The organism is Bacillus sp. XB1 (assembly GCF_053557995.1).
Window position 1 is genome coordinate 147,004 of the sequence record NZ_JBNRIL010000002.1, and the last position, 230,686, is coordinate 377,689.

243 protein-coding genes, 2 tRNA genes, 7 pseudogenes and 6 other annotated features (1 of these 258 cut by a window edge) are annotated in these 230,686 nt (G+C 36.4%); of the genes and pseudogenes, 185 read left to right on the top strand and 67 right to left on the bottom strand.

Translation table 11 applies throughout. From position 1 onward, the window contains the following. Positions 1-121: 121 nt before the first annotated feature. Positions 122-358 (top strand): DUF2553 family protein, encoded by a 237-nt coding sequence (locus tag ACK1U5_RS16000; protein WP_000533804.1) that lies wholly within the window; start codon positions 122-124, stop codon positions 356-358. Between the two features lies 1 nt (position 359). Then, positions 360-542 (top strand): sporulation protein Cse60, encoded by a 183-nt coding sequence (locus tag ACK1U5_RS16005; RefSeq protein WP_000621751.1) that lies wholly within the window; start codon positions 360-362, stop codon positions 540-542. Positions 543-576: 34 nt separating this feature from the next. Here the strand turns inward: ACK1U5_RS16005 and ACK1U5_RS16010 are convergent, their stop codons facing one another. Next, the gene (locus tag ACK1U5_RS16010; protein WP_000498988.1) at positions 577-804 is read right to left on the bottom strand and encodes a DUF3973 domain-containing protein; all 228 of its coding nucleotides are present in this window, start codon (positions 802-804) and stop codon (positions 577-579) included. 423 nt (positions 805-1,227) lie between these two features. Here ACK1U5_RS16010 and ACK1U5_RS16015 point away from each other — a divergent pair, with 423 nt between their 5' ends. Both ACK1U5_RS16015 and ACK1U5_RS16020 read left to right on the top strand, forming a co-directional pair. After that, positions 1,228-1,659, top strand: coding sequence for an SRPBCC family protein (locus ACK1U5_RS16015; RefSeq protein ID WP_000437770.1), 432 nt, complete (start codon positions 1,228-1,230; stop codon positions 1,657-1,659). Continuing rightward, positions 1,660-1,983 (top strand): ArsR/SmtB family transcription factor, encoded by a 324-nt coding sequence (locus ACK1U5_RS16020; protein ID WP_000098837.1) that lies wholly within the window; start codon positions 1,660-1,662, stop codon positions 1,981-1,983. A 29-nt stretch (positions 1,984-2,012) separates the two neighbouring features. Here the strand turns inward: ACK1U5_RS16020 and ACK1U5_RS16025 are convergent, their stop codons facing one another. Together ACK1U5_RS16025 and ACK1U5_RS16030 are read right to left on the bottom strand one after the other, a co-directional pair. Next, the gene (locus ACK1U5_RS16025; RefSeq protein WP_098567609.1) at positions 2,013-3,452 is read right to left on the bottom strand and encodes an MDR family MFS transporter; all 1,440 of its coding nucleotides are present in this window, start codon (positions 3,450-3,452) and stop codon (positions 2,013-2,015) included. Between the two features lie 284 nt (positions 3,453-3,736). After that, positions 3,737-5,008, bottom strand: a complete 1,272-nt coding sequence (locus ACK1U5_RS16030) for a BaiN/RdsA family NAD(P)/FAD-dependent oxidoreductase (RefSeq protein ID WP_000558859.1) — start codon at positions 5,006-5,008, stop codon at positions 3,737-3,739. A 294-nt stretch (positions 5,009-5,302) separates the two neighbouring features. Here ACK1U5_RS16030 and ACK1U5_RS16035 point away from each other — a divergent pair, with 294 nt between their 5' ends. Then, complete coding sequence (locus ACK1U5_RS16035; RefSeq protein ID WP_001284029.1) at positions 5,303-6,955, top strand: putative polysaccharide biosynthesis protein; 1,653 nt, start codon at positions 5,303-5,305, stop codon at positions 6,953-6,955. Between the two features lie 41 nt (positions 6,956-6,996). Next, positions 6,997-7,725 carry a pseudouridine synthase gene (locus ACK1U5_RS16040; RefSeq protein WP_001234947.1) on the top strand — a complete coding sequence of 243 codons (729 nt, stop codon included), beginning with the start codon at positions 6,997-6,999 and terminating at the stop codon, positions 7,723-7,725. Between the two features lie 79 nt (positions 7,726-7,804). Here the strand turns inward: ACK1U5_RS16040 and ACK1U5_RS16045 are convergent, their stop codons facing one another. After that, positions 7,805-8,026 carry a DeoR family transcriptional regulator gene (locus ACK1U5_RS16045; protein ID WP_000805512.1) on the bottom strand — a complete coding sequence of 74 codons (222 nt, stop codon included), beginning with the start codon at positions 8,024-8,026 and terminating at the stop codon, positions 7,805-7,807. A gap of 357 nt (positions 8,027-8,383) precedes the next feature. Between ACK1U5_RS16045 and pepV the strand changes: the two genes are divergently transcribed. From pepV to ACK1U5_RS16065, 4 genes are all read left to right on the top strand, one after another. After that, a complete protein-coding gene (gene pepV, locus ACK1U5_RS16050; RefSeq protein ID WP_087875819.1) occupies positions 8,384-9,790 on the top strand; it encodes a dipeptidase PepV in 1,407 nt (468 codons plus the stop codon). A gap of 103 nt (positions 9,791-9,893) precedes the next feature. Next, positions 9,894-10,439, top strand: a complete 546-nt coding sequence (thpR, locus tag ACK1U5_RS16055) for an RNA 2',3'-cyclic phosphodiesterase (RefSeq protein WP_113710586.1) — start codon at positions 9,894-9,896, stop codon at positions 10,437-10,439. Between the two features lie 211 nt (positions 10,440-10,650). Continuing rightward, a complete protein-coding gene (pulA, locus tag ACK1U5_RS16060; RefSeq protein ID WP_048568523.1) occupies positions 10,651-12,792 on the top strand; it encodes a type I pullulanase in 2,142 nt (713 codons plus the stop codon). Between the two features lie 227 nt (positions 12,793-13,019). Further along, positions 13,020-13,817 (top strand): phosphotransferase family protein, encoded by a 798-nt coding sequence (locus tag ACK1U5_RS16065; RefSeq protein WP_001986674.1) that lies wholly within the window; start codon positions 13,020-13,022, stop codon positions 13,815-13,817. A 3-nt stretch (positions 13,818-13,820) separates the two neighbouring features. On the opposite strand, the gene ACK1U5_RS16070 is transcribed toward ACK1U5_RS16065, so the two are convergent. After that, positions 13,821-14,099: a YtzH-like family protein gene (locus ACK1U5_RS16070; RefSeq protein ID WP_001122235.1), complete on the bottom strand. Its 279-nt coding sequence runs from the start codon at positions 14,097-14,099 to the stop codon at positions 13,821-13,823. Between the two features lie 228 nt (positions 14,100-14,327). Here ACK1U5_RS16070 and trmB point away from each other — a divergent pair, with 228 nt between their 5' ends. Next, positions 14,328-14,981: a tRNA (guanosine(46)-N7)-methyltransferase TrmB gene (gene trmB, locus ACK1U5_RS16075; RefSeq protein ID WP_001239385.1), complete on the top strand. Its 654-nt coding sequence runs from the start codon at positions 14,328-14,330 to the stop codon at positions 14,979-14,981. A 69-nt stretch (positions 14,982-15,050) separates the two neighbouring features. After that, positions 15,051-15,905 (top strand): YtnP family quorum-quenching lactonase, encoded by an 855-nt coding sequence (locus ACK1U5_RS16080; RefSeq protein ID WP_000436862.1) that lies wholly within the window; start codon positions 15,051-15,053, stop codon positions 15,903-15,905. A gap of 238 nt (positions 15,906-16,143) precedes the next feature. Here the strand turns inward: ACK1U5_RS16080 and ACK1U5_RS16085 are convergent, their stop codons facing one another. Then, positions 16,144-16,455, bottom strand: coding sequence for a PepSY domain-containing protein (locus ACK1U5_RS16085; protein ID WP_000118543.1), 312 nt, complete (start codon positions 16,453-16,455; stop codon positions 16,144-16,146). Positions 16,456-16,603: 148 nt separating this feature from the next. Between ACK1U5_RS16085 and ACK1U5_RS16090 the strand changes: the two genes are divergently transcribed. From ACK1U5_RS16090 to ACK1U5_RS16170, 17 genes are all read left to right on the top strand, one after another. Beyond that, positions 16,604-17,677, top strand: a complete 1,074-nt coding sequence (locus ACK1U5_RS16090) for a M42 family metallopeptidase (RefSeq protein WP_001986690.1) — start codon at positions 16,604-16,606, stop codon at positions 17,675-17,677. A gap of 281 nt (positions 17,678-17,958) precedes the next feature. Continuing rightward, entirely contained in the window at positions 17,959-18,468 is a 510-nt protein-coding gene (locus ACK1U5_RS16095) for a DUF84 family protein (RefSeq protein ID WP_113710587.1), read from the top strand. 82 nt (positions 18,469-18,550) lie between these two features. Beyond that, positions 18,551-18,865, top strand: a complete 315-nt coding sequence (locus ACK1U5_RS16100) for a thioredoxin family protein (RefSeq protein WP_000838193.1) — start codon at positions 18,551-18,553, stop codon at positions 18,863-18,865. 78 nt (positions 18,866-18,943) lie between these two features. After that, on the top strand, positions 18,944-19,756 hold the full coding sequence (locus ACK1U5_RS16105) for a DUF1444 domain-containing protein (RefSeq protein ID WP_000784588.1): 813 nt from the start codon (positions 18,944-18,946) through the stop codon (positions 19,754-19,756). Next, entirely contained in the window at positions 19,753-20,367 is a 615-nt protein-coding gene (gene ytpR, locus ACK1U5_RS16110) for a YtpR family tRNA-binding protein (RefSeq protein WP_001006761.1), read from the top strand. Before ACK1U5_RS16105 ends, ytpR begins: the two co-directional genes overlap by 4 nt. A gap of 267 nt (positions 20,368-20,634) precedes the next feature. Next, complete coding sequence (locus tag ACK1U5_RS16115; RefSeq protein WP_000813342.1) at positions 20,635-20,979, top strand: hypothetical protein; 345 nt, start codon at positions 20,635-20,637, stop codon at positions 20,977-20,979. Between the two features lie 40 nt (positions 20,980-21,019). Beyond that, positions 21,020-21,973, top strand: a complete 954-nt coding sequence (locus ACK1U5_RS16120; protein ID WP_000874038.1) for an N-acetylmuramoyl-L-alanine amidase — start codon at positions 21,020-21,022, stop codon at positions 21,971-21,973. Between the two features lie 154 nt (positions 21,974-22,127). Further along, the gene (locus ACK1U5_RS16125; RefSeq protein WP_448814833.1) at positions 22,128-26,000 is read left to right on the top strand and encodes a DNA translocase FtsK; all 3,873 of its coding nucleotides are present in this window, start codon (positions 22,128-22,130) and stop codon (positions 25,998-26,000) included. A 61-nt stretch (positions 26,001-26,061) separates the two neighbouring features. Continuing rightward, positions 26,062-27,180, top strand: a complete 1,119-nt coding sequence (locus ACK1U5_RS16130; RefSeq protein WP_000658370.1) for a nicotinate phosphoribosyltransferase — start codon at positions 26,062-26,064, stop codon at positions 27,178-27,180. 252 nt (positions 27,181-27,432) lie between these two features. After that, a complete protein-coding gene (murC, locus tag ACK1U5_RS16135) occupies positions 27,433-28,743 on the top strand; it encodes a UDP-N-acetylmuramate--L-alanine ligase (protein WP_000219468.1) in 1,311 nt (436 codons plus the stop codon). 120 nt (positions 28,744-28,863) lie between these two features. Continuing rightward, a complete protein-coding gene (locus tag ACK1U5_RS16140) occupies positions 28,864-29,277 on the top strand; it encodes a MerR family transcriptional regulator (RefSeq protein ID WP_000276603.1) in 414 nt (137 codons plus the stop codon). Next, a complete protein-coding gene (locus ACK1U5_RS16145) occupies positions 29,267-30,163 on the top strand; it encodes a DMT family transporter (RefSeq protein ID WP_048568516.1) in 897 nt (298 codons plus the stop codon). The genes ACK1U5_RS16140 and ACK1U5_RS16145 overlap by 11 nt, the downstream gene beginning before the upstream one ends. A gap of 65 nt (positions 30,164-30,228) precedes the next feature. Beyond that, positions 30,229-30,777 carry a GNAT family N-acetyltransferase gene (locus ACK1U5_RS16150; RefSeq protein ID WP_069605057.1) on the top strand — a complete coding sequence of 183 codons (549 nt, stop codon included), beginning with the start codon at positions 30,229-30,231 and terminating at the stop codon, positions 30,775-30,777. Beyond that, on the top strand, positions 30,774-31,265 hold the full coding sequence (locus ACK1U5_RS16155; RefSeq protein ID WP_069605058.1) for a GNAT family N-acetyltransferase: 492 nt from the start codon (positions 30,774-30,776) through the stop codon (positions 31,263-31,265). Before ACK1U5_RS16150 ends, ACK1U5_RS16155 begins: the two co-directional genes overlap by 4 nt. 76 nt (positions 31,266-31,341) lie before the next feature. Beyond that, positions 31,342-31,746, top strand: a complete 405-nt coding sequence (locus tag ACK1U5_RS16160) for a PH domain-containing protein (protein WP_113710589.1) — start codon at positions 31,342-31,344, stop codon at positions 31,744-31,746. Further along, on the top strand, positions 31,743-31,925 hold the full coding sequence (locus ACK1U5_RS16165) for a hypothetical protein (RefSeq protein ID WP_048568512.1): 183 nt from the start codon (positions 31,743-31,745) through the stop codon (positions 31,923-31,925). Before ACK1U5_RS16160 ends, ACK1U5_RS16165 begins: the two co-directional genes overlap by 4 nt. A gap of 16 nt (positions 31,926-31,941) precedes the next feature. Beyond that, on the top strand, positions 31,942-32,373 hold the full coding sequence (locus ACK1U5_RS16170) for a hypothetical protein (protein ID WP_113710590.1): 432 nt from the start codon (positions 31,942-31,944) through the stop codon (positions 32,371-32,373). A 39-nt stretch (positions 32,374-32,412) separates the two neighbouring features. Here the strand turns inward: ACK1U5_RS16170 and ACK1U5_RS16175 are convergent, their stop codons facing one another. Further along, positions 32,413-33,528, bottom strand: a complete 1,116-nt coding sequence (locus tag ACK1U5_RS16175; protein ID WP_000654731.1) for an aminopeptidase — start codon at positions 33,526-33,528, stop codon at positions 32,413-32,415. A gap of 187 nt (positions 33,529-33,715) precedes the next feature. On the opposite strand from ACK1U5_RS16175, the gene ACK1U5_RS16180 reads away from it, so the two are divergent. The 5 genes from ACK1U5_RS16180 to ccpA all read left to right on the top strand — a co-directional run bounded on the left by ACK1U5_RS16180 (position 33,716) and on the right by ccpA (position 38,423). Beyond that, positions 33,716-34,228: a DUF948 domain-containing protein gene (locus ACK1U5_RS16180; protein ID WP_001197720.1), complete on the top strand. Its 513-nt coding sequence runs from the start codon at positions 33,716-33,718 to the stop codon at positions 34,226-34,228. Continuing rightward, complete coding sequence (ytxJ, locus tag ACK1U5_RS16185) at positions 34,228-34,554, top strand: bacillithiol system redox-active protein YtxJ (protein ID WP_001057469.1); 327 nt, start codon at positions 34,228-34,230, stop codon at positions 34,552-34,554. The genes ACK1U5_RS16180 and ytxJ overlap by 1 nt, the downstream gene beginning before the upstream one ends. A 117-nt stretch (positions 34,555-34,671) precedes the next feature. Next, complete coding sequence (locus ACK1U5_RS16190) at positions 34,672-35,694, top strand: CamS family sex pheromone protein (protein WP_000738025.1); 1,023 nt, start codon at positions 34,672-34,674, stop codon at positions 35,692-35,694. A 164-nt stretch (positions 35,695-35,858) separates the two neighbouring features. Continuing rightward, complete coding sequence (locus ACK1U5_RS16195; RefSeq protein WP_000168204.1) at positions 35,859-36,932, top strand: bifunctional 3-deoxy-7-phosphoheptulonate synthase/chorismate mutase; 1,074 nt, start codon at positions 35,859-35,861, stop codon at positions 36,930-36,932. 492 nt (positions 36,933-37,424) lie between these two features. Beyond that, positions 37,425-38,423 (top strand): catabolite control protein A, encoded by a 999-nt coding sequence (gene ccpA / locus ACK1U5_RS16200; protein WP_001103297.1) that lies wholly within the window; start codon positions 37,425-37,427, stop codon positions 38,421-38,423. Positions 38,424-38,457: 34 nt separating this feature from the next. Here the strand turns inward: ccpA and ACK1U5_RS16205 are convergent, their stop codons facing one another. The 3 genes from ACK1U5_RS16205 to dhp61 all read right to left on the bottom strand — a co-directional run bounded on the left by ACK1U5_RS16205 (position 38,458) and on the right by dhp61 (position 39,436). Then, positions 38,458-38,820: a DUF4288 domain-containing protein gene (locus ACK1U5_RS16205; protein WP_048568531.1), complete on the bottom strand. Its 363-nt coding sequence runs from the start codon at positions 38,818-38,820 to the stop codon at positions 38,458-38,460. A 1-nt stretch (position 38,821) separates the two neighbouring features. Continuing rightward, the gene (locus ACK1U5_RS16210; protein WP_000637902.1) at positions 38,822-39,058 is read right to left on the bottom strand and encodes a DUF3949 domain-containing protein; all 237 of its coding nucleotides are present in this window, start codon (positions 39,056-39,058) and stop codon (positions 38,822-38,824) included. An 81-nt stretch (positions 39,059-39,139) separates the two neighbouring features. Further along, complete coding sequence (gene dhp61, locus ACK1U5_RS16215) at positions 39,140-39,436, bottom strand: protein Dhp61 (RefSeq protein ID WP_000386754.1); 297 nt, start codon at positions 39,434-39,436, stop codon at positions 39,140-39,142. A gap of 152 nt (positions 39,437-39,588) precedes the next feature. Between dhp61 and ACK1U5_RS16220 the strand changes: the two genes are divergently transcribed. Next, entirely contained in the window at positions 39,589-39,861 is a 273-nt protein-coding gene (locus ACK1U5_RS16220) for a DUF3917 domain-containing protein (protein WP_000636589.1), read from the top strand. A gap of 48 nt (positions 39,862-39,909) precedes the next feature. Here the strand turns inward: ACK1U5_RS16220 and mscL are convergent, their stop codons facing one another. From mscL to ACK1U5_RS16235, 3 genes are all read right to left on the bottom strand, one after another. Further along, a complete protein-coding gene (gene mscL / locus ACK1U5_RS16225) occupies positions 39,910-40,311 on the bottom strand; it encodes a large conductance mechanosensitive channel protein MscL (protein WP_000267010.1) in 402 nt (133 codons plus the stop codon). Between the two features lie 128 nt (positions 40,312-40,439). Beyond that, on the bottom strand, positions 40,440-41,366 hold the full coding sequence (locus ACK1U5_RS16230; protein ID WP_074625549.1) for a Gfo/Idh/MocA family protein: 927 nt from the start codon (positions 41,364-41,366) through the stop codon (positions 40,440-40,442). Positions 41,367-41,444: 78 nt separating this feature from the next. After that, the gene (locus ACK1U5_RS16235; RefSeq protein WP_087875814.1) at positions 41,445-42,125 is read right to left on the bottom strand and encodes an ankyrin repeat domain-containing protein; all 681 of its coding nucleotides are present in this window, start codon (positions 42,123-42,125) and stop codon (positions 41,445-41,447) included. Positions 42,126-42,274: 149 nt separating this feature from the next. Here ACK1U5_RS16235 and ACK1U5_RS16240 point away from each other — a divergent pair, with 149 nt between their 5' ends. The 3 genes from ACK1U5_RS16240 (at position 42,275) to ACK1U5_RS16250 (ending at position 44,829) form a co-directional block, all read left to right on the top strand. After that, the gene (locus tag ACK1U5_RS16240) at positions 42,275-43,729 is read left to right on the top strand and encodes a sensor histidine kinase (RefSeq protein ID WP_058839723.1); all 1,455 of its coding nucleotides are present in this window, start codon (positions 42,275-42,277) and stop codon (positions 43,727-43,729) included. A 1-nt stretch (position 43,730) separates the two neighbouring features. Further along, positions 43,731-44,420, top strand: coding sequence for a response regulator transcription factor (locus ACK1U5_RS16245; protein ID WP_001986686.1), 690 nt, complete (start codon positions 43,731-43,733; stop codon positions 44,418-44,420). 121 nt (positions 44,421-44,541) lie between these two features. Continuing rightward, positions 44,542-44,829: a hypothetical protein gene (locus ACK1U5_RS16250; protein ID WP_087875813.1), complete on the top strand. Its 288-nt coding sequence runs from the start codon at positions 44,542-44,544 to the stop codon at positions 44,827-44,829. 39 nt (positions 44,830-44,868) lie between these two features. Here ACK1U5_RS16250 and ACK1U5_RS16255 read toward each other — a convergent pair whose 3' ends face one another. From ACK1U5_RS16255 to acuA, 4 genes are all read right to left on the bottom strand, one after another. Then, positions 44,869-45,744 (bottom strand): alpha/beta fold hydrolase, encoded by an 876-nt coding sequence (locus ACK1U5_RS16255; protein ID WP_100240194.1) that lies wholly within the window; start codon positions 45,742-45,744, stop codon positions 44,869-44,871. A gap of 175 nt (positions 45,745-45,919) precedes the next feature. After that, the gene (gene acuC, locus ACK1U5_RS16260; RefSeq protein WP_000092823.1) at positions 45,920-47,086 is read right to left on the bottom strand and encodes an acetoin utilization protein AcuC; all 1,167 of its coding nucleotides are present in this window, start codon (positions 47,084-47,086) and stop codon (positions 45,920-45,922) included. Beyond that, positions 47,083-47,727, bottom strand: a complete 645-nt coding sequence (locus ACK1U5_RS16265) for an acetoin utilization AcuB family protein (protein WP_000634578.1) — start codon at positions 47,725-47,727, stop codon at positions 47,083-47,085. The genes acuC and ACK1U5_RS16265 overlap by 4 nt, the downstream gene beginning before the upstream one ends. A gap of 17 nt (positions 47,728-47,744) precedes the next feature. Beyond that, positions 47,745-48,377, bottom strand: a complete 633-nt coding sequence (acuA, locus tag ACK1U5_RS16270; RefSeq protein WP_000581388.1) for an acetoin utilization protein acetyltransferase AcuA — start codon at positions 48,375-48,377, stop codon at positions 47,745-47,747. A 176-nt stretch (positions 48,378-48,553) separates the two neighbouring features. Between acuA and acsA the strand changes: the two genes are divergently transcribed. The 7 genes from acsA (at position 48,554) to ACK1U5_RS16305 (ending at position 54,079) form a co-directional block, all read left to right on the top strand. After that, positions 48,554-50,272: an acetate--CoA ligase gene (acsA, locus tag ACK1U5_RS16275; protein WP_113710591.1), complete on the top strand. Its 1,719-nt coding sequence runs from the start codon at positions 48,554-48,556 to the stop codon at positions 50,270-50,272. 84 nt (positions 50,273-50,356) lie between these two features. Continuing rightward, positions 50,357-50,917, top strand: a complete 561-nt coding sequence (locus ACK1U5_RS16280; protein ID WP_016099034.1) for a maltose acetyltransferase domain-containing protein — start codon at positions 50,357-50,359, stop codon at positions 50,915-50,917. A 66-nt stretch (positions 50,918-50,983) separates the two neighbouring features. Next, positions 50,984-51,439: a hypothetical protein gene (locus tag ACK1U5_RS16285; RefSeq protein ID WP_000066457.1), complete on the top strand. Its 456-nt coding sequence runs from the start codon at positions 50,984-50,986 to the stop codon at positions 51,437-51,439. After that, positions 51,420-51,965 (top strand): RNA polymerase sigma factor, encoded by a 546-nt coding sequence (locus tag ACK1U5_RS16290; RefSeq protein ID WP_000057201.1) that lies wholly within the window; start codon positions 51,420-51,422, stop codon positions 51,963-51,965. The genes ACK1U5_RS16285 and ACK1U5_RS16290 overlap by 20 nt, the downstream gene beginning before the upstream one ends. Continuing rightward, positions 51,946-52,191 (top strand): hypothetical protein, encoded by a 246-nt coding sequence (locus ACK1U5_RS16295; RefSeq protein ID WP_001293778.1) that lies wholly within the window; start codon positions 51,946-51,948, stop codon positions 52,189-52,191. The genes ACK1U5_RS16290 and ACK1U5_RS16295 overlap by 20 nt, the downstream gene beginning before the upstream one ends. A gap of 77 nt (positions 52,192-52,268) precedes the next feature. Then, positions 52,269-52,496 (top strand) — a binding site (T-box leader). A gap of 70 nt (positions 52,497-52,566) precedes the next feature. Continuing rightward, the gene (gene tyrS, locus ACK1U5_RS16300; protein ID WP_000512092.1) at positions 52,567-53,823 is read left to right on the top strand and encodes a tyrosine--tRNA ligase; all 1,257 of its coding nucleotides are present in this window, start codon (positions 52,567-52,569) and stop codon (positions 53,821-53,823) included. Between the two features lie 127 nt (positions 53,824-53,950). Continuing rightward, positions 53,951-54,079, top strand: coding sequence for a hypothetical protein (locus tag ACK1U5_RS16305; RefSeq protein WP_000050940.1), 129 nt, complete (start codon positions 53,951-53,953; stop codon positions 54,077-54,079). Between the two features lie 65 nt (positions 54,080-54,144). Here the strand turns inward: ACK1U5_RS16305 and ACK1U5_RS16310 are convergent, their stop codons facing one another. From ACK1U5_RS16310 to ACK1U5_RS16320, 3 genes and pseudogenes are all read right to left on the bottom strand, one after another. Then, positions 54,145-54,609: a hypothetical protein gene (locus ACK1U5_RS16310; protein ID WP_087875812.1), complete on the bottom strand. Its 465-nt coding sequence runs from the start codon at positions 54,607-54,609 to the stop codon at positions 54,145-54,147. 564 nt (positions 54,610-55,173) lie between these two features. Further along, positions 55,174-55,392: a bacteriocin immunity protein gene (locus ACK1U5_RS16315; RefSeq protein WP_000172895.1), complete on the bottom strand. Its 219-nt coding sequence runs from the start codon at positions 55,390-55,392 to the stop codon at positions 55,174-55,176. A 22-nt stretch (positions 55,393-55,414) separates the two neighbouring features. Then, positions 55,415-55,909, bottom strand: a pseudogene (locus ACK1U5_RS16320) (T7SS effector LXG polymorphic toxin); the annotation flags it as partial. A gap of 8 nt (positions 55,910-55,917) precedes the next feature. Here ACK1U5_RS16320 and ACK1U5_RS16325 point away from each other — a divergent pair. Continuing rightward, a pseudogene (locus ACK1U5_RS16325) lies at positions 55,918-56,010 on the top strand (phage head closure protein); the annotation flags it as partial. Positions 56,011-56,203: 193 nt separating this feature from the next. Here ACK1U5_RS16325 and ACK1U5_RS16330 read toward each other — a convergent pair. The 3 genes and pseudogenes from ACK1U5_RS16330 to rpsD form a co-directional block, all read right to left on the bottom strand. After that, positions 56,204-57,022 (bottom strand): hypothetical protein, encoded by an 819-nt coding sequence (locus tag ACK1U5_RS16330; protein WP_113710594.1) that lies wholly within the window; start codon positions 57,020-57,022, stop codon positions 56,204-56,206. A 248-nt stretch (positions 57,023-57,270) separates the two neighbouring features. Continuing rightward, positions 57,271-57,698: pseudogene (locus ACK1U5_RS16335) on the bottom strand (N-acetyltransferase). 220 nt (positions 57,699-57,918) lie between these two features. After that, on the bottom strand, positions 57,919-58,521 hold the full coding sequence (gene rpsD, locus ACK1U5_RS16340; RefSeq protein ID WP_000135317.1) for a 30S ribosomal protein S4: 603 nt from the start codon (positions 58,519-58,521) through the stop codon (positions 57,919-57,921). Positions 58,522-58,920: 399 nt separating this feature from the next. Here rpsD and megL point away from each other — a divergent pair, with 399 nt between their 5' ends. Further along, positions 58,921-60,096: a methionine gamma-lyase gene (megL, locus tag ACK1U5_RS16345; protein ID WP_000726572.1), complete on the top strand. Its 1,176-nt coding sequence runs from the start codon at positions 58,921-58,923 to the stop codon at positions 60,094-60,096. Between the two features lie 62 nt (positions 60,097-60,158). Here megL and ACK1U5_RS16350 read toward each other — a convergent pair whose 3' ends face one another. Then, complete coding sequence (locus tag ACK1U5_RS16350) at positions 60,159-60,638, bottom strand: GAF domain-containing protein (RefSeq protein ID WP_113710595.1); 480 nt, start codon at positions 60,636-60,638, stop codon at positions 60,159-60,161. 147 nt (positions 60,639-60,785) lie between these two features. Here ACK1U5_RS16350 and refZ point away from each other — a divergent pair, with 147 nt between their 5' ends. Then, positions 60,786-61,424, top strand: a complete 639-nt coding sequence (refZ, locus tag ACK1U5_RS16355) for a forespore capture DNA-binding protein RefZ (protein WP_000814921.1) — start codon at positions 60,786-60,788, stop codon at positions 61,422-61,424. 11 nt (positions 61,425-61,435) lie between these two features. Here the strand turns inward: refZ and ACK1U5_RS16360 are convergent, their stop codons facing one another. Further along, a complete protein-coding gene (locus ACK1U5_RS16360) occupies positions 61,436-62,380 on the bottom strand; it encodes a DMT family transporter (protein ID WP_002101415.1) in 945 nt (314 codons plus the stop codon). A gap of 124 nt (positions 62,381-62,504) precedes the next feature. On the opposite strand from ACK1U5_RS16360, the gene ACK1U5_RS16365 reads away from it, so the two are divergent. The 8 genes from ACK1U5_RS16365 (at position 62,505) to ACK1U5_RS16400 (ending at position 72,239) form a co-directional block, all read left to right on the top strand. Further along, positions 62,505-63,344, top strand: a complete 840-nt coding sequence (locus ACK1U5_RS16365) for a LysR family transcriptional regulator (protein WP_000362527.1) — start codon at positions 62,505-62,507, stop codon at positions 63,342-63,344. A 210-nt stretch (positions 63,345-63,554) separates the two neighbouring features. After that, positions 63,555-65,267, top strand: a complete 1,713-nt coding sequence (gene ezrA, locus ACK1U5_RS16370; RefSeq protein WP_000377303.1) for a septation ring formation regulator EzrA — start codon at positions 63,555-63,557, stop codon at positions 65,265-65,267. A gap of 378 nt (positions 65,268-65,645) precedes the next feature. After that, a complete protein-coding gene (locus ACK1U5_RS16375; protein WP_000638991.1) occupies positions 65,646-66,788 on the top strand; it encodes a cysteine desulfurase family protein in 1,143 nt (380 codons plus the stop codon). Positions 66,789-66,795: 7 nt separating this feature from the next. After that, positions 66,796-68,010, top strand: coding sequence for a tRNA uracil 4-sulfurtransferase ThiI (gene thiI / locus ACK1U5_RS16380; protein WP_000922336.1), 1,215 nt, complete (start codon positions 66,796-66,798; stop codon positions 68,008-68,010). A 79-nt stretch (positions 68,011-68,089) separates the two neighbouring features. Beyond that, positions 68,090-68,287 (top strand): alpha/beta-type small acid-soluble spore protein, encoded by a 198-nt coding sequence (locus ACK1U5_RS16385; RefSeq protein WP_000091640.1) that lies wholly within the window; start codon positions 68,090-68,092, stop codon positions 68,285-68,287. A 191-nt stretch (positions 68,288-68,478) separates the two neighbouring features. Next, on the top strand, positions 68,479-70,065 hold the full coding sequence (gene mbcS, locus ACK1U5_RS16390) for an acyl-CoA synthetase MbcS (RefSeq protein ID WP_087875808.1): 1,587 nt from the start codon (positions 68,479-68,481) through the stop codon (positions 70,063-70,065). 102 nt (positions 70,066-70,167) lie between these two features. Continuing rightward, positions 70,168-70,599 (top strand): VOC family protein, encoded by a 432-nt coding sequence (locus ACK1U5_RS16395; RefSeq protein WP_000600350.1) that lies wholly within the window; start codon positions 70,168-70,170, stop codon positions 70,597-70,599. 71 nt (positions 70,600-70,670) lie between these two features. Further along, positions 70,671-72,239 (top strand): amidohydrolase, encoded by a 1,569-nt coding sequence (locus ACK1U5_RS16400; protein WP_113710596.1) that lies wholly within the window; start codon positions 70,671-70,673, stop codon positions 72,237-72,239. Between the two features lie 234 nt (positions 72,240-72,473). Here the strand turns inward: ACK1U5_RS16400 and ACK1U5_RS16405 are convergent, their stop codons facing one another. Next, complete coding sequence (locus ACK1U5_RS16405) at positions 72,474-73,277, bottom strand: NAD kinase (protein ID WP_000785186.1); 804 nt, start codon at positions 73,275-73,277, stop codon at positions 72,474-72,476. Between the two features lie 205 nt (positions 73,278-73,482). On the opposite strand from ACK1U5_RS16405, the gene ACK1U5_RS16410 reads away from it, so the two are divergent. The 5 genes from ACK1U5_RS16410 (at position 73,483) to ackA (ending at position 77,842) form a co-directional block, all read left to right on the top strand. Next, the gene (locus ACK1U5_RS16410; RefSeq protein ID WP_002101410.1) at positions 73,483-74,121 is read left to right on the top strand and encodes a DUF2953 domain-containing protein; all 639 of its coding nucleotides are present in this window, start codon (positions 73,483-73,485) and stop codon (positions 74,119-74,121) included. 12 nt (positions 74,122-74,133) lie between these two features. Then, positions 74,134-74,529, top strand: a complete 396-nt coding sequence (gene ytfJ / locus ACK1U5_RS16415) for a GerW family sporulation protein (protein ID WP_000400935.1) — start codon at positions 74,134-74,136, stop codon at positions 74,527-74,529. Between the two features lie 134 nt (positions 74,530-74,663). Next, positions 74,664-75,164 (top strand): thiol peroxidase, encoded by a 501-nt coding sequence (gene tpx, locus ACK1U5_RS16420; RefSeq protein WP_000024529.1) that lies wholly within the window; start codon positions 74,664-74,666, stop codon positions 75,162-75,164. A gap of 198 nt (positions 75,165-75,362) precedes the next feature. Then, the gene (locus tag ACK1U5_RS16425) at positions 75,363-76,349 is read left to right on the top strand and encodes a class I SAM-dependent methyltransferase (RefSeq protein WP_113710597.1); all 987 of its coding nucleotides are present in this window, start codon (positions 75,363-75,365) and stop codon (positions 76,347-76,349) included. A 299-nt stretch (positions 76,350-76,648) separates the two neighbouring features. Further along, positions 76,649-77,842, top strand: a complete 1,194-nt coding sequence (gene ackA / locus ACK1U5_RS16430) for an acetate kinase (RefSeq protein ID WP_000034575.1) — start codon at positions 76,649-76,651, stop codon at positions 77,840-77,842. A 23-nt stretch (positions 77,843-77,865) separates the two neighbouring features. Here the strand turns inward: ackA and ACK1U5_RS16435 are convergent, their stop codons facing one another. Together ACK1U5_RS16435 and ACK1U5_RS16440 are read right to left on the bottom strand one after the other, a co-directional pair. Beyond that, a complete protein-coding gene (locus tag ACK1U5_RS16435; protein ID WP_000283468.1) occupies positions 77,866-78,300 on the bottom strand; it encodes an NUDIX hydrolase in 435 nt (144 codons plus the stop codon). 69 nt (positions 78,301-78,369) lie between these two features. After that, complete coding sequence (locus tag ACK1U5_RS16440) at positions 78,370-79,005, bottom strand: DUF1796 family putative cysteine peptidase (protein WP_016110791.1); 636 nt, start codon at positions 79,003-79,005, stop codon at positions 78,370-78,372. A gap of 137 nt (positions 79,006-79,142) precedes the next feature. On the opposite strand from ACK1U5_RS16440, the gene ACK1U5_RS16445 reads away from it, so the two are divergent. Continuing rightward, entirely contained in the window at positions 79,143-79,976 is an 834-nt protein-coding gene (locus tag ACK1U5_RS16445) for an EcsC family protein (RefSeq protein WP_001256853.1), read from the top strand. 31 nt (positions 79,977-80,007) lie between these two features. On the opposite strand, the gene ACK1U5_RS16450 is transcribed toward ACK1U5_RS16445, so the two are convergent. Continuing rightward, positions 80,008-80,670, bottom strand: a complete 663-nt coding sequence (locus ACK1U5_RS16450; protein WP_001244515.1) for a YitT family protein — start codon at positions 80,668-80,670, stop codon at positions 80,008-80,010. 853 nt (positions 80,671-81,523) lie between these two features. Between ACK1U5_RS16450 and ACK1U5_RS16455 the strand changes: the two genes are divergently transcribed. Next, entirely contained in the window at positions 81,524-81,733 is a 210-nt protein-coding gene (locus ACK1U5_RS16455; RefSeq protein WP_000910674.1) for a hypothetical protein, read from the top strand. Between the two features lie 14 nt (positions 81,734-81,747). Here the strand turns inward: ACK1U5_RS16455 and ACK1U5_RS16460 are convergent, their stop codons facing one another. Next, positions 81,748-82,065 carry a hypothetical protein gene (locus ACK1U5_RS16460; protein WP_000417216.1) on the bottom strand — a complete coding sequence of 106 codons (318 nt, stop codon included), beginning with the start codon at positions 82,063-82,065 and terminating at the stop codon, positions 81,748-81,750. A 166-nt stretch (positions 82,066-82,231) separates the two neighbouring features. Here ACK1U5_RS16460 and ACK1U5_RS16465 point away from each other — a divergent pair, with 166 nt between their 5' ends. From ACK1U5_RS16465 to ACK1U5_RS16475, 3 genes are all read left to right on the top strand, one after another. Next, entirely contained in the window at positions 82,232-83,437 is a 1,206-nt protein-coding gene (locus tag ACK1U5_RS16465) for an argininosuccinate synthase (protein WP_000412315.1), read from the top strand. Then, the gene (gene argH / locus ACK1U5_RS16470; protein WP_000041281.1) at positions 83,434-84,822 is read left to right on the top strand and encodes an argininosuccinate lyase; all 1,389 of its coding nucleotides are present in this window, start codon (positions 83,434-83,436) and stop codon (positions 84,820-84,822) included. Before ACK1U5_RS16465 ends, argH begins: the two co-directional genes overlap by 4 nt. A 98-nt stretch (positions 84,823-84,920) precedes the next feature. Next, positions 84,921-85,274 carry a DUF3139 domain-containing protein gene (locus ACK1U5_RS16475; RefSeq protein WP_000724675.1) on the top strand — a complete coding sequence of 118 codons (354 nt, stop codon included), beginning with the start codon at positions 84,921-84,923 and terminating at the stop codon, positions 85,272-85,274. Positions 85,275-85,318: 44 nt separating this feature from the next. On the opposite strand, the gene ACK1U5_RS16480 is transcribed toward ACK1U5_RS16475, so the two are convergent. After that, on the bottom strand, positions 85,319-85,498 hold the full coding sequence (locus ACK1U5_RS16480; RefSeq protein ID WP_000342765.1) for a hypothetical protein: 180 nt from the start codon (positions 85,496-85,498) through the stop codon (positions 85,319-85,321). Positions 85,499-85,593: 95 nt separating this feature from the next. Here ACK1U5_RS16480 and ACK1U5_RS16485 point away from each other — a divergent pair, with 95 nt between their 5' ends. Then, positions 85,594-86,289 (top strand): hypothetical protein, encoded by a 696-nt coding sequence (locus tag ACK1U5_RS16485; RefSeq protein ID WP_061138922.1) that lies wholly within the window; start codon positions 85,594-85,596, stop codon positions 86,287-86,289. Between the two features lie 41 nt (positions 86,290-86,330). Here the strand turns inward: ACK1U5_RS16485 and ACK1U5_RS16490 are convergent, their stop codons facing one another. Further along, positions 86,331-86,789: a universal stress protein gene (locus tag ACK1U5_RS16490; protein ID WP_113710598.1), complete on the bottom strand. Its 459-nt coding sequence runs from the start codon at positions 86,787-86,789 to the stop codon at positions 86,331-86,333. 147 nt (positions 86,790-86,936) lie between these two features. Here ACK1U5_RS16490 and ACK1U5_RS16495 point away from each other — a divergent pair, with 147 nt between their 5' ends. The 9 genes and pseudogenes from ACK1U5_RS16495 to ACK1U5_RS16535 all read left to right on the top strand — a co-directional run bounded on the left by ACK1U5_RS16495 (position 86,937) and on the right by ACK1U5_RS16535 (position 92,419). After that, positions 86,937-87,728, top strand: coding sequence for an SDR family oxidoreductase (locus tag ACK1U5_RS16495; RefSeq protein ID WP_002062486.1), 792 nt, complete (start codon positions 86,937-86,939; stop codon positions 87,726-87,728). Between the two features lie 214 nt (positions 87,729-87,942). Then, positions 87,943-89,076, top strand: a complete 1,134-nt coding sequence (gene ald, locus ACK1U5_RS16500) for an alanine dehydrogenase (protein ID WP_001219402.1) — start codon at positions 87,943-87,945, stop codon at positions 89,074-89,076. A 139-nt stretch (positions 89,077-89,215) separates the two neighbouring features. Then, positions 89,216-89,638: a hypothetical protein gene (locus ACK1U5_RS16505; RefSeq protein WP_000534947.1), complete on the top strand. Its 423-nt coding sequence runs from the start codon at positions 89,216-89,218 to the stop codon at positions 89,636-89,638. 44 nt (positions 89,639-89,682) lie between these two features. Next, complete coding sequence (locus ACK1U5_RS16510) at positions 89,683-90,015, top strand: cupin domain-containing protein (RefSeq protein ID WP_000450931.1); 333 nt, start codon at positions 89,683-89,685, stop codon at positions 90,013-90,015. Then, a complete protein-coding gene (locus tag ACK1U5_RS16515; protein ID WP_070756988.1) occupies positions 90,012-90,800 on the top strand; it encodes a GNAT family N-acetyltransferase in 789 nt (262 codons plus the stop codon). The genes ACK1U5_RS16510 and ACK1U5_RS16515 overlap by 4 nt, the downstream gene beginning before the upstream one ends. A 2-nt stretch (positions 90,801-90,802) precedes the next feature. Next, positions 90,803-91,147, top strand: a complete 345-nt coding sequence (locus tag ACK1U5_RS16520) for a DUF6176 family protein (RefSeq protein ID WP_001100230.1) — start codon at positions 90,803-90,805, stop codon at positions 91,145-91,147. Between the two features lie 73 nt (positions 91,148-91,220). Then, entirely contained in the window at positions 91,221-91,676 is a 456-nt protein-coding gene (locus tag ACK1U5_RS16525; protein WP_001222923.1) for a GNAT family N-acetyltransferase, read from the top strand. A 334-nt stretch (positions 91,677-92,010) separates the two neighbouring features. Next, positions 92,011-92,149: pseudogene (locus ACK1U5_RS16530) on the top strand (anti sigma factor C-terminal domain-containing protein); the annotation flags it as partial. 63 nt (positions 92,150-92,212) lie between these two features. Beyond that, entirely contained in the window at positions 92,213-92,419 is a 207-nt protein-coding gene (locus tag ACK1U5_RS16535) for a hypothetical protein (RefSeq protein ID WP_001248905.1), read from the top strand. 14 nt (positions 92,420-92,433) lie between these two features. On the opposite strand, the gene ACK1U5_RS16540 is transcribed toward ACK1U5_RS16535, so the two are convergent. Beyond that, positions 92,434-93,258 (bottom strand): DUF2785 domain-containing protein, encoded by an 825-nt coding sequence (locus ACK1U5_RS16540; protein ID WP_000941455.1) that lies wholly within the window; start codon positions 93,256-93,258, stop codon positions 92,434-92,436. Positions 93,259-93,353: 95 nt separating this feature from the next. Between ACK1U5_RS16540 and ACK1U5_RS16545 the strand changes: the two genes are divergently transcribed. Further along, entirely contained in the window at positions 93,354-93,728 is a 375-nt protein-coding gene (locus ACK1U5_RS16545) for a hypothetical protein (protein ID WP_000816711.1), read from the top strand. A 40-nt stretch (positions 93,729-93,768) separates the two neighbouring features. Here ACK1U5_RS16545 and pepQ read toward each other — a convergent pair whose 3' ends face one another. Further along, positions 93,769-94,866 (bottom strand): Xaa-Pro dipeptidase, encoded by a 1,098-nt coding sequence (gene pepQ, locus ACK1U5_RS16550; RefSeq protein ID WP_000994032.1) that lies wholly within the window; start codon positions 94,864-94,866, stop codon positions 93,769-93,771. A 149-nt stretch (positions 94,867-95,015) separates the two neighbouring features. Between pepQ and ACK1U5_RS16555 the strand changes: the two genes are divergently transcribed. Further along, the gene (locus tag ACK1U5_RS16555; RefSeq protein ID WP_113710599.1) at positions 95,016-95,699 is read left to right on the top strand and encodes a metal-dependent hydrolase; all 684 of its coding nucleotides are present in this window, start codon (positions 95,016-95,018) and stop codon (positions 95,697-95,699) included. Between the two features lie 39 nt (positions 95,700-95,738). Here ACK1U5_RS16555 and ACK1U5_RS16560 read toward each other — a convergent pair whose 3' ends face one another. After that, positions 95,739-95,900 carry a hypothetical protein gene (locus ACK1U5_RS16560; protein ID WP_000976306.1) on the bottom strand — a complete coding sequence of 54 codons (162 nt, stop codon included), beginning with the start codon at positions 95,898-95,900 and terminating at the stop codon, positions 95,739-95,741. A gap of 244 nt (positions 95,901-96,144) precedes the next feature. Here ACK1U5_RS16560 and ACK1U5_RS16565 point away from each other — a divergent pair, with 244 nt between their 5' ends. Both ACK1U5_RS16565 and ACK1U5_RS16570 read left to right on the top strand, forming a co-directional pair. Continuing rightward, on the top strand, positions 96,145-97,458 hold the full coding sequence (locus ACK1U5_RS16565; protein ID WP_000201590.1) for a CBS domain-containing protein: 1,314 nt from the start codon (positions 96,145-96,147) through the stop codon (positions 97,456-97,458). Positions 97,459-97,668: 210 nt separating this feature from the next. Then, entirely contained in the window at positions 97,669-97,932 is a 264-nt protein-coding gene (locus ACK1U5_RS16570; RefSeq protein WP_000093045.1) for a DUF3949 domain-containing protein, read from the top strand. 7 nt (positions 97,933-97,939) lie between these two features. Here the strand turns inward: ACK1U5_RS16570 and ACK1U5_RS16575 are convergent, their stop codons facing one another. Continuing rightward, positions 97,940-98,245 carry a YtpI family protein gene (locus tag ACK1U5_RS16575; RefSeq protein WP_001144776.1) on the bottom strand — a complete coding sequence of 102 codons (306 nt, stop codon included), beginning with the start codon at positions 98,243-98,245 and terminating at the stop codon, positions 97,940-97,942. 159 nt (positions 98,246-98,404) lie between these two features. Here ACK1U5_RS16575 and ACK1U5_RS16580 point away from each other — a divergent pair, with 159 nt between their 5' ends. Beyond that, positions 98,405-99,337, top strand: a complete 933-nt coding sequence (locus tag ACK1U5_RS16580; protein ID WP_000545136.1) for a DHH family phosphoesterase — start codon at positions 98,405-98,407, stop codon at positions 99,335-99,337. 51 nt (positions 99,338-99,388) lie between these two features. On the opposite strand, the gene ytrI is transcribed toward ACK1U5_RS16580, so the two are convergent. Continuing rightward, positions 99,389-99,892, bottom strand: coding sequence for a sporulation membrane protein YtrI (gene ytrI / locus ACK1U5_RS16585; RefSeq protein WP_001265740.1), 504 nt, complete (start codon positions 99,890-99,892; stop codon positions 99,389-99,391). After that, entirely contained in the window at positions 99,889-100,302 is a 414-nt protein-coding gene (locus ACK1U5_RS16590; protein ID WP_002005839.1) for a YtrH family sporulation protein, read from the bottom strand. Before ACK1U5_RS16590 ends, ytrI begins: the two co-directional genes overlap by 4 nt. Before the next feature lie 42 nt (positions 100,303-100,344). On the opposite strand from ACK1U5_RS16590, the gene dnaE reads away from it, so the two are divergent. The 8 genes from dnaE to ACK1U5_RS16630 all read left to right on the top strand — a co-directional run bounded on the left by dnaE (position 100,345) and on the right by ACK1U5_RS16630 (position 111,173). After that, positions 100,345-103,671 (top strand): DNA polymerase III subunit alpha, encoded by a 3,327-nt coding sequence (gene dnaE / locus ACK1U5_RS16595; protein WP_000673729.1) that lies wholly within the window; start codon positions 100,345-100,347, stop codon positions 103,669-103,671. A 133-nt stretch (positions 103,672-103,804) separates the two neighbouring features. Next, positions 103,805-105,013, top strand: a complete 1,209-nt coding sequence (locus tag ACK1U5_RS16600; protein WP_161508111.1) for an NAD(P)-dependent malic enzyme — start codon at positions 103,805-103,807, stop codon at positions 105,011-105,013. A gap of 14 nt (positions 105,014-105,027) precedes the next feature. Then, positions 105,028-105,672 (top strand): FadR/GntR family transcriptional regulator, encoded by a 645-nt coding sequence (locus tag ACK1U5_RS16605; RefSeq protein ID WP_000204440.1) that lies wholly within the window; start codon positions 105,028-105,030, stop codon positions 105,670-105,672. A 185-nt stretch (positions 105,673-105,857) separates the two neighbouring features. Continuing rightward, the gene (accD, locus tag ACK1U5_RS16610; RefSeq protein ID WP_000942857.1) at positions 105,858-106,727 is read left to right on the top strand and encodes an acetyl-CoA carboxylase, carboxyltransferase subunit beta; all 870 of its coding nucleotides are present in this window, start codon (positions 105,858-105,860) and stop codon (positions 106,725-106,727) included. Further along, positions 106,715-107,689 carry an acetyl-CoA carboxylase carboxyl transferase subunit alpha gene (accA, locus tag ACK1U5_RS16615; RefSeq protein WP_000818807.1) on the top strand — a complete coding sequence of 325 codons (975 nt, stop codon included), beginning with the start codon at positions 106,715-106,717 and terminating at the stop codon, positions 107,687-107,689. Before accD ends, accA begins: the two co-directional genes overlap by 13 nt. 128 nt (positions 107,690-107,817) lie before the next feature. Further along, complete coding sequence (pfkA, locus tag ACK1U5_RS16620) at positions 107,818-108,777, top strand: 6-phosphofructokinase (protein WP_000821156.1); 960 nt, start codon at positions 107,818-107,820, stop codon at positions 108,775-108,777. A 53-nt stretch (positions 108,778-108,830) separates the two neighbouring features. Further along, entirely contained in the window at positions 108,831-110,588 is a 1,758-nt protein-coding gene (gene pyk / locus ACK1U5_RS16625) for a pyruvate kinase (protein ID WP_016110781.1), read from the top strand. Positions 110,589-110,783: 195 nt separating this feature from the next. Then, complete coding sequence (locus tag ACK1U5_RS16630) at positions 110,784-111,173, top strand: FxsA family protein (RefSeq protein WP_000871631.1); 390 nt, start codon at positions 110,784-110,786, stop codon at positions 111,171-111,173. Positions 111,174-111,804: 631 nt separating this feature from the next. On the opposite strand, the gene ytvI is transcribed toward ACK1U5_RS16630, so the two are convergent. Beyond that, entirely contained in the window at positions 111,805-112,923 is a 1,119-nt protein-coding gene (gene ytvI, locus ACK1U5_RS16635) for a sporulation integral membrane protein YtvI (RefSeq protein WP_001081388.1), read from the bottom strand. Between the two features lie 419 nt (positions 112,924-113,342). Here ytvI and ACK1U5_RS16640 point away from each other — a divergent pair, with 419 nt between their 5' ends. The 17 genes and pseudogenes from ACK1U5_RS16640 (at position 113,343) to dnaI (ending at position 131,899) form a co-directional block, all read left to right on the top strand. Next, positions 113,343-113,804, top strand: a complete 462-nt coding sequence (locus ACK1U5_RS16640; RefSeq protein WP_000625507.1) for a DUF441 domain-containing protein — start codon at positions 113,343-113,345, stop codon at positions 113,802-113,804. 387 nt (positions 113,805-114,191) lie between these two features. Then, positions 114,192-115,340 carry a citrate synthase gene (citZ, locus tag ACK1U5_RS16645; protein WP_113710601.1) on the top strand — a complete coding sequence of 383 codons (1,149 nt, stop codon included), beginning with the start codon at positions 114,192-114,194 and terminating at the stop codon, positions 115,338-115,340. 160 nt (positions 115,341-115,500) lie between these two features. Beyond that, positions 115,501-116,793 (top strand): NADP-dependent isocitrate dehydrogenase, encoded by a 1,293-nt coding sequence (gene icd, locus ACK1U5_RS16650; RefSeq protein ID WP_000206898.1) that lies wholly within the window; start codon positions 115,501-115,503, stop codon positions 116,791-116,793. A gap of 19 nt (positions 116,794-116,812) precedes the next feature. Further along, positions 116,813-117,751 carry a malate dehydrogenase gene (mdh, locus tag ACK1U5_RS16655; protein ID WP_000153232.1) on the top strand — a complete coding sequence of 313 codons (939 nt, stop codon included), beginning with the start codon at positions 116,813-116,815 and terminating at the stop codon, positions 117,749-117,751. 215 nt (positions 117,752-117,966) lie between these two features. Beyond that, the gene (locus ACK1U5_RS16660; protein ID WP_000914180.1) at positions 117,967-118,440 is read left to right on the top strand and encodes a MaoC family dehydratase; all 474 of its coding nucleotides are present in this window, start codon (positions 117,967-117,969) and stop codon (positions 118,438-118,440) included. A 277-nt stretch (positions 118,441-118,717) separates the two neighbouring features. Beyond that, a pseudogene (locus ACK1U5_RS16665) lies at positions 118,718-118,956 on the top strand (hypothetical protein). Positions 118,957-119,111: 155 nt separating this feature from the next. Further along, positions 119,112-119,831, top strand: coding sequence for a two-component system response regulator PhoP (phoP, locus tag ACK1U5_RS16670; protein ID WP_001065220.1), 720 nt, complete (start codon positions 119,112-119,114; stop codon positions 119,829-119,831). Then, a complete protein-coding gene (gene phoR / locus ACK1U5_RS16675) occupies positions 119,824-121,587 on the top strand; it encodes a sensory box histidine kinase PhoR (RefSeq protein ID WP_061457750.1) in 1,764 nt (587 codons plus the stop codon). The genes phoP and phoR overlap by 8 nt, the downstream gene beginning before the upstream one ends. Before the next feature lie 285 nt (positions 121,588-121,872). Further along, the gene (gene polA / locus ACK1U5_RS16680; RefSeq protein ID WP_000412804.1) at positions 121,873-124,506 is read left to right on the top strand and encodes a DNA polymerase I; all 2,634 of its coding nucleotides are present in this window, start codon (positions 121,873-121,875) and stop codon (positions 124,504-124,506) included. 12 nt (positions 124,507-124,518) lie between these two features. Next, positions 124,519-125,349 carry a DNA-formamidopyrimidine glycosylase gene (gene mutM / locus ACK1U5_RS16685; protein ID WP_065703075.1) on the top strand — a complete coding sequence of 277 codons (831 nt, stop codon included), beginning with the start codon at positions 124,519-124,521 and terminating at the stop codon, positions 125,347-125,349. Between the two features lie 72 nt (positions 125,350-125,421). After that, entirely contained in the window at positions 125,422-126,054 is a 633-nt protein-coding gene (gene ytaF, locus ACK1U5_RS16690; protein WP_000281743.1) for a sporulation membrane protein YtaF, read from the top strand. A 51-nt stretch (positions 126,055-126,105) separates the two neighbouring features. Further along, positions 126,106-126,708, top strand: a complete 603-nt coding sequence (gene coaE, locus ACK1U5_RS16695) for a dephospho-CoA kinase (RefSeq protein ID WP_000219315.1) — start codon at positions 126,106-126,108, stop codon at positions 126,706-126,708. A 109-nt stretch (positions 126,709-126,817) separates the two neighbouring features. Further along, positions 126,818-127,846, top strand: coding sequence for a glyceraldehyde-3-phosphate dehydrogenase (locus ACK1U5_RS16700; RefSeq protein ID WP_000198974.1), 1,029 nt, complete (start codon positions 126,818-126,820; stop codon positions 127,844-127,846). Positions 127,847-128,236: 390 nt separating this feature from the next. Further along, positions 128,237-128,620, top strand: coding sequence for an adenosylmethionine decarboxylase (gene speD / locus ACK1U5_RS16705; protein WP_098413228.1), 384 nt, complete (start codon positions 128,237-128,239; stop codon positions 128,618-128,620). 283 nt (positions 128,621-128,903) lie between these two features. Beyond that, complete coding sequence (nrdR, locus tag ACK1U5_RS16710) at positions 128,904-129,365, top strand: transcriptional regulator NrdR (RefSeq protein ID WP_001203687.1); 462 nt, start codon at positions 128,904-128,906, stop codon at positions 129,363-129,365. Between the two features lie 152 nt (positions 129,366-129,517). After that, positions 129,518-130,927, top strand: coding sequence for a replication initiation and membrane attachment family protein (locus ACK1U5_RS16715; RefSeq protein ID WP_000415029.1), 1,410 nt, complete (start codon positions 129,518-129,520; stop codon positions 130,925-130,927). A gap of 33 nt (positions 130,928-130,960) precedes the next feature. Continuing rightward, entirely contained in the window at positions 130,961-131,899 is a 939-nt protein-coding gene (dnaI, locus tag ACK1U5_RS16720; protein ID WP_000400104.1) for a primosomal protein DnaI, read from the top strand. Between the two features lie 34 nt (positions 131,900-131,933). Here the strand turns inward: dnaI and ACK1U5_RS16725 are convergent, their stop codons facing one another. Further along, complete coding sequence (locus ACK1U5_RS16725; RefSeq protein WP_098682678.1) at positions 131,934-132,131, bottom strand: DUF4177 domain-containing protein; 198 nt, start codon at positions 132,129-132,131, stop codon at positions 131,934-131,936. Positions 132,132-132,365: 234 nt separating this feature from the next. On the opposite strand from ACK1U5_RS16725, the gene ytxC reads away from it, so the two are divergent. The 7 genes from ytxC (at position 132,366) to ACK1U5_RS16760 (ending at position 139,095) form a co-directional block, all read left to right on the top strand. Beyond that, positions 132,366-133,247 carry a putative sporulation protein YtxC gene (gene ytxC, locus ACK1U5_RS16730; protein ID WP_000569629.1) on the top strand — a complete coding sequence of 294 codons (882 nt, stop codon included), beginning with the start codon at positions 132,366-132,368 and terminating at the stop codon, positions 133,245-133,247. Between the two features lie 31 nt (positions 133,248-133,278). After that, positions 133,279-133,507 (top strand) — a binding site (T-box leader). Positions 133,508-133,554: 47 nt separating this feature from the next. After that, positions 133,555-135,492, top strand: coding sequence for a threonine--tRNA ligase (thrS, locus tag ACK1U5_RS16735; RefSeq protein ID WP_000786083.1), 1,938 nt, complete (start codon positions 133,555-133,557; stop codon positions 135,490-135,492). Between the two features lie 210 nt (positions 135,493-135,702). Next, positions 135,703-135,823, top strand: a sequence feature (ribosomal protein L20 leader region). Positions 135,824-135,886: 63 nt separating this feature from the next. Next, a complete protein-coding gene (gene infC, locus ACK1U5_RS16740; protein WP_000973215.1) occupies positions 135,887-136,390 on the top strand; it encodes a translation initiation factor IF-3 in 504 nt (167 codons plus the stop codon). Between the two features lie 21 nt (positions 136,391-136,411). Further along, positions 136,412-136,612 (top strand): 50S ribosomal protein L35, encoded by a 201-nt coding sequence (gene rpmI / locus ACK1U5_RS16745; RefSeq protein ID WP_001125945.1) that lies wholly within the window; start codon positions 136,412-136,414, stop codon positions 136,610-136,612. A 37-nt stretch (positions 136,613-136,649) separates the two neighbouring features. Further along, complete coding sequence (gene rplT, locus ACK1U5_RS16750; protein ID WP_001138362.1) at positions 136,650-137,006, top strand: 50S ribosomal protein L20; 357 nt, start codon at positions 136,650-136,652, stop codon at positions 137,004-137,006. Between the two features lie 441 nt (positions 137,007-137,447). Continuing rightward, positions 137,448-137,939: a dUTP diphosphatase gene (locus ACK1U5_RS16755; RefSeq protein WP_000365050.1), complete on the top strand. Its 492-nt coding sequence runs from the start codon at positions 137,448-137,450 to the stop codon at positions 137,937-137,939. A 70-nt stretch (positions 137,940-138,009) separates the two neighbouring features. Beyond that, entirely contained in the window at positions 138,010-139,095 is a 1,086-nt protein-coding gene (locus ACK1U5_RS16760; protein WP_000163555.1) for a M42 family metallopeptidase, read from the top strand. 40 nt (positions 139,096-139,135) lie between these two features. Here ACK1U5_RS16760 and ACK1U5_RS16765 read toward each other — a convergent pair whose 3' ends face one another. Then, on the bottom strand, positions 139,136-139,753 hold the full coding sequence (locus tag ACK1U5_RS16765) for a TetR/AcrR family transcriptional regulator (RefSeq protein WP_000023661.1): 618 nt from the start codon (positions 139,751-139,753) through the stop codon (positions 139,136-139,138). 296 nt (positions 139,754-140,049) lie between these two features. Here ACK1U5_RS16765 and ACK1U5_RS16770 point away from each other — a divergent pair, with 296 nt between their 5' ends. After that, positions 140,050-140,703, top strand: a complete 654-nt coding sequence (locus tag ACK1U5_RS16770; RefSeq protein ID WP_001071419.1) for an HlyD family secretion protein — start codon at positions 140,050-140,052, stop codon at positions 140,701-140,703. 12 nt (positions 140,704-140,715) lie between these two features. Continuing rightward, positions 140,716-142,515: a DHA2 family efflux MFS transporter permease subunit gene (locus ACK1U5_RS16775; RefSeq protein WP_000095271.1), complete on the top strand. Its 1,800-nt coding sequence runs from the start codon at positions 140,716-140,718 to the stop codon at positions 142,513-142,515. Between the two features lie 22 nt (positions 142,516-142,537). Here ACK1U5_RS16775 and ACK1U5_RS16780 read toward each other — a convergent pair whose 3' ends face one another. The 5 genes and pseudogenes from ACK1U5_RS16780 to sspI all read right to left on the bottom strand — a co-directional run bounded on the left by ACK1U5_RS16780 (position 142,538) and on the right by sspI (position 145,242). Beyond that, positions 142,538-142,894: an ammonia permease gene (locus tag ACK1U5_RS16780; RefSeq protein ID WP_113710835.1), complete on the bottom strand. Its 357-nt coding sequence runs from the start codon at positions 142,892-142,894 to the stop codon at positions 142,538-142,540. Between the two features lie 49 nt (positions 142,895-142,943). Further along, positions 142,944-143,304, bottom strand: a pseudogene (locus ACK1U5_RS16785) (DNA-binding protein). A 142-nt stretch (positions 143,305-143,446) separates the two neighbouring features. Further along, complete coding sequence (locus ACK1U5_RS16790; RefSeq protein ID WP_001182122.1) at positions 143,447-144,160, bottom strand: CPBP family intramembrane glutamic endopeptidase; 714 nt, start codon at positions 144,158-144,160, stop codon at positions 143,447-143,449. A 139-nt stretch (positions 144,161-144,299) separates the two neighbouring features. Continuing rightward, positions 144,300-144,857, bottom strand: coding sequence for an HD domain-containing protein (locus tag ACK1U5_RS16795; RefSeq protein WP_000554786.1), 558 nt, complete (start codon positions 144,855-144,857; stop codon positions 144,300-144,302). A gap of 175 nt (positions 144,858-145,032) precedes the next feature. Continuing rightward, positions 145,033-145,242 carry a small acid-soluble spore protein SspI gene (gene sspI, locus ACK1U5_RS16800; protein ID WP_000009509.1) on the bottom strand — a complete coding sequence of 70 codons (210 nt, stop codon included), beginning with the start codon at positions 145,240-145,242 and terminating at the stop codon, positions 145,033-145,035. A gap of 82 nt (positions 145,243-145,324) precedes the next feature. Here sspI and ACK1U5_RS16805 point away from each other — a divergent pair, with 82 nt between their 5' ends. From ACK1U5_RS16805 to ACK1U5_RS16825, 5 genes are all read left to right on the top strand, one after another. Next, positions 145,325-146,122, top strand: a complete 798-nt coding sequence (locus tag ACK1U5_RS16805) for a TrmH family RNA methyltransferase (protein WP_001986644.1) — start codon at positions 145,325-145,327, stop codon at positions 146,120-146,122. Between the two features lie 48 nt (positions 146,123-146,170). Further along, positions 146,171-146,399 (top strand) — a binding site (T-box leader). Positions 146,400-146,443: 44 nt separating this feature from the next. Next, entirely contained in the window at positions 146,444-147,478 is a 1,035-nt protein-coding gene (gene pheS, locus ACK1U5_RS16810) for a phenylalanine--tRNA ligase subunit alpha (protein ID WP_000388219.1), read from the top strand. An 18-nt stretch (positions 147,479-147,496) separates the two neighbouring features. Further along, the gene (gene pheT / locus ACK1U5_RS16815; protein ID WP_000498191.1) at positions 147,497-149,917 is read left to right on the top strand and encodes a phenylalanine--tRNA ligase subunit beta; all 2,421 of its coding nucleotides are present in this window, start codon (positions 147,497-147,499) and stop codon (positions 149,915-149,917) included. A gap of 154 nt (positions 149,918-150,071) precedes the next feature. Further along, positions 150,072-150,323: a binding site (T-box leader), on the top strand. 52 nt (positions 150,324-150,375) lie between these two features. Beyond that, positions 150,376-151,767 (top strand): asparagine--tRNA ligase, encoded by a 1,392-nt coding sequence (gene asnS, locus ACK1U5_RS16820; RefSeq protein WP_000432177.1) that lies wholly within the window; start codon positions 150,376-150,378, stop codon positions 151,765-151,767. Between the two features lie 100 nt (positions 151,768-151,867). Continuing rightward, on the top strand, positions 151,868-152,002 hold the full coding sequence (locus ACK1U5_RS16825) for a YuzL family protein (RefSeq protein ID WP_000039590.1): 135 nt from the start codon (positions 151,868-151,870) through the stop codon (positions 152,000-152,002). A gap of 41 nt (positions 152,003-152,043) precedes the next feature. Here the strand turns inward: ACK1U5_RS16825 and ACK1U5_RS16830 are convergent, their stop codons facing one another. The 3 genes from ACK1U5_RS16830 to rnhC form a co-directional block, all read right to left on the bottom strand. Beyond that, positions 152,044-152,295 carry a hypothetical protein gene (locus tag ACK1U5_RS16830; protein ID WP_000994758.1) on the bottom strand — a complete coding sequence of 84 codons (252 nt, stop codon included), beginning with the start codon at positions 152,293-152,295 and terminating at the stop codon, positions 152,044-152,046. Beyond that, a complete protein-coding gene (locus ACK1U5_RS16835) occupies positions 152,292-152,561 on the bottom strand; it encodes a hypothetical protein (RefSeq protein WP_000925537.1) in 270 nt (89 codons plus the stop codon). Before ACK1U5_RS16835 ends, ACK1U5_RS16830 begins: the two co-directional genes overlap by 4 nt. A 116-nt stretch (positions 152,562-152,677) precedes the next feature. After that, the gene (gene rnhC / locus ACK1U5_RS16840; RefSeq protein ID WP_000071574.1) at positions 152,678-153,613 is read right to left on the bottom strand and encodes a ribonuclease HIII; all 936 of its coding nucleotides are present in this window, start codon (positions 153,611-153,613) and stop codon (positions 152,678-152,680) included. Between the two features lie 124 nt (positions 153,614-153,737). Between rnhC and zapA the strand changes: the two genes are divergently transcribed. From zapA to srtB, 13 genes are all read left to right on the top strand, one after another. Further along, positions 153,738-154,007 carry a cell division protein ZapA gene (gene zapA / locus ACK1U5_RS16845; protein WP_000082701.1) on the top strand — a complete coding sequence of 90 codons (270 nt, stop codon included), beginning with the start codon at positions 153,738-153,740 and terminating at the stop codon, positions 154,005-154,007. A 1-nt stretch (position 154,008) separates the two neighbouring features. After that, complete coding sequence (locus ACK1U5_RS16850; RefSeq protein ID WP_000565412.1) at positions 154,009-154,548, top strand: CvpA family protein; 540 nt, start codon at positions 154,009-154,011, stop codon at positions 154,546-154,548. A gap of 55 nt (positions 154,549-154,603) precedes the next feature. After that, positions 154,604-156,322: a DNA polymerase/3'-5' exonuclease PolX gene (gene polX / locus ACK1U5_RS16855; protein ID WP_000867517.1), complete on the top strand. Its 1,719-nt coding sequence runs from the start codon at positions 154,604-154,606 to the stop codon at positions 156,320-156,322. Positions 156,323-156,341: 19 nt separating this feature from the next. Beyond that, positions 156,342-158,702, top strand: a complete 2,361-nt coding sequence (locus ACK1U5_RS16860) for an endonuclease MutS2 (protein WP_000893716.1) — start codon at positions 156,342-156,344, stop codon at positions 158,700-158,702. A gap of 195 nt (positions 158,703-158,897) precedes the next feature. Further along, entirely contained in the window at positions 158,898-159,587 is a 690-nt protein-coding gene (locus ACK1U5_RS16865) for a 23S rRNA pseudouridine(2604) synthase RluF (RefSeq protein ID WP_088070124.1), read from the top strand. 108 nt (positions 159,588-159,695) lie between these two features. After that, positions 159,696-159,951 (top strand) — a binding site (T-box leader). A 115-nt stretch (positions 159,952-160,066) separates the two neighbouring features. After that, on the top strand, positions 160,067-161,392 hold the full coding sequence (brnQ6, locus tag ACK1U5_RS16870) for a branched-chain amino acid transport system II carrier protein BrnQ6 (protein ID WP_000842650.1): 1,326 nt from the start codon (positions 160,067-160,069) through the stop codon (positions 161,390-161,392). A gap of 491 nt (positions 161,393-161,883) precedes the next feature. Beyond that, positions 161,884-162,597 (top strand): heme uptake protein IsdC, encoded by a 714-nt coding sequence (gene isdC / locus ACK1U5_RS16875; RefSeq protein WP_000757952.1) that lies wholly within the window; start codon positions 161,884-161,886, stop codon positions 162,595-162,597. A 23-nt stretch (positions 162,598-162,620) separates the two neighbouring features. Further along, positions 162,621-163,079, top strand: coding sequence for an NEAT domain-containing protein (locus tag ACK1U5_RS16880; protein WP_113710603.1), 459 nt, complete (start codon positions 162,621-162,623; stop codon positions 163,077-163,079). Between the two features lie 24 nt (positions 163,080-163,103). After that, entirely contained in the window at positions 163,104-165,359 is a 2,256-nt protein-coding gene (locus ACK1U5_RS16885; RefSeq protein ID WP_113710604.1) for an NEAT domain-containing protein, read from the top strand. A gap of 69 nt (positions 165,360-165,428) precedes the next feature. Further along, entirely contained in the window at positions 165,429-166,310 is an 882-nt protein-coding gene (gene isdE / locus ACK1U5_RS16890; protein ID WP_069605144.1) for a heme ABC transporter substrate-binding protein IsdE, read from the top strand. Between the two features lie 27 nt (positions 166,311-166,337). Next, entirely contained in the window at positions 166,338-167,321 is a 984-nt protein-coding gene (locus ACK1U5_RS16895) for a FecCD family ABC transporter permease (protein WP_001036849.1), read from the top strand. Next, on the top strand, positions 167,311-168,081 hold the full coding sequence (locus ACK1U5_RS16900; protein WP_000403761.1) for an ABC transporter ATP-binding protein: 771 nt from the start codon (positions 167,311-167,313) through the stop codon (positions 168,079-168,081). The genes ACK1U5_RS16895 and ACK1U5_RS16900 overlap by 11 nt, the downstream gene beginning before the upstream one ends. 32 nt (positions 168,082-168,113) lie before the next feature. Beyond that, positions 168,114-168,878: a class B sortase gene (srtB, locus tag ACK1U5_RS16905; RefSeq protein ID WP_048533848.1), complete on the top strand. Its 765-nt coding sequence runs from the start codon at positions 168,114-168,116 to the stop codon at positions 168,876-168,878. Positions 168,879-168,950: 72 nt separating this feature from the next. Here srtB and isdG read toward each other — a convergent pair whose 3' ends face one another. Beyond that, complete coding sequence (gene isdG / locus ACK1U5_RS16910) at positions 168,951-169,274, bottom strand: heme oxygenase (RefSeq protein ID WP_000587818.1); 324 nt, start codon at positions 169,272-169,274, stop codon at positions 168,951-168,953. Positions 169,275-169,569: 295 nt separating this feature from the next. On the opposite strand from isdG, the gene ACK1U5_RS16915 reads away from it, so the two are divergent. Next, on the top strand, positions 169,570-170,769 hold the full coding sequence (locus ACK1U5_RS16915; protein WP_001255971.1) for a class I SAM-dependent rRNA methyltransferase: 1,200 nt from the start codon (positions 169,570-169,572) through the stop codon (positions 170,767-170,769). A 38-nt stretch (positions 170,770-170,807) separates the two neighbouring features. Here the strand turns inward: ACK1U5_RS16915 and ACK1U5_RS16920 are convergent, their stop codons facing one another. Beyond that, on the bottom strand, positions 170,808-171,002 hold the full coding sequence (locus ACK1U5_RS16920; RefSeq protein ID WP_001014310.1) for a YwbE family protein: 195 nt from the start codon (positions 171,000-171,002) through the stop codon (positions 170,808-170,810). After that, complete coding sequence (locus tag ACK1U5_RS16925) at positions 171,003-171,176, bottom strand: hypothetical protein (protein ID WP_001293578.1); 174 nt, start codon at positions 171,174-171,176, stop codon at positions 171,003-171,005. It abuts the gene before it with no gap. A gap of 168 nt (positions 171,177-171,344) precedes the next feature. Here ACK1U5_RS16925 and ACK1U5_RS16930 point away from each other — a divergent pair, with 168 nt between their 5' ends. The 7 genes from ACK1U5_RS16930 (at position 171,345) to ACK1U5_RS16960 (ending at position 176,543) form a co-directional block, all read left to right on the top strand. After that, positions 171,345-172,037: a response regulator transcription factor gene (locus ACK1U5_RS16930; RefSeq protein WP_000018029.1), complete on the top strand. Its 693-nt coding sequence runs from the start codon at positions 171,345-171,347 to the stop codon at positions 172,035-172,037. Between the two features lies 1 nt (position 172,038). Then, a complete protein-coding gene (locus ACK1U5_RS16935) occupies positions 172,039-172,974 on the top strand; it encodes a HAMP domain-containing histidine kinase (RefSeq protein ID WP_113710605.1) in 936 nt (311 codons plus the stop codon). Between the two features lie 125 nt (positions 172,975-173,099). Further along, a complete protein-coding gene (locus tag ACK1U5_RS16940) occupies positions 173,100-174,023 on the top strand; it encodes an ABC transporter ATP-binding protein (RefSeq protein ID WP_069605143.1) in 924 nt (307 codons plus the stop codon). Continuing rightward, positions 174,016-174,177, top strand: coding sequence for a hypothetical protein (locus ACK1U5_RS16945; protein ID WP_000931810.1), 162 nt, complete (start codon positions 174,016-174,018; stop codon positions 174,175-174,177). The genes ACK1U5_RS16940 and ACK1U5_RS16945 overlap by 8 nt, the downstream gene beginning before the upstream one ends. A 34-nt stretch (positions 174,178-174,211) precedes the next feature. Then, positions 174,212-174,916: an ABC transporter permease gene (locus tag ACK1U5_RS16950; protein ID WP_069605142.1), complete on the top strand. Its 705-nt coding sequence runs from the start codon at positions 174,212-174,214 to the stop codon at positions 174,914-174,916. Positions 174,917-174,950: 34 nt separating this feature from the next. Beyond that, positions 174,951-175,823: a DUF4097 family beta strand repeat-containing protein gene (locus ACK1U5_RS16955; protein ID WP_069605141.1), complete on the top strand. Its 873-nt coding sequence runs from the start codon at positions 174,951-174,953 to the stop codon at positions 175,821-175,823. 24 nt (positions 175,824-175,847) lie between these two features. Continuing rightward, positions 175,848-176,543 carry an ABC transporter permease gene (locus tag ACK1U5_RS16960; RefSeq protein WP_069605140.1) on the top strand — a complete coding sequence of 232 codons (696 nt, stop codon included), beginning with the start codon at positions 175,848-175,850 and terminating at the stop codon, positions 176,541-176,543. A 61-nt stretch (positions 176,544-176,604) separates the two neighbouring features. On the opposite strand, the gene ACK1U5_RS16965 is transcribed toward ACK1U5_RS16960, so the two are convergent. Both ACK1U5_RS16965 and ACK1U5_RS16970 read right to left on the bottom strand, forming a co-directional pair. Continuing rightward, a complete protein-coding gene (locus ACK1U5_RS16965; RefSeq protein ID WP_069605148.1) occupies positions 176,605-176,910 on the bottom strand; it encodes a YfjL-like protein in 306 nt (101 codons plus the stop codon). 154 nt (positions 176,911-177,064) lie between these two features. Continuing rightward, entirely contained in the window at positions 177,065-177,568 is a 504-nt protein-coding gene (locus ACK1U5_RS16970; protein ID WP_069605139.1) for a DinB family protein, read from the bottom strand. A 153-nt stretch (positions 177,569-177,721) separates the two neighbouring features. On the opposite strand from ACK1U5_RS16970, the gene ACK1U5_RS16975 reads away from it, so the two are divergent. Further along, a complete protein-coding gene (locus tag ACK1U5_RS16975; RefSeq protein WP_044584887.1) occupies positions 177,722-178,621 on the top strand; it encodes a tetratricopeptide repeat protein in 900 nt (299 codons plus the stop codon). A gap of 198 nt (positions 178,622-178,819) precedes the next feature. On the opposite strand, the gene fhuB is transcribed toward ACK1U5_RS16975, so the two are convergent. After that, positions 178,820-180,856, bottom strand: a complete 2,037-nt coding sequence (gene fhuB / locus ACK1U5_RS16980) for a Fe(3+)-hydroxamate ABC transporter permease FhuB (protein WP_001087098.1) — start codon at positions 180,854-180,856, stop codon at positions 178,820-178,822. A 7-nt stretch (positions 180,857-180,863) separates the two neighbouring features. Next, on the bottom strand, positions 180,864-181,838 hold the full coding sequence (locus ACK1U5_RS16985; RefSeq protein WP_000721843.1) for an ABC transporter substrate-binding protein: 975 nt from the start codon (positions 181,836-181,838) through the stop codon (positions 180,864-180,866). 451 nt (positions 181,839-182,289) lie between these two features. On the opposite strand from ACK1U5_RS16985, the gene ACK1U5_RS16990 reads away from it, so the two are divergent. The 8 genes from ACK1U5_RS16990 (at position 182,290) to uvrC (ending at position 191,225) form a co-directional block, all read left to right on the top strand. Further along, positions 182,290-183,543, top strand: a complete 1,254-nt coding sequence (locus tag ACK1U5_RS16990; protein ID WP_448814834.1) for a BclA C-terminal domain-containing protein — start codon at positions 182,290-182,292, stop codon at positions 183,541-183,543. A gap of 188 nt (positions 183,544-183,731) precedes the next feature. Further along, positions 183,732-185,417: a long-chain-fatty-acid--CoA ligase gene (locus ACK1U5_RS16995; RefSeq protein WP_000414747.1), complete on the top strand. Its 1,686-nt coding sequence runs from the start codon at positions 183,732-183,734 to the stop codon at positions 185,415-185,417. 106 nt (positions 185,418-185,523) lie between these two features. Next, on the top strand, positions 185,524-186,111 hold the full coding sequence (locus tag ACK1U5_RS17000) for a TetR/AcrR family transcriptional regulator (RefSeq protein ID WP_000742223.1): 588 nt from the start codon (positions 185,524-185,526) through the stop codon (positions 186,109-186,111). Between the two features lie 11 nt (positions 186,112-186,122). After that, a complete protein-coding gene (locus tag ACK1U5_RS17005; RefSeq protein WP_000911292.1) occupies positions 186,123-186,899 on the top strand; it encodes an enoyl-CoA hydratase in 777 nt (258 codons plus the stop codon). 78 nt (positions 186,900-186,977) lie between these two features. Continuing rightward, a complete protein-coding gene (etfB, locus tag ACK1U5_RS17010; protein WP_001029028.1) occupies positions 186,978-187,751 on the top strand; it encodes an electron transfer flavoprotein subunit beta in 774 nt (257 codons plus the stop codon). 36 nt (positions 187,752-187,787) lie between these two features. Next, on the top strand, positions 187,788-188,765 hold the full coding sequence (gene etfA / locus ACK1U5_RS17015) for an electron transfer flavoprotein subunit alpha (RefSeq protein ID WP_000101944.1): 978 nt from the start codon (positions 187,788-187,790) through the stop codon (positions 188,763-188,765). Positions 188,766-188,976: 211 nt separating this feature from the next. Next, positions 188,977-189,291, top strand: coding sequence for a thioredoxin (trxA, locus tag ACK1U5_RS17020; protein WP_001018943.1), 315 nt, complete (start codon positions 188,977-188,979; stop codon positions 189,289-189,291). A 149-nt stretch (positions 189,292-189,440) separates the two neighbouring features. Further along, positions 189,441-191,225: an excinuclease ABC subunit C gene (gene uvrC / locus ACK1U5_RS17025; RefSeq protein WP_000544296.1), complete on the top strand. Its 1,785-nt coding sequence runs from the start codon at positions 189,441-189,443 to the stop codon at positions 191,223-191,225. 115 nt (positions 191,226-191,340) lie between these two features. On the opposite strand, the gene ACK1U5_RS17030 is transcribed toward uvrC, so the two are convergent. Beyond that, positions 191,341-191,790, bottom strand: a complete 450-nt coding sequence (locus ACK1U5_RS17030; RefSeq protein WP_000042226.1) for a YslB family protein — start codon at positions 191,788-191,790, stop codon at positions 191,341-191,343. Between the two features lie 300 nt (positions 191,791-192,090). Here ACK1U5_RS17030 and sdhC point away from each other — a divergent pair, with 300 nt between their 5' ends. The 4 genes from sdhC (at position 192,091) to ACK1U5_RS17050 (ending at position 195,817) form a co-directional block, all read left to right on the top strand. Beyond that, positions 192,091-192,717 carry a succinate dehydrogenase cytochrome B558 gene (gene sdhC, locus ACK1U5_RS17035; RefSeq protein ID WP_000678354.1) on the top strand — a complete coding sequence of 209 codons (627 nt, stop codon included), beginning with the start codon at positions 192,091-192,093 and terminating at the stop codon, positions 192,715-192,717. A 13-nt stretch (positions 192,718-192,730) separates the two neighbouring features. Further along, positions 192,731-194,524, top strand: a complete 1,794-nt coding sequence (sdhA, locus tag ACK1U5_RS17040) for a succinate dehydrogenase flavoprotein subunit (protein WP_000676750.1) — start codon at positions 192,731-192,733, stop codon at positions 194,522-194,524. After that, positions 194,517-195,278: a succinate dehydrogenase iron-sulfur subunit gene (sdhB, locus tag ACK1U5_RS17045; protein WP_001291827.1), complete on the top strand. Its 762-nt coding sequence runs from the start codon at positions 194,517-194,519 to the stop codon at positions 195,276-195,278. Before sdhA ends, sdhB begins: the two co-directional genes overlap by 8 nt. A gap of 92 nt (positions 195,279-195,370) precedes the next feature. Then, the gene (locus ACK1U5_RS17050; RefSeq protein WP_069605001.1) at positions 195,371-195,817 is read left to right on the top strand and encodes an acyl-CoA thioesterase; all 447 of its coding nucleotides are present in this window, start codon (positions 195,371-195,373) and stop codon (positions 195,815-195,817) included. A gap of 36 nt (positions 195,818-195,853) precedes the next feature. Here ACK1U5_RS17050 and ACK1U5_RS17055 read toward each other — a convergent pair whose 3' ends face one another. After that, positions 195,854-196,633: a M15 family metallopeptidase gene (locus tag ACK1U5_RS17055; RefSeq protein ID WP_000720201.1), complete on the bottom strand. Its 780-nt coding sequence runs from the start codon at positions 196,631-196,633 to the stop codon at positions 195,854-195,856. 266 nt (positions 196,634-196,899) lie between these two features. Here ACK1U5_RS17055 and motA point away from each other — a divergent pair, with 266 nt between their 5' ends. Both motA and motB read left to right on the top strand, forming a co-directional pair. Beyond that, positions 196,900-197,694 (top strand): flagellar motor stator protein MotA, encoded by a 795-nt coding sequence (motA, locus tag ACK1U5_RS17060; protein ID WP_000344853.1) that lies wholly within the window; start codon positions 196,900-196,902, stop codon positions 197,692-197,694. After that, positions 197,684-198,472: a flagellar motor protein MotB gene (gene motB, locus ACK1U5_RS17065; RefSeq protein WP_001256734.1), complete on the top strand. Its 789-nt coding sequence runs from the start codon at positions 197,684-197,686 to the stop codon at positions 198,470-198,472. The genes motA and motB overlap by 11 nt, the downstream gene beginning before the upstream one ends. 26 nt (positions 198,473-198,498) lie before the next feature. On the opposite strand, the gene ACK1U5_RS17070 is transcribed toward motB, so the two are convergent. After that, entirely contained in the window at positions 198,499-199,326 is an 828-nt protein-coding gene (locus tag ACK1U5_RS17070; protein ID WP_000782767.1) for a 5'-nucleotidase, lipoprotein e(P4) family, read from the bottom strand. Positions 199,327-199,669: 343 nt separating this feature from the next. Between ACK1U5_RS17070 and ACK1U5_RS17075 the strand changes: the two genes are divergently transcribed. From ACK1U5_RS17075 to ACK1U5_RS17085, 3 genes are all read left to right on the top strand, one after another. Continuing rightward, positions 199,670-200,554: an ABC transporter ATP-binding protein gene (locus tag ACK1U5_RS17075; protein ID WP_000058117.1), complete on the top strand. Its 885-nt coding sequence runs from the start codon at positions 199,670-199,672 to the stop codon at positions 200,552-200,554. Positions 200,555-200,556: 2 nt separating this feature from the next. Beyond that, positions 200,557-201,783, top strand: a complete 1,227-nt coding sequence (locus ACK1U5_RS17080; RefSeq protein ID WP_069605002.1) for an ABC transporter permease — start codon at positions 200,557-200,559, stop codon at positions 201,781-201,783. 118 nt (positions 201,784-201,901) lie between these two features. Then, a complete protein-coding gene (locus ACK1U5_RS17085; RefSeq protein ID WP_000512998.1) occupies positions 201,902-202,333 on the top strand; it encodes an Rrf2 family transcriptional regulator in 432 nt (143 codons plus the stop codon). A 60-nt stretch (positions 202,334-202,393) separates the two neighbouring features. Here the strand turns inward: ACK1U5_RS17085 and ACK1U5_RS17090 are convergent, their stop codons facing one another. Both ACK1U5_RS17090 and ACK1U5_RS17095 read right to left on the bottom strand, forming a co-directional pair. Next, positions 202,394-203,059 (bottom strand): aquaporin, encoded by a 666-nt coding sequence (locus ACK1U5_RS17090; protein ID WP_000913213.1) that lies wholly within the window; start codon positions 203,057-203,059, stop codon positions 202,394-202,396. Positions 203,060-203,202: 143 nt separating this feature from the next. Beyond that, entirely contained in the window at positions 203,203-204,168 is a 966-nt protein-coding gene (locus ACK1U5_RS17095) for a DMT family transporter (RefSeq protein WP_001201630.1), read from the bottom strand. Between the two features lie 100 nt (positions 204,169-204,268). Between ACK1U5_RS17095 and ACK1U5_RS17100 the strand changes: the two genes are divergently transcribed. Further along, positions 204,269-204,841, top strand: a complete 573-nt coding sequence (locus ACK1U5_RS17100; RefSeq protein ID WP_000661924.1) for a helix-turn-helix domain-containing protein — start codon at positions 204,269-204,271, stop codon at positions 204,839-204,841. Between the two features lie 61 nt (positions 204,842-204,902). On the opposite strand, the gene ACK1U5_RS17105 is transcribed toward ACK1U5_RS17100, so the two are convergent. Further along, positions 204,903-205,088: a PspC domain-containing protein gene (locus tag ACK1U5_RS17105; protein ID WP_000038411.1), complete on the bottom strand. Its 186-nt coding sequence runs from the start codon at positions 205,086-205,088 to the stop codon at positions 204,903-204,905. A 183-nt stretch (positions 205,089-205,271) separates the two neighbouring features. On the opposite strand from ACK1U5_RS17105, the gene ACK1U5_RS17110 reads away from it, so the two are divergent. From ACK1U5_RS17110 to ACK1U5_RS17175, 14 genes are all read left to right on the top strand, one after another. Continuing rightward, the gene (locus tag ACK1U5_RS17110) at positions 205,272-206,513 is read left to right on the top strand and encodes an amidohydrolase family protein (protein WP_000219569.1); all 1,242 of its coding nucleotides are present in this window, start codon (positions 205,272-205,274) and stop codon (positions 206,511-206,513) included. A 97-nt stretch (positions 206,514-206,610) separates the two neighbouring features. Then, positions 206,611-207,906, top strand: coding sequence for a purine/pyrimidine permease (locus ACK1U5_RS17115; RefSeq protein WP_002062437.1), 1,296 nt, complete (start codon positions 206,611-206,613; stop codon positions 207,904-207,906). A 165-nt stretch (positions 207,907-208,071) separates the two neighbouring features. Further along, on the top strand, positions 208,072-208,296 hold the full coding sequence (gene gerE / locus ACK1U5_RS17120) for a spore germination transcription factor GerE (protein WP_000659484.1): 225 nt from the start codon (positions 208,072-208,074) through the stop codon (positions 208,294-208,296). A 105-nt stretch (positions 208,297-208,401) separates the two neighbouring features. Then, entirely contained in the window at positions 208,402-209,073 is a 672-nt protein-coding gene (locus ACK1U5_RS17125) for a type 1 glutamine amidotransferase domain-containing protein (protein WP_069605003.1), read from the top strand. Between the two features lie 275 nt (positions 209,074-209,348). Continuing rightward, positions 209,349-210,158, top strand: coding sequence for a glutamate racemase (gene racE, locus ACK1U5_RS17130; RefSeq protein ID WP_000774005.1), 810 nt, complete (start codon positions 209,349-209,351; stop codon positions 210,156-210,158). Positions 210,159-210,339: 181 nt separating this feature from the next. Next, positions 210,340-211,389, top strand: a complete 1,050-nt coding sequence (gene gerM, locus ACK1U5_RS17135) for a spore germination protein GerM (RefSeq protein ID WP_001126750.1) — start codon at positions 210,340-210,342, stop codon at positions 211,387-211,389. Between the two features lie 128 nt (positions 211,390-211,517). After that, complete coding sequence (gene rph, locus ACK1U5_RS17140) at positions 211,518-212,255, top strand: ribonuclease PH (RefSeq protein ID WP_001261765.1); 738 nt, start codon at positions 211,518-211,520, stop codon at positions 212,253-212,255. A gap of 11 nt (positions 212,256-212,266) precedes the next feature. Further along, positions 212,267-212,875 (top strand): XTP/dITP diphosphatase, encoded by a 609-nt coding sequence (locus tag ACK1U5_RS17145; RefSeq protein WP_069605004.1) that lies wholly within the window; start codon positions 212,267-212,269, stop codon positions 212,873-212,875. A 13-nt stretch (positions 212,876-212,888) separates the two neighbouring features. After that, the gene (locus ACK1U5_RS17150) at positions 212,889-213,392 is read left to right on the top strand and encodes a metallophosphoesterase (protein ID WP_050964667.1); all 504 of its coding nucleotides are present in this window, start codon (positions 212,889-212,891) and stop codon (positions 213,390-213,392) included. Positions 213,393-213,500: 108 nt separating this feature from the next. Then, positions 213,501-213,574, top strand: a tRNA-Gly gene (locus tag ACK1U5_RS17155). 1 nt (position 213,575) lies between these two features. Further along, positions 213,576-213,649, top strand: a tRNA-Arg gene (locus ACK1U5_RS17160). Positions 213,650-213,894: 245 nt separating this feature from the next. Then, positions 213,895-214,101, top strand: a complete 207-nt coding sequence (locus ACK1U5_RS17165) for a hypothetical protein (protein WP_001006388.1) — start codon at positions 213,895-213,897, stop codon at positions 214,099-214,101. A 285-nt stretch (positions 214,102-214,386) separates the two neighbouring features. Then, positions 214,387-215,022, top strand: coding sequence for a hypothetical protein (locus tag ACK1U5_RS17170; RefSeq protein WP_000762584.1), 636 nt, complete (start codon positions 214,387-214,389; stop codon positions 215,020-215,022). Continuing rightward, positions 215,022-215,189, top strand: coding sequence for a hypothetical protein (locus tag ACK1U5_RS17175; protein WP_176526194.1), 168 nt, complete (start codon positions 215,022-215,024; stop codon positions 215,187-215,189). Before ACK1U5_RS17170 ends, ACK1U5_RS17175 begins: the two co-directional genes overlap by 1 nt. Positions 215,190-215,260: 71 nt before the next feature. Here ACK1U5_RS17175 and ACK1U5_RS17180 read toward each other — a convergent pair whose 3' ends face one another. After that, positions 215,261-215,407: a hypothetical protein gene (locus ACK1U5_RS17180; RefSeq protein WP_000039131.1), complete on the bottom strand. Its 147-nt coding sequence runs from the start codon at positions 215,405-215,407 to the stop codon at positions 215,261-215,263. A gap of 400 nt (positions 215,408-215,807) precedes the next feature. Beyond that, positions 215,808-215,900 (bottom strand): annotated as a pseudogene (locus tag ACK1U5_RS17185) (DUF6572 domain-containing protein); the annotation flags it as partial. A gap of 152 nt (positions 215,901-216,052) precedes the next feature. Between ACK1U5_RS17185 and ACK1U5_RS17190 the strand changes: the two are divergent. Next, a complete protein-coding gene (locus tag ACK1U5_RS17190) occupies positions 216,053-216,253 on the top strand; it encodes a hypothetical protein (protein WP_000124460.1) in 201 nt (66 codons plus the stop codon). Positions 216,254-216,347: 94 nt separating this feature from the next. Here the strand turns inward: ACK1U5_RS17190 and ACK1U5_RS17195 are convergent, their stop codons facing one another. Further along, positions 216,348-216,962 carry a PH domain-containing protein gene (locus ACK1U5_RS17195; protein WP_000473867.1) on the bottom strand — a complete coding sequence of 205 codons (615 nt, stop codon included), beginning with the start codon at positions 216,960-216,962 and terminating at the stop codon, positions 216,348-216,350. Between the two features lie 519 nt (positions 216,963-217,481). On the opposite strand from ACK1U5_RS17195, the gene ACK1U5_RS17200 reads away from it, so the two are divergent. The 7 genes from ACK1U5_RS17200 to ysxC all read left to right on the top strand — a co-directional run bounded on the left by ACK1U5_RS17200 (position 217,482) and on the right by ysxC (position 226,919). Further along, positions 217,482-217,730, top strand: a complete 249-nt coding sequence (locus tag ACK1U5_RS17200) for a hypothetical protein (RefSeq protein ID WP_001983650.1) — start codon at positions 217,482-217,484, stop codon at positions 217,728-217,730. 197 nt (positions 217,731-217,927) lie between these two features. Next, positions 217,928-218,926, top strand: coding sequence for a hypothetical protein (locus ACK1U5_RS17205; RefSeq protein ID WP_000358274.1), 999 nt, complete (start codon positions 217,928-217,930; stop codon positions 218,924-218,926). Between the two features lie 309 nt (positions 218,927-219,235). Further along, complete coding sequence (gene tig, locus ACK1U5_RS17210; protein WP_000105215.1) at positions 219,236-220,513, top strand: trigger factor; 1,278 nt, start codon at positions 219,236-219,238, stop codon at positions 220,511-220,513. A 264-nt stretch (positions 220,514-220,777) separates the two neighbouring features. Next, complete coding sequence (clpX, locus tag ACK1U5_RS17215) at positions 220,778-222,037, top strand: ATP-dependent protease ATP-binding subunit ClpX (RefSeq protein WP_000472289.1); 1,260 nt, start codon at positions 220,778-220,780, stop codon at positions 222,035-222,037. Between the two features lie 106 nt (positions 222,038-222,143). Beyond that, positions 222,144-223,814 carry an ATP-dependent protease LonB gene (lonB, locus tag ACK1U5_RS17220; protein WP_000119179.1) on the top strand — a complete coding sequence of 557 codons (1,671 nt, stop codon included), beginning with the start codon at positions 222,144-222,146 and terminating at the stop codon, positions 223,812-223,814. 181 nt (positions 223,815-223,995) lie between these two features. Next, entirely contained in the window at positions 223,996-226,326 is a 2,331-nt protein-coding gene (lon, locus tag ACK1U5_RS17225) for an endopeptidase La (protein WP_061138933.1), read from the top strand. Then, the gene (gene ysxC, locus ACK1U5_RS17230) at positions 226,323-226,919 is read left to right on the top strand and encodes a ribosome biogenesis GTP-binding protein YsxC (protein WP_000869116.1); all 597 of its coding nucleotides are present in this window, start codon (positions 226,323-226,325) and stop codon (positions 226,917-226,919) included. The genes lon and ysxC overlap by 4 nt, the downstream gene beginning before the upstream one ends. A gap of 33 nt (positions 226,920-226,952) precedes the next feature. On the opposite strand, the gene ACK1U5_RS17235 is transcribed toward ysxC, so the two are convergent. Together ACK1U5_RS17235 and ACK1U5_RS17240 are read right to left on the bottom strand one after the other, a co-directional pair. Then, positions 226,953-227,369 carry an organic hydroperoxide resistance protein gene (locus tag ACK1U5_RS17235; protein ID WP_000359781.1) on the bottom strand — a complete coding sequence of 139 codons (417 nt, stop codon included), beginning with the start codon at positions 227,367-227,369 and terminating at the stop codon, positions 226,953-226,955. A 2-nt stretch (positions 227,370-227,371) separates the two neighbouring features. Next, a complete protein-coding gene (locus tag ACK1U5_RS17240; protein ID WP_000133916.1) occupies positions 227,372-227,824 on the bottom strand; it encodes a MarR family winged helix-turn-helix transcriptional regulator in 453 nt (150 codons plus the stop codon). Between the two features lie 416 nt (positions 227,825-228,240). Between ACK1U5_RS17240 and hemA the strand changes: the two genes are divergently transcribed. The 3 genes in view from hemA to hemC are tightly spaced (at most 17 nt apart) and all read left to right on the top strand, a layout consistent with a single transcriptional unit that may run on beyond the window. Continuing rightward, positions 228,241-229,575 carry a glutamyl-tRNA reductase gene (gene hemA / locus ACK1U5_RS17245; protein WP_000547867.1) on the top strand — a complete coding sequence of 445 codons (1,335 nt, stop codon included), beginning with the start codon at positions 228,241-228,243 and terminating at the stop codon, positions 229,573-229,575. Between the two features lie 17 nt (positions 229,576-229,592). Beyond that, positions 229,593-230,426, top strand: a complete 834-nt coding sequence (locus ACK1U5_RS17250; RefSeq protein ID WP_000008991.1) for a cytochrome c biogenesis protein — start codon at positions 229,593-229,595, stop codon at positions 230,424-230,426. A gap of 15 nt (positions 230,427-230,441) precedes the next feature. Beyond that, positions 230,442-230,686, top strand: the beginning of a protein-coding gene (gene hemC, locus ACK1U5_RS17255) for a hydroxymethylbilane synthase (protein WP_001226402.1). Its footprint extends 685 nt past the window's final position; 245 of the gene's 930 nt are visible here — the first part of the coding sequence; the start codon lies at positions 230,442-230,444; its stop codon lies off the right edge, out of view.

Here is a 230,686-nt window from a genome sequence, read left to right on the forward strand (position 1 = left end):
GATTTTTTTAGAAAAATAGTACAGGTGAGAAAGAAGGCATATCCACTTATTTTTAAGCATAAAATGTAAAAGCGCTAATACAATATACCTAAATCCGTTCTTTGCAAAGGAGGGAGAGAAGGTGGGGCGCACAATAAAAATTGATATTACAAATAAAGTTGTAGCTAAATTTAGACCAAATTATTTGGAATTATATACGAGTAAATTTATGATAGGTAAGTTTTATGTCTATACTGAAGATAAAAAATATGTGTTAGAAGACGGATATATATATGAGAATGGAAAGTTTTATCGCATCATAGATACGCACCGTGGCAATAATCAAGCGGCGGAGGGCTGCGATCTAGGATGGTGTTAACATGATTCGTGTGAAAGTGTTTGATGAAAGTCACGAAAAAGACTTAGAAGACGCTGTGAATGTGTTTTTGAAAAAGATTGATGATAGCAACTTTGTAGATATTAAGTATCAAGTTGGTGTTTCCATTAACGACGATGAAAACCAAATTTATTGTTTTTCAGCAATGATCGTTTATAAAGCATAAAAAAGAGCTGGCTCACCCAGCTCTTTTTTATGTTTTATGTTGGGACAACATGTGTCGGTAATACGTTCATAATAGATTGGGGTGTGCCTAATTTCTTTGTCGTTAAAAGAGGCTCCCCTGTTTCATGATTTTGGGCATCTTTACACATACCAAGGTGATAACGATCACCTAAAAATGGATCAATATAAAAACCGTTTTTGAATACTTTATCATTCGGATGTTTTTCATGATGAATATCAGAGCAGTTAATGCAATAGAACATAGCTTTCATCCCCTTTTTATTTTTGTTTGAAAAAAGTGAGTCGGTAGTCATTTCGCTCCTGAGGAAATGTTGAGGAGAAGAGAAATAACTACCTACTCAAATGGTGGGCATATTCCTTCTGATTTGTCATATCTCGCGTATTGTCCCTTGAGGGAAGGAGGAGAGACGAAGTACGCATGATATAAGTAAGGCGCTTCTCTCAAGATAAATGATGGAGTTTCATGTTGAGAGAAGTTTTTATTTTGTATTGCCTTTGTGAGTATATTATGAGGAAATGCTAAGAGGGTGTTTGTCCTGTTGAAAAAATGTTGAGAATTTCTCAACAGTAAAAGAATTAGCGTTGACATGAAACTAAAAGGTGTTATATTATCGAAGTATAACCAAAAGGTGTTATGTTATAACGCCGAGTAAAGGAGAATGAAAATGGAACAACAAAATACATTAAATGATATTAAACAAACAATCGTTTTTAACGCGTCTATTCAAAAGGTATGGAGTGTAGTATCAACTGCAGAAGGGATTGCGTCATGGTTTATGCCAAATGATTTTGTATTAGAGGTAGGACATGAATTTCATGTGCAATCACCATTTGGGCCATCACCATGTAAAGTGTTAGAGATTGATGAGCCAAACTATTTATCTTTCTCATGGGATACAGATGGCTGGGTTGTTTCATTTAATTTGAAAGACTTAGGAGATAACAAAACAGAATTTACGTTAATTCACGGCGGCTGGAAACATCCTGATGAAATTCTTCCGAAAGCAAATGCGAAGAGCTCTATTATTCGCGATAGAATGAGCGGTGGTTGGGTAGCGATTGTAAATGAAAAACTGAAAAAGGTTGTCGAAGGCTAAGTGTCCTCGTCAGCAGCGAAATATGATGTATTTCAAGCAATTGCTGATCCAACCCGCCGAGAAGTAATACGGTTATTAAGTGACAAAGAGTTACCGATTTCCAAAATAACGGATCATTTTCCGATGAGTCGTACTGCGGTTGTAAAGCACCTTCATATTCTTTCGGAAGCAAATTTAGTAAGTGGAAGAAAAAGCGGAAGAGAGAAAATATATCGTTTGCATCCAGAACCATTAGAAGAATTACAACAGTGGCTCTCATATTATGAACGTTTTTGGGATAATAAATTATCCATGCTGAAACATATTGTGGAGAATGAAGAATAAAAAAAGGATGACCAAAATGGTCATCCTTTTTATTGTTGCTCACTTGTTTGTGTAGCTGGCTTTAATAAAAGCCAACCGATAATTAATGTACATACTGCTAATACGAAAGTGCTCATATAAATAACGTGTACACTTGCTGCTAATGCGGATTGTGATTCAGTGGCTACACTTGTTGTAGTTCCGCCGTGTCCGCCAGATACAAGATCAAGGTTTTTAATACCGCGCGCATGAATCATCGTATTGAAGATTGTTCCAAAGATTGCAGCACCTAATGTTTGACTAAATGTATTAATAAATGTGTTTAAACCAACAGCTGTTCCGCGTGTATGAGCTGGTACGGCTGCTTGAATTGTTACCATGTAAATCGGTGTCACAAGCCCCATTCCTAAGCCGAATAATCCGACTGCTACATAAATAAGGAACGATGGTGAATTTGTTGATAGTGTAAATAATAAGAACGTAGCGACTGATAAAATGCTAGCTCCAAGTAAAATGATTTGTTTCGTTTTTAATTTGCCTACTAAGTTACCAGAGAAAATAGCGCCAAATGTCCACATAACAGGGATTGGCATTAAAATAAGTCCAGCTTCTGTAGCATTTTTCCCTAATACACCTTGGCTCCAAATTGGAAGGTACATTGTAATACTAATAATCATTGCGCCAGCAATAAGAGTTAATATATTTATCGTAGATAATGTACGGTTAGAGAAAAGTGCTAGCGGAATTAATGGTTCTGGAGATTTTTTCTCGATGAATAAGAAAATAATAAATGAAATAGCGGCAAAGATTAATAGGCCGATAATTGTCATGTCTCCCCAGTTTTGCTTACTGCTACCTGTTAATAATGCATATAGTAGAGCGATTGTACTTAATGAGAAGACTGTTGCACCAAGATAATCGATATGATGCTTAGCAGCTTTAATAGATTCTTTGTAGTAAATTGCAATCATTAAGCAAGCGATAATTCCGAATGGAACGTTTAGGAAGAAAATATAGCGCCAAGAAAGGGAATCAACTAAAAATCCACCTACTAACGGTCCGATAACACCGGATACACCCCAAACGGCACTCATCCAACCTTGTGCTTTCGCGCGGTCTTTCGCTTCGCTATATAAGTCTCCAATAATCGTCATTGTGATTGGCATAACAGCACCAGCACCGATACCTTGAAGCGCGCGGAAAAAGATTAATTGTTCCATCGATGTAACGACGCCGCAAAGTGCAGAACCGACTAAAAAGATTGTAGCTCCGATCAGTAAAACTTTTTTACGGCCAAATAAATCAGCGAGCTTTCCGTATATTGGAGTCGAAACAGCTGTTGCAAGCATATAAATTGCATATACCCAACTAACAAGTTCGACGCCTGACAAATCACTCGTTATACGAGGGATTGCTGTACTAACAATCGTTCCTTCTACCGCAGAAAGAAACGTCATTAACATTAAAGACATCATGACTTTTTTTCTCATTTGTTTTCCCCTTACCCTTTTTTAAATATTCAACAATATAAAATATAAAGGTACTAAGGTAAATAAAGCAACAAAAAAGCAATGGAAAGTTACATGGAGCAGATATTTGTCGCTTCTTGTCGGTAAGTCGATAAATTTGGAAAATCGCCGATATAAGTTGCAGAATCGCTGATAAATTTGGGAAATCGCCGATATAAGTTGCGGAATCGCTGATATATTTGTGGAATTGCTCATATAATTTCATGTACCTATAAAAAAAGAAACAGGAATCCCTGTTTCTTTTTTTAATACTGCATTTTCGCGTTTTCTCCAGCTGTCGTTCCGGCAATTCTACCAGTAACAAGGGCTGATGTAATATTATAGCCACCAGTATAACCGTGAATATCAAGAACTTCTCCGCAGAAATATAAGCCGTTCGTAAATTTAGAAGACATTTCTTTCGGGTTAATTTCTTTCACGGATACACCGCCGCCAGTAACGAATGCTTTTTCAATTGACTGCGTACCATTTACATTCACAGTAAACTCTTTAAAGTCTTTCACAAGTGCACGAATCTTTTCGTGAGAAACTTGTCCAGCTTGTTCGCTGCCGTCAATTTCATTTTTTTCTAATAAGAATAGGAAGTAACGTTCAGGAACATAACCTTTTAAAACGTTTTTAATTCCTTTTTTCGGATCTTCTTTCATTTGTTTCAGCATGCGCTGAAATAGTTGCTCACTATTTTCCTCTGGCAATGCATCAATACTCATTTGTATTGTATTCGTTTTAAACTTTTTCAGTGCTTTCACGACGAATTGACTACAGCGAAGAGCAGCGGGTCCGGATAGGCCGAAATGAGTGAAGAGCATGTCCATTTTGTGAGAAATGATAGCTTTTCCTTTCGGGTTTAATACACTTAAGTTTATATCACGTAAAGCAAGACCTTGTAATGAGCGGTCACGTATAAACGGCTCGTTTGAAAGGATAGGTACTTCTGTTGGGAATAATTCTGTAATTGTATGACCCGCTTTTTCAGCCCAAGCATATCCGTCTCCAGTAGATCCAGTTTGAGGAACTGATTTTCCGCCAACAGCGATAACGACGTGATTCGTTTCTAACACTTCGCCTGTTTGCAGTATAACTGCTTTCGTTTGACCATTTTCATATTCAATCGTTTCAACAGGCGTATTTGTACGAATTTTTACACCTAAGTCTTTTAATCGTGTTAAAAGTGCGTCTACAACAGATTGTGCTTTGTTTGACACAGGGAACATGCGACCATGGTCTTCTTCTTTCAATTTAACACCAAGATTTTCGAAGAATGTAATAATATCTTCATTATTAAAAATAGAAAAAGCGCTGTATAAGAAGCGACCGTTTCCTGGTATATGTTTAACAATTTCATCAAGTGGTAGACGGTTCGTTACGTTACAGCGTCCGCCACCAGAAATTGCAAGTTTACGCCCAAGTTTATTTCCTTTATCAAGAAGTAAGACATTTGCGCCTTCTTCTGCAGCACCAATTGCAGCCATTAGCCCAGAAGGACCGCCGCCGATGACAATAACATCATAATGCATAATATATCGACCTCATTTTCTACATTTCCTGCCTAAAAGAATAGCATGTTTTCCCTTAAAAGAAAAATAGAGTGAAGTACTGCTTAATGAGAGAATTGTGGTACAATACAAAAGTTAGAGTTCAGCACTATCCTGCCATTTGTAGGCGATAAGACTAAAACCTCAAGATTTAGGAGAAGTAAATAGGGAGTCTGTTAGCCTGTAAATGCTCGAATGGTTCAACTAATAAGGAGTAGGAGAGAAGTCTCCAACTAATTATAGTTTCACTTTATGTAGATGTAGGAGGATTTTTGTATGTCCGATTCGAAATTTCTGCGCGGAACGCTTATTGTTACGCTAGGGACATTTTTAGTAAAGTTCTTAGGCATGATTTACGTCTTTCCGTTTCATGCATTAGTAGGAACAGAAGGCGGAACGCTCTATACATATGGATACATTCCATATACGATCTTTTTAAGTATCGCAACGGCAGGTGTGCCACTTGCTGTTTCAAAATTTGTTTCCAAATATAATGCGCTTGGCGATTATAAAACGAGCCGGAGAATGTTCCGCTCGGGAATGGTTATGATGATAGTAACAGGAGTTCTTTCGTTCCTAGTACTGTACATGACGGCGCCATTGTTTGCAGAAGCGATGCTTGGTAAACAAAGTATACACAATAATGTAGGAGAAGTTACGACGATTATTCGTCTTGTAAGTTTCGCACTTATTGTTGTACCAGCAGCGAGTTTAATTCGTGGTTATTTCCAAGGTCACCAGTCTATGGGACCAACTACCGTTTCACAAATTATTGAACAAATTATTCGTATCGTCTTTTTATTAGCAGGTAGTTTTATCGTTATTAAAGTACTTGGCGGTACAGTTGCAACAGCAGTTGGAGTAGCGACATTTGCTGCGTTCGTTTCAGCGGTTGGAGCACTCGGTGTGTTAATTTGGTACTGGTTAAAACGTAAAAAATATTTGGATCAATATTTAATTGAACAAACTGTACCAGAATCAACAGTAAGCACCGTTCAATTGTTTAAAGAGTTATTTGCATATGCGATTCCTTACGTTGTAATTGGGTTAACAATTCCTTTATATCAACAAATTGATACATTGACATTTAACTCAATTATGCAGGCGATTGGTCAAGGTGATATCGCAGAGCGAGCTCTCGGTATTTTCACAATGTGGACGCATAAGTTAATTATGATTCCTGTATCACTTGCAACAGCGTTTAGTTTAACGCTTGTACCAGCAATTACAAAATCATTTACTGAAAAACAATACCGTTATTTGAAATTACAAATTACACAAACATTCCAGGCGAATATGTTTTTAACATTGCCAGCAGTTGTCGGTATTTCTTCACTGGCATATCCAATTTATACTGCGTTTTACGATTCAGATCCACTAGGTGGACAAGTATTAATGTGGTATGCACCAGTTGCGTTGTTATTCGCTTTATTTACAGTAACAGCGGCAATCCTGCAAGGTATTAACCAGCAGAAGCATGCGATTATTGCGCTTATAATGGGCGTTATTTTGAAATTTGTATGTAACGTAATCTTTATTCGTTATTTCGGTACAGTAGGAGCAATTCTAGCAACAGCAGTTGGTTTCTTAGCTTCTGTTTGGTACACAAATCAACAAATTAAAAAATACGCACACTATTCATTCGGTGTTGTATATAAAAGAACATTCCAAATTGCAGTACTAACACTTATAATGGTCGTTGCTGTAAAACTATCACAATGGCTTCTATCCTTCATGATTTCGCCTGATGGCCGTATTGGTGCTCTTATAACAGTTGCAATTTGTGCAGGTATTGGCGGTCTTGTTTACGGATTGTTAGCAATTCGCACAGGAGTACTTGAAAGAGTATTTGGCGGAGAAGCATTAGATAAAATTCAACGTAAACTTGGTAGTAGATTTAAAATAAAGTTGAAATCAAGAGGGGCGTAATTACGTCCCCTTTTCTATGATAAATAAAGAAGGTGAAAAACGTGAGATTAGATAAATTATTAGCAAATATGGGATATGGAAGTAGAAAAGAAGTAAAGAAATTATTGAAAGACGGCGTTGTGAAAATTGATGGAACGCCAGTAAAAGATGCGAAAGTTCATGTAAATGTAGAAGAGCAAGAAGTTATGATTCACGGTGAAGTTGTGGAATACAAAGAATTTGTTTACTTAATGATGCATAAACCACAAGGTGTTATTTCAGCGACGGAAGATGATAATCATGAAACAGTAATAGATTTATTAGAATTAGAAGATGCAATCTTTGATCCGTTCCCAGTTGGACGACTTGATATCGATACGGAAGGGTTCTTATTGATAACAAATGATGGGAAGTTATCACATCAATTATTATCTCCGAAAAAGCATGTGCCGAAAAAATATTATGCACACGTTGCAGGAGTAGTAACAGAAGAGGATGTAAAAGAGTTTGCTAAAGGTGTTATTTTAGATGATGGCTATGAAACAAAGCCAGGTGCACTTACAATATTGAAAAGCGATGATATTTCTGAAATTGAGCTTGTGATTACGGAAGGGAAATTCCATCAAGTGAAGCGTATGTTTGAAGCGGTAGGGAAAAAAGTAGTCTACCTAAAGAGAACAGAGATGGGTCCGTTAGTATTAGATGAAGAACTAGAACTTGGACAATACCGAGAGCTAACAGATGAAGAAGTAGAAATGTTAAAAACATATCAAGTAGATACTGAAAAGTAGTACCTTTATAGGCGCAGAAAAGACCCCTTTCTAATTATTAGAAAGGGGTATGTATTTATTTACATACAATTATTTTTCATTATGAGGTCATTCTCACTTTCTTTCCTGTTGTTGTCCACTTACCGCGGCAAGGGCTATACACGAGTTCATTAAACTGCAACACATTTAGATCACGTTGTATCGTTCGCGGTGTGATCCCGAACTCATCTACAAGGTCTTTCGTCGTTACCGTTCCGTTTTCATTGATGTACATATAAATTGATTTAATGCGTGTTAGCATACGAGTAGTTGTAGGTTTCAAGAGAAAACCACTCCTCTACTAGTTTTTTTGACCCCATTCAGGAAAGAAGGTCGTTACTACCATTGTACTCTACATGATAAAATTCATGCTTTAATCTACTTAAATTTTACAGAAATTTAACAAATATTCATATAGAAAAATATTGGTAGTTGACATTGTATATATGGTCAGTCAACTAACACATAAAATTCTACGTAAAACGCCAAATTCCTGCAAATTTTTTTGGAAAAATAAAAGAAAAACTAATAAGAAATATCTGAAATATTACAATTGTTCGGTATTTAGTTTTCGTGTATGGCATAAGAGATTTCGGTTTGTTATGATGAAAGAAACAATATAGTGAAGGATGGATGCGTGATGTCAGCAATTAATTGGACAGAAGAAGTTGCGAAACGAAAAGATGATTTAATTCGTGATACACAACAATTTTTACAAATTAAAAGTGTATGGGAAGAAGAATCGGCGAAAGAGGGCGCACCATTCGGTGAAGGTGTAGAAAAAGCTTTATCTTTCATGTTACATAAAGGAGAAACTGAAGGTTTTGCTTCTAAAAATTTAGAAGGATATGCAGGTCATCTTGAAATGGGACAAGGAGAAGAGTTAGTAGGCATTCTTTGTCACGTTGATGTTGTACCAGAAGGAGATGGCTGGACGACTCCTGCATATAGTGCGGATATTCGCGATGGAAAGATTTTTGCACGTGGTGCAATTGACGATAAAGGCCCAACGATGGCAGCATATTATGCGATGAAAATTGTGAAAGAATTAGGCTTACCTCTTTCAAAACGTGTTCGTATGATTATAGGAACAGATGAGGAAAGTAATTGGAAATGTGTAGATCACTACTTTAAAAATGAAGAAATGCCAACAATCGGTTTTGCACCAGATGCAGACTTTCCAATTATTAATGCAGAAAAAGGAATTTCTGATATACAAGTTGTGCAAAATGGTAGTGAAGAGAAAAAAGGTACATATGAACTTGTTTCATTTGATTCAGGGCGCCGTTTAAATATGGTTCCTGATTTTGCAGAAGCGGTTATTACAGGAGAAGATGTAAATGCACTTACAGTAGCATATGAAGAATATTTACAAAATGCTAAAAAAATAGGGAAATCGACTATAGAAGGAAATACAGTGACGTTGCAAATAGAAGGAATTTCAGCGCACGGATCTACTCCTGAAAAAGGAGAAAATGCAGGTTTATTATTAGCAAACTTCTTAACTACAGTTTCACTTAATGGAAAAGCAACTGCATTTGCGACATTTGCAACAGAAACATTTACTGGTGATATTTTTGGTGAAAAAGCTACTATTGCTTATAAAGATGAAATTAGCGGTCCGTTAACAGTGAATGTCGGTCGCATTTCTTATACGAAAGAAAACGGTGGTAACTTAGGGCTAAACGTACGTTACCCAGTTACAACTAACTTTGAAGAAACAATTGTGAAGTTGAAAGAATATGTTGGTACGCATGGTTTTGAAGTGGCCGACTATTCTAATTCTCGCCCACATCACGTCGATAAAGATCACGTATTAATCCGTACGTTACAACGTGTGTATGAAGAACAAACAGGTGAAAAAGCAGAACTATTAGCAATCGGCGGCGGTACTTATGCTCGTTCATTAAAAGCTGGTGTGGCATTTGGCCCGCTATTCCCTGGAAAAGAAGAACTTGCACATCAAAAAGATGAGTATATCGAAATTGAAGACTTATTAAAAGCAACAGCAATTTACGCGCAAGCAATTCATGAATTAGCGAAGTAATGGATATATAAATAATGTCCGCTCTCTATTTTGGAGAGCGGCTTCTTTTTACCTGAATGAGATAAGAAAGAAAAGCAACAATAGAAAGAAGGAGAAGATGTACATGGAACTGCATTATTTTGTCGCAATTACGTTACCGAATCATATAAAAGAAATGCTGTATAACTATAAAAAGGACATGCAAGAGGAATTACAATTTCGTTCATGGGTACATAAAGAAGACTATCATATTACCCTTTCATTTTTAGGGAGTGCAACGGAGGAACAATTAGAGGGAATAAAAAATGGATTACAAACAGTTGCAGAAACAAAAGAACTATCGTTCACGTTACAAGGTTTTTCAACGTTTGGTAGGGAAGATCAGCCCCGTATTTTTGGGGCGAAGGTAAGTGAGAATCACGATTTGTTTCAGTTGCAAAAGCAAGTACATGCCATTTGTGAAGAAAATGGATTTTCTCTAGAAATACGCCCGTATCACCCGCATATTACCGTTGCTCGTAAATGGATAGGAGAAGAAAAGTTTCGTTTAGAAAGTATAAAAGAAGTGCCTGAAATATCATTTCAAGCAGATACAATTACTTTATACGAATCCCACGTGAAAGAAACCCCGAAGTATAAATCGATTGCTGAAATAAAATTACAAAAATAGAATGTTGAAAACGTTTTTTATGCAGGTGAATATACTATAGAGAAGAATGGAGTTACTGTATAGAGTCTTGTTGATAAGAAAAGCCTTATCATTTGCAGCTCATTTTATCTCGCCTAATTGGTGAAGGCTAATAATAAGTGAGGATGGAAAAATTTTCTCGCTCATTAAAGTTTCACTTTATTTTAACTTTGAGAATGATGGTGATTTTTTTATGTTGAAAGTAAAACGTCCATTTGATGCCTATTTAGATGAAATGAATAAAATTACAATTTTGCTCCCACATGCGTATGGAACAAGTCGGACATTTCGTTTGCAAGAAGGAAGTAATGTGAAAGATTTACCGATTGCTCATACTATTGCGCTTCCAGATGCAACGAAGTATGAGTGCTTTATAGAAGAGCCGCTAGATGTGGGGAAGTATTATACAGTACGAGATGAACGGAATGAAGAAACTGATTTACAAATAGGTGCTGTTATTCGAACAAAAATTTTCGATGAAAAGTATTATTACGAAGGTACAGATTTAGGTGCTGTGTATCAAAAACAAGAAACGACATTTAAAGTATGGGCCCCAACTGCAAGGCTCGCGAAAGTAAGAATTTATAAGAGCGATAAAGAATATGCCGATCATGAAATGTACAGGGGAGAAAACGGAGTTTGGATTCAAACATTACAAGGTGATTTAGACGGAGCACGCTATACATTTCTTGTTTGTATTAATTTAATATGGAACGAAGCGGTGGATCCTTACGCAAAGTCAGTGACTGTAAATGGAAAGTATGGCATTGTTATCGATTTAGAAAAGACGACTGTAACGAAACGAGAGCAATTACCACCATTACAAGCAATGACAGATGCCATATTGTATGAATTGCATATTCGTGATGCTACTATTCATCCGAACAGTGGAGTGAGTAAAAAAGGGACGTATAAAGGGCTAATGGAAGAAGGAACAACAGGACGAAATGGGACATTGACAGGTTTGTCTCATATAAAAGATTTAGGCGTTACGCATGTTGAATTATTGCCTTTATATTGTTTCGGTGGTGTGGATGAGGCGAATCCTTCTTCTGCCTATAATTGGGGGTACAATCCATTATATTACAATGCACCAACAGGATATTATGCTACAAACCCCTCTGATCCGTATAACAGGATAGTTGAGTGCAAACAACTAATTGAAACATTTCATGAACAAGGTATTAGGGTGATTATAGATGTTGTATATAATCATGTTTATGAAAGAGAGCTATCATCATTTGAGAAGCTTGTTCCAGGATACTATTTTCGTCATGGTGAAGATGGTATGCCTTCTAATGGGACGGGAGTCGGAAATGATATAGCATCTGAACGGAAAATGATGAGGAAATTCATTGTAGAGTCTATTTTATATTGGCTTACTGAATACAATGTCGATGGATTCCGATTCGATTTAATGGGAATTTTAGATGTTGATACAATGAATATGATAGAGAAAGAAGTGCGAAACATAAAACGAGATGCTTTGTTATTAGGAGAAGGATGGGATTTACAAACACCGCTTCCTCTTGAGGAAAAAGCAACGTTAAATAATGCGAAGAAAATGCCACATATCGCGCAGTTTAATGATCAATTTCGTGATGGGATAAAAGGGAGTACATTTCATATAAATAAGCGTGGTTTTGCATTTGGTGGGCATGTAGACTGTAATCATTTGCAGTATATTGCAGCAGGAAGTCTTTTAAGTATGAAAGAAACAGGGCTGTTTTTAGAGCCGGCGCAAAGCATTAACTATGTAGAATGTCATGATAATATGACGATGTGGGATAAACTAGTGCGCAGTAATGAGGAATCAGAAACGATTTTGAAAAAACGTCACCTATTAGCGAGCGCAATGGTTATTCTTTCACAAGGCATTCCTTTCTTACACGCAGGACAAGAGTTTTATCGTACGAAGAAAGGAAATGAAAATAGTTATAATGCAAATGATGAGATCAATCAATTAGATTGGGATCAAAAAGAGAAAGAGATAGAGACCGTTAACTATATAAAAGGTTTAATTGCGATTCGTAAAGAGCATGGGGCATTCCGATTACAAAATGCAGACCTTATAAAAAAACATATGACTTTTTTACAAACATCTACAGAAGTACTTGCATATCACCTAGAGCATGCAGAATCGTTTGGGCCGTGGAAAGAGATTATCGTCTTATTTAATAGCGGTTTAGAAGCTAAAACTGTGCAACTTCCGAAAGAAGCAACGTGGCATGTGTTAGTAAACGAAAACGAAGCGAAAATAGAGCCAATTTCTTCATTTAGAGGAAAGGAACTTAGGCTCGCTCCAATTAGCACGTATATATTGACGATAATGTGACAAATCGCTACTTGACGATGAGAATGTAATAAATGTAGAATTGACAAAGGTGACGATTTTGATAAGTTGTCATTCTATGACAGGTTTTGTAAAATAAAATAGAGGATTTTTGGCTTAGGCTAATTTTTCTTTTCATTTACAGTAAAATATATGAATCCACAACATGTGTAGAAATGTTGCGGTTTTTCTTTTCATAACTATAAAAGATAAGGATTTGTTAACGGGTAATGAATATGGAATGGTTGGAACAATTATTAGGAAAAGAGTGGAGTCTTGTACCGGCTGGTGGAGTAACGGGCGATGCATATATTGCGCAAAACGGACAACAGAAGTTATTTTTAAAGCGGAATACATCGCCCTTTTTAGCGGTATTGTCAGCAGAAGGAATTGTTCCAAAATTACTTTGGACAAGAAGGGTAACGAATGGTGATGTAATTTCTGCTCAAAAATGGCTTCCGGGACAGAAGCTAGAGCCAGAGGATATGAAACTAGAACGTGTTGCGAAACTTTTGAAGAAAATACACTCCTCTAAAGCGCTTGTACAGATGATTCAAAGACTTGGGAAGCAGCCGCTTCACGCACAAGAGTTATTACAACAACTGCAACTCGTTTTAAGAGGAGATATAAGGGATGATGAAACAATTCAGCAAGGCCTTCAATATTTAATGGATTCATTAAAAGCTATTGAATACAATGAATTCGTTGTATGCCATTGTGATGTAAACCATAACAACTGGCTATTGTCGGATGAAGATGAATTGTTTTTAATTGATTGGGATGGAGCTGTAATTGCTGACCCAGCTCTAGACCTCGGTATGTTATTATATTGGTACATTCCGCGCCAGGAGTGGAGTGAGTGGCTCGGTTATTATGATATTGAAATGGATGAATCGCTGCTTAGGCGTATGAGATGGTATGTGATAGCACAAACGATTTTGTCTATTCAATGGCATACAACAAAAAAACAGCAAGCAGAAGCTGAATATTGGCATCAATATTTACAGCAACTACTTGCTTCAGAATAATACTTAAGAAAAATTGTCCATTCCAGCAATCCACTGAGTAAGTTGTTCTTGATTATTGGAAATATGGTTGTCCAAATTAGAGGAAGATTTACCCGATTGACTATAAGAATATACATCGTTTAGCATTGTTTTAGCGTCACTACTTATATTATCGTTTGCGAGTAACGATTGAATGAGGCGCTCTAATTGCTCGCATTCTGAAACTGTCCCGCAGCAATCACTTTGGTGGTTGACTAAAATATCTTTCAGCACTTCTAATTGATGTTGTTGATTAATTGGCATGAACGGATCATCCTTTCGATTGTTTTTCTCTTCAAATGTAAGAGAAAAAGCTGTTTCGTCATGGAATGTTTAATGCTGTATGTAGTTTTTATCAAAATGGTACATCTTATACTTGAAAGAAACGGACCGAGTGCTCGTACGTACTTGGTTTTTTGTTTGGTAGATTGATTAAAAAAGAAAGAAGGAATTATTCCTTTAAAATAGCTATGTAAAGAGAGGGAAACATCTATGCGTTTAAGACATAAACCGTATGCAATGGATCGAATTAATGAATATTCACATATCGTAATCGGAAACCCAGAGGAGCGCGCTGGTAGCTGGAAAGAAGTATTTGGAAACGAACAACCAATTCACATTGAAGTAGGTACAGGTCGTGGCCGCTTCATGTATGATATGGCAAAAGCGAATCCACATATTAATTATATTGGAATTGAAAAATTCACAAGTGTTGTTGTAGATGCACTTGATAAATTAATTGAAGAAGAATTACCAAACTTAAAGTTAATTAATAAAGATGCTGAAGATTTAACAGTTTTCTTTGCGAAAGGTGAAATTGATCGCGTTTATTTAAACTTCTCAGATCCATGGCCAAAGAAACGTCATACGAAGCGTCGTTTAACGTATAAAACATTTTTACGTAATTACGAAGAAGTGTTAGTAGAAGGCGGAGAAATTCATTTCAAAACAGATAACCAAGGTCTATTTGAATATTCTCTTATGAGTATGGCTGAGTATGGTATGTTACTAACGTACTTAAGCTTAGATCTTCATAACAGCGACTTTGAAGGTAACATCATGACTGAATACGAAGAGAAATTCTCTAGTAAAGGTCATCGTATTTACCGAGTTGAAGCAAAATATCGTACAGAGCCTATGCAGTAATGCATAGGTTTTTTTACATCTAAAATAATCAGAATTTTATGTTAAGATTAATTGAAAGGGGGATGTGTAATGGAACAGTTACAAATTGGAGATATAAAAGTAACGTGGTTAAAAGGCGGGAATACACATTTAGACGGGGGAGCGATGTTTGGTGTTGTGCCGAAAGTACTTTGGTCACGTAAGTATAAACATAATGATACAAATCATATTTATTTACGAACAGATCCGTTACTTTTGCAAACGAAAGACGGAAATATGCTCATTGATTCCGGAATAGGAAACGGTAAATTGAATGAGAAGATGAAGCGGAATCAAGGTGTAACAGAAGAATCATCGGTTTATGAATCATTAGAAAAACTAGGATTAAAGCCAGAAGATATTCACTATGTTTTAATGACGCACCTTCATTTTGATCATGCATCTGGTTTAACAAAATGGGAAGGTGATCACCTTGTACCAGCGTTTCCGAACGCGAAAGTTTACGTAAGTGAAACAGAGTGGAATGAAATGAGGAACCCAAATATTAGATCCCGTAATACATATTGGAAGGAAAATTGGGAGCCGATTGTAGATCAAGTTGTTACGTTCCAGCAAGAAATAGAAATTACAGATGAAATAAAAATGGTGCATACAGGTGGTCATAGTGATGGACATGCAGTTATTGCTTTAGAAAGCCATGGGGAAACGATGCTTCATTTAGCAGACCTATTACCGACGCACGCACATCAAAATGTATTATGGGTAATGGCATACGACGATTATCCGATGACCTCGATTGAAAATAAACAAAAGTGGATGAAGTATGGTGCTGAAAAAGAGGCATGGTTTACGTTTTACCATGACGCATATTATCGCGCTGTGAAGTGGAATGAGGAAGGACATATCGTAGAAAAAGTAGAACGGAAAACGAGTATAGAAGCATAAAAATAGGAGGTTGTTCCATCATATTTATTGGAGCAGCCTCTTTTTTATTGTCGGGTTTTGTCGGTAAGTCGATATATTTAAACAAACGCTGATATAAATTGAGTTGCGCCGATATAATTGGGAAATCGCTGATATAAATTGAGTTGCGCCGATATATTCGGAAAATTGCTGATATAATTTTAATCAATACCCGCAATTTCAAAAAAATAAGAGGTTCACCTAATGGGAACCCTCCTTTTTATGCTGCTATAACCTCTAAAACAGTACCTGTTTTAGCATCAACTAAAAATTCAAATCGTTCTTGTATATCATTTAACATTGTTGTAAGACCGCCGCGATAAACTTCATATGCGACATCATATTTTTCAAATGTCTCTGGAACCATATGTACCCAAGAGCCAGTAATTTCACCTTTATGACTTAATGCTTGTTTCACCATTTTCAATGCTTTTTCTGAAGAAATATGGGATTGTTCTTGTACTTTGTTTGCAACGAGATAACCAGCTGCGAACCCAACGCCAAGACCTGCTACTAAACCTTTCCAGCTCATATATTCACCTCAATTCTATAAAATAAAAATAGTGTACCGATAATAATTATAAAGCAAATACAGCTAAAAAAGAAGAAACTAGAAACATTTCGAAAATTTCGTTACAATAAAAGAGGTATTCTACTAAGGTTTGAAAGAAGGGGACTTCGTGAATAAAGAGACATTACAATTATTTCGTACGTTAACAGAATTACAAGGTGCATCAGGTTTTGAACATAATGTACGCCGTTTTATGAAACAAGAATTAAGCAAATATGCGGATGAAATTGTACAAGACGGTTTAGGTAGCGTATTTGGTCTGAAAAAAGGGGACGAAACTGGCCCGCGTGTTCTTGTAGCAGGTCATATGGATGAAGTAGGTTTCATGATTACGCAAATTACGAAAAACGGAATGCTTCGTTTTCAAACGTTAGGCGGATGGTGGAGTCAAGTTTTATTAGCACAGCGTGTACAAGTTATGACGAAGAATGGTCCTGTTATTGGGGTTGTTGGTTCTATTCCTCCTCATTTATTAAGTGACGCGCAACGTGCAAAACCGATGGATATAAAAAATATGTTAATTGATATAGGTGCAGATAGTTATGAAGATGCGATTGAAATTGGTGTAAAACCAGGACAACAAATCGTGCCGATTTGCCCATTCACACCGATGGCAAATGAGAAGAAAATTATGGCGAAAGCTTGGGACAACCGTTACGGATGTGGTCTTGCAATCGAATTGTTAAAAGAATTAAAAGATGAAACATTACCAAATACATTATATTCTGGTGCTACTGTACAAGAAGAAGTAGGCCTCCGCGGAGCGCAAACAGCTGCAAATATGATTCAACCAGACATTTTTTATGCGCTTGATGCAAGTCCAGCAAACGATGCATCTGGTGACAAAACACAGTTCGGTCAATTAGGAAAAGGTGCTCTTCTTCGTATTTATGATCGCACGATGGTAACACATAGAGGAATGCGCGAATTCATTTTAGATACAGCAGAAACAAACAACATTCCGTACCAATACTTTATTTCACAAGGTGGTACAGATGCGGGCCGTGTACATACAAGTAACTCTGGTATCCCATCAGCAGTAATTGGTGTTTGTGCACGCTACATTCATACACATGCTTCAATTTTACATGTTGATGATTATGCAGCGGCGAAAGAATTAATTACGAAGCTTGTAAGAACAACAGATAAAACGACGTTAGAGACAATTAAGAATAACGCGTAGAGAAGAAGGGCGAAAAACCCTTCTTTTTTTAGGTTGAATAGATGACCCAGCGATGAGTGGTGGCGGTTAGTGCCTAATGGGTGCTCGAATGATGTATTAAGACCGCGGGTAGGAAGAAAGAAGAAGCCTGTTTTTGTGTTTAGGACCAGTAATATTGTAGAAAGCGACCTTCTTTTATGGGGAGAAGGAATTCCCTGATGGTGTGTGGTAGTGGTTGGTACTTAATTTGTGCCGAAGCAGATATTAGAATAGAATGATGAATTTTTATAGAGGTGAACGAAATGAAAGTAGTAGTTGGATCAAAGAATAAAACGAAGGTTGGCGCTGTGGAGAAGGTTTGGAAAGATGCTGAAATTATATCTCTTTCTGTTCCGTCAGGAGTATCAGCTCAGCCTTTCTCAGATGAAGAGACGATGCAAGGAGCAATCAATAGAGCGAAGCGAGCGCTAGAGGAAGGAGAAGCTCCAATTGGTATTGGGCTAGAAGGCGGCGTAATGAAAACGGAGCACGGTTTATTTATGTGTAACTGGGGCGCGCTAGCAACAAGTGATGGGAAAGTATTTGTGGCCGGAGGAGCGCGTATTACGTTACCAGACGATTTTTTAGCACCTCTTGAAGATGGTAAGGAATTAAGCGAAGTGATGGAAGAGTTTGTGCAGAGAAAAGATATTCGTAGTCACGAAGGTGCGATCGGTATTTTTACAGATGATTATGTCGACCGTACGGAATTATTTGTACACGTTGTTAAGTTGTTAGTTGGGCAATATAAGTATGACAAAAAGCAAGCATAAACCTTGCACCGTGCGCGATGTATGGTAGTATAAAAGAAAGATTATAACATGAAAAATGCACTCGTTAGAGGAGGAAATATAGATGAAGTCATTAGAAAGCATGGAGCAATTCCAACAGTTAAAAAATGAAGAGAATGTAGTCTTTATGTTCTCAGCAGAATGGTGCCCAGACTGCCGCTTTGTAGACCCATTTATGCCAGAAGTAGAAGAGAAATATAGTGATTTCTCATTTTACTATGTAGATCGCGATGAGTTTATTGATCTATGCGTAAAATTAGACGTATTTGGCATTCCGAGCTTTGTAGCGTACAATAAAGGTGAAGAAACTGGTCGCTATGTAAACAAAGATCGTAAAACACAAGAACAAATCGAAGAGTTCATTGAAGGTTTAAAATAAGGCAATTTGCCAATTGAATTGTAAAACAACCTCTACCTTCGCGGGGGAGGTTATTTTTTTGGAAGGGAGGAAAAAGAGATGAAGATGACAAGTAAAAAGATGAAAGATGAGTTAATAAAGAAATTATCTCGCCCAGAATGGGACTTTCAGTATGATAGTGAGAAAGAAGTTTTACGTATTGAACAAAAAGACTCCAAAAAAGGTATTAACGTATCGCTTCCAGGAGTTGTGGCAAAATGGGAAGTGAACAAAGAAAAGGCAATTGAAGAAGTTGCTTATTACGTACAAGAAGCGCTAATTGCGATGCATAAAGAAGAAAATAGCGGAGCGAAAATTTTACCTGTTATTCGCTCTACTTCTTTCCCGAAACAAGCAGAAGAAGGAAATCCGTTTATTATGACGGATCATACGGCGGAAACACGTATTTACTATGCGTTAGATTCGAATAAAACGTATCGACTAATTGACGAGCGTCTATTACAAAAATTAGAACTTACAGAACAGCAAGTGCGTGAAATGGCATTATTCAACGCACGCTCATTAGGTTATGAATTTAAACAAGACACAGTAGCGGGGAATACATTCTACTTTTTAAACACAAATGATGGGTATGACGCGACTCGTATTTTAAACGAATCGTTACTACAATCGATGCGTGAAAAGATTTCTGGTGACATGGTTGTTGCTGTTCCTCACCAAGATGTATTAATTATTGCTGATATCGTCAACGAAATCGGTTATGATATTATTGCACAAATGACAATGAAATTTTTTGCCGAAGGGCATGTTCCGATTACATCACTTTCATTCGTATATGAAGATGGAGAATTTGAACCAATCTTTATTTTAGCGAAAAATCGGAAGAAGACAGATGGAAAAGAGAAAGGATGAACGAAGTGAATGTTTTTTACAACCTTGAAGGAATTGGTGACACTTTAATTGTTGCCTTACAAGATATTACTTTAGAGAACCGTACTTTTGATCGCAAAGGAGATGTTGCACGCGTATACGATCGTGAAAGCAACGAGACAGCAGGATTCAACATCTTTAATGCATCTTCTTACTTAGAAGTAAAAGAAACAGGCAACCTTACATTAACGAAAGAGCTTGTAGAGAAAATCAACGAAATTTTAGCGAAGAATGGCTTTGAAGAAACAGTAGAAGCAGATCTTTCTCCGAAATTTGTTGTAGGCTATGTAGCTGAAAAAGAAAAACATCCAAATGCTGATAAGTTAAACATCTGTAAAGTAGAAATCGGTACAGAAACATTACAAATCGTATGTGGTGCACCAAACGTTGATGCAGGACAAAAAGTTGTCGTTGCAAAAATCGGCGCTGTAATGCCAAGCGGTATGTTAATCAAGCCAGCTGAGCTTCGCGGTGTTCCTTCTTCTGGAATGATCTGCTCTGCACGTGAATTAGAGCTTCCAGATGCTCCACAAGAAAAAGGTATTCTTGTATTAGAAGATAGCTTTGAAGTTGGACAAGAGTTCAAATTTTAATTGATATAAGAAAAGAGAGGTTGTCCTTTTGGACAGCCTCTCTTTTTTTTGCATTCATTGTTGGTAATTCGAAATTTCGTGTTGAATCGTTGATATATTGAGAATAGTGATAGATATATTTAAAAAATCGTTGATATATTGAGAGTAGTGATAGATATATTCAAAAAATTGTTAATATGATAAGGATGTCACCTTTTTTCTTAAAATCTATATTGTATTTTATAAACAATCTAGTTAAAATTTAGAAAAGTAGAAGGGGATAGAAGTATGAAACAGCAACCAAAAATCGCAGAACTTCTAAAACGAATTGAAACTTCAAAACAGCAAGATGTTGAGCTAGGTACTTATGAAATATATTTGTTTAGTGAAAGTGAATTAGAAAAAGGACAAATCGGTTACCGATACGATAAACATAAAAATTCATTAATAAGTGAAGAACACGGAAAATGGAAAGAAGAATGGATTACAATTGGATATGAAACGGATATGGGCGATCCAGTTTTCGTAAATATAGATGATGCCGCTTATCCGCTTTATACTGCAGAACGTGGTACAGAAAAATGGCAGCCAGTTTATATTGGAAATATAGATGAGATTATAGGGCAATTATAAGAAAAACTTTGAATCCGGTGCAAAGTGATGGGGGAGAAGTATGAAGTATATAAAAATAATGAGCATGATTGCATTCATTGGAATATATATGGCCGGTTGTTCACAAGAGCAGCCGAAAAAAGAAACTACATCTTCTATACAAGAGAAAAACAAAGATACCAAAGAAGACGCACCGGTAGAAAAGAAGCAAGAACAAGAAAAGAACGAAGAATCGCAAGCAATTCAAACGAATGACCAAGTAGAACATAAGCAAGAGGAAGTATCATCTGATGAAAAGAAAGAAGAAACTACGCCAGTGCAGCCGACTGAGCAACCAGTGCAAAATAATGAACAAAAAATAGAGAGTAATGAAAAACAAGAGAAGTTTCTCGTCGTTATTGATCCAGGGCATCAACAAAAAGCGAATTTAAATTTAGAGCCGATTGGACCAGGGGCAACAACGCAAAAATATAAAGTGACAGACGGTACAACAGGTGTTGTGACGAAAAAGAGAGAGGCTGTACTTGTATTAGAAATGGCTTTTTTATTAAAAGAAAAGCTTGAAGCAAAAGGGATACAAGTATTAATGACGAGAACATCACAAGACGTTGATATAAGTAATAAAGAAAGGGCGGCATTCGCAAATAATCATAAGGCTAATTTATTTTTACGTCTTCATGCAGATGGTTCTGAAAATCCAAACCAAAGTGGATTCGCTGTATTGACGCCGGCAGAAGGAAGTCCGTATACGAAAGAGATTTATGCGGAAAGTCTTCAAATCTCTCAAATGATTGTAAATAAAATGAGGGAGAACCAGCAAGTAAAAGTAAATGGAATTAAATTTCGGGATGATCTTTCTGGATTTAATTGGGCAAAGGTTCCTGGTGTGTTATTAGAACTTGGGTTTATGTCAAACCATGAAGAAGATAAAAAATTATCTGACCCGCAATATGTAAATTCTTTATTGCAAAGTGTAACGGATAGCATAGATGCATATCAGAAGAGTAAAGCTTAAGCGCAGTCTTATATGAAAGGCTGCGTTTTTTCATATGAAACACTCGTAAATTAGAATATTGTGGATAAATATGACATGCTTAATTTTACCTGCACTTTTTGCCGAATGCTGATACAATAAAGGATGTTACTATTTAGTAGAAAGAGTGGTAAGCATGTTAGATTGGATGAAAAAGCTGTTTAACAAAGAGGAAGAACAAACAGCGATGAATAAAGAAGTACCAAAGCAAATTGAAAGTCAGCCGAAAATTCCTCGTGTAAACCACTACACTGAAGCAAGAGAAGCACAAATGGCAAGTAGGAATGCAGGTAAATGCCGTTTTCCTTTAGTACCGGATAATGGGTTCGATGAAGAGGATGAAAGCGAAGTAAATCGCTTCGAAGAACAACCTGTTCAAGGAGTAACATATGAAGAACCGACTGCCCAAAGAGGAATAAAGGTGGAAAGAAGCAGACGACCGTATGTGGAAAAGGTAGTTTCTACATATGAAGAGCCGGAAGTGCAATATGAACCGGTGCGGGAGTCTGTCGTTAAAAAGGCATCTGCACCTTCGCAAGAGAGTAACCGTAGACCATTTCGTCCAACAGAAATGATTTCGCCAATTTATGGATATAATCGTCCTTCAGTAGAGAAAAAGGAAGAAAAGCAGGAGGAAGTAAAGGAAAGAGAAGACCTTGAAATATCTGTAGAGGGTAAATCAGTCGTTGATGCATGGTTAGAGAAAAAAGGATATACATTATCTGATTTCTCAGAAGGACAAGCACCAACTTCTTCTAGTCATAGAGCTGCTAACCAGCAAGGAGAGCAACAATATGAAGAGAATAAAAAGGAAGAAAAGTCAGTAGTTGATCAATGGCTAGAGAAAAACGGTTATGAAATTGAACGCCAAGTGCCTTTAGTAGAAGAAAAAGAAGTGATTCAAGAAATGAGTACACTGCAGGAAGTTTCAGCGGATGAATTACTTCATAAAACAGTAGCTGAGCAGATGGAAAGTGCTAAGCTAGAAAAAGATGTAGTGGTGTTAAACAAAAACAATCTACAAGAAGAATTAGTAGCTTCTAAAGTAGAGCACGAGGATACAATATTATCAGAAGAAATTAAACGTAATACAGAAATAAAACAACCTACTATTGAAGTAGAAAAGCAAGCTCCAGAAGAATCAGTGATTGTCAAAGCAGAAGAAAAACTTGAAGAAACAATCATTGTGGAAATACTAGAAGAAGTGTCAAAAGTAGAAGTAATTGCAGAAACGGAAGAGTTTGAAGAAGTAGTTATGGAAACAGAGGCACCTGAAGAAGTGGAAGTAATTACAGAAACAGAAGAGTCAGAAGAAGCTGAAGTAATTGCGGAAGCAGAAGAGTCAGAAGAAGTGGTAGTAATTGCAGAAGCGGAAGAGTCAGAAGAAGTAGAAGTAATTACAGAAACAGAAGAGCTAGAAGAAGCTGAAGTAATTGCGGAAGCAGAAGAGTCAGAAGAAGTGGAAGTAATTGCAGAAGCAGAAGAGTCAGAAGAAGCTGAAGTAATTGCGGAAGCAGAAGAGTCAGAAGAAGCTGAAGTAATTGCGGAAACAGAAGAGTCAGAAGAAGCTGAAGTAATTGCGGAAGCAGAAGAGTCAGAAGAAGTGGAAGTAATTGCAGAAACGGAAGAGTCAGAAGAAGTGGAAGTAATTGCAGAAACGGAAGAGTCAGAAGAAGTGGGAGTAATTGCGGAAGCAGAAGAGTCAGAAGAAGTAGAAGTGATTGCAGAAATAAACGCGCCTGTAGTAGAGACATTTGTAGTACTTGAGGACATTCAGCAAGAAGATGAAGCAATTGAACAAAAGAGTGAATTCATACATGTTGCTGAGGCTGATGAACAAACGAAGAAAGATGTTCAAAGCTTTGCGGATGTTTTAATTGCAGAAAAACAACCAGTTGTAGAAGAAGCGCCAGTCGCAGAAGAAGCACCGGTCGTAGAAGAGCAATCAGTTGTAGAAGAACAACCAGTTGCCGAGGAAACACCAGTCGCAGAAGAACAACCGCTTGTACAAAAAGAAGAACCAAAACGTGAGAAAAAGCGTCATGTACCATTTAATGTTGTTATGTTGAAACAAGATAGAACACGATTAATGGAAAGACATGCAGCTAGAGCAAATGCAATGCAACCTTCTGCTAATGTACGAGTAGAGAATAAGCCAGTGCAACAAGAGGTAGCAGAACCACAAGTGGAAGAACGCCCAGTGCAGCAAGTAGTAGCAAAACCACAAGTGGAAGAGCACCCAGTGCAGCAAGTAGTAGCAGAGCCACAAGTGGAAGAACGCCCAGTGCAGCAAGAGGTAGCAGAACCACAAGTGGAAGAGCAACCAATGCAGCAGGTGGTAGCAGAACCACAAGTGGAAGAACGCCCAGTGCAGCAAGTAGTAGCAGAACCACAAGTGGAAGAGCACCCAGTGCAGCAAGTAGTAGCAGAACCACAAGTGGAAGAGCACCCAGTGCAGCAAGTAGTAGCAGAGCCACAAGTGGTAGAGCAAGTACAAAAGCCAATTTCAAGTACGGAAGTACAAGAGAAAGCATATGTTGTAAATCAAAGAGAGAACGATATGCGAAATGTATTGCACACACCACCGACATACACTGTTCCGCCATTAGCGCTGTTGTCGATTCCACAGCAATCAGCGTTAGATAATACAGAATGGTTAGAGGAGCAGAAAGAATTATTAGATACAACGTTTAATAATTTTCACGTTGGAGCACATGTTATTAATGTATCGCAAGGGCCAGCAGTAACTCGTTTTGAGGTGCAGCCAGACCCAGGTGTGAAAGTAAATAAAATTACAAATTTAAGTGATGATATTAAGTTAAGTTTAGCTGCGAAAGATATTCGTATTGAAGCGCCAATTCCAGGGAAGAGTGCGATTGGAATTGAAGTTCCAAATAAAGAAAGTAAGCCAGTATTTCTTCGCGAAATTTTAAGAAGTCCTGTATTCACAAAGAGTGAATCACCGCTTACTGTTGCGCTGGGGCTTGATATTTCAGGGGATCCAATTGTAACGGATATTCGAAAAATGCCGCACGGACTTATTGCGGGGGCGACGGGTTCAGGTAAAAGTGTGTGTATTAACGCGATTTTAACGAGTATTTTATATAAAGCGAAACCACATGAAGTGAAGTTAATGTTAATCGATCCGAAGATGGTTGAGCTTGCACCATACAATTCTGTTCCACATCTTGTAGCACCTGTTATTACGGATGTAAAAGCAGCGACAGCTGCATTAAAATGGGCAGTTGAGGAAATGGAACGCCGTTATGAATTGTTTGCGCATGCTGGTGCTCGTGATTTAACTCGCTACAATACGATTGTAAGTGAGCGAGAAATTCCAGGAGAGACATTACCTTATATCGTTATTGTCATTGACGAGTTAGCCGATTTAATGATGGTAGCACCTGGTGATGTTGAGGAAGCGATTTGTCGTATTGCGCAAAAAGCACGTGCTTGTGGTATTCATTTATTAGTAGCGACGCAGCGTCCATCTGTAGATGTTATTACAGGTTTAATTAAGTCAAACATTCCAACGCGTATAGCGTTTACTGTATCATCTCAAGTTGATTCGCGTACGATTATTGATATTGGGGGCGCGGAGAAATTACTTGGCCGTGGTGATATGTTATTCTTAGGGAACGGTACATCTAAGCCAGTTCGTGTACAAGGTGTATATGTATCGGATGATGAGATTGAAAAAACAGTTGATCATGTGAAAAAGCAAATGAAGCCGAATTATTTATTTAAGCAAGAGGATTTATTAGCGAAAACAGAACAAGCTGAGTCGGAAGACGAATTGTTCTTCGAAGCATGTCAATTTGTTGTAGAACAAGGGGGAGCGTCCACATCTTCTGTACAGCGAAAATTCCGCATCGGTTATAATCGCGCAGCACGTCTCATTGAAGAGATGCAATCGCAAGGAATTATTTCTGAAGCAAGAGGAACGAAGCCAAGAGATGTCCTTATTTCTGAGGATGAATTTGCCGCTATGCAGGAAACGAATGTATAGTAAACGGTTTTGCTGTATACTAAGAGAAAATGTTGGATAGTAAAGTAGGGAGTAAAGCGACATGAAAGAAATTGAATTAAAATTAAAAGGTGAAATAAATAGACTAACAAATAAAACATTTAAATTTGACGAACGTGTTGGAGAAGGGTGGTTCTCTGCCGTTTACTTTTTAAAGACTAGAGAAATCATCGAAGAATTTCGCCCGAAAAGTGTTGTAACGATGCAATTTTTCCAAAAGGAAAATGCAGTTCTTTGCGGAACGGATGAAGTAATTGCATTGCTACAAACATTCGCTAAAAATCCTGAGGAACTTGAGATTAATTCTTTAAAAGATGGCGATAAAATTAGTCCATTTGAAACAGTGTTAACAATTCATGGTCCTTATGAAAATTTCGGATTTTTAGAAGGTGTCATTGATGGGATTTTAGCTCGTCGTACATCGGTTGCGACAAACGTATATAACGTTGTCCAAGCTGCGCGTAGCGTAGATAAAGAAAAACCAGTTATTTTCATGGGAGATCGTGACGATCATTATACACAACAAGCTGGTGACGGTTATGCAGCATACATCGGAGGTATGAGCGCACAAGCGACGCATGCGATGAATGAATGGTGGGGCAAAAGTGGTATGGGGACGATGCCTCACGCATTAATTCAAATGTTTAATGGTGATGTTGTGGAAGCGGCAAAAGCATATCATAAGAAATTCCCAGAAGATGAATTAGTTGTATTAATTGATTACAACAATGATGTCATTACAGATGCACTTCGCGTAGCGCGTGAATTTGGATCAACATTAAAAGGTGTACGTGTAGATACGTCCCGCACGATGATTGATCAATACTTCATTCGCCACCCAGAAGTACTTGGAACATTCGATCCACGTGGTGTAAACCCATCGCTTGTATTCGCACTTCGTAAAGCACTTGATGAAGAAGGATTCCAGCATGTAGACATCGTTGTAACTGGTGGATTTGATGAGAAGCGTATTCGTGAATTTGAAGCTCAAAACGTACCTGTTGACATATACGGGGTAGGAAGTAGCTTATTGAAAATGAATATTGGCTTTACTGGTGATAATGTAGAATTAAATGGGAAACCAGAAGCAAAAGCTGGTCGTAAATATCGTCCAAACCCACGTTTAGAGCGTGTTCAATTAGAAAAAAGAGAAGAGATGTAAAAGAGAGAAAAACTGATAGGTGATTGACCCTATCAGTTTTTCTGTTATCATAGTATAGCGGCTTCTTTTTTGCTATAATGGACTTGTTATGGACATATAAAGAAGTACGTACGAGTTTATCCTGATAAGTGAAGGGAAAAAATAACTTCACTACATCAAAAATGTATGATGATTACCAAAATAAGAAAAGATTCATATACTGTCTTATAGATAGGCCGTTGTATTAGTTCGAAATGTTGGAGGTTCTTTAAGATGACAGTTTACCATTTTGTAGGAATTAAAGGAACAGGAATGAGTTCATTAGCGCAAATTCTTCATGATATGAAGCATACTGTTCAAGGGTCTGATTATGAAAAGCGTTTCTTTACACAAACAGCGTTGGAAAAGCGTAGTATCTCGATCCTTCCTTTTGATAAGAATAATGTAGAAGAAGGACAAGTGATTATTGCAGGAAATGCATTTCCTGATACGCATGAAGAAATCGTAGCAGCAAAAGAATTAAACATCCCAGTCCATCGTTACCATCATTTCTTAGGTGACCTGATGAGCCAATACACAAGTGTTGCTGTAACTGGTGCACACGGAAAAACATCAACAACAGGTTTGTTAGCCCATGTAATGCAAGGTGCACACCCGACATCTTACCTTATTGGAGATGGAACAGGGCATGGGGTAGAAAATAGTAAGTATTTTGTATTTGAAGCTTGTGAGTATCGTCGTCATTTCTTGTCTTATAATCCAGACTATGCAATTATGACGAATATTGATTTTGATCATCCAGATTATTTTGCAGACATCAATGATGTATTCAGTGCATTCCAAGAGATGGCATTGCAAGTGAAAAAAGGCATTATTGCATGTGGAGATGATGAAGAACTTCAAAAAATTCAAGCGAAAGTACCTGTTATTTTCTATGGATTTGGAGAAGATAATGATTTCCAAGCACGCAACATCCAAAAGAGAACAGATGGCACGATATTCGATGTATTCGTTCGTAACACGTACTATGATACGTTCAAAATTACAGGATACGGCAATCACAGCGTATTAAATGCGTTAGCAGTAATCGCGCTTTGCCATTATGAAAATGTTGATGTAGAAGCAGTAAAACATCAATTAACAACTTTTGAAGGCGTAAAACGTCGCTTTAATGAAAAGCCGATGGGAGAGCAAGTAATCATCGATGACTACGCACACCATCCGACAGAGATTAATGCAACGATTGAAGCTGCTCGTCAAAAACATCCAGAGCGTGAAATTGTCGCTGTATTCCAGCCACACACATTCTCACGTACAGAAAAGTTCTTAGATGAGTTCGCAGAAAGCCTAAGCAAAGCTGATCAAGTATACTTATGTGATATTTTCGGATCAGCACGCGAAAACAAAGGTGAATTAACAATCGAAGATCTGCAAAAGCGTATTGACGGTGCAGAACTAATTACAGATACAACAACGGATGTATTAAAGAAACATAAAAACGGCGTTCTAATTTTCATGGGCGCAGGAGACATCCAAAAATTCGAAGCAGCTTACGTAAAAGAAGTTCAAGTTGCAGAGAAGTAATAGGAAAGACGCATAGCTTGGCTGTGCGTCTTTTTTGTTGTGTTCAACTTTTATTTATGTATTGACCTAGAGTTAACTCTAGGTTGTAAGATGAAGATGTAAAAACAAGGGGGAGAGAACATGTATAAAATCGGTGAAGTAGCAGAGTTAACTGGGATGGGTATTCATACTTTGCGTTACTATGAGAAATTAGGATTATTACCACCACCAACGCGAAATAGCGGGATCCGCCAATATACAGAAGGTGATGTACGCCTTTTAAAATTTTTATATTCGTTAAAACAAACTGGAATGTCATTAGAAGAGATGGCTCAGTTTGCAAGTGATGGATGTATTATAGAGGAAATTAGGCAGAGAAAAGAGGAAGTACCGGCGAAAGTAAAAAAGAGAATTTCAATTTTAACAACTCACTTAGAGAGATTAAAAAAACAGCAGGAACAATTGCAAAAAGTTGTTCAGCTAACGGAGGAGAAACTAGAAATTTATTACGGTTTTCTAGAAGGTGGAAATTCGGAGGCTGACAATGAAAAATAAAGTATACGCTCAGTTACTTGGATTTGCGATTTTCACTGGTGGGACATTTAATGCTTCGAAATATGCTGTACAGTATTTCGAAGCAATTCATATAGCAGCATGGCGCTTTGGAATTGCTGCATTTGTGATGTTATGTTTGTTAAAAATACGAAAAGATTTTGAGGTAGAGGTATGGAGGGAGAATAAGACTTATTACTTTTTGCTAGGTATTGTTGGTGTATTCGGTTTTAACTTCTTTTTCTTTTTAGGTATGAAACATACAGAAGCTATGAATGGTGCACTGATTATGGCGACGAATCCGCTCGTTACGACGCTATTAGCAAGTTTTATTTTACGAGAAAAGATTATAAAACGCCAAGGTATTGGGATGTTACTTGCATTACTTGGCGTTGTTTTTGTACTGACACAAGGTTCGTTTACGATACTACAAAACTTATCATTTTCAAAAGGAGATTTTTATATTTTATTAGGGAATATTTGCTGGGCGTTATACGGTGTGCTAGGCAGAAAGCTTATTAAAACTAGTAGCCCAATACAAACGACGACATACACAATGACTATTGGTGCCATTGCCTTTATGATCATATCTTCAACTCAAAAAAATATCGTACCAGTTTTGGAAATTCCTTTGTTAGCTTGGGGAGCGATTCTTTTTATGGCAATTGGAATGAGCGTGCTCGGTTACTTATGGTGGAATAATGGAATTGCTCAAATTGGAGCAGCCAGAACATCTTTATTTTTTAATTTAGTGCCTGTTGTTACAATGATTATTTCTTTTATTGAAGGAGTAAATATAACGCTCGCACAGTCTGTAGGAATGATATTAGTTGTTACGGGTGTATTGTATTCTTCTAATTTTATACAAATAAAACCGAAAAAAGTGTGAATATTTAACAATTTACATCTAGAAGTGTTAGAATAATAAGAAAACTAAAAAGGGGACTAAAAAATATGTTCACACTTCGAGTAGACGATGAAATCGAATTACAGTTATTAGAGAAGCATTATAAGGAGGAACTATATCAATTAATAGACCAAAACCGTAATCATTTACGAAGATGGCTTCCTTGGGTAGATGGGACCAAATCTGCTGATGCGTATGATGAGATTTTTCCGATGTGGTTAAAGAAGTTTGCAGAGGGAGACGGTTTTGAAAGTGGTATCCGTTACAAAGGAAAGCTCGTTGGGATGGTAGGCATTCACCCAGTAAGTTGGGGGAAGAAAGCGGCAAGTCTTGGATATTATCTTGCAGAAGATGCTGGCGGGAAAGGTATTATGACGCGTAGTGTGAAGGCTGTACTTCACTATGCATTTGAGAATTTAAAATTAAATAAAATGGAAATTAGATGCGGTGTTGAAAATGTGAAAAGCCGCGCTATTCCAGAACGTTTAGGATTTAAGTTAGATGGCATTTTAAGAGATGATGAATGGCTATATGATCATTTTCACGATATCGCTGTATATAGTTTACTAGCTTCAGAGTGGAAGGAGATTCGATGAACGAGAAGATACGCATTATTCCGTATGAAAGTACGTTTCAAGAGGAAGTAGTAGATCTTATCGTTCATATTCAGCAAAAAGAGTATAATGTTTCAATTACGAAAGAAGAGCAACCTGATTTACTTGAAATAGAAACATTCTATCAAAAGGATTACGGAAACTTTTGGATAGCAATTTATGATGGTAAAGTAGTTGGAACAGTAGCTTTATTAGATATTGAGAATCATCAAGTAGCGTTAAGAAAAATGTTCGTGAAGAAAGAGTTTCGCGGAAAAGAATGGGGCGCATCACATATGTTGCTTCAAACAGCAATTTCATGGGCTGAGGATAAAAAATTGAAAGATATTTACTTAGGAACAACAGTAAAATTTTTAGCGGCACATCGTTTTTATGAAAAGAATGGTTTTGAAAGTGTGGATATAGAAGATTTGCCAAAAAGTTTTCCTGTGTTACAGGTGGATAAGAAATTCTATAGATATATCGTTTAAGAAGGCCATGTGGAAATGGCCTTTTTTATGAACTAAAATGGAAAAAGTGGTATAATTTAGGTTGGGGGGTGCGTGTATGAACTTTCCGATTCAAAGAAGTAAATCGGTAGTAATTTTTGTTTGTCTCACGTTAGCTTTTATGTTTGTATATCCGCTTGTCATGATTATCGCTAATAAAGAGCAGTGGATGACAGCGTTAATTGGGATGGGATTATGTTTCCTTGTAAATGTCCCACTTGTTTGGGAAGTATTTATTAAAAAGCATAGAGTAGAAAATGGTGTATTAAAGTACGGTATTTTAAATGACGATATCGTATTGAAAGAGATACGAATCATTCGCCAAGTTGGGAAAAATCTTGAAATTACAACGAATACGTATAAAGTACATATGGTTGCGATGCCGCAGGATATGAATGAATTTTTGGCGCTTATTGAGAAAGAGAATCCACATGTGAAAATAGAAATGGTAGGTAAGATATGAAATATGTAAAACCTTTGTTTTGTTTGGAAATTTTGTTTGTGTTTGTTGGCTGCACTAGAGTATATATAAAATGGGATCTGCCCTTATATGTTCCGATATTAATCGGTACTATTGCAGTGGCGCTTTTATATTATTTTCATTTTCAGCAAACAAAAAGCAAGGAAAGTAGCTCTATATAGTGTAGGAGGGATAGAGATGAAAAAAGTCCTTATGTTGTTTTTGCTGCTGCTAACCGCATCCGTTCTTTTAATAGGATGTAGTGCGAAGAAGGAAAAGGCTAATATGAACTTAGAAAAGGCACAAAAGGTTGAGATTGAATCACTTACAGATTCAAGTGATAAAAAAGTAATGACCGATAAGAAAGAAATTGAAAAGCTGTTTGAAGTCATGAAAATGGATAAGTGGGAAATGCAATCGGCTCCTTTAGATACTCCGCAAGGGAAAACATTTAAAATGTATCAAGAAGATACACCAAAATTATCGGAGTCGAGTAAAGATAAAAAGGAATTACATGAAATAGGTACGATGACAGTATATAAAGATGTCCCGTATGTTGAAGTTGAAATGAAAAATAAGAAGATGAGTTTTAAAGTGCCAGAAGATGTGGCGAAAGACTTATTAAAATAATAATAAAAACGCTCGGAAAAATCCCGAGCGTTTTTATTATTATTTTAAGTTCTCTGGGTTTAAAGCTTCTAGTTCAGGTACAACGAAGCGTCCGTCTTTACGGATTAGTACGTCGTCGAAGTAAATTTCGCCGCCGCCGTATTCAGGGCGTTGGATGCATACTAAATCCCAGTGGATGTTCGAGTTGTTGCCGTTCCATGCATCGTCGTAAGCTTGTCCAGGAGTGAAGTGGAAGCTGCCATCGATTTTTTCATCGAATAGGATGTCTCCCATTGGATGTAAGATGTATGGGTTTACGCCAATTGCGAACTCACCAACGTAGCGTGCGCCTTCGTCTGTATCGAAGATTTTGTTAATGCGCTCTGTATCGTTTGCAGTTGCTTCAACGATTTGACCGTTCTCAAACTTAAGTTGTACATTTTCAAATGTATAACCGTTGTAAGGAGATGGTGTGTTGTAAGAAACTGTACCGTTAACAGAATCACGAACTGGTGCAGAGTATACTTCACCGTCTGGAATGTTTAAATGACCTGAGCATTTAATTGCTGGAATGTCTTTAATAGAGAATGTTAAGTCAGTTCCAGGACCAGTTAAACGAACTTTATCTGTTTTATTCATTAATGTAACAAGGCTATCCATTGCCTTATCCATTTTACCGTAGTCTAAGTTACATACTTCGAAGTAGAAGTCTTCGAAAGCTTCTGTACTCATTTTAGCAAGCTGTGCCATAGAAGCATTTGGGTAGCGAAGAACAACCCAGCGTGTTTTTGGAACGCGAATGTCTCTATGAACTTTTTTACCAACTGTTTGGCCATGAACTTTCATACGCTCACTTGGAACGTCAGCTTGTTCATTAATATTATCACCAGAGCGAAGGCCGATATAAGCGTCCATGTCTTTCATTACGCTTGCTTCATATGCAGCGATTTGTTCGAAATGTTCTTCAGTAGCACCCATTAATAAAGAGCGATCTACTTGATGATCTTTTAAAGAGACGAATGGGAAACCACCAGCTGCATATGCTTCTTTTACAAGTGCAGTTACAAGTTCTTTTTGTAAGCCAAAGTTTTCAATTAATACTTTTTCACCTTTTTGTAAGCGGATAGAGTAGTTAATTAAATTGTATGCTAACTTTTCAATACGTGGATCTTTCATATGTAAAGCCTCCCTACTAATTATGTATCCTCTCCTATTGTAACCTACTTAGTGGAATTTGTTGAATGATTTATGTTACAGTTAACGAATAAGTATGAAAATTCTAATGATGAGATAGGGATTAGAATGAAACGGAAAATGATTGTATAATAGGGGAAAGTATGAAAAAGATAAAGGAAGTGATGAAATGCAAGTTCTTTTATATGTAAGTGCGGCTATTATCGCGGTTGCTTTCGCAGTATTAGTAGTGTATGTATGCAGAACGTTGTTATCGGTTCAGAAGACGTTGGAAAACGTTGCAAGCACGTTAGAAGGTTTAGAAAAGCAAATGCAAGGAATTAGCGTAGAGACAGAGCAATTATTACATAAAACGAATGCGTTAGCTGATGATATTCAACAGAAGTCACAGTCATTAAATAAAGTGGTAGCGGGTGTAGATGGGATTGGAACGACAATCCAATCTTTAAATACGAAGCTTCGTAATGTATCGGACTCTGTAACGGACGAAATTGAAAATAACGCTGATAAAGTAGCGCAAGTTGTACAGTGGAGCAGTGCGGCGATTGAAGTATACAATCATTACCGTGCGTCGAGACAAGAGAAGAAGGTTGAAAAAGAAGAGCGTAAATTAGAAAGAATTGAGAAAAAAGCTGAAAAGAAAGAGAAGCGCTCTAGATTTCGTATGAGAGGTGAATCGTGATGAATATGACAAAACTTGAAACAATTGAAGAGCTTGAAGTCTTAGTAGAAAAGAACGAGCCGTATGTTCTTTTTAAACATAGTACGACATGCCCGATTAGTCACGGTGCATACACAGAATTTCAAGCGTATTGCAGCGAAGAAAGAGAAGTGCCAGCGTATTACTTATACGTACAAGATGCGAGAGATGTGTCAAATCGTGTTGCAGAACAATACAGTATTAGACATGAATCACCGCAAGTGCTATACATAAAAGATGGGATGGTAGTATGGAATACATCTCATTGGAATATTAAAAAAGATGCTTTAGAAGAGAATATAAAGTAAAAAGAAGCAAGCTAAAGGTGCTTGCTTCTTTTTTTTGTTTTTGTTGAAATATATTTAGTGGTACACTATTAATAGTTCAAACTAAATAACTAGATTGTTGAAAGTAGGTTTTAAGTAATGAAGAAAATGGCATTATCCTTCGCAGTCGTAAGTTTATTACTGGGAGCTTGTAGTAACAATAGTAATACGATTAGTAAGAAGGATGAAGTTATACAAAAAGATACAAAAGAAAAAAGTATGATTCCGAGAACTGCTGTTTCTAAAGATTATTATAGAACTGTTATTCCTTTAAAAGAACAAAAGGTTATTAATACAGCTAATATAAAAACAAATTCTAAATTAGATTTAGCAGAGTATGAAAATGGTTTAATAAATATTGCAACGCAGCAATTTGATACAGAGAGTCACGTACTGCAATTAAACCAGTATATTCCAGAGAAACTAATTGATGAACTAGTTGCGAAAGTAGAAGCGCCAGTTTTGACGAATATTATAGAACAAGACTATTTCGGAAAACAGAATTCAAATGAACTAAGTTTATCTGGTGTTATGATAGGTTTAGCTATGTCTTCAAGTGTATCGAATGAAGAAGCTATGTCTAAAGGGACTGAAGTTGCTAAACAACTTATTGAAGCTATTAACAAAAATGATAAGTATAACAAATCTCCAATTACGTTTGCTATCTTTAAGCAAGAAAGTACTAGTTCTTTAAAAAATGGTACGTATATTGCTAGTGCTACTGTTCAAAAGAATGATACGAACCTTGGAAATTGGAGTACAATTGATGAAAAGTCGTATTCATATCCTTCTGATGAATTTACACAAGCACATGGAGAAGATAATACAAAAATAAATAACTTTGCTAAGGAAATAAAAGGTTTTTCTAATGGAGATTTTATTCCAGTCAACGCTAAAGTTTCTTATAAGAAAGATCAAATGGATACATTAAATATGAATATTGTTATTAAATATAACGGTAAAACAGAATTAATGGCTCTTACCCAATTAGCTGCGCAAGGTATGTTAGACAAATTGCCTAAAGATGCGAAAGTACAATTACAGATCAAGTCCGAGAGTAAAATCGAGGCTGTGATTATAAAAGAGAAAAACAGTGATAAACCGTTTGTTTCCTTCTTGTAAAAAAGACAGTATGTAAACTGTCTTTTTTTATTTTAAATGAAAATATACAACGTTTTTTGATAGTAATTCATTGCTGTATATCGTGTGACAATCGTATATGTATCAGCTATAATAAGTTATCTTAAAAAAGTAACATATAGGAATTTGAAAGAGGTGGCTTTCTTATGGCATCACAACAATTAGGTCGTTTACGTTCTGAAATTGATCAACTTAATTTACAAATATTAGAGTTACTAAACGAAAGAGGTCGTCTCGTACAAGAAGTTGGTAATTTAAAAGAAGTACAAGGTGTGAAACGTTTTGATCCTGTACGTGAAAGAAATATGCTGGATTTAATTGCAGAGAATAATAATGGTCCATTTGAAACTTCGACTTTACAACATATTTTCAAACAAATTTTTCAAGCTGGTTTAGAATTACAAGAAGATGATCATCGTAAAGCATTACTTGTTTCTCGTAAGAAAAAAACAGAAGATACGATTGTTGAAATTAATGGTGAAAAAATTGGTGACGGAAATCAGCATTTTATTATGGGGCCGTGTGCAGTGGAAAGTTATGAACAAGTACGTCAAGTTGCTGAAGCAATGAAAGAGCAAGGTCTGAAATTAATGCGTGGTGGTGCGTTCAAACCACGTACTTCACCGTATGATTTTCAAGGTCTTGGATTAGAGGGATTACAAATTTTGCGCCAGGTAGCAGATGAATATGATTTGGCTGTTATTAGTGAAATTTTAAATCCGAATGATATTGAGATGTCATTAGATTACGTTGATGTTATTCAAATTGGTGCTCGCAATATGCAAAACTTTGATTTGCTAAGGGCAGCTGGTGCTGTAAATAAACCAGTATTATTAAAACGTGGTCTATCAGCAACGATTGAAGAATTCATTAATGCGGCAGAATATATTATGGCAAAGGGAAATGGGAACATTATTTTATGTGAACGAGGTATTCGCACGTATGAAAGAGCGACGCGTAATACGCTTGATATTTCCGCTGTGCCGATTTTAAAGAAAGAAACACATTTACCTGTCGTTGTCGATGTAACGCATTCTACAGGGCGACGTGACCTTCTCTTACCAACTGCAAAAGCAGCGATGGCAATTGGTGCAGACGCAATTATGGCTGAAGTACATCCAGATCCAGCTGTAGCTTTATCTGATGCAGCGCAACAAATGAATATACCGCAGTTCAATGATTTTATGAATGAATTAAAATCATTTGGAAGTAAATTATAAAAACTTTTAATGGGCTGTTCCAAAAAGGCATTTTGGAACAGCTTTCTCTTATTGTATAGCGACTGTCATTGTCGATTTTTGTTGGTAAGTTGATATATTTAAAAAATCGCTGATATAATTAGAGTTGCGGTCGATATATTTGGAAAATCGCTGATATATTTCGAGTTACAGTCGATATATTCGAAAAATCACCGATATAAATTTCATTTACTATCGTACTGCTTAAAATAAGATTTCTACTTAGGAAACATCTATTTTTTTACAAAAAATGCCCTTTTTTCATAAAAAATACGAAAATACGAGAAAAGAAGCGAATTTTTTCGAAACTTTTGCGGGAAAATATTGTATGAGCCTGCGTTTTTATCGTATCATTAGTAAAAGGAAGAACTCGGGACGATTGGTGGCATCTGCAAATAGAGTTGATGTCTTTTTTTCATTCAAGTAACCGATACATAAAAATAGATAACAAAAATAGAAGGAGTGTGCGATGAGATGAACGTAACAATCTATGATGTAGCGCGCGAAGCAAACGTTTCAATGGCTACCGTATCTCGTGTTGTGAACGGTAACCCAAATGTAAAGCCTACAACAAGAAAGAAAGTATTAGAAGCAATTGATCGTTTAGGATACCGCCCGAATGCGGTAGCACGTGGACTAGCAAGTAAGAAGACAACTACAGTAGGTGTTATTATTCCTGATATCTCAAATACGTTTTATGCAGAACTTGCACGTGGAATTGAAGATATCGCAACAATGTACAAATATAACATCATTTTAAGTAACTCTGATCAAAACAAAGAGAAAGAGTTCCATTTATTAAATACGATGCTTGGAAAACAAGTGGACGGAATTGTTTTCATGGGTGAAGATATTACAGACATTCACATTGAAGAATTTAAAAAATCTCCAGTACCAATTGTATTAGCAGCGTCATTTGATGAGCAAAATGAAACGCCATCAGTAAATATTGATTATACACAAGCAGCTTATGATGCAATGAAGCACTTTATCGAGCAAGGACATAAACGTATCGGTTTCGTCTCTGGTCCTTTCATTGATAAAGCGGGAAGTGCGAAGAAGTTACAAGGTTATAAAAAAGCTTTAGAAGAAGCTGGTATTTCATATGATGAAAATCTTGTAATCGATGGAGATTACACATATGACTCAGGTATCGAAGCATTCGAAAAGCTTTGGAGCAATGATGAAAAGCCAACAGCAATCTTCGTGTCTTCTGATGAAATGGCACTAGGTGTAATCCATGCAGCACAAGACGCTGGATTAAACGTACCAACTGACGTAGAAGTACTTGGTTTCGATAATACACGTCTTGCATTAATGGTTCGTCCGCAGCTTTCAACAGTTGTTCAACCGATGTATGATATCGGTGCAGTAGCAATGCGTCTATTAACAAAGTATATGAACAAAGAAAAAGTGGAAGATCACACTGTTATCTTACCTCACCGTATCCAATTTAGAGATTCAACGAAGTAAGTATAAAAAAGCTCACAGCATTTGCTGTGAGCTTTTATTCGGATTCAGGATAGTATTTTCGTACTACTGTATCTGCCGTGTTATTTTTCTTAACGTGTAAAAATCTTGCGTACAATTCTTTTCCGGTTTCAAATGGTGTATCGTCTAATTCAAACACATGCAACACTTTTCGGAACTTCCACGTTACTTGCTCATCGTACATATTATCGTACGTATCTTCAGATTGCATAGCAATTTTTTTACCAAGTTCGTGAGCATCTTCTAAATTGTTTGCTTTAACAAGAATAATGCTTTCTTCAAAAAGTGTATTGTGATTCTCTTCATAATGCCCATCAATTTTCGTAGGATTAGGCTCACTACAATGAACAGATTCGAATAATAATTTTACAGCGTACATATTATGCTGCATGTTTCACTTTATAAATAATACTTGCGACAAGCGAAGCAGGTATTGTAAATACGTTACTTTGATAATGGTAATGTACTTGGGATTCTTCATAAGACATGTTGTCATATAGTTCGTTTTGTGAGACACTCATTTTTTTCTGTTTTTCTTTGAGCATTTTAATGTAGTTGTACTGTATTGGGACGAGAATGATGAAATAAGCTAATACGATTAGTGAAATCCAAATCATTATGAACACTCCCTTATAAAGAATATTTCTATATAACAATTATATCAATAAAAAGAAAAAATAACCATTTTTTTATTGGAGCTAATTTTCTTCTAAAAATGCGAACAGTTCCTTTTGGTTTTTTAAATTGTGATCAATACATGTTCGAGCAACATATTTCAATCCTTGTAATAATGCATCTACGTGCAAAGTATCATAATGAATTATATTTCCCTCTACCATCGTTTCGTCTTTTTGCAAGTTAATTGATATTTTTAGTACAGTTATATTACTTTGTAAATTTACAACTTCGATGTAAAAAAACTGTTTGTCTAAGTCAATCGTAACATAATCGAATCGTTCGGATAGCTCTAATTTACATGTAGTAGTATAGTCCAAATGAAAGCCTCCTTATTGTATAAGTGTATGTTATAATGCCTTCGCTATAGATGGGGCTATTCCTTGTTATATGTCACATAAGTGCAAATTTAACTATTATAGGGCAATGTCATGTATAATAGAAAGAAAAGGCTTGTGAGGGGGGAAAAGAGATGATCGTTCTTTGGATAATTACGCTTTGTATGACTGCTATTTTTGCATATATGACGTTAAAACAAAATGGTTTAAAGCGATTTGTTCCAGGAAGTATTCTTGCAGGAATTGCCCTTATCACGTATGTAATTTCTATTTTTATTGAAAGTGTATCAGTAGATATGAGCACAAGTTTAATGTTTATTGGTATTACACTATTTGCAGGTAGCATTATGGTACTTATGGTTGCTGGTATTATTTTATTTATTCATATGAATTCGGAAACGTTATAGCATATAGAAAAGGCATGTCCAGAGGGACATGCCTTTTTATCCGTTCAATTATGCTCTATCTTTAGAAGAGTTTTGCTGTTTTAGTAAGTCGCGAATTTCGCCAAGAAGAACTTCTTCTTTTGTTGGTTCTGGAATTTCTTCCTCTTTTTCTTCTTCTTCTTTTTTAGATGTTAGTTTGTTGAAAACTTTAACAAACATAAAGATAGAAGCTGCGATAATTAAGAAGTCAAAAATTGTTTGGATGAAGTTACCATACATAACAGCAGATTTACCGTATCCAAAGTGTAAATCTGTAAAGTCAACGCCACCTAATACCATACCAAGTAATGGTGTGATGATATCTTTTACTAAAGAACTAACGATTTTACCGAATGCAGCACCGATTACAACCCCGACAGCTAAATCAACGACATTCCCTTTGAAAGCGAATTTTTTAAACTCGTTCCACATGTGTTAATCCCATCCTTTCCACGATTCATTATGAAATTTATAATTCCTATCAACATATTCTATAGAAATTTATGAGAGAAATAAAGAGGGAATGGGAATGAAAGTAAATTCTGAAAAATGTATCCGTTTTAATTTTTGTTTACATCATCTAGTAGAGATTGCAACAGTTGCTGCGTTTTTAATCCTTCTAATCCATCTACAACGGGCTTTGTATCGCCTTGTACACACTCAATAAAATGATGAACAGCATCTTCAAAACCACGTTGTTTTAACGTCGTATCCCATGATGGGGAACCACTTTGTGAAACTGAGTTTTCCTGTTCAATTTCAAATGTATTCATATTTTTTACGCGAATGATTTTCCCTGGCGTTACAAGTTCAATTTGTTCTAAATTAGTACCGGCATGGCGATGCATTGCAGTAGAAAGTAACAGTCCACTTGGAGTTGTATATGTATGATGTCCGTAAAGAAGTTCATTCTTTTCATTGATTTGCATCATATTGTGAACGGCGTTAAGGTCATCATTAGCTAACCAGCGAGCGGTATCTACAATGTGTAAATAATCATCTAACATAGTGAAGTCGTACGTATATGGCCCGACTTTATTTGTACGATGCTTTTCAATTCGAATCCATGAAATATCATGAGCCTGTTCTTTGGCAGCGACATACATAGGGACGAATCTGCGATTAAATCCGACCATTAATTTTCGGTTATACTTCTCGCTCAACTCGACTAGTTGCTCAGCTTGTTCCACTGTAGCTGCTAGCGGTTTATCAACATAAACGTCGATCCCTTTTTTTAGAAGTTCAGAAACGATTTCATAATGCGATGCAGTTGAACTATGAACGAAGATTGCATCGCATTCCGAAGCTAACATTTCAATAGAATGAAAGTCTTGAATTCGGTATTGCTGGCAAACTTGTTTTCTTTTCTCTGCATTAGGTGTAAACGCCCCTACAAAATTCCAATCAGTTTCTTTTGTAAGTGTTGGAAGATAGGCCTTTTGCGCAATACTTCCAAGTCCAATCATTCCAATTTTAGGTTTGTTCATGTTTATTCCCCCCTATTAATAGTAATGTAACGGCTTAAATGTAGCATAGGGTGGGGGAGGAAGGCAAAAATTAGCTTTTTACTTACGGCCCTCTAACAAAATCTTCTCTATCTCCTCAAAGTGATGAGCGCGAGCATGCTCTAGCGGAGTAACACCATCATTGTCTGGAATATTTACATTTGCACCGTGCTTAATAAGAAGGCGAATGACTTGTTGCTGTGTTTCGTTTCCGTTACTTAGTACTATGGCTTCCATTAAAGCTGTCCATCCCAGGTTATTTACATGATTTACATCAATATTTGTTCGAGTGAGGAGTTCTTTTATAACGTCAATATAGCCATGTTCTGAGGCTGGGATAAGAGCTGTTCCGCCGTAACGATTTGTAATCGTAGGATCTGCACCAGCATCAATTGTTAATTTTAAAATGTCTAAGTAACCTTCCGCACCGGCGTATAGAAAGGGATTATTTTTCATGTCATCTTGGATATTTACGTCAGCACCAGCTTCGATAAGTGCCTTTGCGGTTTTTACATCATTTTTGTATGTAGCAATCATAAGCGGAGTGCGTCCTTGACTATCCGTCGCATTTATATTTGCGCCTTGTTTTAGTAAAGATATAACAGTATTCGTTTCATTTTTTTCAGTGGCTGCTAGTAGTGCAGTCTCCATGTTTATCATCTCCTTTTTTACTTCTTGTTCTTGCGAGCATCCTTGTAAAAAAATTACGCAACATATCATACTGAATGTTTTTTTGAACATGGAATTTCAACCTCCTAATTTCAACTGTAAAATAGGAACATTAAATTTTTATAAACTGACGCTAAAATTACTATAAAATCGCTTGAGTAATTGAACATATATTTTTATGCTTATAAATAATAAGGTTTGATAAAGTGAGGATTTAAGATATGTCTATTAAAACAAGGTTTTTATTTTCTTATATTGCTGTTATCCTCGTTTCCATTACGCTTATATTAGTGACGGGATTTTTAATCGTTTTTTCGATAACAGGTGACTTGGAAGCAGTGAAAAATTTCTATAAAAGTTCTTACATTCAAAAGCCGCTTACACCAGAAGAAGAGAATGCCTATCTTGAGTTGAAGTCAGCAGCGAAACAGCATCAATCTCAATTGTTAGATGAGTCGTTTGTCTCAGCAATAGAAAAAGAGGGTGTGAAAATAGTAGTAAGAAAAGGAGAAACACTTTCATATGCTTCAAACGTATTTGAAAGTGTATCTTTAAAAGAAGCCCTTCCGAAATTTGAATCAGCAAATATTAATAGTCGTGGTACAACGGAACTAGGCGATACATTTTATCGATATGTAAAGTTTGATTTTTATTTTCCTCAGGAAGAAGAGGGAAGTATATTTGTATTAAAAAAGCAAAGTTCATTTGTAGATCTTACACAAAAATTATTTCCAATCTTATTCGTATCGCTTTTACTACTAGCCATTTTACTCATTGGATTATTAAGTTACCTCGTTTCAAGAAGTGTAATAAAACCAATTTTTGTATTGAAAGGCGCAACGGAGAAAATTAAAGAAGGAAATTTAGATTTTCAAATACCAATTACATCCCAAGACGAAATAGGGCAATTAAATCAAGGGTTTGAGGAAATGAGGAAGAGATTAAAAGAATCGATAGAAATGCAAACACAGTATGAAGAAAATCGAAAAGAGCTTATTTCAAACATCTCTCATGACTTAAAAACACCGATTACATCAATTATAGGATATGTAGAAGGAATAAAGGACGGGGTAGCAAATACGCCAGAAAAAATGGATAAGTATTTAACAACTATCCATACGAAGGCAAAACATATGGACACACTCATTGATGAACTCTTTTTGTTTTCGAAGCTCGATTTGAATCGGGTTCCATTCCAGTTTGAAACAGTTGAATTAAATACGTTTATGCAAGAATTAATAGAAGAGATGCAGATGGATTTAAGTAAAGAAGGTATAGAAGTTAACTTACAATTACATGCATCAACACTATATGTAACGGCTGATTGTGAAAAAATAAATAGAGTGATATCAAATTTAATTCATAATAGTGTGAAATACATGGATAAAGAAGAGAAGAAAATTACTGTAACAGTATCGAGTGATAATAATAAAGTTATTGTGAAAGTGATGGACAACGGATCAGGTATAGAAGCTGATACATTGCCGTATATCTTTGAACGTTTTTATCGTGCAGAGCAATCGCGGAATTCTAGCACAGGTGGAAGTGGACTTGGTTTAGCAATAGCGAAGCAAATTGTTGAAGAACATGGCGGGGAAATTTGGGCGGAAAGCGAGCTTGGTAAAGGCACAAGCATTTTCTTCTCATTGGAAAAAGTAGAGGAATGTGGTGAGTAAATTGAAAAGAATTTTATTAATAGAAGATGAAGTAAGTATTGCAGAATTACAGCGAGATTATTTAGAAATTAATGATTTCCAAGTTGATGTAGAGCATTCAGGAGAAATAGGTTTACAAACAGCCTTGCAAGAAGACTATGATTTAATTATTTTAGATATTATGCTTCCGAAAATGAACGGATTCGAAATTTGTAAACAAATACGTGCTGTAAAAGATATTCCGATTCTACTTGTTTCAGCAAAAAAAGAAGATATAGATAAAATTCGCGGACTCGGATTAGGAGCGGATGATTATATAACGAAACCGTTTAGCCCGAGTGAATTAGTCGCAAGAGTAAAAGCACATATTGCCCGTTATGAAAGATTATTAGGAAATGTAAGTAAGCAACGTGATACGTTATATATTCACGGAATTTCTATCGATCAACGAGCGAGAAAAGTTTTTATAAACAATGAAGAAGTTGCGTTTACAACGAAGGAATTTGATTTATTAACATTCTTTGTCACACATCCAAACCAAGTATTAAATAAAGAACAGTTATTTGAACGCATTTGGGGATTAGATTCCGCTGGGGATTTAGCCACTGTTGTCGTCCACATTAGAAAGCTACGTGAAAAAATTGAAAGAGATCCTGCTCACCCGCAATATATTGAAACAGTATGGGGAGCTGGTTATCGTTTTAACGTGTAATATACCTGCCGAGTAATTGGCAGGTTTTTTATGTTATTTGTCAAAAGGAAATAATAGGTAATTTGTGTTAAGATATAAAGAGAGAGAAAACATAGTAGAGCATGAGAGGGTGTGCTACATTTTGGGAGATACATTACAAGATAATAAATTAAACAAGGTCTTAAGGATTGGAACTAATATTATAATTATTTTATTAATTATTGGTGCAATACAAATGTTTTATGATAAAGATTATACAAATGATCATTTCGGCTGGTTATTTTTAGTATTAGGTTGGATAGTTAGAAGCATTTTTAATATTACGATAGGTTTAAAAGAAGGAGATAAAAAGTCAGTGTTGTTTGATGTAGGTTTGGTGCTCTTTTCCTTTTATCTTTTATTTTTATATAGTACGAAATATTTCTTCTGAAAATTTAGCTCATAGTCTTATAGAGACTGTGAGCTTTCCTTAATAATAACGGTACTGGCGTAACGATTTATAAAATATTTGAGTAGTAGAAGTAAACAGGGTCGCTTCTTCTAAAAAAGGATAATGGTTGCTGTTTTCGAATGGAATGAAGATAGAATTACGTATCCCATCATGTATCTCGATAGAATATTGAACTGGACACTGCACATCATATCTTCCGCATATAATAAGTGTCTTTGTTTGGATGAAAGGTAAATACTCTCTTAAATCAAATGAAGGATATTCATTGGCGAAAGCGTTCATCCGGCTAACGGACATTGTTTTATTGATTGGTTTACAAAAATAAGAGTTGTAGTTTTCTGGTTTATACAATGATAATTTTGTTCTCTCAGTAGATAGTTCTTTTCGTTCTTTACTTGTAAGGTGAGGGCTTTTTAAGTTTTCGATGAGTTTTTGCATATAATGAAACTGTGGATGTGCTGGGTGATAAATGCAAAATGGTGTTTCGGTATAGTTACTTGCTGCAGCTCCTGCTACGACTAATGATTGTAAGGAATTTGGATATGTAATCGCATATAAAAGTCCAAGCATACCACCTGTTGAATGACCGGCGAAATGCCATGTTGGAAGTTGTAATGCTTCTCGTATTGCTTCTAAGTCGTGGATTGTTTCAATCATGCTTAATTCGTTTTCTGACTGGGCGGTTACAGAGCGACCAGTATCTCGTAAATTAATGAGAAATACACGATGCGTAGCAGTAAAAACATCCGCAAAGTAATCACCAGTTTCATTAAATTGTGAATAGTGATGTGTAATACAAAGCGATTCGCCATTTCCTTTTGTAAAGAGTTCAAATGTACCGCGTTTCGTGTTGATTATTTGTTGTGTCCACATAATATCACGACCTTTTCTCATAAAAGTTGGGCCAGACTGTTATAAAATGAAAATATATCAGCGATTATTAGAATATATCGGCGCAACTCGGAATATATCAGCGATTATTAAAATATATCGACTTACCGACAGAAAACGACAATAATAGCAAGCTCTAAATAAAAGGAGGCTATTCAAAAACGAGCCTCCTTTTCGTTTAGTATAAAGATTTTGTCATATTATTCCGAATAATTTCAAGGGATTTCGCTACAGTTAATGCGTTTTTTTCTTCAATTTCTGGTTTACGGGGGATAGGTTTATACATGTTGTCTGGATCTTCCCATGTGAGGGGAAGTTCTGTTTCTGCTTGTCCTTTCCAAGCTTCAATCCATTCTGGAGGGAGATAACCTGAGATGTTTTGGATGTTGTTCATTTCGAGCCAAATGAGCGCCCAAGCTCTTGGAACGACGCGCCAGTGATCATAGCCACCGCCACCGACAGCGATCCAGCGACCGTCGCAATACTCATTAGCAATTTCACGAGCGAGCTTCGGTATTTCGCGGTAAATATTCATTGTCGCACAAAGATGTGTAAGTGGGTCATAATAATGTGCGTCAGCACCATTTTGCGTTAAAATAATATCCGGTTTAAAGTACGCTGCAACTTCTTTTACAACAGTTCGATATGATTCTAAGAACGATTCATCTTCTGTAAAAGCATCGAGTGGAACATTAAAAGAATAACTATAACCATTACCTTGGCCACGTTCGTTTACAGCGCCAGTTCCAGGGAATAAATAACGACCAGTTTCATGCAGTGAAATGGTGCATACGTTAGGGTCATCATAAAACGACCACTGTACGCCATCACCGTGATGAGCATCTGTATCAATATATAAGACGCGTAAACCGTATTTCTTTTGAATATATTTCATTGCTATGGAGCTATCGTTATAAATACAAAAGCCAGATGCTTTACCACGGAAGCCATGATGTAAGCCGCCTCCTAAGTTAAGCGCGTGTTTTACTTTTCCGGAAAGAACAGCATCGACAGCTGTTAACGTACCGCCAACGAGCAATGCGCTTGCTTCGTGCATATTTGGGAACATCGGTGTATCTTCTGTTCCGAGTCCATATGTCATTGCAATTGATTTTTCTAACTTTCCTTCTCCAGCACGTTTTACCGCATTTATGTACTCCTCTGTATGAACGTAGGCGATCTCTTCATCTGTAGCCATCCGTGGTGAGATGATTTGAGAGGGAGAGATGAAACCGCCCTTTTGTAATAAATCATACGTAAGTGTGACGCGCAGTTGGTTAAAAGGATGATCAGGGCTAAATGAATAGCCCCGAAAGTCATCCGAATAAATAAACGCGCTACTCATGCCTGCATCCCCATGATGTTTGGCCATAATACGCGGTAACCTTCTGCTTCAAGTGCATCAATCACTTTTAGAGGATTCATCGTTTGAATGCGGAAAACGAGTACTTTATCATTCTCGTCTTTTGCTGGGTAGACGAGAACGCTCACGATATTTATTTGTAAATCACTAAAAATAGCAACGACTTTTCCAAGAATACCAGGTTCGTTTTTTACTTGAATTTCAATTTGCGAACTTGGTTGATGTGCTCCTGTTAATTTTACTAATGTGTGCAGTACTGTAGATTCAGAAATGATTCCAACTAACTTCCCAGCCTTTGTAACAGGAAGACAGCCAATTTTATTTTCAAAAAATAAAGTAGCAATTTCCTCAACGAAATCGAGAGGATGGCAAGTCATAACAGGATGTTTCATAATAAGTTCGAGCGGTTGCTGTAGCATATCGATTGAAACTTGTTCATCTAGAATAGACGGACTTGCATCTCTTACATCCCGATCAGAAATAATGCCTACGACGTGATTATTTTGATCGACAATTGGAATGTGCCGAATGCCTTTCGTGCGTATCGTTCGGATTGCTGTTTCGATTGTATCGTTTGGATGTAATGTAACTACATTTTGATTCATAATTTCTTCTACAATCATTCCAGTTGCCCCCTTTATTAATACATAAAACGATTGTGAAAACGTAGACGATCAAAAGCTTGAATAGAATCCGTATCAACGCGTTTACCGATGCGGACCATTAAACAGTTGGCAGGATGTGAACAAATTTCAGGATCGTCTGTAGCCATCCATTGTAACCCGCCAGCATTCATCATCTTCTCCATTACTTTTCGGTATTCCCACACATTCAATCCTGTTTGTTTCAAATCCCAGTGCCAATAATATTCAGTCGTCAATATAATGTAATCTTCCATATAATCGTCCATCATAGAAACCTCTAGTAAGTTCTTTCCGACAGAACTCCCGCGGAAGGCTGGGACTACTTCAATTGCCCCAAGCTCAATTAAGTTTTCCATTTTTCCTTCTGACCATCGTTCAAGTGGATCAGGATACAAGTATGTAACATATCCAACAATTGTTTGGTCATGTCTAGCAATAATGAGACGAGCTTCTGGTAATTTAGAAATTTCGACAATTGCTTTATATTGTTGCTCGGCAGGACGAAACGCAATTAAGTCTGGATGAAACTCATACATTTCTAAGTTATGTGTAGAGACAGGACCTTCAATAATTAAAGTGCCTTTCGCTGTTTTTAAGTTTCTAGCATTATATATTTTTTTATGAATCAATGTATTGCTCACCACCTTGAGGGTTTGTGAATCTATTAATATCGTACTTTATAATATATGCGATGTGAATCGAAATTTGTCATTAAAAATTTGTCTAAAAATCAACAAATATACTGAAAATTTTAAATAATGTCATTATAATAGATAATAGAATACATAGGAGGGGGATGTAAAGTATGAAAGTAGAAACGCTTCCTGTCATTAAAGGAGAAAATAATTTGCCGAATTATGATGAGGCATACGCGAATTTTAGCTGGGAAGAGGTTAATAAAAACTTTACTTGGAATGAAACAGGCCGAGTAAATATGGCGTATGAGGCAATTGATAAGCATGCGAAATCCGATCGAAAGAATAAAGTAGCTCTTTATTATCAAGATGGATCGCGAAAAGAGAAATATACATTTAAGGAAATGAAGGATTTTTCTAATAAAGCAGGAAACGTCCTTAAGAATTATGGCGATGTAGAAAAAGGCGATCGCGTTTTTATTTTTATGCCACGTTCTCCAGAGTTATATTTCGCACTTTTAGGTGCAGTGAAATTAGGAGCAATTGTTGGACCGCTATTTGAAGCATTTATGGAAGGCGCAGTTCGCGATCGCTTAGAAGATAGCGAAGCAAAGGTGTTAATTACAACGCCTGAATTGTTAGAGCGCGTACCATTAAATGATTTACCGGCTTTAAAAACAGTTTTCCTTGTTGGAGATAATGTAGAAGAAGGCGGTAAAACGGTAGCGTTCAATCCTTTATTTGAACAAGCTTCAAAAGAATTACATATTGAATGGTTAGGCCGTGAAGACGGCTTGATTCTACATTACACGTCTGGTTCTACTGGTAAGCCAAAAGGTGTGCTTCATGCGCAAAACGCAATGGTTCAGCACTATCAAACGGCGAAGTGGGTATTAGATTTAAAAGAAGACGATGTATATTGGTGTACTGCTGACCCGGGCTGGGTAACTGGAACAGCTTACGGTATTTTCGCACCGTGGTTAGTTGGAGCGTCAAACGTTATTTTAGGTGGACGCTTTAGTCCAGAAGCTTGGTATGAAGCACTGCAAGATTACGGTGTGACGGTTTGGTACAGCGCACCAACAGCATTCCGTATGTTAATGGGAGCTGGACAAGACGCAATTAAAAAATATGACTTATCACAAGTGCGCCACGTATTAAGCGTTGGTGAGCCGTTAAATCCAGAAGTAATTCGCTGGGGTATGAACGCATTTGGACTTCGTATTCATGATACGTGGTGGATGACAGAAACAGGTGGACAAGTTATTTGTAACTACCCTTGTATGGAAATCCGTCCAGGTTCAATGGGTAAACCAATTCCAGGTGTGAAAGCAGCGATTGTTGATAATGAAGGAAATGAAGTGCCTCCTTACACAATGGGTAACTTAGCAATTGCGAAAGGTTGGCCATCTATGATGCGTGGGATCTGGAATAACCAGCAAAAATATGAATCTTATTTCATGCCGGGAGATTGGTACGTATCAGGTGACTCTGCCTATATGGATGAAGATGGATACTTCTGGTTCCAAGGGCGTATTGACGATGTAATTATGACGTCAGGTGAGCGCGTTGGTCCGTTTGAAGTAGAAAGTAAATTAATTGAGCACGCTGCTGTTGCAGAAGCTGGTGTAATTGGTATTCCTGATCCGGTGCGCGGCGAAATTATTAAAGCATTTATCGCACTTCGAGCAGGATACGAACCATCTGATGAATTAAAAGAAGAAATTCGTCAATTTGTAAAGAAAGGCCTAGCAGCTCATGCAGCGCCACGACAAATTGAATTTAGAGATAAATTACCGAAAACGAGAAGTGGTAAAATTATGCGCCGCGTATTAAAAGCGTGGGAGTTAAACTTACCAACAGGTGACTTATCAACGATGGAAGATTAAGAGAGAAAGGTCTGAACGAAAAATGTTCAGGCCTTTCTTTTTTATGATATCATGAACTTATATATATAAGTTAAAGGGGATAGTATGATGAAAACAGAAAAGGAAAAGATGATACTAGGAGAAATGTACATACCGGCTGATCCAGTTTTAGTACAAGAAAGAGAGCAAGCACGTATATTAACGAGAAAATTAAATGATACGCCAGAAGAGCAATTGAAAGAGCGTAGCGAAATCGTAAAAGAATTATTCGGAACGACAGGAGATAATATTCATCTTGAATCTTCTTTTAGATGTGATTACGGCTATAACATTCATGTCGGTGAAAATTTTTACGCGAACTTTGACTGTACGATTCTAGACGTATGCCCGGTAACAATCGGAGTGAACTGTATGTTAGCTCCAGGTGTTCACATTTATACAGCAACGCACCCACTTGATCCAATTGAGCGTATAAGCGGATCAGAATACGGAAAACCAGTTACAATTGGCGATAACGTATGGATTGGCGGAAGAGCAATTATTAATCCAGGTGTAACAATTGGAGACAATGCGGTGATCGCATCTGGTGCTGTCGTAACGAAAGATGTGCCTAATAATGTAGTAGTTGGCGGGAATCCTGCAAAGATTATAAAAAAACTAAAATAATATTTGAACGAAGTGCCTTCCTCGTCTGTATACATTTATGAAAGAATAGATGAGGGAGGCTTTTATATGTCTAATAAATTACTTCTTACTTTTGCTGTAATTGGAATTATAGTTGTATTTTCTTGTGGTCTTTTCTTACCGATACCAATTGGATATAGAGTATCAATGCTTACAGCTGGAGTTATAATGGGTGTTATGTTTTCAATCATTATTCCATTTGATAGAAAACATATAGTACGGAAAAATGGATATAAAATTGATTTTACAAAAACAAAAGTGTATTTTCGCTGGAATGTATTTGACACTATTTCTATCTGCCTTGCGTTGTATGCATGCATATGTGTGCAAGCGTTAAATACTTTAGTTACAATGGGATTTACGATTCAAAACCCATATGTGCAATTTTTTACAAATCAATCACAATTGTGGATTTTTATTGCGATTGCATATTTAATTTCCCGTATTTCATTAACGTTAAAAGGAATAAAGGAGATCAAAAATCATGGCGCAGATTGGGATTGAGGAGGAGCTCATGCTTGCGTATCAAAGTGGAGATAAACAAGCGGGAGAAAGACTATATGTTTTAATCAAACCAGCGCTATACACATTTTTATATCGATTTAACCGAGATGAACAATTAAGTATCGATCTTGTGCAAGATACGTTTTTGACGCTAGAGCGTAAGAAACATATGTATGAACTTGAAAAAGGTAAAATAAAAACGTATTTATTTCAAATTGGTTATCGTCTTATGATTAATAAATTAAATAGGAGAAAAAAGTGGCGTACGCTTTTGCCATTTTTAGTGCCGATTCCGGAAAAAGAATTTTCTCACGAAGATCGGCTCACAGTAAGAGAAGCAATTTTGAAAGTTCCAGAAGAGCAAAGAGCGGTCCTAATCCTTTCTTATTATCATGACATGCAGCAAAAAGAAATTGCAGAGATATTAAACATTCCGATTGGAACGGTGAAATCGAGACTTCATAACGGGATAAAGAAATTGAAACAATTGCTGGAGGTGGACGAAATTGAGCGAAAATCCCTTTAAGAGTGAATATAAGTTAAAGCAACATTTAGATAGTGATCATGTAGAAATACCAGACTTTCCAAAAACGGTAAGTCGATTCGATCGATTAATCGGGTTTCTTGGTTCCCCAGCGAAAGATCCTGTGGAGGCGACCATTGGGAATGATTTATCGATTGTGTTTCATGTATCGTTATTAGTTGGGGTTCCAATTCTTTCTCTTATTACGATACTCTTTATGGTGTTGTAAAGGATTGACAAGAAGGGAAACCTGACCTCTATTTGACATGCCTATATAAATGATGGTATAAAGAAAAGTATATGAATAATTGAGCGTGGAAAGGGAGAAGTAGTGATCATTTCCCTGTTTTAGAGAGCTGATGGCCGGTGAAAATCAGCACATAGATGATCGCGAATTACGCCCCTAGAGCATCTTTTTTCGATTGAATTTTATTCAAAAGGGAAAAGACGGTGCTAAGCCGTTATGTAAATAAGGTGGTAGGCTTTTTTGCCTGCAACTAGGGTGGTAACGCGATAATCAAAATCGTCCCTTATTTGAAGGGGCGATTTTTTTATGTTTTCAACCTTCACGCCAGTAATGAACTTAAAGGAGAGTATGTAGGATATGGGTATTTTACAAGATCTTGAATTTCGCGGTCTAATTAATCAGCAAACAGATGCTGAGGGCCTTGAGCAATTATTAGAAAAAGAAAGCGTTAAATTATACTGTGGTTTCGACCCGACAGCGGATAGCTTACACATTGGTCATATGTTACCAGTATTAATGTTACGTCGTTTCCAATTAGCTGGTCACCAACCAATCGCACTTGTTGGCGGTGGTACTGGTATGATCGGTGACCCGAGTGGTAAAAAAGCAGAACGTACATTAAATACGAAAGATACAGTTGCTTACTACACAGAAAGCATTAAAAACCAACTTTCAAACTTCTTAGAGTTTGAAAACGTGGACAACCCAGCAACGATGGCTAACAACTACGACTGGCTTGGTAGCTTAGATGTAATTTCATTCTTACGCGATATCGGTAAAAACTTCGGTTTAAACTATATGTTAGCAAAAGATACAGTAGCATCTCGTTTAGAAACTGGTATTTCATTCACTGAGTTTAGTTACATGATTTTACAATCATACGACTTCTTAAACTTATACCAACAACATAATTGCCGTCTGCAAATCGGTGGTAGTGACCAATGGGGTAACATTACAGCTGGTCTTGAATTAATCCGTAAATCAGAAGAAGATGCGAAAGCATTCGGTTTAACAATTCCACTTGTTACTAAATCTGACGGTACGAAGTTTGGTAAAACAGAAGGCGGCGCAATTTGGTTAGACCCAGAGAAAACAACTCCTTACGAGTTCTACCAATTCTGGATCAACACAGATGACCGCGACGTTGTTAAATACTTAAAATACTTCACATTCTTATCTCACGAAGAAATTCTTGAGCTTGAAAAGCAAGTAGCTGAAGCGCCAGAAAAACGTGCAGCACAAAAAGCATTAGGTTCTGAAATGACAAAACTTGTTCACGGCGAAGAAGCATTAGAGCAAGCGATTAAAATTTCAGCTGCATTATTCAGCGGTTCTGTAGCAGAACTGACTGCAAGCGAAATCGAGCAAGGATTCAAAGACGTACCATCTGTAGAACGTACTGCAGAAGATACAGTATTAATCGACTTACTTGTAGAAAGCAAAATCTCTCCATCAAAACGTCAAGCACGTGAAGATGTAACGAATGGCGCAATCTACGTAAACGGTGAGCGTACACAAGCATTAGACTACGTTGTAACAGAAAACGACCGCATCGAAGGTAAATTCACAATCATTCGCCGCGGTAAGAAGAAATATTTCTTAATTCGTTACTAATAAATAAAAAGCTTTGAGGGATTTCCTCAAAGCTTTTTTGTTTTAATCTCCTTTTCGAGTTCATACGGAAATCACATGTAAGCGGTATGATAAACGTATAACAATTAGAAAGGAGTGGTAAAACGAAATGTCACTAGAAGCGTTGATTATTTTTTCTTTGCTAAACGCGGGTCAACTTGCAGAGAATTCGAAAGTTGATATACATAAAGAGCAGAAAGATGCTTATGTATATGTTCAAAAAGAGGAAAATAAATAACTTTAATATATATAAATAAAAGCTACTCGAAGTAACTGTTTTGGTGTCTTCGGTAGCTTTTTACATTATGAATAGATAGGAATCAATTCTCGCTTGAAATCTTCGTACATTTCAAAGGCAATTTTCATGATTTCTTTGAGTTCATCGTAACTGTGGAAGCATACTGCTGGCAATCTTTCAGAACCATTGGATAATACTTTTACAAACATATCCCATGAATTCCCAACTCTAACTTCACCATTATACCTTGCAGACCAAATGAACTCAACAAGCCCATATTTTAAGCTGATATTGAATCTGAAAGTATAGAAATCCTTGTTTTTTACTTCACCAACAATAAAAAAGTTTTCCTTTTTCATAAAACGAGCTTTATAGCCAAGAGACTCAAATACTTCAATTGCTTTTTCATTTTCATAGTTTTCAAATGTGTTTTCTCTATCTGGAAATTGTTTTGATAATGCTTTATATCTCTGAATAAAATCAATTTTCTCAAGTACCTCTTTAATTTCGGGTTCTAAATCATACGCCATCAATTATTCCTCCCTAAATCTAATATCAATATCATATTTTTCTTTTGCTAGCTTGATATATCCATCTATTTTTTTTGAATTTTTTATTAGATGTTGGAATCTCTAAAATATATCTTCCTTCTAGTAACTTTCCCTCCCCTTACAAGAAAATAATACCAATTTAAGGAAGGGATTGTAAATTGAATATTCTAATAATTCTACGGTTAAAGAGATACTAGTTCATTAAGTTTTTTTAATCTTATTCAGATGCTCGGGTGATGAAGAGGTTTTTAAGGTTGAATGTAAATAGAAAAAGGGAAGGTATAGAGAATGTACACATAAATACGTTGTAAAAATCATGTTAACAAAAAGAAAGTATAGCAAAGAAAAATGAGTTATGGGGTAGAATGTATTGTTTTTAAGTGTTAGAAGAAGGTACACTGGCTAAATTCAGAAATGATAATTCTAATGTTGTATTAGCATTGAAAAGAAATACTAACATTAGAACAAATAGGACAGTATAAAATGAATTAGATAATGAAGAAAGCCGCTTGTTTTTTCGGGGCGGCTTATTCTTTACATGTTTTAGTTTTCTTCTTCTTTGTAATTCAATGCAATCTCTACTATTTCTTCCGGTGTTAAATCCCTAAAATCCCAAAAGATTATATCACTTGGAGCGGGATGAGGTACACCGCTATTATTAAATTGGTTTACGTATTCATTAAGTTCTTCTTCAGGTAATTTAGGATTACAAATCTTTGTTACAAGTTCAATAAGTTCTTCTTTTGTCATTTTGAGTGTCATACTAACCATCCTTTCATAATCATTAACCTTTTTTACCGAAATGATATGAACGATCTAAAACATTTTGATGCATTTTAGGAGAAACAATTATTAAGTTATCGAGATTGTACACATCTCCACCCTGGTGAATTGGTTGTTTATGGTGCAAAATATATCGATTGTGCTGACCATACTTCTCAGATAATGGAGCGAATGGAGCTTTACCCTCTTTCATAAGGTTTATATTTCTTTGGTTAAATTCTGTCGCATAGTCTGAATCAGCAACTGTTTTCCAAAACTCTTTTCTAAAATCATCAAAGGAGTTGAAATTTTTTCCAATTAGCTTATTTCGAATTTCTTGTGGAATAACACCAATTGAACCTTTATTATACATTAGTTTCTTTTGAGTCCCTAAACTTCGTTCAAGATTAAAACTTGAAGTTACTGTTCCTGGAGAATTTCTTTTTTGTGCACTTGAAATCGTAGTCTTTGCAAAATTATAGTAGGCTTGATTCAATTCGCTTTGAGGTATCTTGGTTGAGCATTATGTTTAGAGGTAAAGAGTATGGCATAACTCGAATTGATGAGTTTGAAGGTGATAAACAAGATTTAGTTATCTATGCTTATGTAATTAAATAGGAGGGAGGACTGTCCAAAGTTGGACTTACCTTTTTCAGTGGGGTATGCTCAAAGTTGAGCTGTCTCCGTTTTTGGCTAAGTGGGTTTGAACAACCGGGTTATTAGTAATAGAACAAGAACAGTAATAAGAAAAAAAGGGCTATCTTCCTGGTGGGAAGTCGCCCCTTATTTAAAACACAACAATTGGCGTATTTTATCTAGAATCTACAGTTGTTTTTAATATTTCGAATTTCCCTTGTTTATCCACGGTAAACATGACATTATTATTGCGACTATCCATGCTTTCTTCTAGCACATCAGGGCTGGAATAGATGGTCTTAACTGTTATGTTATAAATACCCTCTGTTAACACGTGGCTCTTTTCAAAATCATTCATAATATTTTGAGCATTGGGAACAGTTTCACTATTTTTGTAGGTATTGTAATAGTAACTGAAATTGATGACTCCTATATAATTAGCATGATCTCTAGGTGTACTATCTTTTAACGTTTTCATTATGTTGTCAGTGTTTATTTTTTGATCACGTTTGAAATTTTCAACTAATTCCTTTTCTTGTTGTTCATCTATATTTATATGTAAATAGTAATAGAAATTTTGTTTCCCTTTGTCATAGGCGGTAGGAGATTCACTTAATAAGTTATACTTTTTTATCATCTTATCGGATTGTTTCAAAACATCACGATGCTGTTCAACATAAGCCCCTTTAAATATTTCTAGAAAAACATCATCGCTTTCATTTTTAACTACTTCATAATGGGATTCACTGTTTGTAATTAAATAAGCAACAGTGTGGTATGGTTTTTTTATTTCCACGTAAGTGTTATGATCAGAAACTCCAAACCCACTATTAGCAGAAAGAATTTTAAATTCCCCATTCTTTATCCCGTAGTTTTCGGACAAATAAGCCCCTATTGGTTTTTCTAATAGTTTTGTGTCTGTAGAGCAACCATTTAATAGGAATAGTGGTATGCTCAGTAATAAGATAAAAACAGTTATTTTTAGTTTCCTCATTCTTCCCCCTCCTTAAACTACATTTTACCATTTTTAACTTAAGCTAGTAATATTTCCCGTTATTTAAAAACGCAACAATTGTTGTGTTAACATCAAATGGATGCGGGTATGTGTTTGACAGCGATTTTAATATTTAAAAGTATAGAGGGAATTGCTCTTATGGAAAGAAAAGAATAAGCTGTGGTGGATAATTCATCAAGTAAAAAAGTGAACGCATAAGGAAAATATTCGTTCACTTTTTTTATTCTTTATAAATATAGTTCATAATCCCCGTCAAAACTGTTCAGTCTTCCAAATAGTTCCTCGTATGGACTATGTTTTTTTGAAAAGCCATTTTTTAATGCACAGTGGTAACCTTCTTCAGTTATAACTTCTTGTAATATTAATCGTTCAAAGCCTTTTTCTTTAGCGAATGTTTTAAACCATTCAAGAACAATACTGCCCTTACCTTGATTACTTGGGATAATGTTTATAGCAGTAATCGCCAAGTATGGATCGGGAAAAATTCACTTCTAAGGTTAATGGTGACTTTAGATTTTTTAGAAGAAATATCTAGAGAATACTTAGAAAGACCCTCTATGAACATTATTTCATCTTGTACTAATTCGCCTAATAACATTTTTAATTCTTGAAAGTCTTGTACATGAAGAGGGATCTTGGTGAGTGTTTCTTTCAAAATAAGTAACTCCTTTTATCATGTGTTTTTTTGTACTTATCCATTTCTATACACACGCCAGCCTTTTATATTTTTGGTCCCAAACCAGCCCCACTTAGCCCCAGGTGCATTCGTTTTTATGCCTTATTTTGCATTATCAATAACAAATAAAAAAAGCCCAGGCCCCTTGATAAACAAGGTTCCTAAGGCTTTTAATAATACTCTTTGCAGAGTACCGAGATTAACGAGAGTAGAACTCTACGATTAATGCTTCGTTGATTTCAGCTGGTAACTCAGAACGCTCAGCGTGACGAGTGTAAGTAGCTTCTAATTTGTCAGCATCGAAAGTTAAGTATTCTGGTACGAAGTTGTTAACTTCGATCGCTTCTTTAACAACAACAAGGCTGTTAGATTTTTCGCGAACGCTGATAGTTTGACCAGGTTTTACACGGTAAGATGGGATATCTACGCGAGCGCCATCAACCATGATGTGACCGTGGTTTACTAATTGGCGAGCTGCACGACGAGTGCGAGCTAAGCCCATACGGTAAACTAAGTTGTCAAGACGAGCTTCAAGAAGGATCATGAAGTTTTCGCCGTGCTTACCAGGCATTTTACCTGCTTGGTCAAATGTGCGACGGAATTGACGCTCAGTCATGCCGTACATGTGACGAAGTTTTTGTTTCTCTTGTAATTGTAAACCGTATTCTGAAAGTTTCTTACGTTGGTTAGGACCGTGAGGACCTGGTGCGTAAGGGCGTTTTTCTAATTCTTTTCCTGTGCCGCTTAGAGAGATTCCAAGACGACGAGACAGTTTCCAAGCTGGACCTGTATAACGAGCCATAGTTGACTCCTCCTTTAAAAATGTTTTTATTTACGTAAAATAAAAACAGACGTAATCGATATTTACGGGCATTTTGTTTTCATGTACCTTCGCTCCAGCAGCAGGGAGTTACGAGATACACCTCCGTAGAGGAACAAAATACAAACGATAAACTCACATTACAAGGCTGCCTTTTTATTTTACACAAACGCTATTATATCTTTTACCCAGAGTTTCGTCAAGCGAGTACGTTTTTGTTTTATGCATATAAATTTTGGAAATTAATATAAGAAGGAATTTAAAACAATATAGAAGAAGAGATAGAAACACAAATAAAACGTTTACATAAAATGAAGGAAAACGTTCATCAAATTTTTATGGATGAATATGCGGCAATAAAAACATAAGGGGGATGTTTTTATGAAAAAGAAGCATATGGAGACAGCGTTAATTCATCACGGTTATACACCTGAGGAACATAAAGGAAGTTTAACACCACCTTTATTTCAAACTTCTACATTTACATTTGAGACTGCGCAGCAAGGAGAGGCGAGTTTTGCGGGAGTGGATCCATCTTATATTTACTCACGGCTTGGAAATCCAACTGTGAAATTATTTGAAGAACGTATGGCGGTGTTAGAAGGAGGAGAAGAGGCACTTGCCTTCGGATCTGGTATGGCAGCTATTTCAGCGACTTTAATCGGTTTTTTAAAGGCTGGAGATCATATTATTTGTTCAAATGGATTATACGGATGCACGTACGGTTTTTTAGAAGTGTTAGAAGAAAAATTTATGATTACGCATTCGTTTTGTGATATGGAGACAGAGGTTGATATTGAAAATAAAATTCGCCCAAATACAAAGCTTATTTTCGTTGAAACACCAATTAATCCGACAATGAAATTAATTGATTTAAAACAAGTGATTCGGGTTGCGAAGCGAAAAGGCTTACTTGTTATTGTTGATAATACGTTTTGTTCACCTTATTTACAAAGGCCGCTTGAGCTTGGCTGTGACGCTGTTGTGCATAGTGCGACAAAATATATTGGTGGTCACGGTGACGTTGTAGCAGGTGTAACAATTTGTAAAACGAAAGCATTAGCTGAAAAGATTCGCCCGATGCGAAAGGATATCGGCGGTATTATGGCGCCGTTTGATGCGTGGTTATTATTACGTGGGTTAAAGACGTTAGCAGTAAGAATGGATCGTCATTGTGATAATGCAGAAAAAATTGTATCGTTCTTAAGAAAACATGATGCGGTAGAAGGTGTTTGGTATCCAGAAGGGGAGTTAGCATCTCGTCAAATGAAACGCGGGGGCGGTGTTATTTCTTTTTCAGTAAAAGGCGGAAAAGAAGAGACGCAAGCGTTTATTAATGATCTTCACTTTATTACAATTGCGGTGAGTTTAGGAGATACAGAAACGTTAATTCAGCATCCAGCAACGATGACGCACGCTGCGATTCCAGCGGAACTAAGAAAAGAAATGGGCATTTTCGATAATTTAATACGCTTATCGGTCGGTTTAGAATCGTGGGAGGATATCGTTTCTGATTTAGAGCAGGCATTAAAGAAAATATCTACTGTTAATCAATGAAAAAAGAGTGAGCTATCGGTTTTGTACAGGACGTACTAAATCGATAACTCGCTCTTTTCTTTTTACATATGTTTTAGGAGTGTTTCCACAAACTTTTCTAAATAGCGCTGATCTAATTCATCAAAACGATTTTTTTCAGGACTATCAATGTCCAGTACACCAATGACAGCTCCTTCTTTCACAATCGGTACAACGATTTCCGAATTAGAAGCACTATCGCAAGCGATGTGACCTGGGAATTGGTGAACGTCCGCTACAAGCTGCGTTGTTTTCGTTTCAGCTGCAACGCCGCAAACGCCTCGTCCAAATGGAATGCGCACGCAAGCAGGCATTCCTTGAAATGGTCCAAGAACAAGCTGAGTTCCTTCTGTTACGTAAAAGCCAACCCAATTAACGCGATCTAAAAATTGGTTTAATAATGCGGACGCATTTGATAAGTTTGCGACTACGTTTGATTCGCCAGTTAATAACGCATCCAGTTGTTTAATTACTGTCTCATATTGCTGCGCGCGAGATCCTGCATAACTTTCTTTAGTAAACATGGAAACAGCTCCTTTTTTATCGAGATGTGTAAAATATTAGCAAAATACGATGTATTTCACATGACTTTGTCGATAGAAAATTAAAGGAATTTGTCTTAAAAGTCAAGAAATTTAAACTATAGCTGTTCATTGAAGGGAAGTGAGCGCATGAAGCAGACGAAACAAAAAGTAATTGATGCGGCAATATCGTTGTTTAATACGAAAGGTTATGATGGAACGTCGGTGCGAGACATTGCAAAGCGAGCGGATGTGAATGTAGCGAATATTTCATATTATTTTGCTGGGAAGCAAGGTTTATTAGAACAGCTTATTACTGATTTTTTAGAAGGATATATTCATGTGATTGAAATGTCGTTTGAACAGAGAGAGTATTTGTCGGCTAAAGATGTAATGGTGCAAATGGTGCGTGGGATTTTACGATATCAATTTGAAAATAGAGAACTAACACGTTTCTTCTACCGAGAGCTTTCGCTTGATACGACATTAATTCGTGAAGTGATGACCGTTTATTTTTCTAAAGAAAGATATTATATAGAACAAATGATTAGACAAGGACAAATGAAACAAGAATTTCAGAAAGTATCATTTACAATGTTTATGACGCAATTAAAAGGTATGATAAATATGCCGTTTTTATATCCACAATATATATCAGAAGTACTGCATTCTTTCCCGTCTGAGACATTTTTTATAGAGATGTACACGAAAGAGATTGAGCAATGGATGGAACAAGCATTATGTAAAGCGAATATGTACCATGAATGGCCAAGAGCTGTTCATATGTGAAGAATCCCCACCTAACGAACTGAGGTGGGGATTTTTATGTTTACTTTTCTTTGCCATAAATTGTTACATAATAGCGCGATAATTGTTAATGCAGCTCCAGCGATTTCAATTTTATCGACTGTATAACCTCGAAAGATAGAACCAATCAGTGCAAGGATAGGAACTAAATTCATAAATAATATGCCGTTAATAGATGAAATATAGCGATTTCCCATATTCCAGCAAAATACAGCGATAACGCCTGCGATAATCGACATATAAAAGAGTTCAAAACGAACGCTCACAACTGTACGCAGTGACGGCATAGTAACTATATTTGTGTACGTTAAGAAAGTAACAATAACGATGAGTGAAATGGAGCCAAATAAACAAGTTAATGTCGTGTACCTAAGTGGTGACCAAGATTGAAAACGAGCACCCCCGTTTGTATAAATGACCCAGCAAGTAACGCCGCATAGCATCAATATATTTGTTGATAAGTGGCTTGCAGCTCCAAATAGTAATTCAATATTTCCTTTTGAAATGACAAGCATAACACCAAGTAATGCAACGAACATACAAAGGAATGTATAGTTTTGTGGGCGGCGATTTTTCGTTATCCATTGCAGTGATAAGGCAATCAGTGGCATAAGGGATTGAATCATAGCTGCATGGATTGCTCCGGAAGGTCCGGCAAGTTGTTGTCCGTAGAAAACGAGAAAACCATACCCCGCGAAACCGACTGTCCCGTAAAAGAATAGAGAAAGTGTTCTTTTTTCTAAGCGGAGTGAAGTCTTTCCTTCAGTAATTAATAGCAAAATAAGAAAAATAATAGCTGCTGATCCATAGCGAAGCGTTGTGAAGAAGAATGGATCGATAAATTGCAGAGCATTTGCCATTACAGGAAACATAAATCCCCAGGCAGTGACGGCGAGTAAGCATAGAAAGGATCCGAGTAGCATTTGTTTTTTGTTCAAGAGTATCTTTCCCCTTTACATTTCGTTATAGTAAGTTGATGAAATAAGTATAAAGAGTAATTGTTTATAGGAGGAAATATCGATTTCTTATAACGGTTATAACTTTTTGTTAGAGGTGTGTACGATGGATTTGGAGGCAGTACGATCGTTTATTGAAGTGAAGCATACGCGAAGTTTATCAAAGGCAAGTAAGATTTTACATATATCGCAACCAGCGCTTAGTAAACAAATTCAAAAGTTAGAAGCGGATTTAGAGGTTACTTTACTTAAACGTTCTGCGCAAGGAGTAGAGTTAACGGAGGCAGGAGAGTTATTTATAAAAAGAATGTTACCGATTTTGGAACAAATAAATGAAGTGAAAACAGAAATGAGGGGGTATCAAGAGAACCGGAAGTTTTCAATTGGTATACTACCGAGTTTAGCGGAGCATTACATATCAGAATGTAAAGATATATTAGGTGATGAGTGCGAAGTGGAATGGCAAATCGGACATACGGAAGTATTAAGAGAGTTATTTAAAGCGCGGGAGATTGACGCGATGTTCATCGATTCAGTAGTAGAAGGTGCTACGTATATAAAAGAAGTGCAACAAGAAAAAATTGTTTGTGCCGTTTCAAATAATCATCCGTACAAAGAGAAGATAGTCATTCAAATAGAAGAGCTGCACAATGAAAAATTAATTGTATATCCAGAAATATGTGATGTAAGGAAAATGATTATGAACATGTTTCATGAAATAGGTGTAAAACCAACTATAGCTGTGGAAACATCTTACGCAGAACCGATGCTTGCAATGGTAAAAGCTGGCCTTGGTATCACGTTACTTCCAGAAAGGGCAGTAGAGCAGTCTGTAAGGCAAGGAAATGTACATGTAATTTCTGTTGAACCACCACTCATGCGGAAAATTTATTTCGTATCCCATACGAAAGATTGTTTGTTATTACAATCATTTGAGGATAGGTAGTGAGGTAGGCGGAATATTGAGAAAGATTACAATCACATTGAAAGGAACATGAAATTTTTAAAAAAACTAGGTCAAAAACAAACCATTACATGGTATGATTAGTACATTGTTAGTTGTTAAATATAGGGGAATTCCCTTTTTATACATAATGCCTTCCATTTCATAAACGGAACGGACAAAAAAAGAGATATAACTAGGAGGCTTTTTTGCATGGATTCTATCCTGACGATCGTTATCATTGTAGTAAGCTCTATTCTAGTGCTGCTCATGATAGAGCTTGTGATAAGAAATCGTTCATATAAAGATATTGAAGCACTGGAGCAGTGGAAACAAGAGATAAAAGATAAACCTGTGGCAGATGAATTAAAACGGGTAAAAGATTTAAACATGACGGGTCAAACAGAAGAACTGTTTGGTAAATGGCGTGAAGAATGGGATGAAATTGTATCAACAACCCTTCCGAAAGCTGACAAAGATTTAGCGCAAGCGCGAAAATTCGCCTCGCAATTCTCCTTCCGAAAAGCAAAGCATGCGATGAACGAATCCATAAGTGGTTTAGATGACGCTGATAATCGTATTACGGACATTTTAAATGAATTACAGCAATTGTTAGAAAGCCATGAGAAAAATAGCTCGGAAATTGAAGGGTTACGTGATACATATCGTAGTATGAAAAAGAGTGTTCTTGCTCATAGACATATGTATGGAGCAGCAGAGCAGAAAATCGAAGAGATGCTAGACGCTGAATCTGAGAAATTTAAAACCTTTGAAGAAGCAACAAACAATGGCGACTATTTAAAAGCGAGAGAAATTGTTATTAGTTTGGAAGAAGGTTTAGCAGATTTAGAAATCATTATTCACCAAATTCCAGATTTATTGGTAGAGTGTCAAGCGACGTTACCAGTTCAGCTGGAAGATTTATTACACGGACATAATGATATGGTAAGACAAGGTTATGTATTAGATTATTTGGAAGTCCCTAAAGAAGTTCGCGATATGACGAAACAACTACAAACATGTTTAATGGATATACAGGAGCTTCATATAACAGAAGCGGCTGAAAAAGTAGAAAACTTAAAAACACGTTTAGATGGCTTCTACGATCAATTGGAACAAGAAGTACATGCGAGACATTATGTGGAGCAAAAAACACTTTCTGTTTACGATGACTTAGAAGAAATGCGTATCGAAACGATTGAAACGAAAACAGAAACACAACTTGTGAAACAAAGCTATCAGTTACAAGATAAAGACATTGAGTCTCAAAAAGTAATTGAAAAGCAAATGCACATTTTAACGAAACGTTTTGAAATGCTACAATTACGCGTTGCAGAACAAGATATTGCCTTCTCTATTATTCGTGAGGAACTAGAAGAGGTTTATGAGCAATGTGAAACGTTAAAAGTACTTCATGCAGAATATAAAGAAATGCTGCAAGCGATGCGCAAAGAAGAATTTGAAGCACGTGAGAAGTTACAAGAAATGCGAAATACTATTTTCGAAACGAAACGCTTTATGCAAAAGTCGAATTTGCCAGGTCTTCCAGAGAGTATTATGGAAGATTTAAAAAGAGGGCAAATGGCAATGCAAGCTGTATATGAACAATTAGAAGTGAAGCCGTTAAATATGAACGCTGTAAATAGCAGTTTAGAAGAAGCATACACAACTGTGAACGGTGTAGCTGAAATGACAGAAGAGTTAATTGGACAAGCATATTTAGTGGAAAAATTAATTCAGTACGGTAACCGTTACCGTAGTCATGATGAAAACCTAGCAGAAAGTTTAAATTATGCTGAGAAATTATTCCGTGAATACCAATACGATGCAGCTCTAGAACAAGCGGCTTCAGTATTAGAGCAACTTGAACCTGGCGTTGTTCAAAAAATAGCTGAATATGTAGACAATGAACAAACCCTTTCATAAAAGGGTTTGTTTTTTTATGTAATTTTGCAGGCGATGTTGCTATAATGAATAGCGGAATACAGCAAGGTTATTCGTTTCAAAATAAAGTGAAACTGTAATCGATGGGAAGATTCATCCCCACTGATTACTAGCCTTCACCAATCGGGCATTTACGGGCAGTTAATCTCCCATCTAACTTCTTTGCTCTAACTGGATTTTGAGGTGAGAGTCTTATTGCCCGTTAACGCGGGATAAAGTGAAACTGTAATAGGAGGGCATCCTCGCCAATTATTAGCCTTCACCAATCGAGATAAAACGGAACCTTTGCGTAGTCTTAGCGTAATGACACGTATTTATGATATGATTATACGATGTGATAGCGCTGAAAGGGGAAGAACGATGATCTATTTTGATAATAGTGCGACGACTAAGCCATATCCAGAAGCTCTTCAATCGTACGTGACGGTTGCTGGGAAATATTTTGGTAATCCTTCTTCTATTCATTCGCTTGGAGGAGAGGCAGAGCGTCTATTAACACAATCAAGAACGATTGCAGCGCAGCTTCTTCGTGTTAAACCTTCTGAAATTATTTTTACATCAGGTGGAACGGAAGGAAATAACCTTGCGATTAAAGGGATAGCGATGAGGAATCGTTCGCGTGGTAAACATATCATTACAACAAATATTGAACACGCGTCTGTGTTTGAAGCATATAAGCAATTAGAAGAACTCGGGTTTGATGTAACATACTTACCGGTTAACGAGCATGGTGTTGTATCGGTAGAAGATGTGAAACGAGCGCTTCGTGAAGATACGATTCTTGTGTCAATTATTCATGTGAACAACGAAACTGGAGCAATTCAACCCGTTGCTGAAATTGGAACGTTATTATCGAATCATCCGAAAATAAGATTCCATGTAGATCATGTACAAGGGATAGGAAAAGTACCGCTTGATTTATATGCTTCTCATATTGATCTTTGCTCAATATCTGGACATAAATTCCACAGTGTAAAAGGAACAGGTCTTCTTTATGTACGCGATGGCGTAAGATTAGATCCGATTTTATCAGGTGGTCAACAAGAGCTTAAGTATCGCTCTGGTACAGAAAATTTACCTGGCATTGTAGCGATGGTGAAAGCACTTCGCATGACAATGGAACAAGTGAAAGAAAAGGTAGCTCATTTGCAAAGTTTACAAGCAGAGCTTGTTCGTTTCTTTAAAGAGATGGAAGATGTAACGATTAACACGTCGCTTGCATATGCAGCACCGCACATTTTAAATGTATCATTTGTTGGTTTAAAACCAGAAGTAGTCGTTCATGCTTTAGAAGAACACGGTGTATATGTGTCAACGAAATCTGCTTGTTCTTCAAAAGCAAATGAAGTGAGCAGAGTGTTAGTGTCAATGGGAGTGCCGCATGCAGCAGCTGCAAGCGCTATTCGTATTAGTTTGGCACCAGAAAACACAATGGAAGAAGTAAAACAATTTGAAGGTATTGTAAAAGAGACGCTGCCAAAATTATATGAAGTGATGAGGTAAAGAAATTATGTTGAAATATGAATATATTTTAGTGCGTTATGGAGAAATGACGACAAAAGGTAAGAACCGTTCTAAATTTGTAAGCACATTAAAAGATAACGTGAAGTTCAAACTGAAAAAATTCCCAAATATTAAAATCGATGCAACACATGACCGTATGTACATCCAGTTAAATGGCGAAGATCATGAAGCGGTATCTGAAAGATTGAAAGATGTATTTGGCATTCATAAATTTAACTTAGCGATGAAAGTACCATCAGAATTAGAAGACATTAAAGAAGGTGCATTAGCAGCTTTCTTACAAGTAAAAGGCGATGTGAAAACATTTAAAATTACTGTACACCGTTCTTATAAGCATTTCCCAATGAGAACGATGGAATTATTACCTGAGATTGGTGGACACATTCTAGAAAATACAGAAGATATTACTGTAGATGTTCATAATCCAGATGTAAATGTACGTGTAGAAATTCGCAGTGGTTATAGCTACATTATGTGTGATGAGCGTATGGGAGCTGGCGGTTTACCAGTTGGCGTTGGCGGAAAAGTAATGGTACTTCTTTCTGGTGGTATTGATAGCCCAGTAGCAGCTTACTTAACGATGAAACGCGGCGTATCTGTGGAAGCAGTTCACTTCCATAGTCCACCTTTCACAAGTGAGCGTGCAAAACAAAAAGTAATCGATTTAGCGCAAGAGTTAACGAAGTATTGTAAACGAGTAACGCTTCACCTTGTTCCGTTTACAGAAGTGCAAAAAACGATTAATAAAGAAATCCCATCTAGCTATTCAATGACGGTTATGCGCCGTATGATGATGCGTATTACAGAACGTATTGCTGAGGAGCGTAACGCACTTGCAATTACGACTGGTGAAAGTCTTGGGCAAGTAGCAAGCCAAACGTTAGATAGTATGCATACGATTAACGAAGTAACAAACTACCCAGTTATTCGTCCGCTTATTACGATGGATAAATTAGAGATTATTAAAATCGCTGAAGAAATCGGCACGTATGATATTTCAATTCGTCCATATGAAGATTGCTGTACTGTATTTACACCAGCAAGCCCAGCGACGAAGCCGAAACGTGAAAAAGCAAATCGTTTTGAAGCGAAATACGATTTCACACCATTAATCGATGAAGCTGTAGCGAACAAAGAAACAATGGTATTACAAACGATAGAAGTAGTGGCGGAAGAAGAAAAATTTGAAGAACTTTTCTAAACCATAAATTACCATATCTAAAACGTGTATGAAGTCATGTTATTTATCACACTCTATACTCACAAGGAGGTGATATAACATGTCACGTAGCACAAATAAATTAGCGGTTCCTGGTGCTGAATCAGCATTAGACCAAATGAAATACGAAATCGCTCAAGAGTTTGGTGTTCAACTTGGAGCTGATGCAACAGCTCGCGCTAACGGTTCTGTTGGTGGTGAAATCACTAAACGTCTAGTTTCACTAGCTGAGCAACAATTAGGCGGTTACCAAAAATAATCCCATATGATGGCTTAGAAAGAGCGGGTTCTCCCGCTCTTTCTTTTTTGTGTTGCCATTTGTCGGTAAGTTGATGTAATTTCGTTTACTAATTCGACAGAACTGAAAAATTTGTCAAAAGAAGAGGGTTCAAAATTAACAGAAAATTCTTTATTATATAAAGGAGGCATAAAGAAAAGGGAGGATATTTTATGAAGCGAGAAGAATTGTTGGCGCCACCGTCTTATAATTTAGTTTCTGAAATAGAGAAATATACGGGTGATAAAGGGAAATTAGCTTTAATTTGGCAAGATGATAAAGGGAATCGAAGGGAAGTTACATACGCTGAATTAATGCAAGGTGCGAATAAAATTGGAAACGCTTTTATAAAAAGTGGTTTGCAAAAAGGGGACAAGCTTCTCATTATGATGCCGCGTTTAATTGAAGCGTACATGACGTATATTGCTGCTATTAAAGCAGGATTTGTCGTAATTCCAAGCTCGGAAATGTTACGTAAAAAAGATATAGAATATCGAATTGGACATGGAGAAGTAAAAGCGATAGTAAGCTATGAGCCGTATATTAGGCAGTTTGATGATATAGAAGCGATGGAATCTCTTCGAAAATTTGTCCTGAGCGAGCAGTCAGTAGATGGATGGATTAATTTAAAAACAGCGTTAGAAATAGAGAGTGACAGGTTAGAAATGGCGAAGACAGATAAAGAAGATATGGTCTTTTTATCTTACACGTCAGGAACGACAGGAAATCCAAAAGGTGTCGTTCATACACATGCGTGGGCATACGCTCATTTACGTACGAGCGCTCCAAATTGGCTCGGAATTGAAGAGAATGATATTGTATGGGCAACAGCTAGTCCAGGCTGGCAAAAGTGGATTTGGAGCCCGTTTTTAGCAACGCTAGGATCAGGGGCAACAGGGTTTGTATATCACGGTAAGTTTGAACCGGAAACGTACCTGAACTTATTAGACGATAATAAGGTGAATGTACTTTGTTGTACACCGACTGAGTATAGATTAATGGCAAAGGTAGAAGATTTAAGCCAGTACAATTTAGAGGCGTTACATAGCGCTGTATCCGCAGGTGAGCCGTTAAATAGAGAAGTCATTGGAACGTTCCAAAAGCACTTTCATATTACAGTAAGAGACGGCTATGGGCAAACGGAAAATACATTACTTGTTGGTGTAATGAAAGGGATGGATATTAGACCAGGATCAATGGGGAAACCAACGCCAGGTAACCACGTCGATATCGTAAATGAGGAAGGTACTCCGGTTAAAGTAGGTGAAGTTGGTGATATTGCAGTTCACATTGAAACGCCGGCCCTCTTTAAACAATATTACAAAGATGATGAACGTACAGCGATGCAATTCCGCGGTGATTATTATATTACAGGTGATAAAGCGAAGAAAGATGAAGACGGCTACTTCTGGTTTGAAGGGCGCGGTGATGATATCATTATTAGCTCTGGTTATACAATCGGGCCGTTTGAAGTAGAGGATGCACTTGTAAAACATCCTTACGTAAGAGAATGTGCAGTTGTCGCAAGTCCTGATGAAATTCGTGGAAGTGTCGTGAAGGCATTTATCGTATTAAGAGAGAATATAGAAAAGAACGAAGAAACATTAATTCCAACACTCCAACAACACGTCAAAGAACTCACTGCACCATATAAATACCCTCGCAAAATTGAATTTGTAGATGAACTACCAAAAACGATTTCTGGAAAAATTCGCCGTATTGAACTTAGAAAACAAGAGATGGAGATTCCGTCAAAATAATTTTGAAAACAGTGAAGTAAATAGTTGAATGAAATGCAAAACAATGATAATATAAAAACGAACACAAGTTCGATTTCATAAACTTAAAAAAGAGGTGTCCGTATGATTTTAGGTATTAATCCGTACTTAGTTTTAGATGGTAGTGGGCAAGAAGCTGTACAGTTTTATAAAGAGGCTTTAGATGCAAAAGTAGAAGTCATGCAAACTTTTGGTGACATGCCTGAAAATCCAGAATACCCGATTCCAGCTGAAGCGAAAGAGCGCGTTTTACACGCTACTTTAAAAGTTGGTAATACGGATCTTATGATTTCTGATACATTCCCAGGTCAAGGACATGCAATCGGATCTCAAGTAACAATCGCAATTCAAATTAGTAATGCAGAAAAAGCAAAAGAAGTATTCGATAAGTTACAAGAAGGTGGAGAAGTTATCATGCCACTTCAAGAAACATTCTGGAGCCCAGCATACGGACAAGTAAAAGATAAATTTAATATTGAATGGCAAGTTACAACGTCTACTACTGAACAAAAGTAATTTTTAGAAAAGCACCATGTTTTGAAATGGTGCTTTTTTTTATACAATAAAAAATAAAGGAGATGGGATATATGGGAGAAATTTGGTATGGCGGCACCATTTACACAATGAGAGAAGAAAATGAAAAAGTGGAAGCTGTTTACGTTGAAAACGGCATAATTGTTGATGCTGGTAATAAGGGAGAATTAGAAAGCAGATATTCAAACGTAAAGTTACATGACCTAAAAGGAAAAACAATGATCCCAGGTCTCGTTGATAGCCATATGCATCTTATTGGGCATGGAGAGAGATTACTCCGTCTAGATTTATCAAATTGTACATCTTATAGCGAAGTACTGGCTCTTGTTCATAAGCGAGTAGAAGAAGCTCCAAAGGGCTCTTGGATTATTGGAGAAGGATGGAATGAAAATAACTTTACAGATACGAAAGATGTTCACGCGCGTAATTTAGATGAAATTTCGAAAGACCATCCTATTTTATTAAAGAGAGTTTGTCGTCACGTTACATGGGTGAATTCATACATACTGCAAGAAGCGAATATAACAGAAGCGACAGAAGATCCAAAAGGCGGGAAAATTGGCAGAGATTCATCAAATAAGTTAACAGGACTTTTATATGAACAAGGGCAAGAATTAATTAAACATGTTCAGCCAGAAATTGATGAAGCTTATTTACAAAGAGCTCTGCAAACAGCGATTAAAGATTGCTGGAAATACGGACTTGTTGGCGGGCATACGGAAGATTTAAATTATTATGGTGGTTTTAGAAAAACGCATAATGCGTTTTCTCATGTGATAAAAGAAATGCCATTTAAAGCCCATTTGCTCGTTCACCATGAAGTAGCACATGAACGAAAAGAATATGAAAATGAACATTATATTGAATTTGGGGCAATGAAAATTTTTTCTGACGGTTCTTTTGGCGGAAGAACAGCATTATTAAGTGAACCGTATGAAGATGCGAAGGAAACGAATGGGGTTGCGATTTTCTCATGTGAAGAACTTGCAGAATTAGTGAAGAAAGCACGAGATTTACATATGCCAGTTGCGATTCATACTATCGGTGATTTATCGCTTGAATATGTCATTGATGCACTCGAATTATATCCACCAGCAAAAGGGTTACGTGACCGCATTATTCATTGTCAGCTTGCTCGTGAGGAGTTAATTGAAAGAATGAAAAACTTGCAAGTCATTATAGATATACAGCCAGTCTTTCTTTCATCAGATTTTCCGTCAGTCATTGAAAAACTAGGAGAGCGCCGTCTTCGTTATGCGTATGCTTGGAAGACATTACTGGAAGCAGGGCTACATTGTAATGGTGGCTCAGATGCCCCCATTGAACAAGTAAATCCGTTTCTAGGTATATATAGCGCTGTTACACGTAGAAGTTTTATTGACGGTGTATGCTATATGCCTGAGGAAAGATTAACGGTATATGAGGCTGTTTCTTTATTTACAACAGGAAGTGCCTATGCAATTGGAAAAGAAGCGAAGCGAGGGCAAATTACAAAAGGATATGAAGCAGACTTTACAATATTAGACCGCAATATGTTTGAAATTGAGGCAGAAGAAATAAAAGAAGTAGAAGCAGAAATGACCGTAATAGATGGCCAAGTTGTCTATAGAAAAGATGCGTAAAAATATATGAGCGATTTTCGGAATATATCGACTGTAACTCGAAATATATAAGCGATTATTGAAATATATCTATCGTAACTCGAAATATATGAGCGATTATTAAAATATATCGAATTACCGACAAAAACTGACAAGAATAACGGGTGGATAGTAAGAGAGTATTGTCCGCGCCAATCGGGGTAAATAAATAACCGCAGAATTATGGAATTCCATAATTCTGCGGTTATTTTAATCCTATAAAAACGTTCTCTGTACTTTTTCCCAGAAAGAATTGTTTTTTAATTTAACTGTTTTAATTTGTTTATCGCTTAAGCGTACAACAGCTTTTTCCACTTGTTTAATGCTAAGCGCTTCGTTATCCATGCCGATAACAGGATAATCGTTACCGTCTGGTCTTAGTTTTAAAGTTAATGTACGTTCGTGATTTAAAATGAAAGGTGAACCGAGCGTACGGTAAGTGTTGTTGTTTAAAGATGCTAGTTCGCTTACTTGGAAACATGGAATAAGTGGGTCAACAACTGCGCCATGCAATGATTTATTGTAAGCAGTACTTCCTGTTGGGGTAGAAACTACTAAACCGTCACCTCTAAATGTTTCGAAATATAAATCATCAACGTGAACATCTACAACGAATGTTTTTATAATACTAGAACGTAATGAGAACTCATTTAAACAATGGAAAGATGTACTGTGATCTACATCTACCTGAATTGTTGGATATTTACGCACTTCAATTTCATTTTTTGTAATTTCTTGAAGGGCTGTATCAACGTGATCAATATGGAAATCGCAGTAGAACGAAGTTTCATCTTTCGTAGAAATCCCTGCGTATAAGCAATCTTCCCTAAAACCAGTTTTACGAACGGCTTGTAAGAAGGTTGCATCATCTCCAACACTGACGATAGCGTTTGCATTTTTTGGATGATCTAATATGGTAAATCCATTCTCTTCTAAAATACGATAGATTGGTTTCATTTTTTCAACGAGCGTTGCTTTGTCATCACCATAAAAGAAAAATAAATTGCGACGATCTGCCATTATGTATCCCTCCACTGCAGTTAAATTTTCTGTTTTTCGTGCTACATATCATTAGAGTCCGTTCCCTGATGATATGTTCAAATAATATATTTCGATATAAAATGTCAAAATACCTTTTTATTTTTAGAAAAATTTTTATATTCAATCTTATAGAACTCTGTTTAATGATGAATAAAGTTGTCGATAATGGGTACGGAGTGAAAGGATGATACGTATGAAGTGGCTCGTAATTGGAATAATAATTCTTCTTCTTTTTATTTTGTTTATACTATTGTCAAAAATAAAGCTTAAGGTGACATTTTTATATTCAGAAATGGAAAAGAAATGTTTGCTTCAAGTGAAAATATGGATGATTCGATATACATTTGATGTGTTGGAAAGAATTGAAAAACAGCAGAAAAAGACAGGACAGAAAATCGAAAAAGCTGAAGAGGACGGCGGACTCGATAATAAAATTATGGCGCAACTTGACAGCATTGGTGAACTGATAAAAAAGCTTCAAGAAGTTCATACTATTGTTAAAGATTTTCTCAAACGAGTGAAAATCAATGGTTGGAAATGGCATACACAAATTGGAGCAGGCGACGCAGCTAGTACTGGAATTGTCACTGGATATGCATGGGGGACAAAAGGTATGGCTGCTGGAGTTGTCGGACAATATATGCATATTGTCGACGTACCAGAATTTGAAATTACCCCAGTTTTTCAAGGAAAAGGATTTGCATCAAGATGTGAGTTAACAGCATCTTTTCGTATATTCCGCACTATAAAAACAGCGGTGAAATTGCTCATATTTATGAGGAAGCAAAGATCTGGTATGACAGAAAAATCTGTTCAAGCATAGGGGGGATATAGAATGGAACATCCAATTCAAGGTTTAATGACAACAGCAATGCAGCATTTAAAACAAATGACTGATGTAAATACAATTGTTGGTGACCCAATTAAAGCGGCAGATGGAAGTGTAATTCTTACTGTTTCGAAAGTAAGTTTCGGATTTGCTGCTGGTGGAAGTGAATTTGGTAAAGTAGAACATTCAGGCCGCCATCCATTTGGCGGGGGAAGTGGTGGGGGAGTTTCTATTAATCCTGTTGCTTTTCTTGTTATAAATGGAGATGGTGTGAAAGTATTGCACTTAGATAAACAAACACATGTCATCGATAAAATAATTGAATTAGCGCCACAAGCTGTTGATAAAGTGAAAGAAATGATGGATAAACGAAAAGAAGATGATCCTGAATTTCAAATTTAACGAATAAAGAAGCTAATCAATAGGTTAGCTTCTTTAATTTTTTTGTAAATAAAGCGATTTTATTTGCATTATCGATAGGGACAAACTATCATTTACATTGTACATATTTTGTTTAAATAAGGGAGGATTTTCAAGTGGCAAACGTAACTTTTAAAGGTAATCCAATGACTTTAGTTGGAACAGAAGTTAAAGTTGGCGATCAAGCGCCAAACTTCCAAGTATTAGCAAACGACTTATCTCCAGTAAGTTTAGAAACATACAAAGGCGAAGTGAAATTAATTAGTGTTGTACCTTCAATCGACACAGGTGTGTGTGATGCACAAACACGTCGTTTTAACCAAGATGCAGCAGGTATTGAAAACGCAAAAGTATTAACAATTAGCGCTGATTTACCATTCGCTCAAAAACGCTGGTGTGCAGCAAACGGTTTAGAAAATGTTGTAACACTTTCTGACCACCGCGACCTTTCATTCGGTGAAGCTTACGGCTTAGTAATGAAAGAACTTCGTTTACTTGCTCGTGCAGTATTCGTAGTAGATAGCAATGACAAAGTAGTTTACGTAGAATACGTAAGCGAAGGTACAAGCCATCCAAACTATGAAGCAGCATTAGAAGCAGCTAAATCTGCGAAGTAATGTGAAGAAAATGACCTCTTATAAAGAGGTCGTTTTTTCTCATATATTGCTCTGTAACGGCATCGATATATGAGAAAAAACGTTATATCATATATAACTAAAGGGGAGCTCTTTACAGGAGGTCGCTTTTTCTTTTTGGAAAAAATCACTTTGTGGTATGATATAAGTTATGTGTAAAAGAGAGAAGGAGGAATGTACGTGAGTCAGACAGTAGAAACATTATTTTCTATTTTTGATTCTTCTGCGGTAGTTTTACGTAAAGAATTAGATGTAACATATTTAGAGGCGCTTGTAGAAACAGGTGATAACTTGTTTGAGGGAGCGATTTTACAAGAAGAATTATCCGAATCAGCAATTGAAAGGCTGAATCGTGAATATAGTACGTTTAATGAAGAAACATATAAAGGTGAAGAAATTCGTAAAGCATTTCAGTTAGCCATCTTAAAAGGAATGAAAGAAGGCGTACAAGCGAATCATGAAATGACACCTGATGCAGTTGGTATGTTTATGAGTTATTTATTCCATAAATTTATGCAAGGGCAAAATGAAATTACAGTTTTAGATCCTGCAATTGGAACAGGTAACTTAATGACTACAGTGTTTAATAGCGCCAAAGAAGGACTAACAATGAGTGGATTTGGTGTAGAAGTGGATGAAGTGCTAATTAAACTTGCTTTAGTAAATGCAAATTTACAAAAGCATGCAATCGAATTCTTCCATCAAGATGGACTAGCACCACTTTATATCGATCCAGTTGATGCAGTCGTTTCAGACTTGCCAGTTGGTTATTATCCAAACGAAATCGGTGCAAGTGAATATAAATTAAAAGCAGATGAAGGAATGTCATATGCCCATCACTTATTTATTGAACAAAGTGTGAAACATACGAAAGAGGGCGGGTACTTATTCTTCTTAGTACCAAACTTCATTTTTGAAAGTGACCAAGCACCAAAATTCCATGCATTTATTAAAGAAACATGCTTTATTCAAGGGTTATTACAGCTTCCTGTTTCCATGTTTAAAAACGAGAAAAATGCAAAAAGTATATTTGTTCTCCAAAAGAAAGGCGCTAATGTAACAATGCCAAAACAGGCGTTATTAGTGGAGTTGCCTAAATTCTCTAACATGAAGGCGATGGAAGACATTATGGATCAATTAAATACTTGGTTTGCAACACATAAATAAAGCTAGGTATATGTAACAGCATTAGTGATTTATGTAGTACAGTTTTATATAATATGTCATATTTTTAAATATATACAAGATTTAACTGAATTTTTTTGAAATCTGTAATATATATTTTTTCTTGGTGTTACAATTTTTTCACTTGAAATATATGTCGGACGATGTTTAAATTAAAATCGTGAGTATAAAATTTGCTAATGATGAAACGTTTTCATATTTAGTGAATTTGATCAGATAAAATCGAGCGGTTTGTGGAAACATCCACACAACTACCAAGAGAAAAAGGGGCGAAAGACTAGATGTCAAAAATCATCGCGATTAACGCAGGAAGCTCTTCCTTAAAATTCCAATTATTTGAAATGCCAAGTGAAACAGTATTAACAAAAGGTTTAGTAGAACGTATCGGTTTAGAAGATAGTATCTTCACTATTACTGTAGATGGCGAAAAACAAAAAGAAATTACAAACATTCCAGATCACGCAGTAGCAGTTAATATGCTTCTTAAAAAGTTAACTGAAAACGGAATCGTTAAATCTCTAGATGAGATTGGCGGTATCGGTCACCGTGTTGTTCACGGCGGCGAAAAATTTGCTGACTCTGTTTTAATTACTGATGAAGTATTAGCTGATATCGAAGAATTAAGCGATTTAGCACCACTTCATAACCCAGCAAACGTTGTTGGTATTAAAGCATTCCAAGAAGTATTACCAAACGTACCAGCAGTAGCAGTATTCGATACAGCATTCCACCAAACAATGCCGGAATCTGCATTCCTATACAGCTTACCATATGAGTACTATGAAAAATTCGGCATCCGTAAATACGGTTTCCACGGAACTTCTCATAAATATGTAACTGAGCGTGCGGCTGAATTATTAGGTCGTCCAATTGAAAGCTTAAGCTTACTTTCTTGTCACTTAGGTAACGGTGCAAGTATCGCAGCAGTAGAAGGCGGTAAATCTATTGATACTTCTATGGGCTTCACTCCACTTGCTGGTGTAACAATGGGTACACGTTCTGGTAACCTTGACCCTGCGTTAATTCCATACATCATGGAAAAAACAGGCCAAACAGTAGAAGAAGTAGTTAACGTATTAAACAAGAAGAGTGGTATGTTAGGTCTTACTGGTTACTCTAGTGACCTACGTGACATCATTGCGAAAGAAGAAGAAGGCGACCACCGTGCGAAAGTAGCACTTGATGTATTCGTAAGCCGTATCCACAAATACATCGGTTCTTACACTGCTCGTATGAAAGGTGTAGACGCAATCATCTTCACAGCTGGTGTAGGTGAAAACAGTGCGATTATTCGTGAGCGCGTATTAGAAGGCCTTGAGTACATGGGCGTATACTTCGATGCAAAACGTAATAACGTATTCGGTGAAGAAGCATTCATCAGCTTCCCACACTCTCCAGTAAAAATTATCGTAATTCCAACTGACGAAGAAGTTATGATTGCTCGTGACGTACTACGTCTTGGAGATATTGGTTAATATATGAAAAAAAAGACGAGATCCTATAGGATTTCGTCTTTTTTCTTTTGGATGTATTTTAAAACTCCATCCGGATATAATATTTTTTCTTTCTGAATGAATGCCGTAATAGGAATCCATTTCGCATATGCTACTGTTTCCTCATCTTGTATATTTAATATTTTCATTTCATATAGTGACGTGTCTAATAAACGCAAAGAATATAGTTGAATAATTTCATGACCAATGTCTCCATCTAGATGAAAGACATTTTCTAAACAACCTAAATAATTGGTGATTTCCACTTCTGTATGAAGCTCTTCCCTAAATTCACGAATAACGGTATGTGCTGATTGTTCACCAAGTTCAATTGAACCACCAAGAGGTCGGTAAAATGTTTCATCGGCTGAATGATATTCTTGTACGAGAAGACGCCCGTGATGTATAGCAATGCCAAAAGCCTTTGCACGTGGATACATATACAATCACTCCTTATTTTTTTGTATAAGGAAGATTATAATATGTTTTGTAGTAAAGGTGTCATGTATTTAAGAATGTGGTCTAATCGTAATTCCATCAAATAAGTCTTTCCAAAATGCTTCATTGTATTGGTATACATCCATAATAGGACATTTCATAACGCAAACACGTTGTAATCCCCAATCTTCTTGGGTGATAGTTGGTATATCGGCAGGAATTAGTAACAGGACAGAGAATGTATGTGTAACGATTTGAGATAAAATTTTTTCTAGGGAACATGCTTCTTCATATGTTCCTCCAGTTCGAATAAATAATATGGATTCTGCCGTTTCGATTGTAGCTAGAAAACGATTAATACGATGTTCATAATTTAACTTAATTTCTGTATAAGAAGGCCAAGAAGTTGGTGTGTTTACATCTGTTTTAAAGTCATGACAGGAGTCAATTTCATAAAGGTTGTCCCTTAATCTTAATTTTGCATCATCATCCCAAAATGAGATGAAGGATAAATTTTCGAAATTTAAAAAGCGGTCAAATCGATTTTGTAATAATACATTCACTTTTTCTAATGAGGGGCTTAGCATAAAATCAATAACGCCAAAAAATGGTGATAATTCTAATTGATATAATGCCCAAGCAGGCCAGCAGTTTTGTCCTAAGCTGAATACCGCATTATATTCTTTTTTTATATCGGATAGATTCATGTGATTTATCTCATCCTTTTTGTTAATATTTTATGCCATTCAAAAATGGTATGTGAATAAAGATAGACAAGCATATTTGCAAAGAATAAGCAGAAATATGTTACAATAGAAAAAAATCGAACGAGGTGGTTGTTACGATGCGATCGAAGCGAGAACAAGCCATTTTAGACAATATAAAAGAATGGGAAGCGCAATTAGTTGAGCAAGAAGCGACCGATTTTCAAAAAGTGTTTGATAAATGGTTACATACTACAGTTGCGAAATTACCTGAGAAAAAGCGAAAAGAATTCTTCACGAAAGCAGATGGATGGCTCTTTCATTTGCATGCATTTATTCAAAGTTCACAAGCACAGTTAGATGCACGTAATCGGATTTTAGGAACATCAAGATTATTTGATGAATCGATTGAACAGCTTGAAGATTTGAAAGCATTATCTATTGATCAATTAACATACATAGCAGAGCAGCAAACAGCACGTCATCGTCTATATTCATTTGTACAAGGCGGGGCAACAGGTGCTGGAGGTTTATTATTATTAACGGCGGATTTTCCGGTTATGATCGCATTAAATGTGAAGGCAGTTCAACTTATTGCAACATCATTTGGACATGATGTGAACAAGCCGTATGAAATGATGCTTGCGTTAAAGGTGTTTCATGCGTCATTACTACCAGGAAGACTTCAGCAATACGCATGGTACAATTTATTGCAAGAGCTGGAGCAAGAAGATTCGTTCTTCTACGAAGGAGACGAAGCAGTGCTACAAACAGCTTCTACTGAGGTTGTGTTAAAACAAATTTTGAAGACATTTTCGATTTATGCTCTTCGTCGTAAATTATTCCAAGGTATACCGGTAATTGGAATGGCAATTGGATCTACAGTGAATTATCGTTTAACAAGAAACGTTACTGAATTTGCAAATAGATTTTATCAAGTGCGCCATATAGTCGAGAAAGAAAAAAGAGCATAAAAAAAGCGAGAGGCCGAAGCCTTTCGCTTTTTTAATTTGTTGCATGTTTTTTAGACATTGGAACAGATACTGGCTGCTTTTCTGCTGTTTTTTCTGTTTTTGGATAATAAATTAAATCCAATGTTTTTGCCTGTACGGCAATCGAAAGAATAGTAAAAGCAATTTCTGTCCAATTTAAATAATATAATGAAAGCGCAAGAACAATCGCGTCAAAGACGAAGAAAATTTGCCCAATTGTAAAACGAGTTCGTTTACTTAATACAATTGTTAAAATATCGTCTCCACCGGTTGCACCGCCAAATCGCAATATAAAACCGAGTCCAATACCAGCTAACGCACCGCCAACTACTGCAGCTATAAATAAGTTATTTGATAAATCTACCGTAAATGGAGAATAATTTTCCATAAAGGAATAAAATACTCCGAATGAAATTGAACCTAGGAATGAATAGCCAACCATTTTTCTACCTAAAAATGAAGCACACAGTAAAATAATTGGGATATCCATTAATACAGTTGAAATAGATGGTGAAATATCATAAAAGTTTTGAATGAATAGTGCAATTCCTACAAAGCCACCTTCTGTTAAGTGGTTTTGGAAGTGAATGTGATATAGCGCTGCTGCTAAAATAAATGAACCGATTAAAACCATAAAAATTTCTTTAATAATTTGCCGACTTTGGATGTTCCTCATCGTTATTCCTTCTTTCCGTAGTTAGTAGTCCTTTTTGTGTTGTAAACTAACTACGAGCTCACATGTAGCTTTCAGTTAGTTTACGAAAAAACTAACTACGCTATATGTCGCTGAAGAAATAACGAATAATCCTCTCGTCCATCAATTCTCCCTACCTTCGTTTTAGTTTAAGTCTTAAAACGACTAAACAAAACGTGGAGTAGGATTCTTCATTTAGCAATCCTGCTCTTCTTTGTTTTGTTTAGTTAGTAACAATTAAGCCCTAAACAAAACGCTATGTGTAAGAAGAGTCTTTTTTTTGCCAAATTATCCTTCGGGCAATCATAATTTCCCCACTCTCGTATTTTTTTCGCTAGACTAAAGTATCTGAGCTGAAAAATACGCTACGTGTATGATTCGTCAATACGATGCCACATGCTCCTTCGAGCGATCATGATATCAAAATCCCTTCCTTCAAGATTTATACTATTATATCATACTTTTAAAAAATGTATGCGGATGGAAACCGACAATAAACGGAGGGAATCTACAAAAAATGTTATGTTTAAATATTTTTGTAGAAAAGCCTAAGTTATTTCGGAGGATTGGACAGTTTGTAACGGTTTGTCCAATAAGTAAGAAAAAAAGGTTTTATTCCGTTGTATTCTTTTCATCACTTTTATCTTTGAAAAACGCATCCCAACTAATCACACTTAAAAAAGTTAAAGCGATAATAACGAAAGCACGCATAAGCTGTAGACCTCCTTTTGTACATAGTATATGAATCATTCGATTCGGAATGTGTCATTTTTTTACAAGTCTTAACTATTATGAGAGTATATTAATATAGATAGATGAAGGGGAGAGTGAAGGTATGCTAAAAGAAATGTTCAAAAGAAAAGAATTAATATGTATTTCATGTCAGAAAAAAATTCAATATGAAGAAGAGCTTGTTGCTTTTGTAAAGTTGCCGAAAGAAAGAAGTATATTAGTTGGCCCTTTTGATGTGTGTTTGGCAAAAACAGCACAAGAGATATATTGTAAATCATGTTACGACAAAAAAAGCATGACCCAAAGTAATTGAGGGGCATGCTTTTTTCATTGGTGTGCTTTCCCCTCAGATACATTTTGAGTGAGTCGATACCAAAGCCAAAGGTCATTAATGATGGAAGCAAGATCGGCAATTTCTGAATTTAGTTTACAAGAAACTTCGAAGTCTTCTTCGTTATTTAAATAATGTTGTTTTTTATTAATATAGTGCTCAAGTTCTTTTATACGATCAGGAATTTTCCCGCGAACTTGTTCCCATTTTAGTAAAATAGCATGTTGCATTTTTTCGGGGATTTCTTCCCAGTCTTCTTGTAAATGTGGAATTTCAATTCCTAGATGTTCATCGTATAAGAAATACTTTTCCATAAGTTCACCCCCGTTTTCCTGCTTATATTGTACAGAAAAACAGAAAGAAGTTCGACGAAATTGTTTGAAAAAATTTGAAAATGACTCTTGATACATTTTGTGAAAGGTGTTAAAGTGTGAATTATTATAAAAGAAAATGAATATTTATTCTTTAGGGGGATGCAAAATGGAGAAGAAAAAAGTTGTATTAGCATATTCCGGAGGTCTTGATACTTCCGTTGCAATTAAATGGTTACAAGAGAAGAATTATGATATTATCGCGCTTTGTTTAGACTTAGGGGAAGGTAAAGACTTAGCATTTGTAAAGGAAAAGGCACTTTCAGTAGGTGCAATTAAATCATATATGATTGACGTTCAAGAAGAATTTGCAAACGAATATGCATTGATGGCGATGCAAGCACACACATTATACGAAGGAAAATACCCTCTTGTCTCTGCATTATCTCGTCCGCTTATTGCGAAGAAATTAGTAGAAATCGCAGAACAAGAAGGCGCAACTGCAGTTGCACACGGATGTACAGGAAAAGGAAATGACCAAGTTCGTTTTGAAGTTTCTATCCAAGCATTAAATCCTTACTTAGAAGTGATTGCGCCTGTACGTGAATGGAAATGGTCACGTGAAGAAGAAATTGCATATGCAAAAGAAAACGATGTACCAATTCCGATTAATTTAGATAGCCCGTTTTCAATCGATCAAAACTTATGGGGACGCAGCAACGAATGTGGAATTTTAGAAGATCCATGGGCAGCGCCGCCAGAAGATGCATATGAGATGACATTAGCGTTAGAAGATACACCGAATAAACCAGAGTTTGTAGAAATCGGATTTGAAGCGGGCGTACCGACTACTTTAAATGGCACTGCATATTCACTTGCAGAATTAATTAAAACGTTAAATGCGCTTGCTGGAAAACACGGCGTTGGACGTATTGATCACGTAGAAAATCGTCTTGTCGGTATTAAATCTCGTGAAGTATACGAATGCCCAGCAGCAATGACGTTAATCACTGCGCATAAAGAGTTGGAAGATTTAACACACGTAAAAGAAGTAGCGCATTTTAAACCAGTGATTGAACAGAAAATAACAGAACTTATTTATAACGGTTTATGGTTCTCACCTTTAAAACAAGCGCTTCATGCATTTTTACAAGAAACGCAAAAGAATGTAACAGGTACAGTGCGTGTGAAATTATTTAAAGGTCATGCGATTGTAGAAGGACGTAAATCTGAATACTCTTTATACGATGAAAAATTAGCAACATATACTGCCCAGGACGAATTTAATCATGATGCAGCAGTTGGATTCATTTCATTATTTGGTTTACCGACGAAAGTATACAGCCAAGTGAATCAAAAGAAGGTGGAAGCGTGAGCAAACTTTGGGGCGGACGTTTTACTGAAGAAGCGGAAGCGTGGGTTGAAGAGTTTGGAGCATCCATCTCTTTCGATCAACAATTAGTAAATCAAGATATAAACGGGAGTATTGCACACGTAACGATGCTAGCAAAGCAAGGCATCGTTACGAAAGAAGAAGCAGAGAAAATAAAGATAGGTCTTCAATATTTATTGAAAGAAGCAAAAGAGAATAAGCTACAATTTTTAGTAGAAGCAGAGGATATTCATTTAAACATCGAAAAAATGTTAATTGAACAAATTGGCGAAGTAGGAGGAAAACTTCACACTGGCCGAAGTCGTAATGATCAAGTAGCGACAGATATGCATTTGTATTTAAAAGAAAAGGTAGAACATATTATAAAAGCTACAAAACAATTGCAAACTGTTCTTGTTCATCAAGCAGAAAATAATATTGAAACGATTATGCCTGGCTATACGCATTTGCAACGTGCTCAGCCGATTTCATTTGCTCATCATATTCTCGCTTACTTTTGGATGTTAGAGCGTGATGTAAATCGTTATGAAGATTCGTTAAAGCGTATTAATATCTCCCCATTAGGAGCAGGAGCGCTAGCTGGGACGACATTCCCGATTGACCGAGAATATAGTGCGGAGCTTCTTGGATTTAATGGAATATATGAAAATAGTTTAGATGCAGTAAGCGATCGTGATTTCATCTTGGAGTTTTTAAGTAACTCATCTCTGCTTATGATGCACTTATCGCGCTTTTGTGAAGAACTTATTTTATGGAGTAGCCAAGAGTTTCAATTTATTGAAATGAGTGATCAATACGCAACTGGAAGCAGCATTATGCCGCAAAAGAAAAATCCGGATATGGCGGAACTAATCCGTGGTAAAACAGGCAGAGTATACGGTAATTTATTCAGTTTACTTACAGTAATGAAAGGATTACCGCTCGCTTACAATAAAGACTTGCAAGAAGATAAAGAAGGAATGTTTGATACAGTAAAAACAGTAGAAGGATGCCTTCATATTATGGCGGGCATGCTTGAAACGATGACTGTAAACAAAGAAAAAATGGGGCAAGCTGTGACGCAAGATTTCTCCAACGCAACAGAAATTGCCGACTATTTAGCAAACAAAGGACTACCATTCCGTCAAGCTCATGAAATTGTTGGGAAGTTAGTGCTATATTGCACACAAAAAGGAATTTATTTATTAGATGTCTCGCTTGAAACATATAAAGAAATGAGCTCTTTATTTGAAGAGGATTTGTATGAAGTTCTTTCACCATATGCGGCTGTAAAGCGTCGTAATAGTTCGGGTGGAACAGGATTTGAACAAATCAAAAACGCTTTGGAGAAGGCGAAGGGGTTAACGAAAGAATTTATTAAGAATTGAGTTGGGAAGTACGCCAGTCTAGTAAAGTCTGGCGTACTTTGTTTTTTAATAATATTTAAGTTACAATATAGTAAAAAATAACAATTTAGAGGAAGTCTATGAAAAAAATAGTGTTTATCATTGTACTGGTAATTAGTTTAATTGCAAATGCTAAAGTGTTTCTTTTGGACAAATATATGTATGTTGGTGAAAAAGAAAAGCGAGAAGAAGCGATTATCGCAACGATGTGGCATTTGCAAGATAAAGGATATAAAGAAAGTGATATTTTATATATAAAACCGGCCTTTTATAGCAAAATGGATTCGTATGGAATGAATGTGCAGTTTAAAGATGAACCAAATGAATCATATACATATAGAGTTTTAAAAGATACGAAAACAAATAAACTAACTGTACACCAAGATAGCAATGAGCAAGGTGGTATGGGCGGGAAGCATCAAGAGCTTAAATAAAGAAAGAAAACGACTGATGGCATTCGCCTGCAGTCGTTTTTCTTTTAATCATACTTATGTCGATCTTCCGTAATTCGAATATACTCAATATCCATCAAATCTCTAAGTAATGCACCGTTACTTAGTTCAACGCCATGTTTCTCTTTAAAATGAGTACGAATCGTATCTAGCATTTCGAGTTCTTTCCCATTCACATCTAAAATAATACGTTCAGAATCATCCATGTTGCATCCTCCTTTTTTACACATATATATTTTGTCCGTCTATTTCTAAAAAATGTATGTTAACGTAATGTTAGGAAATAAGAAAGGGATGAAAAATGAGACGTATTTATTTTATAGGGTTAATTTTGTACACGCTAATTGTATTACACGTTGCATTCCCAAATATCTTTTCATTTGAGGATTTAGAAACAGTACACGTTGCGATATTTATTTTTGCTCTATTTGTAGTAGATTGCTTTATTTCTATATGGATTTCGAAAAGAAAAGATATACAAGGTGAAAAAGAAATGGAACGGAAAAAGAGAAAACATTCATTTTGGATGATGACATACTGTTTGTCTTTAGTGCTTACTGCTGCTTTTTTTAGTGAACATATTCCATTAGAAAGATTAAATATTGGATTTGGAGCGTTCGTATTTGCATACTATTTTTTTATGCACTTTCTTCCTTATATGAAAGAAAAGCGAGGAGAAGAGGAAAATCCGCTTGTAGAAGAAGCGAGAGAGCAAGAGCATAAGAGAATAGAAGAAGATATAAAGAAACTCGGAGAACAAAAGTGGTATTTAAAATCAAAAATCATATATGTTCTTTGCTTTATTACGCCGCCAATTGGCTATTTGTACGTTTTCTTACTTCGTAAAAAAATGACAGAGGGTGCAAGGCAAACGTACTTAACGATCGCGACAATCATGATGGCGTTATGGTCTTTGAAGTTTCTTCCGCCTTATGTGTTGGCAATTACCGTTGTTGTCGTAGCATGTCTTGTGTTTATAGTGAAGTTTATAAAATGAAAAACACCAAGCCTATGTGGACTTGGTGTTTTATCTATAAATTAAAGCTCACCTTGTTCCTCATCACCACGAACAACAAGGACATCGCATTTCGCATAGCGAATAATATGTTCAGAGACGCTACCAATTAGGAAACGCTCAACAGCATTTAAACCAGTCGCACCACACATAATTAAATCTACTTTATGATTTGGAGCGATTTCTTTTGAAATTTTTGATTTAGGATTACCGAATTCTAATACAGTTTCAATTTTTTCAAGACCAGCTTCAAGCGCAGTTTTTTTGTAGTCTTCTAATAAGTCTTCTGCAAATAGATTTGCCCGTTCAGCAATTGCAAGGCTATAAGCTTCTACTGCTGAGTATGCTTTTACATCAACGATATGAGCAATTGTTAATGTTGCATTGTTGCGCTTTGCGACTTGAATTGCTTTTTTAAAGGCTTTTTCTGCTTCTTTAGAACCATCCACCGCGATTAAAATATTTGTATATGTATTATTCATAGTAAATTCCTCCCAATCTGTTTTATAACTGTTTACAACTTAATTATAAAACAAATTTTGGTAACGTGCTTGCCAGAAACGTTACAGAATTTTGAAAACTCTGTTTCAATTCATTTTAGTTGTAATTGGAGCGAGAACTTGTTACATATGAAGTATAGCAATTTAAAAGGGGGCAGTTTTGTGAGACATGCGCTCATTACAGCCGGTACGAAAGGTTTAGGAAAGCAAGTAACAGAAAAGTTATTGGCTAAAGGCTATTCAGTAACAGTAACGTACCATAGCGATACCACGGCTATGGAAACGATGAAAGAAACATATAAAGATGTGGAAGAGCGTCTACAATTCGTGCAAGCGGATGTCACGAAAAAGGAAGATTTACATAAAATAGTAGAAGAAGCGATGAGCCGTTTTGGCAAAATTGACTTTTTAATTAATAATGCTGGTCCATATGTATTTGAACGAAAAAAGTTAGTTGATTATGAAGAAGATGAATGGAATGAAATGATTCAGGGAAATTTAACAGCGGTATTTCATTTATTAAAACTTGTCGTTCCGGTCATGAGAAAACAGAACTTTGGCCGTATTATTAATTACGGATTTCAAGGGGCGGATAGTGCACCGGGATGGATTTATCGTTCAGCTTTTGCCGCAGCGAAAGTAGGACTTGTTTCATTAACGAAAACAGTTGCTTATGAAGAAGCGGAGTATGGTATTACTGCGAACATGGTATGTCCTGGTGATATTATAGGCGAGATGAAAGAGGCAACTATTCAAGAAGCACGTCAGCTGAAAGAGCATAACACACCGATTGGTAGATCTGGAACAGGTGAAGATATTGCAAGAACCATTTCGTTTTTATGTGAGGACGATTCCGATATGATTACCGGTACAATTATTGAAGTTACTGGTGCAGTGGATGTTATTCATAGACATCGATAGAATAAAATAAGATGAAGTTTCGAATAATTGGACAGTTTATCCATTGTGCTGAGAGGTGCGGATAATACTGTCCTTTAATATAAAATTAAATCTATCGGAAAACTCGTGTTATTTTTTTGTCAAATATTGAGATATTATGTTAAAATATAAGAGCGTAGAAAGCGCTTTAAAAAATGATTTAGGGGTCATTTCATAACTCAAGGGGGAACTAATCATGCGTATCGGTATTCCAACAGAAATTAAAAACAATGAAAACCGTGTGGCAATGACGCCAGCGGGAGCAGTACATTTAGTACAAAATGGTCATGAAGTTTTTGTTCAAAAAGGAGCAGGTTTAGGATCTGGCTTTACGGATGAAGAATACGTACAAGCTGGTGCGAAACTTGTAGAAACTGCTGAAGAAGCATGGAATCAAGATATGGTTATGAAGGTAAAAGAGCCAGTAGCAAGTGAATACGGCTATTTCCGTGAAGGTTTAATTTTATTCACATACTTACACTTAGCTCCAGAGCCAGAATTAACGAAAGCATTAATCGATAACAAAGTTGCATCAATCGCATACGAAACAGTACAATTAGACAATCGTTCTTTACCATTACTTGCACCTATGAGTGAAGTAGCTGGTCGTATGTCTGCACAAATCGGTGCACAATTCCTTGAGAAAAACAAAGGTGGTAAAGGTATTTTACTTGCAGGCGTTCCAGGGGTAAAACGCGGCAAAGTAACAATCATCGGCGGTGGTCAAGCTGGTACAAACGCAGCTAAGATTGCAGTAGGTTTAGGTGCAGATGTAACAATCATTGACTTAAGTGCAGAACGTCTTCGTCAATTAGATGATATTTTCGGTAACCAAGTAAAAACATTAATGTCTAATCCATACAACATTGCAGAAGCTGTTAAAGAATCTGACCTTGTTATTGGAGCAGTATTAATTCCAGGTGCAAAAGCGCCAAAACTTGTAACTGAAGAAATGATTCAATCAATGGAACCAGGTTCTGTCGTTGTAGATATCGCGATTGACCAAGGTGGTATTTTCGAAACAACTGATCGTATTACAACTCATGACAACCCAACTTACGAAAAACACGGCGTTGTTCATTATGCAGTTGCTAATATGCCAGGTGCAGTTCCACGTACGTCAACTCTTGCATTAACAAACGTAACAGTACCATATGCAGTACAAATTGCGAACAAAGGTTACAAAGATGCTTGCTTAGGCAACACTGCATTACTAAAAGGTATTAACACATTAGATGGCTATGTAACATTCGAAGCAGTTGCAGAAGCGCACGGCTTACAATACGCCGATGCGAAAGAGCTTCTTGAAAAAGCTCCTGCTTTATCATAATAGAAATACATTCGAGACCTTCCTTTATGAGGAGGGTCTTTTTTTATGGAGAAATAACATGTGAATAATTGTTATTTATTGGTGTAAATCGATTTTTATTATGATAATTTAGAATTATATAACAAAAAGAGGGGATTCAATGGGGAGCAAAAAGAGGAAGAAAAAGCAAGTTAAGAGACAAAAGTATATGAAGAGAAAACAGGAACAGAACATACCTTTTTCAAAAAAAGTAGTCCTTATGATAGAAAAAGTATTTCGATATATTTGTATGTTCTTGTATGTGATTTTTTGTGTGTTTTTATGTGGGATGGTTAAATGTTTGGGGATAACCCCTAATGTTATTGAAGGTATTTTTGGCGTTATGCTTGTTATGGTAGAAGGAATCTTATTCTTTATATTATTTGATAAGGTTTGGCCTAGTCATGAAAGTAAAAAAGATAGAAAAAGAAGCAAAAAATCTTCATCCAATTCAAGCTCATCAAGTGGATTCGGTGACTACAGTAGCAACGATTGTAGCAGCTCAAGTGATGGCGGAGGAGATTGCGGAGGTGGTGGAGACTAAGTTGGTTTTTCAGAAGAACGACTAATGGAAGGATGGGATGAAATATGGAAACTGTGAACTTAATAGAATTAACAAAAGACATTCAAGATCAACATAAAAACTTCGTCGTTTCAAACATAAACAGTCATTGCTTACGCATCGCTGTATTTACTGGTGAATATGATTGGCACTATCATTCTAATTCGGATGAATTATTTATTGTGCTAGAGGGAGAGTTACTTATTGATTTTGAAGATGGAGAAACGGCGGTTTTAAAGCCAAATGATTCTATTTTAATTCCAGCATGTACGATTCATAGAACGAGAGCATTAAAGAGGACGGTAAATCTTTGTTTTGAACATATAGAGGCTGATACGATTATAGTGGAGCAATTATGAAAAAATTATCTGTAGCCGAGTATAGAAAAATCATTCCGATTTTGGAAAGTAATACAAGAACGACGACATTTGCTTATGCGGTATGTGATCAAATGGTAGATGGTGAGGTTTTTGCCAACGAGAAGTTAACAGCAGGATTAATTCGTACAGTTAACGGTATCTATTATTTATTTGGTCATACGGATGATCAAAATTATAATGAAGATTTATTGATGTATTTAAAAATGGCTATTGAAAAAACAGAGAAGAGATTTACACTATTCGCTTCAAGTGAAGAGTGGGAAATGATGATTGAAGGGCGTTTTAGTAATGTACTTCGGAATATGCCACGAATGAAATTCCAAAGAGAAATCTTTGAAGAGCGAACACAAGATGCAAATAAAAATACATATGCAGTGAAGCGTATTGATAAAAGTGATATAGAACGAAGCAGTGAATTTACAGAGAAGTATTATAAAGAATATTGGGGATCAAAAGAAACGTTTTTGAATAGTGGTTTTGGATTTTGTATAGAACAAGATGGGATAATTGTAGCTGAATGCGTCTCAATATTTAGCGGGAATGGTTATGCTGAAATAGATATCGCAACACATGAAGCGCATCAAGGGAAAGGATTAGCTCAAGCTGTTGCAACACGGTTCATTGAACATTGCATGCAAAATGATATTACACCGTGCTGGGATTGTTATGTAGACAATATTCCTTCGCAAAAACTAGCTAGTAAATTAAGTTTTCATAATCCGATAGAATATAGATTGTTTGTACGTAAGAAAACGGGGGAATAAAAATGAATGTGGAATTAACGAGATTCAAAGTGAAACAAGGTAAAAGTCATCGTGTAGATGAATGGATGCAGCTTCTTAATGACAATATGAAAGAAGTGCTTTTGACATTAAACGACGAAAAGATGTACGTTGAGACAATTTTCCGGGAAATAAGAGATGGAGAAGAATACTTATATTGGTATTCTGTGCAAGGAGAAGGCGGGGCTCTTGTCGAAAATTCTCATTATGAAATCGATAAAAAGCACTTGGAATTTTGGCATGAATGTATTGATGAAGAAGCACCATCTGTTGATATGAAAACGGAAGTTGTTATGATTCAAGATGTTGTGAGGGAAGCGATGGAATAATAGAGTAATATTTTGTGAACAAAAAACAGTCTTATTTTTTTGCTGAAATATATATTATTGGAGATGCTATAGGATGAGAATTAGTAATAAATATATCACTCTCGATGAAATAGAGATAATAAGAGAATCCTTAAATAAATTGCATGAATATCATAATAATAAATCAAAATATTTTTCTGGCGATTACCCAAGAATGACATTTGAGGAACGTATTGAAAATTATAAAAAGAACTCAAAGTACGGAGAATATAGAATTGAATTATTGATTGAGTCAGAAACAGATAATATATTAGGATTTTGTATAGCGTATAGTAAAAGCGTAAGCGGAAAGATTGAAGTTTTATTTGTTGATGAAAAATACCGAAGAAACGGATTTGGTTTGAAATTAATGAATAGTGCAGTGGAATGGTTTAAAGTGAAAAAGATAGATGAAATTGAATTAACAGTAGTGTATGGAAATGAAGCTGTATCATTTTATGAAAAGCTGGGATTTTATCCTCGTTCAATTATTATGGCAACTAAGTCATAACGATAGTATGGGGAGAGATGAGTGGGAGTTTTTGTTTCAAAAAAATGGTTCATATTTTACTAAATTATATGTGAAGAGCACATCAAAATAAATGTGCTTTTTACTATGGAAAAATTTATAAAAGCTGTATTTGGATATCTTTAAGTGAAAATAAAGAGGGATATCGAGAATATTTTAGGATAAACTATAAAGTGAAACTTTAATCAGTGGGGGGCATCCCCCACTGATTATCAGCCCTCACCAATCGGGCTTTTACGAGCAGTCCGCCCCCCACCTAACTTCTTTGCTTCCGCTGAATTTTGATGTGGGGTCTTACTGCCTGTTAATGCGGGATAAAGAAATAAAAAACACCAAACCAAAAGACTTACCAATATACGGTGTAGTCGTAACAGGAAAAAGAGGATTTACAAAGTTTACAAGGGTCACCGTATATTAAGGCTGCTGTAAGAGGTGTAACAGTTGAGAAATATTGATTACGAGTAATTAATGTGAATAATCAGAAAACTTATGTTATAATATGGGAAAAGGAGGTTTATATGAGGCAAATACATGGAGCAATTTATATTTACATAACAATGTTTTTCGTGGCGATATCCTATGGATTGGGGCACGTGTATTCGCATCCTATACTAACTTTTTTAAGCGGAGCATGTATGGCGTTTGCGCTTCTTGTCCACCTTTTCTCAGTTTGGATCGTGAAATTTCAATTAAATATTAGTGAAATAGAAGAAGGCACTTTCTAAGTGGCCTTCTTTTTTTAATAATATTTTGGAAGGTCTTGCAGCAATTTTTCAATTTTGCATTCGGTTTCTTCACATATAGACAGTGTGCGTAGTCGGAAAAACAAACTACGTAAGAAAGATTTTATATTTCCGTATAGGTACTCGTACGATTCGGTATGTAATGTCTGTTTTTTGACGGGTAATTGAGCTACTAATTCATGAAGGGCTAATAGGAGTACCTCTTCCTTTAGACCATTTTGTAGCATTGCGACAATCGGATAAACGAGACGTTCGTCTTCTTCATATTTGTAGTAAATAGAATGGACACAAACTTTGTTTAATAAAGTTTGTAATATTTCTTCGTAATATAAAGTTTCCAGTTTAGGACTACGAACAAGCGCCTCAAATGTATCAGAAGCGTGAGCGATACTATGTGCCCAGCCGTGGTCTTGCACATATCCGCGGAAATCATGCTCGTTGTTCATATATAACACTAATCGATCTTTTACATGTAAAAGATCAGCCTGTGATAAGAAATTATGATTTGTATCGGCATCAATAATGAGTGCAATTAATAATGTTGTAAATGCACGGGTAAATACCGCATCTTCGTCATCCGAATGAATTTTATACAATAAATATTTGTCACTGATGCTTTCTAATAATAGTTTCTGTAATTGTGTGTGTGAAAGGTAGTCCTTTTTGATGAGATGGTAAAAAGTAGAGCAAATAAGTTTGTCCCTTAAATAGCTATCGGTAACACCGATATGTTTAAGCATATTGGAAATTAAAGAATCCATGTTAATTGTATCCATTACGTAATGATTATTACGAATTTCTTCTAACTGTTGTTGTAACATATAAACCACCTATTTTAGAAAATTCTGTATTTTAATAGTATAATAAGAGGAAGAAATAGACAATAAATAAGTGCTTTTGAATGGAGGTGGGCATTATGAAGAGAGCATTATTCTTTTTCATTAGTATTTTCTTTTTAGGAAGCTGTTCCATTTCGTATGTTACTTTTTCTAGCGAGAGCAAAAGTTGGACGGGACAATATAAGGGCCATATTAAGGACGACAGTGAAGATGGAGTGTTTACGTTTCAGTATAAGGGCGGAGATGGGAATACAGAATTTAAGAATTTAGAGATTGCTATTAATGGAGCCTTTAGTACAATGACACAAACGTCAGAAGTTCATAGAGGAGCAAAGGTTGAAATGAAGTCTTCTTGTGTAAGTTGCGCGCCTATCTCTAAAGATGAACCAATAGAGATTGTGATTAAATGGGATGATAAGTATGAGGAGAAGATGGTGCTAAATTTGAAATAGTAGAGAAATAAAAAAGGCAGCAATCAAGCTGCCTTTTTTATTATTTTACAAATTGTAACTCTTTCGGGAACTTCGTTAAAATTTCTGATCCGTCTTTTGTGATGTAAATATCATCTTCAATACGAACGCCACCTACGTTTGGTACGTAAATACCTGGCTCGATTGTGAAGACCATACCTTCTTTTAATGGAGACTCGTTGCCAGCTTTTACATCTGGATATTCGTGTACGCTAATTCCAAGTCCGTGACCAAGGCGGTGTGGGAAGAAGTCACCGTAACCTGCATCTGCGATAACAGAACGTGCAGCGTTGTCGATTGCGCCAAGTGTAACACCCGGTTTACATGCTTCAACTGCTTGTAGTTGTCCAGCAAGTACAGTGTTGTAAATGCGAGTTTGCTCTTCAGAAATCTCACCGAATGCTACTGTACGTGTAATATCAGAGCAATAACCATCAATGATTACGCCTAAATCAAATAGTACGAAATCGCCGCGTTTCATTTTGTTTGCGCCAGGAATACCGTGTGGAAGAGCAGAGTTCGCACCTGCTAATACCATCGTATCAAATGACATTTTATGTATGCCTTTTGTTTTTAATTCGTGTTCAATAATTGCTAATACTTCTAGCTCGCTGCGGTTTTCTTTAATTGCATTTACACCAACTTCAACAGCATAGTCCGCCATTTTAGCTGCTTCGCGTAAAATAGAAAGTTCTTTTTCATCTTTAATTAAACGAAGTTCGCGAACTTTCTCCTCAGCTGATTTGAAAGCTGCATTTGGGAATAATTTCGTTAATTCTTCGTAGCGCTCTACGTTTAAATGTTCTTTTTCAATTGCAACTGCATTTGCATTGATGCCGCGGTCTTTAATTGCTTTTGCAATCATATCCCATGGTCTGTCAGTATCAGTAAATCCGATAATTTCATGTGCCCAGCCAGCGTTACGCGCTTGACCTTCTTCCATTTTAGGGCAAATTAAAATAGGTTCTTTTTCTTGGAATACAAACATACCAAGAAGTCTTTCGTGTGGTTCACAGTGGAAGTTTGTCATGTAGAAGACGTTCGGTGTAGAAGTTAAGAACGCAGCTTCTACGTTTTTTTCTTTTAGCCATTGCATTAAATTTTCTAATCTAGCATTCATCGATTGGCACCCCCGAGATATTTAATTACAAATATAACTTTAACTCGGAAGAAAGCGTTATGACAAGTAAATAGATGTTAGAAAAGACAGGGGATTGAAAAATCATGTAGAATAAAAAGTGAGAATGTGAATAGGGGAGGAATGTAATAATGAAAGTATCTTATCATGGACATTCAGTTGTGAAAATTGAGACGAATGGAAAAGTTATTTTAATTGACCCGTTTTTAACAGGTAATCCGAGAACAGATTTAAAAGCTGAAGATGTAAAAGTGGATGCAATTCTTTTATCGCATGGACACGGTGATCATGTTGGAGATACAGTAGAACTTGCGAAGAAAAATAATGCAGTTGTTGTAGCGCCATTTGAACTAGCAACATTTTTAAATTGGCAAGGTGTAAATACACACCCGATGCATATTGGTGGTTCACATGAATTTGACTTCGGAAAAGTGAAGTTTACACAAGCATTCCACGGCTCTAGTTATATTGATGAAGAAAATAAGACGATTACATATACAGGTATGCCAGCAGGTATTTTATTTACAGCAGAAGAGAGAACTGTATACCATGCAGGAGATACTGCACTATTCTCTGATATGAAGTTAATTGGGGAATTAAATAAAGTTGATCTAGCATTTTTACCAATTGGTGATAATTTCACAATGGGACCAGAAGATGCTGTACTAGCGGCAAAATGGATTAATGCGAAAACTGTTGTACCGATGCATTACAATACGTTCCCAGTTATTGAACAAGATCCATATCAATTTGTAGAAAAGCTACAAAATTGTACAGGGAAAGTATTAGAAGCTGGAGAAAGTATTACACTATAGAAAAGAAACCCTTCATTTGAAAAGAAAAGTGAAGGGTTTTTACGTGTGTAGGACAGCTTTTAATACTTGTATTTGTTTTGGTGATTCTTTTCTTTTGGTACGTGGCTGTTCAGGTGTTTCATTCAATTCCATTGTAACTTTTTTCCCATCTACGAAAGCTAAAAATACAGCACCTACAACCTCTAAAAGTTTTTTCATCATGTGTTCGCTCCTTTGTTTTATTTCTTGTCTTAATTGTATAGGTAATCAAGTGTGCGAACTATCGAATGAGATGACAATAGCATTACATTGTTGTAATAGAATGACTGGTGGAATGTAAGAGTCATTTTGTTATAAAAAAAATAGTACAGGTATGCAAAGAGAGAGTGTAACAGTTTTGAAAATATAGTATACTGAAAGTACAACACATGAAGAATTTAGGGAAAAGAAAGTATGGTGAAACCATTTGGCTACCAAGCATAACCAAATTTTAGAACATATTAATAGCCTGCCAGTAGGCCATAAAATTTCTGTAAGACAAATTGCGAAAGATTTGAGTGTAAGTGAAGGGACCGCTTACCGTGCAATTAAAGATGCAGAAAATAAAGGGTATGTTAGTACAATTGAACGTGTCGGAACAATTCGAATTGAACAAAAGAAGAAAGAGAATATCGAAAAACTGACATATGCAGAAGTCGTTAACATTGTCGACGGTCAAGTACTTGGAGGCAGAGAAGGACTACATAAAACGTTAAATAAATTCGTAATCGGGGCAATGAAATTAGAAGCGATGATGCGCTATACAGAAGCTGGGAACTTACTTATTGTCGGTAACCGTACGAACGCACATCAATTAGCGTTAGAAACTGGAGCCGCTGTATTAATTACGGGCGGATTTGATACGGAAGATCATGTGAAGAAATTAGCAGATGAATTAAAACTGCCGATTATTTCAAGTAGTTACGATACCTTTACAGTTGCAACGTTAATTAACCGTGCGATTTACGATCAGCTTATTAAGAAAGAAATTGTACTCGTTGAAGATATTTTAACGCCAATTGAAGAAACGTTATATTTAAAGCCAAATGATACAGTGCAGCAATGGCATGCCTATAATGAAGAGACGATGCACGGAAGGTATCCGATTGTTGATGAAAGTAACAAAGTGCTAGGAATCGTGACTTCAAAAGATATGATCGGTGTAGCGAAAGAAACACCAATTGATAAAGTGATGACAAAACACCCAATTACAGTGAACGGTAAAATGTCTGTCGCAGCTGCGGCACGTATGATGGTGTGGGAAGGTATTGAGTTACTTCCTGTTGTTGATGAAGGAAATAAACTACAAGGTATTATTAGCCGTCAAGATGTACTTCAGGCACTGCAAATGATTCAACGGCAGCCACAAGTTGGAGAAACCATTGATGATATTGTAACGAATCAATTTATGACGCCGAAAGAAGCGAAGAATGAGCATCTATATCAATTTTCGGTGACGCCGCAAATGACGAACTCAATCGGAACGTTATCGTACGGTGTATTTGCAACAATTGTGACAGAAGCGACAAATCGCGTCATTCGTGCGCAAAAGAAAAGCGATTTAATTGTTGAAAACTTAACGATTTATTTCGTAAAGCCGGTTCAAATTGATAATGTTGTATCTGTTCATCCGAAAGTATTAGAAATTGGGCGTAAATTTGGTAAGGTCGATGTAGAGGTGCATCATGAAGGTAATGTTGTTGGAAAGGCATTACTTATGGTGCAGTTAATCGATAAATAAAAAGATGGAACAAATCGTTTTGATTTGTTCCATCTTTTTTTGTTGTTTTAAATTTGAAAGGCATGATTTTAGATGGGAGTTTTAGTGAAATATGTATGGAGTGGAGTGGAAAAGTAACGTAAGAAAAGACAGAATAGTAATTCAATTTGGTTGTATATTGTGTTATGATTATATTGTAAGAAAATGGATTTCTGAAAGGTGGTATGCATTATGTCGTCAGCCGTACTCTTTTTTGGTAGTATCGCACTATTTTACTTTCTTGTAATGATACCGATCCAATATTTATATTTACAAGGTTTACATGAAAAAAAGGAAAAGACAGGATTATCTCAGCGAGAGCTATATGAAAAAATGTCTTTTGGAGAAGAACAACTACATTTTCATGTACAAGGTAACCCATTTAATATACCATCTGCGTTTGTTGCATATATGATTTTGAAAGTTAAGGGACGTAAAAAAGCATCACAATATTGATGCTTTTTTATGTTGCTTCATAGACTTCGGCTTCTTTAACTGCTAATGGCAAGAAATGTTTGTATTGGCGAAACCCGTTAAATACACTTGCACTACCAAATAGAACGAATAAAACACCAACGATAATACGAGCGGTTGAAAGTTCTAAAAAGAATTGGTTTATCCCGAAAAATAAAACGAATGAACCGAGTGCCATTGCGGATTTTCCTGAGAGCCAACCTTTCTCCATTGGGCGGTTTGTACGAAAGTATTTTGTTTTGTAAAAGAGGTACAACATAAATGAGACGATAATACAGAAGACTAATACTGGCATAGTGAACACTCCCATCGCTTTGTGAAAAATAATAGAAAAGAAAAAGAAATATCTAAACTTTCTAACTTTTATTATAAAGCAATTGTTCGCATGTATGAAATACTTTCCGTTATAATGGAGGATAAAGTGAAGAAGTTGATTAAAAAGGAGATTATACATATGCATGAGCAAATTTTAGGAGCAATTAAAGAGTTTGATACAATTATTATTCATCGCCACGTGCGTCCGGACCCAGATGCGTTAGGTTCACAGGGTGGTCTTGGTACAATTCTACAAGAATCGTTTCCAGAGAAAAATATTTATACGGTTGGGTACAATGAACCGTCACTAGCATACTTACGAGTAATGGATGATATTGAAGATAGTGTATACGAAAATGCGCTTGTTATTGTTTGTGATACTGCGAATCAAGAACGGGTTGACGATCAACGCTATACAAAAGGGAAGATGTTAATTAAAATTGATCATCATCCAAATGAAGATCCATATGGAGATATTACGTGGGTAGACACGACAGCGAGTTCTACAAGTGAAATGATTTATGAGTTTTATAACTATGGAAAAGATAAAGGATTAAAAATAACAAAAGAAGCAGCTCGCCTTATTTTAGCAGGAATTGTTGGAGATACAGGTCGTTTCTTATTCCCAAATACGACAGCAAAAACACTTCGTTACGTAAGTGAGCTTGTTGATATGGGTGTGAAATTCACAGATTTATACAATGAAATGTATAAGACAAAAGAAAAAATTGCTCGTTTAAACGGTTATATTTTACAAAACTTTACGATGGTAGAAGAAGGAGCAGCTTACATTAAATTAACGAAAGAAGTATTAGAAGAGTTTGATGTACTTCCTTCTGAAGCATCTGGTGTTGTTGGAGCGCTTGGCAATATTGATGGATTAAAGGCGTGGGTTCTATTTTTAGAGGAAGATGACGTAATTCGTGTTCGTCTTCGTTCAAAAGGACCAGTTATAAACAAATTGGCAATGCAATATAACGGCGGAGGGCATCCGATGGCTTCTGGTGCCAAGGCATCTTCTTGGGAAGAAGCGGATCGTCTTTTTGCTGATTTACGTGAGATTTGTAAATAAAAGACTATATGTTAGAACGAAAAGAAGGAGCGGCGCTAAAGCCCTCCTTCTTTATTTTTCTTTCTCTATAGTAATGCTAATTTCAAGCACTGTATCAAAAGATATTGTATCGACTTTAAAACGGTATAGGCGATCGTAATGTTTGTATGTTTTATTTTCGATTACCTTTTTTAGTAGGTCTTTATTTTTTGCGATACTTTGAATGTTTTTCGTTAAAAGATGCTGGAGATCATTATGAATAGATGTAGTCATATTTTCGAGTGTAAGATTGTCTAAATCGTATTTTTCTCGATTGATAAGTTTTATTTTAATCTCTTGAATGGTTAAGAGCCGTTTATTTTCAGTGTTCAATTTTTCTTGATCTTCGAGAAGGACGTGGAGCTTTGCTTCTTGTTTTTCTATAATTTCTCTTTGTTCTGCTATTTTACTAGCTTGTTCTTGTTGAAAAACACCGTATATGTACAAAAAAATAAACCAGCTCAACACGCCTCCAACAGCAGCACCAGCTAATACTAAGTACCATCTTTTTGCTGTATTGGCACTTGGTACTCTCATACATGTTCCTGCGTTAGCCATTTAATAATAATGAGACCTGTTTGCATACCACCAGTTGCGAAAAAAATAAGGAGAATTTGTTTTACGATATCTTTCATATCTCCGCCAAAGAAACTTCTTTCAAAGCTATAAAAGGTATCGAATGTTCCGCCGATTGCTGCAACGAGTGCCCAAATTCTTAAATTTTGGGCGAATTGATTAATGTAAGTTAGAGCTGGTTTTCCGATAAGAAACGCACCAAATCCACCAATTAATGAACCGCCAAGTATAACCCCAAAGGCAATAAAATAACTAATAATAAGCAGAGAGAAAAAAGTATGTTCTCTTACATCCATCGTCATTCCCCTTTCTTCTTCATATATATGGACAAAGTATAAGAAGTATGTTTTGATTTCCGCTTTCCTCATCACCTATAATAAAAGTAGTCAAATAGGTAAAGAGAGGGTACAACAGTGAAGTTTGTGCATTTACAATGTCAAACCGTTTTTAGTTTATTAAAAAGTGCTTGTAAAATTGATGAGCTTGTAGTCAGGGCGAAAGAACTTGGTTTTTCATCGCTAGCTATTACGGATGAAAATGTTATGTATGGTGTTATTCCGTTTTATAAAGCATGTAAGAAACATGGTATACAGCCTGTTATTGGATTAACCGCTTCTATTTTTAGTGAAGAAGAAGAAAGGTCTTATCCGCTTGTATTACTTGCTGAGAATGAAATAGGCTACCAAAATTTATTAAAGATTTCTAGCAGTATTATGACAAAGTCCAAAGAAGGTATTCCTAAGAAGTGGCTTGCGCATTATGCGAAAGGATTAATTGCTATTTCGCCAGGTAAAGATGGCGAAATTGAGCAATTATTACTAGAAGACAATGAGAGTCAGGCTGAAGAAGTAGCTCGCACGTATCAAAATATGTTCGGCCATTTTTATATGAGTTTGCAGCATCATGCAATTCAAGATGAGTTGCTTTTACAAGAGAAACTACCTGAATTTATTAGTAGGGTTAATATTCCAGTCGTTGCAACAAATGATGTGCGCTATATCAATCAAAGTGACGCGCTTGTTCACGAATGTTTACTATCTGTTGAAAGTGGAACGAAAATGACTGATCCAGATAGGCCGAGGCTGAAAACAGATCAGTATTATTTAAAGTCATCGGATGAAATGGAAGCACTATTTTCCCATGCGCCGGAAGCAATCCAAAATACAATAAAAATTGCAGAGCGTTGCCAAGTAGAAATACCGTTCCATGTAAATCAACTTCCGAAGTTTCCTGTTCCGTCTAATGAAACGAGTGATATATACTTGCGTCGTGTTTGTGAAGAAGGTTTGCGGAAACGATATGGTGAACCGAAAGAAGTGCATATAAAGCGTTTGGATCATGAATTAAATGTTATTTCTCGTATGGGATTTAGTGATTATTTCCTCATCGTATGGGATTTTATGAAGTATGCACATGAAAATCATATTCTAACAGGACCAGGTCGTGGATCGGCAGCTGGTTCACTCGTTTCATACGTATTAGAAATTACAGATATTGATCCAATTGAATACGATCTATTATTTGAAAGGTTTTTAAATCCTGAACGTGTGACGCTTCCTGATATTGATATTGATTTTCCAGACGTAAGACGTGATGAGATGATTCGCTATGTGAAAGATAAATACGGTCAGCTCCGTGTTGCGCAAATTGTAACGTTTGGTACGCTTGCAGCAAAAGCGGCAATTAGAGACATTGCCCGCGTAATGGGGCTTCCGCCGCGAGATATTGATATATTTTCAAAACTTATCCCATCAAAGCTTGGTATAACGTTAAAAGATGCATATGAAGAATCACAATCACTTCGTGAGTTTATACAAGGGAATCTTTTGCATGAGCGTGTGTTTGAAATCGCAAAACGTGTAGAAGGTTTACCACGTCATACGTCTATTCATGCGGCTGGTGTTATTATGAGTCAAGAACCGCTAACAGGCAGTGTAGCAATTCAAGAAGGACATAACGATGTTTATGTTACGCAATATCCAGCCGATGCGCTAGAAGAACTTGGGTTGCTTAAGATGGACTTTTTAGGATTACGTAATTTAACGTTACTTGAAAATATTATAAAATTTATCGCGAACAAAACTGGGAAAGAAATCGATATAAGAAACTTACCTCTTCAAGATGAAAAGACATTCCAATTATTAGGGAGAGGAGATACAACAGGTGTATTCCAGCTTGAGTCAGGCGGTATGCGAAATGTACTTCGCGGGTTAAAACCGAATGAGTTTGAAGATATCGTAGCTGTTAACTCGTTATACAGACCAGGACCGATGGAACAGATACCGACTTTTATTGAATCGAAACATGGAAAAAGAAAAATCGAATATTTACATCCGGATTTAAAGCCAATTTTAGAAAGAACATACGGCGTCATTGTATACCAAGAACAAATTATGCAAATTGCATCGAAGTTAGCAGGGTTTTCGCTTGGAGAAGCAGATTTACTGCGCCGTGCAGTGAGTAAAAAAAATCGTGATATTTTAGATCAGGAACGTAAGCATTTCGTCCAGGGATGTTTGCGAAATGGATATGATGAGACGTCTGCTGAAAAAATTTATGATTTAATTGTAAGATTTGCGAATTACGGTTTTAACCGAAGTCACGCTGTAGCTTACAGTATGATCGGATATCAGCTTGCCTATTTGAAAGCGAACTATACGCTGGAATTTATGACGGCATTATTATCAAGCGCAATTGGAAATGAAGATAAAATTGTACAGTATATACGAGAAACGAAGCGGAAAGGTTTTCACGTTTTGCCGCCGTCTCTTCAGAGAAGTGGTTATAACTTCCAAATAGAAGGGAATGCGATACGTTACAGTTTACTTTCGATCCGAAATATTGGAATGGCTACAGTGACGGCATTATTAGAAGAACGAGAGAAAAAAATGTTCGAAGATTTATTTGAATTTTGTCTCCGTATGCCGTCAAAGTTCGTAACGGAGCGTAATTTAGAAGCTTTCGTCTGGTCGGGATGTTTTGATGATTTTGGTGTTTCGAGAACGAATTTATGGAAAAGTATTAAAGGGGCGTTAGAGTACGCGAATCTCGCACGTGATTTAGGAGATGCTGTTCCAAAATCAAAATATGTACAAGGAGAAGAGCTATCTTTTATTGAACAACTAAATAAAGAGAAAGAAGTACTTGGCTTTTATTTATCAAGTTATCCGACAGCGCAATATGTGAAGTTAGCAAAAGAATTAGAAATTCCATCTCTCGCTCAGGCGATGCGACACAAGAAAAAAGTACAAAGAGCTATTGTGTATATAACAAGTGTTAGAGTGATTCGTACGAAAAAGTTTCAAAAGATGGCATTTATTACATTCTGTGATCAAAATGATGAAATGGAAGCGGTCCTCTTCCCGGAAACGTATATACATTTCTCGGATAAGTTGCAAGAAGGAGCAATTGTTTTAGTTGACGGTACGATTGAGCTAAGAAATCATAAGCTGCAATGGATTGTAAATGGACTATATCCGCTAGAGGAAATGGATGTTTATGAAGAAAAGAAAGACGCATCTGTTTACGTGAAATTGCCATCTCAGTATGAGAAAAAGCTTTTAAATCGGGTTACGAAAATATTGTTCGACTATTCAGGTTTTGCGAAAGTACTAATTTATTATGAAAAGGAACATAAAATGGTACAATTATCTCGGAGTTTATCGATTCATCCAAGTGAAGAATGTTTAGGAGCACTTCGTGAAATTGTCGGGGAAGAAAATGTAGTTGTGAAAATATAATGGACAATTTCCCTACACTTCGATTATTATAGTAGTAGTGTTCGTGGTCAGACCACTTGGAGAAATTGATATCAGCAAGAATAATTTGAGGAGAGTGGATAGTTTGTCAACACTTCGTGAAGAAGCACTTCACATGCATAAAGTGCATCAAGGAAAATTAGAAACTGTATCAAAAGTAAAAGTAGAAAATGCAAAAGATTTAAGTCTTGCATATTCTCCAGGGGTTGCAGAACCTTGTAAAGAAATTTATGACGATAAAAGTAAGGTATATGAATATACGATGAAGGGAAATATGGTAGCAGTTGTGACAGATGGAACAGCTGTACTTGGTCTTGGTAACATTGGACCTGAAGCATCTCTTCCAGTAATGGAAGGTAAAGCTGTATTATTCAAGAGCTTTGCTGGTGTAGATGCATTCCCAATTGCCTTAAATACAAACGATGTAGATAAAATTGTTGAAACTGTAAAATTAATGGAGCCAACTTTTGGCGGCGTTAACTTAGAAGATATCGCAGCACCAAACTGCTTCATTATTGAAGAGCGTTTGAAAAAAGAAACAAATATTCCTATCTTCCATGATGATCAACACGGAACAGCTATTGTAACAGTAGCAGGTCTTGTAAATGCACTGAAATTAGTTGGAAAGAAAATGTCTGACATTAAAGTTGTCGCAAATGGCGCAGGTGCAGCAGGTATTGCAATTATTAAACTTTTATATCGCTATGGTGTACGCGACATTATTATGTGTGACCGTAAAGGGGCAATCTATGATGGTCGTCCTACAGGTATGAATCCGGTGAAGGATGAAGTTGCAAAATATACAAATAAGAATCGTATAGAAGGTTCTTTAGCTGATGTTGTACAAGGTGCAGACGTATTCATTGGTGTATCTGCAGAAGGTGCATTAACAGAAGAGATGGTTCGTACAATGAATGACGATGCGATTATTTTTGCAATGGCGAATCCAGTTCCAGAAATTATGCCAGAATTGGCAAAAGCAGCGGGCGCAGCTGTTGTTGGAACAGGTCGTTCTGACTTCCCGAACCAAGTAAATAATGTACTGGCGTTCCCTGGTATTTTCCGCGGTGCACTTGACGTACATGCGACACAAATTAACGAAGAAATGAAGATGGCAGCTGTACAGGCTATTGCTGAGCTTGTAGCAGAAGATGAGTTAAATGCAGACTATATCATTCCGGCACCATTTGACGCGCGTGTAGCGCCTCAAGTAGCGGCTTACGTTGCAAAAGCAGCAATGGAGACAGGAGTAGCTCGCCGTCAAGTAGATCCAAATGAGATCGCTGAAAAAACAAAACAATTAGCGCTGATTGGTAAAGAATAAGCGAGGAAATTCCATTGACATCATCAAATACAAAAGTATATCTCGAAATTGTAAAAAAAATCCGCTCCATTATGGAAGAGGATGGATTGGTGGCGGGGGATCGTTTGCCGTCTGAGCGTGAGTTAAGTTCACGCTTAAACGTAGGACGTTCCTCTGTAAGAGAAGCATTGCGTGCTTTAGAACTGGTAGGATTGATTGAAACGAGACGTGGTGAAGGGACTTTTATTCGAAACTTTTATGATAACGGTCTTGTACAATTAATTGCTCCGTTCTTATTGCAAGATGAGAAAACAATTCGTGATTTATTACAAACGAAACGATTACTCGAGAAAGATATGATTCGAATTGTATGTAATTTACCGAAAGAAACGTTTTCTAAAGTGCTAAGTAAATTACACCAAGTACTTGAAGGAAATGAAAACTCAATCCCAACGCTTCATCAAACGTTCTTTAAAACACTTATTGAACAAGTCGATAATTATTTACTATATCGCATTTGGATGATCGTAAATGATTACGTATCAACGCTTTCTTGTAAAGTTTCAAGAGATTCTATCGATATGTATAGAAAGCTTTACGCTACTTTGGAAGAAAAACAAGAAAATGATGCACTAAAAATTTACGATGAATTAGTAGAGAATATACAGTTTCACTCGTAATGTATAAAATTTGTCGAAATGACCATGACACGTTATGACAAACATTCTACCGCGTAGCGGTTAAAGTTAAACGTAAAGAGTGAGGTTATTAGACAGATTGAGAAGATAAGGCTAACATCAAACTTTGGTGTTAGCCCCATTTTCTTCTTACGCTAACCTTAGCTCTCAACGAAGGGGGTCAAATTGTGCTAAGAGATTTATTCGTGAAAAAGAAAAAGTACGCTGCAATACCTTCAGAACAAGTACGAAAAGATGTGCCAGATGGCGTTATGACAAAATGTCCGGAATGTAAAAAAATCATGTATACGAAAGAACTTCTAAAAAATTTAAAAGTATGTGTGAATTGTGGATATCATCATCCTATGAATGCATGGGAACGTCTTGATAGTATATTGGACGAAGGGTCATTCCGTGAGTATGACAAAGAAATGGTTTCATTAAATCCACTCGAGTTTCCAGGTTATGAAGAGAAACTAGAGAGCGATCGTAAGAAGACTGAATTGAACGAAGCGGTTGTCACTGGTGAAGGAACAATTGATGACATGCTTGTTGTTGTTGCAGTAATGGATTCTCGTTTTCGAATGGGGAGCATGGGCTCTGTAGTAGGAGAAAAAATCGCCCGTGCGGTTGAAAAGGCGTACGACTTACAAGTTCCATTTATTATCTTTACTGCTTCGGGTGGTGCCCGTATGCAAGAAGGTATATTAAGTTTAATGCAAATGGCAAAAACAAGCGTAGCTTTGAAAAAGCATAGTAATGCAGGAGGATTATTTATTTCTGTTATGACTCACCCAACGACGGGCGGGGTTTCAGCGAGTTTCGCTTCACTTGGTGATTATAATCTTGCAGAACCAGGTGCACTTATCGGATTTGCTGGTAGACGTGTAATTGAACAAACGGTGCGTGAGAAACTACCGGAAGATTTCCAAACGGCAGAATTCTTACTAGATCATGGTCAATTAGATGCGGTGGTGCATCGTGATGATATGAGAGAATCGCTTCGTAAGATTTTAGAAGTTCATCAAGGAGGGGAAGTGGCTGTATGGCAGAGCTAGAATTTGAAAAACCAGTTGTTGAGCTAAGAAATAAGATTCGTGAACTGAAAGACTATACGAAAAACAGCCAGATGGACTTCAGTGAGGAGATTCGTATTTTGGAAGAAAAGCTAGAAAATTTAGAGGAAGATATATACGGCAATCTAAAAGTATGGGACCGTGTTCAAATTGCTCGTCATGCAGAACGACCGACAACGCTCGATTATATTGAGCACTTATTTACTGATTTTTTCGAATGTCATGGAGATCGTCTATTTGGCGATGATGCAGCGATTGTCGGCGGCATTGCGAAATATAAAGGGATGCCTGTAACTGTAATTGGGCATCAGCGCGGAAAAGATACGAAAGAAAATATTCGCCGTAACTTTGGAATGCCTCATCCAGAAGGATATCGAAAAGCACTGCGTCTCATGAAACAAGCGGAAAAGTTTAATCGTCCTATTATTTGTTTCATCGATACGAAGGGAGCTTATCCTGGTAAAGCAGCTGAAGAACGTGGACAAAGTGAAGCTATTGCCCGCAACCTATTTGAGATGGCAGGTTTAACGGTACCAGTTATTTGTATCGTTATCGGTGAAGGCGGTAGTGGTGGTGCGCTAGGCCTTGGAGTAGGAGATTACATTCATATGCTAGAAAATTCCACTTATTCTGTTATTACACCAGAGGGTGCAGCGGCAATTCTTTGGAAAGATGCAGGAAAAGCAAAGGAAGCTGCAGAGGCAATGAAAATTACAGCAGCAGATTTGAAAGAATTAGGTGTAATTGATGAAATTATTCCAGAGACAAAAGGTGGAGCTCACCGTAATATTTTGAAACAGTCAGAAAATATAGACTTAATAATTAGAAAAACTTTTGAACAATTAAACGGAATTTCGAAAGATGAATTAATCGAAAAACGTTATGAAAAATATATGAAAATTGGGCAAGTTTCGTTTTCAAACGCTTCCATTGGGATAAAATAAGAAAAGCGTGCGTTCCTCTTCGCGAATGCACGTTTTTATTATGAAAAGACACATCTTCTCCATTGTGTTTTTATATTTTTTCGTGTTATTTTATTATAAGGCAAATAATCTTTATGAGGTGAGTACAAATGAAACGTATTGGTGTATTAACAAGTGGTGGAGATTCACCTGGTATGAATGCTGCCATTCGTGCAGTTGTTCGTAAAGCGATTTTCCATGATATTGAAGTATATGGTATTTACCATGGATACGCTGGATTAATTTCTGGTCACATTGAAAAATTAGAACTTGGTTCTGTTGGCGATATTATCCACCGCGGTGGTACGAAATTATATACAGCAAGATGTCCTGAGTTTAAAGACCCAGAAGTACGACTAAAAGGTATCGAGCAATTAAAGAAACATGGTATCGAAGGACTTGTTGTTATTGGTGGAGATGGTTCTTACCAAGGCGCTAAAAAATTAACTGAACAAGGATTCCCATGTGTTGGTGTACCAGGTACAATCGACAATGATATCCCTGGAACAGACTTCACAATTGGTTTCGATACAGCTTTAAACACTGTTATTGATGCAATTGATAAAATCCGTGATACAGCTACATCTCATGAACGTACATATGTTATCGAAGTAATGGGACGTCATGCTGGAGATATCGCATTATGGGCTGGTTTAGCTGATGGTGCAGAAACAATCTTAATTCCAGAAGAAGAGTATGACATGGATGATGTAATCGCTCGTCTAAAACGTGGTAGCGAACGTGGTAAAAAACACAGTATTATCATTGTAGCTGAAGGTGTTGGAAGTGCAATTGACATCGGTAAGCACATTGAAGAAGCAACAAACTTTGATACTCGTGTAACTGTATTAGGTCACGTACAACGTGGTGGATCACCAAGTGCACAAGACCGTGTATTAGCAAGTCGTCTTGGTGCAAGAGCAGTTGAGTTGTTAATTGCTGGTAAAGGTGGACGTTGTGTAGGTATTCAAGATAATAAACTTGTTGATCATGACATTATCGAAGCGTTAGCTCAAAAGCATACAATCGATAAAGATATGTATCAATTATCTAAAGAATTATCCATCTAATCGGCGTAATGTCAGATATTTGGGAACGGTTTCATAATTTTCGGAGGTGCAATATGCGTAAAACTAAAATTGTATGTACTATAGGTCCTGCTAGTGAAAGTATTGAAAAATTAGAGCAATTAATCGAAGCAGGTATGAACGTTGCTCGTTTAAACTTCTCTCATGGTAGCCATGAAGAGCACGGAGCTCGTATTAAAAACATTCGTGAAGCTTCAAAGAAAACTGGTAAAACAGTTGGTATCTTACTTGATACAAAAGGTCCAGAAATCCGTACTCACGACTTCGTAGACGGACAAGCTGAGCTTGTAACAGGTGCAGAGGTAGTTCTTTCTACTGAGCAAGTATTAGGTACTGCAGAGAAGTTCTCTGTATCTTATGCTGGTCTTTATGACGATGTAGACCCGGGTTCTCGTATTCTAATCGATGACGGTCTTATCGAACTAGAAGTAATCGAAAAAGCTGATGGAAACATCCGTACAAAAGTTCTTAACAGCGGAACTGTAAAAAATAAAAAAGGTGTTAACGTACCAAACGTAAGCATTAAGCTTCCTGGTATCACTGAAAAAGACGTAAAAGATATCATCTTCGGTATCGAGCAAAAAGTTGATTTCATTGCAGCTTCATTCGTACGTAAAGCGTCTGACGTATTAGAAATCCGTGAATTATTAGAAGAGCATAACGCTCAATACATCCAAATCGTACCAAAAATCGAAAACCAAGAAGGTATCGACAACATCGATTCAATCTTAGAAGTTTCTGACGGTTTAATGGTAGCTCGTGGTGATATGGGTGTAGAAATTCCACCAGAAGAAGTACCGTTAGTACAAAAACGTCTAATTAAAAAATGTAACGTGTTAGGTAAACCGGTTATTACTGCAACACAAATGTTAGATTCTATGCAACGTAACCCACGTCCAACTCGTGCGGAAGCAAGTGACGTAGCTAACGCAATCTTCGATGGTACAGATGCAATCATGCTTTCAGGTGAAACAGCTGCTGGACAATACCCAGTAGAAGCGGTAACAATGATGGCTAACATTGCGGTACGTGTTGAAAAATCATTACAATATGAAGATATGTTCAAAAAACGTATTAAAGAGTTCACTCCAACAATTACAGATGCAATTAGCCAATCTGTTGCGCATACAGCACTTGCTCTTGATGTAGCTGCAATCGTAGCTCCAACAGAAAGTGGATATACTGCGAAAATGATCTCTAAATACCGTCCAAAATCTCCAATCGTAGCTGTAACATCTGACGAGCAAGTAGGACGTCGTCTTGCACTTGTTTGGGGTGTACAAGCATTTATGGCTGAGAAGCGCGCAGCTTCAACTGACGAAATGTTAGATACAGCAATTCAAACAGGTATGGATGCGGGTCTAATCGGACTTGGAGATACTGTAGTGATTACTGCGGGTGTTCCAGTTGCTGAAACTGGTACAACAAACTTAATGAAAATCCACGTTGTTGGTGAAGAAATTGCTAAAGGACAAGGAATTGGTCGTAAAGCTGCAAAAGGTAAAGTAGTTGTAGTAAAAACAGCTGCTGAAGCTGTAGCGAACGTAAACGAAGGTGATATCCTTGTTACAACAAGCACTGATAAAGATATGATTCCTGCAATCGAAAAAGCTGCGGCTTTAGTTGTAGAAGAAGGTGGCTTAACAAGCCATGCAGCTGTTGTAGGCGTATCAATCGGTATTCCTGTTATCGTTGGTGTAAACGGCGTAACAGCAACTTTAAAAAATGGCCAAGAAGTAACAGTTGATGCAGCACGCGGAATTGTTTATAATGGACATGCGGAAGTGCTATAAGTAATACGGAGAGAAGGATCGGAGTCCTTCTCTTTTTTTTACACAAAAACGAGATAGAATTAGCTTAAAGCGCCTAGAATTGCTTTTAAAAGCTGTTTGTTATGTGTTTTAATATGAAAGAGTATCTATATTTCATATGATGTATATAGGCGTTGTGAGGACGTTAAAAGTGAGTTGTGAGAGAGGTGTAGAACTATGAAGTGGTTACTATTCTTGTTTATTTTAATACCGGCGATTGAGATTACGGTCTTAATTGGATCAAGTCATGTAATAGGTTTATGGTCTACGTTCGCTATGATTGTATTTACAGGTGTTGTAGGTGTGTATTTGGCGAAAAGACAAGGGTTTAAAGTGCTTGGAGAGATTCAATCTAAGTTGAATAGAGGGGAAATGCCAGGTGAGGCGGTACTAGATGGTATTTTTGTATTTGTAGGAGGTATTCTCTTAGTGCTTCCTGGGTATGTGACCGATGTGCTAGGGTTTATCTGCGTGATCCCTATTACGAGAGCTTTATTGAAGCCGCTTGTTATGAAGTGGATGGAATGGAAATTTAGAAAGAACTCTACTATTATTATTCAGAAATAGCACTTAGATTGTAGAAATCTAAGTGCTATTTTTTGTATTGTAAGAGGAGAGGAACTTTCTGATTGAAGCTTTGCTTTACCTCGCTATTTGTGGGGTGAAATTTCTATCTCAAAGCTGGGCTGCTCGTAAGCGTCTGATGTGGGGCGAATGATGAGTGGGGATGAACAAAACGTTCGCTTATTATATGTGCTATATAATTTTCGTTTGAACTCTTGTGTGTACTTCGATTAAACTTGTGATTTTTTAGTGCTATTAATTTAGATGAATAAGATGGAGGGAAACGCTGCTGAATTAAATTTTTGCTTTCTTATATAAAGGAACGATTGGTGTAAAAAATTCATATAAAAAGGCGGAGATTGTTAGTTGAAGTCTTGTTTTATGCTATTTTGTATATTTATTCATTTACATAAAAAGTAATAAATGTAAATGATAATTATAAAATAAATAGAATAAATATGTAAAAACACCACGAAATATGCGTTTTTCATGCAAAAAAACAAGAGAATTATCTTTTCTGAGTGCAATTCTCTTGTTTTATGTAATGAGTATGAAAAATAAGTACAAGGAATAATCAGTGGGAAATTCCCACTGATTACATGTAAGTTTTTTGTTGTGTATGAATTAGAAACTATTATTTTGAAGGTGAACCTTTAATATATTTCCACAAGTCATGGAAGACATTAGCTTTGTGTAATGTATTAAGTAGTACTAAGGTGACTGGGCCGATGATTAATCCTAAAAAGCCAAAAAGTTTAAAGCCGACAAATAGAGCGACGAGTGTTGCTAATGGATCGAGACCGATGTTAGATGAAAGTACTTTCGGCTCCATAATTTGTCTTTGGACAATCACGACGATGTATAAAATGAGAAGACCAATGGCGAATGCGGTATCGCCAGTGAAAAATACGTATATAACCCATGGAACGAAGACTGCGCCTGTTCCTAAGTATGGTAGTAAATCTACAACTCCTGTAATAATCGCAATAGTAATGGCGTATGGTACGCGTAATATTAAAAGTCCGATTAGTACAATGACGGTTGTCATAGATACGAGTGTAAGTTGTGCTTTCACAAAACCAAACAAAGCTTTTCTTAAGTCGACAAAAATAGTTTTTCCATAGCCATGTACACGATTCGGTAGCAATTTTCTTGCTTTCTGAGCAAGACGGTGCCAATCGTAACTAATGAAGAAAGTGGCTAATAAAATGAATACAAGAACAGTTAAAGTTGTTGGCAGTGCACTAATGAAATTCGTTAACCCGCTTATAATGGCGGTTAAAAGTTCTTTCATTTGTGTTGTTGCTTCTGTTCCTAAGTTTTGAATGTTTTGTGTAATTGTATAGCGCTGTGGTTCTCCAAGATGATTAAATTTAGAGATTAAATCATCGTAGAGAGGCATAATATGATTAAGTGCAAATTGCTGAGCGAATGTAACGATATCTGGAAACTTTACTGTAACAAGTTGTAGTAAGTATGTTGTGGCAGATATTGCTTCAGTCACAAGATATGTAACAAGTCCAACGATAGCTCCAAATACGAGAATTAAGCTAACGAGTACTGCTAGTGCGCGAGGAAATTGTAGTTTTTGATTAAGGAAATTGACGACAGGATTAATCAAATAAGCAAATGCAAAAGCGATAATAAAAGGATAGATAAGCCCTGACATGTATAGTAATACATAGAACCCAGCTACCGTTGCTACAATGACAAATATGAGTCGCAATATCATATATAGTAAGTTTCGGTTCAAAGATGTATACCTCCCATTCCAATTTGGATTATCCTAATTCGTTCAACTTATAACGAGTGTGCTCCACTGATTAAAGTTTCACTTTATGTTATAGTGGAATGATGGATTTTTCCTGCTTTTTCAGTATGTGAGTGACTGTGAAAGCTTGGTGTTGATGCTTCTACTATATGGTAAAAACTTCATTTTCTCTTCTTTTTATTTTACCTGTTTCTAATTAGAAAAGAAAGAAGAGACGCCCGTTTTTTAAAATGTATACATGCTTAAATTTTGATGGTGAAAGTCTCAGTTTGTCATTTTAAAATACATAAAAAATGAAGTGATTCATGTTGAATAGGCATCGATATAGCATGTATAACGATAGGTTTAAAGGTATTTTTGTTTGGAAATGAGTTCATTATTTTCAGAAAGGAAGTGCAAACATGATTAGTCAGTCAACGTTATTTTTATTCATACTACTTATTATAGGACTTATTGCTAAAAACCAATCGCTTACTGTAGCTATTGGTGTGTTATTTTTATTGAAGTTTACGTTTTTAGGAGATAAGGTCTTTCCTTATTTACAAACGAAAGGAATTAACCTAGGTGTAACGGTCATTACAATAGCGGTGCTCGTACCGATTGCGACAGGGGAAATAGGTTTTAAACAACTTGGAGAAGCGGCGAAATCTTATTATGCGTGGATTGCTTTAGCTTCAGGTGTAGCGGTCGCTTTGTTAGCGAAAGGCGGCGTACAATTGTTGACGACGGATCCTCACATTACAACTGCGCTTGTTTTTGGGACAATTATAGCGGTTGCGCTATTTAATGGGGTTGCTGTTGGTCCGTTAATTGGGGCTGGAATTGCCTATGCGGTTATGAGTATTATACAGATGTTTAAATAAGGAATTTTATAGTAATATAAAATTTTTGAATTCTTTCTGTTCACAAAAGTCAGATAATTGTTTATAATAGGATTAGAAACTTTGAAAAGTTACATAACAGCAGAGACTTTACACCAGATAAAATAAAAACAACATAAAACAATTTTATAATGATATTGTTTTATGTTGTTTTTATCATAAAACTCTTCGGAATGTATTTTCCTCACTAACTTGTTGTTTTGAGCGTGAGGATTCGGGGAGACATTCACGCTCATGCTTTCCATGTAAACAATGGACAATAAGAGGGGAACATCGCAACAAATTTGCATGATCGTGCATTTTGCTTGCCTAAAGAGTGAACGGGCGTTCATAATTCATAAGGGGAGCAAATAGATATAAGGAGCAAGGTTGGGAGAATTTTCAGGAAAAGGAGAGAATGTCATGACTGTTATTCGAGGTTTAGAAGGGGTAGTAGCAACAACATCATCTGTGAGCTCTATTATTGATGATACATTAACTTATGTTGGGTATAATATTGATGATTTAGCTGAGAATGCTACGTTTGAAGAAGTAGTGTACTTATTATGGCACCGCAAGCTTCCTAATGAAAAAGAACTAGCGGAATTTAATGAAATTGTATCTGAATACTATAAAGTTCCAGGTGAGATTTTAACATATTTGAAACAAGTAGATTTAAAAATTGCACATCCGATGTCTGTTTTACGAACTGCAATTTCCATGCTATCATTATACGATGAGAGCGCTGAAATTATGGATGAAAAGTCCAATTATTTGAAAGCGGTTAAATTACAGGCGCAAGTCGGAACTTTAGTTGCTGCTTACGCGAGAATCCGTAAAGGTTTAGATATTGTTGAGCCAAGAAAGGATTTATCATTAGCTGCAAACTTCTTGTACATGTTAAATGATCGCGAGCCAAATGAAGTTGAAATTGAAGCTTTTGATAAGGCGCTTGTACTTCATGCAGATCATGAGTTAAACGCTTCTACATTTACTGCACGTGTTTGCGTAGCTACACTTTCAGATGTATATTCTGGTATTACAGCAGCAATCGGTGCATTAAAAGGTCCTCTTCACGGTGGGGCAAATGAAAATGTAATGAAGATGTTAACTGAGATTGGTGAAGCAGAAAATGTAGAGTCATATATTCATAATGCTCTTCAAAATAAAGTGAAAATCATGGGCTTTGGCCACCGTGTGTATGAGCAGGGTGATCCACGTGCAAAACACTTACGTGAAATGTCTAAGAGATTATGCGTGCTTTTAGGAGAAGAGAAATGGTATAATATGTCTATCAAAATTGAAGACATTGTAACAAAAGAAAAAGGTCTTCCACCAAATGTTGATTTCTATTCAGCTTCTGTATACCATTGTTTAGGAATTGACCATGACTTATTTACACCTATTTTTGCAATTAGCCGTATGTCAGGCTGGTTAGCTCATATTCTAGAACAATATGAAAACAACCGTTTAATTCGTCCGCGTGCTGATTATAATGGACCAACGCATCAAGTGTATGTTCCAATTGCACAACGATAAGCGAATAACACTATTTTGATAGTGAAAATACGCTTTCAAAAGTCTGATTTTTTCGGAAAGATGTAATGATTAGAATATTTTAATTTGACTAACGGTTTGAACTGAGGGGTTATTCCCTCAGTTTCATACATATGAAATTTCAAACATGGGGGTTATCACATTGACGACAGGTGAAAAAATTACTGTAACTAATGGTGTTATGAATGTACCAAACAATCCGATTATTCCATTTATCGAGGGAGATGGAATTGGTCCTGATATTTGGGCGGCTGCATCTCGCGTACTAGAAGCAGCAGTTGAAAAAGCTTATGATGGTGAGAAGAAAATCGTTTGGAAAGAAGTGCTTGCAGGGGAAAAAGCATTCAACCAAACAGGCGAGTGGTTACCAGAAGAAACTTTAAACTTAATTCGTGAATATTTAATCGCGATTAAAGGTCCACTTACAACTCCAGTTGGCGGTGGTATTCGTTCTCTAAACGTAGCACTTCGTCAAGAATTAGATTTATATGTATGTCTACGTCCAGTTCGTTATTTTGAAGGTGTTCCTTCACCTGTAAAACGTCCGGAAGATACTGATATGGTTATTTTCCGTGAAAATACAGAAGACATTTATGCTGGAATTGAATATGCACAAGGATCTCCAGAAGCAGAAAAAGTTCTTGCTTTCTTAAAAGAAGCAATGGGTGTTAATAAAATCCGCTTCCCAGAAACATCTGGTATTGGTATTAAGCCGATTTCAGAAGAAGGGACAAAGCGTCTTGTTCGTGCTGCAATTCAATATGCAATTAACGAAAAACGCTCTTCTGTTACATTAGTTCATAAAGGAAATATTATGAAATTTACAGAAGGTGCTTTCAAAAACTGGGGTTACGAAGTAGCGGAACAAGAATTCGGCGACAAAGTATTTACTTGGGCTGAATACGATCGTATCGTTGAAAAAGATGGTAAAGATGCAGCGAATAAAGCGATGGCAGACGCTGAAGTGGCTGGAAAAATCATCGTAAAAGATTCTATTGCAGACATCTTCTTACAACAAATTTTAACTCGTCCACGTGAGTTCGATGTTGTTGCAACAATGAACTTAAATGGTGACTATATCTCTGATGCACTTGCTGCACAAGTAGGTGGAATTGGTATTGCACCTGGTGCAAACATTAACTATGTGACTGGACATGCTATCTTTGAAGCTACACACGGTACAGCTCCAAAATATGCAGGTTTAGATAAAGTAAACCCATCTTCTGTTCTTCTTTCAGGTGTATTATTATTAGAACACTTAGGATGGAACGAAGCTGCGAAATTAGTAACTGCTTCTGTTGAGAAAACAATTGCTTCAAAAGTAGTAACTTATGATTTCGCACGCTTAATGGAAGGTGCAACAGAAGTGAAATGTTCTGAGTTCGCTAATGAACTTATTAAAAACATGGATGTAGCGATAATCAAAAACGCATAATTAAAGCGGGGGGTAAATTATGACAATCAAACGCAAGAAGGTTTCAGTCATCGGTGCAGGATTTACAGGAGCAACAACGGCATTCTTATTAGCACAAAAAGAACTGGCAGATGTTGTATTAGTGGACATTCCACAACTGGAAAATCCAACAAAAGGGAAAGCGTTAGATATGTTAGAAGCGAGCCCAGTACAAGGTTTTGATGCTAACATTATTGGAACATCTGATTACGCAGATACTGCTGATTCTGACGTTGTCGTTATTACAGCAGGTATTGCACGTAAGCCTGGTATGAGCCGTGATGACTTAGTAGCAACAAACTCTAAAATTATGAAAAGTATTACGCGCGACATTGCAAAACATTCACCAAATGCAATTATTGTTGTGTTAACAAATCCAGTTGATGCAATGACATATTCTGTATTTAAAGAAGCAGGATTCCCGAAAGAGCGTGTTATCGGTCAATCGGGTGTATTAGATACAGCTCGTTTCCGTACATTCATCGCACAAGAATTAAATCTTTCTGTAAAAGATATTACAGGATTTGTTCTTGGTGGACACGGTGACGACATGGTACCTCTTGTGCGTTATTCATATGCAGGCGGTATTCCGTTAGAAACGTTAATTCCGAAAGAGCGTTTAGAAGCAATCGTAGAACGTACACGTAAAGGTGGCGGTGAGATTGTAGGCTTATTAGGAAACGGTAGTGCATATTACGCACCAGCAGCTTCTTTAGTTGAAATGACAGAAGCAATCTTAAAAGATCAACGCCGTGTATTACCGGCTATTGCGTACCTTGAAGGTGAGTATGGTTATAGTGACCTTTACTTAGGGGTACCAGTAATTCTAGGTGGTAACGGAATTGAAAAAATTATTGAATTAGAACTTCTTGCAGATGAAAAAGAAGCGTTAGATCGCTCTGTAGAATCTGTACGTAACGTAATGAAAGTTCTTGTTTAATAATTGAATAGTAGTGAAAAAGATTCGGGATTCCGAATCTTTTTCTACTATTTACCGAATTGTTTTTTTGAAATAATATGAAAACGCTATCATTTGTAATATCCTATAATGAAACTGTAGATTTATACTATACATTGCCCTCATCATAGTAAATTTCGGATAAGGTATCGCTTTTAGTAGGATAATAAGGTGAAAAAATCGGAGGGGGTTGTAACATGTTAAAGAAAAAAGTTCAAATTGGTCGTAAAATGGATGAAATTACAGTAGGAGAGAAATTATCTATCACTGAAAAAATTGAGGATAAAGATTTGTTATTGTACTTAGGGTTAACGAATGATGCCAATCCATTATATATTCAGCATGATTACGCATCCCAAACTCCGTATGAAAAGCCGATTGTACCAAGCATTATGCTAACGGGAATGATTACAACGGCGGTTACGAAATATTTACCGGGTCCAGGAAGTCATATTACGAGAAAGGACCTTACATTCGTGAAACATGTTCACCATTATGAAACGTTACAAATCCACTTTGAAGTTGTGGCTGTTTCTGAGGAGGAACATACAATTGATATGCTTGTATCTGCTCATGATGAAAAAGGAGAAACTGTTGTGAAAGGTTCATTAACAGTAACGCCACCTTTTAAATCTGTTTCCATTATGGAAAAAGCATTAGATAATTTTTAAAAGATGAAAATATGAATAGCGCTAGCATACCTTTAATAAGGATGCTAGCGCTATTTTTAGTTGAAGAACCCTTCTTTGAACCCTTCAGCAAATTCTGAGCACCCCGTTTTAATCGTATCCCAGCTCGGAGCGTTAAAAGCAAGGATACATGTGACTGCTAAAGATAGAATGGATAGTATTAGTCGCATAATAGACCTCTGTATATTGTTAATTTATATATTAAGATTAATAATATAATTATCGGTAATTGAAGTCAATTAAAGGAGTGGTTTTTTAGGTGAGGTGGAAAAGAGAAGAGTGATCTTTGAAACGGTAAGAAAAGCTGAAGTGTGGGCAGACGGGTTTGTGAATGAAATGTACGGGAGAGTATTTGATGGATATGAAACACCAGATTATAAAATAGCGTATGCTTTATCTTTTCTCTTAGCGCAAAATCGAGAACTCAATATTCATACGGAAGTAGAATTTAATAACGATATGGAAGTATATAAAGTATGGATAACAAAACATAATTGAGGCGAACGTAATTGTTTTTAGGAATAACAATAGCACAATCCGAATCCATGAATAGACAATTATATTGAGAGGGACCTTGTTTTCTAGTATGATGAGAATAACGGGGAAAATACTAGGATGAAGAAGGTTTCAAGTCTATAACTTGGAGGAAAAGAATGAACAATCGTATTTTAGTAGTTGATGATGAGGAATTTATCTTAACTTTAATCGAATTTAATTTACAACAAGCTGGGTTTGAAGTTATAACAGCGATGGATGGAGAAATGGCGCTTCAAAAAGCGACAACAGAACGCCCAGATTTAATTATATTAGATTTAATGCTTCCGAAAATGGATGGTATGGAAGTGTGTAAAGAATTACGATTGCAGCGCGTTATGACGCCGATTTTAATGTTAACGGCAAAAGATGATGAGTTTGATAAGGTGCTAGGCCTTGAACTTGGGGCAGATGATTATATGACAAAGCCATTTAGTCCAAGAGAAGTAGTTGCTCGTGTGAAGGCGATTTTGCGCCGTACGAAATTACAACAAGAAGAACAAGTTGCAGAAGCGCCAGATGAAGATAGCATCACAATTGCAGAACTTAAAATTTTACCGGAGTTTTATGAGGCTTATTTCCAAGGAAGAAAGCTTGAATTAACACCAAAAGAATTTGAACTACTTGTGTATCTTGCGAAAAATAAAAGTCGCGTGTTGACACGTGATCAATTATTAAGTGCTGTATGGAATTATGATTTTGCTGGTGATACACGAATTGTTGATGTTCATATTAGCCATTTGCGCGATAAAATTGAACAAAATACGAAAAAACCGACGTACATTAAAACGATACGTGGTTTAGGATATAAATTAGAGGAGCCAAAAGGGAATGAATAAATTTCGTTCCAGGCTTCTTTTTACATTTGTTTCTCTTATTGTATTTATTTTAGTTGGACTAGGTTTATTACTAGAAACTGTGTTTGAAAACTACTATATAGATCATGCTAAAGAGAGAATGGTAAAAGAGACGGAGTATGTTGCGACGTTAGCAGAAGAGCAAGGTTTTGATAATGTCTTAAAAAATCCATACGTATTTGAAAAGTTAGAAGAAAAAATACCAGCTTCTATCGTATTTTTGGATGAAAAAAAGAAAGTTCAATATAGAAAAGAACAAGAATTGGCATTTAGTCCAGAGACGATTAAAGAACTTTCTTCGGAAGTGGCAAAACAACGAAGTAAAGTAATTACGAAAGAAACGGATCGAAAGAATGAATTTTATCATGCGGTGTTCGTTCAAGATGTAGAAGGAAAACAAGGATACATTTTGGTGAAAAGTATAATTGATCCTTTAAGAGACGTACATCAAAAAACGTGGGGATTATTAATTATCGGATTTGTCATTGCTTGTCTCGTAGTTGTATTTTTAGGTATGAAAATTACAGGGCAATATATTAGGCCGATTGAATCGGTTACGAAAGTTGCAATTGAATTGGCAAAGGGTAATTATAAAGCACGTGCATACGAAAGTCATTCGGATGAAACAGGAATGCTGAGTAAAGCGATTAATATTTTAGCTCGAAATTTACAAGAGATGACACTTGAACAAGAAATGCAGCAAGATCGTCTGCATACGTTAATTGAAAATATGGGAAGCGGAATGATTTTAATTGATAGCCGAGGATATATAAACCTTGTAAACCGCTCTTATAAGGAAACTTTCCACGTAACAGATGAAGAATATTTAGATCGCTTATATTATGAATCGTTTCATCATACAGAAATTATTGAGCTTGTAGAAGAAATCTTTATGACAGAAGTGAAAGTGCGTAAACAAATGTTATTGCCACTTGGAATTGAACGGAAGCATTTCGAAGTATATGGAGCGCCGATTATCGGGACAAACCATGAATGGAAAGGGATTGTTCTCGTATTCCATGACATAACAGAGTTAAAGAAATTAGAACAAATGAGAAAAGACTTTTTAGCGAATGTTTCTCATGAATTAAAGACACCGATTACTTCTATTAAAGGTTTTTCAGAAACACTCTTAGACGGAGCGATGGATAATAAAAAATTCTGCGAACATTTCTTGCACATTATTTTAAAAGAAAGTGAGCGCATGCAAGGATTAATTGAAGATTTATTAGATTTGTCGAAGATCGAACAACAAGGATTTAAATTAAATATGGGAACCGTTGACATGAAGGGGCTGCTTGAAGATATTCATATGGTGCTTGATAATAAAGCAGGAGAAAAAGAAATCTCTTTACAAGTGAATGTATTAAAACGTGCCTCTGTTATTGGAGATCCAAGTCGTTTGAAACAAATCTTTATTAATTTAATTAATAACGCAATCGTATATACACCGGCTGGAGGCGTTGTTTCAGTAGAGTTAGCGGAAGATAAATATAATGCTTATATAAAAGTATCGGATACTGGAATTGGTATTAGTAAAGAGGAAATTCCGCGTATTTTTGAACGTTTCTACCGGGTGGATAAAGCAAGAAGTAGAAATACTGGTGGTACCGGCCTTGGATTGTCGATCGTAAAGCATTTAGTTGAGGCGCATCAAGGTACGATTACAGTAGATAGTGAAGTTGGAGAAGGGACAACGTTTACAGTTGTTTTACCGAAATCAGCAACTGAAAAATAGGATGAAGGATGTTTACAATATATTAACAATGGCTTAATTAAATATTAATAAAGCTCTGTTAATATAATACATGAAAACCCCTTCATCCAAGGAGTAATTTTGGACGAGAATAGTTAAGCTGTTCTCGTCACTTCCCTTTATGCCAATATAAGTCTGTTTTATATATGAAAGAAAATAGCCGTTATTTTTCTTCTCTCTATTAGTCATGTTAATATAGAGAGAGGAAAGGAACGGTTTTTTTCTGTGAAAAAAATCATTTCAAATTTGTATGGGGAGGTTTCAATTTTGGAAAAAAAGGTCGTATTAGTAGATGGTAATAATATCGCGTATCGTGCTTTCTTTGCACTACCGCTTTTAAATAACGACAAAGGTATACATACGAACGCAATTTACGGTTTTACAATGATGTTAATGAGAATATTAGAGGAAGAAAAGCCAACTCATATGTTAGTGGCGTTTGATGCAGGCAAAACAACGTTCCGTCATAAAACGTATAGTGAGTATAAAGGAGGGCGTCAAAAGACTCCACCTGAATTATCAGAGCAATTCCCATTTATTCGTGAGATGCTGGATGCGTTCAATGTACCGCGTTATGAATTAGAAAATTATGAAGCGGACGACATCATGGGAACGTTAGCGAAAGAAGCGAGTGAGCAAGGGGCAAGTGTAAAAGTTATTTCAGGAGATAAAGATTTACTTCAACTTGTTTCTGATAACACGCTTGTATGTATTCCGCGAAAAGGGATTACAGAAGTGGATGAATATACGAAAGAAGCTTTATTTGAAAAATACAGCTTATCACCAAAGCAAATTATCGATATGAAAGGTTTAATGGGAGACCAGTCAGATAATATACCAGGTGTACCAGGAGTTGGTGAAAAAACGGCAATTAAATTGTTAACACAGTTTGGAACGGTTGAAGCGGTGTATGAAAATATAGATCAAGTAAGTGGGAAGAAATTAAAAGAAAAACTGGAAGAAAATAAAGAACAAGCTCTTATGAGTAAGGATCTTGCAACTATTATTACAGATGCGCCGATTACAGTTCATGTGGATGATATGGCGTATAAAGGATATGAAGCAAGTGATGTCATTCCAATGTTCGAGAGTTTAGGATTTACATCTCTTTTAAATAAATTAGGCGTTACGCCAGAAGAAACTGCTCCAGCTGAATTAGATGATATTACATTTGATATTGTGGAAGAAGTTACAGAAGAAATGCTTCAGCAAGATAGTGCGCTTATCGTTGAAGTACAAGAAGATAACTATCATAAAGCAGACATTCAAGGTTTCGGTATTCAAAATGAAAATGGATGTTACTTTATTCAGACAGACATTGCTCTTAAGTCAGATGCTTTTAAAGAGTGGCTTGCAGATGGAGAAATGAGAAAGCATACATTTGATGCGAAGCGTGCAATCGTTGCACTGAAATGGAATGGGATAGATATGCAAGGGATTGACTTTGATCTATTAATCGCTGCTTATTTACTTGATCCAGCTGATACGGATAAAGACTTCCGTACTGTAGCGAAAATGAAAGAAACGCATGCTGTGAAATCTGATGAAGAAGTTTACGGAAAAGGTGCGAAGCGTGCTGTTCCAAAGTTAGAGGTAGTAGCGGAGCATGTGGCTCGTAAAGTGCATGTATTATATGATGTAAAGCAAACATTCGTTGAAGAGTTAAAGAAGAATGAGCAATATGAACTGTTTACAGAGTTAGAATTGCCGCTTGCACGTGTATTAGCTGATATGGAAGTAAAGGGTGTAAAAGTTGATACAGAGCGTCTTCGTAATATGGGAGAAGAACTTGCGGGTAGATTAAAGGAAATGGAACAGGAAATTTATAAGCTTGCGGGAACAGAATTTAATATTAATTCACCGAAGCAGCTTGGTGTTATTCTGTTTGAGAACTTAAACTTGCCGGTTATTAAAAAGACGAAAACAGGTTATTCTACGTCAGCTGATGTACTAGATAAGCTTATGAATCACCATGAAATTATTCCAAATATTTTACATTATCGTCAATTAGGGAAACTAAATTCAACTTACATTGAAGGTTTATTGAAAGTTGTACATGAAGATTCATCTAAAATTCATACTCGCTTTAATCAAGTGTTAACGCAAACAGGTCGATTAAGTTCAACGGATCCGAACTTGCAAAATATCCCGATTCGATTAGAAGAAGGAAGAAAGATTCGTCAGGCGTTTGTTCCGTCAGAAGAAGGATGGATTATGTATGCGGCTGATTACTCACAAATCGAACTGCGTGTATTAGCTCATATTGCAAATGATAAAGGGCTAGTTGAAGCATTCCAACATGATATGGATATTCATACGAAAACAGCTATGGATGTATTTGGCGTTAAAAAAGATGAAGTAACTTCAAATATGAGACGACAAGCGAAAGCTGTTAACTTCGGAATTGTATATGGTATTAGTGATTATGGTCTTTCACAAAACTTAGGAATTACAAGAAAAGCAGCAGCGGAATTTATTGAAAAGTATTTAGAAAGTTTCCCTGGTGTACAAGAATACATGGAGGACATCGTAAAAGATGCGAAACAAAAAGGATATGTGGCTACATTATTAAATCGTCGCCGTTATATTCCAGAAATTACGAGTCGTAATTTCAATTTACGTAGCTTCGCTGAGCGTACAGCGATGAATACACCAATTCAAGGTACTGCCGCAGATATTATTAAAAAAGCGATGATTATTATGGCGGATCGTTTAGAAGAAGAAGGATTACAAGCACGTCTTCTTCTGCAAGTACACGATGAATTGATATTTGAAGCGCCAAAAGAAGAAATTGAAAAATTAGAGAAGCTTGTACCTGAAGTAATGGAGCATGCAATTGAACTTGCAGTTCCGCTGAAAGTTGATTATTCTTACGGTCCAACTTGGTACGACGCAAAATAAGGAAGTGATGAAATGCCTGAATTACCAGAGGTTGAAAACGTCAGACGGACACTTGAAAATCTTGTAACAGGAAAAACGATTGAAGATGTTATTGTTACTTATCCAAAAATAGTGAAACGACCGGATGATGCAGAAATCTTTAAAGAAATGCTAAAAGGCGAGAAGATTGAAAAAATAAAGCGAAGAGGAAAGTTTTTGCTTTTATATGTAACGAATTATGTTATTGTTTCACATTTGCGTATGGAAGGTAAGTTTTTACTACATCAAGAGGATGAGCCGATTGATAAACATACGCACGTCCGTTTCTTATTTACAGATGGAACGGAATTACATTATAAAGATGTGAGAAAGTTTGGTACGATGCATCTCTTTAAGAAAGGTGAAGAAATGAACCAAATGCCTCTTGCGGACTTAGGTCCGGAGCCATTTGATGCTGAAATGACACCGCAGTATTTACAAGAAAGATTACAAAAGACAAATCGTAAAATAAAAGTTGTGCTACTGGATCAGCGTCTTTTAGTAGGGCTTGGAAATATATATGTAGATGAAGTTTTATTCCGTTCTCAAATTCATCCGGAACGAGAAGCTTCGTCTTTAACAGTAGAAGAAATTGAGCGAATTTATGAGGCTACCGTTACAACGCTAGGCGAAGCAGTAAAGCGTGGCGGAAGTACAATTCGGACGTATATCAACTCACAAGGGCAAATTGGTTCTTTCCAAGAACTCCTAAATGTATATGGGAAAAAAGGAGAGCCGTGCGTAACTTGTGGCACGATATTAGAAAAAACAGTTGTTGGCGGGCGAGGAACGCATTACTGCCCAATTTGTCAGCCTAGAATATAGAAAAGAGATAACATCGGATAGGCATTTGTCATATACATACAGCAGAGCTATGTATAAGGGAGGAGCTTACCGATGTACCTTTATTTATCTCTTATTTTATTAGCTTTTACATTAAGCTTGGATAGCTGTAGTGTAGGGCTAACATATGGTTTAAGAAGCGTAAGAATTCCACTAAGATCAATTATAATTATCGGAATGTGTTCAGCGGCTGTTATGCTTGTTTCAATGGGAATTGGACATATGATCGCGAAAGTATTTTCACCTGTTATCGCAACGCGTATCGGTGGGCTTGTTCTTATTGGAATAGGGATTTGGGTATTATATCAATTTTTTCGAAGTGAGAAAAAAGAAGAACCGAAGCAAGAGGAGAAGGTCTGGAAATTAGAGATTGCCTCGCTAGGGCTAGTGATTCAAATTTTACGGAAACCGACTGTAGCAGATTTTGATAAATCAGGCACCATTTCTGCAGGAGAAGCATTGCTTCTTGGTATCGCTCTTTCTGTAGACTCATTTGGTGCCGGAATTGGTGCATCTTTATTAGGGTATGCACCCGCTATGATGGCGATATTAGTTGCAATTATGAGTTCTTTGTTTTTATTTATTGGAATGAAACTTGGAACGGTTTTATCGAATATGAAGTGGTTACAAAAATTTACATTCCTGCCTGGAGTATTACTCATTATTATTGGAATTTGGAAAATGTAAGTATGGGCGTGGAACATTAGTTTCGCGCCTTTTATTATGAGGAGGATTATGATGACAGTAGTAATTGGATTAACAGGAGGCATTGCAAGTGGAAAAAGTACAGTGTCTCAAATGTTTCGTGAACTGAGCATACCAGTTATTGATGCAGATATTATTGCACGAGAAGTTGTAGAGCGAGGAAAACCAGCATATAACAAAATAGTAGAAGTATTTGGAACGGAAGTGTTACAAGAAGATGGAGAACTAGATCGTCCAAAACTAGGAAGTGTCGTTTTCTATAATGAAGAAAAACGATTGCAGTTAAATAAAATTGTTCATCCTGCAGTGCGTGAGGAAATGAATAGGCAAAAGGAAATGTACATAAAAGAAGGTATGCAAGCGGTTGTGTTAGATATTCCTCTCTTATTTGAAAGCAAATTAACAAGTCTCGTTGACCGCATTTTAGTTGTAGCGGTTAAGCCGCATACGCAATTAGAACGTTTAATGAAACGAAATAACTTTTCAGAAGAAGAAGCAACAGCTCGTATTCAATCTCAAATGCCGTTAGAAGAAAAAGTGAAAAATGCAGATGAAGTGATAAATAATGATGGCACAATTATGGGAACGAAAACACAATTGCAGGTAATTTTAAAGAAGTGGAACATTATTGACTAAAAAATTGCGAAATTAATGAAAATGCTTAGTGACATATCCCCTTTTTGTGTTATACTATTATTGGGATTGGAGATAAATAGTATAACGCATTCAAGGGGGATAACATATTATGACTCGTGTGGCAATTAATGGATTTGGACGTATTGGGAGAATGGTATTTCGTCAAGCAATAAAAGAAAGCGCATTCGAAATTGTAGCAATCAATGCAAGCTATCCATCTGAAACGTTAGCACACTTAATTAAATATGATACAGTTCATGGCAAGTTTGACGGAACAGTAGAAGCATTTGAAGATCACTTATTAGTTGATGGAAAAATGATTCGCCTTTTAAACAACCGCGATCCAAAGGAATTGCCTTGGACAGATTTAGGTGTTGAAGTTGTAATTGAAGCAACTGGTAAATTTAATTCAAAAGAAAAAGCAATTCTTCACGTTGAAGCTGGAGCGAAAAAAGTAATTTTAACAGCGCCTGGTAAAAATGAAGATGTAACAATTGTAGTTGGTGTGAACGAAGACCAATTAGATATTACAAAACATACTGTTATTTCAAATGCATCTTGTACAACAAACTGTTTAGCGCCTGTTGTGAAGGTGTTAGATGAGCAGTTTGGAATTGAAAACGGTTTAATGACGACAGTTCACGCTTATACAAATGACCAAAAAAATATTGATAACCCACATAAAGATTTAAGAAGAGCACGTGCTTGCGGACAATCAATCATTCCGACAACGACAGGTGCTGCGAAAGCGCTAGCAAAAGTTCTTCCACATTTAAACGGAAAACTTCATGGTATGGCACTTCGTGTACCAACACCAAACGTGTCTCTTGTTGATTTAGTAGTAGATGTAAAACGCGATGTGACAGTTGAAGCCATTAACGATGCATTCAAAACTGTTGCAAACGGTGCGTTAAAAGGTATTGTAGAATTCAGCGAAGAGCCTTTAGTATCTATCGACTTTAATACAAATACACACTCAGCTATTATTGATGGTTTATCTACAATGGTAATGGGTGATCGTAAAGTGAAAGTACTTGCTTGGTATGATAACGAGTGGGGCTACTCTCGTCGTGTTGTAGACCTTGTAACGTTAGTTGTTGAAGAGTTAGCGAAACAAGAAAATGTGCAACACATTTAAGTGAATAAGGGAGGAGAGGGCAAGGCAACATTTGCCCTCTTTTTTTAATTTTTTCTGAAAAGGAAAAAAATTATATAAGTATATTTAAAAAAGTGGACATACCACGAAGCGTTGTGATTACTGCATTTGTGAATCGTTTATTTTTTTTAGGGAAAAGTAAAGAGGAAAATATGACAGAAAATCGAAAAAACTGTTGTTGCAAAATGAAAATAAACAAAGTATACTAACACTCGTAAACTTAAGAGCTGAGGTACGTAGTCACTACTTAAAGGGTTAGGACCTCTCTGGACTAACTTTCCCCCGTGGTAGTGGAGCAAGCCAAATTGCAAATTAGTTTTCAATTCGAACAGTTAGAATAAATTTACAAGGGGGAACTGTAGAATGGATACTATGGATACGATGGGTCGTCACGTGATTGCTGAACTTTGGGATTGCGATTTCGACAAACTGAATGACATGCCGTATATTGAACAATTATTTGTGGATGCAGCACTAAAAGCTGGTGCTGAAGTGCGTGAGGTTGCTTTCCATAAATTTGCACCACAAGGTGTAAGTGGAGTAGTAATTATCTCGGAATCACATTTAACAATTCATAGCTTTCCGGAGCACGGTTACGCAAGTATTGATGTTTATACTTGTGGGGATCGTATTGATCCAAATGTTGCTGCAGAATATATTGCAGAAGGTTTAAACGCGAAAACGCGTGAGAGCATCGAGCTTCCTCGAGGAACTGGTAGCTTCGAAATTAAGCAGAGAGAAACAAAAGCTCTTTAAAAAAGAACATAATTGATTTAAAATGTAAAGAGGTGTATAATGCACCTCTTTTTTAGTTTATAAAAAAGGAAAAATATAACGTACTCGTTAGTTGAATAAATTGGATTCTTGCAAATGAGGTAGTGCTCTATATACCATCTTATTTTTAAGGATGAGATGATAAAGTGATGCGCTGAAACTTAAAGTGGTAAGAGAGTTAGAATGAGTTATATAATATTGTATATATATTTTAGGTGAAGTGAGTAGAGAAAAATAAAGAGTATAGTGTAAAGGAGTGAATGTATTGCGTTGTCCATCCTGTTCTCATAATGGTACAAGAGTGTTAGATTCGCGTCCGGTAGACGAGGGGCGCTCTATTCGAAGAAGGAGAGAGTGTGAAAGCTGCTTAAGTCGCTTTACGACCTTTGAAAGGGTAGAAGAGTCACCTCTTATCGTTGTAAAAAAAGAAGGCACACGAGAAGAGTTTAATAAAGAAAAGATTTTACGTGGTTTAATTAAAGCGTGTGAAAAAAGACCAGTATCTTTAAGACAATTAGAAGAAGTAACACAAAGCGTGGAACGTGAACTGCGTAATTTAGGTATATCAGAAGTGAAAAGTGATATGATTGGTGAAATTGTCATGGAAGAACTTCGCGATATTGATGATGTTGCTTACGTACGTTTTGCTTCTGTATATCGTCAATTTAAAGATTTAAATGTATTTATTGAAGAATTAAAAGATATACTGCAAAAAGAAAGAGAGTAGAAGTTGTATTTTATTCTCTTTACATACCGTAAGTAATAGGATAAGAGAGCTAGAAGCGCAAGCTAATAGCTCTTTTTCACTAAGAATTTATATAATGAAGATAGAACGAATGAAGTAGAGGATAGATTGGATGAGAGAAAGGAAAAGCAAGAATGGAAAAACAGTCATGGATGGAGCTATTGCCGATTGATCGTTATAAAGTAAGTGCGAAAGGGCTACTGCACAATTACGACCGAAAAGTGTTAACGATGTTGTATCAGCCGTTAATAGGTAGTAGAGCTTTTAGCTTATACATGACACTATGGGGAGAGCTAGAGCAAGATCGTGTATTTGGAAAAGAGAATACGCATCATTCCCTTATGGTGACTATGCAAATGCAACTTCCTGAAATATATGAGGAACGAGTAAAGTTAGAGGCAATTGGGCTATTGAAGGTATATATTAAGAAAGAAAAAGATATTCGAATGTTCATATATGAGTTGCAACCACCTTTATCTCCGAAGCAGTTTTTTGATGATATTGTTTTAAGTATCTTTTTATACAATCGATTGAGCCGGACAAAATATAATCAAGTAAAGCAATATTTCTTAGAAGAAGAATTTGATTTTGCTTCTTATGAAAATGTTACGCGTTCTTTCAATGATGTGTTTGGTTCGTTTAATCCAGGACAGCTTGAGCATGCGCAAGAAGACCTTCGTATTCCAAAAACGACAACTATGCCAAGTAACGAGAAGGGAGACGCTCCGAAAGTTTGGAATGATTTCTTTGATTTCTCTTTATTTGTAGATGGATTGTCCGCTCTTGTTCCTAAAAAGGCGATTACAGATCAAGTGAGAGACTGCGTTATAACACTTGCTTACGTGTATGGTGTAGATGTGTTATCGATGCAAAATATCGTTCTTGGTGCAGTGACAGAGATGCAAACAATTGATACGGAAAGGCTTAGAAAAGGAGCGCGCGATTGGTATCAATTTGAAAATGGTCAAGCATTACCGGTATTAAGTGAAAGAGTACAGCCTCATGCTGCACGTACGATGAAAGAGAAAGAGCCTTCATCGCAAGAGGAGATGTTAATAAAGCAGCTAGAGGAAATCTCGCCAAAACAACTATTGAAAGAGATTTCTGGTGGTGCAGAGGCAACGAAAGCGGACTTGCAGATCGTTGAAGATGTCATGATTAATCAAAAATTGACACCAGGAGTTGTGAATGTACTTATTTATTACGTTATGCTACGCTCAGATATGAAACTTGCGAAAACGTATGTCGAGAAGATTGCTGGGCATTGGGCACGTAAAAAGGTCGGTACAGTAGCGGACGCGATGGCGTTAGCGAAAGAAGAGAACCGTCAATATCAAGAGTGGGCTGAGACGAAGAAAAAAGGCCGTACGGCGAAGAAAACGGTGCGGAAAGAAATGGTGCCAGATTGGCTTAAGGAAGAAGAGCCGAAAGAACAAGAGAAAGAAACAGAGAAGAAAGATACAAGTGTAGAAAAAGATGCAAGTACGCTAGAAGATGAAAGAAAACGACTAGAAGAAGTGTTAAAAAAATATAAGCGTGATTAATAGAAGAGAATGAACGCTCTTTGAGGTGAGAAAATGGAGCATATTCAAAATTCATTTGCAAAATTAATGGAAAATGAAAACTTTAAAAATAGATATGAAGTACTAAAGGCAGAAGTAATGGCGCATCCGCGTGTGAAAGAATTTATAGACGAACATAAGGGTGAAGTAACGACTTCTATGATTGAGCGCAGTCTTGTGAAGTTATATGAATATATTGGACAAAGTGTAGGTTGCGTGGATTGTCCGGATTTAGGTTCATGTAAAAATATGCTACAAGGTTATGAGCCAAAGCTTGTTATTCAAGGGAAGATGATTGATATTCAATACGATCGCTGCGTTAGAAAAGTAGCGCATGACGAGAGAAAGAAATATGAAAAACTCGTTCAAAGTGTATATATGCCAACGGATATTTTGCAGGCAACTATGGAAAACTTAGACCCTTCTGATTTAAATGCACGTATCGATGCAATTGGTGCAGCGAATGAATTTTTAAGTACATATGAACCAGGTAAAAAAGCACAAGGTTTATATTTGTACGGTAAATTTGGTGTAGGAAAAACGTACCTTTTAGGAGCAATAGCGAACGAGCTTGCTCGAAAGAAAATAAGTTCGATGCTCGTATACTTCCCGGAATTTTTACGTGAAATTAAAAGTTCAATTCAAGATAATTCGATTGGTGAAAAGATTGATGCGGTTAAACGCGTACAAGTTTTAATGTTAGACGATATCGGGGCAGAAGCGATGTCAAGCTTTGTGCGTGACGATGTGCTTGGTGCAATCTTGCAATTCCGTATGTTAGAAAACTTACCGACGTTCTTTACGTCTAATTTTGATTTTAAACAACTGGAACACCATTTAACGTATACGCAGCGTGGTGAGGCTGAAGAAATGAAAGCAGCACGTATTATGGAAAGAATTAAATATTTAGCGAAACCAATTCCAATTGGTGGGAAAAACCGTCGTCATAAGTAAAAGAGTAAGCTTCTCAGCTTGCTCTTTTTTTGTATTATAGTGATATTTTCTTTTCGAATATGAGATCGAAATATTCAGGTTGTCCAGAACTGCCAAACGTAGGGGCAACAATCTGTACGAACCTCCAGCCATCTCTAGCATGTTCTTGAATAATTTCTTGGTAGTCTTCAGCTGGTTTTGAGCGAGTGAACCCCCAATGTAATTCGACTTTTATGAATTTATATTCAAACATTCAGATACCCCCTTTTATTGATAAGTAAAGTATACAATAAAAATTCATAGTAGCTTGTATCATTTTTTTCTCCCTCCCTTAATATATATAAAATTAGCAAGCCATATTGAGTGGATTTTCTAACGATAGGAAATGTGATTCTACTAAGAGTGAAATTCACGCGGGACGGACTCTTATAGGATTTGTAACGTATAGATACAGTCCTTTAGAGCGGGGATAAAAGGGGGGACAAAAGTGATTGAAATTTGCTTCGAAGAAAAAAATGATGCTATGCACGTATATAGACAATTGCTGAAAAGAGCGGAAGTGTTATATAAGGAAACGAGTGTGTATTTACAGGAACAAAAAGTGGTGATTCACATACCAGTACGTGAATCGAATTATATTGAAAAAATCTTATTGCCAGTAATGGTGTATTTCATTGTGAATGTGAAACAAAATGAGTGGATTTATACGATTTTAAAAGAAAAGTTTTTTTATGAAGAACAAGAAGAGTGTCATCAAATATTGCACATGGCACATGAGATTTTAAAGGGAAGAAGAAAAGGTGTAGCTCAGGATTTAACGCGTAACGCATTTGAGTCATATATTAAGTCTTCTTTAAATAATTGGCTTTGTGATCCGCTCTCATTCTCGTTTTCATCATATATCCGTTTTCGTCTTCGTACATATAGGGAAATGGTGGCTAAACTTGCGGAAGTGGCAATTGATGAATATAAGATGGAGCAAGAATACCAAATGTTCATTGAGACGCTTCGGCAACAAGTAAGTAGCCGTAAATCACGTTTGTCTTGCGTGCATCTTATTTTTGATGAAAGCTTTATCTTTTATGATGATAAAGGTAGACGTTTAAAACAGGAGAAGTTGGTCCAATATATAGATGAGGAATTATTAAAGCAAAATGATGTATATATTGATACGAAAGTAATTGCGCCGCTTCTTTCTATTTCGCCTAAAAAGATTTATTTATATACGAAAGAACAAGACCATAATATGATTATTACTTTGCGAAATGTGTTCCAAGAACGGGTCCAATTACATGGATTACATGATTTTGAGCGCAATGTGAAAAATTTAAAAAATAAAGGTAACGCCCTTGATTTTCTAAGTTTTTGAGCATATAATTACCTACATAAATGAAATATATTGAAATGTCATGATGAGGACATGAGTAGTTTTCTACGATTTTCAGAGAGGGAAGCCTTAGGGTGTGAGCTTCCTAGTACGGGATTATTACTTACCACCTCTAAACTTTAGCAGTGAACGGTTTTTCTAGTAATTGCTAACGGACAACACCGTTATGTTGAACTTGAGCAATTAACAATTATGTTAATTGGAACAAGGGTGGAACCACGAATTCAACACTCGTCCCTTTTTACGGGATGAGTGTTTTTTATTTTGAGAAAAAGAGGAGTGACCAGTGATGGCAGATGTAGTTAAAATTACTTTCCCTGATGGAGCTGTGAAGGAGTTTCCAAAAGGCGTAACAACTGAAGAAATCGCAGCTTCTATTAGCCCAGGCTTAAAGAAAAAAGCTGTAGCTGGAAAATTAAACGATGAGATGATCGATCTTGTTACACCAATCGAAGAAGATGGTGCAGTTTCTATCATTACATTAGATTCTGAAGATGGCCTATATATTTTACGCCATTCAACAGCCCACCTTTTAGCACAAGCGTTAAAACGTTTATATAAAGATGTTAAGGTTGAGCTTGGCATTGGTCCAGTAATTGAAAATGGCTTCTACTACGATATTGATATGGAAGAAGCAATTACAGTTGAAGACTTCAAGAAAATCGAAAAAGAAATGCAAAAAATCGTGAACGAGAACTTAGAAATCGTTCGTCATGAAGTACCACGTGCAGAAGCAATTCGTCGCTTTGAAGAAATCGGCGATGAGTTAAAATTAGATTTAATTAACGATCTTCCAGAAGATGCAGTTATTTCAATCTATGAGCAAGGCGAATTTTTCGACCTTTGTCGTGGTGTTCACCTTCCATCTACAGGGAAAATTAAAGTGTTTAAATTATTAAGCGTTGCAGGTGCTTACTGGCGCGGCGATAGCAATAATAAAATGCTACAACGTATTTACGGTACTGCATTCGTTAAGAAAGCAGAATTAGATGAGCACTTACGTATGCTTGAAGAAGCGAAAGAGCGCGATCACCGTAAATTAGGTAAAGAATTAAAACTATTTACTAATAGCCAAAAAGTAGGACAAGGTTTACCACTTTGGTTACCAAAAGGTGCAACAATCCGCCGCATTATCGAGCGTTACATCGTTGATAAAGAAGCAAGCTTAGGCTATGATCACGTATATACTCCAGTACTAGGGAGCAGAGAGCTTTATGAAACTTCTGGTCACTGGAACCACTACCGTGATGGCATGTTCCCATCAATGGAAATGGATAACGAAGAATTAGTTCTTCGTCCAATGAACTGTCCTCATCATATGATGGTTTATAAAAATGATATTCACAGCTACCGTGAATTACCAATCCGTATTGCAGAACTTGGAACAATGCACCGTTATGAAATGTCAGGTGCGTTATCTGGATTACAACGTGTACGTGGAATGACTTTAAACGATGCGCACATTTTCGTTCGTCCAGATCAAATTAAAGAAGAGTTAAAACGTGTTGTAAACTTAACTCTAGAAGTGTACAAAGATTTCGGTTTAGAGAACTACTCATTCCGTCTATCTTACCGCGACCCAGCAGATACTAAAAAGTATTATGCGGATGATGAGATGTGGGAAAAAGCACAAGGTATGTTAAAAGAAGCTATGGATGAAATGGGTCTTGATTACTATGAAGCTGAAGGTGAAGCGGCATTCTACGGTCCAAAACTTGATGTTCAAGTTCGTACTGCTCTTGGAAAAGACGAAACACTTTCAACTGTACAATTAGACTTCTTACTTCCAGAACGCTTTGAATTATCATACGTTGGTGAAGACGGTAAACAACATCGTCCAGTTGTAATTCACCGTGGTGTTGTATCAACTATGGAACGTTTTGTTGCCTTCTTAATTGAAGAATACAAAGGTGCATTCCCAACATGGTTAGCTCCAGTTCAAGTACAAGTAATTCCAGTTTCTCCGCAAGTACATTTAGACTATGCGAAGAAAGTACAAGACGAATTGCGTCGTGCTGGTATCCGTGTTGAATTAGACACTCGTGAAGAGAAGATCGGTTACAAAATCCGTGAAGCACAAATGCAAAAAATTCCGTACATGCTTGTAGTAGGTGACAATGAAGTAACTGAAAACGGCGTAAACGTACGTAAATATGGTGAACAAAAATCAGAAACAATCGCATTAGATGCTTTTGTTGACATGATTAAAGTAGAAGGAAAACGATAAGAAAAAGCCGCGGTATACCGCGGCTTTTTTATGTAATATACTCGAGAGAAATTAGAAAAAATAACCATGTAACACTTATCATAAAAAAGTATTGCAAGTATGTTAGTTGTTTGTTACAATATTTCTTGTTGTTAGTAAAACACATCGCGTCTTCTTGACAGACGTCATGTCCTATGATAAACTCATCAAGGATAATAGAATATTGTTTTGTGGAACAAGTAGAAGCACCCGCTTCTCACCTGATGGACGCATTCGCAGTTAACAGGTAAATGTATTTCTTACTTAAGATTTTACAAGTGTGGGTGTCGTATGCCCGCACTTTTTTTGTTCGGGTTCTATGACTACAAAATATGTTCTGAGAAAACCTTGGAGGTGGCTTACTATTAGCAAGGATATGATGATTAACGAGCAAATTCGTGCACGTGAAGTACGTTTAGTTGGCGCAAATGGCGATCAACTTGGAATCAAGTCTCGTAATGACGCTTTAGACTTAGCTGCAAATCTTAATCTTGATTTAGTATTAGTTGCTCCAAATGCGAAACCGCCAGTATGCCGCATTATGGACTACGGTAAATTCCGCTTTGAGCAACAGAAGAAAGAAAAAGAGCAGCGCAAAAATCAAAAAGTAATTAGCATGAAAGAAGTTCGTTTAAGTCCAACAATTGATGAACACGACTTTAACACAAAACTTCGTAATGCTATCAAGTTTTTAGAGAAAGGCGACAAGGTTAAAGCGTCAATTCGCTTTAAAGGACGTGCCATTACTCATAAAGAAATCGGTCAACGTGTTTTAGATCGCTTCTCAGAAGCTTGTGCTGAAGTTAGTACAGTTGAATCTAAGCCTAAAATGGAAGGACGCAGTATGTTCTTAGTTTTAGCACCGAAAAACGATAAGTAATAGATAGAGGAGGAAATACCTATGCCTAAACAAAAAACTCATCGCGGCGCTGCAAAGCGTTTCAAAAAGACTGGATCAGGTAAACTGAAACGTTCTCACGCTTACACAAGCCATTTATTCGCTAACAAATCTACAAAAGCTAAACGTAAACTACGTAAAGCTGGTGTAGTAAGCGCTGGTGACTTCAAACGCATTCGTCAAATGCTTGACAACTTAAAATAAGTTCGGCTGATATATAGAACAATTAGGAGGTAATATTATGCCAAGAGTAAAAGGTGGTACAGTTACTCGTCAACGTCGTAAAAAAGTAATTAAATTAGCAAAAGGTTACTACGGTTCAAAAAATACATTATTCAAGGTTGCTAACCAACAGGTTATGAAATCTCTAATGTATGCATTCCGTGACCGCCGTCAAAAGAAACGTGACTTCCGTAAATTATGGATTACACGTATCAACGCAGCAGCTCGTATGAATGGTCTTTCTTACAGCCGCTTAATGCACGGTCTTAAAAATGCTGGCATCGAAGTTAACCGCAAGATGCTTGCTGACTTAGCTGTTCATGACGAAAAAGCTTTCGCTGAATTAGCAACAGTTGCAAAAAACAACATTAACTAATTAATTAGTTGAAACCTTAGAAGAATTTTCTTCTAAGGTTTTTTATTTGTATTCAAATAGAAGTTAGAAGTGAAAGAAATTCTAAAGATTAACGACTATGTTGTTATCAATATGACAAAATCAATATAAAAGTTATAGCAGTATAGAAGAATATACATATGAAGTCAGGAGAATACTCCTGGCTTTTTTTAATTCTGCTCTTTTGGAAAGAAGAGTATCTTTCCTAGCCGAAACGACACTGCTATAATGGAAAGATGATATGGAACTTTCATCAGATGAACAATTTAAGAGCGATGACTGAAACGTATTTGTAAATTAAGGACAAGCTATTTTATAAAGAGGTAGATAGCTGACTTATTCATAAGAACTGAAACATAATAATGAACTTTGAGATGAAACAACATTGTTGCGTAAAATGCGATGTTGGAGGAGGACAATAGAATGGACTTACTACAACTATTTAAATTACAAAAAGAATTAGATGACCGTATTGCAAAAGAACATGACTTACAACCGAAAAAATTGTTAAAAGAAAAAATGTTAGCTCTTCTTGTAGAAATTGGAGAACTTGCAAATGAAACACGTTGTTTTAAATATTGGAGCAACAAACCAGCTTCGGAGCGTGAAGTGATATTAGAAGAGTACGTAGATGGTTTGCATTTTATTTTATCAATCGGAATTGATTTAGGTATTGATAAAAACTTCCTATTCTATAAATGTGCACAAACGAATAAAACACAAGTGGAAATTTTCTTAGACACATATGCGAAAGTAATTCGTTTTACAGATCAACCATCTATTACAAACTATATTGAATTATTTACGAGCTATCTTCGACTTGGACAAGCACTTGAATTTGAGCAAGAAGAGATTGAAAAAGCATATTTAGATAAAAATGAAGTAAATCATCAGCGTCAAACACAAGGATACTAATTTAATTTTTGAATATTTCAATTTAATTATTGTATAATGAATTGACTGAAGAAAAAGGAGGGTGTTGGCAATGACAAAATTAGACGCGACATTGACAATGCTAAAAGAATTAACGGATGCACGTGGTATTGCTGGTAACGAACGTGAACCACGTGAAGTAATGAAGAAATATATCGAGCCGTTTGCGGACGAACTTTCTACTGATAACTTAGGGAGTTTAGTTGCAAAAAAAGTAGGGGAAGAAAACGGCCCGAAAATTATGGTTGCAGGTCATTTGGATGAAGTTGGATTTATGATTACACAAATCGATGACAAAGGTTTCCTTCGCTTCCAAACGGTTGGTGGCTGGTGGTCACAAGTTATGCTTGCGCAACGCGTGACGATTGTAACGCGTAAAGGAGATGTAACAGGTGTAATTGGTTCAAAACCACCGCACATTTTACCTCCAGAAGCTCGTAAAAAGCCAGTTGAAATTAAAGACATGTTCATCGATATCGGTGCTTCTAGCCAAGAAGAAGCAATGGAGTGGGGCGTACGACCAGGAGATCAAGTTGTACCTTACTTTGAATTCCAAGTGATGAAGAATGAAAAAATGTTACTTGCAAAAGCATGGGATAACCGAATCGGTTGTGCAATTGCAATTGACGTATTAAAACAATTAAAAGATGAAAAGCATCCAAACGTTGTATACGGCGTTGGAACTGTACAAGAAGAAGTTGGTCTTCGTGGCGCAAAAACATCTGCGAATTATATTAAACCAGATATCGCGTTCGCAGTAGATGTTGGTATCGCTGGAGATACACCGGGTGTAACGTCAAAAGAAGCGCAAAGTAAAATGGGCGATGGACCACAAATCATTTTATATGATGCTTCTGTTATTGGACATACAGGTTTACGTGATTTCGTAGTTGATGTTGCTGATGAATTACAAATCCCGTATCAATATGATTCAGTAGCGGGCGGAGGAACGGATGCGGGTGCGATTCACATTGCTGTAAATGGTATTCCTTCTATGGCAATTACAATTGCAACGCGCTATATCCATTCTCATGCGGCAATGTTACACCGTGATGATTATGAAAATGCAGTAAAGTTAATTGTAGAAGTTATTAAACGTCTTGATAAAGAGGCTGTACATAACATTACATTTAATTAATAGAAAAAGCGAAGGAGATTCTCCTTCGCTTTTTTATGTTTTAAAAAGGCCGTTCTAATCCTGCTGCAGTATGAGCGCCTAAAATAATTAAACGAGTTAATTGCATCGCCATAAAATGCGGAGTATATATCATTCCTCTTTTTAACCATGACATAATCATTCCGATGTGAGCCCCTGTCACATAACTAATCAAAATATCACGAGGAACCATAAGATCTTCATCATCTGGTTGTGAAATAGACAAGCTTAATGTTAAATGCACTTGTATTGTTTTCATCATTTTATAAGAGTAGTTTCCGGCAGCTTTATCCCCAAGCATAACGTTATAAAAGTTTACATTTTCTGCGATATGTTCGAATAAAGCCAAAAATGTAGGGTGAGGTGAATCAAATGTAAGTTGAAAATCTTCTTTATTTCTATTTTTCGGTTTAATTACTTCTGCTAGCTTCTCTAACATTTCTTCAATACTTTTGTCTAATAGGTCATATTTATCATGGTAATGGCTATAAAATGTAGCGCGATTTACAGGAGCGCGTTCTGCGATATGTTGCACAGTTACATTTTCAAAGCCTTTTTCGCCTACTAAAGCGACAAAAGCATCCTGAATGAGTTGTCTCGTTCGCTTTACACGTGGATCATTTGTATTTTTAATAGACATTTTTCTTCTCCTCGTTTAATTTTCTATACTTAAACAACATATTGGTATTATATTGTTGTTTAAGCAACATTTCATACGTAAATTGTCGGTTGTAGATTCAAAATAATTATTTATAATTATAAACGATAGTCCTTCAGAAATCAGCACCGCTCGCAGGTAGATAAATTTCGATTTACGCTGCAGATGGTGTGATTTTTTTGTTAAAAGGTTAATATAATTAACAATTAAACAATCTAAACAATAAGGACATAAATAGTTTAGAAAAAAATTATATGCGATATAAGGAGAGGAATGCAATGAATCAGTTTCGAAGAATGGTAATTATCAACATTATCACATTAATTGTACTAGTTGGCGGCGGTATTGGCGGTTATTACTATTACAACCAAACGGAAAATTACTTAAAAACAGACAATGCAAAGATTGATGGGAAGGTAATTCCGGTTGCTTCACCAGTAGCAGGTAAACTAACTGACTGGAAAGCTGAAGTAGGAAAAAATTATAATGAGAACGATAAACTAGGTACTGTTACTGTAGCGGCAGCTAATGGAGAACAAACAGTAGATGTAACAATTCCACAAAATGCAACGGTTGTACAATCAAACGCAACAACAAATGCTTTCGTTGGAGCTGGTAGCCCGATTGCTTACGCATTCGATATGAACAATTTATGGGTAACAGCAAACATTGAAGAAACAGATGTTGATGATGTTCAAAAAGGTCAAGATGTAGATGTGTATGTAGATGCATACCCAGATACAACGTTAACAGGAAAAGTAGAACAAGTTGGCTTAACAACAGCGAATACATTCTCTATGTTGCCATCAAGCAACGCAACAGCGAACTATACGAAAGTAACACAAGTAGTACCAGTTAAAATTTCTTTAGATCATAGCAAATCAGTAAATATTGTTCCTGGCATGAATGTGACAGTTCGTATTCATAAGTAAGGGGGAGATGAGATGTCCTCAATTGTAATTGCAGGATATGCACTATTTTGTATAATCGTCTTCTTCCTTGTAAATCGTCTTTTACGAAAGAAAAAAACGAAAATGGGAGAAGAACAAGTCCCAGCCGTAAGTAAAATAGAAATAAGTAAAGTTGAAACAGAAGAGAAAGAAATTGAACGAAAGCAAGAATCGGAAATTTCTAATGTAGTTGAGTTAGAAACAGGAAAGCAAGAAGAAGTAAAACAAGAAAAAGAAGTGCCGAAAAAACAAATGTCTACGCCTGTAGAGAATGTGAACGTAAAAGCAGTTGTAGCTGTATTAATTCTCGGCATGTTCGTTTCTATTTTAAACCAAACAATTATTAACGTTGCATTACCTCCGTTAATGAATGAATTTAACGTATCAACTTCAACAGCACAATGGTTAATTACAGGCTTCATGCTTGTAAATGGTATTTTAGTACCGATTAGTGCATTTTTAGTTTCACGATTTACGTATCGTAAATTATTCGTAGCAGCAATGTTATTCTTCACGGTAGGATCTATCATTTGTGCTACTTCCGGAAACTTTACGATGATGATGACGGGCCGTGTTATTCAAGCGGTTGGTGCGGGTATTTTAATGCCGGTTGGTATGAATATCTTCATGACATTATTCCCGCCTCATAAGCGCGGAGCAGCGATGGGGTTACTAGGTGTAGCGATGATTTTAGCTCCAGCTATCGGACCAACTGTAACAGGTTGGGTAATTGAAAATTACAGCTGGAACTTAATGTTCTATGCGATGTTTATTATCGGTTTAATTATTACGTTCCTATCTTTAAAATTCTTTACACTAGCTCAGCCAGTGTCTAAAACGAAATTAGATATATTCGGTGTGGTTAGTTCAAGTATTGGACTAGGAAGCTTATTGTACGGATTTAGTGAAGCTGGAAATAATAGTTGGACTAGTGCAGAAGTTGTTATTTCACTTATCATTGGTGTAATTGGTTTAGCGTTATTTATTTGGAGAGAGTTAACAACGGACAATAAAATGCTTGATTTACAAGTATTTAAATATCCAGTATTTACTTTCACTTTAGTAATTAACGCAATCGTTACGATGGCATTATTCGGAGGTATGTTATTGCTTCCAGTATATCTGCAAAACATTCGTGGCTTTACGCCAATTGAATCTGGTTTACTACTTCTTCCAGGATCATTAATTATGGGGATCATGGGACCAGTAGCGGGTAAATTATTCGATAAATATGGCATTCGTCCATTAGCGATAATTGGATTGGCAATTACGACGTATGCGACATATGAATTTACAAAATTATCGATGGATACACCGTATAGCGTTATTATGACGGATTATATTATACGTTCAATTGGTATGTCATTCATTATGATGCCAATTATGACGGCTGGTATGAACGCGCTGCCGATGAAATTAATTTCTCACGGTACAGCAACGCAAAATACGTCAAGACAAGTAGCGGGTTCAATCGGAACAGCGATTTTAATTACACTTATGACGCAACAAACGACTGCTCACGTAGCAGATTACGGCAACATGTTAACAACATCAAACCCAATTTTAGTTGATAAAATACACGGCATGGGGCAAAGTTTAGCGGCCTTAGCTGGATCAGCTCAAGCAGGAGACGCGATGAGCACACAACTATTATATGGACAAATTTCAAAGCTATCTGCAATTAATGGTATTAACGATGCCTTCTTAATTGCAACGATACTCGCAGGGATTGCTTGGGTGTTATCGTTCTTCTTACCATCAGGCAATAAACCAAATAGAAAAGCAGGGAATTAAATTCCCTGCTTTTTTGTGTTCTTTATGCAGTTAAATATAAAAGCTGGTAACCAGCTACGGAGCACAGCCCTGTTATAAACAAAATTGTTCCCATAGCACGAATACTTGATATTTGTCTGCCGCTTATAATAGCTAATAGTCCAGCTAAAGAGAAGAGACCCCAATATAAAGTTCCTGAAATTGGAATCATCCCCTCTAAGTCTATTCCATAACCTATACAAATGATAGGAAAAACGATAAGAGATATGCTAATGAAACCAGCTATAATAGTAAATGATTTACGACATTTCATACCAGCAATAATTAAAAAAATGCCGACGATGAATTCGCATACCATTAAAGTAAGAGCTAAAATCATCCAAATTAATATTCCGAACATTTCTGTATTACCTCCGATTTGTGGGTTTCGAAAAAAGTTATATATAGAATCAATCACTTACAGACATGAGTACCCAGAAGATAACCCCTAATATTCCAATGGTAAAAATAATGAATCCCATATTACGTATACTTTTAATTTTTGCTTGGAATCCACTTATCCCTGCTAATAATCCAGTTAAAGAAAATAGGGTCCAGTAAAGAGCAGTTGGAATGGGGAAGATTGTATCCATATTAATTCCTATACTTAAAAAAACAAAAGGTAGTGTGACAAAGGATAGGCTAAGTAGCCCCATTAAACCAACGAGTAATTTCCGATATTTAATTCCTGTTACTATTAAAAAAAATACCACCAGCAATCCCGCATAGTAAGAGAAGTGGCGTGAAAAGCATCCAAATAACACTGGACATATGTAAACTCCTTTATATGAATTAAGTTATATTTTACTACATGAGGTTTATTTTGGATATTATTAATAAATATGTATAAATTGATAGAGATGAGAAGTGATCATACGAATTAATAAAAGAGGTATCGTGAGGATACCTCTTTCTAATTCAAGAATGCCAACAAATTATTCATAATATGAAATAACATAGCTGGAATAATGGATTTTGTTTTTTTACATAAAATAGCCATTAATAATCCCATGAAGAAAGTAATGACCATTACGCCAAGTGAGTATGTATGAGCGATACCGAAGAAGAAGCTTGTTATAATCGCTGCAATCCAAAATGGAAAGCGTTCTGAGAAAAAGCGAAGTATAAAGCCACGGAAAATAAGCTCTTCAAAAATTGGTGTGAGTATTGCAAAGCCGAGAAGTAATAATATTTGATACTGCTTAAAGACATCTAAGTTTAGTGCGGAAGATTGCTGCTTTGTTGCGTCTTGGAACACATAATTTAACAAGATGTAATTGAGTAAAATGTTTATAGCGAAGAAAAGAAGTAAGTATACGTATGTACGCCATTCTCTCAGTGCTTTAAAGTTAAATGATTGTAGTAGTAATTTTTTTGCGGGTTCGAATTTAAAAATGAAGAATAACAACACGGCTAGCTGTAATACAATACTTGCAGTATTTACGATAGATTCATACAGGGCAATTTGTTTTTTATCTGTAAGACCGGCTGTATAAATTGTTAAGGGCATTGCGAGGAACACAGTAATAAGTCCGGTTCCGAAAAAAGCGAATACAACGGAGCTAATAAATTGTCCCCATGACATAGAGTATTTCTGTTCATTAGAAAGTTGTGTAGCGGGTTGCATATGTAGAATCACCTCTTTATATTTGTATATTTAATTATAAGGCATTTTGTTTTCAGGCGTAATATTTAAATATTACATATAAAGGTGTATTTTCCATAAAATAATAAAAGAGGTATCACCCTGTAGTGATGCCTCTTTCTTATTGATAACTATGTTCTGTCTTGTTATTCAATTTTGCTTGCTCTATTTGCAATTCACGCTCTACCAATCGATCTAATTGCTGAATTGCTTTAAGTGCTTTTTCATAAGAAATTGTTCGATAATGATGCGCTCCGCCCGGTTCTTCATCTGCTTCGTCTGCCCATTTAATAATATTTTGAAGAGATGTTCTTTCAATTTCTTGTTCCACTAAGAAAGAATCTGTATGAAGAAGAATTGCAATAGAAATTTCTTTTGCTAGTTTTGGATGTTCTCCTAATCTAATAAGTAATTTATGTGCTCTTTCAGCACCTTTAATTGCGTGTATATCATTCTTTTTATATAAGTCATAATCCCATTCACCGCCTGTGTACCACGTATGATGTCCGATATCATGAAGGAAGCCAGCTTTTGTGGCAGCATCGACTGAGGCGTGATGCTTTTTGGCTAGGTGAAACGCATGGTAAGCGACAGCGATCGCGTGGACCATTCCAGAACGGTTTACGTATTTTTGTGTAATGTGGTGTTTAAAAATTTGTTCAAGCGTAATACGGTGCATAAAACATTCACTCCTTTTATCTTATGGTGTATATGAAGAAAAATCGATCGGTTTAAATGTATTTTGAACATTGTACTCCATCATAGTTCGTTAGTAAAGTAGAAATGTTTAGGAGAAGAAAAAAATTTCTGCAAAAAAATCACCTTAGCTTATGCAAAGGTGATTTTCAAATTGCTTATTTTTTTAATCCTTGCTCTAGTGTTTCTAACATTTCGTGCTTTTCATTTTCATCAGCGTTTTTCCAAATGACTTCAAATAAAACGCCAAGACCTGGAAGCATTTTTTCTTCACCGCTTTGAATTGCATCGACAATTGTTTCTTGTAATTGATCTTGTGAATTTCCAGATACATTCGCTAATACAGCACCGCGTAAATTAAAACTCATTGCTTTCACCTCTTCTTCAGAATTGAAACTGACGTTAGTTTTTGTTCTTTTTTATGTAAATATGTATGAAAAATAGGCTATAATGATAAGACAAGAAGAGAGGGAAATACATATTATGAAAAACATTGATTCAGTACAAAATCCGCGTGTAAAGCAGTGGAAAAAGCTGCAAACGAAAAAAGAACGCGATAAAAAAGGTTTATTTTTTGTAGAAGGATTCCACTTAGTCGAGGAAGCTTTGAAGGCAGGAATTGTAACAGAACTTATCGTTTCAGATCAGACAGACCTTCCGAAAGATTGGACAGTTAATGATGTGGAAATGTATATTGTACCTGAGGCGATTGTCAAAATACTTCGTGAAACAGAAACGACACAAGGTGTATTTGCTGTTTGTGAGAAGCATGAGAAAGAAGTAGCTCTTACTGATGGGAAATTCCTTTTATTAGATGGCCTGCAAGACCCAGGTAATTTAGGAACAATTATTCGTACAGCTGATGCAGCTGGTATTCACGCCGTTGTGCTTGGAGAAGGTTGTGTTGATGTTTACAATAGTAAAGTACTCCGCTCTACACAAGGCTCTATTTTCCACTTACCAATTGTAAAAGGGAACTTAGAAGAATGGGTAGACAAGTTAAAAGAAAACAACGTTCCTGTATATGGAACAGCTCTTGAAAATGGAGTTCCGTATGGTGAAGTAACGCCGGCTGGCAGTTTTGCATTAATTGTAGGAAATGAAGGAAATGGCGTACGCCAAGAAATTCTTGCAAAAACGGATCAAAACTTGTATATTCCGATTTACGGCGGGGCAGAATCATTAAATGTTGCGGTTGCAGCAGGGATTTTAACGTATTATTTGCAAAGCCCGGTTGCGAACAAATAAAAAACTTCTTATAATAAGTTGAAGTACATTATATTAAAAGTTAAATAACGAAAAACGTTGATAGAGAAGAGTAACTTACAAAATCGCCATATAGGGAGAGAGTGCCGTAGACTGAAAGCATTCTTATGGTAGACGGAAGTGAATTCACCTCTGGAGTTGACGCCAGGACCATGTATATGTAAAGGCGTTCCGGTCAGAATTGATCGTTATAACTAATGAGTGGGCAGACTTGTTCTGTCAATTTAGGGTGGTACCGCGAATTTACCTCGTCCCTTTTTGGGAGCGAGGTTTTTTTATTTTTAAAATTAGGAGGGTTCCAAAATGGAAGCACGTTTAAAAGAGCTAAAGCAAAAAGCGTTAGAGCTTATTGAAGAAGCGAAAGAGCTAAAGGGCTTAAACGACGTACGCGTAGCGTATTTAGGAAAAAAAGGCCCAATTACAGAAGTATTACGCGGCATGGGAAAATTGTCAGCAGAAGAGCGTCCACGTATGGGAGCATTAGTAAATGAAGTGCGTGAAGCGATTCAAACGCGTTTAGATGACAAAATTAGTAACTTAGAAAAAGCAGTAATCGAAGCGAAATTAGCTACTGAAACAATCGATGTTACACTGCCAGGTCGTCCTGTTGAAACAGGTTGTCACCATCCGTTAACAGCTGTTGTTGAGCAAATTGAAGATGTATTCATCGGTATGGGTTATGAAGTAGCTGAAGGAACAGAAGTAGAAAAAGACTACTACAACTTCGAAGCACTAAACTTACCGAAAGATCACCCAGCGCGTGATATGCAAGATACATTCTACATTACAGAAGAAACGTTACTACGTACACATACATCTTCTGTGCAAGCACGTACGATGGAAAATAATAAAGAAAAAGGCCCAATCAAAATTATTTGTCCTGGTAAAGTGTATCGCCGTGATGACGACGATGCGACGCATTCACATCAGTTCATGCAAATTGAAGGTCTTGTAATTGATAAAAACATTCGTATGAGTGACTTAAAAGGTACACTGCAAGTATTCGTGAAAAAGATGTTCGGTGAAGATCGTGAAATCCGTCTTCGTCCAAGTTTCTTCCCATTCACAGAGCCATCTGTAGAGATGGATATTTCTTGTATGATGTGTCATGGCAAAGGTTGCGGCACTTGTAAAGGAACTGGCTGGATTGAAATTCTAGGCGCAGGTATGGTTCACCCGAACGTACTTGAAATGGCTGGTTATGATTCAAAAGAATATCAAGGTTTCGCATTCGGTATGGGCGCAGAGCGTATCGCAATGTTGAAATACGGAGTAGATGACATTCGTCATTTCTATACAAATGATGTACGTTTCTTACAACAATTCAAACGAGCGTAAGGGAAGGAGAGGATAAATATGTTCGTATCATATCGTTGGTTACAAGAGTATGTAGATATTAAAGATGTAACAGCACAAGAACTAGCAGACAAAATCACGAAAAGTGGTATTGAAGTAGAAGGCGTTGAAGTATTAAATAAAGGTGTAAAAGGTGTTGTAGTTGGTCACGTATTAGAATGTGAAAAACACCCAGAAGCTGATAAATTAAGCAAATGCTTAATCGATATCGGTGAAGAAGAGCCAGTTCAAATTATTTGTGGAGCTGCTAACATTGCAAAAGGTTTAAAAGTACCAGTTGCAAAAGTTGGTGCTGTACTTCCTGGTAACTTCAAAATTAAAAAAGCAAAACTACGTGGTGAAGCTTCTCACGGTATGGTTTGTGCTCTTCAAGAGCTTGGCATTGATGGAAAGTTAGTTTCAAAAGAATATGCAGATGGTATCTTCATCTTCCCAAGTGACGCTGAAGTTGGTGCAGATGCACTTGAAATTTTAAACTTACACGATGAAGTACTTGAGCTTGGTTTAACACCAAACCGTGCAGATTGCCTAAACATGTTAGGTGTTGCATATGAAGTAGCTGCTATTTATGGCCGCGAAGTAAAACTTCCAGCTATCGACTTACAAGAAACAGCAGAAAAAACTTCTGATTATATTTCTGTAAGTGTAGAAGCGAAAGAAGAAAACCCGTTATACATTGCAAAAATGGTTAAAAACGTAAAGATTGGTCCATCACCAATGTGGATGCAAACTCGTCTTATGGCAGCTGGCATTCGTCCAATTAGCAACGTAGTTGATATTACAAACTACATTTTAATGGAATACGGTCAACCGTTACATGCATTCGATTACGATAAATTAGGTTCAAAAGAAATCGTTGTTCGTCTTGCAAAAGAAGGCGAAAAAATTGAAACGTTAGATGATCAAGAGCGTACATTACAAAGCCACCATCTTGTAATTACAAACGGCACGAAAGCTTTAGCTGTTGCTGGTGTAATGGGCGGGGCGGATTCTGAAGTTACAAATGAGACAGTAAACGTTCTAATTGAGTCTGCATACTTTGCAGGTCAAACAGTACGTCGTACATCAAAAGACTTAGGTCTTCGTAGTGAATCAAGTGCACGTTTCGAAAAAGGAATCGATCCAACACGTACATTTGAAGCAATTCAACACGCAGCTGCTTTAATGGCGAAATATGCTGGCGGTGAAGCACTTGAAGGTGTAGTAGAAGCTGACAACTTACAAGTACAAGAGCGTACAGTATCTGTTACTGCTGAAAAAGTAAACCGTGTATTAGGTACAAATATTTCTGCGAGTGAAATGGGTACAATGTTCACAAACTTGAAATTCCCATTTACAGAAGTAGAAGGAACATTCCATGTAAATGTACCAGCACGTCGTCCTGATATTACAATTTCAGAAGACTTAGTAGAAGAAGTGGGCCGTCTATACGGTTATGACCACATTCCAGTTACATTACCTTCTGGAACGATGACTCGTGGTAAATTAACATCAGCACAAACGAAACGTCGTAAAGTACGCCGCTTCTTAGAGGGTGCTGGTTTATATGAAGCAATTACGTATTCATTAACAAGCGCTGACAAAGCGAAACAATATATGGTTGAGCCAAACGAAAAGGCGCCTGTAGGTCTTGCACTTCCAATGAGTGAAGAACGTAGCCAACTTCGTTTAAGCTTAGTACCGCAATTACTAGAAGCAGTTTCATACAATGTCGCTCGTAAAAACGACAGCGTTGCTTTATACGAAGTAGGTTCTATCTTCTTACCGACAGAAGAAGGAGAACTTCCGAAAGAAGAACAACATCTTGCAGGTGTTATGACAGGTCTTGCTCTTCACCATGCATGGCAAGGTGAGAAGAAAGTAGTAGACTTCTTCGTTGTGAAAGGTGTACTAGAAGGACTATTCGACGTGCTTGGCGTTTCAAATCAAATCACATATGCACCAGCAAAACGTGAAGGTATGCACCCAGGCCGTACAGCTGACATCGTATTAGATGGCGAAGTAATTGGTTTCATCGGTCAATTGCACCCAGAAGCAGAAAAACAATTAGATGTGAAAAATACATTCGTATTTGAATTATCTCTTGTAAAAGTATTCGGTGCAGACGCTGAGGAAACTTACTACTCAGCAATTCCACGTTTCCCATCTATGACACGTGACATGGCTGTTGTAGTAACAAAAGAAACAAAAGCTGGTGAAATGAAGCAAGTCATTGCTGAAGCTGGCGGAGAACTTCTGAAAGACGTAACACTATTCGACTTATACGAAGGTGAAAAAATGGAAGAAGGCAAGAAATCACTTGCATTCTCTATGACTTACTTCGATGCAGAACGTACATTAACAGACGAAGAAGTAACAGAAGCACATAACCGTGTACTAACAACGGTAGAAGAGAAATTCGGTGCGGAGTTACGTAAGTAATTAGAAAATTGCCGGATTCATTCCGGCAATTTTTTTATTGGATTGGTTGTCGGACACTGTCGGTAAGTCGATATATTACAAAAATCGCTCATATATTTTCCGACACCTTGCATCTTTCTCTCGAATGTAGTACATTAATTTTAGTTTAACAAAATGAAAGACGATGATAAGGAAAAGTAGTATATACTATAATCCAAAGCGAGTCAGGGACGGTGAGAGCCTGATGAGGCGGTATATGTGAAGAACACCTTGGAGTTGCTAACCGAAATTGAATTTTGTATTCAAGAGTAGACTTAGACGGGAATCCGGCCTGTTACAAACCGGGAAGTATGTATTACATACGAGTTAAAGTTGGTCTTTATGACAAATTGGGTGGTACCGCGAAGTTTAACCTTTCGTCCCTTTATGGATGAAAGGTTTTTTTGTATTTAAATATATGAGCAAAGGAGAATTTCACTATGGAAAACACATTAGTAAAAAGTCTGTATAGAGATACAGAAAAGTATGCAGATCAAACAGTACAAGTATCAGGGTGGATTCGTAACTTACGTGATTCAAAAGCATTTGGTTTCATCGAATTAAACGACGGTAGCTTCTTCAAAAGCGTTCAAATCGTTTTCGATACAGAATTAGAGAACTTCAAAGAAATTGCAAAACTTCCACTTAGCTCTTCAGTTAAAGTAGAAGGTAAAGTAATTGCAACGCCGGGAGCGAAGCAACCATTTGAAATTAAAGCAGAAAAAATTGATATCGAGGGCTTATCAGATTCTGATTACCCACTTCAAAAGAAGCGTCATACGTTTGAATACTTACGTACAATCGCTCACTTACGTCCAAGAACAAATGCATTCTCTGCAACGTTCCGCGTACGTTCTATCGCAGCATTTGCGATTCACCAATTCTTCCAAGAGCGTGGATTCGTACATGTCCACACACCAATCATCACTGGTAGTGATACAGAAGGTGCTGGCGAAATGTTCCGCGTAACAACGCAAGATTTAAATAACCTACCAAAAGGTGAAGACGGAAAAGTTGATGAGTCAAAAGACTTCTTCGGTAAAGAAACAAACTTAACAGTAAGTGGACAGCTGAACGCTGAAGCTTATGCATTAGCATTCCGTGATGTATACACATTCGGACCTACATTCCGTGCAGAAAACTCAAACACAACTCGTCACGCTGCTGAGTTCTGGATGGTTGAGCCTGAGATTGCATTCGCTGAACTAGGTGACGTAATGAACCTTACAGAAGATATGCTGAAATATGCAATGAAATACGTATTAGAGCATGCACCAGAAGAAATGGAATTCTTCAACAGCTTCGTTGATAAAACAGTTCTAGAGCGCATGAACAACGTAATCAACTCTGACTTCGGTCGCATCACATATACAGAAGCAATTAAAGTGCTTCAAGAATCAGGTGCTGACTTCAAATACCCAGTAGAATGGGGAATCGACTTACAAACAGAGCACGAAAGATACTTATCAGAAGAAATCTTCAAACGCCCTGTATTCGTAACTGACTATCCGAAAGACATTAAAGCATTCTACATGCGTTTAAATGAAGACGGTAAAACAGTAGCTGCTACTGACCTTCTAGTTCCTGGCATCGGCGAATTAATCGGCGGAAGCCAACGTGAAGAAAGAATGGATGTTTTAGTAGACAGAATTAAAGAATTAGGTATGAACGAAGAGGACTACTGGTGGTACTTAGAACTTAGAAAATACGGCGGTACAAAACACGCTGGATTCGGTCTAGGTTTCGAGCGCTTCCTAATGTACATCACTGGTATGGCTAACATCCGTGACGTAATTCCATTCCCAAGAACTCCAGGTTCTTCTGAATTCTAAAATATGAAAAAAGGCGAGAGGATTTCCTCTCGCTTTTTATTTTACATATTGTATAGTTTATTCCCTCGTAGCAAAAAGTAACGCGAAGGGGTGAATATAAATGAGTAAAAAAGTGAAAAAAGATCATTCAAGATCGGGCCTAGGTTCTCCAGAAGTTGAAGGACAAGGAACGACGACACATGAAACAGGTTCTCATAAAGTATCTTCATCAAATAAGAAGCAGAAACGAAGCTAACATAACAAAGGAGAGTCTTAAGGGCTCTCCTTTGTTATGTGTTACATCTTATTATCGTTAATTTCTTTTGTAATCTTATTTATGTCTTTGTCTAATCGATCTAAATAGAAAAACCACAGTAAACTTATGAACACGTAATAGATGGCCATCACGCCAAGATTATCAGATATATTTTCGAATGTGGATTTAGTAGTGAAAAAAGCTCCCCAAATTATAGAAATAGTGAGGTAAGAAAGTGGGCCTACGAGGTGTACGAAAGCATATAGTACCTTTTTAACTTTTACAGCGTTCATATGAAAAACCTCCTTTTTCTAATCATACATTCAAGTTCTTCACAGAAGTGTTGTAGTTTTGCTGGATTATGTATTAACAAGCGTGCATCGTGTTTCCCGATAAATCTTCGAATCCGAAAGTTTAATAAGAAAGATCGACCATAACGCTCTATTAAATCGTTGAACGCTGGTTGTTCACTTAGTAGCTGAATGTTTTCTCTAATTTCGAACTGTCTTTCGTGTGGATCGCCTAGTAAAATATTTAGAATCATTTGTAGAAGTAGCAATGTAGATCTCCTCCTATGTTAGAATAATCTGTATATTATAATTATAACAAAACTATAAGGACAATAGTAGGATGAAACAAAAAACAGGAGTTTGTAGGCTCCTGTTTTTGTCGATACTATTTTAATAAGCGAAGCGCCTTCTCCGTATTAGCGAAATGCAGTTTCACAAACTCGGGTAATCGTTCTTTACCAAGCTTTTGAATTAATTTAGCAGCAGCGATATCAACTTGTTTACCAGCACCTTTCGGAAGTGGCATACCAGCTTTTTTACTTAGTTCGTCAAACTGTTTTACGAATGAGTAGCGAGCTAAAATAGAAGCAGCGGCTACTGCTAAATGGACGCTTTCACCTTTCGTAGCGAAATAAACATTTTCACGCTGTACCTGTTTTTGTTTTGCTAAATATTTGTAGTATGTATCAGGTTGTGTGAATTGGTCGATTAAGACGCCTTCAGGTTTTGTAGGTGCCATTTTAGCTAATAAGTTTGTAATAGCTTTATTGTGTAGTAAAGCTTTTAGCTTACCTTGGTTGTTTCCTTTATCAAATAGCTCGTTATATTTTTCGTTATGAAGGACAAGAGAGCTATAAGGAACAACGTGTAGAAGTTGTTTCGCAATGGCAGTAATTTGATCGTCATTTAAGTTTTTAGAGTCTTTTACACCAAGTTCTTTTAGTAGTGGAATTTGCTTCGCATCCACATATACAGCAACGACTGTCATTGGTCCGAAGAAATCACCAGTACCAACTTCATCAGACCCTACAATAGACATTGTACTGATGGAAGCAGGCGGCGCATAACGGTGTGAATCGACAGATTTTTTTACAGCTGTTTTTGGTGTTTGAGAGACAGTTTGCCAACGAGAAGCTTCTGCTTCAGCGCGGCCTCCTTGGAACATTACTTTTCCAGATTTATACGCTGTAATCGTGCAAGATGGCACCTTTGCCATGAAGATTCCGCCTTGTGGAATTTTCGGGCTAAGCGAATGTTTATATTGTTGTTTCATGTCTTCAATTACTGTAGAATTTGTTTGAATTACGATAGAATTTGACATAATGGTCGCCCCTTTTTTTATATTGTTATTTTTATCATATCGGATTGTTCTTTCTGTTTCCATATTATGAAGGTTCATGGTATGATAAACTTTAGGATTCTGTACGTGATTGGAGGCCGGTGAGTTGTCACAACAAAAGGGAAAGAAAAGTCGAATTAATGTAGAAATCTATGGTCAGCAATATTCAGTTGTTGGCGATGAAAGTACAAGTCATATCCGCATGGTAGCAGCGATTGTGGATGATAAAATGCGCGAACTCAATGCCAAGAATCCTTCGCTTGACACGAGTAGACTAGCGGTATTGACGGCGGTAAACGTCATACACGATTACATAAAATTAAAAGAAGAACATGAGAAATTGAAAGAAAGTATGACAAAAAAAGGAATGGAATAACATGATTGATATTATTATCATTTTACTGCTTGTTATGGGATTTTTCCTCGGCTTACGCAGAGGGTTTATTCTGCAACTTGTAAAGTTAACAAGCTTTATTATCGCATACCTTGTTGCATACTGGTACTGTAAAGATTTAGCGCCAGCACTTGCGAAATTTATTCCGTATCCATTTGATAAAAACGTATCTGTTCCAGAATGGATTGATGCAAATAATATTGAGACAGTATTTTATCAAGCGCTTGCGTTTATCATATTGTTTATTATTACAAAAATAGCACTTTCATTACTTGGTAATTTGTTAAATATGTTTGCAGAAATACCGGTTTTAAAGCAAGTAAATGCGTTTGCGGGGGCAATCCTCGGATTTTTAGAAGTATATATTGTTTTGTTTGTCTTAATTATCATTGGAAACATTCTTCCGATTGAACAAGTACAAACACCATTACAAAAATCATCAATTAGCAAAATAATTGTAGACGATACACCGATTCTATCTGAAAAGGTGAAGGAACTATGGCAGACAGGTAGCAGAGTATAACTTCTCTTTTTTCGGAAAGAGAAGTTTTTTTCTATGAAAGAAAGGCGGGGTAATGATGAAAGTAAATAAAAAACAAGTTATCAAATTATTAGAGACAATCGGGCTTTTTATGGAACTAAAGGGTGCGAATCCATTTAAAATATCTGCATTTCGTAAAGCGGCAGCAGCATTAGAAAGTGACGATCGTAGTCTTTCTGAGATTGAAGATTTCACAAAGATTCCGGGCATCGGAAAAGGAACAGCAGCCGTTATTCAAGAATATATAGAATCGGGAACATCTGAAGTATTACAAGAACTTGAAAAAGAAGTACCGAGTAGCTTATTGCCGTTATTAAAACTACCAGGTCTTGGTGGTAAAAAGGTGGCTAAGTTATATAAAGAGCTAGGCGTTATTGATATGGAGACGTTAAAAGCTGCTTGTGAGGAAAATAAAGTACAAGCTTTAGCTGGTTTCGGTAAGAAGACAGAAGAGAAAATATTAGAAGCAATCGATCAAGTAGGCTCTCGTCCAGAGCGTTTACCAATTGCGATGGTATTGCCTATTGCCGGGGAAATAGAGGAGAAATTGTCGAATATTGCTGAAGTAATTCGTTTCTCTCGCGCTGGTAGTTTGCGCCGTGTTCGTGAAACAGTGAAAGATTTAGATTTTATCATTGCAACGACAGAACCAGCAGCGGTACGTGAGCATTTACTACAATTCGATAATATGATTGAGGTAATCGCAAGTGGGGATACGAAAGTTTCTGTTCGTCTTCAATATGAATATGATATTTCAATCGATTTCCGCTTAGTAAAACCAGAAGAGTTTATTACAACACTTCACCATTTCACAGGATCAAAAGACCATAACGTAAAAATGCGTCAAATCGCAAAAGATAAAGGCGAGAAAATTAGTGAGTACGGTGTAGAGAACTTAGAAACAGGTGAAGTGAAAACATTTGAGACTGAAGAAGACTTCTTTGCTCATTTCGGTCTACCATTTATTCCGCCAGAAGTGCGTGAAGATGGAAAAGAAATTGAATTAATTAAAGAGTATCCGAACTTAATTCAGTTTTCCGATATACAAGGTGATTTACATATGCATACAACTTGGAGTGACGGTGCTTTTTCTATTGAAGAAATGGTACAAGCGTGCCGTGCTCGTGGATATAAGTTTATGGCGATTACTGATCACTCGCAATACTTAAAAGTAGCGAATGGTTTAACGAAAGAGCGTCTTCGTGAGCAAGCGAAAGAAATTGAACGTATGAATGAAAAGTATCCAGACATTACAATTTTACGCGGAATTGAAATGGACATTTTACCAGATGCCTCGCTTGATTTTGATGATGAAGTATTAGAAGAATTAGACTATGTCATTGGAGCGATTCACTCTAGCTTCTCACAAGACCGTGAAACGATCATGAAGCGTCTGCGTACTGCACTTGAGAATAAACATGTCACAATGATTGCTCATCCGACAGGACGTCTTCTCGGGCGCCGTGAGGGTTATGATGTAGATACAGATTTATTAATTGAACTCGCAAAAGAGACAAATACAGTTTTAGAATTAAATGCGAATCCGAACCGTCTAGATTTAAGCGCGAAATTATTAAAACAAGCACAAGATGCTGGTGTAAAAGTAGCGATTAATACAGATGCTCATACACTTGAAATGTTAGAAGATATGGAAACAGGTGTAGCAGCAGCACGTAAAGGTTGGATTCAAAAAGATAACGTGATTAACACATGGGATATTGAACGTTTATTAGACTATATTAAACGTAATAAGTAACGCAAGGGGGACCTGCAACATGTTAGAAAGAACGTTGCGTGTATTAGAATACAATAAAGTAAAAGAACAATTACTTGAACATACAGCCTCTTCACTTGGCCGTGACAAAGTGAAGCATTTAGTGCCGAGCACTGATTTTGAAGAAATTGTAGAAATGCAAGATACAACGGATGAAGCAGCGAAAGTTATTCGTTTAAAAGGTAGTGCACCATTAGGTGGTATTACGGATATTCGCTCAAATGTGAAGCGTGCAAAAATTGGGAGTATGTTAAGTCCAAATGAATTACTTGATATTGCGAATACGATGTATGGTAGTCGTAATATGAAACGTTTCATTGAAGATATGGCTGATAACGGTGTCGAGCTTCCGATTTTAGAAACTCACGTCGCTCAAATTGTATCTTTATATGATTTAGAAAAGAAAATTACAAATTGTATCGGTGACGGCGGTGAAGTAGTCGATAGCGCAAGTGATAAACTGCGTGGTATTCGTACTCAAATTCGTACTGCGGAAAGCCGTATTCGTGAAAAATTAGAAAATATGACGCGCTCTTCAAATGCGCAAAAGATGCTGTCTGACTCGATTGTAACGATTCGTAACGAACGTTACGTAATCCCAGTAAAACAAGAATACCGCGGCGTATATGGTGGTATTGTTCACGATCAATCAGCTTCTGGACAAACGTTATTTATTGAACCGCAAGTCATTGTAGAATTAAATAACGCACTGCAAGAAGCTCGTGTGAAAGAGAAACAAGAAGTCGAACGCATCTTATTGATGTTAACAGAAGAAGTGGCAGTAGAAGCCGATATCGTTTTATCAAACGTAGAAGTAGTTGCGAATCTTGATTTCATTTTTGCGAAAGCTTTTTATGCAAAGCGAATTAAAGCAACGAAACCAATCGTAAATAACGAGCGTTATATGGATTTAAGACAAGCTCGCCATCCGCTAATCGATCCAGAAATTATTGTGCCAAATAACATTATGTTAGGTAAAGATTTCACGACAATTGTTATTACAGGACCGAATACAGGTGGTAAAACAGTTACGCTGAAAACAGTTGGTATTTGTGTTTTAATGGCGCAATCTGGTCTTCACATTCCAGTAATGGATGAGTCAGAGATTTGTGTGTTTAAAAATATATTTGCTGATATCGGTGATGAGCAATCGATTGAACAAAGTTTAAGTACGTTCTCCTCACATATGGTGAACATCGTTGATATTTTAGAAAAAGCTGATTTTGAAAGCTTAGTTTTATTCGATGAATTAGGTGCTGGAACAGACCCACAAGAAGGGGCTGCACTAGCAATTTCGATTTTAGATGAAGTATGTAATCGCGGTGCTCGCGTTGTTGCAACGACGCATTATCCAGAATTAAAAGCATACGGATATAACCGTGAGCAAGTTATTAATGCGAGTGTTGAGTTTGATGTAAATACATTAAGTCCAACTTATAAATTATTAATCGGTGTACCAGGCCGTAGTAATGCCTTTGAAATTTCGAAACGTCTTGGATTATCTGATCGCGTTATTGACCAAGCACGCAACCACATTAGTACAGATACGAATAAAATTGAAAATATGATTGCGAAGTTAGAAGAAAGCCAGAAGAACGCAGAGCGTGACTGGAACGAAGCAGAAGCACTTCGCAAACAATCTGAAAAACTTCATCGTGAATTACAACGTCAAATCATTGAATTTAACGAAGATCGCGATGAACGATTATTAAAAGCGCAAAAAGAAGGGGAAGAAAAAGTCGAAGCTGCAAAGAAAGAAGCAGAAGGCATTATTCAAGAACTTCGTCAATTGCGTAAAGCACAGCTTGCAAACGTGAAAGATCACGAGTTAATTGAAGCGAAGAGCCGTCTAGAAGGCGCAGCACCAGAGCTTGTTAAGAAACAAAAAGTAAACGTGAAAAACACTGCGCCGAAGCAACAGTTACGTGCAGGTGATGAAGTAAAAGTATTAACGTTCGGTCAAAAAGGTCAATTACTTGAAAAAGTAAGCGATACTGAGTGGAGCGTACAAATCGGTATTCTGAAGATGAAAGTAAAAGAATCTAACATGGAATACATTAACACACCGAAGCAAACAGAGAAAAAAGCAGTTGCAACGGTAAAAGGTAGAGACTATCACGTTTCATTAGAACTTGACCTTCGTGGTGAGCGATTTGAAAATGCAATGGCGCGCGTTGAGAAATACTTAGACGATGCCCAGCTTGCAAGCTATCCTCGCGTATCAATTATTCACGGTAAAGGGACAGGAGCACTTCGCCAAGGTGTACAAGATTACTTGAAGAAGCATCGCGGTGTAAAAACCTTCCGTTACGGTGACATGGGCGAGGGAGGCCTAGGCGTAACAGTTGTCGAATTAAAATAGAAAACAACGAAACAAAGGGGAAACCATTATATGTTTATGGACAAACTTGCAAAAGTATTGTTAGCTTGTTGCGGAATATTTTTGGTGATTGGGGTTATTTATTTAGTTGTTTTTGCGAAGTGAAAAAGCGTCAATCGTGGCAGAATTATATTGCCATAGATTGACGCTTTTAATATATGTGAAAAGGAATAGAACATGAAAATCAACCAATACATAAGCGAAGCAAAATCATGCTCCAGACGTGAAACAGATCGCCTCATTAAAGCTGGACGCGTGGCTATTAATGGTGAAATATGTACGCACGGTGAACTTGTGAGCGATGGTGATGTTGTAACGATTGATGGGCAAGTTATTGTAAAAGAAGAGAAAGAAAAGGTGTACATAGCCTTTCATAAACCAGTCGGAATTACTTGTACAGCAGCTGATCATATTGAAGATAATATTATTGATTATATCAATTATCCAGAGCGAATCTTTCCAGTTGGACGATTAGATAAAGCATCGGAAGGACTTATCTTATTAACGAATGACGGCGGCATTGCGAATCGAATTTTACATGGTGATCATGAGCACGAGAAGGAATATGTTGTCACAGTCGATAAACCTTTTACGGACTGGTTTATTAATGAGATGTCCAGCGGTGTAAAGATTAAAGATGGAATGACGAAGCCGTGCAAAGTGACAAGAGTCGATCAATCAACATTTCGTATCGTTTTAACGCAAGGAATGAACAGGCAAATTCGTAGAATGAGTCGTGCTTTCGGATTTACTGTAATAAAGCTAAAGCGAGTACGCATTATGAATATAGAGCTAAATGAGCTTGAAGTTGGAAAGTGGCGGAGCGTTACAGCTGAAGAGTTAGAAATTTTAATAGGGCAGTTATAGGGAGGAAAAATTTTCTCCCTATATTTTTTTGTCAGAAAAAATAAAACTATTGATTTTTTAAAAAATAGCCCATATAATAAAAAACAACAAGTTTCGACAAGATATTTTATAAAAGTAATGATGAGGACATGAGTTGTATTTTACGATTCTCAGAGAGGGAAGCCTTAGGCTGTGAGCTTCCTAATACGAAAAGACAAGCTTACCACCTCTAAACTTCAAGAGTGAACTGCATACATGATGCATTGTAATTCTTGGCGGATAAAACCGTTATCAATTTACACGAGCTATAAAATGAGCTTATTTCGTTATGAATTCATTTTATTAGAATAAGGGTGGAACCACGATTTCAACACTCGTCCCTTTGTTAGGGACGGGTGTTTTTTGCGTTCTTTTACGGGGAAGTATGCTTGAAAGAGGATATGTGACGGATTTTAATTCAGAATATTTTGTTAATTTATTATTTTAGGAGGTTAGTAGAAATGAAATCATCTTTAAAGTTTTCGGAGATGTTTGCAATAAGTTTAATGTTATTTGCACTGTTTTTTGGTGCAGGTAATATGATTTTTCCACCAGCGTTAGGGCAAGGTGCTGGAACGGACGTATGGATCGCGCTGTTTGGTTTTATCGTAACAGGCGTTGGACTACCTTTATTAGGAGTAATTGTTATAGCTTTAAAGGGAGATATTAATGAGCTAGCAGGACGTGTACATCCTATATTCGCACTTGTTTTTATCACTGCAATTTATTTATGTTTAGGCGTATTCGTAAGTGTGCCGCGTACAGGAACAGTAGCTTATGAGATGAGTGTTGCACCGTTTTTACCAAGTGAGATAGCTGGTCAGTCATATCCACTTGTTATCTTTACACTTATTTTCTTTGCAGTCACTTTCTATTTAGCTTTAAATCCTTCGAAATTAGTGGGTCGTATTGGTAAGGTGCTAACTCCAATATTATTAGCTGTTATTGCAATTATCGTAGGTAAAGCACTTATTACACCAATTGGAGAATTTGGTGCACCGACAGAAGCGTATAGTGCTCCTCTCTTTAAAGGATTTATTGATGGATATTTAACTTTAGATGGACTTGCAGCACTGGTATTCGGAAATGTTGTAATTCATGCGTTAAAAGAAAAAGGAATTACAAATAAAAACAGTATTGCAAAAGTAACAATCTTTGCAGGATTTATTGCAGCGCTTGGTCTACTACTTGTGTATTTAGCACTTGCTTATCTTGGAGCTTCTAGTGTGTCACTTGGAATGGGCGCAAACGGAGGAATTATTTTAACAAATGTCGTGAATCATTTATTTGGTAGCTACGGAACTTTATTACTAGGGATCGCAATTACAGCAGCATGTTTAACAACTTCTGTAGGTATTGTTGCAGCTTGTGGTGATTACTTCTCTTCCTTATTACCAAAGCTTTCTTATCAAAAAGTCGTTTTCATTTTCTGTGTATTAGCATTTATGGTAGCAAACCTTGGGTTAACTCAGTTAAATGCATTAGCATTACCAATCTTAATCGCAATTTATCCAATTGGAATCGTACTTATCGTATTATCACTTGTTGAAAACTACGTTCGTCTTCCATTAGCGATGTATGTGGGCGGGATTGTAGGAGCATTTGCAATAAGTTTCTTTGATGGATTACACAATGCAAACCTTCAAATTGCAGCGCTAGCACCTATTTTAGATAAGATTCCATTATATAGTGTAGGAATTGGTTGGTTAGTTCCAGGCATAATCGGTATAGGATTTGGTTATATAGTTTCTAAGTTTCAAAAGCAGGAAATTGCTGTAGAAAAATAGAGAAAAGAGGCTTTCTATTATAGAAAGTCTCTTTTTTTGTAAAAAAAGCCGCATATAGAGAAATTCAGATATTAAAAATTTTATACGTAATATAGTTGACAAAAAATTTATGAGTAGGCTAAGATTGACTTAGTTGTGGAAATATTGGAAGGGAAGTGAGGGAAAAGGGGTTTCTATAACTATAGTGTTGTTGTGGGAAGAGGTGAAAGAAGAGGAGAAGAGATAGTTTATTTTTTTTTGATTTGCATTGAGAATGATAATCAATAAATGCGTTTTATCATTTTTTCTCAGTTTCTATGCCTTCGTATAAGGAATAGGGTGAGATATTATTTTTAATATTAAATGAGAATGATAATCAATAATACTTATGTTACATAAAAGAATGCTAATTAAATAATAGGTAGAAGAGATTATTTTTTTTCTTATAAATTGAGAATAATTATCATTTTCAAAAAGTGAAATGAAAGATAACCAAGGAGGAAACAAGAAAAATGAAAAAGGTTTCTGTATTACCCGCTTTTATTATAACGTTCGTATGTATGCTAGCTTTTCTTGTAATGCCATACGGGAATGCTTCAGCAAAACTAGCTGATGGTACTTACGATATTAATTACGTAATTCAAAAAGCGGAAAATGATTCAGCTTCAATGGCAAATGACTATTTTGAAAAGCCGGCAAAATTAATAGTGAAAAACGGTGAGATGAGAGTACAAGTTCCGATGAATCATAGTGCTTGGATTACAGAATTTAAAGCACCAGAGAATGGGAATTTTGTTGATGCGAAAGTTGTTAGTAAAGATGAATCGGCAGATAAAAGAACAGTAGAGTTTAAAGTAGATGATTTATCCAAACCGGCAGCTGTAAAAATTCATGTTGTTGTACCAAATGCAAACTATGACCACCACTACACAATTCGTTTTGCTTTTGATGCAAATGTAAAAGCTGTAGGTGGCGATAACGGCGTAGCTGCTACAACAAAAAATAATGATCAAGCGAAAACAGATACACAAGTAAAAGAAGAGAAAACAAAAGTAGAGAGTAAGGAAACAGCTAAAGAAGTGAACAAAGAAACAAAAAATGAAAATGGAAAAGCTGAAAAAACAGATAACCCAAAAACAGGCGATGAAGCACGTATTGGATTGTTTGTAGCGTTAATTCTTATTTCAGGTGCTTTCTTAATTCGTAAAGTGAAGTTGAGTAAATAAATCTTTTGAAGGGGGATGAATATATGTTTAAACAATTTAAAATGATTATTGCTGTATTTGCTGTTTTATTTACGTTTATCGCAACACTAGGTTTACAAGATGCAAAGGCTGCTACAAAACTAGCTGATGGAAAATATAATATTGCTTTTACTGTATGGAAAGGCGATAAAGATGAATCGTCTAAAATGAATAGTTATTTTGAAAGCCCAGCAACATTAACAGTTAAAAATGGAAAACAATATGTTTCATTTAAAGTGAAAGATAGTGCTTCTATTAAAAGTTTCCAAGTAGAAAAAGATGGTCAATTTGTAGAAACAAACGTGTTAAGTGAAAACAAAAAAGATAATACTAGAGTAGTAGAATTTGAAGTTGCTGACTTGTCAAAAAAACTAAATGGAAAGGTGAAAATTAATATTCCAATTATTAATTATAATGCTTCATATGATATTCGCTTTGTATTTGATGGGAGCAGTATTAAATAATTTTCAAAAGGGAGAGTCGTTCCATTGAACAGGTATACAAAAATTATTGTTGCTATGTTTTTAATGATATTTACATTCGTATCAACATTACAACCACTTGCAGTTCAAGCAGCTACCAAGTTGGCTGACGGTGAATATTCAATTGGGTTCAAAGTTTTAAAAGATACATCAGATGAAGAATCGATGATGAATCAATATTCAGTAAGCCCAGGGACTTTAAAAGTGAAGGATGGGAAAAAGAAAGTATCCTTTACATTAACGAATAGTTCATGGATTACGAAGTTTGAAACAGAAAAAGCAGGTAAGCTAGTTGCGACAAATATAATTAGTGAAGATAAAGAAAAAGATACAAGAGTAGTAGAATTTGATGTAGAAGATGTAGAGAAGGTATTAAATGCAAAAGTAAAAGTAGATATTGATTTTTTAAATTATCATCATGAGTACGACGTTCGTATTGCATTTGATCAAAATAGTATTACACCAATTCATGTGGAACAACCAAATGAAAAAGAGGACCCAGCTAATAAGCCAGATCCAAATGAAAAACCGGATCCAAGTCAGAAGCCCGACCAAAAGCCTGACCCAGATCAACAACCAAATTCTAACACAATTACAGATGGTGCGTACAGCATTCCATTTAAAGTGTTAAAAAATCAAACAGATGAAGAATCTAAGATGAATACTTACATGGTAAATCCAGGAGTATTAAAAGTAGAAAACGGTAAGAAAAAAGCAATTGTAACATTAAAAAATAGCTCATTAATTAAAAATTTTCAAACGGAAAAAGATGGCACATTTGTTGATGCAAAAGTAGTAAGTGAGGATACGGAAAAAGATACAAGAGTAGTAGAGTTTGAAGTAAACGATTTATCTAAAAAACTAAATACAAAAGTATTTATCGAAATGGCATCAAGAAATTATAAGCAAACGCATGATGTACAACTTTTATTTGAACAAGATAAACTTGAACAAATTAAAAATGAAGAGAAACAACCAGAAGCAGAAAAACCAGAAGCAGAAAAACCGGAAGTAGAAAAACCGGAAGTAGAAAAACCAGAAGCAGAAAAACCGGAAGTAGAAAAACCAGAAGTAGAAAAACCAGATGAAAATAAAAAACCAGATGCTGAAACAATTAAAGATGGTGAATACAGCATCAATTTCAAAGCATTAAAAGATCAAACAGACGAAATTTCAATGATGAACACATATACAAAAAGTCCAGGTGTGCTAAAAGTAAAAGATGGTAAGAAGTATGTATCATTTACGTTAACGAACAGTTCTTGGATTACAAAATTTGAATTTGAGAAAAATGGTTCGTTTGTTGATGCACATGTAATAAGTGAAGATAAAAAAGCTGATACACGCGTAGTGGAAGTAGAAGTACCAGATTTATCAAAAAAGTTAAATGCAAAAGTAAAAGTAGATATCGATTCAATGAATTATCACCATTTTTACGATATTCAATTTGCATTTGATAAAGGTAGCATTAAGCCGTTAGATAGCCAAGGCGGAAACAACAACCAAGGCGGAAACGACAACCAAGGCGGAAACGACAACCAAGGCGGAAACAACAACCAAGGCGGAAACGACAACCAAGGTGGAAACAACAACCAAGATGAAAATAATAAACCGAGAGTAATAGTTGATTCGAAAAATTTAGTAGATGGCCAATATGATATTACATTTAAAGTATTAAAAGATAAAACAGATGAGATTTCAAAGATGCATGACTATGTTGTAAATCCAGCGAAATTAATCGTAAAAGATGGTAAAAAATATATTGAGATGACGCTGAAAAATAGTGCGTGGATTACGAAATTCCAAGCGGAAAACAATGAACTATTCGCTGATGCGAAAGTAGTAAGCGAAGATAAAAATGCAAATACGCGAGTAGTACAGTTTGAAGTAGAAGATCTATTTAAAAAATTAAACGCAAAAGTAAAGGTAGACATCGATGAGATGAACTACCATCATTTCTACGATGTACAAATTCAATTTGATACAAATAATATTGGCGCGTTAGGAACTATTAAAGAGGAACCGAAAAATGAACCGAAAAATCCAGTGACTACACCGAAAGTAGATAATGTAAAAACAGTAGGTACTCCTGATTTTAATCGAAATGCAGATGGTCACAAGAAAAAAGAAGATACAAAAAATGATTCGAAAAAAGAGAAAAACTCAAAAACTGCAGATACAGCACAACTTGGTTTATACATGGTGTTACTGCTAGGTTCACTTGCTTTACTAGTTCGTAAATATAGAGCAGGTAGATTGTAATTTTTGGAGTCTTGATGCATGTTCGCGTGCATCAAGACTTGTTTCATATTGTATGGAAAGGAGTGGTGATTGAGAGTGAAGAAAATTGCAAGTGTACTAATGGCTATCATTTTGTTAATGGGTATAGCCGGGTGCTCATCACCAAAAAAAGAATCAGCAAAGCAGGTAAAGAGTGAAAGTAAAGAGCGCGTCGTTGCAACAACAGTGGCTGTTACTGAAATTATGGATGCGTTAGAAGTAGATTTAGTCGGCGTTCCAACAAGTTCTAAAACTTTACCGAAGCGATATAAAGGTTTACCTGAAGTTGGGAATCCAATGAGTCCAGATATGGAAAAGGTAAAGTCATTAAAGCCTTCAGAAGTGTTATCTGTGACAACACTTGAATATGAATTAAAGCCAGTTTTTGATGGTGTGGGTATGAAAGCAAACTTTTTAGATTTAACGAGTTTGAAAAATATGCAAAGTTCTATTAGTGATTTAGGTAAGAAATATGGGAGTGAAAAACAGGCCGAAGCAGTAGTAACTAAATTAGATAAAAAGGTTGCTAGCATTCAAAAAGAAGTAAAAGGAAAGAAAGAACCGACAGTGCTTATTTTATTAGGTGTGCCAGGAAGTTATTTAGTAGCAACAGAGCATTCTTATATTGGAGATTTAGTGAAACAACTAGGTGGTAAAAATATTGTGCAAGGTGAACAAGTAGAATATTTAGCTTCTAATACAGAGTATTTAAAGAAAGCTGATCCAGATATTATCTTACGAGCAGCTCATGGTATGCCTGATGAAGTTGTAAAAATGTTTGATAAAGAATTTAAAACAAATGATATTTGGAAACACTTTGCTGCGGTTAAAAATAACCGTGTTTACGATTTAGAAGAGCGTTTATTTGGAACGACAGGTAATTTAGCAGCAATTGAAGCATTAGATGAATTGAAAAAAATGATGTATCCGTGATGCATTTTAATATAAAGGAAGAGTAGAATGAATAAAAAAACTTGGAGTTTCCTCATTGTTACTGCATTGCTTATTGTTATGACATCATTGTCAGCGATGAAAGGTAGTTTAGAAGTAGGTATTGTTGAACTTGTACAAGGGATATTTACAGGTGGAAATGAAGATGTTGAAGTCATTAAAGATTTACGTTTTCCGCGTATTATTATTGCGTTGTTCACTGGAGCGGCTCTCGCTGTTTCAGGTGTGCTTTTTCAAGCTGTTATGAAAAATCCACTCGCTGATGCTGGGGTAATCGGTATATCTTCAGGAGCAAGTTTTATGACACTCGTTATTATTACGTTGTTCCCGCAATTCTTTTTCTGGACACCCGTATTCGCCTTTTTAGGTGGTGCGCTTGCATGTTATCTCGTTTATTCGTTTTCATGGAAATCAGGATTAAGCCCGCTTCGCATTATTTTAATTGGTATTGCCATTAATGCAATGTTTACTGGATTAAATGAATCATTCGTTACGATTTGTGGATATTTTATTAAGAGTATTAAGCAAACGACGACTTCTAACATAACAATGAAGACGTGGGGCGATGTAGAAATAATGGTGACTTATGGAACGATTGGTCTTATTCTTGCTCTGTTCGTAGGAGCATGGTGTAACTTATTATCGCTACAAGATAAGACTGCGAAAAACTTAGGCTTGCACGTGACGAGAGTTCGTCTTATTATTTCTGCCATTGCAGTACTCTTAGCGGCAGTATCAACAGCGCTTGCAGGTGTTATTGCTTTTGTAGGATTACTAGTTCCGCATATTTCAAGACAATTAGTCGGTTCAGACCATAAAGTATTAATTCCATTTTCTGCTCTTGCAGGGGCGTTATTAATTTTGACGGCAGATACGATTGGAAGGTTAATTGTGCCACCTAACGAAATTCCAGCAGCAACAATTATGGCGGTTATTGGTGGTCCATTCTTAATATTCTTGCTTAGAAAGAGTGATAAAGTTCATGGAAATTAAAAATGTAACCTTTTCATACGATAACGTAACAAATCGATTAAAGTCTGTTAGTAGTGAAATAGAAATTGGGAAAATTACAACAATCATTGGACCGAATGGATGTGGGAAATCAACATTACTTAGTGTCATGTCTAGAAACCACGCTCCTAGCAGTGGAGAAGTAATACTTGATGGGAAAGCGATTAGTGAATATAAACCGAAAGAGTTTGCTAGAAAACTAGCGGTTGTCCATCAACAAAATGAGGCTCCAGCAGATATTACAGTGGAAAAGCTAATAAGCTTCGGGCGTATGCCATATAAAAATATATTCTCTCCGCAAACAGATGAAGATAGAGAAGCGATTGAGCGTGCGCTAGTATGTACGAATTTACAAAGTAAGCGTGATAAGCCAATTTATGCTTTATCTGGTGGAGAGAGGCAGCGAGTTTGGATCGCAATGACATTAGCTCAAAATACACCAATGCTCTTCTTAGATGAGCCGACCACATATTTAGATATTTACTATCAGCTAGAAATATTAGAGTTAGTGAAAGAGTTAAATGAAGTGCATGGACTAACGATTGTAATGGTATTACATGATATTAATCAAGCCATTCGTTATAGCGACCATATTATCGTTATGAAAGATGGAGAAATCATTACGAAAGGTAATCCTAATGATGTAATAACAGAAGAAATGGTTAAAGCAATATATGGTGTAGATGTCATTGTAAAGCAGGATGAAGATACCGGATTGTACATGGTACCTATGGGAATCTAAAGGCTGAGCATAATCCGTTTTGAGGTGATAATTTGAATAGTAAGAAAGGACGGAAAAAGAATTCTTTTTTTCAACGCATACTTACAATTGTGTTTTTAGGAATCTTTTTCTATTCAATATATGAGTTGGGCGGGATTTTCATGGATTATTATGAAAATCGTAAAGTAATGGCTGAGGCACAACATATTTATAAAAGAAGTCCAATGGAAGAAAAATCAGAAGATGGAGAGGTACGTAAACAGTTTCAGGATCTCCAGAAAATTAATCCAGAGATAGTCGGATGGATTACGATGGATGATACACAAATTAATTATCCAATCGTTCAAGCAAAAGATAATGATTACTATTTATTTCGTAATTATAAAGGTGAAGATATGAGAGCGGGAAGCATTTTTATGGACCATCGTAATGATGTGAAATCTCAAAATCGAAATACGATTTTATATGGCCATCGTATGAAAGACGGTTCTATGTTTGGTAGTTTAAAAAAGATGTTGGATGAAGACTTTTTTATGTCTCATCGTAAATTATATTACGATACATTATTTGAAGGATACGACGTGGAAGTTTTTTCAGTATACACGACAACAACGGACTTTTATTACATTGAAACGGATTTTGAAAATGATGCAGCATATACATCGTTCTTAAAGGAAATTCAAGAAAAATCACTGTACAAAACGGATACGGAATTGACGGCTAATGATGAAATCGTAACACTTTCTACTTGTGACTATGCGCTTGATCCAGAGGCTGGAAGGCTAGTTGTACACGCAAAATTAATAAAAAGAAATTAAAGAAAAAAGTATAGAATATGAGAAGTGATAGATAACGCTTCTCATATTCTATACTTTAAAAAAGGACTGTTTTTACTGTGCTGCAGCCATTGGCATACGTACAACTTTTACATCATAGTAAGCAATTTTATTATCAAGAATATATTCTGGCATTCCGCCTTGATGTGAGTGAGCATCTTTAAATGCAGCGCTCTTTGTCCAACCTTGGAAATCTTCTTTTGCATTCCAGCGAGTGCTAATTGTTACTTCATCATAATCAACTGTATTTTGCGTTAAAAGAACTTCTAGACCTAAAAAGCCTGGCATCGTTTCAACTTTACCTACTTTATTAAAACGCTCAATTAATTTATGTCCATTTCCCTTTGTAATTTTAGCTGTATTTGTAACGATAATCATGTTTATTCCTCCTATAAATATAGCCTTTATTTTCGAGAACTCATATACATTAAATGATAATGAAAATCATTATCATTGTCAATGCTAAATATGAAATATAAAAGTTTTTTATATTATATTGGACAGTAAGATTTCCAGTTCAAAATGTAGTAAATATGTGGCAGTTAAGCGAGAGAATGAGCGAGTTGTACTAGCAAAGCAATAATATGGTATAGTGAAACGAGGCTGTTTTTTCAGGCTCGTTTTTCAAATGCTTCCTGTAGAGAAAGCATGCAAATGGAAAGGAAGTTATTATATGCGATCAGAAGTAACTGTAAAAATAAAACCGAAATTTATAAAAGAAATTAAAAGTGGATATCCGCTTATTTTAAAAGATGCGATTCAAAATTTAAATGATGTTCGTGAAGAAGGAACAATCATTAAAGTAGTAGATGAGAAGAACCAATTTATCGGAAAAGGCTATTATGGAAAACAAAATAAAGGGTACGGCTGGATTTTAACGAGAAAAGAGAGTGAACAAATTAATCAATCTTTCTTTGAAAGTAAAATCAAATCTGCCTTACATAAACGAAAGCAATTTTACAAATCAAGTGATACGACAGCATTCCGTGTGGTGAATGGTGAAGGTGATGGTCTTGGAGGACTAATTATCGATTATTATGATGGCTATTATGTAGTAAGTTGGTATAGTGAAGGGATTTATACTTTCAGAGATGAGATTATAGCCGCTCTTCAAAAAGTAGCAAACTTTAAAGGTATTTATGAGAAAAAGCGTTTTGATACGAAAGGGAAATATATTGAGGGGGATGATTTCGTAGCAGGAGAGCGCGGCGAGTTCCCACTTATCGTAAAAGAGAACGGTGTAAACTTTGCGGTTTATTTAAATGATGGGGCAATGGTTGGGGTATTTTTAGATCAACGTAACGTTCGAAAACAAATTCGTGATAAATATGCAAAAGGAAGAACAGTGTTAAATATGTTCTCTTATACAGGTGCTTTCTCTGTATTTGCAGCGCTTGGCGGAGCGAGTAAAACGACGAGTGTTGACCTTGCAAATCGTAGTTTAAGTAAAACGATTGAGCAGTTTAGTGTAAATGAAGTTGATTATGAAGCGCAAGATATTATTGTAGAAGATGTATTTCTTTACTTCAAATATGCAGCGAAGAAAAAAATGAAATTTGATATGGTCGTACTTGATCCTCCAAGCTTTGCACGCTCAAAAAAATATACATTTAGTGCAGCAAAAGATTATAAAAATTTATTAAAAGAAACAATTGCTATTACAGAAAATAACGGTATTATCGTTGCTTCTACAAATTGTAGCGCATTCGATATGAAAAAGTTTAAAGGCTTTATCGATACAGCCTTTAAAGAAATGAATGGCAAATATAAAATATTAGAAGAACATTCTTTACCAGAAGATTTCCGTACCATTGATCAATTTAAAGAAGGAGACTACTTAAAAGTAGTTTTCATCGAGAAAATTAAAGGTTAATAAAGAAAAGGAGCTCGAGTTTACTTGAGCTCCTTTTCTTATTGAACGATATTTTGTACTCTACCGACTTGCCCGTCCTGCAATCGCACTTTAATGCCATGCGGATGGGAAGGGGAGTTTGTTAAAATATCTTTTACAATTCCACGTGTTAATTTGCCTGTTCGTTGATCTTGTTTTAATACAATATCAACTTCAAGACCGGGGGCGATATTAGAACGTTTTTGTCCGTTCATTTATACACCTGTACGTCTACGTTGGTTGTTTGTTTTCTTTGTTTGTTGGTTTTGTAATTTTTTTGTTTCTTGGCTTTGATTTTTTGCATTTTGACCATTTCCATTTCCTTGCTTTTTCTTAGCAAGTTGTTCACGCATTAAATCAGCTAAGCTTACTTTTTTGTTTTCTGACATGATAAGTCTCCTTTATATAAAGTTAATTATGAACAATCGTAGTGAATTTCATCATATCATTGTTAAGGAAGGAAGGGAAGTTGGTTTGAAAATTCATATAATTGTTTCCAGTCTGTAGTAGTTACGATACAATTGGATTGTTAACGTTTGTAAAAAGGGGATAGACATATGTCACATCATATTTTATTAGTTGAAGATGATATCTCAATTCAAGAGATGGTGGAAAAGTATTTAATAAAGGAAGGCTTTCAAGTTACGATTGCGTCTGATGGAGAAGAAGGCGTGAACACATATTTAAAAGGTTCATTTGATTTGATTATCCTTGACATTATGATGCCAAAGCTAGATGGCTTAGAGGTTGTACGAATCATTCGAGAAAAAAGTGCAGTTCCGATTTTAATGATGTCGGCAAAAGATACAGATGTTGATAAAGCTGTTGGATTAGGACTTGGAGCAGATGATTACATTTGTAAGCCGTTTTCTATGATTGAATTGGCTGCACGTGTAAAAGCAGGTATTCGGAGGTCTACGAAATACTCGGCTACAGAAACAATAGAAAAAATGATTCAAATTGGTGATTTAACAATTGATCCAATTAATTTTACTGTAGAAAAAAACGGGAAGCCTCTCAAACTTACTTTAAAAGAATTTGAGATTTTAAAGCTATTCGTAAAGAACCAAAATCGTGTATTTACGAAAGCGCAAATATATACGTTAGTTTGGAATGAAGAGTATTACGGTGACGATAACGTTATTAATGTTCATATGAGAAGATTGCGTGAGAAAATCGAAAGTGATCCATCTAATCCAGAATATATTAAAACGCTATGGGGCATCGGCTATAAGCTGGAAGTGATGTAATATGATCAATTTGTTAATAGGTATTATTTTTATATTGTTATGTGTTATTTATATGCAATATAAAATGAGAAAAAATAGTATTAAAAATTTACGATACACATATGAAAAGTTAGAAAGTATTGTAAATGAAAAAACAGGTGAGACGTTACTCGTTATGACAGATGATCTAGAATTGCAAAAATTATTAGTGGCGATTAATCAATTATTAGATGCAAAACAGAAAACGAATGCAGATCATGCAAAAGTAGAAATTTCGATGAGAAAAATGCTTTCAAATATTTCGCATGACTTGAAAACACCACTAACAGTTATTCTTGGATATACAGAAATGTTAAATAAGGATAAAACGATAAATAAAGAAGAACAACAAATATTACTTGAGAAAGTGCATACGAAAACACTAGAAGTGATGGAATTAATTCATAAGTTTTTTGATTTAGCGAAATTAGAATCTGGTGACAAAGCAATTGAAATGACAAAAATAAATATGAATGAAGTTTGCCGCGAGAAGATTTTATCATTTTATGATTTAGTGACGACGAAAGGTTTTCAGGTTCATATTGATATACCAGAAAGAAATATATATGCACTTGGAAATGTAGAAGTATTAGGTAGGGTATTGAATAATTTAATATCAAATGCAATTACATATGGAGACGATGGAAAGGCACTCGGTATGACGTTAAGAGATGATGACACGGGCGTGTATATAGATGTATGGGATAAAGGAAAAGGGATTGATGAATCTCATATTGATAAAGTGTTTGAGCGTATGTACACACTTGAAGATTCAAGAAATAGATTGTACCAAGGAAGCGGTCTAGGATTAACGATTACGAAACGGCTTGTGGAAGCGATGGACGGAAAAATTCATCTTTCTAGTAAACCGTATGAAAAAACAATTTTTACAATTGCATTAATAAAGATACAGTTTTAGCTTGTAGAGCAGTAGATTCTACAAGCTTTTTTTCAGCGTAAGGAATTTGTAAGAAACGGGTAAGAAAAAAGAGATTTCCGTTGTCTATTATAGAAATATAGAGTATTGCGAAAGGGGAAAGTAACATGACATATATATTAAAAACAAACCAGTTAACGAAAGTGTTTAAAGGGAAAGAAGTTATTTCCGGTGTTAACATGCATGTGAAAAAAGGAGAAATTTACGGTTTTTTAGGACCAAACGGTGCTGGTAAAACAACGATTATGAAAATGATTACAAATTTAATAAAACCGACGAGTGGTGATATTGAAATCTTCGGTGAGAAATTAACAGATACATCTTATGAAGTATTAAAAAGAATGGGGACAATTATTGAATACCCAATCTTTTATGATAAATTAACGGCGAAAGAAAACTTAGACCTACATTGTGAATACATGGGCTACTACGATAAAAATGCAATTGACCATGCTTTACATTTAGTGAAACTACAAGGGGTAGATAATAAAAAAGTAAAAGATTTTTCATTAGGAATGAAACAACGACTCGGTATTGCAAGAGCAATCGTGACAAAGCCAGAATTGCTCATTTTAGATGAACCAATTAACGGTTTAGATCCAATTGGTATTAAAGAGTTACGAGACTTATTTAAAATGCTCTGCAAAGAATATGGCATTACATTATTAGTTTCTAGTCATATTTTAGGTGAAATGGAACTAATGGCCGATACAATTGGTGTGATTCAAAATGGAAAACTAATAAAAGAAGTTTCAATGAAGAGTATTAACGGAAAACAAACAGAGTACATTGAAATCACTGTTCCTGATGTGAAACGTGCAGCTTATATTTTAGAAGATAAACTTGGTATAAAAAACTACAAAATAATGAGTGGAACCATGATTCGTGTGTATGATGCGTTAGCGTCTCAGCAGGCCATTTCAAAAGCACTTATTATGAACGATGTGGAAATTGAAAGTATTAATAAGAAACATAGTTCCTTAGAAGAATATTTCTTAAATGTAATGGATGGAGAAGGTATTCATGCTTAATGGACTATGGCTGAACCTGATAAGTGGATTTATCGTAATGCTAATAAGTGGAATTTTATATTATAGAAAACCAGAGCGGAAATGGTTGTTCATTGTACTAGTGATAGGAATGTTAAGCTTCGTTACTGCTGGAATTAGAATGTTAGCAGCGTAGAGACAGGTATATAAAGAATGGAGGCGTAATTTATATGTTTAAATTAATGAAGCTCGAATGGAAGAAACATAAATTATCTCGTTACTTTAAAAGTGTAGCAATTTGTATTATAGCAATTTTCGCTGCAGTAAGCCTTATGGCATTGGGAATGAAAGCCGAGGAAAACATGCTCTTCTCTGACTTCACACAGAACATGGCTGCAGCAAATATTTTTATTAGGATAACATTCATTATTTTTAGTTCGGTCATTTTATCACGTTTAGTAATTGATGAGTATAAGAACAAAACGATGCAATTATCGTTTATGTACCCGCTGCAAAGGAAAATGCTAATGAGGGCGAAATTAACAATTGTTTTTTGTTTTTGTTTTGTGAGCACCATTATCGCTACTTTTATTATTAGTTTACTCGTATATTTTGTGAGTCCAATGATGGGACTGATTGAAACGCCAGCTACGATGGGTGAAATAATAGCTATCGTTCCAGATACTTTTATAAGTGCATTTATGATATCTGGTATAAGTTTAATTCCTTTATTTTTTGGAATGAGAAAGAAATCGACACCGACAACGATTACTTCGGCAGTAATAATTGGTATGCTGATTAGTGGTAACGTTGGTCCTGGAAACAATCAAGTAAGTATGTTTGATTTTATAGCTATCCCAATCGTGCTCTGTTTATTAGGGATCTTCATTAGTTATTTATCGTTTCGTAAAATCGATAAGATTGATGTGGTGTGAAGCAAGCTTAAAACAACAATGAACTGGGGTATGAATGGTGAAAAAGATAATAGTAATTGCAATATTATTCATTACAATTGCTAGTTCGGTTTTTGGTTTTAAGGTGTTTCAGGGGAAAGGTTTTAAGAAAGAAAAGTCTTTTGAGATAAATAATATAAAAGAAATAGAAGTAGATAATGAAAACTGGAATCTTGAATTTAAAAGTACAGACGCTAATAAAATAGTAATTTCCGCTCAAGGTGAACAAGTAGATAAAGAGATAGATCCTGTCAAAATAGAAAATGATGAAAATAAAATTGTGATTAAACAAAAACAAAAGATGAACAGATTTTTTAATGGTTTCACGTTTAGGAAGAAAAATAGTATATCTATAGCTATTCCGAAGAAAGAAATAGATAAAATTGCATTAAATAATAAATCGGGTGATGTGAAAATAAGAGATATAGTAGTAAAAAATATCATGACAAAAGGCAAGTCTGGAGATGAAATGATTGTAGGACTATCAGCCGAGAAAGGTGAATTCATATCGCAAAGTGGAGAGTTAGTTTTAAAAGGTAGTTCAGTACAAGAATTAAATATAAAGTCTACGACTGGTGATAACTATATAACAAATGTAAGTAACTCAAATATGAACATCACTTCAACATCTGGGGAAGTATTACTGAAAGATATGACAGAAGGAAAATCATTATTTATAGAAACAAAATCAGGTGATATTGGCGTACGGTATAAAGGTGTCCCTGCATCATTGAAGCTTATGGCTAAAAGTAATTCGGCTGACGTAATAGTGGATTTAAAAGGACTTAAGAAAGATAAAAATACAGACAAAATAAAAGTAGGAACGATTGGTGATGCAAAAAATGAAGCGAAGATTTTAAGTGAAACAGGAGTCATTTATATTGATTAAGTCCAAGGAGGAAGGAGGAATATCATGCTACGTCTTATGAAGTTAGAATTGAAGAAATTTAAGTTTGGATGGTATGTGAGGGGAACAGTTATTGCAAATATTATTATACTGGCATTATTAATCTTTGTTAGTTTCATTGCACAAATAGAAGGAGATCCAGAAATAAGAGATCCGCAGATGATTTTGTTAATGGCTAGTACAGTAGTAAGAGCAACATTTATTATTTTTGGTAGTGTATTAATAGCAAGGTTAATAATTGGCGAATATAAAAATAAAACAATACTACTCATGTTTTCTTATCCCATTAACCGAAAGAAAATGATGGCTAGTAAGTTGGCTATTACAGCGATAGTAACATTTATAACAGTTATTGTATCTAACATTTTAGTAGTAGGAATTTTCTTTGGGATAGATAGTTGTTTTTCAATTCTTCCTCATTCATTCACAGTAGATCAATTGGTGCAAGAAGGAATAAAACTAGTTCCTTTAGCCATTGCAACTGCGGGGATGAGTTTAATCCCATTATATTTCGGAATGCGTAAACGTTCAGTGCCAATTACAATTGTTTCATCTCTTATCGTTGTCTCAATTGCAATGAATACCAACCCAGAGTTTCCTACAGCAACTTTACTTCCCCTTCAACTAGCATTGGCGGCAATTGGAGTTGTGATTGCATATTACGGCATTAAAAATATAGAGAAGGAAGATATAACTGTATGAAAAGAATAAGAAAAAGAGTTGGCGTTACACCAACTCTTTTTTGTATATGTATGTTTCGGTACTACTCTGTAAATTTAGAGTGTGTGCTTAAATACTTTTGCACTCCTGGAGAAATGTTAAAGTTATTAGGACTTTTATATTCGATAGTAAACTCTCCGTCTCCACTTGTTTCAAAGGAGATTGCATAGCTATTCATTTTAGCATCGTAAGAAGTATTTTTGACTTCCGCATCTAAATCGAAGTATTTTGTAATATATTCTTTTGATTCCGTAATTGCTGCTTGTTTTCCCCAAGGGGTACCATAATATGTGAAATAAAGAGATACACTGATAACTCCAATAATAGAAGTTAGTAAAAGAGTTCTCATAGTTATTTTTTTATTCAATTTGGTTGATCCTCCTCATAATATGTATTTATTTTAACTTGTTTTTTCCATAAAACAACCATTTAACAAAAAATAGTTTCACATGAAACAAGTTACAGAAAAAGACAAGATGTGTAAACATCTTGTCTTTTTGTCGTTACATTTTAGGTGCTTCCATTCCAGCCGCAGCCCATTCTTCTTTTGCGGGGCCATATACGCCAGGAACTGTTAAGCCGGCTTGTCGCATTAAAACCGTCATTTGCCCGCGGTGATGATTTTGATGATTAATAAGCGTCATTAAAAATATAGAATTCGGCATAGGGCGACCAAAGAAGTCGTTAATAGTAGCTAAGTCTTTATCAGTCCATTTACTTTGAAGTGTTTCAACAAAAGCCGCGTTCACTTTACGGTATTCATCTGCAATTGTTTTTGCAGAAGTTGGAACAGGATAATCTTTCGTTGCTCCTTCAAACTTTAGCCCTGTGCCAGATAGTATAACAGGAATTGCCGTCACGATATGCCAAGCAACTCTTCCTAAGGTCCAATGTTCAGGTGCAATTTCTTGTGATAAAGATGCATCGGTTAATGAATCAAGCATTTTCTCAGTAGACTCTGCTTCGTATGTCCATGATTGTAAAAAGCCTTCAATAGTTTGGTACATTATTGTTATCCCCCTCTACTTATGTTCATAGATTAAGTTCGAGAAGAAATGACAAGTTCCCTTTATGTTTTAATGATGGTATTTAAAATTTTATATATAAATTTTATGATACTATTGAGTGTATATAGAATTATATTAATTTAGGGGGATATGATGAAAAGATTGATTTTAGGAATCATAATTTTATTTTTAATGGTAGGATGTAGCAATGAAGCCTATAAAAAAGCAATGGATCAAGGGAAATTGGCGTTAGCGAGTAAAGAATATGACACGGCAGTAGCATCATTTGAGCTAGCATTAGAAGAGAAAAAGGATGATAAAGAAGCAAAGGTATTAAAAGGCCAAACTACTAAGATGATAAGTTCGATAAAAGAGAAATCGAGTGGAAATATAGAACAAGCAATAGGTTTATTTCAAGAAGTAGAAAAGATGAAAGATGGTTCCGCAATCCTTCAAAATCAAGCGAAAGAACAAAAAGATTTGCTTATAGAGCATAAAGAGTTAAAAGGTCAATATATAGGTCAATTGGAAAAGGCAGAGAAGTTAAAGAATGATAAAAAGTATGAAGAGGCTAAAGGGATAGTAAATAAAATTTTTAACGATACTGGTCAAAATCAACAATTTATTTCGGAAAATCAACGGGCACAAGAGCTGAATAAGCAAATCGATGGCTTACTAACTCAACAAGCAGAAGTCAAGAAAAAAGAGGAAGAGTTAAAAAATGAAAAGAAAAAAGAGGCTGATATTGGAAAGTTAAAGGGGTCTTGGATGTCATCAGAAAGTACAGACAGGCCAGTTGGGTTGGAAATAGAATCTATTAATAGTGAGAAAACAGGCGGAGAATTTATGGAACATAATATTTTTGGGAAAGGGACTACTATAGGAGACTTTCGAATATTAAGTGTGCACCAAGGGATTATTTCCATAGAGCTTGTATTTTTAATGGGAGAAAGAAAACAGAAGGTTGATTTGAAACTTGAGGAGAACACATTAACTGTACATCATGAGTTTATGGGAGGGACTAAATCTGTGAAATTAGTGAGATCAGAGTAATTTATCCCGCTATTCACCTGCAGTAAAATTCCCACTTCAAGATTCGGCTGGAGCAAAGAAGTTAGGTGGGAGATCCACTGCTCATAAAAGCCCGATTGGTGTGGGTTAATAATCAGTGGGGATGAAGAAAACTCCACTGATTAAAGTTTCACTTTATTTAGTATATAAAAAGGAGGCTTCTAAAACGAAGCCTCCTTTTTAATTAACTTTCTTCCCACTCTTCCTCATCAACCATAAGAAATAAGGTGCTCCAAGTACAGCAACGACAAGACCAGAAGGAATTTCTTTCGGATATGCGATTGTACGTCCAAGTAAGTCAGCAACAGAAAGAAGGATTGCTCCAAATAGTGCTGAACAAACGAATAGTCTTTGATGATTCATACCAACAATAATTCTTGCTAAGTGAGGTGCGACAAGGCCTAAAAAGGCAATTGTACCGACAGCAGCGATATTTACTGATGCAAGTAGTGTCGCTAGCACAATCAGAGCAAGACGTGTTTTATTTACTGGTTGCCCAAGTCCAGTTGCTAAATCGTCTCCAAGTACGAGAACGTCAAGTTGTTTTATTAAGAAAAAGATAATGAATACAAGAATTAGAGATGGATATAGAATGATATTTTCTAAGTGATTCCATCCTCTTGCATACGTACTGCCAGATAACCATGTTAAAGCAGCGGCAACATTCAAATTGGCTCTAACGATAAAGATTTGAATAATTGCCGAGCCAAGTGCAGAAATACCAATTCCTATTAAAGCAAGGGCTGTTGGGCTAAATCCTGATTTCCATGAAAAGAAGAGGACAATTCCTACTGCAAGTAGTCCGCCGATAAATGCACCAATTGGTAGAAAGAAACCAGGAAGTGCAGGAAAGACATACATAATAGTTAAAGCACCAACACCAGCTCCCGATGAAATACCAATAATAGAAGGATCGGCAAGTGGATTTCGTAATATACCTTGGAAAACAAGCCCACTTATTGCAAGGCATGCGCCAGCAATAGCAGCAACGAGCATTCTTGGTAAACGAAGATTCATCATCATGTTTTTGTCAAATAGTGTTAATTGACCTGATATAACATTTGTAATACTTTCGATATAAGCGTTACTACCGATTGTAACACCAAGAGCAATCGTCACAATGCAAAGTGTGATAGATATAATGATTACCTTTTTATAAGAGTAATAGCGGGAACTAGCTCCAGCTGCATTCGCACCGTTATCATTCATATATTGTTTCGACTTCATCATTCGGTACACTAAGTAAATAAGCCAAGGAGATCCAATCATTGCTGTGACTGCCCCAACAGGAAGTTCTGCACCGGTTGGATCTATTAATCTACCGACAACATCTGCTCCAAGTAATAATACTGCCCCCCATAAGAAAGAAGAGAGAAGAAGAGTAAAGTGTTGACGGTATCCGATAAGGCGCATTAAATGAGGCGCAACTAAGCCGACAAATCCAATTGGTCCAACAACAGTAACAATTACTGCTGTTAAAAAGATTGCAGCAATGAAGGCGATAAGACGTGTTACTGCTGTTTTTTCACCAAGAGAAACAGCAACATCATCACCAAGTAAGAGAATGTTGAGTTTACGAGACATAAATAGTAAAACTAGGAAAGAAATAATGATAAATGGAAAAGCAAATTGAACGCCATCCCAGTTATTTTGAATAAGAGAGCCAGCTCCCCATAAAAATAAACCAGCTGTTTCATTTTCATAGAAAAGCTGCATCGTTCCGGTAAAGGCAGAGAGCATTAATGTAACGACCATACCAGCTAATGCCATTCTAAGTGGGGTTCCCTTTTTTCCACCAGAAATACGGTATACAAATAAAGCAGTAATAGCACCGCCGATAAATGTGAACAGAAGAGAATTAATTTGTAAACCTTTCGGTAAGAAAATTGTAGCCGCTACTAGAAAGAAATATGCGCCAGAGTGAATACCCATTGTACTGGATTCAGCAAGTGGATTTTTCGTTAACGTTTGTAAAATAACCCCTGATGCAGCAAGAGCGCCTCCAGCTAAAATGGCAATTACAGCTCTAGGTAATCGAAGCATGATTAAAGTTTGATGTTCTAGTGATTGGTTCGGTGAGATAAGAGCATCAATAATCATACTATAGGAAATGTTTGCTTGACCTTGTCCGATATGAATAAAGAAAAGGAGGAGCAAGAGAGCTGCTCCTCCTCCGAATACAAGACTTGCTCGAAGTGTGTGTTGTAAGCTATTCATCGTGTAATCACTTCTTTGCTGTCATTACATCTGCTACTTGTGTTGCTAAAGATGTTGCAGACTCAGGACCACCGAAAATCCAAGTATCGCCTTTTAATTTATACATTTTGTTTTCTTTTTTGAACTTTAATTCTTCCCAAGCAGGGTTGCCTTTTAGTTGCGTGTCAAAAATGTTATCTTCATCCGCTACAATGTAAATGAAGTTTGAATCTTGTACACTTTGTAATGATTCTACAGTTGTTTGTTTGAAACCATCTGGCTCAGATTTTCCTGCTTCAAAAGTATTTGTTAAACCTAATTTTTTTGTAACTTGTAAAGCTAAAGAATTGTCAGTTAAGATACGGAATGTTGGTACGTTTTTAGCAGTAAATGCTTGTGCCATTGCTATGTTTTTATCTTTTAAGTCTGCTTTCTCAATTTTTGCTTTTGCATCAGCGAATGCTTTATCCATATCAGCTAATACTTTTTTACCTTCTTCTTCTTTTCCAACTGCTTTTGCAATTTGTTTAAATGTTTCTGTCATTTCAGCAAAGTGATCGTTATTGCTTGTTGATGGATCAAACATAACTGTTGGTGCAATTTGCTCTAATTCATTTTTAATTGCTTTACCACGGAATGAAGCTGTAATAATTAAGTCTGGTTTTAAACGGCTAATTTCTTCTAAGTTTGGTTGTTGACGTGTCCCTACATCTACAACATCTTTACTCGGTTTTGTTTTTGTATTTACCCATTTATTATAATTCTTAATGTCTGCCATCCCTACTGGCTGAACACCAAGTGCTAATAAGTCTTCAGAATATACCCACTCAAGTACAACTACTTTTTTTGCTGGTTTATCTAACTTCGTTTCCCCTTCAGCGTGTTTAATTGTTATAGCTTGATTTTTATTGTCCGCTTTTGTTTCTTTTTTCTCCTCTTTTTGCTGTCCGCATCCAACAGCGAATAGAAGAACTACTATGAAAATACCGAGAATTTTCTTCATCTTCTGCCCCCAAATTAAGTGTTTTTTGTAACTAGTACCATAAGTGAAAATGGTTATCAATTACAACACCCAAATCATACTATGAGGGTATTTTAAGTGTCAATATATTTTTAAAATTTTGACGAAAAATAACGAATTATACGGATTTTTATATATTATAGTCGCTATTTATGAAGAATAAGCCTCTTTACTAAAAATATTGGCGAATGTGGAAAGTTTAAATGGGAAAGTGGCTGTGTACGATAGTGTAATGTGTATTGTTAATAGTCTGTGGAGATAAGGCGAAAGTACAAGCAAAAGGAGAGTGAATCGCATGTAATAATTACTAGAATGTATGGAGGAAATCTGTGTTTTATCCCCGACTAGGCAAAGTATTTCTTTGTTATTTAGATAGGTGTTTTTTAAGTCGGTGATTGCGCTAAAAAGATCGAATGTAAAGGAAGTGATCAACATGTCTTCATGGAGCAATAACGTAAATGGATATTGTGGGTGTAATAATCAAAATGGTGTACATGTTGATTCATGCTGTTTTAGTTGCGATGGGACAGTGCCTAAAGTTGGTCCAACAGGTCCGACGGGGGCAACAGGAGAAACAGGCGATACAGGTCCGACGGGGGCAACAGGCCCAACAGGAGAAACAGGCCCAACAGGAGAAACAGGCCCAACGGGAGCGACAGGTTCAACAGGTCCAACAGGTTCAACAGGTTCAACAGGTTCAACAGGTTCAACAGGTTCAACGGGAGCGACAGGTTCAGCAGGTCCAACGGGAGCGACAGGTTCAACAGGTCCAACGGGAGCGACAGGTTCAACAGGTCCAACGGGAGCGACAGGTTCAACAGGCCCAACAGGAGCGATAGGTTCAACAGGCCCAACGGGAGCGACAGGCGACACAGGTCCAACGGGAGCAACGGGTCCAACAGGAGCGACAGGAATAACAGGAGCGACGGGAATAACAGGAGCAACGGGTTCAACAGGTCCAACGGGAGCGACAGGAATAACAGGAGCAACAGGTCCAACAGGTTCAACAGGTTCAACGGGTTCAACGGGTTCAACAGGTCCAACGGGAGCGACAGGTTCAACAGGCCCAACAGGCCCAACAGGAGCGATAGGTTCAACAGGCCCAACGGGAGCAACGGGTCCAACAGGAGCGACAGGAATAACAGGAGCAACGGGTCCAACAGGAGCGACAGGAATAACAGGAGCAACGGGTCCAACAGGAGCGACAGGAATAACAGGAGCAACGGGTCCAACGGGTCCAACAGGAGCGACAGGCCCAACCGGAGCTACAGGTACAAGTATCACGGCGACATATGCATTTGCAAATAATACGTCGGGAACAGCGATATCTGTAGTTCTTGGTGGAACGAATGTCCCGCTTCCAAATAATCAAAACATCGGTCCAGGAATTACTGTTTCTGGTGGAAACACAGTATTTACGGTTGCAAATGCTGGTAATTATTATATTTCATATACAATTAATATAACGGCTTCATTATTAGTCAGTTCACGGATTACAATTAATGGAGGGGCACTTGCTGGGACGATTAATGCTCCTGCGGTAGCAACCACATCATTTAGTGCAACAATCATTACAACTCTTGCAGCAGGAGATGCTATTAGCTTGCAATTATTTGGTTTGTTAGCTGTCGCAACATTATCAACAACTACTCCAGGAGCAGTGTTAACGATAATAAGATTAAGTTAAACTATAACTCTCTTACTCTTTTAAGATTAAGAGAGTTTCTACATATAATAAGAAGTTAATGAAGTAAAGCATAGTTATACAAAAGTCAGAATATTGTGATTGTAACGCTATGGTGACTATAATATAATGAAAATAACCATCATGAATGAACATTCATTTATTTTTATGTATTTGAAGGGGGAATGAAGGTGGAAAAACCATGGTTGAAAAGTTATCCAGAGGAAATTCCGAGTACGGTTTCTTATGATATTCAGCCGCTTCATAGATATGTAGAACAGATGGCATCTCGCTACCCAGAAAAGAAAGCGCTTCACTTTTTAGGGAAGGATATTACGTTTTCGGACTTCCATGATAAGGTGAAGAGGTTTGCAAATTATCTTCAAAAGCTCGGTGTGGAAAAGGGTGATCGAGTTGCTATTATGTTGCCAAATTGTCCGCAAGCTGTAATTGGTTATTACGGCACATTACTTGCGGGAGGTATCGTAGTACAAACAAATCCACTGTATACAGAAAGAGAATTAGAATATCAGCTTCATGACTCGGGAGCAAAAGTAATTCTTTGTCTCGATTTAGTGTTTCCAAGAGTAACGAATGTTCAATCTGCTACAAAAATTGAGCATATTATCGTAACTCGTATTGCAGACTTTTTACCATTCCCTAAAAATCTATTGTATCCATTTGTGCAGAAAAAACAGTCGAATTTAGTTGTGAAAGTATCAGAGAGTGAAACGATTCATCTTTGGAATTCAGTAGAAAAAGAAGTGAATACGAATGTTGAGGTGCCTTGTGATCCTGAAAATGATCTAGCCCTTTTACAGTACACAGGAGGAACAACCGGATTTCCGAAAGGAGTTATGTTAACGCATAAAAACCTCGTCTCTAACACGTTAATGGGAGTTCAATGGTTATATAATTGCAAAGAAGGAGAAGAAGTCGTTCTTGGGGTTCTTCCATTTTTCCATGTTTATGGTATGACAGCTGTTATGAATTTAAGTATTATGCAAGGATACAAAATGGTCCTTATTCCAAAGTTTGATATGAAAATGGTTTTTGAAGCGATTAAGAAGCATAAAGTGACATTGTTTCCAGGGGCACCAACTATTTATATCGCTCTTTTAAATAGTCCGCTTTTAAAAGAATACGATATTTCTTCTATTCGTGCTTGTATTAGTGGATCAGCACCACTGCCAGTAGAAGTACAGGAAAAGTTCGAAACAGTTACAGGTGGTAAACTAGTAGAGGGATATGGTTTAACAGAATCCTCTCCAGTTACACATAGTAATTTTTTATGGGAAAAGCGAGTGCCAGGTAGCATTGGAGTTCCGTGGCCAGATACAGAAGCGATCATTATGTCACTTGAGACTGGTGAGGCATTACCGCCAGGAGAAATAGGGGAAATTGTAGTGAAAGGTCCTCAAATTATGAAAGGATACTGGAATAAGCCAGAGGAAACAGCGGCTGTATTGCAAGATGGCTGGCTCCATACAGGTGATGTTGGCTACATGGATGAAGATGGATTTTTCTATGTAAAAGATCGCAAGAAAGATATGATTGTCGCGAGTGGATTTAATGTGTATCCTCGTGAAGTTGAAGAAGTATTATATGAGCATGAAAAAGTGCAAGAAGTAGTGACAATTGGAGTTCCAGATCCGTACCGAGGAGAGACAGTTAAAGCATTTGTTGTGTTAAAAGAAGGTACGGAGTGCTCTGAGGAAGAATTAAATCAGTTTGCACGTAAATATTTAGCGGCTTATAAAGTGCCGAAAGTATATGAGTTTAGAGATGAATTGCCAAAAACGACAGTAGGGAAAATTTTACGCCGTGTTCTAATAGATGAAGAGAAGAGAAAGAATGAGGATGAGCAAACGGGCTAAGGCCCTTTCTTTTTGAAAAAATAGGATTGACACTTTTCTAAATAGTCAGTATTATAAGAATATGAATGACTATTCATTCAGTCATCTTCTTGAAGGGGACAGTAAAGTGAAGAAAAATAGACCGAAATACAATCAAATTATTGATGCGGCAGTCATTGTGATTGCGGAGAATGGGTACCACCAAGCGCAAGTTTCTAAAATCGCAAAGCAAGCTGGGGTAGCTGATGGCACGATTTATTTATATTTTAAAAATAAAGAAGATATATTAATATCCTTATTCCAAGAGAAGATGGGAGAATTTGTCGAAACAATTCGTCAAAAAACAGCAGGAATTGAAAGCGCTGTATCGAAGTTATTCATGTTGGTAGAAACGCACTTCTTGCTGTTGTCGCAAAATGATCCTCTTGCTATCGTTACGCAATTAGAGCTAAGGCAGTCCAATCAAGACTTGCGCCTTAAAATAAATGAAGTATTAAAAGGCTACTTACAAGTTATGGATGAGATTTTAGAGACTGGTATAAAACAAGGTGAATTTCAAGCAGATTTAAATGTTCGCGTGGCAAGACAAATGATCTTTGGAACAGTAGATGAAGTTGTGACCAATTGGGTAATGAGCGATCATAAGTATGATCTGGTCGCACTTTCAAAAACGGTACACGGGCTACTTATTGCAGCTTGTGGTTATCGTCAATAATGGGAGGGATCATGTTGAAATTCCTATCTGTAAGAGTTGAAGATCATATCGCGGTGGCGACATTAAATCACGCACCAGCGAATGCGATGTCTTCACAAGTTATGCATGATGTTACTGAATTAATTGATCAAGTGGAAAAGGATGATAACATTCGTGTTGTTGTTATTCATGGTGAAGGACGTTTCTTCTCAGCGGGAGCAGATATTAAAGAATTTACATCTGTTACTGAAGCGAAGCAAGCAACAGAATTAGCACAGCTTGGACAAGTTACGTTTGAGCGTGTTGAAAAATGTTCAAAACCAGTTATTGCGGCAATTCATGGAGCGGCACTGGGCGGCGGCCTTGAGTTTGCTATGTCTTGCCACATGCGCTTTGCAACTGAAAGTGCAAAACTTGGTTTACCTGAATTAACACTTGGGTTAATTCCTGGCTTTGCAGGTACACAGCGCTTACCACGTTATGTTGGGAAAGCGAAAGCTTGTGAAATGATGTTAACAAGCACACCAATTACTGGTGCAGAAGCATTAAAGTGGGGACTTGTTAACGGATTGTTCTCTGAAGAATCTCTTTTAGATGATACGCTTAAAGTTGCAAAACAAATTGCTGGAAAAAGTCCAGCAACAACTCGTGCTGTACTAGAGTTATTGCAAACGACAAAATCGTCTCATTACTATGAAGGTGTACAACGTGAATCACAGATTTTTGGTGAAGTATTTACGAGTGAAGATGGAAGAGAGGGTGTAGCTGCATTTTTAGAAAAGCGTAAACCTTCATTTAGTGGCAGGTAGTTCAATTATTTTTTTAATATAAATTAACAGAAAATTAAAATTGATAGAATCTTTCTGAAAAACAAGGGGGTAAATGGAATGAACATCTACGTACTCATGAAACGAACATTTGATACAGAAGAAAAAATCGTAATTAAAAACGGTGCAATTTACGATGGCGAAGCGGAATTCATCATCAACCCTTACGATGAATATGCAATTGAAGAAGCAATTCAAGTAAGAGACGCACAAGGTGGAGAAGTTACAGTTGTAACAGTCGGTGGCGAAGATAGTGAGAAAGAACTTCGTACTGCATTAGCAATGGGCTGTGATAAAGCTGTATTAATTAATATTGAAGATGACGTAGAAAATGGTGACCAGTTCACGACAGCAAAAGTGCTTGCTGAATATTTAAAAGATAAAGATGCAGATTTAATTTTAGGCGGAAACGTTGCAATTGATGGTGCATCTGGACAAGTAGGACCACGCGTAGCTGAAGCGTTAAATATTCCGTATGTAACGACAATTACAAAACTTGAAATTGACGGTACAAATGTGAAGATTGAGCGTGATGTTGAAGGTGATACAGAAGTGATTGCAACTTCATTACCAGTTTTAGTAACAGCACAGCAAGGTTTAAATGAACCGCGTTACCCATCGCTTCCAGGTATTATGAAAGCGAAGAAAAAGCCGCTAGAAGAATTAGAATTAGATGATTTAGATTTAGAAGAAGATGATGTGGAAGCAAAGACAAAAACAATTGAAATCTATTTGCCTCCTAAGAAAGATGCAGGAAAAGTGTTACAAGGCGAGCTGCAAGATCAAGTAAAAGAACTTGTATCGTTGCTCCATACAGAAGCGAAAGTAATCTAATAAAATACGAAATTATATATGCAGGAGGGAAAATCTATGGCTCGTAAAGTATTAGTAATGGGTGAAGTTCGTGATGGATCGCTACGTAACGTTTCTTTTGAAGCGGTAGCAGCAGCAAAAACAATTGCAGAAGGCGGTGAAGTAGTAGGTCTTCTAATTGGAGACAGCGTTGCCTCTTTTGCAAATGAATTGATTCATTACGGTGCAGATCGCGTTGTGACAGTTGAAAATGATAAATTAAAATCATATACATCTGATGGTTATGCACAAGCGTTTTTAGCTGTACATGCTGAAGAAAATCCAGAAGGTATTGTCTTTGGACATACAGCACTTGGCAAAGATTTATCACCAAAATTAGCAGCGAAGCTTGAAGCTGGTTTAATTTCTGACGTAACTGCTTTAGAGGTTGAAGGTGGAAATGTTATCTTCACTCGTCCAATTTACTCTGGTAAAGCATTCGAGAAGAAGATTGTAACAGACGGCATGTTATTTGCGACAGTGCGTCCAAATAACATTGCAACTCTGGAAAAAGATGAGTCTCGCAGCGGTGACGTATCTTCTATTACAGTTGATGTGAAAGATTTACGTACAATCATTCAAGATGTTGTCCGTAAAACGGCAGAAGGTGTGGATCTTTCTGAAGCGAAAGTTATTATCGCTGGTGGACGCGGTGTGAAGAGTGAAGAAGGCTTTAAACCATTAAAAGAGTTAGCTGACGTACTAGGCGGCGCTGTTGGGGCATCTCGTGGTGCTTGTGACGCTGAATACTGTGATTACTCATTACAAATTGGTCAAACTGGTAAAGTTGTTACCCCAGACTTATACATTGCATGTGGTATTTCTGGTGCGATTCAGCATTTAGCAGGTATGTCTAACTCAAAAATAATCGTTGCGATTAATAAAGATCCAGAAGCAAGTATCTTTAAAGTAGCTGACTACGGTATTGTCGGTGACTTATTCGAAGTTGTACCTCTTTTAACAGAAGAGTTTAAAAAGTTAAAAGTACATTCATGATTTTAGTACCCTTGAGTTCCAAGTGAAGTACCCCTATATATAGAAAAAGGTGAGAGATCCCCTGTCTCTCATCTTTTTAGTATTTAATCCGTATTTTTATATAGTATAAAGGAACATTTTTTTGTTACAATACATAACGATACATATTATTCGCCACGTATATAAGTTAATGATATACTCTTGGTAGAATATACTTGAAGGAGGAAATAAAATGGCAATTGTAAACGCAAATGACCAAAGCTTCGCAGCTGAAACTAGCGAAGGTGTTGTATTATTAGATTTCTGGGCACCTTGGTGTGGACCTTGTAAAATGATCGCTCCTGTATTAGAGGAAATCGATGCAGAACTAGGCGAAAAAGTAAAAGTAGTAAAAGTAGACGTTGATGAAAACCAAGAAACTGCTCGTCAATTCGAAGTAATGAGCATTCCAGCTCTTTTCGTATTAAAAGACGGTAAAGTAGTTGATCAAGCGTTAGGTTACAAACCGAAAGAAGCGTTAGTAGAATTAGTTTCTAAACACTTCTAAAATAAAAAAAGCTACCATTTGGTAGCTTTTTTTATTTTCTTTTTTACAGTCTTTCCGTTACAATAAAAGAACGTATGTTGGGTGTTTGGGCATAGTATGTTTTCAAGGGAAAATAAAAATGCTAAGTATGTAGAAATGGAGGGAGACGAGTGCACGAACATTTGAAAGAGAAGTTGGCTATTTTACCAGATCAACCTGGTTGTTATTTGATGAAAGATAAGCAAGGAACGGTTATATATGTCGGAAAGGCAAAAGTGCTTAAAAATCGTGTGCGCTCGTACTTTACTGGTTCACATGATGGGAAAACACTGCGGCTTGTAGGAGAAATTGTTGATTTTGAATATATTGTAACTTCTTCGAATTTAGAAGCACTTATTTTAGAGTTAAATCTAATTAAAAAATATGATCCGAAATATAATATTCAATTAAAAGATGATAAAACATATCCTTTTATTAAAATTACAGCGGAGAAGCAACCTCGCTTACTCATTACTCGAAACGTAAAAAAAGATAAAGGGAAATATTTTGGTCCTTATCCAAATGCACAATCTGCTCATGAAACGAAAAAACTGCTAGATCGTATGTATCCACTTCGGAAATGCACGAATATGCCAGATAAAGTTTGTTTGTATTATCATATGGGTCAATGTTTAGCACCTTGTGTGAAAGAAGTGACGGAAGAACAAAATAAAGAAATTGTAGATGAAATTATTAAGTTTTTAAATGGTGGACATAAAGAAGTTCGTTCAGAACTAGAAATAAAAATGTATGAGGCTTCAGAGAAACTAGAGTTTGAACGTGCAAAAGAGTTGCGTGATCAAATTGCTCATATTGATGCGATTATGGAAAAACAAAAGATGATTATGAGTGACTTAGTGGATCGTGATGTGTTTGGATATGCAGTGGATAAAGGATGGATGTGTGTTCAAGTTTTCTTCGTTCGAAAAGGAAAGCTAATTGAACGTGATGTTTCTATGTTTCCAATTTACGATGAACCAGAAGAGGGTTTTTTAACGTTTATCGGCCAATTTTATGAAAACAGTAGTCATTTTAAGCCGAAGGAGATTGTCGTTCCAGGAAGTATAGACTCGGAATTAGTAGAGCGCTTTTTAGAAGTGGAAGCGACGCAGCCGAAACGTGGTAAGAAAAAAGACCTTGTAGAATTGGCAAATAAAAATGCGAAGATTGCTCTTGAAGAGAAGTTTTACTTAATTGAACGTGATGAAGAACGAACGATTAAAGCGGTAGATCATTTAGGGAAGCAGCTTGGGATTGAAACGCCATATCGTATTGAAGCGTTTGATAACTCAAATATTCAAGGAACAAATCCCGTTTCTGCAATGATTGCTTTTATCGATGGGAAACCGGCGAAGAAAGAGTATCGAAAATATAAAATTAAAACGGTTCAAGGACCAGATGATTATGAGTCTATGAGAGAAGTTGTGAGGCGCCGTTATACAAGGGCGCTTAAAGAAAATTCACCTTTACCTGATTTGATTATTATTGATGGAGGAAAAGGCCATCTAGCGGCTGCAAGTGATATTTTAGAGAATGAGCTCGGATTATATATTCCGATGGCAGGTCTTGTAAAAGATGATAAACATAAAACCTCCCATTTAATTATTGGGGATCCACCGGAACCTGTGATGCTTGAGAGAAATAGCCAAGAATTTTATTTATTGCAGCGTATTCAAGATGAGGTGCATCGATTTGCGATTACATTCCATCGTCAATTACACGGGAAATCTGTCATTCAATCAGCATTGGATGATATTCCAGGAATCGGTGATAAACGGAAAAAGGTATTGTTAAAACATTTTGGTTCATTAAAGAAGATGAAAGAAGCTTCTATAGAGGAATTTGTCGAAGCGGGTATGCCGAAAAATGTCGCGGAGACGATTTATACGTATTTAACAGATAAGAAGACGTTGTAGTTTACAACGTCTTCTGTTTTTTGGTATAATTTCTGAAGATTTAAAATAAACGCATCTGAATGAAAATACAAAAAAGTCAACTAAACTGATATGTCTAGTTGACTGTAGGTAATGCTTACACTTCAATGAGATCTTTTATATCCCATTTTACAAGAAATGTAATAGAGTCAGAACGTTTTTTCTTTTCTTCGTATGACTCTGCAACGACGTTCCGTTGCTTTTGGATTTGTTCAGCGATGAATCCGGCTTCTAGTTGATAAGAAGAATGTCGTTTTTGTTTTTGACGTTCTGCGATGAGTGTGCCTTTAAGTTGGAACTGCATTTCACGACGCTTATGTTCAACAATGCTTAAAGTGCCCCAGCCAGCCTTTTCAAAGAACTGAATGACTTCTTCAATTGTTTCTAGCGGATATTTTCTTGCAAGGTTTCTACCAGACCAGTATAAAATACCATCTAAATCGTTGCCGATTAAATCAGGTAGTAATTCTTCACGTAGCAATTCATAAGCGAAGGCGTTCAATGAAACATCTTCTAAAGATGTTGTATCGATTGTATTTTTACTCACAATATTCCCCTCTTTCTATAGGGATTATTATATAACATTTCACATTTATAAAAACAGATTTTTCTTTAGGAAAATCTGAATATATAAGAAGAAAAAAAGAATTGGCAAATTATATGCAAATTATGTATACGTTTTCTTGACGCTTCGACAAAAATAGGAGTAAAATGAACTTGGTATCAAATTATGCTGAAATATTTCGAATAATTTTTTCAGTTTTTCTTATGCCAATAGTGAAAAAACATTATTGTCATAAACTAATCTGAAAACAGCAGTCAAACATTCAAGGGGGGTAATGGGGACATGAAAGGCCGCGAGTATACGTTTCGTAAGTGGCACTCATTAATGGGGGTCATCCCGGTTGGTGTCTTTTTGACGCAACATTTAATTGTAAACAACTTTGCAACACGAGGAGCAGAGGCTTTTAACAAAGCTGCAGGCTTTATGGAGCTCCTTCCATTCCGGTATGCGCTAGAAATTTTCATCATCTTTTTACCGATACTGTACCATGCTATATATGGCTTATATATTGCATTTACAGCTAAGAACAATGCGGTTTCTTACGGTTATTTCCGTAACTGGATGTTCGTTTTCCAAAGAATTTCAGGTATCGTTACGCTGATCTTCATTTCTTGGCATGTCTGGGAAACTCGTATTCAAGCAATGTTAGGTAAAGAGGTAAACTATGATATGATGGCAGATATTTTAAACAATCCAGCTATGTTTGCATTCTACTTAGTTGGTGTTGTTTCAACAATTTTCCACTTTGCAAATGGACTATGGACATTCTGCATCAGTTGGGGAATTACAGTATCTCCACGTTCACAAAGAATCTCTACTTATGTAACATTAGCTATTTTCTTAGGTTTATCTTATGTAGGTGTGAGTGCATTATTAGCGTTCATCGATCCACAGCTAGCAAACCAGTAAGGAGTGGGAGAGCATGAAAGGGAAACTTATAGTAGTCGGCGGTGGCTTGGCTGGCTTAATGGCAACGATTAAAGCGGCAGAAGCAGGAGTAAATGTTGAACTGTTTTCTTTAGTACCAGTAAAACGTTCACATTCTGTATGTGCTCAGGGCGGAATTAACGGTGCCGTAAATACGAAAGGTGAAGGGGATTCTCCATGGATCCACTTTGACGATACAATTTATGGTGGGGACTTCTTAGCGAACCAACCACCAGTTAAAGCAATGTGTGAAGCAGCACCTGGTATCATTCATTTAATGGACCGTATGGGTGTTATGTTCAACCGTACGGAAGAAGGACTTCTTGATTTCCGTCGATTTGGTGGAACGCAACATCACCGTACAGCATTTGCTGGTGCAACAACTGGACAGCAATTACTTTACGCATTAGATGAACAAGTACGTCGTCACGAAGTAGCAGGACTTGTAACGAAATATGAAGGTTGGGATTTCTTACGAGCTGTTGTTGATGATGAAGGTGTGTGCCGAGGAATCGTTGCACAAGACTTACAAACTATGGAGATTAGAAGTTTCGGAGCAGATGCCGTAATTATGGCAACAGGGGGCCCTGGTATCATTTTCGGAAAATCAACAAACTCTATTATCAATACAGGTACAGCAGCTTCTGCTGTATATCAACAAGGCGCATATTATGCAAACGGTGAGTTCATTCAAATTCACCCAACGGCAATTCCTGGAGACGATAAATTACGTCTTATGAGTGAATCTGCACGTGGTGAAGGTGGACGTGTTTGGACATATAAAGATGGTAAACCATGGTACTTCTTAGAAGAAAAATATCCGGCTTACGGAAACCTTGTACCTCGTGACATCGCGACGCGTGAAATCTTTGATGTTTGCGTAGAGCAAAAACTAGGTATTAACGGTGAAAACATGGTGTACTTAGATCTTTCTCATAAAGATCCAAAAGAACTAGATATTAAACTAGGTGGAATTATTGAAATCTATGAGAAATTTACAGGGGATGATCCTCGTAAACTACCGATGAAAATCTTCCCAGCTGTTCACTATTCAATGGGCGGACTATGGGTTGATTATAAACAGATGACAAATATTCCAGGTTTATTTGCAGCAGGTGAGTGTGATTATTCTATGCACGGTGGTAACCGTCTTGGTGCGAACTCACTATTATCAGCAATTTATGGTGGTATGGTAGCAGGACCAAACGCAATTGAGTATATGAAAGGTCTTTCTAAATCATCTGATGCTGTTTCATCTACTGTATATGAGCAAAATGAATTAATCGAAACAGAGAAATTTAACAATATTTTAACGATGGATGGTAACGAAAATGCGTATGTTCTTCATAAAGAGCTTGGAGAATGGATGACAGATAACGTTACAGTAGTTCGTGAAAATAAAAAATTATTAGAAACAGATGCGAAAATTGAAGAATTAATGGCTCGTTACAAACGTATTAACATTAACGATACAGCAAGATGGAGTAACCAAGGTGCTTCATTTACACGCCAACTTGCAAATATGTTTGAGTTAGCACGTGTTATTACAATTGGCGCATATAACCGTAATGAGAGCCGTGGGGCGCATTACAAACCTGAATTCCCAAATCGTGATGATGCAAACTTCTTAAAAACTACGATGGCAAAATTTGAGGGAGAAGGAAATGCACCAGCATTCCATTACGAGGACGTTGATATTTCGTTAATTAAACCACGTAAACGTGATTATTCTTCAAAACACGATGTAGCTGCTAAGGGTGAAGAGAAGGGGGATAAACAACATGTCTGAGAAAACAATCCGCCTCATCATTACGAGACAAGACGGGCCAGATGCGCAAGCGTTTGACCAAGAGTTTGAAATTCCATATCGTCCGAATATGAATATTATCTCAGCACTTATGGAAATCCGTCGTAATCCTGTTGATTCAAAAGGGAACCAAACAACTCCGATTGCATGGGATATGAACTGCTTAGAGGAAGTATGTGGTGCATGTTCGATGGTGATTAACGGAAAACCACGTCAATCATGTACGGCACTTATCGATCAATTAGAGCAACCAATTCGCTTAAAACCGATGAAGACATTCCCGGTTGTACGTGACTTGCAAGTTGATCGTAGTCGCATGTTTAATGCTCTAAAACGCGTTAAAGCGTGGATTCCAATTGATGGTACGTATGACCTAGGTCCAGGACCAAGAATGCCTGAGAAAAAGCGTCAATGGGCTTATGAGCTTTCAAAATGCATGACATGTGGTGTTTGCTTAGAATCATGTCCAAACGTAAACAGTAAGTCTGACTTTATTGGACCAGCACCGTTATCACAAGCTCGCTTATTCAACTCACATCCAACGGGTGAAATGCATAAAGCAGATCGCTTACGTGCAATTATGGGAGATGGAGGACTAGCAAACTGTGGTAACTCTCAAAACTGTGTGCAATCATGTCCGAAGGGTATTCCTTTAACAACTTCAATTGCGGCATTAAACCGTGATACAACAATTCAATCGTTCAAAGATTTCTTTGGTAGCGATAATAACTATTAATAAATATTGCCTCTTCATATCGAAGAGGCAATATTTATAACTTTATTTTTCTGTTTATTCTGTTTATTTAAAGGTGAAAAGGGGAGATAACAATGAAGAGGGTTTCTTATATTGAAGACTTTGAGCAATGGGAAAGTGGTTTTTCGTTTTACAACCCTGTAAAGGTTCGTTTTGGTGAAGTAGATATGTTTGGACATGTAAATAATGTCGTTGCTTTTACTTATTTTGAAGAAGCTCGTATTGCGTTGTTTAAAGAACTTGGATTTATGCAAGAGTGGACACATGCATCATCAGAAACGATGATCGTTGTTGCGGATTTACAATGTAATTTTATTAAGCAAATATATTTTGATGAACAGCTGAAGGTGTATGTAAAGGCAGGATCGGTCGGGAATTCTTCTTTAGATTTACATTATATGGTGAAGAATGCAGCAGGAGAGGTTTGTTTAGTAGGTCGTGGAATGATGGTTCAAGCGTCGAAAAAAACAGGAAGAGGCGAACCATGGCCTGAAGAATGGAAGAAGAAATTACTACAATAATAGAGTGAAAGAAAAATAAGAGAGCAATTTGCTCTCTTATTTTTTGTCTTCCATCGCTTCTTCTAATGTTAAGTGATGTTTATATAGGTATGTAGCGTATGGATTACCAACGTAGCGTAAGTGCCATGGTTCATATGCATATTCTGTTGTATCTGTTTTATCTTCTAAGTAACGAATGACAAAGCCGAATTCATGAGCGTGTTCTGCGACCCATTTTCCTTCTGCTGTCTCCCCGAAGATAGGCTCTAATTGAAATTTAGCTGATTTTGAACTAATATCCATTGCTAAACCCGTTTGGTGTTCACTTGTACCAGGAATTGCGCTTACCGAATTAGCTTCGGCTTTTCCTTGGCGTCTAACGTATGTATCATGCAACGATTTTTGGCGTTTGTATGAACGATAACCAGATACAGCTGTAAGATCAAGCCCTTCTTTTTTCGCAGCTTTAAACATGTTTTCAAGTGCCTCTGCAGCATCTTTTCGCAGCAATGTTTTTTCTTTATCTTTTGGACTAATAAATGGTACATTTGGTCTCGTTAAGTCTTCAGGAATGTATCCATCTGGTAGTTTTCGATGTTTATTAATTAAGACAAGATTAGATTTGGGGTTTGTTACCACTGAAAAGTCATTGTCTATTTTCTTTGCATTATGATCAGCTTTTGGAAAAGCAGGAATCTCTTCTTTTTTATGGTTATTATGCTTTTGACTTTCGACAGCTTTTGCTTCATTATGTAGTGGTGTTTTAGAACCAAAGTAAGCGAAAGATGTGATCCCGATTACAATAGTAGTGGCAGAAATAATTATTATCTTTTTCATGATGCCTTGTAATCACAGTCCCTTCTTAATAAAATGTGTAATGTTTTTTTATTATAAATCTAGTTTGTTGGAAAAGGAATATAAGAGTCATAACGTAATAGAAATGCAAAGAAAATGTCAGAAAATGTGTGAATTTGTAGTATTTTTTTATATAATTCATTTCTTATCTTTCATGAAATGCATTTTTTATGTAATATATATACATAAGAAGATGTAGCGATTATCGAGAATAGAGAACTTCTTGTATAGACTGGGAGTGAATGGGAATGGATTTTGCAACAATTATTGGACTTATTTTAGGATTTGTAGCAGTGGTAGTAGGGATGGTCGTCAAGGGCGCTGACATAACAGCCTTATTAAATCCTGCCGCAGCATTAATTATTTTTATTGGTACATTTGCTGCAGTATGTATTGCATTTCCGATGAATCAACTAAAAAGGGTTCCAAAACTATTTAAAGTTCTTTTTGGTTCAAATAAAAAGGATTTAAGTTATGAACAGTTGCTAGAATTATTTGTTCATTGGACATCTGAAAGTAGAAAATACGGTATTTTGTCTTTAGAGCAACAATTAGACAAAATTCAAGATGAATTTCTTTTGCGCGGTATGAAATTTGTGATTGATGGCGTATCCGCAGAAGATTTGGAGCAGATTTTGGAATCTGAATTAGAGGCAATTGAAGAAAGACATGCAAAGGGAGCTGCTATTTTTTCACAAGCTGGTACGTATGCACCGACATTAGGAGTTTTAGGTGCTGTTATCGGTCTTGTAGCTGCGCTTGGTAACTTAACTGATATTGAAAAGTTAGGTCATGCTATTTCGGGTGCGTTTATTGCAACGATTTTTGGTATTTTTTCAGGTTATGTATTATGGCATCCATTTGCAAATAAGTTAAAGCAAAAATCTTCAGCTGAAATTGAGAAAAAACGTTTAATCATTGATTGTTTATTAATGTTACAAGAAGGTACATATCCGTTTATTATGAAGAACCGCATTTTAGGTGCACTTTCTGCAACTGAGCGTAAAAAGCTAGAAAAAGGAGCAGAAAAAAATGCGGAGTAAGAAAAATAGAAGAGGCAAAAAGAAAAAACATGATGAGCATATCGATGAAACATGGTTAATCCCATATTCTGATATGTTAACGTTGTTATTTGCATTGTTTATCGTTTTATTCGCAATGAGTAGTATAGATGCTGCGAAGTTTAAACAGATGGCAGTTGCTTTTCGAAGTGAATTAGCTGGGGGAACAGGTAACAAAGAATTTTTAAGTGATCAAAAGCCAAATGATGAAAAAGAATTATCAGCAAGTAGCCTTGAGGCAGAACAAGCAAAAAAACAAGAAGAAGCTAGGGCTAAAGAAAAAAAAGAGATGGATGAATTGAAAGCATTACAAAAAAAGATTGATCAATATATTAATGAAAAACAATTATCTTCTTCTTTTCAAACTAAATTAACTGAAAAGGGATTAATGGTGACAATATTAGAAAATATACTGTTTGATTCGGGGAAAGCAGATGTGAAATTAGAATCTTTAGGGATTGCAAAAGAGATGTCTAGCTTACTTGTTTCAGCGTCACCTCGTGAAATTACAGTATCGGGTCATACGGATAATGTCCCTATTGCCAATGCGCAGTTTGCGTCGAATTGGGAATTAAGTACGCAGCGGGCAGTTAATTTTATGCAAGTATTACTGCAAAATAAAGAATTACAACCAGAAAAATTTAGTGCGATTGGATACGGAGAATACCGTTCAATTGCTCCAAACGATACACAAGAAGGAAAGGCAAAGAATAGACGTGTGGAAGTATTTATCTTGCCTTTAACAGAGAAAGTAAAATAAAAGAGGATGGCGAATGCCATCCTCTTTTATTTTACATCAAATGATTTTAAGTTGTCGCGACGGATTTTATCTTTTTCTGCATCTGATTTTTTGAAATCATAATCATATAAAGCGCCTTCCCAATCGCCATACATTGGATTCGGGAAAATAATGAATTTCTCACCAAATTGTGCTTTTGAATCTGCTACTGTTTGGTTACGATCTTTTACAGATTTTCCATCAAAACCTGTGAAATCAGATAAGTTATCACCGAAGAATAAGACAATATCATGGGTTTGAGAAACGAGTTCACGGCGTTTTTCTTTTCCTTTTTCTTTCGGATCTTGTAGTAATATATGTTCTTTCGTTGCTTGAGGAGCACCTACACGCTCAAGATTTTTAATTGTTGCATCTAGTTGATTCGTTTTACGATTTGAGATGTAGTAAATATCTACACCTTTAGACTCTGTATATTTTAAGAAATCAATTGCACCTGGAAGGGCTTCAGCTTCAGCTTTGTTAATCCAATCATCCCATTTGTAAGGATAGCCTTTGCCTGTTTTTACGCTCATTGCCTGATGAGGACTGTTATCTAAAACAGTTTCGTCTAAATCAAGCACGATAGCAGGTTTTTTCTCTGTCCCTTTTGCAAGAATTGCATCAAGCTTTAATTGACCAATGTTGTACCCTTGGTAGTAAAGTGCTTTCGTTTCACCGGCTGTTTGATACCATAAATCAGCCATTAATTGTTGTTCTGTTAATTTTACTTTCTCTTCTTTCGCCACTGTTTTCTCTGGTGTTCCTGAACATGCTACAAGTGATGTAGATAGAACCGCTACAGATAATAAAGTGGTAATGCCCCTCTTCATCTTCATATGTATCCTCCTTGATGTTAGAAAATCATTTTATATTATATATTAAAATATAATATTTTTATATGAACATTTGCATATTGTCTTTTATATATATAGTAGTATGTCCTATATTAGAAAGATGAGCAAAATAATAATAGTTGTTTTGACAAGTTTTATTGTCGTAATGACAATTATAATTGACAAAAAGAACTTTTTTATTTACAATTTTAACTAAATAGAGAAAATGATGGATTCATGACGATGTTTACATATAAGAGGATGAAGCGCGGTGCTATATTTTGTCTTGAATAAACATAGTCTTTGAAAGAGAGTACGAATGATACTAAAGGGGAGGCTTTATACTTTGAGTTTACAAATTCAAAACTTAACGAAACAATTTGGGGAATCAAAAGCAGTTAACGGTTTGCAAATTTCGTTACCAAAAGGTGAAGTACTAGGGTTACTTGGACGAAATGGTGCAGGGAAAACAACAACAATCAAAATGCTTCTCGGATTATTAACGCCTAATGAAGGTTCGATTACATGGGATGGAAAAGCATTTGGAAATAGTGGTGTAACAATTGGGTATTTACCAGAAGAAAGAGGTTTATATACAAAAAGTAGAGTAATAGATCAGCTGCGATATTTTGGTAGATTAGAAGGAATGTCGAAGAAAGAAGTAGATCATGCTATTGATCACTGGTTAGAGCGTTTAGCGATACCAGAATATAAATTTAAAACGGCTGGAGAGCTTTCAAAAGGGAATCAGCAAAAAATCCAATTAATTGCTGCTCTTCTTCATAATCCGGAACTTCTCATTTTAGATGAACCATTCAGCGGTCTTGATCCAGTTAATGCTGGGATGTTAGCTAGTATTATTGAAGAACAAGTACAGAGCGGAAAGACGATTATTTTATCAAGTCATCGTATGGAACAAGTAGAGGCTTTTTGCCAACATGTATGTATTTTGAAAAAAGGTGAAGCAGTCGTAAAAGGACAGCTAAGTGATATTAAGAAAGAATACGGTTTCCGTAATTTAACGATTGAAGATACAGTAGAGAATGAAAAGGGATTAGAAGCTATACATGTATCGTATGAAAAACAACAAGGCCTTCTTTATGTGAAAGTACAAGACGATGCGGAAGCTCTCAAGATTTTGCAACAGTTGCAAGAGCAAGGTGTTAGCTTACGACAATTCAAAATGTTAGAGCCAACGTTAAACGAAATCTTTGTAGAGAGGGCGAAATAACGATGCGTAAATTTTCTCACGTATTTTCATTTTATTTTAGGGAAGCGTTTTTATCTAAGAAATCATTAATTACGAGTGCGATTTTATTTTTAGTTGTGTTTGGGATTTTTGCATTTAATCATTTTACTTCAGGCGATGATAAAAATAAGGATAAAGATAAAGTTGCAGTTGTAGTAGAGAGTTCCACATATAAAGTACAAAAAGATGAGCTAAATAAGCTATTGCCATCAGCAAAAATAACAATTGGTTCAAAGGATGATTTTGATAAACTGCATAAGCAAGTAGAAGAAGGCGATTTAGATGGTCTATTCCATGTGACGGAAAAGGGTGGGGCTCCATCGATTACATATATGTATAATGGATTTCCAAGCCAAGCAACTTCTGCAATTATGGCAGGATATTTAAAGCAACAATATACGATGGTGACGATTGCCAAAAATAATGTTTCACCAGAAATTGCACAGCAATTACAAACAGAAATTCAAGTAAAGCAAGAAGCGATAAAAGATCGTACATCTTCTTTCGGAATTGCCTATTTCTTTACATTTGCTTTATATATGTTTATTGTAGCGTTCGGAAATACAATCGCAATGAATATTGCATCTGAAAAGGCGTCACGTGTAATGGAAGTAATGCTTCCGAAAGTGAAGCCTCTTACGATGATGTATGCGAAAATTTTAGCGGTTGTTTCAACGGCGTTATTGCAACTTGTCATATTGGCGTGTGGTTATCTTATTCCATATTTGTTAGGTTGGGTCGATTTAGAAAGTGCCTCACTATTTGGTATTCCAATTGACTTTACGAAATTAGATGTAAAGGTTATGAGCATGTTTCTTGTTTATTTCATTACGGGATATTTACTTTATGCGATGATGTATGCTGCTGCTGGAGCTGTCGTGTCTAAGACGGAGGATTTACAAGCTGTATCTTTCCCGGTAATGATTTTAATTATGGCTGCATTCTTTATTAGTATTAAATCATTAAGTGATCCGAATAGTACTATCGTCGTTGTAAGTTCTTACATTCCATTCTTTACACCGATGGTTACCTTCTCACGTATTGTAGCTGGTGAAGCAGGTATGCTAGAAATTACGATAACATTAGCAGTCTTATTGGCGACAATTGCGGTATTAAATGCTGTTACAAGCCGCATTTACGTAAACGGCGTAATGAATTACTCAGATAAAGTGAAATTTAAAGATTTAGCGAAATTTATAAAGCGTCAATAATGAGAGAAAAGCGTGATTTCTTATTGAAATCATGCTTTTTCTTTATGTATAAATTAAAAATAGTATATAATGATAAGAGTCGTCTTTTGATAGAATGAATAAAAAGGAGGGTGTGCAGATGGGGATTAGTAGTCGTTTTACAGTAGGTGTTCATATGCTGACATTACTTGCGATAGATCGAAACTCTCGCTGTACCTCTGAATGGATTGCCGGTAGTGTGAATACAAATCCAGTTGTGATTCGTCGCATTACAGGAATGTTGAAGAGAGCAGGACTTGTTGATGTACAAGCTGGTAAAGGTGGTACGACACTTGCTCGAGATTTAGAAGAAATTACATTACTTGATGTATATAAAGCAGTGGAAGTTGTAGAAGAAGGACAGCTATTTTCCTTCCATGAAAATCCCAACATTGAATGTCCAGTAGGAGCTAATATTCAATCAGTATTAGAAATTATTTTAATGCAAGCGCAAGAAGCGATGGAAAACGTACTTGCAAATGTAACGGTAGATCAATTAGTTACAAATTTAAAGTCTAAAATGAAAGAATAAAAAAAGCGAGCTTCCTCATAATGAGGGCTCGCCTTTTTTTATTCAGAAATATTGAAAATTCTATTTTTCAGTATTTAAAATGAATTTACCTACGATAGCTGCGAAGATACCACCAAGAATTGGTGCTACGATGAATACCCATAGTTGAGAAAGTGCTTCTCCACCAACAAATAAAGCTGGTGCGATACTACGAGCTGGGTTAACAGATGTTCCAGTTAACGGAATTCCTAATAAGTGAATTAAAACTAATGTGAAACCAATTACTAGTCCAGCTAAAGAAGAACTTCCTTTTTTACCTGTTACAGCAACGATAACTAAAATAAATACGAAAGTTAAAATGAACTCAACTAAAAATGCTCCAGATAAACCAAGAGTTCCGAAACCATTTTGTCCTAAATTATCTAAAGGTGTTTTAGCAGATTTTAAAATTGTTACTAACGTTGCAGTTCCTAATAAACCACCTAAAATTTGAGCTAATACATAATAACAAAGTTCCATAGCGTTCATTCGTTTGTTGATGAACATAGCTACTGATACTGCTGGGTTAATGTGACATCCAGAAATTGTTCCGATGCTATATGCCATAGCTACAATAGATAAGCCGAAAGCCATAGCGATTCCTAATGTTCCAATTCCTTCAATTCCGCCGCCAGTGACAGCTACTCCAGTTCCGAATAATACAAGTACAAATGTACCAATAAATTCAGCGATTGCTTTTTTTAACATAATTTACCTCCTATTAATGCGCATGAAACGTATTATAACATAAGTTTTAGTATAAGCAGCCAATGAAATACTATTCTGATAAGGCGAAATAGGGGGACAATAAAAAAGAGTATGGTTCATCTCTATAGAACCATACCCTTTTTTTATGCTGATTTTTTCTGTTTAACGACTGGAACAGAACGGTTTAAAATACTATTTGCAACCATTCCTAACATGATAATAATCATTCCGATGAGAGAAAGTCCTCCAGGGAGTGAACCATTTAAGAAAATGATTTCTCCAAGTACGGTAAAGACCATCGTTCCAGCTTGTGTTGCTTCAACAGCTCCAAGTAGAGCGAGGTTATCTTTTGCTAAGTCAGTAGCAAAGAAAAATGTCATCGTTGCAATAACGCCGGAACATAATGCTAACAAAAATCCTTGAAGCATTTGGTTGGATGTTGGAATGCCAGTAGTAGAAAATCCGTATATACCAAGCAAAATTGTTATAGGAAGACTTCCAATTGCCATTCCTAATACACGTTGGAACGTATCAAGGCGTCCACCAACAAGCTCCATCATTTTTCGGTTACCGAACGGATATAAGAAAGCGGCTAATACGACAGGTAAAAAACCTGAAATGAACTGAGTCATTGTAATATGGCCTGCGGCAGTTGCTTGCATACAAATTACACCAAGTAAAATAAATAATGCAACATATAAGCTACGAAGTGGAATTTTTCCACGTACAAGTTTCGTACCTGATTTTGTTTCTATTTTCACGAAAAATAGTGGTGATAGTAGTAAACCAGCTAAAATCGTAACTTGCCAAGTTCCAGCAACGAGCCAAGCTGGAGAAAAGACAGCTGCGAAACTTAATAAAGAATAAAAACCAATACCGGCAACAGAACCCCATCCGATCCATGCCAATGGATGTTTTTTTAACTCTTCCCATAATCCCCTAAAGTTTTTGCGAAATAAAACGATAAGGAATAAAATAGGAAGAGCAAATAAAAAACGGAAGGAAGCTGTCCAAGCCCAGCTCGTTCCAGATACATTCATTGCTCTATTAATAATAAAGGTTGCAGAAAAAAAGGCCGATGATAAAAGACCTAATAAAATTGCGCGCATGAAGTATAGCACTCCTTTTGGAAATAAATAATTATGTATAGTATGATATACTTTTATTCATTAAAAGTAAACTATTTTATATTTTAAGGTGGTTTTATATATGAAAGAAAATGAAGATATGCAAACGAAAGAAGTCATTCAACAAGTTGGACAGTTATTGAGACAAATTCGAAATGAACAGAAATTAAGTTTAGAAGAATTAGCCCATAAAACAGGAGTTAGTAAATTAACATTAGGAAAGATCGAAAGAGGGGAAACAAATCCGACACTAGCTGTCATTTGGAAAATAACGAAAGGGTTATCAATTCCTTTATCCAGATTAATGGTTGTTGGAGAACCTGTAGCTGTTGCGCGCTGTGGAGAAGGATTTGCAGTAGATGAAGGACAAGCGTGGCATTTAGAAACGATGTTCCGTTATACGAAAGAAACAGGGATGGAAATGCACCGTGCTTGTTTACGATCAAATAGTATATATGAGCCAGAAGCTCATCATGAAGGTGCGATTGAGCTTGTAACGGTAATGAAAGGGAAAGTGTCTATTCAAGTGGAGAATGATGTATACGAATTAAATGAGTTTGATTCCATTCAATTTGAAGCGAATAAGAAGCATATTTATAAAAATGAAGAAGAAGAAGTGGCGGTATTACATTTAACGATGAAATATTCTTCATGAAAAAATCACCTATAGGATTCTATAGGTGATTTGCTCTTCTTAAGTATGTGAAATAATGCCGTTAGTACGAACGTGGCATAAGTAATAAACAAATGAAATAAACTAAAAATCCTGTCCCAAAACATAAAACAGCAATAACCCAAATGATACGAATAAGAGTAGAGCTAATATCAAAATATTCTCCTAAACCACCACATATACCAAATAGCATTTTATCAGTTTCGGATTTACATAACTTTTTTGACATATTCCAATCAACTCCTTTTTATATCAAACTGCATACTTTTATTCTATATGGAAATTTATGAGAAGACTATGGGGTTGTATTACATTTTTTTGTGAGAAGTGATCGTATTAATTGTCTTAATTTTCAGTGGATATTAAACTTGTAGTTATGAGGTGATTTTTAATAAAGGGTGGGGAAATAGAGATGACAGTATATTGGTTGACTAACGTAATGCTTGAATCAGGATATACATATGAAGAAGAGAGAATTTCACAAACAGAAACAGAATTATGCAGTTTACTTATTGAAGATGGTCGAATTAAAAAAATTATAAAAGGGATTGTTCAAGAGGAAGATATAGTAACTTTTGATGCTAAGAACTTATTAATGTTGCCAGCTTTCAAAGAGATGCACATTCACATTGATAAAACATATTATAGTGGCCCATGGAAAGCTTGTATGCCAGCAGAAAGTATTTTTACACGTTTTAATGAAGAAGAAAAAATTTTACCAAAGCAATTAGCGACTGCCCGAAATAGAGCGGAAAATATGCTAGAGTTACTACTGCAAAATGGTGCAACGAATATTAGAACGCATTGTAATGTCGATCCGATTATTGGGCTTGGTAATCTGGAGGCGACGTTAGCGGCATTAGAAACATATAAAAATCGAGTGTCTAGTAGAATTGTTGCGTTTCCGCAACATGGATTATTGCGCAGTGATTCTGTGCAACTCGTGAAAGATGCGATGCGTATGGGTGCTCATCTAGTCGGAGGAGTAGATCCAGCTACAGTAGATAATGACATTGAAAAGTCATTACATACAATTATGGATATCGCAGTAGAATTTAATGCGGATGTTGATATTCATTTGCACGATGCGAATAATCTTGGAACGTTTACGATGAAGAGATTGGCAAGTTTAACAGAAGAAGCAGGATGGCAAGGCCGTGTAACGATTAGTCATGCACTTGGACTTGGTGGTGTTACTGATAAAGAGGCTGAAGAAGTGGCAGAAAGACTCGCAAATGTAAATATTGATATTACTTCAACAGTGCCAATTGGTAAACAAGTAATCCCAATTCCGTTATTAGATAAAAAAGGTGTTAAAGTTGCATTAGGCAATGATAGCATTACAGATCATTGGTCACCGTTTGGAACAGGTGATATGCTTCAAAAGGCGAATCGATTAGCAGAGCGTTTTGGGTGGAGTGACGAAAGGTCTTTAGGAAAAGCACTCCGCTTTATTACAGGAGGAAAAGAAACGTTAAATAATGAAGGGAAGCGAGTATGGCCGAATGTAGGGGATGAAGCGAGCTTTGTTTTGACGAATGCGACATGCGCTGCTGAAGCAGTAGCGCGTCAAACAGAAAAACGTTTAGTCGTGTATAAAGGAAATATTGTTGTTGGAAGTTTAAATGAGGTGGAATTAAATAATCTTGTGTAGAAGAATCGTTTAAATATTTTGAGGAGGGTTCTAATGGTGAGTATAGAACTCTTCTTTTTTATTCTTACAATATATTTTTATAGGAAAGCTAGAAGGGATGAAAAAATTGGACAATCAACATAACCAAAATCATATTATGGGAACTTTGCAATGGTTTATATTTTTATTAGCAAATTCAATCGCACTACCAATTGTCGTTGGCGGATTATTTCATCTTACGACGGAAGAAATATTTTATTTAATGCAGCGTACGTTTTTTGTAGTTGGTATATCTTCTTTTTTACAAGGGTGGCTTGGGCATAGACTGCCAATTGCGGATGGGCCGGCTGGATCTTGGGTTGGTGTATTTACCGTACTTGCTTATGCAACGGCCGGACAGGATCAATTACATAGTACACTGCAAATTTTAGAATTAGGAATGATAATCTCCGGTGTTATTTTAATAGGATTAGGAGTAACTGGTTTTATAGGACGTATTTTATTTTTATTTACGCCGCTTGTGACAGGGACGTTTTTACTTTTATTATGTTTACAATTAAGTGGTGTATTTTTAAAAGGAATGTTAGGAATTACAGCTACTATTTCTCAAATCGACGGATTTACAGCAATGATCGCGTTTAGTATATTTCTGTTCGTTATTATACTATCTAATTTTGGAAAAGGCTTTGTCAAAAGTTATGCAGTTTTAATAGGATTAATTAGTGGGTGGATTATTTTTCTCATTGCAGGAAAAGTGACAATCCCATCTCAAGTAACTCATTTTGTGCAACTTCCACATATATTTGCTTGGGGACTTCCAAAATGGAATACAGGTATGGCTGTATCAAGTTTCGTTATGGTATGTATTTTAGTTTCGAATACGGTGGCAGCTATTATAGCAATTAATCAAGCAACTATTCATAAAGCGACTATTGAACAAAAACAGTTGAAAGATGGAACATGGGTTGGGGGGATTTCACATCTCATCTCTTCTGTATTTTCAACTGTAGGTGTCGTTCCGTTACCAGCAACGGCAGGATTTATACGTTTAACAAAACAAAAGTATATACGATCGTTCTTAATGGCATGTGCATTACTAGTCGTAATGTCTCTTTTTCCAAGTATTATTCGTTACTTAGCATCTTTACCATCAGCTGTTGCATCGGCTGTTTTAATGGCTTCGTTCGTACAGTTAATTGGAATTGGATTTAATAATATAAAACAAGTGCCGATGAGTGAAAGGAATGTAACGATCTTAGGCGTTGCAGTATTATTTGGCAGCGGCGTAATGTTTTTACCGTCTGGAGCACTCCAATCCTTGCCGTCTATTATGCAATATATATTCGGTAATGGTTTATTTGTAGGTACGGTTGTAAGTATATTGCTAGAACAAATATGGCGCGTTGGAAAGTAAGTGGATAAAAAGAGTGTACGCACTGTATAAAAGTCTAAAATAACATAGGAAATAAAGCCCATTTTTATTCACCACCTGCACATTTCGTTCATACAATATCTTGACTAAATAAACACCCAACTTACACATACACAGCTCTGGCTTAAGCAAGGAGGGTTATACCAGTTGAAGGAAAAAGCGTATCAATCTAAACCTTTACTCACAAAGAGAGAGAGAGAAGTATTTGAATTGCTGGTTCAAGATAAAACAACGAAGGAAATTGCAGGTGAACTTTTTATAAGTGAAAAGACAGTTCGCAACCATATCTCAAACGCAATGCAAAAGCTAGGGGTTAAAGGACGTTCACAAGCAGTTGTGGAGCTTCTTCGTATGGGAGAGCTCGAATTATAAGAAAGCAGCCGACTTTTATATAAAAGTCGGCTATTTTTTGTTTGCTTCACTTGCTATATGAATGATAAGAACACTCCATACATAAATAGGTAATAAGGAGGGGATATGTTGAAAAGGATACTGTTAGTTTCAACAAGTGCTCATGATATGAATGGACACCCGACTGGTTTGTGGCTGGAAGAGCTCGCAGCTCCTTATCATGTATTTAAAAAGGCTAAGTTTGATGTTGATATTGTGTCAATAAAAGGTGGGAGAGTACCTATAGATAGAGTGTCTATTCCGAATGGTATACCTCGCGAATTCAAGCATGTAGCTTCTTTATTGCAAAATACGAGGCCGATTTCAAATGTTCATTTTCCGGATTATGATGCGGTTTTATTTGGTGGTGGGCACGGGGCGATTGTAGATTTTCCAGGTAATCCATATGTAGTAAATTTGATTGAGAATATGTATAACAATAACCGGATTGTAGCGGCTGTTTGTCACGGAGTAAGCTCCTTAGTCGGTGTGAAAAATCAGGATGGCTCGTTTTTTGTTGCGGGTAAGCGTATAACAGGTTATACAAACGATGAAGAAAGAGCTGTACATTTAGAAAAGCGCGTTCCGTTTTTGCTAGAAAGTAAGTTGAAAGAAGAAGGAGCTTTGTTTTATGTAGCCCCCAATTTTACGCCACATGTAGTAGTAGATGGTCATTTAATTACAGGACAAAATCCACAGTCTAGCGTGGAAATAGGTAAGGCTATAAAAAGGGCTGTAAATAAATTATCGTCATTTTAATTTCTGCTCATTTCTTCTTATTAATGGGAATGTCTTCTTTTCAAAAAAAGATGGAGCAATGAATATGCACTTTATATAGAAGAAACCGACTTTCTTATAGAAGGTCGGTTATTTTTCTATCTTGCAAATTACGAAAAAAAGGAGCAAAATAAAAAAGGTCCTAGTCTATACATGGGCAAATGAAAATTTTCATACAGAAGCATTTGAAGTGAGCGAACTTAAAGTGTGTAAAATATAATGATAAACATAAAAGATGATGAATGAGAAAACGGGTGATGAAGTTGAATAGAGCAATCGGTGTTATCGATTCAGGAGTTGGCGGTTTAACAGTAGCGAAGGAATTAATTCGTCAGTTGCCGAAAGAGCGTATCATATATTTAGGAGATACAGCACGTTGTCCTTATGGTCCACGTTCTCGAGAAGAAGTACGTCAATTTACGTGGGAAATGACGGAGCATTTACTAGATTTAAATATTAAAATGTTAGTTATTGCGTGTAATACAGCAACTGCAGTTGTATTAGAAGAGATGCAAAAACAATTACCAATTCCAGTAGTAGGAGTTATTCACCCAGGATCACGTACAGCTTTAAAAGTGACAAACACGTATCACGTTGGGATTATTGGAACGATTGGAACGGTGAAAAGTGGTGCATACGAAGAGGCGTTAAAGTCTATTAATAACCGTGTTATGGTAGAAAGTTTAGCTTGTCCACCTTTCGTTGAACTTGTAGAGAGTGGGAATTTCGAAAGTGAAATGGCGTATGAAGTTGTAAGAGAAACGCTGCAACCACTGAAAAGTACCGATATTGATACACTTATATTAGGTTGTACACATTATCCGATTTTAGGACCTGTTATTAAAAAAGTAATGGGAGATAAAGTGCAACTAATTAGTTCTGGTGATGAAACAGCACGTGAAGTAAGTACAATCTTATATCATAGTAAAATGTTGAATGAAGGAGAAGAACAAAGCGATCATCTCTTCTTAACAACAGGAAAAATAGGCTTGTTTAAAGAAATTGCATCAAAATGGTTTGGTCAACCGATTGAAAATGTGAAGCATATTCATTTAGAAAAAGAATAATAGTAGAATTTATATAAGTGAGCTCCTGAGAAATCAGGAGCTTTTGTTTTATCTTGCTATTTGCTGGGTAGTAAGACCCCTGCTGATTAAAGTTTCAATTTATAAGAGGCACAGCTTGTTCTAAAACGTGAAACAGCTCGTATACATAATAGTACAAACTTAGATTTTAGGGGGGAATGGCATGCCTAAATCCACTTTTAAATGGGTTGTTGGTGCTACTGTGAGCGCTGTTTTACTAACAGGGTGTGGCTTTATAAATCAAGAGAAAGCAACTGAACAAATTGATCCGCCAAAACAAGTTACGTATACAGAGGGTGGGAAGAAAGAAGTAGCTAAAAAAGATAAGCAAGGGCAAATGGTAAATAGAGAACTATACCTTGTTGATAAAAATGGTTATGTTGTACCACAAACGTTAGCTATACCTACTCCGAAAGCGAATGAGACTGTGAAGCAAACGTTAGAATACCTTGTGAAAGATGGACCGGTAACGAATTTATTACCAAATGGGTTTCGTGCAGTCATTCCGGCGAATACAACAATGACCTTAGATTTGAAAAAGGACGGAACGGCAGTTATTGATTTCTCTAAAGAAATGAAAAACTATGCGAAAGAAGAAGAGCGTCAAATCGTTGAATCTATAGCTTGGACGTTGACGCAATTTACAGAGATAAAACAAGTGCAGTTCCAAATAAATGGTGAGAAATTGGCAAAAATGCCTGTTGGTGGTACACCGCTTGGTGAAGGAGTGAGCCGTGCAAATGGTATTAACTTCGATGATGAACAAGTAACAGATGTAACAAATACAAAACCAGTCACACTGTATTTTATGGCGCAAAATAATAATAAACAGCAATACTACGTACCAGTCACACGCCGCGTTGCAGAAGGTAAAGAAAATGACTATGCAACCATTATAGATGAACTTGTAAAAGGTCCGATCCATCAATCGCTCCTGAATGATTTTAATCCAGGCGTTAAGCTTATTACGAATCCGAAATTACAAGACGGAAATCTTACATTAAACTTTAATGAAAATATATTTGTAAACCCAGATAAAAATATGATCTCAAATTACGTATTGAAGTCGTTAGTTTTATCTTTAACAGAAAAGAAAGGTGTGAAAAATATTTCTATTGAAGTGAATGGAAAAGCAAATCTTATAGATGAAAAGGGCGGAAAGTTAATAAAACCTGTAGATCGTCCAGAAAACGTGAATACAGGTAGTTTTTAATCGTCAATAATTTGATATACTTAAGTAAGAAAGAGGAATTGCTTTTTGGGTTCCTCTTCTTTTATTGTATACATATCATACATTTAAATTTGGCTATACTAACAAGTAGTTATGAGGAGGTTATTTTTATGCGAGTAGATGGTAGAGAGAAAACAGAATTACGCCATATACATATTCATACGAATTATTTAAAACATCCAGAAGGATCAGTGTTAATTGAGGTTGGGGATACAAAGGTAATTTGCTCAGCGACAATTGAAGAGCGTGTCCCGCCATTTATGCGTGGAGAAGGAAAGGGCTGGGTAACAGCTGAATATGCGATGATTCCACGTGCGACAGAACAACGTACAATTAGGGAGTCAAGCAAAGGGAAAGTAACAGGACGTACAATGGAAATCCAGCGCTTAATAGGACGAGCATTACGTGCGGTAGTTGATTTAGAAGCGCTTGGCGAGAGAACAGTTTGGATTGACTGTGATGTCATCCAAGCAGATGGTGGAACGAGAACAGCTTCTATTACAGGTGCATATGTAGCGATGGTATTAGCTTTCGAGAAATTATTACAAGCAGAAAAAGTATCTAAAATTCCAGTAAAAGATTATTTAGCAGCAACATCAGTAGGAATTGTTGAAGAGCAAGGTGTTGTTTTAGATTTAAACTATGCAGAAGATTCTAAAGCAGACGTTGATATGAATGTAATTATGACTGGAAAAGGTCAGTTCGTTGAAGTGCAAGGAACTGGAGAAGAAGCGACGTTTAGTAGAGCGCAGTTAAATGAACTACTTGATGCAGCAGAACAAGGCATTTTCCAACTGATTGATATGCAAAAAGAAGCTTTAGGTGACATCGTATCTCATATAGAGTAGAGGTGGAAAGTATGAAACAAGTTGTTGTAGCGACAAAAAATGTGGGGAAAGTACGTGAGTTTGCTGAGTTATTTGAGCGATTTGATTTAGAAGTGAAATCATTACACGATTTTCCTCATATTGAAGAAGTCGAAGAAACTGGTGAAACATTTGAAGAAAATGCGATCTTAAAAGCGGATAGTTTGAGTAGACAGTTGAATGCAATTGTAATTGCGGATGATTCAGGTCTTATTGTAGATGCGTTAAACGGGAAACCAGGCGTGTATTCAGCTCGTTTTGCTGGAGAGCCAAAAGATGATCAAGCGAATATTGATAAAGTGTTACAAGAATTAAATGAAGTAGCGTTTGAAAAGCGTAAAGCTCGTTTCTATTGTGCATTAGCAGTTGCTTTCCCTGAAGGTGATAAAAAGCCTGTCATTGTAAACGGGACATGTGAAGGATTTATTTTAGAACAACGCCGCGGGGAAAACGGCTTTGGATATGATCCGATTTTTTATGTGGAAGAATATAAAAAAGCGATGGCGGAACTAAGTTCAGATGAGAAAAATGCTATTAGCCATCGTGGCCGTGCTCTTCGTAAATTAGAAGAAAAAATCCCGGAATGGTTTTTAGGAGAATAAGGGAGAGAGAATGATGAAAGCTTTAATCGTAAGTGATAGTCATAGCTCTGTGAAGGAATTACAGCAGTTGAAAGAGAAGTATGAAGGGAAAGTAAATATCATGATTCATTGCGGTGATTCAGAGCTAACGCCTGCTCATGAAGAACTGCAAGGTTTCCGTGTTGTAAAAGGAAACTGTGATTATGCTAACTTTCAAGATGAAATTGTAACTGATATAGATGGAATTCGCTTCTTAGTTGTGCATGGACATCGCCATAATGTGAAAATGACATTACAAACGCTAGCGTACCATGCTGAAGAAGTGGGAGCGCAAGTTGCATGCTTTGGACATTCTCACGTATTAGGTGCGGAATTAATCGAGGGCGTTTTATTTATTAATCCAGGCAGTATTTTATTACCACGTCAGCGTGTAGAAAAGACATTTGCTTTATTAGAAATGGATGAAAATCAAATGGAAGTTCGTTTTGAAACGTTAGACGGACAACTAGTTGAACAAGCAGTTTTTAAAAGAGGATAAGAAAATTTATCCTCTTTTAAAAAAGGTGTTGACTTTATGTGTGGTTATACATATAATAAATATTGTCGATAGGGCAACGGCGCTAACGAAGAAAAGAAAATAACATATGCGGGTGTAGTTTAGTGGTAAAACAAGAGCCTTCCAAGCTCTGGTCGAGAGTTCGATTCTCTTCACCCGCTCCATGTCCCAGTAGCTCAGCCGGATAGAGCATACGCCTTCTAAGCGTACGGTCGGGAGTTCGAATCTCTCCTGGGACGCTAACAATCGGGTAGTAAACCCCGTCAAATAAGTCTTTTAATTCGAAAGTTGAAACGTACAGTGTGCGGTCAACATCGAGTTAGGAGGCTTATTTTTTTATGTCTAAAAGACGTGATTCTTTAACGGTTAGTGAAGACTTATCAAATGTTTTTGACAGGAAGCTGGAATAGAAGGGAAAACTTTTCAAATTAATTTCCGAAATCATGTAAAGTAGTCCTTGTAAGAGAGAAACAGAGGTGATTTCATGAATGAAACTACTCAGAAGTTTTACGAACGAATCCAAGAAGAGTTGAACCTGAAAGACATTAAGGAGGCTCAAAAAGTTTACCGTTTCTATAGTGCTCTTAAAGGAGTAACTAAGATAGTAAGCGAGGAAGAGCTACACAAGTTAGTCAAGATGGCTCTAAATGGGGAAGCTTTAATTTCAGAGGATAGAAGGTTTAAAGGGTAAAACCTTTTTCTTTCTTAGGTAATTTCGGAAATTAAAATTAAATAAAACAGCCCAGTGAGTACCAGTCACCGAGCTAGGAAGGAGCAATACATTAATGCCGAAAATAGAAATTAAACGAGGTCTAATCGTATCAACTGGATTCATCAGTTTAATGTACGCAAAGGTTTACATTGTAGCACTTGGCGTATAAACTTACAAGTTAGGTCATGTGATGTACATACATATATACTAGAAGTGACTGATTGACTTAATTGGTTTAAACGCACAAATTGGAGGAATTGACAAATGAAACTAGATAAAATTGAATCAGGCGAGACTAAAAAGAAAATGCCTTTAGGACGTAAAATTGCTATTGGCGCAATCGGTATATTATTCTCAATGAATATCATTCAGAATTTAGATAGAAAAAACCTTAAAAATGAAATTAAAGAGTGGGAAGATAAATGGAAGCTTGCCGAGGAGGTCTATCAGGAAGCGCATGACGAGAATGTTAGTCTTAAATCTGAGTTGAAAACCCTGAAGGCGTCTAATGAGCCTGAGCTTGAAGAGGGAAAAACTGAAGAAATCGAGCAAGTAGATGAACGTTTAAAGGAACTGAAAGAGTCCCAATACAAGGCTAGAGAGCAAAAGGCTCATAAAGCTCTGAATGCCTTAGGGTCTGAATCAGCTCAGGCGGAGTATAAAAAATTAATCAAGCCGAAGCTAGAAAGATGGGCTTCCAAAGATATGTTGAGTGTTGCTCAGGAAGGAACAAGCTTTCGTGAGATTGACGATAGTCACCTTCCATGGACAGATACTACAGAGCCGAATGGGACGAATACAAAGCACATCTACAGGAACGGCTATGACCAACTAGAAATTACATATAATCTTGACGGAATCATTACAAAATCTGAATGGAAAACAGGAGTGAATAAATAATGCATTCATTAGAAAGGTTACTAGAAGCGCAATCTCAAATAATGAAGCTACATATAGATGGTCTAATGAGTGATGACGCATTCTCCGAGATGTCATCATACATTGAAGGATTAATCGAAGGTGTTTATGAAGAAGAGAAGGAAGCTCATAAGGAATCCGCACATTAATTTAAGGTAAAACATTTATAAAGAAGACTCGAAAGACTTTATTCTTTGTTATCACCTGAAATATTAGTCTTTCAAGTCTTCTTAGATTCTGATTTGCCTGTTTTACCGCCTGAGAGGTCTCGTTTTACTATATTTGCAATCTGTTCAGCCATAGCTTGACCGTTAAAAGTTCCCTTTGTAGTTACCTTTATAGTTACATCTTTCCTTTTTTTACTCATATTGAATCACTCCTTTGGGCTTATATTATGGATTTTATCATCTAGAATGGAGAATGGACTTGAAAAAGTTTTACCTTGACGGTAGTTTATATAATAAGGTAAGATTTTTTTAAAAGGTCACTTGACCGAAAACTGGAAAGTTTCAATTTCTGAAATGTATAGGCTATTATGACGCAAGTTTTATAGATTGGTTCGGGAGTTCGAATCTCTCCTGGGACGCTAAAAAAACCTTGTTATCTTTTGATAACAAGGTTTTTTGTTTGTCTAAAATTTGATGTTTGGGTTATAGGTGTAGTTCATTCTTGATATTTGCGACCTTTCCTTTGATATTAAGCAGTTGCATATGTACTTCTTTAAATTAAATAAAAAGAGCGCCATTTATGCGCCCTATTCCTCTTATTTAATTTAAAGAATCAATAGGTTTATGATGGAACTCAAATCCATATCCAGATTCTCTTAATTGTTTACTTACAATATTATAAAACTCTTTACCATTCTAGTACGATTCAGCAGCAGTTATCGGAACTTATTCCCGGTAGTGTGTTACAATTAATAGAAGCGGAAAACGAGAATCTCCAATTGACTGGACCTGTGATTGGTTAGATGGTTTAAGAAGGTCGTATAAAAAAGGGAGATGGCGCAAAGATGGCGAGATCAAATGAGAATGATTTAACGGAGAAATTGGCGGAAGGTCACCGGAAATATGGTGATGGCAATTTTACAGTACAGAACATCGGTGATGAAACTAACCCGAATTGGACTGTCGTAAAAAATGTGAGGAAAGGATCGGCAGGCATTCGCGAAGGAGAAGATATATTAAGACTGCGATCAAAATATATAAAATAGTACGGAAATGGGCGGAGCGGGAGTTCGAATCTCTCCTGGGGCGCCAAGAAAACCTTGTTATCTTTTGATAACAAGGTTTTTTGTTTGTTTTAAATTAGTTGTTAATAAACTTCTCAAATACAAAACCATAATCTTTCACATTATATTGTTTCTTCGTATCAACGAGCCAGTTAAAAGCGATTTCGTTTATTTCTTTAAACTGTTCTGCTAAATTTACTTGTGCGTTTGAAATACGGCTGAAAGCGTTAGATGCCATATCTAAACTTTTATGTGCATACTGCAATGTAATATCGTTGTCGTATGAGATTTCTTCGATTTTAAGTAAAGCTTTATATAAATCTTTTAATTCTTCAATATGTTTTTTATGGACATCAATTGAATAGTGTTCATCGCCCATTTGGAACTTAATTTCTACATCTAAATCAATCGTTCCCGCAGTTTCAAGCGCTACGTTTTTAATTTGATATTTACTATAGCTAAAGCGGCGTAGTGTACGTTTTTTACTTGTTGCGCTTGTACCGTCTAAGTGAATTAACCCTTTGTTTGTGAAGCAATATTCATCTGATTTCGATTTAATTAGAAAGTAAATTTTCTCCCCATCTTCATGCATTACATAATCATCGGCATCGACCTTATCATAGTCTTTAGGTGTAATAACAGAACCTACATCGCTTAGTCCTAATACATCTGCGGCCATTTTTTTAAACATATATAATCCCCCTTGTAAATTAAAGTCTTAATTGTACAAAAATATATTAACATGATCTTCATCCTTTGTTTTCTTGTAATACGAAAATATCTGAAGGTAAGTTAAGAAAAGTAATGAATAATTATTTTGATCCTAAATTATTTAGTAAATCTATTAGTTTAAGAGTGGATTCTCCGAAAAATAACCAAGAGAAAAAAGTTAATTTTGCAAGTGATTATAAATAAATTCCGTGAAAGCACCTCAAGCGATATGAGGTGTTTTTCAATCTCTTTTTGAAATCTTACAATTCTGTAAGGTAACTGTAAGGTAGTTCGATGGTAAGAAATTGCTAATCTTTTATAATGAAGATAACAACGATAAAACGAGGAGGCAGAAATGATGAAAGGATTAGTTGTAACGGGCTTGACGGTTGCTTTTGGATTTGTAGCGTATGAGAAATTAACGTATGTAGTTGATGTTGTGAAACATTTGATTGCTTAGAGAAAACAGCCATGAGAGGGAAAGGGAATGAGTGAATGAATGGAATGGTTATTTGGAATTATAGGTACTTGTAGTGTAGTGTTATTGTTCTTTGTCCCAAGTGGTATACTTAGTTCGACAACAAGTTTGTTCTTCTTAAGTTTGTTTGCTTGTACGATGCTTATTATTATGTTTTTAATGAAGCGAAGTAAACCAATCTTCTATTTTAGCATGATTGTTATGGCAATTATTGTTCTCCAAATTATTACCCTTGTAATATACCCCACAATTATAAAAGCTTTCCATTAATGATGAATCCTCTGCGTTTGTTGCTGGGGATTTTTACTTGTACAATTTTAATTTTTAGTAGAGATTTATTTGTATTGGAATGTAAAAATTAAATATTTTCATATTTCAAACAAATAGTTTTGGGATGTTGTGTTCTCATTACGCATTTGATATATTTACTTTGAACATAATTAAAATCAAGAAAAAGAGGCGGACGTATGGATAAAAAAGAAAATACGGTCGTATTGTTTCCACAACTATCAGAGCGCTATATTGATGAAGGTTTTTTAGCGCTGAAAGAGCGGAAGTTCGAAGATGCATTGCGCTGCTTTGAAATATTACGTCAGTATAATGCGGAAACGGAACAAACGGAATTAGCTTCAGTTATTTGTTTACTCGAATTAAAACGTATGGAAGAAGCGAAAGACAAATGTGAACAGTTGCTTAAAACAGGAGTTGTCTTATTTGGTGATATTCTTGAAACGTACGTGACTATTTTAGTTCAAACAAATGATTATGAAGGTGTTATTGAAACTGTTGAAAAGGTTTTACAAACGAAAGATATAATGCCTGATCAAAAGGAAAAATTAGCGCAGCTTGCTTTATTTGCAGAAGGTATGCTAAATGAGGGAGACGCATCGCTAGTGGATTCAAATTTTGAGTTGGATGAGTTTACTAATGAAATTTTTGGAGAAAACTTTGGACAGAAGCTAAGAGCGATTCAGCGACTTTCGTTAAAAGACTTAGATCTTGCATTACCTGTTTTAAAGAAATTTTTAATAGACGAAGAGCAACACCCCTATTTGAAAACTTCTATTTTGTATAAAATGATAGAAAGTCAGGTAGAAGAGGAAATAGAGGTAGAAAAGTTTGGGAATACGATTAAGGTAATTCCAGCATTTACAGGTCATAATGAGGAGCAATCCAATAACATTATACATAAATTATCAAGTCGATTAGAGCAAAATTATCCCGATATATTTGAAGCGATGGTTACATATTGGAAAGAATTGCAAATTAGCATTTTCCCATTCGCTCTATTAATGGATAAAGAAGAGATTTGGTCAGCTGTTTTAGAGAGAATTGGAAGAAAGCGTTTCGGATTGGCTATTGATGAAGAAGAGCTTATGGCAGCATACAATATCGAATTGGAAGAGTTTCATATTGCCTATCAATGGTTATTACGTGTTGAAAGAGAAGGATATTTGCCCGTATAATTATGAAAAAGAATCGTTCAGTTCTTGAAACGAGCATATTCTATGTTATAATGTAAGGGTTGCAAAAGGCAGAAAACTGCCTGTTTGTAAGAGAAGAGAAGTGTAATTCTCTTACTTAATATGTTTCATATTATTCTCGAACAAAATATACCGTAGTTGTCTTCTGGGCAATTAGTAGATTGGAACATTATATCTGAAAGCTTTTGCTAGAGGATTATTTGTGTATTTGTTATTTCAAAAAAGAGATAATGAAGATCTTAATCTATAGAGGTATGTGCATACATTATTATAGTTGGAGGGAAAGAATAAATGTCTACAAAATGGGAAAAATTAGAAGGTAACGTTGGCGTTTTAACAATCGAAGTTGATGCTAAAGAAGTAAACAACTCTATCGACGCTGCGTTCAAAAAAGTAGTAAAAACAATTAACGTACCAGGTTTCCGTAAAGGAAAAATGCCTCGTCCATTATTCGAACAACGCTTTGGTATTGAATCTTTATACCAAGATGCTTTAGATATCATTTTACCAAAAGCATACGGTGAAGCGATTGAAGAAGCTGGTATCTTCCCAGTTGATCATCCTGAAATCGACATCGAGAAGTTCGAAAAAAATGCTAACCTTATCTTCACTGCAAAAGTTACAGTGAAACCTGAAGTTAAATTAGGTGAGTACAAAGGTTTAGCAGTAGAAAAAGTTGAAACAACTGTAACTGACGAAGATGTAGAGAACGAATTAAAATCTTTACAAGAGCGTCAAGCTGAACTAGTTGTTAAAGAAGAAGGAACTGTTGAAAACGGTGATACAGCTGTAATCGACTTCGAAGGTTTCGTTGATGGCGAAGCATTTGAAGGCGGAAAAGGCGAAAACTACTCTCTAGCAATCGGTTCTGGTACATTCATCCCAGGTTTCGAAGAGCAAGTAATCGGTCTTAAATCTGGTGAGTCTAAAGACGTTGAAGTATCATTCCCAGAAGAGTACCATGCTGCTGAATTAGCTGGCAAACCAGCAACATTCAAAGTAACAATTCATGAAATCAAAACAAAAGAACTTCCTGAGTTAAACGACGAGTTCGCTAAAGAAGCAGACGAAGCGGTTGCAACTCTTGATGAATTAAAAGCAAAACTTCGCACAAACTTAGAAGAAGGCAAAAAGCACGAAGCTGAGCACAAAGTACGTGACGAAGTAGTAGAATTAGCTGCTGCTAACGCTGAAATCGAAATTCCAGAAGCTATGATCAACACTGAGTTAGATCGTATGGTTCGTGAATTCGAGCAACGTTTAAGCCAACAAGGTATGAACCTTGAGCTTTACTACCAATTCACAGGTACTGACGCTGACAAATTAAAAGAGCAAATGAAAGAAGATGCACAAAAACGTGTAAGAATCAATCTTGTTCTTGAAGCTATCATTGAAGCTGAAAACATCGAAGTTACTGAAGAAGAAGTAACTGCAGAAGTTGAAAAAATGGCTGAAATGTACGGTATGCCAGTAGACGCTATCAAGCAAGCTCTTGGAAGCGTAGACGCTTTAGCTGAAGATCTTAAAGTGCGTAAAGCTGTAGACTTCTTAGTAGAAAACGCTGCATAATAAAATAACAAGGCACGATTAAAATCGTGCCTTGTTTTATAAATATAGAAATATATTTATAAAACTTTTCGATGGAGAAGGAAAAGTTCCTTTACAAGTCGAATATACATATTTCAAAAGTTTTAAAAATTTTTTATTTGTACATAACTAGTCATATTATTTGTATTTCTCGCCACGTAGTGACATAATATGTATTTACATACGATACATTTATCGTGTACATACGAAGGCAAGAGGTTAGCACTTTGTAAGGGGTGTGAAAATATGTTTAAATTTAATGATGAAAAAGGGCAATTAAAATGTTCTTTCTGTGGTAAAACACAAACGCAAGTTCGAAAGTTAGTGGCAGGTCCAGGTGTTTACATTTGTGACGAGTGTATCGAACTTTGTACTGAAATTGTACAAGAGGAGCTTGCGAAGGACGAAGAAGTAGAATTCAAAGATGTACCGAAACCGGTAGAAATTCGTGAAATCTTAGATGAGTATGTCATCGGGCAAGATAGCGCGAAAAAAGCACTAGCGGTAGCGGTATATAACCATTACAAACGCATTAATTCTAACAGCAAAATTGATGATGTAGAATTAGCGAAGAGTAATATCGCACTTATCGGGCCAACAGGTAGTGGTAAAACATTACTTGCACAAACGTTAGCGCGTATTCTAAATGTTCCATTTGCAATCGCGGACGCAACATCTTTAACAGAAGCTGGATATGTTGGTGAAGATGTAGAAAATATCTTACTAAAATTAATTCAAGCAGCTGATTATGATGTAGAGAAAGCGGAAAAAGGAATCATTTATATTGATGAGATTGATAAAGTGGCACGTAAGTCCGAAAATCCATCAATTACACGTGATGTATCTGGTGAAGGTGTGCAACAGGCACTTCTGAAAATTTTAGAAGGTACTGTAGCAAGCGTTCCACCTCAAGGTGGTCGTAAGCATCCGCACCAAGAGTTTATTCAAATTGATACAACGAACATCTTATTCATTTGTGGTGGAGCGTTTGATGGCATTGAGCCGATTATTAAACGTCGCCTTGGTGAAAAAGTAATTGGATTTGGTTCTGAGAAGAAAAATGCTGATGTAAATGAGAAGCATGTTTTATCTCACGTATTACCAGAGGATCTTTTAAGATTTGGTTTAATTCCAGAGTTTATCGGTCGTCTTCCAGTTATTGCGAACCTAGAGCCACTTGATGAAGATGCTCTTGTTGATATTTTAACGAAACCGAAAAATGCACTTGTTAAGCAATTCCAAAAACTATTGGAGCTTGACGATGTTGAGTTAGAGTTTGAAGAAGGTGCACTAATCGAAATTGCGAAAAAAGCAATTGAACGTAAAACGGGTGCTCGTGGACTTCGTTCTATTATTGAAGGCTTAATGCTTGATGTAATGTTCGAACTTCCATCTCGTAAAGATATCGAGAAGTGTATTCTTACAAAAGAAACAGTAGCTGATAATGAGCCGCCAAAATTGGTGTTACAAGACGGTACTGTACTTGATACAAAAACATCTGCATAATGCGAAAGGGAAACAGCAATTTTTATAATTGCTGTTTTTCTTTATGTTTAGCTACGTTCCTCCGCGGAAATACTAAGAGATAAAATATTGCGGGAGGAAATAAATAATGAGCTGGACAAATATATTTTTAGTTGTTCAACTTGTTTTTGGTGTAATTGTCGGATTGTATTTCTGGCATTTACTTCGAAATCAACGAACACAAAAAGTTTCAATTGATCGAGAATCGAAAAAAGAATTAGAACAACTTCGTAAAATGCGTGAGATTTCTTTAACAGAGCCGCTAGCAGAAAAGGTGCGTCCTACAACCTTTTTAGATATTGTAGGGCAAGAGGACGGGATTAAGTCGTTAAAAGCGGCTCTTTGTGGTCCGAATCCGCAACATGTAATCATATATGGCCCACCAGGTGTTGGGAAAACAGCGGCAGCACGTCTTGTATTAGAAGAAGCGAAACGAAATCCTAAATCTCCATTTCGTACGAATGCAACATTTATTGAACTTGATGCGACAACAGCTCGGTTTGATGAACGTGGTATCGCAGACCCTTTAATTGGTTCGGTGCATGATCCGATTTATCAAGGTGCTGGGGCGATGGGGCAAGCAGGTATTCCGCAACCGAAAAAAGGTGCTGTAACAGATGCACATGGTGGTATTTTGTTTATTGATGAGATTGGCGAGCTCCATCCGATTCAAATGAACAAAATGTTAAAGGTGTTAGAAGATCGAAAAGTATTTTTAGAAAGTGCGTACTATAGTGAAGAAAATACAATGATCCCAACATATATACATGATATTTTCCAAAAAGGCTTACCGGCAGATTTTCGCTTAGTTGGAGCAACGACACGTTCGCCAGAGGAAATTCCTCCTGCTATTCGGTCACGTTGCTTAGAAGTATTTTTCCGTGAATTAGATACGGAAGAAATTCAAAAAGTAGCGAAAAATGCCGCGGAAAAAGTGGAAATGCAAATAGGTGAAAATGGTATTGAGATGATTGGGATGTATGCAAGGAATGGACGAGAAGCGATTAATCTCGTGCAAATCTCTGCGGGTATGGCGATAAATGAAGAACGTTCTTTCATTAAGGATGAAGATATAGAGTGGGTTGTTCACTCAAGTCAGCTTACACCGAAATATGAAAAGCGCATTTATCCGATTCCAAGGATTGGTCTTGTAAATGGTCTTGCTGTATACGGACCAAATACAGGTGCGTTATTAGAAATTGAAGTAACAGCAATTCCGGCGAAAGATAAAGGATCGGTAAATGTTACCGGAATTGTGGAAGAAGAAAGTATTGGTAGTCAAACGAAATCGATTCGTCGTAAAAGTATGGCGAAAGGCTCTGTTGATAATGTATTAACAGTACTTCGTTCTTTAGATGTGTTGCCAGAAGGATACGATATACATATTAACTTTCCAGGGGGTATCCCAATTGATGGCCCTTCTGCAGGAATCGCTATGGCAACAGGTGTATATTCTGCGGTGCACCGCACGTATGTAAATAATGAAGTAGCGATGACAGGTGAAATAAGTATACACGGAGAAGTAAAGCCTATTGGTGGCGTATACGCAAAAATAAAAGCTGCGAAAAAAGCGGGAGCTAAGAAAGTCATTATTCCTGCTGAAAATATGCAACCATTTTTGTATACGATCAAGGGAATTGAAATTATTCCTGTTCGTAAGTTAAAAGAAGTATTTGAGTTAACGTTTATGCAAGAAAATATGCATAGAGAGCTAGATGTACATACTCACGTAGACGAAACAGATGCACAATCTATGTAAAAATAAACAATAATAAAATTTGCCAGACTTCGTTTAAGTTTGTATGCTTAATCGGAGTCTTTTTCTTTTCGTGAGGTAGAAAAACAAGCTATTTACAATTGCGCGGAATCTCAGCAATTGCATCTAGGTGTATTGTAATATAAAATAGTTGAACAGGAGTTTAATTTATTATGGAGGTGCTATGTCTAGTATGAATACGAACGAAAGAATCGTGCCCCTCCTACCATTAAGAGGCGTTCTCGTATATCCAACGATGGTTTTGCATCTTGATGTAGGACGTGATAAATCGATACAAGCACTAGAGCAGGCGGCAATGGATGAAAATATCATCTTTTTAGCAATGCAAAAAGAAATGAATATCGATGATCCGAAAGAAGATGACATATATAGTGTAGGTACAGTGGCGAAAGTGAAGCAAATGTTAAAATTGCCGAACGGTACGCTTCGTGTCCTTGTGGAAGGTTTACATAGAGCAGAAGTAATAGAGTTTATCGAAGAAGAAAATGTAGTACAAGTGTCTATTAAAAAGGTAACTGAAGAAGTAGAAGATGATTTAGAAGAGAAAGCTTTTATGCGTACGTTACTGGAGCATTTCGAACAATATATTAAAGTTTCGAAAAAAGTTTCAAATGAAACTTTTGCAACGGTAGCTGATGTGGAAGAACCAGGGAGATTAGCTGATTTAATTGCTTCTCACTTGCCGATTAAAACGAAGCAGAAACAAGAGATTTTAGAGATTGTATCTGTAAAAGAACGATTACAAACACTTATTTCAATTATTCAAGATGAACAAGAGTTACTTAGCCTAGAAAAGAAAATTGGGCAAAAAGTGAAACGTTCCATGGAGCGCACGCAAAAAGAATATTTCTTACGTGAGCAAATGAAGGCGATTCAAACTGAACTTGGCGACAAAGAAGGCAAGGGCGGAGAAGTAGAAGAACTTCGTGAGAAAATTGAACAGTCAGGAATGCCGGAAGAAACAATGAAGGCTGCCCTGAAAGAATTAGATCGTTATGAAAAGTTACCAGCAAGTTCTGCGGAGAGTGGTGTTATTCGCAATTATATTGATTGGTTATTAGCGCTTCCGTGGACAGAGGCAACAGAAGATATAATTGACCTTGCTCATTCGGAAGAGATTTTAAATAACGATCATTACGGTCTTGAAAAAGTGAAAGAGCGTGTACTTGAATATTTAGCTGTACAGAAGTTAACGAATTCATTAAAAGGACCTATCCTTTGTTTAGTAGGCCCTCCTGGGGTCGGCAAAACTTCGTTAGCGCGTTCAATTGCAACATCATTGAATCGTAACTTCGTCCGTGTATCTCTTGGTGGTGTGCGTGATGAATCTGAAATTCGTGGTCACCGTCGTACATATGTTGGAGCAATGCCAGGACGCATTATTCAAGGTATGAAAAAGGCGAAAACAGTTAATCCAGTCTTCTTATTAGATGAGATTGATAAAATGTCTAACGATTTCCGTGGAGATCCATCAGCGGCATTACTTGAAGTATTAGATCCAGAACAAAACCATAACTTCAGTGATCATTACATTGAAGAACCATATGATCTATCAAAAGTTATGTTTGTAGCAACTGCTAATACACTTTCAAGTATTCCAGGTCCATTACTTGACCGTATGGAAATCATTTCGATTGCTGGCTATACAGAACTTGAAAAAGTACACATTGCTCGTGAGCATTTGTTGCCGAAACAATTAAAAGAACATGGCTTACGAAAAGGTAATTTACAAGTGCGTGATGAAGCGCTTCTTGAGATTATTCGTTATTATACACGTGAGGCTGGTGTTCGTACGCTAGAGCGCCAAATTGCAAAAGTTTGCCGTAAAGTAGCGAAGATTATCGTTACAGCAGAACGTAAACGTATCGTTGTGACAGAGAAAAAGATTGTTGATTTACTTGGTAAACACATATTCCGTTATGGGCAAGCTGAAAAAACAGACCAAGTTGGTATGGCAACAGGTCTAGCTTACACAGCAGCAGGCGGCGATACACTTGCCATTGAAGTTTCTGTAGCGCCAGGAAAAGGGAAACTAATTTTAACAGGGAAACTTGGGGATGTTATGAAAGAATCAGCACAAGCTGCGTTTAGTTATATACGTTCTCGTGCAGAAGAGCTTCAGATCGATCCGAATTTCCATGAGAAAAATGATATTCATATTCACGTTCCAGAAGGAGCAGTTCCAAAAGACGGACCGTCAGCAGGTATTACGATGGCAACGGCACTTATTTCTGCGCTAACAGGTATTCCTGTAAGTAAAGAAGTGGGTATGACAGGTGAAATTACACTTCGTGGTCGTGTATTACCAATTGGTGGTTTAAAAGAAAAAACATTAAGTGCTCACCGCGCAGGCTTAACAAAAATTATTTTGCCAGCAGAAAACGAGAAAGATTTAGATGATATTCCAGAGAGCGTAAAAGAAAACCTTACGTTTGTGCTTGCATCTCATTTAGATGAAGTATTGGAGCACGCATTAGTAGGAGTGAAACAATGAAAGTAACAAAAGCAGATATTGTAATTAGTGCTGTTAAACCAGAACAATATCCAGACAGTGATTTACCAGAAATTGCATTAGCAGGTCGTTCAAATGTGGGGAAGTCTTCCTTTATTAATAAAATTTTAAATCGTAAAAAGTTAGTGCGTATTTCTTCTAAACCAGGAAAAACGCAAACGCTGAACTTTTTCTTAATCAATGAGATGATGCACTTTGTTGACGTTCCAGGTTATGGATATGCAAAAGTATCTAAATCGGAGCGCGCTGCATGGGGGAAAATGATTGAAACGTACTTTACAACTCGTGAGCAATTAGACGCAGCTGTATTAGTAGTTGATTTACGTCACCAACCAACAAGTGATGACGTGATGATGTATGATTTCTTAAAGCATTATGAAATCCCAACAATTATTATTGCGACGAAAGCCGATAAAATTCCGAAAGGGAAATGGCAAAAGCATTTAAAAGTTGTAAAAGAAACGCTTGCTGTTGAAATTGGCGATGAAATTGTTCTATTCTCTTCTGAAACAGGACTTGGAAAAGAAGAAGCGTGGAAAGCAATTCATAAATTTACAAAAACAAAAAACGCGTGACGAATGTCGCGCGTTTTTGTTTTGCTAAATTTTTTAGCGTACGTTTAATGTAACTTCAATATTTCCTCGTGTTGCTTTCGAATAAGGACATACACCGTGAGCCGCTTCTACAAGTTCTTGTGCTTCGCTATGTGAAACGCCAGCCACATGTACATCAAGTACAGCAGATAGACCGAAACCACCATCTGTATCTTTTCCGATAGAAACGTGAGCAGTTACTTCTGTACTTTCTACTTTCACACGTTTTGTACGAATGACAAGTTGTAATGCACTATCGAAACAAGCTGCATAACCAGCTGCAAATAGTTGTTCTGGATTTGTTGCTTCTCCGCCTGCACCACCTAGTGCTTTCGGCATTTTTACATCAAGATTTAATATGCCATCATCTGAAACTACTTTCCCATTTCTTCCACCTGTTGCTGTTACTGAAGCAGTATATAATTTATCCATATTTATTCCCCTTTTCCATCATTAATTGTTTTCATTGTGTCAATTAGTTTATTTAGTTGAATTAATAAAGAGCGATATTCTTGCTCTGTAATTCCTAAGTTTGTAGCCATCGTTGTCGGTAATGAACAAGCCTTTTCCTTTAAATCTTTGCCTTGTTCTGTTAATTCAATACAAACTTTTCGCTCGTCTTCTTTGGAACGAACACGTTTTACAAGTTTTAATGATTCCATGCGTTTTAACATAGGTGTTAACGTACCAGAATCTAAAAATAGACGTTCTCCAATTTCTTTTACTGTTAGTCCATCTTGCTCCCATAGTACGAGTAAAGTAATGTACTGGGGATACGTAATACCCATTTCTTCTAAATAAGGTCGATAAAAACGAGTAACCTCTCTAGAGCAGGCGTAAATAGAAAAACAAAGTTGGTTATCTAGATGCAAAGAGTCTTCTGTCATAAATAACTCCCTTCTAATTAAGTTGTGCACAATTTAATTTTATAAAACCAATATAACGAAAAAGAAATACAATGTCAAATACATTGTATTGAGAAAGTCTTTGTTACATTTTGGAACAATCATACATATTTTCCTTCATGATGAAAGAAGATAGGGAAGATGATGTTATAATTTATATGGAATAGTTTCCATCACTTGATTATGAGGGCTTTTTTTGGTAACGTACAAATAGAGTTATTAATTTATAATCATTATAAAGTAGAAGTTTTTTTATTAGTGTTACTGAATCTCCTTTATTACATACGGAGAATAATTAAAAAATAATCAGTTGTTCACACGATTGTCAGATTCATAAGAGGAAAGTTGTATTATGATAGTAGATAAAGTGATAAAACGGGTGAAGGGGGACATGCTGCGTGCATATTCTTGTTGTTAGTGTAAATTATCGAACAGCCCCTGTAGAATTTCGTGAGAAACTCACATTTCAGGCAGCAGAACTAGAGCGAGCGATGACTACATTACAAAATCAAAAGAGCGTGTTAGAGAATGTCATTGTATCAACTTGTAATCGCACTGAGATTTATGCTGTTGTCGATCAATTACACACGGGACGGTATTATATTAAGAAGTTTTTAGCTGATTGGTTTCAGCTTGAAATAGAAGAAGTCGCGCCATATTTAACTATTTTTGAACAAGATGGTGCAATAGATCATTTATTCCGCGTAACGTGCGGTTTAGATTCTATGGTAGTCGGAGAAACGCAGATTTTAGGTCAAATAAAAGATAGCTTTTTAGAAGCGCAACAAGTTAAAGCAACAGGCACAATTTTTAATGAATTGTTTAAGCAAGTCATTACATTAGCAAAACGTGCCCACTCAGAAACAACAATCGGGGAAAGTGCGATGTCTGTTAGTTATGCTGCTGTTGAGCTTGGAAAGAAAATATTTGGCGAGTTAACAGATTGTCATGTGCTTATTCTTGGTGCTGGTAAAATGGGCGAACTTGCACTGCAAAACTTATATGGAAGTGGTGCTCGTAAAGTAACAGTTATGAATAGGACGCTTTCGAAAGCAGAAGTAATGGCTGAGAAATATATGGGACATGCAAAATCATTAAGCGAATTACAATGTGCATTATTAGAAGCAGATATTTTAATTAGTTCAACTGGTGCATCGGAGTATGTCATTACGAAAGAGATGATGACAAAGGTAGAGAAAATGCGCTCTGGTCGCCCTTTGTTTATGGTTGACATTGCAGTGCCACGTGATATTGATCCAGCGATTGATGAGCTAGAAGGTTCTTTCTTGTATGATATTGATGATTTACAAGGAGTAGTGGAGGCAAACCGTGCTGAGCGTTTGAAAGAAGCAGAGAAAATTCAATTTATGATTGAAGAGGAAATTGTTCTATTTAAAACGTGGTTAAGTACACTTGGTGTTGTTCCATTAATATCAGCTCTTCGTGATAAGGCACTTGCAATCCAAAGTGAAACGATGGTAAGCCTAGAGCGAAAAATACCAAACCTTAGTGATCGTGAGAAAAAAGTCATTAGTAAGCATACGAAAAGTATTATTAATCAATTATTAAAAGACCCAATTTTAGTAGCGAAAGAAATAGCTGCTGAAGAGGGAGCGAGCGAAAAATTAGCGTTATTTGCGAAGATTTTCGATTTAGAAACGGAAGACGTAGAGAGTTGTGCGGAAGAAGTAGAACATAAAAAAGTGTGGACACCATCCGTTCCATCTTTATAATTTGGAAGGATGATCGGATGAGTTTTTTAAATAACAGTATTATTTATCATATTGCAATTATTTTATATGCTTGTAGCATTAGTTTATATTTTATAGATTATTTCCAAAGTAACCGAAAGGCGAACCGATTTGCTTTTTGGTTACTTGCGATTGTATGGGTCCTGCAGTCTATTTTTATGTTGCTTAGGGCTACAGATTCAGAAACGAATCCAATTTTAACTTTATTATCAGGGATTTATTTTTATGTTTGGTTATTGATTACGATGTCGTTAGTCATTAATCGATTTATGAGAATCGACTTTTTAGTCTTTTTTACAAATGTTGTTGCATTTGGCGTAAGCGCTTTTTCTATTTTTACACCGCTCGGAAAGATGTCGCCAGTACTTGCGGAACAATTAGTTTCAGAACTTGTATACGTGCATGTCGGTATGGCAATTATTTCTTACGCAACGTTTACTGTATCGTTCATTTTTTCTATTATGTACTTATTACAATATCGCCTATTAAAAAAGAAAAAATGGAATGCGAGATTAAGAAGGTTAGGGAATTTACCGAAGCTAGAATCTATGTCTTACGGATTAAATTTATTTTCTGTTCCATTTTTCTTACTAGCAATTTTATTAGGATGTATATGGGGATATACAAAATTGGATAATTTCCATTGGTATGATACGAAAGTAATCGGATCTTTTGTCGTTCTATTTGTGTATTGCACAGGTTTATATTTACGAGCGGCAGATGTGTTGCAAGGTAAGAAAATTGTACAGTGGAATATCGGATCGTTTCTCGTAATGCTAGTAAACATTTTTCTATTAAGCAGTTTATCCAATTTCCACTTTTGGTATTTATAATGAGGAGAGAGAATTATGCGCAAAATTATTGTAGGATCACGAAAGAGTAAACTAGCATTAACGCAAACAAACTGGTTTATTGATCAGTTAAAAGCCCTAGGTCTACCATATGAATTTGAAGTGAAAGAAATTGTCACAAAAGGTGATGTTATTTTAGATGTTACTCTTTCAAAAGTAGGCGGCAAAGGCTTGTTTGTAAAAGAGATTGAACACGCGCTACTTACGAAAGAAATCGATATGGCTGTACATAGTATGAAAGA

Bases quoted from the DNA above. Each gene is read 5' to 3' on its own strand.
- ACK1U5_RS16005 (WP_000621751.1), top strand. From the start codon at position 360: ATGATTCGTGTGAAAGTGTTTGATGAAAGTCACGAAAAAGACTTAGAA.
- ACK1U5_RS16010 (WP_000498988.1), bottom strand. From the start codon at position 804: ATGTTCTATTGCATTAACTGCTCTGATATTCATCATGAAAAACATCCG.
- ACK1U5_RS16015 (WP_000437770.1), top strand. From the start codon at position 1,228: ATGGAACAACAAAATACATTAAATGATATTAAACAAACAATCGTTTTT.
- ACK1U5_RS16025 (WP_098567609.1), bottom strand. From the start codon at position 3,452: ATGAGAAAAAAAGTCATGATGTCTTTAATGTTAATGACGTTTCTTTCT.
- ACK1U5_RS16030 (WP_000558859.1), bottom strand. From the start codon at position 5,008: ATGCATTATGATGTTATTGTCATCGGCGGCGGTCCTTCTGGGCTAATG.
- ACK1U5_RS16035 (WP_001284029.1), top strand. From the start codon at position 5,303: ATGTCCGATTCGAAATTTCTGCGCGGAACGCTTATTGTTACGCTAGGG.
- pepV (WP_087875819.1), top strand. From the start codon at position 8,384: ATGTCAGCAATTAATTGGACAGAAGAAGTTGCGAAACGAAAAGATGAT.
- thpR (WP_113710586.1), top strand. From the start codon at position 9,894: ATGGAACTGCATTATTTTGTCGCAATTACGTTACCGAATCATATAAAA.
- pulA (WP_048568523.1), top strand. From the start codon at position 10,651: ATGTTGAAAGTAAAACGTCCATTTGATGCCTATTTAGATGAAATGAAT.
- ACK1U5_RS16065 (WP_001986674.1), top strand. From the start codon at position 13,020: ATGAATATGGAATGGTTGGAACAATTATTAGGAAAAGAGTGGAGTCTT.
- ACK1U5_RS16070 (WP_001122235.1), bottom strand. From the start codon at position 14,099: ATGCCAATTAATCAACAACATCAATTAGAAGTGCTGAAAGATATTTTA.
- trmB (WP_001239385.1), top strand. From the start codon at position 14,328: ATGCGTTTAAGACATAAACCGTATGCAATGGATCGAATTAATGAATAT.
- ACK1U5_RS16080 (WP_000436862.1), top strand. From the start codon at position 15,051: ATGGAACAGTTACAAATTGGAGATATAAAAGTAACGTGGTTAAAAGGC.
- ACK1U5_RS16085 (WP_000118543.1), bottom strand. From the start codon at position 16,455: ATGAGCTGGAAAGGTTTAGTAGCAGGTCTTGGCGTTGGGTTCGCAGCT.
- ACK1U5_RS16095 (WP_113710587.1), top strand. From the start codon at position 17,959: ATGAAAGTAGTAGTTGGATCAAAGAATAAAACGAAGGTTGGCGCTGTG.
- ACK1U5_RS16100 (WP_000838193.1), top strand. From the start codon at position 18,551: ATGAAGTCATTAGAAAGCATGGAGCAATTCCAACAGTTAAAAAATGAA.
- ACK1U5_RS16105 (WP_000784588.1), top strand. From the start codon at position 18,944: ATGAAGATGACAAGTAAAAAGATGAAAGATGAGTTAATAAAGAAATTA.
- ytpR (WP_001006761.1), top strand. From the start codon at position 19,753: ATGAACGAAGTGAATGTTTTTTACAACCTTGAAGGAATTGGTGACACT.
- ACK1U5_RS16115 (WP_000813342.1), top strand. From the start codon at position 20,635: ATGAAACAGCAACCAAAAATCGCAGAACTTCTAAAACGAATTGAAACT.
- ACK1U5_RS16120 (WP_000874038.1), top strand. From the start codon at position 21,020: ATGAAGTATATAAAAATAATGAGCATGATTGCATTCATTGGAATATAT.
- ACK1U5_RS16125 (WP_448814833.1), top strand. From the start codon at position 22,128: ATGTTAGATTGGATGAAAAAGCTGTTTAACAAAGAGGAAGAACAAACA.
- ACK1U5_RS16130 (WP_000658370.1), top strand. From the start codon at position 26,062: ATGAAAGAAATTGAATTAAAATTAAAAGGTGAAATAAATAGACTAACA.
- murC (WP_000219468.1), top strand. From the start codon at position 27,433: ATGACAGTTTACCATTTTGTAGGAATTAAAGGAACAGGAATGAGTTCA.
- ACK1U5_RS16140 (WP_000276603.1), top strand. From the start codon at position 28,864: ATGTATAAAATCGGTGAAGTAGCAGAGTTAACTGGGATGGGTATTCAT.
- ACK1U5_RS16145 (WP_048568516.1), top strand. From the start codon at position 29,267: ATGAAAAATAAAGTATACGCTCAGTTACTTGGATTTGCGATTTTCACT.
- ACK1U5_RS16150 (WP_069605057.1), top strand. From the start codon at position 30,229: ATGTTCACACTTCGAGTAGACGATGAAATCGAATTACAGTTATTAGAG.
- ACK1U5_RS16155 (WP_069605058.1), top strand. From the start codon at position 30,774: ATGAACGAGAAGATACGCATTATTCCGTATGAAAGTACGTTTCAAGAG.
- ACK1U5_RS16160 (WP_113710589.1), top strand. From the start codon at position 31,342: ATGAACTTTCCGATTCAAAGAAGTAAATCGGTAGTAATTTTTGTTTGT.
- ACK1U5_RS16165 (WP_048568512.1), top strand. From the start codon at position 31,743: ATGAAATATGTAAAACCTTTGTTTTGTTTGGAAATTTTGTTTGTGTTT.
- ACK1U5_RS16170 (WP_113710590.1), top strand. From the start codon at position 31,942: ATGAAAAAAGTCCTTATGTTGTTTTTGCTGCTGCTAACCGCATCCGTT.
- ACK1U5_RS16175 (WP_000654731.1), bottom strand. From the start codon at position 33,528: ATGAAAGATCCACGTATTGAAAAGTTAGCATACAATTTAATTAACTAC.
- ACK1U5_RS16180 (WP_001197720.1), top strand. From the start codon at position 33,716: ATGCAAGTTCTTTTATATGTAAGTGCGGCTATTATCGCGGTTGCTTTC.
- ytxJ (WP_001057469.1), top strand. From the start codon at position 34,228: ATGAATATGACAAAACTTGAAACAATTGAAGAGCTTGAAGTCTTAGTA.
- ACK1U5_RS16190 (WP_000738025.1), top strand. From the start codon at position 34,672: ATGAAGAAAATGGCATTATCCTTCGCAGTCGTAAGTTTATTACTGGGA.
- ACK1U5_RS16195 (WP_000168204.1), top strand. From the start codon at position 35,859: ATGGCATCACAACAATTAGGTCGTTTACGTTCTGAAATTGATCAACTT.
- ccpA (WP_001103297.1), top strand. From the start codon at position 37,425: ATGAACGTAACAATCTATGATGTAGCGCGCGAAGCAAACGTTTCAATG.
- ACK1U5_RS16205 (WP_048568531.1), bottom strand. From the start codon at position 38,820: ATGTACGCTGTAAAATTATTATTCGAATCTGTTCATTGTAGTGAGCCT.
- ACK1U5_RS16210 (WP_000637902.1), bottom strand. From the start codon at position 39,058: ATGATTTGGATTTCACTAATCGTATTAGCTTATTTCATCATTCTCGTC.
- ACK1U5_RS16220 (WP_000636589.1), top strand. From the start codon at position 39,589: ATGATCGTTCTTTGGATAATTACGCTTTGTATGACTGCTATTTTTGCA.
- mscL (WP_000267010.1), bottom strand. From the start codon at position 40,311: ATGTGGAACGAGTTTAAAAAATTCGCTTTCAAAGGGAATGTCGTTGAT.
- ACK1U5_RS16230 (WP_074625549.1), bottom strand. From the start codon at position 41,366: ATGAACAAACCTAAAATTGGAATGATTGGACTTGGAAGTATTGCGCAA.
- ACK1U5_RS16235 (WP_087875814.1), bottom strand. From the start codon at position 42,125: ATGTTCAAAAAAACATTCAGTATGATATGTTGCGTAATTTTTTTACAA.
- ACK1U5_RS16240 (WP_058839723.1), top strand. From the start codon at position 42,275: ATGTCTATTAAAACAAGGTTTTTATTTTCTTATATTGCTGTTATCCTC.
- ACK1U5_RS16255 (WP_100240194.1), bottom strand. From the start codon at position 45,744: ATGAGAAAAGGTCGTGATATTATGTGGACACAACAAATAATCAACACG.
- acuC (WP_000092823.1), bottom strand. From the start codon at position 47,086: ATGAGTAGCGCGTTTATTTATTCGGATGACTTTCGGGGCTATTCATTT.
- ACK1U5_RS16265 (WP_000634578.1), bottom strand. From the start codon at position 47,727: ATGATTGTAGAAGAAATTATGAATCAAAATGTAGTTACATTACATCCA.
- acsA (WP_113710591.1), top strand. From the start codon at position 48,554: ATGAAAGTAGAAACGCTTCCTGTCATTAAAGGAGAAAATAATTTGCCG.
- ACK1U5_RS16280 (WP_016099034.1), top strand. From the start codon at position 50,357: ATGATGAAAACAGAAAAGGAAAAGATGATACTAGGAGAAATGTACATA.
- ACK1U5_RS16285 (WP_000066457.1), top strand. From the start codon at position 50,984: ATGTCTAATAAATTACTTCTTACTTTTGCTGTAATTGGAATTATAGTT.
- ACK1U5_RS16290 (WP_000057201.1), top strand. From the start codon at position 51,420: ATGGCGCAGATTGGGATTGAGGAGGAGCTCATGCTTGCGTATCAAAGT.
- tyrS (WP_000512092.1), top strand. From the start codon at position 52,567: ATGGGTATTTTACAAGATCTTGAATTTCGCGGTCTAATTAATCAGCAA.
- ACK1U5_RS16305 (WP_000050940.1), top strand. From the start codon at position 53,951: ATGTCACTAGAAGCGTTGATTATTTTTTCTTTGCTAAACGCGGGTCAA.
- ACK1U5_RS16310 (WP_087875812.1), bottom strand. From the start codon at position 54,609: ATGGCGTATGATTTAGAACCCGAAATTAAAGAGGTACTTGAGAAAATT.
- ACK1U5_RS16315 (WP_000172895.1), bottom strand. From the start codon at position 55,392: ATGACACTCAAAATGACAAAAGAAGAACTTATTGAACTTGTAACAAAG.
- ACK1U5_RS16330 (WP_113710594.1), bottom strand. From the start codon at position 57,022: ATGAGGAAACTAAAAATAACTGTTTTTATCTTATTACTGAGCATACCA.
- rpsD (WP_000135317.1), bottom strand. From the start codon at position 58,521: ATGGCTCGTTATACAGGTCCAGCTTGGAAACTGTCTCGTCGTCTTGGA.
- megL (WP_000726572.1), top strand. From the start codon at position 58,921: ATGAAAAAGAAGCATATGGAGACAGCGTTAATTCATCACGGTTATACA.
- ACK1U5_RS16350 (WP_113710595.1), bottom strand. From the start codon at position 60,638: ATGTTTACTAAAGAAAGTTATGCAGGATCTCGCGCGCAGCAATATGAG.
- refZ (WP_000814921.1), top strand. From the start codon at position 60,786: ATGAAGCAGACGAAACAAAAAGTAATTGATGCGGCAATATCGTTGTTT.
- ACK1U5_RS16365 (WP_000362527.1), top strand. From the start codon at position 62,505: ATGGATTTGGAGGCAGTACGATCGTTTATTGAAGTGAAGCATACGCGA.
- ezrA (WP_000377303.1), top strand. From the start codon at position 63,555: ATGGATTCTATCCTGACGATCGTTATCATTGTAGTAAGCTCTATTCTA.
- ACK1U5_RS16375 (WP_000638991.1), top strand. From the start codon at position 65,646: ATGATCTATTTTGATAATAGTGCGACGACTAAGCCATATCCAGAAGCT.
- thiI (WP_000922336.1), top strand. From the start codon at position 66,796: ATGTTGAAATATGAATATATTTTAGTGCGTTATGGAGAAATGACGACA.
- ACK1U5_RS16385 (WP_000091640.1), top strand. From the start codon at position 68,090: ATGTCACGTAGCACAAATAAATTAGCGGTTCCTGGTGCTGAATCAGCA.
- mbcS (WP_087875808.1), top strand. From the start codon at position 68,479: ATGAAGCGAGAAGAATTGTTGGCGCCACCGTCTTATAATTTAGTTTCT.
- ACK1U5_RS16395 (WP_000600350.1), top strand. From the start codon at position 70,168: ATGATTTTAGGTATTAATCCGTACTTAGTTTTAGATGGTAGTGGGCAA.
- ACK1U5_RS16400 (WP_113710596.1), top strand. From the start codon at position 70,671: ATGGGAGAAATTTGGTATGGCGGCACCATTTACACAATGAGAGAAGAA.
- ACK1U5_RS16405 (WP_000785186.1), bottom strand. From the start codon at position 73,277: ATGGCAGATCGTCGCAATTTATTTTTCTTTTATGGTGATGACAAAGCA.
- ACK1U5_RS16410 (WP_002101410.1), top strand. From the start codon at position 73,483: ATGATACGTATGAAGTGGCTCGTAATTGGAATAATAATTCTTCTTCTT.
- ytfJ (WP_000400935.1), top strand. From the start codon at position 74,134: ATGGAACATCCAATTCAAGGTTTAATGACAACAGCAATGCAGCATTTA.
- ackA (WP_000034575.1), top strand. From the start codon at position 76,649: ATGTCAAAAATCATCGCGATTAACGCAGGAAGCTCTTCCTTAAAATTC.
- ACK1U5_RS16435 (WP_000283468.1), bottom strand. From the start codon at position 78,300: ATGTATCCACGTGCAAAGGCTTTTGGCATTGCTATACATCACGGGCGT.
- ACK1U5_RS16440 (WP_016110791.1), bottom strand. From the start codon at position 79,005: ATGAATCTATCCGATATAAAAAAAGAATATAATGCGGTATTCAGCTTA.
- ACK1U5_RS16445 (WP_001256853.1), top strand. From the start codon at position 79,143: ATGCGATCGAAGCGAGAACAAGCCATTTTAGACAATATAAAAGAATGG.
- ACK1U5_RS16450 (WP_001244515.1), bottom strand. From the start codon at position 80,670: ATGAGGAACATCCAAAGTCGGCAAATTATTAAAGAAATTTTTATGGTT.
- ACK1U5_RS16455 (WP_000910674.1), top strand. From the start codon at position 81,524: ATGCTAAAAGAAATGTTCAAAAGAAAAGAATTAATATGTATTTCATGT.
- ACK1U5_RS16460 (WP_000417216.1), bottom strand. From the start codon at position 82,065: ATGGAAAAGTATTTCTTATACGATGAACATCTAGGAATTGAAATTCCA.
- ACK1U5_RS16465 (WP_000412315.1), top strand. From the start codon at position 82,232: ATGGAGAAGAAAAAAGTTGTATTAGCATATTCCGGAGGTCTTGATACT.
- ACK1U5_RS16475 (WP_000724675.1), top strand. From the start codon at position 84,921: ATGAAAAAAATAGTGTTTATCATTGTACTGGTAATTAGTTTAATTGCA.
- ACK1U5_RS16480 (WP_000342765.1), bottom strand. From the start codon at position 85,498: ATGGATGATTCTGAACGTATTATTTTAGATGTGAATGGGAAAGAACTC.
- ACK1U5_RS16485 (WP_061138922.1), top strand. From the start codon at position 85,594: ATGAGACGTATTTATTTTATAGGGTTAATTTTGTACACGCTAATTGTA.
- ACK1U5_RS16490 (WP_113710598.1), bottom strand. From the start codon at position 86,789: ATGAATAATACATATACAAATATTTTAATCGCGGTGGATGGTTCTAAA.
- ACK1U5_RS16495 (WP_002062486.1), top strand. From the start codon at position 86,937: ATGAAGTATAGCAATTTAAAAGGGGGCAGTTTTGTGAGACATGCGCTC.
- ald (WP_001219402.1), top strand. From the start codon at position 87,943: ATGCGTATCGGTATTCCAACAGAAATTAAAAACAATGAAAACCGTGTG.
- ACK1U5_RS16505 (WP_000534947.1), top strand. From the start codon at position 89,216: ATGGGGAGCAAAAAGAGGAAGAAAAAGCAAGTTAAGAGACAAAAGTAT.
- ACK1U5_RS16510 (WP_000450931.1), top strand. From the start codon at position 89,683: ATGGAAACTGTGAACTTAATAGAATTAACAAAAGACATTCAAGATCAA.
- ACK1U5_RS16515 (WP_070756988.1), top strand. From the start codon at position 90,012: ATGAAAAAATTATCTGTAGCCGAGTATAGAAAAATCATTCCGATTTTG.
- ACK1U5_RS16520 (WP_001100230.1), top strand. From the start codon at position 90,803: ATGAATGTGGAATTAACGAGATTCAAAGTGAAACAAGGTAAAAGTCAT.
- ACK1U5_RS16525 (WP_001222923.1), top strand. From the start codon at position 91,221: ATGAGAATTAGTAATAAATATATCACTCTCGATGAAATAGAGATAATA.
- ACK1U5_RS16535 (WP_001248905.1), top strand. From the start codon at position 92,213: ATGAGGCAAATACATGGAGCAATTTATATTTACATAACAATGTTTTTC.
- ACK1U5_RS16540 (WP_000941455.1), bottom strand. From the start codon at position 93,258: ATGTTACAACAACAGTTAGAAGAAATTCGTAATAATCATTACGTAATG.
- ACK1U5_RS16545 (WP_000816711.1), top strand. From the start codon at position 93,354: ATGAAGAGAGCATTATTCTTTTTCATTAGTATTTTCTTTTTAGGAAGC.
- pepQ (WP_000994032.1), bottom strand. From the start codon at position 94,866: ATGAATGCTAGATTAGAAAATTTAATGCAATGGCTAAAAGAAAAAAAC.
- ACK1U5_RS16555 (WP_113710599.1), top strand. From the start codon at position 95,016: ATGAAAGTATCTTATCATGGACATTCAGTTGTGAAAATTGAGACGAAT.
- ACK1U5_RS16560 (WP_000976306.1), bottom strand. From the start codon at position 95,900: ATGATGAAAAAACTTTTAGAGGTTGTAGGTGCTGTATTTTTAGCTTTC.
- ACK1U5_RS16570 (WP_000093045.1), top strand. From the start codon at position 97,669: ATGTCGTCAGCCGTACTCTTTTTTGGTAGTATCGCACTATTTTACTTT.
- ACK1U5_RS16575 (WP_001144776.1), bottom strand. From the start codon at position 98,245: ATGCCAGTATTAGTCTTCTGTATTATCGTCTCATTTATGTTGTACCTC.
- ACK1U5_RS16580 (WP_000545136.1), top strand. From the start codon at position 98,405: ATGCATGAGCAAATTTTAGGAGCAATTAAAGAGTTTGATACAATTATT.
- ytrI (WP_001265740.1), bottom strand. From the start codon at position 99,892: ATGAGAGTACCAAGTGCCAATACAGCAAAAAGATGGTACTTAGTATTA.
- ACK1U5_RS16600 (WP_161508111.1), top strand. From the start codon at position 103,805: ATGCATAAAGTGCATCAAGGAAAATTAGAAACTGTATCAAAAGTAAAA.
- accA (WP_000818807.1), top strand. From the start codon at position 106,715: ATGGCAGAGCTAGAATTTGAAAAACCAGTTGTTGAGCTAAGAAATAAG.
- pfkA (WP_000821156.1), top strand. From the start codon at position 107,818: ATGAAACGTATTGGTGTATTAACAAGTGGTGGAGATTCACCTGGTATG.
- pyk (WP_016110781.1), top strand. From the start codon at position 108,831: ATGCGTAAAACTAAAATTGTATGTACTATAGGTCCTGCTAGTGAAAGT.
- ACK1U5_RS16630 (WP_000871631.1), top strand. From the start codon at position 110,784: ATGAAGTGGTTACTATTCTTGTTTATTTTAATACCGGCGATTGAGATT.
- ACK1U5_RS16640 (WP_000625507.1), top strand. From the start codon at position 113,343: ATGATTAGTCAGTCAACGTTATTTTTATTCATACTACTTATTATAGGA.
- mdh (WP_000153232.1), top strand. From the start codon at position 116,813: ATGACAATCAAACGCAAGAAGGTTTCAGTCATCGGTGCAGGATTTACA.
- ACK1U5_RS16660 (WP_000914180.1), top strand. From the start codon at position 117,967: ATGTTAAAGAAAAAAGTTCAAATTGGTCGTAAAATGGATGAAATTACA.
- phoP (WP_001065220.1), top strand. From the start codon at position 119,112: ATGAACAATCGTATTTTAGTAGTTGATGATGAGGAATTTATCTTAACT.
- phoR (WP_061457750.1), top strand. From the start codon at position 119,824: ATGAATAAATTTCGTTCCAGGCTTCTTTTTACATTTGTTTCTCTTATT.
- mutM (WP_065703075.1), top strand. From the start codon at position 124,519: ATGCCTGAATTACCAGAGGTTGAAAACGTCAGACGGACACTTGAAAAT.
- ytaF (WP_000281743.1), top strand. From the start codon at position 125,422: ATGTACCTTTATTTATCTCTTATTTTATTAGCTTTTACATTAAGCTTG.
- coaE (WP_000219315.1), top strand. From the start codon at position 126,106: ATGACAGTAGTAATTGGATTAACAGGAGGCATTGCAAGTGGAAAAAGT.
- ACK1U5_RS16700 (WP_000198974.1), top strand. From the start codon at position 126,818: ATGACTCGTGTGGCAATTAATGGATTTGGACGTATTGGGAGAATGGTA.
- speD (WP_098413228.1), top strand. From the start codon at position 128,237: ATGGATACGATGGGTCGTCACGTGATTGCTGAACTTTGGGATTGCGAT.
- ACK1U5_RS16715 (WP_000415029.1), top strand. From the start codon at position 129,518: ATGGAAAAACAGTCATGGATGGAGCTATTGCCGATTGATCGTTATAAA.
- dnaI (WP_000400104.1), top strand. From the start codon at position 130,961: ATGGAGCATATTCAAAATTCATTTGCAAAATTAATGGAAAATGAAAAC.
- ACK1U5_RS16725 (WP_098682678.1), bottom strand. From the start codon at position 132,131: ATGTTTGAATATAAATTCATAAAAGTCGAATTACATTGGGGGTTCACT.
- thrS (WP_000786083.1), top strand. From the start codon at position 133,555: ATGGCAGATGTAGTTAAAATTACTTTCCCTGATGGAGCTGTGAAGGAG.
- infC (WP_000973215.1), top strand. From the start codon at position 135,887: ATGATGATTAACGAGCAAATTCGTGCACGTGAAGTACGTTTAGTTGGC.
- rpmI (WP_001125945.1), top strand. From the start codon at position 136,412: ATGCCTAAACAAAAAACTCATCGCGGCGCTGCAAAGCGTTTCAAAAAG.
- rplT (WP_001138362.1), top strand. From the start codon at position 136,650: ATGCCAAGAGTAAAAGGTGGTACAGTTACTCGTCAACGTCGTAAAAAA.
- ACK1U5_RS16755 (WP_000365050.1), top strand. From the start codon at position 137,448: ATGGACTTACTACAACTATTTAAATTACAAAAAGAATTAGATGACCGT.
- ACK1U5_RS16760 (WP_000163555.1), top strand. From the start codon at position 138,010: ATGACAAAATTAGACGCGACATTGACAATGCTAAAAGAATTAACGGAT.
- ACK1U5_RS16765 (WP_000023661.1), bottom strand. From the start codon at position 139,753: ATGTCTATTAAAAATACAAATGATCCACGTGTAAAGCGAACGAGACAA.
- ACK1U5_RS16770 (WP_001071419.1), top strand. From the start codon at position 140,050: ATGAATCAGTTTCGAAGAATGGTAATTATCAACATTATCACATTAATT.
- ACK1U5_RS16775 (WP_000095271.1), top strand. From the start codon at position 140,716: ATGTCCTCAATTGTAATTGCAGGATATGCACTATTTTGTATAATCGTC.
- ACK1U5_RS16780 (WP_113710835.1), bottom strand. From the start codon at position 142,894: ATGTTCGGAATATTAATTTGGATGATTTTAGCTCTTACTTTAATGGTA.
- ACK1U5_RS16790 (WP_001182122.1), bottom strand. From the start codon at position 144,160: ATGCAACCCGCTACACAACTTTCTAATGAACAGAAATACTCTATGTCA.
- ACK1U5_RS16795 (WP_000554786.1), bottom strand. From the start codon at position 144,857: ATGCACCGTATTACGCTTGAACAAATTTTTAAACACCACATTACACAA.
- sspI (WP_000009509.1), bottom strand. From the start codon at position 145,242: ATGAGTTTTAATTTACGCGGTGCTGTATTAGCGAATGTATCTGGAAAT.
- ACK1U5_RS16805 (WP_001986644.1), top strand. From the start codon at position 145,325: ATGATAAGACAAGAAGAGAGGGAAATACATATTATGAAAAACATTGAT.
- pheS (WP_000388219.1), top strand. From the start codon at position 146,444: ATGGAAGCACGTTTAAAAGAGCTAAAGCAAAAAGCGTTAGAGCTTATT.
- pheT (WP_000498191.1), top strand. From the start codon at position 147,497: ATGTTCGTATCATATCGTTGGTTACAAGAGTATGTAGATATTAAAGAT.
- asnS (WP_000432177.1), top strand. From the start codon at position 150,376: ATGGAAAACACATTAGTAAAAAGTCTGTATAGAGATACAGAAAAGTAT.
- ACK1U5_RS16825 (WP_000039590.1), top strand. From the start codon at position 151,868: ATGAGTAAAAAAGTGAAAAAAGATCATTCAAGATCGGGCCTAGGTTCT.
- ACK1U5_RS16830 (WP_000994758.1), bottom strand. From the start codon at position 152,295: ATGAACGCTGTAAAAGTTAAAAAGGTACTATATGCTTTCGTACACCTC.
- rnhC (WP_000071574.1), bottom strand. From the start codon at position 153,613: ATGTCAAATTCTATCGTAATTCAAACAAATTCTACAGTAATTGAAGAC.
- ACK1U5_RS16850 (WP_000565412.1), top strand. From the start codon at position 154,009: ATGATTGATATTATTATCATTTTACTGCTTGTTATGGGATTTTTCCTC.
- polX (WP_000867517.1), top strand. From the start codon at position 154,604: ATGAAAGTAAATAAAAAACAAGTTATCAAATTATTAGAGACAATCGGG.
- ACK1U5_RS16860 (WP_000893716.1), top strand. From the start codon at position 156,342: ATGTTAGAAAGAACGTTGCGTGTATTAGAATACAATAAAGTAAAAGAA.
- ACK1U5_RS16865 (WP_088070124.1), top strand. From the start codon at position 158,898: ATGAAAATCAACCAATACATAAGCGAAGCAAAATCATGCTCCAGACGT.
- brnQ6 (WP_000842650.1), top strand. From the start codon at position 160,067: ATGAAATCATCTTTAAAGTTTTCGGAGATGTTTGCAATAAGTTTAATG.
- isdC (WP_000757952.1), top strand. From the start codon at position 161,884: ATGAAAAAGGTTTCTGTATTACCCGCTTTTATTATAACGTTCGTATGT.
- ACK1U5_RS16880 (WP_113710603.1), top strand. From the start codon at position 162,621: ATGTTTAAACAATTTAAAATGATTATTGCTGTATTTGCTGTTTTATTT.
- ACK1U5_RS16895 (WP_001036849.1), top strand. From the start codon at position 166,338: ATGAATAAAAAAACTTGGAGTTTCCTCATTGTTACTGCATTGCTTATT.
- ACK1U5_RS16900 (WP_000403761.1), top strand. From the start codon at position 167,311: ATGGAAATTAAAAATGTAACCTTTTCATACGATAACGTAACAAATCGA.
- isdG (WP_000587818.1), bottom strand. From the start codon at position 169,274: ATGATTATCGTTACAAATACAGCTAAAATTACAAAGGGAAATGGACAT.
- ACK1U5_RS16915 (WP_001255971.1), top strand. From the start codon at position 169,570: ATGCGATCAGAAGTAACTGTAAAAATAAAACCGAAATTTATAAAAGAA.
- ACK1U5_RS16920 (WP_001014310.1), bottom strand. From the start codon at position 171,002: ATGAACGGACAAAAACGTTCTAATATCGCCCCCGGTCTTGAAGTTGAT.
- ACK1U5_RS16925 (WP_001293578.1), bottom strand. From the start codon at position 171,176: ATGTCAGAAAACAAAAAAGTAAGCTTAGCTGATTTAATGCGTGAACAA.
- ACK1U5_RS16930 (WP_000018029.1), top strand. From the start codon at position 171,345: ATGTCACATCATATTTTATTAGTTGAAGATGATATCTCAATTCAAGAG.
- ACK1U5_RS16935 (WP_113710605.1), top strand. From the start codon at position 172,039: ATGATCAATTTGTTAATAGGTATTATTTTTATATTGTTATGTGTTATT.
- ACK1U5_RS16940 (WP_069605143.1), top strand. From the start codon at position 173,100: ATGACATATATATTAAAAACAAACCAGTTAACGAAAGTGTTTAAAGGG.
- ACK1U5_RS16945 (WP_000931810.1), top strand. From the start codon at position 174,016: ATGCTTAATGGACTATGGCTGAACCTGATAAGTGGATTTATCGTAATG.
- ACK1U5_RS16950 (WP_069605142.1), top strand. From the start codon at position 174,212: ATGTTTAAATTAATGAAGCTCGAATGGAAGAAACATAAATTATCTCGT.
- ACK1U5_RS16955 (WP_069605141.1), top strand. From the start codon at position 174,951: ATGGTGAAAAAGATAATAGTAATTGCAATATTATTCATTACAATTGCT.
- ACK1U5_RS16960 (WP_069605140.1), top strand. From the start codon at position 175,848: ATGCTACGTCTTATGAAGTTAGAATTGAAGAAATTTAAGTTTGGATGG.
- ACK1U5_RS16965 (WP_069605148.1), bottom strand. From the start codon at position 176,910: ATGAGAACTCTTTTACTAACTTCTATTATTGGAGTTATCAGTGTATCT.
- ACK1U5_RS16970 (WP_069605139.1), bottom strand. From the start codon at position 177,568: ATGTACCAAACTATTGAAGGCTTTTTACAATCATGGACATACGAAGCA.
- ACK1U5_RS16975 (WP_044584887.1), top strand. From the start codon at position 177,722: ATGAAAAGATTGATTTTAGGAATCATAATTTTATTTTTAATGGTAGGA.
- fhuB (WP_001087098.1), bottom strand. From the start codon at position 180,856: ATGAATAGCTTACAACACACACTTCGAGCAAGTCTTGTATTCGGAGGA.
- ACK1U5_RS16985 (WP_000721843.1), bottom strand. From the start codon at position 181,838: ATGAAGAAAATTCTCGGTATTTTCATAGTAGTTCTTCTATTCGCTGTT.
- ACK1U5_RS16990 (WP_448814834.1), top strand. From the start codon at position 182,290: ATGTCTTCATGGAGCAATAACGTAAATGGATATTGTGGGTGTAATAAT.
- ACK1U5_RS17005 (WP_000911292.1), top strand. From the start codon at position 186,123: ATGTTGAAATTCCTATCTGTAAGAGTTGAAGATCATATCGCGGTGGCG.
- etfB (WP_001029028.1), top strand. From the start codon at position 186,978: ATGAACATCTACGTACTCATGAAACGAACATTTGATACAGAAGAAAAA.
- etfA (WP_000101944.1), top strand. From the start codon at position 187,788: ATGGCTCGTAAAGTATTAGTAATGGGTGAAGTTCGTGATGGATCGCTA.
- trxA (WP_001018943.1), top strand. From the start codon at position 188,977: ATGGCAATTGTAAACGCAAATGACCAAAGCTTCGCAGCTGAAACTAGC.
- sdhC (WP_000678354.1), top strand. From the start codon at position 192,091: ATGAAAGGCCGCGAGTATACGTTTCGTAAGTGGCACTCATTAATGGGG.
- sdhA (WP_000676750.1), top strand. From the start codon at position 192,731: ATGAAAGGGAAACTTATAGTAGTCGGCGGTGGCTTGGCTGGCTTAATG.
- sdhB (WP_001291827.1), top strand. From the start codon at position 194,517: ATGTCTGAGAAAACAATCCGCCTCATCATTACGAGACAAGACGGGCCA.
- ACK1U5_RS17050 (WP_069605001.1), top strand. From the start codon at position 195,371: ATGAAGAGGGTTTCTTATATTGAAGACTTTGAGCAATGGGAAAGTGGT.
- ACK1U5_RS17055 (WP_000720201.1), bottom strand. From the start codon at position 196,633: ATGAAAAAGATAATAATTATTTCTGCCACTACTATTGTAATCGGGATC.
- motA (WP_000344853.1), top strand. From the start codon at position 196,900: ATGGATTTTGCAACAATTATTGGACTTATTTTAGGATTTGTAGCAGTG.
- motB (WP_001256734.1), top strand. From the start codon at position 197,684: ATGCGGAGTAAGAAAAATAGAAGAGGCAAAAAGAAAAAACATGATGAG.
- ACK1U5_RS17070 (WP_000782767.1), bottom strand. From the start codon at position 199,326: ATGAAGATGAAGAGGGGCATTACCACTTTATTATCTGTAGCGGTTCTA.
- ACK1U5_RS17080 (WP_069605002.1), top strand. From the start codon at position 200,557: ATGCGTAAATTTTCTCACGTATTTTCATTTTATTTTAGGGAAGCGTTT.
- ACK1U5_RS17085 (WP_000512998.1), top strand. From the start codon at position 201,902: ATGGGGATTAGTAGTCGTTTTACAGTAGGTGTTCATATGCTGACATTA.
- ACK1U5_RS17090 (WP_000913213.1), bottom strand. From the start codon at position 203,059: ATGTTAAAAAAAGCAATCGCTGAATTTATTGGTACATTTGTACTTGTA.
- ACK1U5_RS17095 (WP_001201630.1), bottom strand. From the start codon at position 204,168: ATGCGCGCAATTTTATTAGGTCTTTTATCATCGGCCTTTTTTTCTGCA.
- ACK1U5_RS17100 (WP_000661924.1), top strand. From the start codon at position 204,269: ATGAAAGAAAATGAAGATATGCAAACGAAAGAAGTCATTCAACAAGTT.
- ACK1U5_RS17105 (WP_000038411.1), bottom strand. From the start codon at position 205,088: ATGTCAAAAAAGTTATGTAAATCCGAAACTGATAAAATGCTATTTGGT.
- ACK1U5_RS17110 (WP_000219569.1), top strand. From the start codon at position 205,272: ATGACAGTATATTGGTTGACTAACGTAATGCTTGAATCAGGATATACA.
- ACK1U5_RS17115 (WP_002062437.1), top strand. From the start codon at position 206,611: ATGAAAAAATTGGACAATCAACATAACCAAAATCATATTATGGGAACT.
- ACK1U5_RS17125 (WP_069605003.1), top strand. From the start codon at position 208,402: ATGTTGAAAAGGATACTGTTAGTTTCAACAAGTGCTCATGATATGAAT.
- racE (WP_000774005.1), top strand. From the start codon at position 209,349: ATGAAGTTGAATAGAGCAATCGGTGTTATCGATTCAGGAGTTGGCGGT.
- gerM (WP_001126750.1), top strand. From the start codon at position 210,340: ATGCCTAAATCCACTTTTAAATGGGTTGTTGGTGCTACTGTGAGCGCT.
- rph (WP_001261765.1), top strand. From the start codon at position 211,518: ATGCGAGTAGATGGTAGAGAGAAAACAGAATTACGCCATATACATATT.
- ACK1U5_RS17145 (WP_069605004.1), top strand. From the start codon at position 212,267: ATGAAACAAGTTGTTGTAGCGACAAAAAATGTGGGGAAAGTACGTGAG.
- ACK1U5_RS17150 (WP_050964667.1), top strand. From the start codon at position 212,889: ATGAAAGCTTTAATCGTAAGTGATAGTCATAGCTCTGTGAAGGAATTA.
- ACK1U5_RS17165 (WP_001006388.1), top strand. From the start codon at position 213,895: ATGAATGAAACTACTCAGAAGTTTTACGAACGAATCCAAGAAGAGTTG.
- ACK1U5_RS17170 (WP_000762584.1), top strand. From the start codon at position 214,387: ATGAAACTAGATAAAATTGAATCAGGCGAGACTAAAAAGAAAATGCCT.
- ACK1U5_RS17175 (WP_176526194.1), top strand. From the start codon at position 215,022: ATGCATTCATTAGAAAGGTTACTAGAAGCGCAATCTCAAATAATGAAG.
- ACK1U5_RS17180 (WP_000039131.1), bottom strand. From the start codon at position 215,407: ATGAGTAAAAAAAGGAAAGATGTAACTATAAAGGTAACTACAAAGGGA.
- ACK1U5_RS17190 (WP_000124460.1), top strand. From the start codon at position 216,053: ATGGCGAGATCAAATGAGAATGATTTAACGGAGAAATTGGCGGAAGGT.
- ACK1U5_RS17195 (WP_000473867.1), bottom strand. From the start codon at position 216,962: ATGTTTAAAAAAATGGCCGCAGATGTATTAGGACTAAGCGATGTAGGT.
- ACK1U5_RS17200 (WP_001983650.1), top strand. From the start codon at position 217,482: ATGGAATGGTTATTTGGAATTATAGGTACTTGTAGTGTAGTGTTATTG.
- ACK1U5_RS17205 (WP_000358274.1), top strand. From the start codon at position 217,928: ATGGATAAAAAAGAAAATACGGTCGTATTGTTTCCACAACTATCAGAG.
- tig (WP_000105215.1), top strand. From the start codon at position 219,236: ATGTCTACAAAATGGGAAAAATTAGAAGGTAACGTTGGCGTTTTAACA.
- clpX (WP_000472289.1), top strand. From the start codon at position 220,778: ATGTTTAAATTTAATGATGAAAAAGGGCAATTAAAATGTTCTTTCTGT.
- lonB (WP_000119179.1), top strand. From the start codon at position 222,144: ATGAGCTGGACAAATATATTTTTAGTTGTTCAACTTGTTTTTGGTGTA.
- lon (WP_061138933.1), top strand. From the start codon at position 223,996: ATGTCTAGTATGAATACGAACGAAAGAATCGTGCCCCTCCTACCATTA.
- ysxC (WP_000869116.1), top strand. From the start codon at position 226,323: ATGAAAGTAACAAAAGCAGATATTGTAATTAGTGCTGTTAAACCAGAA.
- ACK1U5_RS17235 (WP_000359781.1), bottom strand. From the start codon at position 227,369: ATGGATAAATTATATACTGCTTCAGTAACAGCAACAGGTGGAAGAAAT.
- ACK1U5_RS17240 (WP_000133916.1), bottom strand. From the start codon at position 227,824: ATGACAGAAGACTCTTTGCATCTAGATAACCAACTTTGTTTTTCTATT.
- ACK1U5_RS17250 (WP_000008991.1), top strand. From the start codon at position 229,593: ATGAGTTTTTTAAATAACAGTATTATTTATCATATTGCAATTATTTTA.